This is a genomic window from Bacillus sp. 1735sda2 (genome assembly GCF_024159245.1).
GTDB classification, from domain to species: domain Bacteria; phylum Bacillota; class Bacilli; order Bacillales; family Bacillaceae; genus Bacillus; species Bacillus pumilus_O.
Genome location: NZ_JAMYWZ010000001.1, coordinates 2,406,622 through 2,637,307, shown reverse-complemented (window position 1 = coordinate 2,637,307; position 230,686 = coordinate 2,406,622). Strand labels below are relative to the sequence as shown.

The following is a 230,686-nucleotide window of genomic DNA, read 5'->3' as shown; positions in this document are numbered from 1 at the left end:
GCATCTTAATTCGTCTATTGAAACTAGACTCAAAGGTATGGAAGACGAAATAAAAGAGCTGAAAAGCAAACTGAACAAAGAATAAAATAATTGAAAGGAATGGATAAAACATGGCTAAAGATTACCTAAACGAAAGTAATGGAGTATACACGTCTGCAGAGGCGGGCGCAGACGGTAAACCTATCACAGCAGTTACGGTGAAAGACAATAGCGAAGAAAATCCTCTTTATGTGAAGGGGTTAAAGGGTGATCCTGGTGAACAAGGCCCAAAAGGTGACAAAGGCGATCCCGCAGTGATTGAAACTGGGTCTATTAAGAATGATCATTTAGGCGATGGATCTGTCAACTCCCGAACAATCGGTAAAGGTAGCGTTAAATGGGACAACATCAATTCAGAGGTACAAAAAAGGATCACTGATTTAGAGTCTCGATTAGACCAAATTGAGGGGAAAGAAAATACTGAATAAGTAGGCGGTCTTCTATGGATTTAAAAATGCTGAAAGATGAATATTTAAAAATTGATACCGACCAAGATGACACCTTGCTAAAAACCTTACTTACTGCAGCAAAGGGATATATCAAAAATGGTATAGGTCGTTATGTGGAAGGAAATGCACAGTATTCGCTTGTAACAGGCATGCTTGTTGCTCATTGGTACGAAAATCGAGGAGTGTATGAGTCAGGCGTTTCCGGCTCATCCATCCCTTTTACTATTCGGGACCAACTAACCCAACTTCGCTATGTGGAGGCAGAAGAGGATGAAGAAGATAAGCGAGTTGAATCGTCGCTTAACCTTTCAAGTAAAGAAAAGGGTACAGGATGACGAGCTGAATTGGAATGAATCCTATGAAAATGTCTTTGAGACATGGGGTTCAATTGAAGGATTTTCCGGCACAAAATCAGATACGCTTGTTGCTGGCGCGCTAGGGGTTAAGTCACCGAAGAAAATTACAATAAGATACCGAGAAGACGTAAAGCAAGACATGCGAATCCTTCTTCAAACTGGAACAGACGAGGCAGGAGAGCCAATCTATCGCACTTTCGATGTAATGGATTATAACGACATAGAAAACAAAAAGAAGCGACTTGAAGTCACTTGTAACGAGGTCGGCATAAATGGCTGATATGGATATAGAAGGGTTCGAAGATTTAACGAGATATTTTAATAAAATCGGTGACGACGTCGAAAAAGCCGAAAAGGTTGCCCTTAAAGCTGGGGGCGAGGTAATAGCCGCGCACCAAAAACGTAACGTGAATAAAAGTTCAAAAAATCAGCCTCACATGGTCGATAACATCACCGTTTCAGCTGCAAGAGAATCAAAAGACGGTGAGCTGTTTGTTTCGGTTGGTCCGAATAGAAAAGTCGCTTACAGAGGGCGATTTTTAGAGTGGGGCACGTCTAAAATGCCGCCGCATCCATTCATTGAAAAAAGCGCAGTTGAAGGGGAGGGACAAGCTGTGAAGATCATGGAAAGAATTATCACGGCACCTATTAAATGAGTCTTGATGCAAAAAAAGAATTGAGTGCAGCGTTAATAAAAAACAATGAATTAAAGCAGCTTGTCACGGGTGGTTTTCATAATCTTGTGGCCGATGATGTGGCCGCATTCCCCAGAGTTGTATTTTCAGAGATTACAAATAGGGATCAGGAGTACAGAGACAACCACTCCGCAGCAAGTGAGGTTCGATTCCAGTTAAGCATATTTTCAAAAGCAGACACACGGAAAAACGAAACAGAAATAGCGAAATTAATAGATCGTCTTATGAAAGATTTAGGTTACGGAAGATATGATTCCGTTGACCTTTACGAAACAGATACAAAAATCTTTCACAGAGGCATGAGGTACGTCAAAACATTTTTCTAGGAGGAAAACAGATGGGGAAAACAATCTACGGATTAGACATGTTTCATTACGCTGAACTTATTCAGGATGATGACAAAGGACTTGCATATGCAAAGCCTGAAAGACTGCCGGGAGCTGTAAACGTCAAAGTCGATCCTAAATCAGAACAGTCTAAGTTTTGGGCTGATAACGGCGTGTTCGATTCATTTAACAACATGGGTGACATTGACCTTGAGGCTGAAATAGCAGATCTGCCAATTGAGGTGCAGAACAAAATTTACGGTCACAAGGTAGAGAATGGGATTTCTTTTGCCAGTTCTGATGATAAGGCTATACACTTGGCTTTCGGGTTTAGAGCGAAAACATCCACAGGCGGGCATAGGTATTATTGGTTCTTGAAGGGTCTTCCTGAATTGCTGGGGAATGAACACAAAACTACCGAAGGGAAAGCCGAACCTGAAACACCAAAATTTAAAGCAGGTTTCATGACTTTACAAAATAAGAAGGGGAAAAATCGTTGGAAGGCTCAAGCTGAGTTTGGTGAAGGTTTTGACCCGAATGAATGGTTTAAACAAGTTGTATGTGACGGTGCGTCGTTTTCAATGGGAAAAGATACAGAGGATTCCACAAGTTCAGTAGACATCGGAAAGGGCGTTTAATAACGCTCTTTTTTATTTTGTAATCGGGAGGCAATAGCATGGAAGCAATGACAATCACTTTGCATTTAAACGGTAAAAAAAAGAAGTTCTCGACACCTAGCTTTATCACAGGTGCTTTGTTTAGAACCGCGGTAGAAGTAACAGAAGACTTTGAATCAAATGATCCAGAAAGACTTTATACAAGTGCACAATCAGAGTTTATCTGCGAAGTCTTCGGAAACAAATTCACTGCAGAAGAATTTGAACAAGGCATTGATTCACGACTTTTAACTAGAACAATCTACGCAACTGCAAACTATGTCATCGGAAATATCGTTGAAGCGAGCAAGATCCTGAATCCTGAAACTGCAGAGGAAGCAGAGCTGGGGGAGTAAGTTTGTCCGATGCTGTCCTTGATATGTATAACGCATTAGAGGACATTGGCTTTACTCAAAATCAGATAGACGAAATGGACATTGTCTATCATCTGAAACGCCTTGCACGCAGGAAAGAAGCGAGCAAGGAAAAGCCAAGTAAGAACGCTACAGCATCGGATAAACCTTTATACATTGATCAAATACCTGGACTGTAAAAAGGTGGTGAGGGATTGAGCAAAGACATTAAAGTAAAGCTGTATTCTAATTCGTCCCAATTTAACGGGGAAATGAAAGCAATTTCCGTTCAAATGAAGAACATAAAGTCTGAGTTTGAAAAGAATCGGACTGCCGTCGGTGTGTGGGGCAATGAACTGAAAACGTCGCAGACGAAAGTCAGAACCCTTTCACAGCAATTAGACCAGCATAAAATGAAGGTCAAAGCACTCGAAAGAGCGTATGCAGATTCAGCTATCAAGAAGGGAAAGGATGCGGAATCAACGCAAACCCTTGCCCGCAGGCTGAACTATGCAACAGCTGAAATGAATAAAACACAAAACGCGTTAACGCAAACGACTAATAAAATTCAGAAGATGGAAGCTGAGATAAAACGAACATCCTCATCGCTTTATAAAATGGGCCAAAGAATGAATACAGTTGGCAACAAAATGAGAAGTACCGGTGCTTCGGTAGCAATGACTACAGGTGTTGCTTTTGCTAGCTTGGCCCTCCCGCTAAAAGATGCAGTACAAGTGGGTATGGACTTTGAAAAGCAAATGAGTAAAGTCCAAGCTATTTCAGGTGGTACAGCCCAAGAAATAAAAAAGTTAGAAAAGCAAGCAATGGATCTTGGGGCAACATCAGTTTTTACTGCTAGTCAAGCAGCAGACGCACAAAGTTTCCTTGCGATGGCTGGATTTAAAGCAAACGATATTTACGCAGCCATGCCAGGTATGTTGAATTTAGCGGCTGCAGGTCAACTAGATTTAGCTGCCGCCGCCGACATTTCCTCTAATATGATGCAGGCCTTTGCCTTGAAAGCTGAGGAAGCAGGTCACGCATCGGATGTAATTGCATACGGAGCAGCTAACGCAAACACAAACGTTGAGCAAATGGGAGAGGCCATGAAGTTCCTTGCCCCTAATGCCAATTCGCTAGGATGGGGACTAGAAGAATCAGCGGCCGCAGTCATGGCGTTTGGTGACGCAGGTTTACAAGGTTCTATCGCAGGACAAGCCTTTGGTACGTCGTTGATTAGGCTGGCAACGCCAGCTAAAAAGGCCCAAAAGGAAATTGATAAATTAGGATTTGCGTTTTTCGATGCCGCCGGAGATATGAAAAGCATGCCGGAAGTCGTTGCAGAAATGGAAAAGGGCATGAAAGGCATGACGAAAGAGCAGCAAGCCGCAACCTTAAAAACCATTGTCGGTGCTGAATCTTATAAACATTGGGCTATTCTTCTACAAAAAGGCAGCAAGGCTTTAAAAGAGAACACAAAGGCTTTGAAGGAATCAGACGGTGCTGCTCAAGATATGGCAGATACGATGCTAGATAATGCACGAGGCAGCATAGTTGCCTTTAATTCTGCTGTAGAAGGAGCAAAAATTAAACTAACTAAAAGTTTACTTCCTGCGCTTGGTAACCTAGCTGAAAAAGGCGCAGACATCGTTTCCATGTTTAACAAAATGGATTCTGCCACAGCTCAAACGGTTGCTAAAACAGCATTGTTTGCTACGGGTGTCCTAGGCGCCACAACAGCAGTCGCAACGCTGACGATGGGTATTGGTGCGCTTTTAGCATTTACGGGTCCAGTGGGGCTTGCTATTGTGGGGGGAACGGCTTTACTAGGCGGCATTGCTGTAGCAACCTATGCGTATAACGAGCAACTTAAAAACCAAAAGAAACGTCAAGAAGAAGCAAAAGAATCGGCTCTTCTATATGGTGAGGGCGTTTCTAAAGCGACACAAAAAGCGGCCGGATCATACGTGAATCTACGTGAAAAAGCTACATCACAACTGTTCCAACTGACACAGGTTTCAGGAAAAGAAGCCGAGAAGATGGCAAGCAATCTATTGTCTACTTATCAAAAAATGTCTTCTTCTCTTATTAAAGAGCTGGAAGGATTTAAGACAGATGCAATCGCCGTTCTAAAAGGTCTTTTTGAGGACCAAGAAAAAGAAACAAAGAAAATCGGAGAAGATTGGTCCGATCAGCTGGTCGGAGACATTGACAAAGACGTTCAAAAAGTACGTGAGAAGATGCGGCAGTTAGAAAAATTGAAAGATGAAACAGGTTTAATGACATCAAAAATGAATGCTTCTCAAAAGAAAACATTTGAGGATATAATTTCATTCTTTCAACAGTCAACAAGTAAATTTGCCGCAAACCAAAAGGACGCTTTAGCCATTCAACAGAGAGTTTCAGAGAGTCAAACAAAACTCTCTTTTAAAAATGCCAAAAGCTACAATGATCAAATTAGTGGCATTTACAAAGAGGGGCAGAAGGCAGCTAAAGAAGATCGTGACTACAGAAATAAAGTTTTAGACGAGGCCCTTGCAAAAGAAGCCATTTCAGCCGCACAGCACAAAGCACTAAAAGCTAAAAGTAACGCTGATTATCAAAAGTCACTTGCTGAGAACCTAGAAGCGTATAAAAACAATTCAAAAGCGTTATTTGATCAAATGGCTCAAGACGGGAAACTACTGGATTTAGAAACAGGAAAAGCACTAGAAAAACAAATAGAATACTCAAGTAATTCAATGGGTATTTTCACCAATCAAGAGGAACAAGAAGAAAAATACCAAGCGCGATGGGCTGAAAGACAAGTAGCGTTCTTACAAAAACTTGGAGACAGCAAAGAAGAAGCATTAGAAAAAACGAAACAAGCTCTCATTGAGTTTAACGAGGGTCTAGGCTTTTCTGCAGAAGAATCGGCGAGCAAAGCAAACGAAGCAATCATAAATGCTGAAAACGAATTCAACCGCGCAACATCTGCCCGTGAATCGGGAAAGAAAATGGGCGATGAATTTGCGGACGGCCTAACAGCTGCCACACCTAACACGTTAGCAAGTGGGTCGATCCTTAAACAAACACTGGATCAAAAATTGCGAGAAGAAAACGGTATCCCTAGAATTGCAGGACAAGAAAAAGGCCAATCGTTTAGTGAAGGTATTAATTCGTCAAAAGTTAACGTATCTAACAGCGGATCAGTGCTGCAGCAAGCACTTAGGCAAAAGCTAAGTGAAGGCAATGCAGAGGCTAATACATCCGGCTCACAAAAGGGTCAATCATTTAGCGCGGGAATAAGTTCAACAAGTGGCATCACAAGCACTGCAGCAAGCAGCGTAAACCAAACGGCGCTATCTAACCTTAATAAAAATACGACCCAGGCAACCCAAGCAGGTGTGACAAAAGGCAGCAGTCACAGTGCGGGTATCACAAGCACAAAGGGCGCCAATACGACTGCAGCATCATCGGTGAGTGCGACAGCAACGGCACAACTTGCCAAAACAACTGATGGCGGAGGCGGACAAAAAGCAGGTGTTGAATTTGCATCGGGAATCCGTAGCCAAGCCGGAAACGCTAGTAATTCGGGTAGCACCGTAGCACAATCAGGAAAACAAGGCTTATCAAGCGTGAAAACAACTGGCACAGGTGCTGATTTTTCTAAAGGTTTTGCTAACGGTATTCGTAGTATGGGAGGCACCGGCGGGACAATTTGGAAAGCTGCTTGGGCCATCGGTAAAGTTGCAATACGTTCGCTGAAAGATTCCATACAATCAAAATCACCTGCAAAAAAGACCATCGCAGAAGGCGTGAACTTTGGAGACGGCTTCATCATTGGACTTGGTGAAAAAGCGAATGAAGTGAAAAAGAGCACAGCAGCAATGGCACAAGGTGCTATGTCGTCCTTCAAGTCTGAAATTAATAGAATGGCGTTTAACATCCAGGGGGCAGCAGATGAAATAAACACGATGCGAGCCGAACTGACTGTGAGAAATGAGATTGATACGCCTGTATTAAACCAAAAGCTAGATGCCCTTATTAGTCTTCTATCAAACAATTTACAAACGAACAATGAAAGCGTAAGTGCGGCAGGGCAAACAATCAAAATTCATCCTGCACCTGTCATTATTGGCGGTGAGCATTTAGCAGACATCGTTTTTAATCAAGGAGACACATCTATACTAGATAAAAAGAGCGCTCAAAAGTATGAGCAGAATGCCTATAAAGGAGGGCTGAAAAGATAATGGATCTGTATTTTGATTTCAGAGACGGAATGGGGGAGCAACCTTTGTCGGGGTTACTGCCCTATTTTAAGTTGCTTAGCTTTGCACCTGACGCGCCGAGCACTGATAGGGAGCTTGTACAATTAACCAGGTTTAACGGACTTGTACCGACGCAGCACCCACGCGACATAGTGTACAAAGAAAGGCCTATCAAAGTTGAAATATTGCTGGATGCTAAAATCGCGGCTAACTTTTATCAGTATAGACATGAGTTTTATGATCTTGTTGTTCAGCCCTTCTGGTATTACATCTCATGTGATCTGCTTCCTGGTAGGCGTTTTGCGGTTACGTGTGACGGAGGGTTTCAAATACCCAAAGACAAGCAAAAAAACCAGGTATCTTTCCAAATGGATTTTAACAATATTACAGGACTAGCAGAGTCAAAGGGCACGTCTTTAAGCGCGCAAAACTTTTCTAGTGAAAGATGGTTTTCAGGAATGGGAATTCAAAGGCGGGACGATCTGCAGTACCGTTTTAAAAACAAAAAGCGTTTCAGCGTATTCAATCCTGGCTTACCTATTAACCCACTGCAGCATGATTATAATGTGCTTCTTAACGCAAAGGGAAAAAACGTGACTATCATCAACCACACGAATAACGAAAGATTGAAAATAGAAGCCGAATTGAAAAAATCACAACAGGTCAGAAACCTGAAACAGTATACCGTTGTCGGCAATAAAAGATTAAAAACGTCTGGAAGGTTGCCGTCCTTAGATAAAGGCATGAATGAGTTTGAGATACAGAACACCAATGATTTTGAAATTGTTTTCGACACGAGATTCTATTATGCATAAGGAGGGGGTGTCATGGCTGCAAAAGATTTTATAAAGAAACTAGCACCGGGAGCACAGAAAGTCCAAAATAAATATAATGTCCTCGCAAGCCTTGTCATCGCTCAGGGGTGCCTAGAAAGTGGTTTCGGAAAAAGTGACCTGTCTCAAAAGGCGCATAATCTCTTCGGAGTCAAAGGTACATATAACGGAAAATATGTACTGATGTGGACAAGTGAGCAAGATAAGAAGGGGAACGTTACAAGGATACAAGCTAAGTTTAGAAAGTATCCATCATACGCAGAGAGTTTGGCGGATCTTGGAAGCCTGTACACCCGTTTGGGTCGCTATAAAGCGGTTGTTGGTGAAAAAGATTATAAGAAGGCTACTGCAGCAGTTTCAAAAGCTGGTTACGCCACTGATATAAACTATGCAACAAAATTGAACAGCATCATCTTTACTTACAAGCTCACACAATATGATAATTTGGACGATGTTCCAGAAGAACCAAGCGAACCTGAAACACCAACTAAACCTTCTTATCCAAGTAAAGAGTATCAAGGCAAGGATGTAGAGCTAAACGACGGACTACCTTCTGATATTGATTTCAGGCAGCTGCATGTATCAACCAAGGACGGCAAAGAGCTTGTAGAGATCGTGGGCGCTGTGTTGGAGTTGCAAGACGACACAACAGGTAAAAAGAGTTTCACTTTTACGTTAATGCGAACAGAGGATAACGGAACTGAATTTGATTTACTTGTTCCAGGGAACATACTGTACTTAGATGAAAAAGTTTACAACCATCAAAAGTATTACATTACAGACATTGAGCTTGATCAGAGCAGAAAAAATGTGCTGCAGAAAAAGGTAACGGCCAATCATGTGTATACAGTTCTTCTTGTAAATAGCAGAGTCGAGGAAAAAACGTCAAAGAAACTGAACATCAAAGAAGCCCTAGACATTGCACTTGCGGATACACCTTTTCAATATGTCCTGAAAGAAAAAGAATCAACATTTGATACCGTTGATCAAGACGGGTTCGGCGAAAAGAACAGGATCGAATTATTGGATCAGATCGTTGATGATTATGAAATAGAGCTTGATGTAAACAACTACGTCATCTATGTATATAAAAAGATGGGAAGAGTAGTAGATTACACTTTCGACAGTCGATATAACATGCCAGGCTTTAAGTTGAAGATCAATGATCAAAACACGTCCACAAGAGCTTGGGGTTACGGTGCAGAAAAGAAAGAAAAGAAAGCTAAGAAAAGTGACGCAAAGTCAACCGATACAAAAACGAACGAGGATGAAAAGGAAAAAGAGCCTGAATATGAATTCGAACCTATCCTATACATTCATCCTGATGAAGATAAGTTTCTTATTGAAGGAAAGCCGCGCTGGGGTGAGCCGATAAGAGATGACACAGTAAAAAAACCAAGCAACATGGTATCTGCTTTGAAAAAGCATGTGAACCCATATCCTGACGTGGTCGTTGAGGCAGAGTATCAATATATCTATGAGCCAGCACTACAAGGAATAGAAGAGGATTTTTGGAAGGGTGACACCATACATGTCATTGCTGATACAGCAAACGGTATCACGTTTGAAGACGATGTAAGGCTAGTGTCTGTCACTTATAACCCCCTCAACCCGTATGACAGCCCTAAAATGACTTTCGCAAACTTCCGAAAAGACATTCAGGATTATCAAGTGAGTCAGGCACGGCAGATTAAGCAGCAAAAAAGATATATAGATCAGTTAATGAGAACGCTCAATTAGGAGCGTTTTTTCTTTTTGGAATTGAAAGGAGTGAACATATTGGTCCGGCTTAAAAAGGATTACGATACGACAAGAAATTCAGTCTATGAATCGCAGTTACGCGGGGATATGAAGACAATTGAAAACGAGCTTAATAAAAACGCTACAGAATTATACGCTCATAAGAACCATGAAAAAGCGCACTCTTCTAAACAGATTATGCATGGTTTGTTTACTGTCGCAAATAGGATAGAAAACGTGTGGGCTAGATTGACAAACCTTGTATTAAATCACGATGGCAATGATGTCAAGGAGGTTGTTGATATTAGGGTCGCCACAGACGCTAGTATACACAAGACGGCTAAAGATCGCCTAGACTACGAGTTCGCAATCATGAATAGTCGTTTTGTTTATAAAAACGCACTTAACTACGACGCAGATCCAACGGGCAAAAATCCTTCGGCAGCTGCTATTCAACGCGCGTTAGATGAAATACATCGTGAAGGCGGGGGCCAGTTAATCATCCCAGCCGGGGAATACTTGATCGAAAAACGAATAGTCGTTTATGAAAACACAAGGGTTACAATGGCGCATAACTGTGTTTTACTGCGTGGTTGGGCTGGTGGATTTTTCATTAACGGTCTACCAACAGATAATTTCAAAGGTTATAACGGGCGAGGCAATATCATCATAGAAGGTGGTATTCTTGATGGAAATTACGCCAATATAGGCAAATATCCAACGAAGGCAATGGACTCAATCATCTTAGGTCACGCATCTAACATTATAATTGATCGGGTTATATTTAAGGACACGATCACAGCTCATGCCATTGATGCCAATGGAATTAATAATTTACAAGTAACGAATTGTAAGTATTTGGGATTTGTTGATTTAAGTCCAAGTAAAAACCGGCCATATTCAGAGGCAATTCAATTGGGCGAATTCACAAAAGCCGGAATGGATCAATTCGGGGCTTTCGATGGAACGCCGAACAAAAACGTATTAGTAGCGCATAATTACGTTGGGGAATCTGACTTGTTGGGTGCATGGGGCTGTGGCGTAGGAAATCATTATACTGTCTATGATGTATATCAAACTAACATTACAATTTTTGATAACAATTTTGAAAATTGTACATTTGCTGGCGTGAGAACTTATAAATGGGGCGAAGTAAAAATACTCGATAATAAATTCAAAAATTGTCGAGACTGCATTAGAATTTCTCAAGCTATCGGTGGTTTTGAGAGTTCGAAGAATGCGGCAGGAAAGCAAACGAACCGTCCACAGGGCGCTCAAAACGTTTTGATCCAAGGTAACGATTTTTACGATTATACAGAATACGGTATTTTGACATTCGGTCAAATTACAAATAAAGAAGTCGCTTGGAGCGATGGAATTCGTATTCTCGGAAACTATTTCAGACTAAAAGCAAAAAATATTGGTCAGCACAAAAAAGAACAAGCTATCAAATTAGTTTTTGCGAAAAATGCCCGTATTACAGATAACAGACTGTATGGTGGTCGTCGTGGAATATGGATCGAAGGGTGTTTTAATACATTTGTGGAAAGCAACGAAATTTCTAATATGGATACAGAGGCAGTATTCATAGAGAAAAGCAGAGACAAAACATCTGTAACGAAATCAACCCACGTTACGGTGAGTAGAAACGAAATTAACTCTACAGGTCGAAATGGGATATATGTACAAAATACCGATTACTTTGACGTTTGTGATAATAACATTTTCAATACGAATAAAGAACAGGATAAAGCAAAAGGTCGTGGCGGTATATATGTCGGCAGTGGATACGACGGACGAATCGAAAACAACCGAATTCGAGGAGTCGAAAAATCATTTGCGATACTTGTAGACGCTAAAGCAAGGGAAGTTAACGTTGCTAACACTAAAGGGACAGGGAGAGTCATTGTTCAGGGCAGTGATAACTTTAACGGGTACTACGGTACGAAGAAGGATGACTATATCCGAAAAATTGTCACAAAGGAGGCGTGATGATGGTTTCTAAAAATGGGAGATTAGATTTTGATGTAAACGCATATACCAGTTCAAGTGTATCAACCAGCATAAATTTTTGGACGCAGGATCGCCAGACAGCAAGGCTCATTTTCAAACTCACGAAAGATGGCGTGCCGTTACCTCTAGCAGCTGTCACAGGAAAACTTGTATTAGTTATGTCTGACGGCAGCCGATTCATTCGAGACATAACGATAGTAGATAGAGTGAACGGTCAAGCCGAGTATATCTTGTCAGACAAAGAAATCAAGCATTATGGGAATGTAAAAGCTGAATTAAATTTGTACTATGCAAACGATCAATCTATGTCCGTCCATCAGTTTTCTTTTAACATTTCAAAGTCTCTCATTGACCAAGATATTGTGCCGATCACCGAGTTTTATGTGGACGAGTTCGAGGCGTTAAGAGAAAAAATAAACGCTTTATATGATGAGTCTATTCAAACGATTGAAGATCTAAGAGACAAATTTGAAGATCTCGAAGCGCTTGAAACCAAACAAGGCGCACAAGATAAAGTAGACGCACATGCTAACAATAGCGAAATCCATGTTGTTAAGGCGGATAAAGATAAGTGGAATAACGGGCAACTTTATAGGCTTACTCAAAACAACGGTAAGCCTATTTATAAAGGTACAAGTGAGACCACAGATTATAACGAGATAATTGATACCGGTTTTTATCTTATCTATAACAAGGGTTTAAATGGCCCGCCATCGGTCAATAAATCATTCATGATAGTGTTGAGTTTTGGTAGCACTCTTTTACAGACTGCATATGACACGAATGGAAAAAAATCTTTCTATAGAGTACGCAATCAAGATTCAACTTGGACAGTTTGGATGTCATCATTGACCGAGGAAGATAAAATAACCCAGAGTGAGAAAGATAAATGGAATAATGGTCAATTGTCTAAGATCACAGCAGACAATGGAATGCCGTTGATCTCAATTAAGGATACTTCTTTAAGCATCTTAGACGAAGTTATCAATAATGGGTTAGGTCAAGGGACGTTTTATGCTATAGCTGGTTCAAAAGATTTGCCGAATCACCGTTCTTTTAGAGGGTTCTTTCACATGACGGATGCGAAAAATGAAAAGGGCACGTTTGGATGGGTGTATGCTACGGATTACGCCAACAACATATATACAAATTACCTTAACAATAATGTGTGGAGTGGTTGGTCAAGGCTTTCAAACCATAACATGTTATCTGAAGATGGAAAAGGTCAAGTATTGCCGAATGGTACGGACATTTTAACGCTGCCGTCCGGCTACTACTATGCAGTAGGCACAAACGTAGTCAACATGCCAAGCAAAACGGATTCATCTTGGTTCAATATTTATGTAATTGATAACGGCAACAACCGAAAAACGTTCCATATTATCCGTAGTGGAGATAACCTTCATTGGTGGGGCACGGTTCATACGGACGGGAAACTTAAAAGTTGGGATCGAATGTTAACCGAAAAAGACTTAAAAAGCTCATGGAATCAAGTCACACTTGTTGCTGGAACATCAACAAAACAATTTGCCGGGAACCCTCTCAAATTTTCTATACGTCAAAATGAGTTGCGCATTCGGGGATCGTTTGAGGGAATACCAGCCAATGAAACAGTTATAGCCCGTTTTGCTCAAAAGCCGTCAGCTAGAACTGTATTTTTAGGCGCAACGGTAGGCTCTTATGGATCTGCTAGATTTACACTTGAAACTGACGGCTCTTTACGTTTTGACGGTATGTCGGCTAACGATAATTCTTTTGTAAGCAGATTTGAAATAAATGAATCTATTCCGTTGTGGTAAAGGAGGGGAAGCATCATGCACATTTATTACTATGACGAAAATTTTATGTATACAGGTGAAGATATAATCAGTGAGTACGACGAAATGCCGAAAAACGCTACGAATGTAAGACCGCAAGAGGGGTTGTATCTTCCCGAGTATGACGAGAAAGATAGAGTGTGGTTTGAATCAGCATCCAAAGAGTATATAGAGAGCATGCAGCCGAAACCGCCTTTGCCTAATGATATAACCACTCTTAAAAAACAGGCGGCTTTCCTCACGTTCCAAGTTACGCAGTTGCAGAGAGGCGGGGCATCATGATTTATCCAACGGCGGGCGACATAAAAGTATTTTGGGATTGGGGCGTTTACACTCTTGAGATTATGCGGGAGTATGTCGCATTAAAAGTAATCACAAAAAAAGAATTTGAGCAGATCACTGGCGTTTCATTCGACAAGCCAGCTGCTTCTGCAGATTTAGGAACCACAGCATCTTAACAGGTGCTTTTTATTTTGCCTTCTTAAAGGAGGTGATTAAAGTGAGGGAGTAGGTGAGTGAAATGGAAATGGATTTGGCTCAATATCTGATGACACAAGGACCCTTTGCGGTTCTTTTTTGTTGGGTGTTGTTTTATGTCCTCAATACAACTAAAGAGCGTGAGAACAAGCTAAACGAGCAAATTGACGCACAAAATGACGTACTAGCAAAGTTTAGTGAGAAGTATGATGTTGTCATTGAAAAACTAGACAGAATCGAGAGAAACCAAAAATAAAAAGAAAAGAGGAACTAATATGAAAAACTTCGACACAGGTACTGTGATTCGCACAGTGCTTCTTTTTATGGCATTGATCAACCAAACGTTAATTCTATTTGGCAAGCCAATCTTGCCAATTAGCGAGGAACAAGTCACTTCGTTGGCTGAGACATTGTATCTTGCTTTTTCAATGATCTTTACAATCGTAACAACCCTTGTCGCATGGTTCAAAAACAACTATGTGACTCACAAAGGTAAGCAACAAAAAGAAATTTTAAAAGAAAAAGGATTAACGAAGTAAGGAGCTGCCATGAGGTGGCTCTTTTTAATACAGCAAAAGGAGACGATGAACGTGGTAAAAATCATTAAAGATTTTATTCCAAAGAGTAACCGCAACAGACCAGGCAACTATATGAAGCCTTTATATATTACGGTTCATAACACAGCTAACACAGCAAAAGGGGCAAACGCAGCTAGTCACGCATCGTTTGTGAAACGATCTAGTACAGGCGTAAGCTGGCACTACACGGTGGATGAAAATGTGATCTATCAGCATTTACCGTTAAACGAAAACGGCTGGCATGCAGGAGATGGACGAGGAACCGGAAACATGAAGTCAATTGGAATTGAGATTTGTGAAAACGCAGACGGCAATTTTGAAAAAGCGGTTGAAAATGCTCAATGGGTCATTCGCCAGCTCATGAAAGAGCAAGGAATTCCATTCGCCAACGTTGTACCGCATAAGAGATGGAGTGGGAAAGAATGCCCTCGTAAGTTGCTTAATCGCTGGGACAGTTTCAAAGCCGGGATCGCCGTTGCTCACACAAGTAAAAAGCCGACGGTTAAACCAACAAAAGCAGAACCATCCAAAACAGCAGCTTCCAAGCCTACTAAAAAGTCATATGGTTTGCCTACAGGCATTTTAAAAGTGACAAAGCCTCTTACAAAGGGATCAGCAGTAAAAGCCGTACAGCAAGCCCTAGCGGCGGTTTACTACTACCCGGACAAGGGCGCAAAGAATAACGGCGTTGATGGTTACTACGGACCGAAAACAGCGGATGCGGTCAAACGATTCCAATTGATGCATGGTCTTGTGGCTGACGGCATCTATGGTCCAAAGACTAAAGTGAAGCTCGAAAAGCTATTAAAATAAAAACCTATAGACATATGACTATAGATAATTTTAAAACAAGAAACCCCCCTGTCCATTAATGGATGGGGGGTTTTACTTATATAGAGTTTATTTTAATCTTCCCCATATAGCTCTTCCGCCTGTATGTCCTGTTTTCTTATGAATTTGTTTATTCACAAGTTGTAATTTTCCTGTGTTTTCATGGTGATGCCATACATAACCCCTTGGGGTTTTGTTATGGTTTATATCAATGATTTGGTTCTTAGTAAATTTTTTAGCATGTTTAGGCGACTTAATACCCATCTTTAAAGATGCGTTTGCCTTAGCAAATTGAGTTTTGTTAGATGACTTTATTAACAAACCCGGTAATTGGTAATTGAATTTTGAATTGAAAATAGGGAAGCCATTTGCAGTGAATTTAACACCAGTTTTAGGGTGTTTCTTTTTAGCAAGTTTTCCATTTCTGATTACAACTTTTTTCGTTGAGTTCTTCAAATATTGCTTTGCATATAGCTTTCCACTGATTCGCATAACAACAGGAAAAGCAAGAGGAATTAACCAAGCGGGGTACGCTTGAATAATATCAACCTCATCGTTTGTGCCAATTGCATCGGCTGGAGCAGAAAACGTTGGTTCTACTAATTCCCCATTTTCGAAAACCTCATCAGTAATTGTATCCTTTTCTAGTTCCTCATCCGTGACATCATCTTCAAGTAAACCATGATACTCTTCATAGTTATCCCAATCCTCATATTCTTGAGCATATGGAAAATCATCATAGTTTTCGTAAGAAGATTCAATGTAGTCGTTTAATTGATCTTCCGTTAAATTACTTTCTCTAACTTGTGCAGATTCCGCTTTAGCAAACTCCGGTAAAATAAATGATACTAGGAGCAATAGTGGCAATGTAGCACATAAAAACTTCCTTAATTTCAATTGAAGCACCTCTTTTGTATTATATTTACAAACATTGCAAGTATAATACAAGTATTGGAGGTTAACAATACCTATTCTATAAAATCTTCCAATTGATTAATAATAATCTCAACATCTGAATCATTTAATCTATTTAAGTTACTAATGATAATTTTAAATGTTTCCAGTGATTCTTTGTTCTCTAAAATCAAGTTTTTCTTGTATGTTGCTACTGTATCTAGCACTAATCCCAATTCAAGAGCGCCATCAACGTCATTCGTTGAATTAGTATGAGTTTCTATTTTTTTCAATAACCAAATGAGATCGTCATAATTTTGAATAGGGAAGAGCTTGAGATTAGAAAATAATTCTTCATTATTTTTTTCAAATATCCTATTTACTTCATCCTTTGTAATTGCGTCTGGATCGTCGGGCGATATGTATTTAAGTTCATAGTCCTCGGGGTCTAACCCTTCTAAATCAGGTTCACTATCATCTGATTCATCAATATATAGTTTTGAAATAAATTCATTAAAACTATCTGCTAATTTAAAGTCCTCTTCCATTTCTAAATCGAAAAAATGAACGGGGGGATTCTCTGTAGTATTTCTGTAATCTAGTGCAACCCAGGAATGACCGTCTCCCGAGATAAGAATAATATCTTTAGGAAGCTCCCATTCTTTTATTAAATAGTCGCTTTCTAAAATCCCTTCTTTTTTTCCGATCCCTAGCAAATGATCAAATTGTATATGATTCTCTGCCCAGGAGGTAGGTCTATCCGTAGGGAAAGCATTACATTCTAAATAACCGCCATTTTGCTCTAAGACTAAGTTTTTATATTCTTGTGGCAGCTTAATTCCTAGCTTTTTTTCTGTTTTCATAATATCCTTTTCAGATATTTTTTTTAAAGTATATGGATCGTCTGATTGGTTAGCCCAAAATTTTTTCAATTCATCATCTCCTAAAATATAGATATACTTTTAAATTATACCTTCGACTCAAAGTCTTATCAATAGACTTATAAAACTAGATGAATGAGAAGAAGATTGCGGTTTCTTTTCGGTGTGAAAATATTTCTAAAATGATAATATATGTCATTATAGGGAATAGAAAGGAAGGGGTAGGGTCTTATGGAGAAAGTGCTTTCTTCTCATGTCGGGTTGAAAATCAATGAATGGTATTACCATATTCAAAGATTTAACGTGCCAGATGCCGAAGCGTATAAGGAAGAAATAAAATCTTTGCTCGATAATATGGAGGAAAACCAGGACTTATTATTATATTACTCTCTTATGGAATTCCGCCATAAATTAATGTTGGATTATTTGAATCCATTGGAGAATGGAAAAGAGCGTGCTAACTTTAGAGAATTAGCAATGAAGATCAAAAGGGACCAAGAGAAATTGACAGGCTTACTTGATTATTATTTTAATTTCTTCTATGGAATGTATGAATTTGAAAATTATGAATACCTCAACGCAATTACCTTCTATAAACGAGCAGAAAAAAAGCTATCTCTTGTAAGTGATGATATTGAACGTGCCGAGTTCAATTACAAGATGGCTGAAATCTATTACCATATGAAACAAAACCACATGTCGATGCACCATATAGCTCAAGCAATAGAATGTTATCGAGAAAAAGAAACTTATACTGTTAGACAGATACAGTGTTCCTTTGTCATTGGATTAAATTATATTGACATGGGTTGCCCCGAAAAAGCAAAGCCTCATTTTGAACATGCACTAGAAAAAGCAACGGAAAGCGACGCTAAAAGATTAATAGGATCAGCGTTGTATAACTTAGGATTAAGCTATTTTCACAATGATGAAATAGTTGCTGCAATTAAATATATAAATGATTCTATCAACGCTTTTAAAGAACGAGGATACGAGCATTTTAACAGAATACTTGATCCTTTAAGTGTGCTTGTAAGGTCATATTTTCATGAGAAGGAAAATGATCTAGGGTTATACGCTCTCAACCAGGGAATAGAACTGGCTGAAAAATTAAAAGATGATGTTATGCTTAAAGTGTTCACTTTTTACAAGGCGCTTTATGTGAAGGAAGATTATGAAAAAGTTTTAAGTGATACCGAATATTTAACCGGTCGGGGAATGTATGCAATTCTTGAAGAATTATCGAAAGACGCAGCAAGGAGATATAAAACAGTAGGAGATAAGGACAAGGCGTCGAACTTCTATGAGAAGGTTCTTTACTTCCAACAATTAATTAAAAGGAGCGATTGCCTTTATGAAATTTAAGTCAGTAGTAGCAACCCTCATCATTATTGGCACTTTGAGCACACTTGGTTATTTCGCATTTTCACAAAATCATGAAGAGGCTATTAGAGGACACACTTCTAGTATCGGTTATGATAAATTCCATTAAAAAAAGCCCTTTTCGGGGGCTTCTTTTTATTTGAACCGCCATTCTTTTTTCTCTTTATCCCAAGCAAGCTCTTTTCGGGATATTAGATTGCTGACGGCTTTTCTTATAGATTTTTCGTCTTTACCTGTTTTTATTTTTAAGTCCTCCATTGTGGGGTTCTTTCGAAATCTGCTCATGTTATAGATGATTCTGTATAACTTCCTTTCAAGATCGGTCACGGCATACCTCCTACAAAAAGAATGTACGTTCGATTATAAACACAACTTGTATAAATATTTCAAGTGCAATCTTCTAATTTTATTTTGGCTCAAAGGTTAAAGTGAATTTTTTATTTGACATATCTATTTTAAAAACAGCAGAATAATTATCATTTTCGAAAGTATAAGATGGATCAGCTTCTCTAGTCGCATCATTCAAATCACTTTCTTCAAAGTCTAAAGTTTGTAATACTTTATATGCTGATAAAGTTCCTTTGCTTGGCATCTCAGATATTCCAGATTCATTTTCAATGAAATCTAGAATTAGTACTATCTTATATAAATAATTATCCTTGTTGAAGTGACCAATAACAGAATATCCTTTTTCGCTATCATACAAATCTGTTTCCGCAGCAAAAACACTTGAATATCCATTATAATTAAGGATAGGATGAATATTTTCGTTAAATAAAGATGGTTTTTTTATTTTTTCATCAGGACTTTTCTTTATAAAAGAATTGTATGTACTTATAAACTCATCTGCTGAAATATGAAAAGATTTTGTATTCTCTTGTTTTGAAGTGTTTGAGCAGCCAGTCATAAAAATTAGTAAAATGTATATAACAATAGTGATTTTTTTCAATATTAACCCTCCAATTATATTCCAATTTAGTTTAACATATAATTGAAAGTGAAAAGATTATATAAATTCAATTATTTTCCTATAGTACCCTTTTGAACGGCGTTGACGTCTCCCAAGATTTTTGATGTTTTATAAAGGAATGATCTTATTTTATTTATGTTCATGAATGTCCTCCAATGGTTTTAAACAAATTATATCAAATATGCGATATAAAAAAGTTTTTTGAAACCTTTTTTTGTATACATGCGTCTAATCTACGGTTACAAGATTTTTTGTGTTTGTGTTATGTTTACATGTCTGTATCTCAATACAAAAAATCAAGTTCTTCATAAACACACCGTGTTTATTGGAAGCCTGAATTCATCGATCGTTCACCCGCGTGAAATTTTCAAAGAGGCCTTTAAACGTTCGGCCGCTTCATTTATATGTGTGCACAACCATCCATCTGGAGATCCGACGCCCAGCAGGGAAGATATTGAAGTGACACAGCGACTTTTTGAATGTGGAAAGCTGATTGGAATACAGCTGCTTGATCATCTAGTCATAGGTGATCAAAAATTTGTGAGTTTGAAGGAAAAAGGGTATTTGTAACACTTTTTTTTTCAATGTTTTACGATATAATAGAGTTTATGAGTTTTTCCCTAAAGGGAATTTTGGTTTAAGAAAGGAAGATACATACATATGTTTGGAATTGGTACAAAAGACCTTGGAATAGATCTTGGAACAGCGAATACGCTTGTTTTTATTAAAGGAAAAGGCATTGTTGTAAGAGAACCTTCGGTCGTAGCCTTGGAAACTGATACGAAGTCTATAGTGGCAGTCGGAAATGATGCTAGGAATATGATTGGCCGTACACCTGGTAATGTTGTGGCACTACGCCCGATGAAAGACGGAGTCATTGCAGATTACGAGACGACAGCAACAATGATGAAATATTACATTAATCAAGCATTAAAAGGCAAAGGGCTTTTTGCTCGTAAACCTTACGTGATGGTATGTGTACCATCTGGTATTACAGCTGTAGAAGAACGTGCAGTCATTGATGCAACAAGACAAGCCGGTGCACGTGACGCATACCCGATTGAAGAGCCATTTGCGGCAGCGATTGGTGCGAACCTTCCTGTATGGGAGCCAACAGGAAGTATGGTTGTAGACATTGGCGGCGGTACAACAGAGGTAGCCATTATTTCTCTTGGCGGTATTGTGACATCACAATCAATCCGCGTGGCAGGAGATGAAATGGATGATGCAATCAGCAGCTACATCCGTAAAACGTATAACCTGATGATCGGTGATCGTACGTCAGAAGCGATTAAAATGGAAATCGGTTCTGCGCAGCCTGATGTACATGATGAAATGGACATTCGGGGTCGTGACCTTTTAACAGGTCTGCCAAAAACAATCTCGATTACAGCAGATGAGATTGCAAAAGCGCTTCGCGATACAGTGGAAACCATTGTTGATGCGGTGAAAATGACACTTGAAAAAACACCGCCTGAGCTGGCAGCAGATATTATGGACCGCGGAATCGTTTTAACTGGCGGTGGTGCATTGCTTCGTAATCTTGACAAAGTGATTAGTGATGAGACGAAGATGCCAGTCATTATTGCGGAAGATCCGCTTGACTGTGTGGCGATCGGAACAGGAAAAGCACTAGAGCATATTCATTTGTTCAAAGGAAAATCAAAAGATAATCGATAATCGGGCGTAAATAAAGAGGTGTAAGACATGCCGCAGTTTTTTATGAATAAAAGATTAATGTTGCTCCTTGTCTGTGTCATCGTACTGGTGGCCATGATTGGTTTTTCAGTGAAAAGCGGCAGAGGTGCTTCATGGCCGGAAAAATTAGTGGGGGATACGACAGGCTTTTTTCAAGGTGTCTTTCATAAACCATCACAATTTATTGCCGGTATGTATGGGAACGTACAAGATTTAAAGAACACATACGATGAAAACGAACGTCTTCGAAAAAAACTTGATGGACAAACTCAATATGAGGCGAAACTTCAAGAACTAGAAGATGAGAACAAAAAGCTTCGCAAGCAGCTCGGTTATGTGAACTCTATTCGTGATTATACGCCAATTCTATCAACGGTTATCGCGAGAAACCCGTCCCTTTGGGATAGCTTTGTCATGATTGATAAAGGGAAAAAACAAGGCGTTGACAAAGATATGGCGGTCACAAATGAGAGTGGTGCGTTAATTGGGAAAATTGAAAGTGATAAGCTCAACAATTTTACTTCGACAGTAAGGTTGCTAAGCTCCACTGACCAAAATAATAGAATTTCAACGAAAATTTTTGCGAAAAAGGGCAAAGAAGAACTCAACGGAATTATTAACGGCTATGACAGTAAGAAAAAAATGCTGACAATGAATATTCTGAAATCTGATGCAGATGGAGATGTCAAAAAAGGAGATCTTGTTGAAACATCTGGAGCAGGGGGCGTATTCCCTCAAGGCTTGACGATTGGTAAGGTAAGTGAAATCGAGCCAGATCATTACGGCCTGACAAAGATCATTTATGTAGAACCAGCGGCTGAACTCAACAATTTAGACCGCGTGATTGTGGTGAATCGCAGCTCAAGTACGGCAGATGCATCTGTATTGACGAAGGAGGAAGGCTCGTGAGACGTGTCCTTCTTGCTTTCGTCATGTTGTTTATCTTCGTATTTGACAGTATTTTTGTCGATCTAGTGAAGCTCCCATTTGTTTCAGACAATCAAATTTTAGCTCCTCATTTCATCTTACTCGCACTCGTATTTATGACGGCTTTTGTGAATCAAAAATATGGTGTGATTTTCGGTTTTATCTTTGGACTTTTATATGATATTTCGTATACAGGCATACTTGGTGTTCATATGTTTGGCTTTGGAGCGCTCTGCTATTTGCTAGCGAAAGCCTTTAAAGTTTTGCAAACGAATATGTTAGTGGTCGTCTTTCTGTCGATTATTGCTGTTTCCGTAATGGAGTTTTATGTGTACGGCGTTCAAGCGACAATTCAACCCGGGATTATGCCGTTTAATACGTATGTCATCGAACGCTTTATTCCAACGATTCTTTTAAATACTGCTGCGTCTCTCATACTTGTTGTGCCGCTTAGGCTCTTTTTCATCAACATGAAACAAGGACTGATCGACGAATAAAAGCAGGAGTTTGTCCAAATACGGCGAAATGAGTATGTTGTTGAGGTGAGCATCTTGAAAACTCAAAAACAGCAATATGTGACGATAAAAGGTACTAAAAACGGATTAACATTACAGTTAAATGATGACTGTTCGTTTGATGACCTTCTTTCTGGCTTGCGAGAGGTCCTTTTACTTGAGCAATATACAGATGGAAGGGAAGGTCATAAGGTTAATGTGCATATTAAGCTTGGTTTTCGGTATTTAACAGAGGATCAGGAAATGCGTTTGACTGAAGCAGTCTCTGAAAATGAACATCTCGTCATTCACTCTATTGAAAGTGACGTCATGTCAACTGAAGAGGCGAAACGATTAAAAGCAGAGGCCGAAATTACCTCTGTAGCCAAAATTGTGCGCTCTGGACAGGTACTGTATGTTGAAGGAGATCTCTTATTAATAGGAGATGTCAATCCTGGTGGAACGATTCGTGCAGGGGGAAATATTTTTGTGCTCGGCGCTTTAAAAGGCGTGGCCCATGCTGGATGTAATGGAAATAAACAAGCTGTCATTGCGGCATCTCGTATGATTCCAACTCAGCTTCGTATTGCACAAGTGTTTAACCGTGCACCGGATCAAAAAGAAGATGGAAATGAAATGGAATGTGCTTATTTAGATATAGATGGCAACATGATCATTGAACGCCTGCAGCAATTGGCTCATATAAGACCTAATCTGACAAGGCTTGAGGGAGGAATGTGAAATTGGGCGAGGCTATTGTGATTACCTCAGGAAAAGGCGGCGTTGGCAAAACAACAACATCTGCAAACTTAGGCACAGCACTAGCAATTCAAGGGAAAAAAGTGTGTCTAGTTGATACCGATATTGGCCTTCGGAATTTAGATGTCGTGATGGGGCTTGAGAACCGCATTATTTACGATCTAGTCGATGTAGTAGAAGGAAGATGTAAAATCCATCAGGCGCTTGTAAAAGATAAGCGTTTCGAGGATCTTTTGTATCTTTTACCTGCTGCTCAAACAAGCGATAAAACAGCTGTAGAGCCAGAGCAGATCAAAGAATTAATTCAATCATTGAAACAAGACTTTGATTATGTCGTCATTGATTGCCCTGCTGGAATTGAGCAAGGCTTTAAAAATGCTGTATCTGGTGCAGATAAGGCAATTGTCGTGACGACGCCTGAGATCTCAGCTGTGAGAGATGCCGACCGTATCATTGGTTTGTTAGAACAAGAAGATATCGAACCACCTCGTTTGATCGTCAACCGTATTCGTACACACATGGCGAAAAGTGGCGATTCAATGGATGTGGATGAAGTTGTCCATCACTTATCGATTGATCTTCTTGGCATTGTTGCTGATGATGATGACGTGATTAAGGCTTCAAATAATGGCGAACCGATTGTCATGGATGCTAAAAACAAAGTATCGATTGCGTATCGAAATATCGCTCGCCGTGTACTAGGCGAATCTGTTCCACTTCAATCATTTGAAGATGAAAACAAAGGAATGTTTGCTAAGCTGAAAGCATTTTTTGGTGTGAGAGCTTAATCAGCATTTAGGTAAGACGAGACCGATTCGGTGAGAATCGGTCTTTTTGTTGCATATCAGATGAGGTTGCCACATAAAATGTACAAACTGTTTGTATGTAAAGGGTGATCTCATGAAAAGAGTGGACGAGTACCGAAAGAAAATCGCGCAGCGCCGCAAAACGAAGCATTCAGTTGCTCCAACTAAGAAGACGACCTTCAAGAAAAAAGAAGATATCCCTCCATGGGTCATGTTAACAGAGGAAGAAAAGCATTCAGGGTCGTCTTCCTTTGAAGCGTCGTCTCATCAATCGAAGAAATATCAGCATCCACTATTTAACCCCAATGCCTTTGTACTGAAATGTTTATTATCTGCATCCCTTGTGTTGATTGCAGCTATATCGTTTAAAGGTCAGGCAGGGCCGTTCCAGCAGCTGAAGCCGATCATTACGCAGACCTTTGAGCAGGATTTTCAATTTGCTGCTGCTAATCGCTGGTTTGAGAAAACAGTTGGAAACCCCCTTGCCTTTTTAACGGACAAAAAGGAAGACCAAAAAGATGTACAAGCGAACCATGAACTGGCCGTACCTGCTTCTGGAAAAGTGCAGGAATCCTTTACGCAAAATGGAGCAGGTGTCAAAGTCGAAACATCGGCTGAAGCGATAGACAGTATGAAGGAAGGCTATGTAGTGGAAGTGAAAAAGAAAAGTGACACAGGGCTGACAGTGGTCGTGCAGCATGCGGATAACAGCTATAGCTGGTACGGTCAATTAAAGGAAGCTGATGTGGCCTTATACGATTTTGTTGATAAGGGTGAGAAAATTGGTCAGATCTCACTTGATGATCAAGGAAAGGGCACATATTACTTTGCTATTAAGCAAAATGAACAGTTTATCGATCCTATTCAGGTGATGACCTTTGAATAGATGGCTGGTCATGCTGACGAAAATTCACATTCATCCGCTGCTGTGGATTGTGATGGCGTTTGCGATTCTCTCTGGTCAAATCAAGCCGCTACTTTGTCTACTCATCATCGTCTTTGTCCATGAGCTTGGACATGCAGCGGTTGCTTGCTATTATCATTGGCGCATTCGGCGGATTTTTCTACTCCCGTTTGGCGGAGCGGTAGAAGTAGAAGAGCATGGGAACCGCCCGCTAAAGGAAGAGCTGGCGGTCATTTTATGCGGGCCGCTCCAGCATGTACCGCTCCAGCTTATGGCGTGGTTTTTTATGGAGGCTTCTCTTATTTCACACGACATTTTTACGATGTTCACTTTTTATAATATGGCGATTTTCCTTGTGAATCTTTTGCCGATTTGGCCGCTAGATGGCGGAAAATTATTTTTTTTGCTCTTATCAGCATATTACCCTTTCCAACGTGCACATACCCTTGCCATAAAAGGCTCTCTTGTCTTTTTCAGTCTATTGACAGGCGGATTACTTTTGTTTGCGCCGCTTCAATTCAACGGCTGGGTACTGCTCACTTTTTTAGCCTATTCACTCGTGATGGAGCACCGGCAGCGGCATTATGTCAGGGTTCGCTTTTTACTAGAACGCTATTACGGTAAAAAAGAGCAAAAGGTAGAAAAGCTGATTCCTCTGAGAGCGAGCGCTGAGGAAAAAATATATGAAGTCATGGCGCGATTCCAAAGAGGCTGTAAGCATCCGATTATTATTGAAAGAGATGGCTTGAAAATGAGCCAGCTTGATGAAAATGAACTGCTTCATGCGTATTTTTCAGATCGAAGAACCACCACCTCCATGGAAGAGCTTCTTTTGCCGTACTAGTGATGAAAATACGTTGACATTCTGCGTCTAATTTGATATATTTTTTAATGTTATGGATATGTAGCACCCGTGCTACAACCGCGCGAAGCAGGTGTAAAGAGCCTAAGGCCCCCTGTATTCGGCGAGTCTGAGTTTATTAGGAGGTGCAGAGATGTACGCAATTATCGAAACTGGTGGTAAACAAGTAAAAGTTGAAGAAGGTCAAACTGTTTATATTGAAAAACTAGCTGCTGAAGCAGGTGAAACAGTAACTTTTGAAAACGTATTGTTTGTCGGCGGAGACACTGTGAAAGTGGGTAACCCTTCAGTTGCTGGAGCAACAGTAACGGCTAAAGTTGAAAAACAAGGTCGCGGTAAGAAAATTACTGTGTTCAAGTACAAACCGAAGAAAAACAACCACAAGAAACAAGGTCATCGTCAACCTTACACTAAAGTTGTTATCGAAAAAATCAACGCTTAAGGCGTGTGAGTGATATGATCAAAGCAACCATTACTCGGTCGAAAGCAGATGAAAGCATTACGTCTTTTCAGATGACTGGACATGCCGAGTTTGCTGAAAAAGGTCAGGATCTCGTTTGTGCAGGAGTATCTGCTGTTGTTTTCGGCTCAGTCAATTCAATTATTGCACTGACAGGATTGGACCCTCTGCTTGATATTGGCGAGGAAGGCGGCTATTTCTCTTTTGAATTGCCGGCTGATACAGATCCAGTATCCTTTGAAAAAGCCCAGCTGCTTTTAGAAGGTATGGTCGTTTCCTTAGAAACAATTGAACGAGATTATCACGATTATGTGAGAATATCTACAAAAAAATAGGAGGTGAACTTCATGCTTAGATTAGATCTTCAATTTTTCGCATCTAAAAAAGGGGTAGGTTCTACAAAGAACGGACGTGACTCTGAGTCTAAACGTTTAGGCGCTAAACGTGCTGATGGTCAATTCGTAACTGGTGGTTCTATCCTTTATCGTCAACGTGGAACGAAAATCTATCCAGGTGAAAACGTTGGACGCGGAGGCGACGACACTCTTTTCGCTAAAATCGACGGAACAGTTAAATTCGAACGTTTCGGTCGTGACCGTAAAAAAGTGAGCGTATATCCTGCGGCACAATAATTGCTAAAAACTCCGGTCATTGACTGGAGTTTTTTTCACTTTTTACAAGTAGTATCGAAGATGAAAAAGAAGATGCACTCCATCAATATCAAAGAACGTTTGCTGACTTTGCCTCATTTTCTCCTATAGATCAGAAAAAACAACCTTTCCTCACATAACTAGTGTTTTTCTATGCTGTCTTCTCTGTTATAATTCAGGGAGACATATTGATGATAAGACTCCTAAAAGAGAGACCAAACGATTGGGAGTGCGATAATGGAAGAGATATCAAGTAAACAAAACGAAAAATTAACTCACGTTGCATTAACAAATGAATTGATCTATCTGCTCAGTCGTTCAAGACATGACTGGATGAATAAATTGCAGCTGATCAAGGGCAACTTGACATTAGAAAAATATGACCGTGTGTTTGAAATTATAGAAGAAATGGTCATTGAAGCACAGCATGAATCCAAACTCTCAAATTTAAAAATTCCCCAATTGGCCTATTACTTTCTAACATTTAATTGGGAGTCGCATTTTATCACCCTAGAATATGAAGTGCTTGGTGAAACCCGAGACTTATCAGCATATGAATCGCAGCTGCTAACGGTATCACAGGAGTTGTTTTCGATATTCGATCAATCAGTTTGTCAAAAAACTGAAAATCATTTAACGGTCACGTTCCAAACAGATCATGAAGAGAATGATGTGGTCTTATATTTTGATTTCAAAGGAAAATTAACAAGTTTGGATGCGTTAAATGCGTTTCATGACGCAAACTATCCATGTATGAGTGTAGTTCAATTTCATGTGACAAGTCATGAGTCCATGATTGAGCTTTGTTTGAGGCAAGAATGAGATATGTGATGCAGAGAAACGGAGGAAGTTATGTTTGTAGATCAGGTTAAAGTGTATGTTAAAGGCGGTGACGGCGGAAACGGTATGGTGGCGTTTCGTCGTGAAAAATATGTGCCAAAAGGCGGACCGGCTGGCGGCGACGGTGGAAATGGTGCAGATGTGGTATTTGAAGTAGACGAAGGACTCAGAACATTGATGGACTTTCGTTACAAACGCCATTTTAAGGCGGATCGCGGCGAGCACGGAATGAGTAAAAACCAGCATGGCCGAAATGCGGAAGAAATGATTGTCAAAGTTCCGCCCGGTACGGTTGTGACGGATGCAGAGACAGAACAAGTACTTGCAGACTTAACCGAGCATGGGCAGCGGGCAGTCATTGCAAAAGGCGGCCGAGGCGGACGAGGAAATTCACGTTTCGCAACACCGGCAAACCCTGCACCACAGCTTTCTGAAAATGGCGAGCCAGGTAAAGAACGTGACGTCATCTTAGAATTAAAAGTACTTGCAGATGTTGGACTTGTAGGTTTCCCAAGTGTCGGGAAGTCGACGCTGCTATCCATTGTCTCTTCTGCGAAACCGAAAATTGCGGATTATCATTTTACAACGCTTGTGCCGAACCTAGGGGTTGTCGAAACAGATGATAACCGAAGCTTCGTCATGGCGGATCTGCCAGGACTGATCGAAGGCGCGCATGAAGGCGTTGGCTTAGGTCATCAATTTTTACGTCACATTGAGCGGACACGTGTCATTGTTCATGTCATTGATATGTCAGCACTTGAAGGACGTGACCCGTACGAAGATTATGTGACCATTAACGAAGAGCTTAAGCAATACAATATGAGATTGACTGAGCGTCCACAAATCATTGTAGCGAACAAAATGGACATGCCAGATGCAGCTGACAATCTAGCGGCATTTAAAGAAAAATTAACGGATGATTATAAAGTGTTCCCTATTAGTGCGATCACAAGAGAAGGGCTTCGTGAGCTTTTATTTGAAATCGCCAATCAGCTTGAAACAACTCCCGAATTCCCGCTTTATAATGAAGAGGAACTGTCTGATAACCGCGTGATGTACAGGTTTGATGAGGGAGATGCACCATTTGAGATCACAAGAGATCCTGACGGTACATTTGTCATTACGGGTAAAGCACTTGAGCGACTGTTTAAGATGACAGATTTCTCAAGAGATGAGTCCGTGAAACGATTCTCTAGACAATTGCGCGGAATGGGTGTCGATGATGCCTTGCGTGAGCGTGGTGCACAAGATGGCGACATCATTCGTCTGCTTGAATTTGAATTTGAATTTATTGATTGATCAACAGGAGGGTCCAGTCCATGGGCTCTCCCGTTTTTAAAAGGGGAGAAAACAGGTGAAAGAAGAAACGTTCTATTTAGTAAGAGAGGATGTCCTTCCAGATGCGATGCGAAAAACGCTTGAAGTCAAAAAGCTTCTCGATCGCAAAAAAGCGGATTCAGTTGCCGATGCTGTTCAACAAGCGGATTTAAGCCGCAGTGCTTTTTATAAATACAGAGATGCTGTTTTTCCATTTTATACGATGGTGAAAGAGCAGATCATCACATTGTTTTTCCACCTTGAGGATCGGTCTGGGGCTCTGTCAAGACTACTTCAAATTGTGGCTGACTCTGGCTGTAATGTGTTATCCATTCACCAAACGATTCCGCTGCAGGGAAGAGCGAATGTCACCCTATCCATTAGCACGGCTGGAATGGCAGATGATATCAATACAGTCATGAATCAATTAAGAAAACTTGAATTTGTCGAAAAAGTTGAAATTCTAGGTTCTGGGGCGTAAAAGGAGAGATCATAGCAGATGAAGCAATTAACTGTAGGTTATTTTGGACCAGAGGCAACATTTACTCATTTGGCCGTATGCTCTTGCTTTCCAGCAGATGCAGTGCAGCGTGCCTATGCAACGATTCCGCAATGTATGGATGCTGTGTCAAAAGGCGAAGTCGATTTGGCGGTCGTTCCACTTGAAAATGCACTCGAAGGATCTGTGAACTTAACGATTGATTATTTAATTCATGAAGAAGCGCTATCTATTGTTGGAGAAATGACAGCACCGATTCGTCAGCATTTGCTTGTTCACCCTTCAAAAGCGGAAAGCTGGGAGACATTAGATGTGATCCAATCACATCCGCACGCGATTGCCCAGTGTCATCAATTTCTGAAAAAGCAGTACCCGGATATTCCGCACCGTCCAGTTGAATCAACTGGTTATGCAGCGAAATATATTAGTGAGCATCCAGAGGAGGCTGCTGGGGCGATTGCCAATGAAATTGCCGCACAAACGTATGGTTTAACGATTGCAAAAAAAGACATCCATGATTATCCGCACAATCATACACGCTTTGTTATTTTACATAAAGACCCTAAAGCATCATTCCCAATGAATGCTGGGTTCTCATCGAAGCCAAAAACGACTATTGTCGTCAGTCTGCCAAAGGATGACCAATCAGGTGCATTACACCGTGTGTTATCTGCTTTTTCTTGGCGAAATCTCAACTTGTCAAAAATTGAATCTCGCCCAACAAAAACGGGTCTTGGACACTATTTATTTATTATAGATATAGAAAAAGAAATGGATGATGTCCTTGTCCCTGGCGCCATTCAGGAATTAGAAGCAATTGGCTGTGAAGTCAAATTGCTCGGCAGCTACCAAACATATGAACTAACGAATGAGAAATAGTGTCCGATAAAGGACACTATTTCAGCGTGTAGACAAACCCTCGCATTCGGTGTCAGATCTGCGCTTCGGTGCTCACGAATGTTCAATTCGCTCCGCTCCGATGCTCGTCCTTCCTAGACTGCAAAGGTTTTCTATCACGCTGAAAAGAAGACAAAGGGCTAAAATCAAGATCAATTTAGCCCTTTGTCAACAATCTGATAGTGTCCGATAATGGACACTATTTTTTTTAGTCTTTAATTAAAAAGCCAGCATCATCGAGCGCTTGGATGGCTTGGTCAAGCTGCTTTTGACTGTAAGAAGTAAGTGTATGTAAATGCACGCCATCTGTTAGTTCTGACAAGTAGGAGGCGCCCGTGTTAGAAATGTGATGAACGAAATCAGCTACTTGCTTGCGGGTGCTAACACGAATTGAGGCCGTTAGTTCACCGTAAACAGGGTGCTCTATCATGACATCTTTTACCGTCACCCCAAAATCTACAATTAAAGTCAGTTCCTCTTCTGTTCGAACAGGATCATGCTTGCAGGCGATGATTTGTTCAATCTCTCTTTCTGGCGCATGCTGAGATGCCATATACACATAGCCTTGACTTGTGGCAATAATGGGTTCGTTTTTTGCTTTCAATAGTGAGATATCTTGTACAATGACTTGTCGAGAGACAGCCGCCTTTTTAGCCAAAAAGCTTCCGGTGAGCGGTGTATCTGTTTCCTTCAGCCACTCTAAAATGGCGTTTCTTCTCTCTTCGCCAATGAGTTTCCTCTCTTGTTCCACGTCTTATGCTCCTTTCTGCTCCTTTTGCAATTGTTCAAATGTATGCAAAAGCTGATCGATGTCTTCTTTTGATGACTTCGATCCAAATGATAGTCGAATGAATTGAAGAGCATCACGATCTGATACGTGCAATGCCTTCACAGCAGGGGAAGGATGATGATAACCAGAAGCACATGCGCTTCCAGTCGATATACAAATCCCGTGCCGGTTACATGCTAACATTACATATTGTCCTTCAAACCCTTCAAAAAAACAACCAATAATATGAGGCAGCATACGGCGATTGCCATTGTGAAGAGTACGAACAGGAAGCTTTCTCATTTTCAATTGCTGAAGAAAATAATCACGAAGCTGTTCATTTTGCCGCTTTTGCTCATCTAGCTTAAGCATCAATTGTTCGCTCGCAGCAGCAAAAGCACCGATGCATGGAACGTTCACTGTTCCAGGGCGGAAGCCATTTTCCTGAACTGTTCCTGAATATAAAGACTTCCAAGGAACATGAGCACCCATATAGACAGCGCCCGCGCCCTTAGGAGCATACACTTTATGACTAGAGATGGATATCGCATCAACCCCCAGCTCCTTGATGGACACACGAATCTTTCCAAATGTTTGCACGGCATCTGTATGAAAAAGAATGTGCCTTTCTTTTAAAATGGGGGCTAATTCAGCGAGCGGCTGGATAATCCCTGTTTCTGAATTAGCATGCTGAATAGAGACTAATCCTGTTTCAGGCAATAATGCATCTTTGAGAATGTCCTCGGTGATGATTCCATCTTGATTCGGTTCAATGATCGAAACCTTCGTGCCAAGACGCTCTAGGCTCTTAACTGCATGCTGAACAGAAGGATGCTCTACAGAAGTTGTGATGACATGCTGCCTGTCTGCTGGCAGACCATTTGCCATTGATTGAATCGCAAGAAGATTGGATTCCGTTCCGCCGCTTGTAAAGTAGATGCCGCCTGGTTCGCCCTCAAGAATGGCAGCGATTGATTGTCTGCTGTAAGTCAGTATGTCATTTGCTCTTCCACCTGCATCATGAAGACTGCTTGCATTCCCGTAGCAATCTTTACTTAGCTGCTGAAAAACATGCAGTGCCTCCTCTGAAACAGGTGTAGAAGCTGCGTAATCTAAATAAACCAATCCATCCATCTCCTATGAGAAAATTTTTTCTTGTATTTATTGTAGTGTTGTGTAATGATATGTGTCAAGACAGGTGTAAATGACAGGAGGGGCAATGGTGTCATCAATTAAAAAAATCATTGTGGTGGGATCAGGCATTGCAGCACTTTCCTTTGCAAAGACCATTTCAGCAAGCTGTGAAGTCATCATGATGACAAAAAAACAATTTTCCTCTAGTAATTCCATGCTTGCACAAGGAGGAATCGCTGCGGCCTTTTCTGCACAGGATTCTGTTGATCAGCATGTACAAGACACATTAGCTGCCGGCTGTGATCACAACGATGAGAGGGTGGTACAAGAGATCGTCAGTCTTGGAAAACATATGGTGAAGCAGCTCGTAGAAGAAGGCTGCCCATTTGATCAAACAGAGAATGGCATGCCGCAATTAGGTAAAGAAGGGGCACATACGACTCATCGCATTTTGCATGCAGGAGGAGACCAAACTGGCAAAACCCTCGTGCAGTATTTAAAAAATCAGCTTGGCTCACATATTCATTTATGTGAATATCACCATGTCATTTGATCTACTCGTTCATGAAGGAATCTGCATAGGAGTGGTCTGGAAAGACGAGAAAGGACACGTACATACCATGACCGCAGATGCTGTGGTTTTATCCACGGGCGGCTGCGGCTCGCTATTTGAAACGAACACAAATGACCCTTCTGTAACAGGAGATGGGCTGATAATGGCTTATCGAGCCGGGGCACAATTAGTTGACCTCGAATTTGTTCAATTCCATCCCACTCTCTTGACGATCGCTGGAAAAGCAGTCGGTCTCGTGTCAGAGGCTGTCCGAGGAGAAGGAGCCTATTTAGAAGATGAAACAGGCAGGAGGATCATGAAAGGCATTCACCCACAAGGTGATTTAGCGCCTAGAGATATCGTCTCTAGAGCTATCTTTCATGAGCAGCAATTTGGTCATGATCTGTATCTCAATATCAGCGAAATTCCACATTTCTCAGTTCGTTTTCCAGCCATTGCTGCAATGTGTGAGCGGGCTGGTGTCGATATGGCAAGCGGCAGGCTCCCAGTTTCCCCAGGTATGCATTTTTTAATGGGGGGAATCTGCGTGAATGAATATGGAGAAACGACAGTTCCATCTCTTTTCGCTATCGGAGAAGCTGCTTGTACAGGCTTACATGGAGCGAACCGATTGGCGAGTAATTCTCTCTTGGAAGGTCTCGTTTTAGGAAACAAAGCGGCACGGAGAATTGAACAATTCCCTAAAAGGAAAAAAACAATCCCCTCTTCCACAATCCAAGAAAGTTGGTCCGTGCCAGAGATTTCAGAGAAACAGTTGAGCCAATGGATGATGACATATGCCGCAATTGTAAGAGACGAAGATGGGCTAAAGACCTTGCTTCAATCATTACTGCAAGTCCCTTATCAGCAAATAAATGTGAAAGATATCACAAATGGACAAATCGAATTAAGCAATCAATGCACATTAGCGATTTGTCTTGTGAGATCTGCCTTACTTCGAACAGAAAGCAGAGGAGGTCATTATCGAGTGGATTATCCAAATCGGAATGATGCATTATGGCGTGGCATGCAAATTGTCCATGAAAAAGGCCACATTCATATAATGAAAAATGAAAGGATCGGTGCCAAATGGAACGTTTACAGTTAAAACAAATGCTGACGCATTTTTTCGCAGAGGATATTGGTTTTGGAGATGTATCAGCTTATGGCATTTTTGGAGAAAAGAAAGGAACAGCCTATATCATCGCAAAACAATCGGGTGTATTGGCAGGTTCTCAAGTCATTGACATAGGATACCGCCTGCTGAATGAACAGATTCAGACTGAGTTGTTTTTTAAAGAAGGTGAATGGGTTCATTCAGGGGCAGTTTTAGCGAAAATAAAAGGACCAGTCAGCGACTTATTAAAAGGAGAACGGGTCATTTTAAATGTCTTGCAGCGCATGACAGGTATCGCCACTTTAACACATGAAGCAGTACAGCGATTAGCGGACCCGTCGATTACGATTTGTGATACGAGAAAAACGACGCCTGGCTTGCGTATGTTAGAGAAATACGCTGTGAAGACAGGAGGGGGAAAAAATCATCGCTTCGGCTTATCAGATGGGGTGATGATTAAAGACAATCATATTGCCGCATGTGGCTCCATTCGTGAAGCTGTAGAGAAAGCAAGGGCATATGCCGGTCATATGGTGAAAATTGAAGTGGAAATTGAATCAGAAACGCAGCTAAAGGAAGCCATTGATGCAAAGGCCGATGTCATCATGTTTGACAACTGCTCTTCAGACGATGTAAAACGTTTTAAACAAATGACGCCGGAGACAATTCTGACCGAGGCTTCAGGAGGCATCACGCTAGAGACATTGCCAAGTTACAGAGGGACAGGTGTTGACCTTATTTCGCTTGGTTTTCTGACACACTCTGCTCCAGCATTTGATTTTAGTATGAATATGGAATTTAGTCATAAAGGGGGAGCCACTCATGTCACTGCTTGATGTACTGGCAAACCAACATGCAGCCATGATGCCAGAAGAATATAAACACCGCTCTGTTGATGAGATGGAGCAGCGTGTGGTAGACATTAAACGTGCCTTTGGATCAAAACTTTTTATACCAGGGCATCATTATCAAAAGGACGAAGTCATCCAATTCGCAGATGCAACAGGAGATTCATTGCAGCTCGCACAAATAGCTGCAGACAACAAGGAAGCGGAGTACATTGTGTTCTGCGGTGTTCACTTCATGGCTGAAACGGCAGATATGCTGTCAAAAAAGAATCAAAAAGTTCTTTTGCCAGATATGAGAGCAGGCTGTTCAATGGCAGATATGGCGAACATGAAACAAACGGATCGAGCATGGGAGCAGCTCACTGATCTGTTTGGGGAGACAATTCTTCCACTTACGTATGTCAACTCAACAGCTGATATTAAAGCATTTGTCGGAAAGCATGGTGGGGCCACTGTGACATCATCAAACGCAAAAAAAATGCTGGAGTGGGCGCTCACACAAAAAGAACGCATTCTGTTTCTCCCTGATCAGCATTTGGGGCGTAATACAGCCTTTGATTTAGGCATTTCACTTGAAGAAATGGCTGTGTGGGATCAAATAGAAGAAAGGCTTATCACCGACCAGCCACTTTCCCGCATTAAGATGATTTTATGGAAAGGCCACTGCTCTGTCCATGAGAAATTTACGGTGCGGAATATTGAAGAAACGAGAAAAAGAGACCGTGACATTCAAATTCTTGTCCATCCAGAGTGCACGCATGAAGTCGTCACGGCTTCTGATCTTGCCGGTTCCACGAAATTTATTATTGATACAATCAAAGAAGCACCAGCAGGAAGCAAGTGGGCGATTGGAACAGAGATGAATTTGGTCAAGCGGATCATCAATCAGCATCCAGATAAACAAATCGAATCCCTCAATCCGGATATGTGTCCATGTTTGACGATGAATCGGATCGATCTCCCTCATTTGTTATGGTCACTTGAGAGCATTGAAAAAGGTGATCCGGTCGGTTTCATTCAAGTCAATGAAGACACGACAAAAGATGCTTTACTCGCACTGAATAAAATGCTCATCATTAAATAATGAATCCACCCCTCCTATCAGAAAACAAGTTTTTATCATATCGGCTTGTAAATAGGCATAAATTTATGGTGAAACATATTGTACTTCTGACATAACCGTTACGTTCACGTTTTGCATAGGAGGGGAAAACGTTGAAAATTCATATTGTGCAAAAAGGAGACTCCCTTTGGAAAATTTCAAAGAAATACGGAGTCGACTTTCAAGAATTGAAAAAACTAAATTCACAGCTCAGTAATCCAGATTTGATCATGCCGGGTATGAAGATCAAGATTCCATCTAGTGGTGTTCCTGTAAAAACAGATCATCAGAAAGCAAAAGAAATGCCAAAGCCGAAAGAACATCCGTATGTGAAAGAAAAGCCAAAAGATGTCGTGCAAGTGCAAGATACGAAACCGAAAGAAAAGCCAAATGAACCTGTCCCTTATGTACCGCCAGTGCCAAAAATCGAGCAGCCAGTTTTTCCGCAAGTTGATGTGAACTATTATCAGACCAATCTCTACCAGCCATTCACGCCTCCTCCCAAAAAAGAACATCATGAGAAAAAAGATCACGTTCATGAAAAGAAAGATCATGTTCATGACAAAAAGGATCATAAAGATCATGTTCACTATGAGAACAAGGAGCATAAAGATCACAAGGACCACAAGGACCACAAGGACCATTTCCATCATGAAAATAAAGGTCATTTAAAAGATGAAGTGGCAAAGGGATATGATCCATTTATTCATATTCCGCATCAAAAGGAGGAGGGCAAAGATATGGAGCACAGCAATTACCCAAACCTTCCTAATTTCCCGCAAATGCCGAATGTAGGAGGCGCAGCGGTAGGGGGAATGGCTGAGAATAAGGAGCATCATCACCATCACCAGCATCATGACGCATATGATCCTTATTATGGTTATGGTCATTACATGCCAGCGATGTATCCATATCCGCAGCAAATGGTACCAGCGTCGCCAATTTTACCAGGATCAGGTCTTTGCTACCCTGTCCAGCCGTATTATCACCATCACATGATGCCATATCCATACCCAGCGCAGCCATATTATCCTGCGTATCAAGCGCCAGCTTATTACGGAGAACATTATGAACATCATGCAAATGATGGGCATCACTGGCACCACCATATGCATCCGAATGCCAATGCAAACGCCAATGTCAATGCGAACGTGAATCAAGGCTTTTATCCAAATGTTTCAAATGAAGCTTATGGCAAGGAAGACTGCGGATGTGATGATGGCATGAAGCAGCATCAACCGTGGCCAGGACATTACCCGAATCCTGTACCTTATGGCCAAATGGGAGCTTATCCAGCGCAGCCTTATATGCAGCCATATCCAGGTCAATCTGTTTTTGCAAGACCAGAGAAAGACGAAGAAGAGTAATAAAAGAAGGAGCGATCTCAATCGTTCCTTTTTTTGTTTATAACTGACAGCTTGATTTTTCCCAAGACTGTACATGCTAAAACAGAGCCTGTTTCGCGCTCATGAGATTGAATTTGTACAGGGGGTTTTTCGTTTGAGACAAAAATGGCAAAAAACGATCGCATTAGTGCTTCTTCCTATTGGGTTATCGGCATGTGGTACAAATGACAATGCAGGTGTCGATACACGTCACAATCAATCAGGTCAGCCAGTTGGATATCATTCGAATAATCGTGCGGATGACAATAACCAAGATCACCAAGGACCAGTTTCCGAACTCATGGAGGGAATGAACGGTGGGAATACAACGAATGTTGATTATCGCACCCGTCCTCAAGCTGACGATCGAACGCCTCTCGCAGGTGGAGATGGACGATATAGCCATGGAGATATGAACTACCATAACCAAATGTCGTTCTCTGGCTACGATAAACAAGAAAACGTGCAACGTTCAAGAAAAATTGCCAATCGCGTCAATAAAATGAATCATGTTGCAGACTCGCAAGTAATGGTAACAGATGAAAATGTGTATATTGCCATTAAATCAGATGGGCGTCTGACATCAGAGGGAATATCACAAGTGGAAGAAGCAGCGACTCGTTATGCGGATGGAAGAGCTGTCCAAGTCATTAAAGACGAGGGTGCTTTCACACGCTTTAGAGATATGAGAAGAACACAATTTGAAACAGGTCAAACAGGCATGACTCGATAGGTTCGAGAATAAAAAAGGCTAAAGTTCCTCAAGAACTTTAGCCTTTTCTTAAAAATAAACATTGATGCCCATATAAAATTCGTAAAAGAAATAACAGCCAAACCCTAATAATAAAATACCAGCAATAATGGATGTCCATTTGATCATCGTTCGGTTCATCACTTTTCTTGTTAAGGATACAAGAGTGAGGAGACCGATGTCATGAAGGAGAATTCCTGCCAATATACCACCTGATGCTAGCATAAATTCAGATGAATCTGTTTTTGTATAGGCATCTGCCAGTACAGCACCGAATACAGAAACCCAAAACACAAGGTTTCCAGGAGATACCGCGACAAGCAAGCCGTTTCTGTACGTTTTTGCGAATGATTTATTGACTTTTTCGCCAGCTAAATGGATGTCTTGATCCGCATGTTTAATGGAATCGTATGCGAGAATCATTAAGAATATAGCTCCGATCAGCCAAAGCGGGATTTGGACAAATGGCAGTGATAAAAACTGAGCAAATCCAGCATACAAAGCCAAGATAAGTAAGAGATCGATGGTCATGCCGCCTGCTCCTACGGTTAAACCATGAAAGAAGCCGTTTTTTAATCCCTGTTTTGTCATTTCAACCGTGATCGCTCCGACTGGCAGAGCAATTGAGAATCCTACGACGATAAATGTGAGAAATGTTTGCAATCGACTAGAACTTCCTTTGAAAAAGTTTGTATAAAAATTCTCCGTTTAGATTAATTATACATAATAGGAGGAAAGGATCAATGATTATTTCAGTTTTTATCTAAATGGTTGGGATGGAGGGTGTATATCAATGTGTATATTAAGCTGGCTTTATTTCTTTTGTAGTGAAAAGGAACTATTTTCCTGAAACTTCTTTTTTTCATGGCATCGCTATGCTACACTGTTGTGGAAAATAATAAATGTGACTAGGGGTGCCCAGGCTGGGCTGAGAGAGAAGTGTATACTTCTTAACCCTTTGGACCTGATCTGGCTCGTACCAGCGTGGGGAAGTTGAAGATGATACATGGGTCATTTACGGATGACATTCATGTTTATTTCTAACGACGAAACCAGGTTCTTTTCATAGAGCCTGGTTTTTTTGCTGGTGCTGATTCCATCCTGTCCGGTGACAAGAAGAGAAGGGGAGAACAGCAAATGAAAGAAAAGAAAAATATCCCAACAACTCAATCGTTATTATCAAGCTTTGACGGCAGCCGAAAGGTGTATGAGAAAGGGTCAAGACCTGACATTTTAGTGCCAAAAAGAGAAATTGGCCTCACGCAAACGGTGACGCAGGCAGGAATGATTCAAAATGAACCAATTCGTGTGTACGATACGAGTGGTCCTTACACGGATGAGCATGCCCATATCAATGTGACAAAAGGGCTTAACCGTCTGAGAGTAGCATGGGTCGAAGAAAGGGGAGATACAGAAAGCTATGAAGGGCGCCATGTAAAACCTGAAGATAACGGCTATCGCTCTAGAAACGGGTCTCATCAGCATATTCATACTGATTTTCATCATAAGCCGCTTCGTGCAAAACAAGGTGCCTGTGTGACGCAAATGCACTATGCAAAAAAAGGTATTGTCACGCCTGAAATGGAGTTCATCGCCTTAAGAGAAGGGCTAAGCCCTGAGTTCGTGAGAGAGGAAGTTGCCAGCGGAAGAGCTGTCATTCCAGCGAATATTAACCATCCTGAAAGTGAACCGATGATTATCGGAAGGCATTTTCATGTCAAAATCAATGCGAACATTGGCAATTCAGCTGTGACATCATCCATTGATGAAGAAGTTGAAAAAATGACATGGGCGATCAGATGGGGGGCAGACACCATGATGGATCTGTCTACAGGAAAGGATATTCATACAACGAGGGAATGGATCATACGGAATTGTCCAGTCCCAGTAGGCACCGTTCCCATTTATCAGGCGCTTGAGAAAGTGAATGGCGTGGCAGAAGATTTGACGTGGGACGTGTACAGAGACACATTAATTGAACAAGCAGAGCAAGGAGTAGACTACTTCACGATTCATGCGGGCGTGCGGTTAAGGTATATTCCTCTGACAGTCGACCGGGTGACTGGTATTGTTTCAAGAGGCGGTGCCATTATGGCAAGGTGGTGTCTTGCTCATCATCAAGAGAATTTCCTTTATACCCACTTTGAAGACATTTGTGAGATTATGAAAACGTATGATATTGCTTTTTCACTTGGAGATGGGCTTAGACCAGGATCAATAGCTGATGCCAATGATGAAGCGCAGTTTGCAGAGCTAGAAACGTTAGGTGAATTGACAGAGATCGCTTGGAAACATGATGTACAGGTGACGATTGAAGGACCTGGACATGTTCCAATGGATAAAATCAAAGAAAATGTGGACAAGCAAATGGAGATTTGCAAAGAGGCACCATTTTATACATTAGGGCCTCTTACAACAGATATTGCTCCGGGATATGATCATATTACATCTGCCATCGGCGCAGCTATGATCGGCTGGTATGGAACAGCGATGCTATGTTATGTAACGCCAAAGGAGCATTTAGGGCTGCCGAACAAAGAAGATGTAAGAGAAGGTGTGATCGCTTATAAAATTGCCGCTCATGCTGCTGATCTAGCGAAAGGACATCCTGCTGCTCAAAAGCGTGATGATGCTTTATCGAAAGCAAGGTTTGAATTTAGATGGCGTGACCAATTCAACCTGTCACTTGATCCAGAAAGAGCGATGGCGTTCCATGATGAAACATTGCCTGCCGAAGGCGCTAAGACTGCCCATTTTTGCTCGATGTGCGGACCGAAGTTTTGCAGCATGAAAATTTCCCATGATATTCGCAATCAATCAGAAGAAGTGAAAAAAGAGATGGAGAAGAAGGCGAAGGAGTTTATCAGCGGAGGAAGCCAAATATATTCATCCTAAAAAAGAACCTGCGGGGCTTTATATCAGATCACGGAAAAGGTTTTTCTTAAGAGGTGGAAAAATGCCTTTAATGCAACCCCTATCATGTCCAGACTTGGAATGAGGGCATCTGTTAAATGAAACAAGACTGTTTGTCTTTCTGGAGATGTTCGTTTCTTTTTCCGTTTCATAAAGAAAACCTCCTTTTTAAATAATATACTTCTTTGCAAAGAAGAGAGATAGAGATGTTGTTTGAATTTAAACAAAATTTAAACTTCTTGTGTTTGAAAGGAAAGAAGGAGGGGAAACGAGTTGAGTAGAGAATGAATGAAAAGAGCCGATCTATTTGGCCAGCTAACAAGAGAGAGTGGAAGGTGATCTTATGATGAAAGTATTTAAGGTAACATTTCATATGAACAATGGGGAAGTGCTTGATTTCGAGCTAAAACGTCCAGCTACCTATGATGTGTATAAGAAAATTGAAGAAGCCAATCATTGGTTTAAGCTGAATAATGAAATCATTAACTTATTAAATGTGAATAGCATCCATGTTGAAACAGAAACAGATTGACATAGAAAAGCCGCTCGGTAAGAGCGGCTTTCATTATGCAGAGAAATCATTCCGATTATTAAGCTGACCACGGGACAGCCAGTTCTTTTTATAAAAATAAGCAATCACTTCAAGCCATAGCCGTGGTGCTTTTTTCGGAAAAAAAGGCTTTTGATAATAAGCGTAAGCGGCTTTTAAGTCATCCCATTGATGGCATGCTTTTGTTTGTGTGAAACGGGCAACGTCGATGACCCTGACCTGTCCTTCCTTTGTTAAGATCAGATTCCGCAGGTGAATGTCAGAAGGGTTCAACCCTTTCTCGCGTGCTTCTTCTAGCGCATCATCGACTTGTTCAATCATTTGTTTTTTAATAGGAATCCCCTTTGTGAGGCATTCATAAAAAGTATTTCCTTTAATATATTCCATTAAAATATACTGATCCCCAGATTCATAAATCTCAGGGTAGTAAGACGAACCAGAGAGTTTTTCATAAATGGCGGCTTCTTTGCGGGCAATATGTTGATAAGAAGGGAAAAAGACTTTTAGCGCCATTTTCTTGCCGTCTTTTTTGTATGAAAAGACATAGGCACTTCTTCCTTTGCCGCACAGCTCAAGCTCTGCCGGTTTAAAGGCAAGCTTATGAAGACGTTTATCCTCATGATACTGAATCGATTCGGCTAATCTTTTGACTTCTGACATTGACTTCACCTTCTTTGGTTTCAGTTTATGCGGCTGAAAAACGAATGATGAAAAACCGAGCATTCGATAAAGCAATGGATTGTATAAAACATACCATTTACGAATGAAGGATACAACGAAAGACTCTTCCCATATATTCATATCATCGATTTGGTTAATGTTTAGAAAAATGGGTCAAACTACATATGTCATGCATCGATCTCATGTTTTAAAGAGGTGTAAATAGTGAAAGTGAAGATGAAATGTTTCGTTACAGGACTTATCATGACAAGTGTGCTTTTTTTCGCTGCGGATATGGAGGGAAAAGAACACTTGCAAAAGCAGTCAAACTCGATCACCGTACAGCTTGAAAAAGTCTATCTAGACGGAGATGTGAGTATTGAAAGACACCGGGCATCATTAGAAGACAAAGACACATTCTGGTCGCAGTATAAAGGCTGGACGCTAGTAGAACAGAAAGAGGATTTTGCGCTTTTTAGAAAGCAAATTGATGATATCTCTCCATTAAGTAAAGCAAATGGATATATCGGATTATCAGAGGACGGTGTGATTTCTACGTTTCATGGAAGGCCTGACGGCTGGGCGGAGCCCATTCATCTCTTTTTTCAAATTGATACGTCCCGTTTAGAAAGTCATGTGGAGGAGCAGCTTGAGCAAGGCATTCCTTTTCGAACAAAGGATGAATTTGAGCATGTGCTTGAAGTCATGAAGCCTTACCGAAATGAAATATCGTTTTAACGCGTATAACAGCTTGCTGGTGTGAAGGCCGCAAGCTGTTTTTCGTGGTGTCATCGTAAAAATGGATTGAGCGAACGTATGTTAACTTTTATTGCGGTTTTCTTCTCGATTTATGTTACAATGAAGAACAGTCAAAGAGGTGAAAACGGTGATAGAGTTTGTAAAAGGGACCATTGATTATGTGTGTCCGCAATATATTGTCATAGAAAACGGCGGAGTGGGATATCAAGTCTATAGCCCAAACCCGTTTATCTATCAAATCAATAAACAAGAAACGATTTATACGTATCATTACATAAAGGAAGACGCTTTCTCGTTATATGGATTTCAAACACGAGAAGAAAAAGCGCTGTTCACAAAACTGTTAAATGTCACAGGGATTGGGCCGAAGGGGGCTCTAGCGATTCTTGCTTCCGGTGATCCTGGCGCTGTGATCTCAGCGATAGAACGTGAAGATGAAGCGTTCCTGATTAAGTTCCCTGGCGTTGGCAAAAAGACAGCTCGCCAAATCATTCTCGATCTAAAAGGAAAGCTAGCGGATGTTGTTCCAGAAATGATTGGCAATCTATTTAATCACGAGGACCATATTCAGGTCGAAACGCAGCAAACGGCATTAGACGAAGCGCTTGAAGCCTTAAGTGTTCTTGGATACGGTGATCGCGAAATTAAAAAGGTATATCCATTGTTAAAAGAAGAAAAGAATCTCACAACCGATCAATATGTGAAAAAAGCTTTACAAAAAATGTTGAAATAGGGTGATGTCTCATGGATGAACGGCTCGTCTCAACTGAAGCAGACAACCATGAATCAGCCATTGAGCAAAGTCTGCGGCCTCAGACACTTAGCCAATATATCGGTCAGCAAAAAGTTAAGGATAACCTCAGTGTGTTTATTGAAGCTGCCCGTATGAGGCAGGAAACGCTCGATCACGTCCTCTTATACGGACCGCCCGGACTCGGGAAAACGACGCTTGCGTCAATTATTGCCAATGAAATGAATGTTCAGCTGCGTACAACATCTGGACCAGCGATTGAACGTCCTGGTGATTTGGCGGCGATTTTAACGTCTCTTGAGCCAGGTGATGTGTTGTTTATAGATGAAATTCATCGCTTGCAGCGTTCAATTGAGGAAGTACTTTATCCAGCAATGGAGGATTTTTGTTTAGATATCGTCATTGGCAAAGGAGATACAGCGCGCTCTGTACGGCTTGATTTACCGCCATTTACACTTGTAGGTGCTACAACCCGTGTTGGGCTTTTAACAGCGCCGCTTCGTGACAGGTTTGGGGTACATGCAAGATTGGAATACTATGAGCAAAGAGATTTGGCTCACATTGTTTCAAGAACAGCAGAGCTGTTCGAGATTGGAATTGATCTTCGCTCAGCCGAAGAGATCGCAAGACGTTCCCGCGGTACGCCGAGGGTTGCCAATCGTCTACTCAGAAGAGTAAGAGATTTTGCCCAGGTGCTTGGAAATCATTCGATTACCGAGGACATTGCGGAAGATGCCCTTGAGCGCCTTCAAGTCGACAAGCTTGGTCTTGATCATATCGATCATAAGCTGCTTTTAAGTATGATTGAAAAATTTAGAGGCGGTCCTGTTGGGCTTGACACAATCTCAGCGACAATTGGAGAAGAATCACATACGATTGAAGATGTGTACGAACCGTATTTACTGCAAATTGGTTTCCTGCAAAGAACACCAAGAGGACGAGTCGTCACAAGAGAAGCGTATGAACACTTTCAAATGGAGGTTCCGATTCGTGACTGAATTCCCTAAAATATTGATGATTTTAGGTGGTGTCCTTTTTGCCGCAGGATTAATATTTCAATTGGTTGGTAAGCTTCCAGGTGATATTTTTGTGAAAAAAGGAAATGTGACGTTCTTTTTTCCTGTGATCACTTGCATTGTCATTAGCATCGTGCTCACGATATTACTGAATATCTTTGGACGGATGAAATAACGTTAACTAGTTAACTACAGAATAGGTGAAGGAAATGAAGTTAGAACTATTTGATTTTGATTTACCAGAAAGATTAATTGCACAAGTACCGCTTGAAAAACGAGACGCATCAAGACTGATGGTCTTAAACAAACAAACGGGTGAGGTGACACACGATACATTCTCACAAACTACTGATTATTTTCAAACGGGTGATTGTCTCGTTTTAAATAATACACGCGTTCTGCCGGCACGGTTGTTTGGAATGAAAGAGGATACAGGTGCAAAAGTTGAACTTCTTCTCTTAAAACAAGAGGAAGGAGACAAATGGGAAACACTTGTAAAACCAGCCAAACGAGTGAAAAAAGGAACAGTGATCACATTTGGTGATGGACGGCTTCAAGCGGTATGTACAGAAGAATTAGAACATGGCGGCAGAAAAGTTGAGTTTCAGTATACTGGCATTTTTTATGAAGTCCTTGAATCTCTTGGGGAAATGCCGCTACCTCCTTATATTAAAGAACAGCTTGACGATCGTGAACGCTATCAAACGGTGTATTCAAAAGAGGTCGGCTCCGCTGCTGCTCCAACTGCTGGTCTTCACTTTACAAACGAGTTGCTGGATGCGCTGAAAGAAAAGGGTGTGCACATTGCATTCATTACACTGCACGTGGGACTTGGTACTTTTCGTCCGGTCAGTGCAGATCGTATTGAAGAACACGAAATGCACGCAGAGTTTTACGAAATGAATGAAGAAACAGCGGCTGAGCTTAATCGCGTTCGCAAGGAAGGCGGGCGGATTATTTCAGTGGGGACAACGTCAACAAGAACGCTCGAAACCATTGCAAGTGCGCATGATGGCGAATTCAAAGCATCAAGCGGCTGGACGTCAATCTTTATTTACCCAGGTTATACATTCAAGGCAATTGATGGCATGATCACGAATTTCCATCTGCCAAAATCCTCGTTAATCATGCTTGTCAGTGCATTAGCTGGGCGAGAGCATGTCCTAAAAGCGTACAATGAGGCTGTAAAAGAGGAATACCGTTTCTTCAGTTTTGGCGATGCCATGCTGATTCAATAACATCATACAACAAAGACAGGAGGGCTCATTTTGTCGCAATTACCGATACGTTATGAGTTCATTAAATCATGCAAACAAACAGGTGCACGACTCGGGCGCGTTCATACACCGCACGGCTCATTTGACACGCCTGTATTTATGCCGGTAGGTACACTGGCTACAGTCAAAACGATGGCACCTGAAGAACTAAAGGCAATGGAAGCAGGTATCATCTTAAGCAATACGTACCACCTATGGCTCCGTCCGGGGCATGACATTGTGAAAGAAGCAGGCGGTCTGCACAAATTTATGAACTGGGATCGAGCGATTTTAACCGATTCAGGCGGATTCCAAGTGTTCTCTTTGAGTGAATTTAGAAAAATTGAAGAAGAAGGCGTTCACTTCCGTAATCACTTAAATGGAGATAAGCTGTTCCTTTCTCCTGAGAAGGCGATGGACATCCAAAATGCGCTTGGCTCTGATATTATGATGGCATTTGATGAATGCCCGCCATATCCAGCAGAATACGATTACATGAAACGTTCTGTAGAGCGGACAAGCAGATGGGCAGAACGCTGTCTAGAAGCGCATCAGCGCCCAGAGGATCAAGGGCTGTTTGGAATCATCCAAGGCGGAGAATACGAAGAGCTTCGTAAACAAAGTGCAAAAGATCTCGTGTCACTTGATTTCCCAGGCTACGCTATCGGAGGTTTATCTGTTGGGGAACCAAAAGATGTGATGAACCGTGTACTTGAGTTCACAACGCCATTGTTACCAGCAGACAAGCCAAGGTACTTAATGGGCGTCGGCTCGCCAGATTCCTTAATTGACGGTGCTATTCGGGGTGTAGATATGTTTGACTGCGTATTGCCAACACGAATTGCGAGAAACGGTACGCTCATGACGAGCGAAGGACGTCTTGTTGTGAAAAATGCAAAATATGAGCGTGATTTTAGACCAATCGATGAAAATTGTGACTGCTACACATGTAAAAACTACACACGCGCTTATATTAGACATTTGATCAAAACAAATGAAACGTTCGGAATTCGATTAACAACTTATCATAATCTTCATTTTCTGTTAAAATTAATGGGGCAAGTAAGAGAAGCTATCCGTGAGGATCGTTTAGGTGATTTTAAAGAAGAGTTTTTTGAGCGTTACGGCTTTAACGAACCGAATGCGAAAAACTTTTAACGCATAAACGAAAAGCTTTACAATGCTTTAGAAAGGGGTGAAATAGAATGGATGGTGGTATGGGTTCAATCATTATGATTGTTGTCATGTTTGCTGTGCTTTACTTCTTATTAATCCGTCCACAGCAAAAGCAACAAAAAGCTGTGCGTCAGATGCAGCAATCTTTATCAAAAGGCGATAAAATCGTCACAATCGGTGGTTTACACGGTGAAATCGACTACATTGATGAATCAAAAGTGGTCATCAAAACAAGCGAAAACAACCGTTTAACTTTCGATCGTCGTGCTATTAGAGAATTAGCTGACAAAGGCTAATCCTCCGATACATAGCCATAAAAAAAAGAGCGATATAGATCCGCTCTTTTTTTATTTGCCTCGAAGATTGACGCCAATCATTCCGCCGAACATACAAATGCCTAAAAATGCCCCATGATAGATGAACTGCTCTGGTGAAAAAGTTTCTCCAAACCCTAAATATTGAAACAAGAATACAGTGAGAGAAAAGGTCAGCGAAGTGATCGCACCAATGAGCCAGCCGCGCTCCTTTGCTTTTCCTCCAGAAATGATCCCCCCTAATAAAAGTGCCACAAAGGACAAAATCATAATCATCCATTTAAACGATGCTTCCTGCATACTTGTGAAGGTAAGCATAAGCGATACAAGTAAGCTTGTGACAATCATGACGATAAAAATCGCCATTAAGCCGGATAAAATCCCTTTTCCGATTTGTTTCGTTTCCTGCATGTGATTCGTCTCCTCTCCAATTGACCGAAGCTTGTCTTTTACTAAAATGTATTCACATAGAAGAAAAAATAGACATGTTTCTCACGATAAAAACAGAGGCTTTCTTTTCTACATAAATAAAGGGTTTTGACACAACCTATATGAGAGAAGGAGGGTTTACATCATATGCAGGACATCTTGATTATCTCCATGAGAACAATCATTTTATATTTTCTCATTTGGTTTATTTTTCGGTTAATGGGCAAAAGAGAGATTGGAGAATTAAGCATTTTAGATCTTGTCATTTTTATGATGATTGCAGAAATTGCAGTTCTCGCTATAGAAGAAGTCGAGGATCACATGTTACATACGATATGGCCGATCCTGCTGTTAACCTTCATTCAAATCACACTGGCCTACCTCTCGTTGAAATTCCAAGGTGTCCGGCGCTTTCTTGACGGCAAACCGGTCCTGCTTATTATTAATGGAAAAATTGACGAAGGTGCGATGAGAAAACAGCGATACAACTTTGATGACTTGCTCATTCAATTAAGAGAAAACAACATCGATAGCATTCAGGATGTGTCTTATGCCATTTTAGAGCCATCCGGAAAGCTCGCGGTCGTTGAAAAAGAGAACAAGCACACACACGGAGCGCTGGAGCTGCCACTTATTGCTGATGGCGTTGTACAACACGATCATTTGAAGCAAATTAATCAAAATGAACAGTGGCTGAAAGATGAGCTGTCCCAAAGGGGCTATCATGATATAGAGCAGATTTCATACTGCAGCTTTAATCAAAAGACATTTTATATTGATTTGAAAGATGAAGTGGTCAAAAAAAGATGAGCTAGAGCAGCTTCCCAATCAACGGGATGCGGAGCAGCTCTTCTTTCTTCACTAGACCGAGACAGATTAATAGAATGACATACAGCGCGCACGTTACAAAAATCAGCATAACGAGCTCAATAGGGGCAGAGAAGAATCCGTTCATTTGAGACTTCAGCCAAAGGCTCACAGCCCCAGTACCGATAATCACAAGAACGCATACCCCATATTCTTTTATTGGTAAATGAATAGGCAGTACTTTACCGACAGTTGCCGCATGAAGCAGCGTGACAAGGACGATGCCGATTAAAATGGCAAGTGCTGCCCCCATAATGCCAAAACCTGGCTGCGAGGCAAGAACAAAGATCATTCCTGTTTTCACGACAGCACCTATCAGACTGTTCGTCATCGCCGCACCAGCTAAATTGAGTGCTTGCAAGACGGCTTGAAGCGGCCCTTGAAAATAATATAATAGAAAAAATGGAGCCATGAATTTCACATAAATTGCCGCATGCGATGAACCATACATAAAGAGTGTTAAATCTTCTGCGTAAACAAAAAGAATAATACAGGAAATACCTCCACTGAGTAGACAAAGACGCATCGCCTGCTTCAGCCTGTATTCGACCGTTTTGCGTTTGTTCTGCTCCATTCCTTCACTGATCGCCGGGACCAGTGCAGTGGAGAGAGAATACGTAATAAAGCTAGGCAGTGTCAAAAGAGTCAGTGCAAGCCCGGTCAACTCCCCGTACTGCCTTGTCGCCTCAACAGCCGCGTATCCAGCAATCGCAAGACTTTGCGCGACAACTATCGGCTCTAAAAACCACGAAATATTCCCGATAAAACGGCTGCCTGTTGTTGGCAGGGCAATACTCATCAGCTGCTTAAATGTGTCCTTACCGTCATGAATTGCCTTGAAAAATCGTTTTCGAATGCGAATGGTCTTTTTGTAACGAAAGGCAATTAGTAAATAAGCAAGTGAAATCATCTCGCCAATGACAGATGAAATCATCGCACCTGCTGCCGCAAATTCAATCCCATAAGGAAGAAAAGCTGTTGTACATACGGCTACTAGAGAAATTCTTGCAACCTGTTCCAGCACTTGAGATATGGCAAGCGGGCTCATTTGCTGTCTACCTTGAAAATAACCTCTCAGTACACTGGAAATAGCGATGACTGGGACAACAGGCGTAATAGCAAGTAGTGGATAAACCGTTCTAGGATCTGTCAGCATATTTTCTGCCATGATGGGCGCAAACCATAAAAAGAGCGGCGTGAATATCAGGCTGAGTGTCCCTGTTACTGCAAGAGACATGACAAGAATTCGTTTTGTTTTCTGTTTGTCTCCGCGGGCTTCTGCTTCTGCGACAAGCTTACTTATAGCGACAGGCAGTCCGAATTGTGTCAGCGTCACAGCGAGAAAAAAGGTAGGAGCAGCCATCATATAAAGCCCGACTCCTTCTTCGCCAATGAACCTTGCAATCACAATTCGATTGACAAAACCCAATATTCTCGTGATAAAACCTGCTAAAATTAAAATAATCGTTCCCTTTAAAAACGTTTGCTTCGTCAAATCAAAGATCACCTGCCTTCTCAAACGACATAGAATCATATACAATAAGATATGCGTGTATATCGTCCAAGCATGACAAGTCTCTCGATAAAAACTGAAAAGGGGGAGCATCCCATTGACACAACATCCGGCTGCAATTTACAAAGACCATTTAAAGCCTTTTCTGTTCAGTAAGCTTGAAGAATTCATCGTTTTGGGCTATAAAGATGTAGATTTAGAGGAATTATGGTCATACTTAGAGAATAAGAAATGGAAGAAAAAACAAGAGTATCCGATTCATGAAATGGTTGCAGATATTTTATCTGTGAAAATTGGCGAATTTATGAACTATGCAACCGTTCAGTCGTTTAAAACGTCTGCTTTTTTGGACAGTGAAGATGGCAAGAATATGCTAGATGAACTGTTGAAATAAGCCATCTTAATGGATTCAGGTGTTTAAGGAGGAAATACATAATGAAAAAAGGGCGCATTCTTGCGTTTTTCTTAGTGGTTCTGTTAATCGGAACTGGCGTAGGCTTACTAACAAAGCCTGTTGCGAAAGATATGACGCTAGGGCTGGATTTACAGGGTGGATTTGAAGTCCTGTATGATGTACATCCAGTGAAAAAAGAGGACAAGATTACAAATAGTGTCCTCGTCAGTACAGTGGAGGCTTTGAACCGAAGAGCCAATGTGCTAGGTGTAAGTGAGCCGAACATCTCGATTGAAGGCAACAATCGTATCCGTGTGCAGCTTGCAGGAGTAAAAGATCAAAACAGAGCGAGGGAGATTCTTTCCACTGAAGCACAGCTATCCTTCAGAGATACGAATGATAAAGAACTCCTAAACGGGGCTGACCTAGTCGAAAACAGTGCAAAACAAACATTCAGTCAAACGAATGAGCCAATTGTGACGGTTAAACTAAAGGATGCGAAAAAATTTGGTGACGTCACAAGAAAAGTAGCGGCGATGGCGCCGAATAACCAGCTTGTCATTTGGCTTGATTACAACAAAGGAGATTCCTTCAAAAAAGAAGTCTCAAAATCAGACCACAAGTATGTCTCTGCACCGAATGTGAATCAAGAAATTAACAGCAGTGACGTGCAAATTGAAGGGAAATTTACTGTCCAAGAGGCAAAAGACCTTGCTAGTATTTTAAATGCTGGGGCATTGCCAGTGAAATTAACTGAAAAGTACTCCACATCAGTGAGTGCGCAATTCGGTGAACAGGCATTAAATGAAACTGTTTTTGCAGGGATTGTGGGAATTGCCCTCATTTTCTTATTCATGCTTTTTTATTACCGAATACCTGGTCTTATTGCTGTTATTACGTTATCAACGTATATCTATATTACTTTACAGGTATTTGACTGGATGGGTGCTGTTCTGACACTTCCTGGAATTGCGGCGTTGATTCTTGGAGTAGGGATGGCGGTTGATGCCAACATCATCACATATGAACGAATCAAAGAGGAGCTTAAGCTCGGTAAATCTGTCCGTTCTGCTTTCAGGTCAGGAAACCGCCGATCCTTTGCAACCATCTTTGACGCAAACTTAACAAGTATTATTGCCGGTGGCGTGCTGTTCTTCTTCGGGACAAGCTCGGTAAAAGGATTTGCAACGATGCTCATCCTGTCGATTTTAACTAGCTTTATCACAGCTGTCTTCCTATCAAGATTCCTTCTCGGGCTACTTGTTGAAAGCCGCTATCTTGACCGGAGAAAAGGCTGGTTTGGTGTTCGTCAAAAAGACATTATGAACATTCATGAAACAACAGAAACCACAGAACCAAAAACACCATTTGATAAGTGGGATTTCGTCAGCAAACGTAAAGGATTTATGATTTTCTCAGCTACTATCACGATTGCGGGAATCATCGTTCTTTCCATCTTCAAGCTGAATGCGGGAATTGACTTTACAAGTGGAACTAGAATTGATATCCAAAGTGATCACAAGCTGTCAACTGAACAAGTTGAGCAAGACTTTAAAAAGCTGGACCTTGAGACAGACAGTGTCGTGTTATCGGGTCAAAAAGAAAATCAGGCAGCAGCGAGATTTGTCGGTGTGCCGAATAAAGAAAAGATTGCTGAAGTGAAAGATTACTTCAAAGATAAATACGGGACGGAGCCGAACGTAAGTACAGTGTCTCCGACTGTTGGAAAAGAGCTTGCCCGAAATGCATTATATGCTGTCATCATTGCTTCAATCGGGATCATTTTATATGTCTCCGTTCGTTTTGAATATAAAATGGCCATTGCAGCGATTATTTCACTGTTGTATGACGCGTTCTTTATCGTCGCCTTCTTTAGTATTACGCGTTTAGAGGTAGATGTCACCTTCATTGCGGCGATCCTCACAGTCATCGGATATTCGATCAACGACACGATCGTCACCTTTGACAGGGTTCGTGAACAAATGAAGAAACGCAAACCAAAAACCATTGAAGATCTATCGTACATTGTGAACTTAAGTTTACAGCAAACCTTTACGCGATCTGTCAACACGGTATTAACCGTACTTGTCGTTGTAATCGCACTCCTTATCTTTGGATCAGCGTCAATTACAAACTTCTCCATTGCCTTACTTGTTGGTCTGTTAACAGGGGTGTACTCATCTCTCTATATCGCAGCGCAAATTTGGCTCATGTGGAAAGGCCGTGAAATGAAAAAACCGGCGAAAATTGATACTGAGCAAGATATTTAATTGAGAGAGACTGCCAAAGCGGCAGTCTTTTTTCTGTCGTTTTTCCGGAAATAAGGCGATTCGAAAAAATATTTCGGGTATCATTGATCTCGAAATGGTCTTTTGCTATAATGACATACGTTTAGACCAGTATAGAAAGCAAGTGTCCGGTTGAGGCATTTTCTGGTATCTTGCTTAACGATGAAGAAGAGACAAATTGCAACGATCTTAGGCGGCATGGTATATAAGCCGAAAGCGCTTGAAACTGTAGAAGTAGACATTGATGAACTGATGATTGAATGGTTTAAGATTGAAAAGAATGCACCAGCTATTCAGCAAACAATCGGAGACCTCAACATCTGCCAAATCTATCAAGTAACAGTCATCGCTATCGTGAGAAAATCATATGAGAAAATGTTAAATCCAGGACCTGAAACGGTCATTGAAGAAGGGGATACCCTTGTTATTTCTGGAGAAAGACAAGAAATAAAGAACCTCATTAAAAGAAAAACTCAGCAGCTAATTCATGCCCATGCTGATAGATTTTCTTCCTATTTTTCTTTCTGTGTTTAAAAAGGACAATGAAAAGGGAAGAATAAAAGAAAAAGCTTGGGGGATATGTAGATGAATAAACAACAATGGACCATCATACTCGCATTTATTTTCGTATTAATTGTCTCAGTATTTGCCGTGATCAATGTGCGGCCAGTGCAAGTTGACTACTTATTTGGATCGGCTGAATGGCCGCTTATCCTTGTCATTATTGGTTCTGTGCTCATGGGCGGACTCATTGTGGCTTTTGCAGGGATTTTCCAAATTGTGAAACTAAAACGTGAACTAAAGGCTTTAAAAGCTGAGCGTGCAACTACACCTGCACCTGCTGTTTCGAATAAAAAGATCGACAAAGACGTTCAAAAGAAACCGAATGTGACGCCTTTAAAAGAACAGCCAGCATCATTTGACCGGAAGGAAAAATAATCTTCCAGCACAATTTCATAAAATAAAAATTGAAACCCCTCAGGCCACTCTAGTATAATAGTGTGGTTGAGGGGTGAATTTATGTTATTATCCAAAATGCGCTGGGAATATGAACATCCAAGCGAAGAAAAAGTGAAATCACTCTCTGAAAATCTGAATATTTCAGCGCTGACTGCATCGCTTCTTGTAAAAAGAGGACTCGAAGAAGTAGAAGAAGCGAGGTCTTTTTTATTTGATCAAAAAGCCGAATTCCATGATCCATTTCTATTAAAAGGAATGAAAGAAGCAGTAGAGCGCATCAACAAAGCGATCGAAGAGCAGGAATCGATTGTGATCTTCGGAGACTATGATGCGGATGGTGTGACAAGTACGTCTGTGCTTTTACATACATTAAAAGAGTTGTCTGCGAAAGTAGACTTTTATATTCCAGATCGATTTAAAGAAGGCTACGGGCCTAATGAACAGGCTTTTCGATATATCAAAGAGCAAGGCGCATCGCTTGTCATCACGGTCGATACAGGCATTGCAGCTGTAAATGAAGCACGTATTGCAAAAGAAATAGGATTAGACCTGATCATTACAGATCACCATGAACCAAGTGAGGAGCTGCCTGAGGCACTTGCGATTGTCCATCCTAAGCAGCCAGGTTGTGAGTATCCTTTTAAAGAACTTGCCGGTGTAGGTGTGGCGTTTAAAGTGGCGCATGCACTTCTTGGAAAGCTGCCAACTCAGCTGTTAGATCTTGCAGCAATTGGGACAATTGCGGATCTTGTGCCCCTTCATGATGAAAATAGATGGCTCGCTAAAAAAGGGCTTATGCAGCTTCGGCAGTCGAATAGGCTAGGGCTGAAGGCGTTATTGAAAGAAGCGGGCGCTACTCTTGAAGAAGCAAATGAGGAAACGGTCGGCTTTCAAATTGCGCCAAGGCTAAATGCTGTTGGACGAATTGAACAGGCAGATCCAGCTGTCCATCTTCTCATGACAGAAGATAAGGATGAGGCAGAAGAACTCGCTCGTTTTGTACAAGAACTGAATAAAGAACGTCAAAAAATTGTGAGTACGATTACAGAAGAAGCCATTCAAATGGTGGAAGAGACAGGTGATGACCAGTCTGCGATTGTTGTAGCGAAAGCGGGCTGGAATCCGGGTGTTGTCGGAATTGTTGCTTCTAAATTGACGGATACATTTTCTCGTCCGGCGATTGTGCTTGGAATAGATGAGGAGACGCAAATGGCAAAAGGATCAGCGCGGAGTATTCCTGGCTTCGATCTATTTTTCCATTTAAGCAAATGCCGCGACATTCTGCCGCATTTCGGCGGGCACCCGATGGCTGCGGGTATGACACTTCGAGCGGATGATGTACCTTTACTAAGGGAAAGATTAAATCAATATGCGAATGAAACGTTGACAGAGGAAGATTTTATTCCGATTCAGCGGGTCGATGCCGTATGTAAAGTAGACGAATTGACGGTTGAAGCGATTGAAGAAATGGGGATGCTGTCACCATTTGGCATGCAAAACCCAAAGCCGTTCATTATGATTGAAGATGCGAGACTTGAAGAAATCCGAACAATTGGAGCAAATCAGAATCATATTAAAATGTCTCTGAAAGATGAAGATAAGCTGCTTGACTGTGTCGGTTTTCATCAAGGTCAATTAAAAGAAGAAGTTGTCACAGGTAGCCGCATTTCCGTCATTGGTGAAATGTCCATTAATGAATGGAATAACCGGAAGAAACCTCAGCTCATGCTGAAAGATGCCCGAGTAGATGAATGGCAACTGTTTGATTTGCGCGGCAAAAATGATTGGGAAAAAACCATCTTCACGCTTGACCCAGAAAAATATGTGGTGGTCTGTTTTGACGAAGATACAAAACAGGAAGTCAATATCCCGATTCATCATGTTCATGCAGAAAATGTTTCAACATTCGATGTAGAAGGCAAGTATGTCGTTTTTGCAGATGTACCTGCAGATGAACACTTGCTAAGGCAGCTGTTAGAAAATCAAAAGCCAGCGAGAGTGTATACGGTTTTCCAAAGAAAAGAAGATCATTTCATGTCCTCTTTCCCTAGCCGCGATCAATTCAAATGGTTGTATGGATTCTTGTTGAAACGAGGAAGTTTCCCTCTCAAGGAACAAGGGATGGAGCTTGCGAAACATAGAGGCTGGACAAAAGATACAATGATTTTTATGACAAAGGTGTTTTTTGAACTCGGTTTTGTTAAAATAGAGAATGGTGTGCTGTCAATAGTACGTGATGCCCCTAAAAAAGATTTAACGGCATCAGCATCCTATACAGCAAAACAACGATTGATGGAACTCGATCAAACACTAACATATTCCTCAGCCAAAGAGCTGAAGGAATGGCTGAATAGCATGATGAGCGAAGTCTCACCTGTGCTTTGACGTACGAGGAGGAAAAGGAAAAGATGGATTTAAAACAATATGTGACAGTTGTACCTGACTACCCAAAGGAAGGTGTACAATTTAAAGATATTACAACGTTAATGGATAAAGGCGAAGTGTACCGTTATGCAACGGATCAAATCGTTGAATACGCGAAAGAAAGAGACATTGATCTCATCGTTGGACCTGAAGCGCGTGGATTCATTATTGGCTGCCCTGTAGCATACGCACTTGGTGTAGGTTTTGCACCGGTTCGTAAAGAAGGAAAGCTTCCTCGTGAAGTCGTTAAAGTCGAATACGGCTTAGAATATGGGAAAGATGTATTAACGATTCATAAAGATGCGATTCGTCCTGGTCAGCGTGTATTGATCACAGATGACTTACTTGCGACTGGTGGAACAATTGAAGCGTCCATCAAGCTTGTAGAGGAATTGGGCGGCGTTGTGGCAGGAATTGCATTCTTGATTGAGCTGACGTATCTGGACGGCAGAAAGAAGCTTGACGGTTACGACATCTTGACGTTAATGCAATACTAATGGAGTTTTACGCAAAAAGCACTCGGTAAGAAGGGTGCTTTTTTCCTATCAAAAATCTTTTAGCGGACTTCTTCTCTTTACATCTATCGAATTTTTCTTGATAATAAACTACAATACAGTTTTCATTTAAAAAGGTGATTCCATGGCGAACGAACAAGTTTTAACGGCGCAGCAGGTCATTGACAAGGCAAGAGAATACCTGTCCGCTGAACATATTCAATTTATAGAGCGAGCATATGAATATGCTGAAAATGCACATAAGGAGCAATACCGGAAGTCTGGTGAGCCTTATATTATCCATCCAATTCAAGTGGCGGGGATTCTTGTTGACCTTGAAATGGACCCATCGACCATTGCAGGCGGTTTCCTGCACGATGTTGTTGAGGATACAGATGTGACATTACAGGATTTAAAAGAGCATTTTAACGAAGAAGTTGCGATGCTTGTTGATGGTGTAACAAAGCTCGGGAAGATTAAATATAAATCACAAGAAGAACAGCAGGCCGAAAACCATCGAAAAATGTTTGTAGCAATGGCGCAGGATATACGCGTCATCTTGATTAAACTGGCAGATCGTTTGCACAATATGAGAACGCTCAAACACCTTCCTCAGGAAAAGCAGCGTAGAATTTCAAATGAAACCCTTGAAATTTTTGCACCGCTTGCGCACAGATTAGGGATTTCAAAGATTAAGTGGGAGCTTGAAGATACAGCACTCCGTTACTTAAATCCGCAGCAATATTACCGGATCGTGAATCTCATGAAGCGCAAACGAGCGGAACGAGAGGAATACTTGGACGAGGTTGTCAATGAAGTAAAAGATCGTGTGTCAGAGGTAAACATCAAGGCTGAATTTTCCGGAAGACCAAAGCATATTTATAGTATTTATCGCAAAATGGTCTTGCAAAATAAGCAGTTTAATGAAATTTATGATCTGCTGGCGGTTCGTATTTTGGTTGACAGCATTAAAGACTGCTATGCCGTGCTTGGGATTATCCATACATGCTGGAAGCCGATGCCTGGCAGGTTTAAGGATTATATTGCCATGCCAAAGCCGAATATGTACCAATCGCTTCATACAACAGTGATTGGGCCAAAAGGAGACCCGCTTGAAGTTCAGATCCGTACAGTGGAAATGCATGAAATTGCAGAGTACGGAATTGCTGCGCACTGGGCATACAAAGAAGGAAAAGAGTCAGCAGAATCAACGGAGGAAGCGGTCTTCCAGAAGAAGCTCTCTTGGTTTAGAGAAATCCTTGAATTCCAAAATGAATCTACAGATGCAGAAGAATTTATGGAATCGTTAAAAATCGATCTGTTCTCTGATATGGTGTTTGTCTTTACACCAAAAGGAGACGTCATTGAACTGCCATCAGGTTCCGTTCCGATTGACTTTTCTTACCGCATTCACTCGGAAATTGGGAATAAAACGATCGGTGCGAAGGTCAACGGAAAGATGGTCACGCTCGATCATAAATTGAAGACAGGTGACATTATTGAAATTCTGACATCAAAGCACAGCTATGGGCCAAGTCAGGATTGGGTCAAACTTGCCCAAACCTCCCAAGCGAAGCACAAGATCAGACAGTTTTTCAAAAAACAGCGCCGTGAAGAAAATGTCGAAAAAGGCCGAGAACTCGTGGAGAAAGAAATCAAAAACCTTGAGTTTGATGTCAAAGACATTCTGACAGCTGAAAACCTGCAAAAAGTGGCTGACAAATTTAATTTTTCAAACGAAGAGGACATGTATGCAGCGGTTGGTTATAACGGAATTACTGCACTCCAAGTCGCCAATCGTTTAACTGAAAAAGAAAGAAAACAAAGAGATCAAGAAGAACAAGAAAAAACGGTTCAAGAAGTGACTGTAGAGCCAAAGACATATCACGGGAAGAAACGAGAAGCAGGCGTAAGAGTCAAAGGGATAGATAACCTGCTTGTCCGCTTATCTAAGTGCTGTAACCCTGTTCCTGGTGATAGCATTGTTGGTTTTATTACGAAAGGCCGAGGCGTATCTGTTCACCGTGATGACTGTCCGAACGTGAAAACAGGAGAAGCGCAGGAACGGTTAATCCCGGTAGAGTGGGAGCATGAACAGCCTGCTCGAAACCGTAAAGAATACAATGTGGAAATTGAAATACTAGGATATGACAGACGCGGCTTACTCAATGAGGTGCTTCAAGCAGTCAACGAAACGAAAACGAACATCTCGTCAGTTTCTGGTAAGTCTGATCGTAACAAAGTGGCGACGATTCATATGGCGATCTTTATCCAAAACATTAACCATTTGCACAAAGTGGTAGAACGCATTAAACAAATCAAAGACATTTACTCTGTTCGCCGATTCATGAATTAGAAAGGAAGTATATCGTCTATGAGACTTGTTGTGCAGCGTGTGACAAGTGCATCTGTGAAGGTAGAAGAAGAGATCACAGGTGCCATCAATGAAGGATATATGGTACTCGTTGGTGTCACACACGAAGATACAGAAGAAGATGTGCATTATTTAGCTGATAAGCTTGCACATTTACGTATTTTTGAGGATGAAAACGGGAAAATGAATCATTCGCTATTGGATGTAAAAGGAAGCGTTTTGTCTGTATCCCAGTTTACCCTTTATGGTGATACGAGAAAGGGCAGAAGGCCGAATTTTATGAAAGCAGCCAAGCCAGATGCTGCGAACGCCCTTTACGAATGTTTCAATAAAGCCCTTAGAGAAAAAGGCATACATGTAGAAACTGGCCGCTTTGGCGCAATGATGGATGTGTCATTGACCAATTCAGGACCCGTCACCATCTGGATGGATAGCAAAGAATAGATTCACTTTAGACTGTAGATAAACTCTTGTAGGAGTTTGTTTAGAGTCTTTTTCTTTTGCGACAAAATAAAAAAGAGGCGCAGTGGCCTCTTTTTTTTAACGGAAATATTGTTTTAATCCTTCTGTCATTCCTTCTGTCACTCGTTCTTGGTAAGATGCACTATAGATGATGGCTTCCTCCTGAGGATTGCTTAAATAACCGAGTTCATATAAAAGAGAAGGACGTTTGTTTTCTCTTAAGACAAAATAATCTCCGAATTTCACACCCTTATCAGGGATTTGAGAGCGTTTAGCGACTTCTGTATGAACGTTTGTTGCTAATTGCTGATCTTTTGATGCTTGATAATAATACGCCGTACTTCCTCTGACACTTGGGTCCATAAAACTATCATAATGAAGACTAATAAATGCATCTGCATTTCTGTAATGAGATGTCGCAACCCTCGATTGAAGGCTGATAAAAGTATCTTCACTTCTAGTTAAATAAACATTTGCTCCAGAAGCCCTTAATTTGCCTGCCAGTAAATTGGCTGTTTTGATGGTAATGTTTTTCTCAAAGGCACCATCTGCGCCAATCGTGCCGCTGTCTTTTCCGCCATGACCTGGATCAAGAACAATCGTTTTTCCTTTTAAAGAACCAGTTCCTGACGATGAATCCTGCTGTGGTCTTGGTGCCTCACTGCTATTTTTATTCGTTTGAACGACCCAGCTTGCTACATAACCAGTTCCGCCGTTTGATAACGTCACCTCGTACCAGTCACCTTGCGTGCGAACAATTTGGTAGGCAGCGCCTTTTGTGGCTCTTTCTGCAATTTGAGCAGAAGTAGAAGCGCTTTTTCGAATGTTGGTGCCATCGTAGACAATGTATGCTTTCTTTTGGGAAGTCGAAGAAGATGAGTTCTTTTCACCCGCTGAACTCGCTCCATTGCTTGTGACGATGTAATAGCTTGCTGCCCAGCCTTTCACGCCTTTTGCCTCAATTTCATACCAGCCGTTCTGCTCGCGCAAAATAGTAACCTGTGTGTTGCGGGCAAGTGAAGCGACAATTTGTGCATTTGGTGCTGCCGATTGCCTTACATTCAAGCTCGATACGCCAACTGTGCCTGTCTGTTTAGAGCGAGAGGACTCGCCAGAGCTTGATTGAGAGGCCTTTTGGCCGCCTGACACATAATCAGAGTGAACCCAGCCTACTGCTTGTTTATACGAAATTTTTGTCCATTCGCCGCTTGTCTGCAGCTTTTTAGCGGAAGCGCCTTGCGGGAAAGTTCCGACGACTTGATAGGAAGTCCCAGGGCCTGTCCGTATGCGAAGATCAGTGGCTGTCGATGTAATAGAACTGCTGCCAGATGAGCTTTGATTTTGCGTCTTTGACTTAGCAGCCTTTTGGCTGCCAGATGATGTTGTAATCAGCCATGAGACGACCCAGCCTTTTTGACCGTTCGATAGACCGATCTGTACCCATTCGCCTTGTTTCGTGAGAATGGGATAGCTTTCTCCGCGCTTCACAACAGCTGCGATTCCATAGCTTAAGCCAGGACCTGATCTCACATTGATTTCATCTGTAGCGACCACAGCTTGATCTGTTTGTGCTGTAGCATGTGCCATCGGCAAAGTACTTGCGATGAGAACAAAACAGGTAAGAAGCATCATCATTTGATTGTGTTTTTTTAGATTCAAAACGGTGTTTTCCCCTCCCTTGTAAAACCGATGAATGTAATTTCGTTATGTAATGGATGAATTCCTTGCAGTTTCCCTAATAAAAATGAATCAATCTGTTTATACTAAATAAAAACGTGATAAAAGGATGTACAAACATGAGATTAAGCAGAAAATTAGGACGAGTGCAATATAATGGACATCGTGATATCGATCGCTGGCAGCACGACGAAATGGATCAACCAGGCTTCCTTGAAGAAACCGCATCTGAATACGGATGTACGTCAAAAGAAGAGCTGGAAAAGAAAAAGAGGCACGGCAAGGGTTGACAGAGTGGCAGCACCGACCTTATTATAATATAAATCAACACACTTGAAAATTTAAAATGTGGAACTGATGATAGAGAATAGTAGGGTAAATTGCGTGAGCAGAGAGGAATCGCCTTAGGCTGAAAGCGAATCCGCATGGCATTTATCACGAAAGAACACTCTGTAGGTTTCCTGCTGAACGCTCTAAAAATGAGTCAATAGGCGGAGAACGTGAATCTGCGTTAAGGATTTGAGCGGGAACATGGCTAGATCATGTTCCAACTAGGGTGGCACCACGGGTATAACTCTCGTCCCTACTATACACATAGTAGAGGCGGGGGTTTTTTATATGTCCACATAAAAAATGAATGATGGTCGTAGGAGGACGAAAAATGAGTTTTAATATTCCAAGAGGCACACAGGATATTTTACCTGGAGAGTCAGAACGCTGGCAGTATGTTGAACAAATTGCAAGAGATACATGTGCAGCTTTTCAATACAAAGAAATCCGCACACCGATTTTTGAGCATACAGAGCTATTTGCACGGGGAGTAGGCGAATCAACCGATATCGTTCAAAAAGAGATGTATACATTCGAAGATAAAAAGGGACGCAGCATCACCCTTCGTCCAGAGGGAACAGCCTCAACTGTACGTTCTTATGTTGAAAATAAATTATTTGCACAGCCAGCGCAGCCAACAAAGCTGTATTACATCGGGCCAATGTTCCGCTATGAACGTCCGCAAACGGGAAGATATCGTCAATTTTATCAGTTTGGGATTGAAGCGATCGGTTCAAAGGATCCAGCCATTGATGCAGAAGTGATTTCCCTTGCGATGAGTGTTTATGAGAAAGCAGGTCTTTCTAACTTAAAGCTCGTCATTAACAGCCTTGGTGACAAAGAGAGCCGTGCAGACTACCGCGAGGCACTTGTTAAGCACTTTGAGCCAAGAATCGATGAATTCTGTCATGACTGTCAAACTCGTTTACATCAAAATCCGTTGCGAATTCTTGATTGTAAAAAGGATCGTGACCACGAATTGATGGCAACGGCTCCATCCATTCAAGATTACTTAAACGATGAATCACGGACTTATTTTGAAAAGGTCAAACAATACTTAACAGATATAGGCGTTGAATATGTCGTCGATCCGAACTTAGTGCGTGGTCTTGATTACTACAATCACACAGCATTTGAGATCATGAGCAATGCTGAAGGCTTTGGTGCGATTACCACATTAGCCGGCGGAGGCCGTTATGATGGACTTGTTGAAGGAATTGGCGGTCCTGAATCACCAGGAATCGGCTTTGCTATGAGTATTGAGCGTTTCCTATCAGCAATTGATGCTGAAGGGATTGATCTTCCACTGCAAGATGGCATTGATCTATACATTGCTGCACTAGGTGATGATGCGAAAGATTACGCTGTTTCATTATTAAATCGTCTGAGAAAAGAAGGCATTTCAAGTGAAATGGACTATACAGGGAAGAAATTAAAAGGACAATTTAAAGCGGCTGATCGATTAAAAGCCAAGTTTATTGCAGTCCTTGGTGAAGATGAGCTCGCGCAGCAGATTGTGAATGTAAAAGATACGACAACGGGTGAACAAATTGAAGTGAAGCTTGATGAGCTGATTCAAATGATGAAGGCCCACAAGAAGGCGTAAAGAAGGAGTGGAATGTTTGTGTTTGGTAGAACTTTTTATTGTGGAGAAGTAACAGAAGACCAAATCGGTCAAACCGTTGTATTAAAAGGATGGGTTCAAAAAAGACGTGACCTTGGTGGATTAATCTTTATCGATCTGCGTGACCGTACAGGAATTGTACAAGCGGTTTTCAATCCAGACCTTTCAAAAGAGGCGCTTGAGACAGCAGAATCGATTCGTAATGAATATGTCCTTGATATTAAAGGAACGGTTGTGGCAAGAGAAGAAGCAACAATCAATCCAAATCTAAAAACAGGGAAAATTGAAATACAAGTCGAAACGGTCAGCGTGTTAAATGAAGCGAAAACTCCTCCTTTTGTGATTTCAGATCAAGCGGATGAGGTATCAGAAGATGTGCGCCTTAAATACCGTTACTTAGACCTTCGCCGTCCTGCTATGTTTGAAACGATGAAAATGCGACATGAAGTCACGAGAGCATTCCGACATTTCCTAGATGATAACGGCTTCCTAGATATTGAAACACCGATCTTAACAAAAAGTACGCCAGAGGGTGCACGTGACTATCTTGTTCCAAGCCGTGTACATGAAGGAGAATTCTATGCCTTGCCTCAGTCCCCGCAATTATTTAAACAATTGCTAATGGTCTCAGGTATGGATCGTTATTATCAAATTGCTCGCTGCTTTAGAGATGAAGACTTACGTGCTGACCGTCAGCCGGAATTCACACAAGTCGATATCGAAATGTCCTTTATGAGTCAAGAGGACATTATGACGCTTGCTGAAGAGATGATGGCAAAAGTGATGAAAGATGTCAAAGGCGTAGATCTGACATTGCCATTACCTCGTATGACATATGATGAAGCGATGAATTCTTATGGGTCTGATAAACCAGATACACGTTTTGAGATGAAGCTTGTCAACATTTCAGACACGGTAAAAGACTCTGACTTCAAAGTCTTTAGCGGAGCTGTGAAAAATGGTGGAGCTGTGAAAGCCATCAATGTCAAAGGGGCTGCAGCGAACTACTCAAGAAAAGACATTGATGCCCTTGGTGCATTTGCAGCGAACTACGGTGCAAAAGGTCTAGCTTGGCTTAAAGCAGAAGGACCAGAATTAAAAGGGCCAATTGCTAAATTCTTTGACGAAGCAAAGCAAGGAGAATTAAAAGAGCAGCTGCAAGTCGAAGAAGGCGACCTTTTACTTTTTGTTGCAGATAAGACGTCTGTTGTCCATGATGCACTTGGCGCCCTTCGCTTAAAACTCGGCAAAGAGCTTGAACTCATCGATGAGTCTCGATTCAACTTCTTATGGGTTGTTGATTGGCCGCTGCTTGAAAAAGATGAAGAAGAAGGCCGTTTCTATGCTGCCCATCATCCTTTCACAATGCCAGTACGCGACGATCTTGAATTAATTGAGACAAGCCCAGAAGACATGAAGGCACAGGCTTACGATCTTGTCCTGAATGGCTATGAGCTTGGCGGAGGTTCGATTCGTATTTTCGAAAAGGACATTCAAGAAAAAATGTTTAGCTTACTTGGGTTTTCAAAAGAAGAGGCTTATGAACAATTTGGCTTCCTTCTAGATGCTTTTGAGCACGGTGTTCCTCCGCACGGCGGAATCGCACTTGGTCTTGATCGCTTAGTGATGCTGCTTGCCGGGCGCTCTAACCTAAGAGACACGATTGCGTTCCCGAAAACGGCAAGTGCGAGCTGCGTGTTAACAGATGCTCCAGGCCATGTGAGCGAGGCGCAGCTTGATGAGTTAAGCTTAGCCATTAAAACAAAAGTAAAACAGTAAAATAGACGCATAGATATAGGCATGTAAACGCTTGAAAAAGCGGCATGCCTATGATATGCTTTCTTCAATAAATAAAGTCCTGATACGTACGGTGGTTACCTAGTTTTGACCGAACATTTTTTTATACGGGAGCTTGCCTTTCCTTTCTGCATAAATGCCTCTTTAGAGGACTTATAAAGTCAGGAAGAAAGCACCCACCTGCATGGTGCGGGGTTCAAAACGAAGGAAAAGCTGGCGGCGTTGTCGGGACTTTTTTGTGTTTTTTTCGTTTACAGAAGGATGACGGAGAAGTCTGAATATGATATGATTCTTTCGATTCATTTTAAATAAAGGTGGAGTGAGGCACTTGTTACATCAGTTTTCAAGAAACGAGCTTGCCATTGGCAAGGAAGGCTTAAATATATTAAAAAACAGTACAGTTGCAGTGCTTGGTGTGGGCGGCGTTGGCTCATTTGCAGTCGAGGCACTCGCTCGTTCAGGCGTTGGCCGTATTGTTCTTGTTGATAAAGATGATATTGATATTACAAATGTAAATCGTCAGCTGCCAGCATTGCTTTCAACAGTGGGTCAGCCAAAGGTTGACTTAATGCAGGCGAGAATCGCTGATATTAATCCAGAATGTGAAGTGGTTGCGCTCAAGATGTTTTATACAGAGGAAACATATGAGCAATTTTTTGAATATCCGCTTGATTATGTCATCGATGCATCAGATACGATTCACTATAAAATTCATTTAATGAAAGAGTGTCTGAAACGAGGTGTGAACATCATTTCGAGTATGGGAGCTGCAAACAAAACAGATCCGACTCGCTTCAAAATTGATGACATTTCAAAAACCCATACCGACCCAATTGCAAAAGTCGTGAGAACGCGTCTACGCAAAGAAGGGATTCGTAAAGGAATTGAAGTCATTTTCTCTGATGAAAGTCCGATTGTGATTCGCGAAGATGTTAGAAAAGAAGTTGGAAATGATGAAGCGAAGATTCGCAAGGCACAAATGCCGCCATCTTCCAATGCATTCGTCCCATCTGTTGCAGGACTGATCATGGGTGGTCATGTTATTATGCAGCTTTTGAAAGATATTCCAATTACACGTGTGAAGGATAAATAAACAGCCACCTGCTAATTAGGCAGGGGCCAGCGTGTAGACAAACCCTCGCATTCGGTGTCAGATCTGTGCTTCGGTGCTCACGAATGTTCAATTCGCTCCGCTCCGATGCTCGTCCTTCCTAGACTGCAAAGGTTTTCTATCACGCTGAAAAGAAGACAAAGGGCTAAAATCAAGATCATTTTAGCCCTTTGTCAACAATCTGACAGCCCCCCTGCTAATTAGGCAGGGGGCTTTTTTTATTTTTGGCGTTTTAAATTCTCATATACTTGTTTCAGTGCGCCTTCAAATTTGCCTGTTTGCTTCGGTTCATAGTATTGTTTGTTTTTCAGCGGATCAGGTAGGTACTGCTGCTTCACCCAGCCGTTTTCATAATCGTGTGGATATAAGTAGTCGACACCTCTACCGAGTGCTGTAGCTCCTTTGTAGTGAGCATCTTTTAAATGAACAGGGATTTCACCTATTTTCCCTGAACGAATGTCACCAAGTGCCGCATCGATTGCCTTATATGCTGAGTTGGACTTAGGAGAAAGACACAGTTCAATGACTGCATTAGCCAGCGGAATTCGTGCTTCCGGGAAACCGACTCTTTCTGCTGTCTGAACAGCGCTTAACACACGAGGGCCAGCTTGAGGACTAGCTAAGCCAATATCTTCGTAAGCCATCACGAGTAGCCTTCTTGAAATGCTTTCAAGGTCTCCTGCTTCAATCAATCTGGCAAGGTAATGTAGTGCCGCATCTGCGTCAGATCCTCTAATGGATTTTTGAAAAGCCGAGAGGACATCATAATGAGCATCACCATTCTTATCATGTGAGAAGCTCTTTTTTTGTAAACATTCTTCTGCTGCGGCAAGAGTGATCACAATATGCCCAGCTTCATCTGCTTTTGTCGATAAGACAGCTAGTTCTAATGCATTTAAAGCAGAGCGTACGTCTCCGCCGCATCCGTTGGCAAAATGATGCATCGCTTCATCGTCCACTCTCACCTCATAACCGCCAAGGCCGCGATGTTCATCCTGTAATGCTCTTGTTAATGCAACTTTGATTTGCTCTGTTTCAAGCGGTTTTAGCTCAAATATTTGTGTCCGGCTCCGGATGGCAGGATTAATTGCATGATAAGGGTTAGCCGTCGTTGCACCAATTAAAATGATCATGCCATTTTCTAAATAAGGAAGAAGAAAATCTTGCTTTCCTTTATCAAGCCTGTGAACCTCGTCTAAAATGAGGATGACCTGGCCGCTCATTTTCGCTTCAGCGGCGACAGCTTCCATATCCTTTTTGTTATGAATGACTGCATTTAATGTCCGAAACGCAATGCTTGTACTCCCAGCGATCGCCGTCGCAATTGATGTTTTGCCGATGCCCGGCGGTCCATATAAAATCATCGAGGATAAATGTTTTGCCTCGACCATTCGTCTAATAATTTGACCTTCTCCAACGAGATGCTCCTGCCCAATGATGTCTTCAATATGACTTGGGCGCATCCGGTACGCTAAAGGTTTCATGATTATCTCTCCTAAAGCAATGTCTTGTTTGTATAGAGTACCGAAATTTCTTCAAATAGAAAAGGGATCCGTCCTGTTATAGCGCCTAGAAGCGGCAAATGAAAGTTGGCTAAAAGTATGATATAATTGCTTTTGGTCTATATATCAGCGTATATGAAATCAGAAAAAATAATTGATGACATAGAATAGAAAACGCAGAGGTGTTTAACTTGAAAATTTCAACTAAAGGCAGATATGGTCTAACGATCATGATCGAATTAGCCAAAAAACATGGCGAAGGCCCTACATCATTAAAATCAATCGCTCAAAACAATAATTTGTCTGAGCATTATTTAGAGCAGCTTGTATCACCACTTCGGAATGCCCGTCTTGTGAAAAGTATTCGCGGTGCATATGGCGGCTATGTTCTTGCACATGAACCGAACGAGATCACAGCCGGTGATATTATTCGTGTATTAGAAGGACCAATTAGTCCTGTCGAAGTCATTGAAAACGAAGAACCAGCAAAGCGTGAACTTTGGATTCGAATTCGTGATGCAGTAAAAGACGTACTAGACAATACAACTCTTGAAGACTTGGCAAGCTATACAGATGACGGAAATCAAGACGCGTATATGTTCTACATTTAGATCAGAGGTGTACCTGAAATGGAACGAATCTATTTAGATCATGCGGCAACAACGCCGATGGATCAGCGTATCGTGGACAAGATGATCCCTTACTTTACAGAGATATTTGGCAATCCTTCTAGCATTCATTCATATGGGCGCGAGGCAAGAAAGTGGCTTGATGAAGCAAGAGAAGTGATTGCAGGAGAATTACACTGTAAACCGCAGGAGGTCATCCTCACAAGTGGAGGAACAGAGGCGGACAACCTGGCGATTACAGGTGTGGCCATGGCAAGGCAGCATGAAGGAAAACATATTATCACAGCAAAAACAGAGCATCATGCAGTGCTGCACACATGTGAACGCCTAGAGAAGCTAGGATTTGATGTGACATATTTAGATGTGGATGAAACAGGATTGATTCATCTAGAACAACTAAAACAGGCACTAAGAGATGATACAATTCTTGTGACCATCATGTACGGCAACAATGAAACAGGTGTAATTCAACCAATCAAAGACATTGGCGAACTCATGCACCATCACACTGCGCATTTTCATACAGACGCCGTGCAGGCGTTTGGAACAATGCCAATCGATGTAGCAGACCTTCATATTGATCTTTTATCTGCTTCTGGTCATAAGCTAAATGGTCCAATGGGAACTGGCTTTTTATATGTAAACGAAGGCGTAAAACTTTCTCCGCAATTGTTCGGTGGAGAACAAGAAAGAAAACGCCGTGCTGGTACAGAAAATGTGGCAGGGATCGTGGGACTTGCAGAAGCTGTTCAATTAACGAAGCAAAATAGAAGAGAAAAAGCCATGCATTATGGTAAGCTCAAAGAAATCATGCTGCAAGTATTCGATGAGGAATCACTTATTTTCTCTATCAATGGGCATCCGAAAGAGACATTGCCTCATATTTTAAATGTTCATTTCCCGGGTGTTTCCATCGAATCGTTACTTGTGAATTTAGATATGGAAGGAATTGCTGTTTCAAGTGGATCTGCATGTACGGCTGGATCCGTCCTTCCTTCGCACGTGTTAAGCGCCATGTATGGCGAAGAAGCAGACAAGCTGACATCCTCAGTCAGAATAAGCTTCGGTCTTGGGAATGAAGAGGATCACGTGAAGCAGGCAGCACGTAAGATAGCAGCTGTTGTCAAACGCTTAGCCAAATAAACGTTCCTCTTTTGTTCGTGTGTGAAAAATGAAACAGCCAAGCACCTGAAGAACGAAACGCACATGCTGTTTCATTGAAAATGGAGTTGATGAAGATGACAAAAAGACCAGAAGACACAAGAGTTGTGGTCGGTATGTCCGGTGGAGTCGACTCATCAGTTGCCGCTCTTATGCTAAAAGAGCAAGGCTATGATGTGATCGGCATATTTATGAAAAACTGGGATGACACAGATGAAAATGGTGTGTGTACAGCAACGGAGGATTATGAGGATGTCATCCGCGTCTGTAACCAAATTGGAATCCCTTATTATGCAGTGAATTTCGAAAAGCAATATTGGGACAAAGTGTTTCAATATTTCCTTGATGAATATAAAGCAGGCAGAACGCCAAACCCAGATGTCATGTGTAACAAAGAAATTAAGTTTAAAGCGTTTCTTGAGCATGCATTGTCGCTCGGTGCGGATTATTTAGCAACAGGTCACTATGCGCGCGTCGACAGAACTGGCGATGAAGTTAAAATGCTTAGAGGTCTTGATGCGAACAAAGACCAAACGTATTTCTTAAATCAGCTGACTCAGGAACAGCTTGATAAAGTCATGTTCCCAATCGGTGATTTAGAGAAGAAAAGGGTTCGTGAATTGGCAAAAGAAGCAGAGCTCGCAACCGCAACGAAAAAAGATTCAACGGGTATTTGCTTTATTGGGGAAAGAAACTTTAAAACGTTCCTCAGTCAATATTTACCTGCACAGCCTGGCGTGATGCAGACGATGGACGGAGAAGTCAAAGGGGAGCACGATGGACTGATGTATTACACGATCGGTCAGCGCCAAGGTCTTGGCATTGGCGGCAGCGGTGATCCTTGGTTTGTCGTTGGAAAAGACTTGGAACAAAATATTTTGTTTGTCGAACAAGGTTTTCACAATCCACTTTTATATTCTGAAAGCATTTCAGCCGTCAATATCAGCTGGACTCGTCCTCATATTGTCGGTGAAAACGGTGAATTAACATGCACAGCTAAATTCAGATACCGTCAAGAAGATCACCATGTGAAGGTCAAAATGACAGGTGAGCAAGAAGCGATGGTCATCTTTGATGAACCTGTTCGTGCTGTGACACCAGGACAGGCGGTTGTCTTTTATGATGGCGACGAATGTCTAGGTGGCGGAACTATTGACGATGTCTTTAAAGACGGCCAAAAGCTGTCGTACGTGTAACTTGTTTTCAAAACCTCAACGTCGCTGTTGAGGTTTTTTAATGAAAGGATGAGAGAGCGAATGAATCATAACGAAATTGGCATAGAAGCCTTAAATCAGGGGAACATCGAAAAAGCGGCGGAAGCTTTTACGAAAGCCATTGAAGAAAGCCCGAAAGACCCGGTTCCATATATTAACTTTGCGAACTTACTTTCAAGCATCAATGAATTTGAACGCGCGTTAAACTTCTTTCAAAAAGCCATTGAACTTGATCACGCCGCAGCTGCAGCCTATTACGGAGCAGGAAATGTATACACATTAAAAGAAGACTTTATGAAAGCAAAAGACTATTTTGAACAAGCACTAAAAGCGGGCATGGAAAATAGTGATTTGTTTTATATGCTGGGGCAGACGCTCATTAAATTAGAGCAGCCGAAGCTTGCGATGCCTTATCTTCAGCGTGCCATCGAACTGAATGAAGATGATAACGAAGCAAGATTCCAATTTGGCATGTGCTTAGCCAATGAACAATTGCTGGAAGAAGCGGTGACAACCTTTACTGAGGTGGTCACGCGTGATCCGCAGCATGCAGATGCCTTTTATAATTTAGGAGTTGCGTATGCATATTTAGAGAAAAAAGACGAAGCGCTTGAGATGCTTGGAAAAGCCATTGACGTGCAGCCTGATCATATGCTGGCACTACATGCGCAAAAGCTGATTCAAGAGGCAGAATAGACGGAAGGAGGGAAGACCTGTGCAGGAACATCCAGATCAAATGAAGCTTGAGGACGAACCATTTTTAAAGGGGACAGTTCAAGCCGTTATTTTCCATAATGAAAGTAATTTATATTCGGTGTTAAAGGTGAAAGTCATTGAAACATCGGAAAACTTAGAGGAAAAAACAGCATCTGTCACAGGCTACTTCCCAGCACTTCATGAGGAGGAAACTTACACCTTCTATGGCAAAGTTACAAGCCATCCGAAGTTTGGTGAACAGTTTCAGGCGACTCATTTTCAAAAGGAAGTACCGACAACAAAACAAGGAATAATCCATTATCTTTCAAGTGATTTATTTGAGGGGATAGGCAAAAAGACAGCGGAAGAAATTGTAGGAAAGCTTGGCAGTGAGACGCTTCATAAAATTATGCGTGACCCAGCGGTTTTGTATGACGTTCCGCGCTTATCAAAAAAGAAGGCTGATAAGCTGGCTGCAGCGCTCCAAGAGCATCAAGGATTGGAACAAATTATGATCAGCTTGAATCAATACGGCTTTGGTCCGCAGCTCAGCATGAAGATTTATCAAGTGTACGAAAGTGAGACGCTGCAGAAGATTGAAGAAAACCCGTATCAGCTCGTCAAGGATGTTGAAGGGATCGGATTTATTAAGGCAGATGAACTTGGCGCTAGAACCGGCATCTCAGGAAGTGACCCAGAGCGAATCCGTGCCGCCTTGCTTTATACAGTGGAGACAGCCAGTCTTCAGGACGGTCATACGTACATACAAACAAAGGATTTGATCGTCGAAACCCGAAAACTGCTCAATCAAACAGGCAATGAGTACAAAGTGACGGAAATGGACGTCGCCGATCAGATCATTGCACTTGGCGAAGGGAAAGAGATGATCATTGAAGATGAGCGCTGCTATCATCCGTCCTTATTTTATGCCGAGCAAAGTGTCGCGAAACGTATACAAAAAATCGTCTCCCAAACGGAATATGCAGATCAATTTCCTGAATCAGAATTCCTTCTAGCCCTTGGTGAGCTAGAGGAACGGCTGGGCGTCCAATATGCGCCGACACAAAAGGAAGCGATTCAAAAGGCACTCATGTCCCCAATGCTGCTTTTAACAGGCGGACCTGGGACTGGGAAGACAACAGTCATTAAAGGGATTGTTGAGCTTTACAGCGATCTTCATGGTGTATCACTTGACCCAAGTGATTATAAAAAGGATGAATCCTTCCCATTTGTGCTTGCGGCACCAACTGGACGAGCAGCTAAACGGATGACAGAATCAACAGGGCTTCCAGCTGTGACGATTCATCGGCTGCTTGGTTGGAACGGATCAGAGGGATTTTCTCATGATGATGAACAGCCGATAGAAGGAAAGCTTGTCATCATTGATGAATCAAGTATGCTAGATATTTGGCTTGCGAATCATTTGTTTAAAGCCATTCCTGACCATATACAAGTGATCATGGTGGGGGATGAACATCAACTTCCGTCTGTCGGACCAGGCCAAGTGTTAAGAGACTTGCTTGCATCACAAGCCGTGCCAGCGGTTACCCTAACCGATATTTACCGGCAGGCAGACGGCTCCAGCATTGTTGAACTTGCACATGATATGAAAAATGGTGTCCTGCCAAAGGATATTACCGCACGTTCAAAGGATCGATCTTTCATCAAATGCTCAGCAGATCAAATGAAAGAAGTGATTGAGAAAGTCGTCAGCAATGCTGCTCAAAAAGGCTATTCAGCTAAAGATATTCAAGTGCTTGCGCCCATGTACAAAGGAAAAGCAGGCATTAATGAGCTCAATAAAATGCTGCAGCACATTTTGAATCCTAAAAAACCAAAAGGCCGAGAAATTCCTTTTGGTGATGTGGTGTACCGGACTGGTGATAAAGTGCTTCAGCTTGTGAATCAGCCAGAGAACAATATTTTTAACGGTGATATTGGCGAAATTGTCTCAATTTTTTATGCGAAAGAAAACACAGAAAAAGAAGATATGGCTGTGATCTCCTTTGATGGGAATGAAATCACTTTTACTAAAAAGGATTTTCATCAATTTACACATGCCTATTGTTGCTCTATCCACAAATCACAAGGCAGTGAATTCCCCATCGTTGTACTGCCAGTCGTGAGAAGTTACTACAGAATGCTTCGGCGAAATTTGCTGTACACAGCCATTACACGAAGTAAAAAGTTTTTAATCCTGTGCGGCGAGGAATCAGCACTCGAGTGGGGCGTGAAAAACAATGAGGATTCCCTCAGACAAACGTCCTTAACGATGCGGCTCGTGCAAACCGAAGAGATTATGGATGCGGAGCTTGCAGCACTTCAAAAAGAACTGCCGTTTAGCGTGCATGATGCAAATATCGGTATGGAGGGAATCACTCCATTTGATTTTATGCATGAATAAAAGGCTTCCAGATGGAAGTCTTTTTTAGCTTGAAAAGAAATTTGCATAGTTCGTTCATGGAAGCCATTTCTTCGTATGAGTCTTGAAGCAAACGCACACGATAAGACTGTTCCGCAAAAGGTGGTTGAGCACATTTTGAGAACATGTCGAGAGCTTGAAGGAATGTCAATCTATACTGGTGAAACGTCTCATTCACTTGGTTCCATAAAAGATATTTGCTTATTAGCCGGAGGCAGCTGCGGAGGATATGTATTAGATGGGAAAAAGAAAGACTGTGCCTTCATTCCATTCTCGACTGGGGATCAGCTGACAGACAAAGGCTTACTTGTGAGCTGCCAAGAGGGAGTAGGCATGGATTCCTCCGCCCCATCCCTCTTATTTTCGAAATTAAAAAAGAAAATGATGCAGTCGCCTGACGGTGAAAATTTAGGCATTTTGGAAGATGTATACTTTTGCACAAATTCGGGCACAATCGTAGCATATGAACTCTCGGACGGCTTCTTTACAGAGCTATCAGGGATTCGAAAACAGCTTCAGGCTGCCGGAACCTTGATCAACGTTCAAAAGGAAGCACTTGTTCTAAACCGAACGTAAAGAGGTGCTGATTATGCTCATTTGCCCAAATTGCAAATGTAAAGACATCGGAAAAATTGGGGTCAATCAATATTATTGCTGGGGCTGTTTTATTGAATTGACACTGTCAAAAGGTAAAATATCTACACACCAAGTGGAAGAAGACGGAACACTAAGCAGCTTAGATGATCTGTTTAGTGATGATGAACGTTCAATTCAACTATAAGTGTTAAGGGGGAATTTCGAATGGGCAAAATGACTTCTTCACTATTAACGCTTGGTGCAGGTGCACTCGCATATCACTTTGCAAGCCGATATGATATGCCATCAAAGCGGGATATGAAAAAGCTAAGAAAACGTGTGATGAGAATGATGTAAAAAAAGGCATCCGCTAAGAGCGGATGTCCCAGATTGTTGACAAAGGGCTAAAATGATCTTTATTTTAGCCCTTTGTCTTCTTTTCAGCGTGATAGAAAACCTTTGAAGTCTAGGAAGGGCGAGCACTGGCGCGGAGCGAATTTGACATTCGTGAGCACCGGAGCGCAGACCTGACACGAAATGCGAGGGTTTGTCTACACACTGAGGCATCCGCTAAGAGCGGATGTCCTTTTTTATGCCTGCCTATATTCTAATCGGCGTGCGAGTAATGATAAGCTGAAATTGACGACAAAATACATCATCGCCGCTAATAGGAAAATAGGCAGTAAGTAAGATTGGCTCTGACCGTTTAATATTTGAGCGTGATGCAATAGTTCTGGAAGTGCAATGACAACAGCTAGTGACGTATCTTTTAAAAGAGAGATGAATTGACTGACAATTGGCGGCACCATTCGGCGTAAAGCCTGCGGCATAATAATCATTTTTAACGTTTGGATATAGGTTAAGCCAGAGGACCTAGCTGCTTCGATTTGCCCCTTATCAATTGATTTTAAACCGCTTCGAATAATTTCTGACAGCATTGCTGATTCAAATACGGTTAAAGCTGCTATAGCCGAGGCTGTAATGCTTAGCTTAATGCCGATTTCGGGCAATGCAAAATATGTGAAAAAAATGATCAATAAGAGCGGCAAGTTTCGAATGGTTTCGACGATGACTGCAAGTATCTTTGATAAAACTGGAATTTGAGCGAACCGCAATGTGCCAATGACTAATCCAATGAGAAAGCTCAAAATGATGGAGATAAAAGCCACTTTTAAGGTGACAGCAAATCCTTCAAGTAAAAAGGCGAGATGATCAGGCTGGTAGGCACCTAGAAAATCCATGATATGTCCTCCTTTCTAGTGGCTTCTTGCTAATCTTTTTTCTAAATAACCAACGCCTAAACTGAGCGGAATTGTTAATATCAGATAGAACATGGCAACAAAAATGTAGACATCAAATGTCACAAATGTTCTAGAAGCGATAAGGTCTCCTTGATACATGAGATCAAACCCTGCGATGACACCTAAAATAGATGAGTTTTTAACAAGGTTAATAAATTGATTCCCAAGAGGGGGAATGACAATTTTAATCGCTTGCGGCAGAATGATATACCGCATCGTCCCGCCATAGGATAGACCTGAAGCACGGGCGGCTTCCATTTGTCCAAGCGGTACAGCTTGTATCCCTGCGCGAACGGCTTCAGCAATAAAGGCTGAGGTATAAATGGCAAGGGCAATTGTGCCGGCGGTGAAGCCATCTGCTACAATACCAAGCACCGGTAATCCAAAGAAGAAGACAAATGTAATCAATAATAACGGAATATTCCGAATGAATTCCACGTAAGCCGTCCCTAACCAGTTGAGTGGCCTGAGTGGCGCAATTCTCATATTGGCAATGAGTGTACCGATTAAAAAGCTTCCAATCAAAGCAATGACACTTGCACCAATTGTATATTTAAACCCTTCTACATAAAGATTGAAGTTTTCAGTGAGAATGGAAAACCGCAGCAATCAGTTCACTTCCTTCCTGATCAATAGGGGAGCCAATGAGCGGCTCACCCCTAAACAAGTCAAACGATTATTTTTTGATCCATTTTTGATGAATCTTGTCATACTTCCCATTGTCTTTTAATGTCTTTAGGGCTTTATTAATGGCCGTTGTTAATTCCTTATCACCTTTCTTGACAGCAATGCCATAAGGCTCATCTGTAAAGGTGCCGCCGACGACTTCGTAATTTGAATCCTCATCTGCCATACCAAATAAGATCGCATTATCAGTTGTCAGCACTTGCCCTTGATTTGATTTTAAAGCTGTAAAAGCTTCCTGATAGTTCTCAAATTCTAATACAGACGCTTCAGGTGCTTTTTCGCGGATATTTTGAGAAGAAGTAGATCCTTTCACTGCAAGCACTTTCGTTCCTTTCTTCAAATCATCAATTGATTGAATGTCGCTTCCTTTTTTCACAAGCAGTGATTGTCCTGCTTCAAAGTAAACATCTGAGAAATTGACTTCTTTTTTACGCTCTTCAGTAATTGTCATGGTTGCGACGATTGCATGAATATCTCCTTTTTGCAGTAAAGGAATTCTCGTTTTGGATGTCACTTCTTTGAATTCTGCTTTTCCTTCATCACCGAGTATTTCCTTTGCGATGGCTTTTGCAATATCGATATCAAACCCTTCAATATCTCCGCTGCTTGGATTTTTTAGACCGAAGAGACGTGTATCATTCTTGACCCCGAAAATCATTTTTTTGTCTTTCTGGATGGTTTCTAAAGAACTTCCTTGTTTTGCATCAGTCGAGCCTTTTTCAGCAAATCCGCAAGCTGTTAATGCGGCAATACAGCAAGTCATAAAGAGTAGTAGGCCAAAGCGTTTCATTTTTTTCATCAAATCATTCCCCCTAGTGATTTAAAATACGGCTTAAAAAGAGCTGTGCGCGTTTCTCACGCGGTTTCTCATAAAATGCAGCCGGTGTTGATTCTTCAAGAACTCTGCCTTCATCAATAAAGACAATACGATCGGCCACTTCTCTGGCAAATCCCATCTCATGTGTGACGACAACCATGGTCATTCCTTCTCGGGCGAGCTGTTTCATCACATCTAGTACCTCTCCAATCATCTCTGGGTCAAGAGCTGATGTCGGTTCGTCGAACAGCATGACCTCTGGTTTCATCGCAAGCCCTCTAGCAATGGCAACACGCTGCTGCTGTCCGCCTGATAGTCTTGAAGGGTAGGCGTTAGCTTTATCAGGAATACCGACTTTATGTAAATAAAATTCGGCTGTTTCCCTCGCTTCTTCTTTGCTCACCTTTTTCACCTTCATTGGCGCAAGCATAATGTTTTCAAGCACCGTCTTATGCGGATAGAGGTGAAAGTGCTGAAATACCATCCCGATATTTTGCCTGACAAGATTGATATTGGTTTTCGGATGCTGAACAGGCACTTCGTTGACAAGAACCTTACCCTCATCAATGCTTTCAAGACGATTGATGCATCTGAGCATTGTGCTTTTACCTGATCCTGAAGGACCGATGATCACGACGACCTCACCTTTTTGAATATGTAGGTTAATGTCTTTCAGTACATGGAACTGGCCATAATGTTTATTGACTTTTTCGAATGTGATCATGAAGAACCTCCTCTTGTACATGGTGGTAGTCAGTGGAGACATTTTAGTAACTTTGGATGGTGCTGTATGTTTCATATGTATTCATTTTTAACAAAGTTAGGACAAATTTTATTTACATGGATAATTGCAGAAGATGGTTAAACAATAAGAAAAGAGGTGAAAAAGGTGAAGAAACGTCCGATCCAATTTCTGATATATGCCGCAGGGGTCCTGCTTGTCCTTGCATCTTTGCTCATTTTATTGCAGCTCGACGAGTTATGGATGCCTATTTTTTTGTTGTTAAAGGCGGTTCTCATTCCGCTACTCATTGCTATTTTTATTTCTTATCTGCTTTATCCGATAGTGGAAAGATTGCATGCAGGGGGCTTACCAAGGACTGTGAGTCTCTTATTGATTTATGTCCTGTTTTTTGGCGGGATTGGGCTTGCGGTTTATAAAGGGGCGCCTGTCATGATCAAGCAGCTAAATGAGCTGTCAGAACAAATTCCTGTGCTTGCGGAAACGTATAATGGCGCCTTATCACATATTCATCATCATACAAGCCATTGGCCTGACGGACTTCACGACCGCTTGGATCGCTTAATTGTTCAATCGGAGACATATGCAGCTAACGGCGCGGAGCGGATGATTCTTAGCTGTAAAGTCTTACTTGATTATGCACTAGTTGCAGCGCTCATCCCTTTTCTTGTTTTTTATATGGTGAAGGATATGAATACAATGAAGCGGGCCGCATGGTATTTGACGCCGCCCTCATTTCGGAAGAGGGGGCATGCGTTTGTAAAGGCAGTTGATGAATCACTTGGTAATTATATTAGAGGGCAGCTGCTTGTCTGTTCATTCATTGGGGGGGCAGCCACCATTGTGCTCTGGCTGTTTCATATTCCGTACCCGCTTGTCCTTGGTATGCTGATTGGCGCAACGAATGTCATTCCGTATTTTGGACCGATTATTGGCGCGATTCCCGCTGTCTTTATTGCGTTTACCATCTCGGTGAAATCAGTTATTATTGTGCTGATTACAGTCGCCGTACTGCAATTTTTAGAAAGCAACGTCCTTAGCCCGATTATCGTAGGGAGAAGTCTTCATATGCATCCTGTCGTCATTATGCTTGTCTTGCTTGCTGGTGGAGAGTTATTTGGTTTAATAGGCATGATTTTAGCCGTACCAACTGCCGCTATCATCAGGGTGATCATTGTGCAATATATCCTGATGAGGCGAAGCGTTCATTGACAAGAGGAGCCGAGTTGTCTATAATAATTTCGATTCATACTACATACTGAATTCAATGACGGACCCGAGTACGTTAAAAAGCTGTTTCAGAGAGAGGCTTTATTTTGCTGAGAAAAGCCTCATCAGACCTTTAACGGAAGCTAGTCCCGAGTGCAGATAAACACTGCCGCTCTCTTCCGGCGTTATCGGATGTGAAGGTGATAGACGAATTTGTCTATAATCAGGGTGGTACCGCGAGAACATCTCGTCCCTGTGTAAGTCGTTTTGTGCTTGCATAGGGCGGGGTGTTTTTTCGTTTGTGTGGAGATTGATGAATGAAAAGGGAGGAATTTTTGAATGAAAACTTTAACTTCAGCTCAAGTACGCCAAATGTTTTTAGACTTTTTTAAAGAAAAAGGACATGCTGTAGAACCGAGTGCCTCACTCGTACCGCATGATGATCCGACACTTTTGTGGATCAACAGCGGGGTGGCAACATTAAAGAAATACTTTGATGGCCGCGTCGTACCTGACAATCCGCGTATTTGCAACGCGCAAAAATCAATTCGTACAAATGATATTGAAAACGTAGGGAAAACAGCACGTCATCATACGTTCTTTGAAATGCTTGGAAACTTCTCTATTGGTGATTATTTTAAAGAAGAAGCGATTGAATGGGCGTGGGAATTCCTCACAAGTGACGAATGGATTGGCTTTGACCCGAATTTGTTATCTGTCACTGTTCATCCAGAGGACGAAGAAGCGTATGTTCTATGGAGAGATAAAATCGGTGTACCTGAGGAACGTATTATTCGCCTTGAAGGGAACTTCTGGGATATTGGAGAGGGCCCAAGTGGACCGAATACAGAAATTTTCTATGACCGCGGTGAATCATACGGTCACGATATGAACGATCCAGAATTATATCCTGGCGGAGAAAATGAGCGTTATCTAGAAGTGTGGAACCTAGTGTTCTCTGAATTTAACCATAATCCAGATGGGTCATACACGCCGCTGCCGAAGAAAAATATTGATACAGGGATGGGTCTTGAACGAATGGTATCTGTCATTCAAAACGTGCCTACGAACTTTGATACTGATCTATTCATGCCAATTATTCGTGCAGTTGAAACCATTTCTGGAGAAAGCTATGGCGAAACAAAGGAAAAGGATACAGCATTCAAAGTCATTGCTGACCACATCCGGACGGTTGCCTTTGCTGTAAGTGATGGAGCGCTTCCTTCCAATGAAGGCCGCGGGTATGTGTTAAGACGTTTGCTTCGCCGTGCTGTGCGTTATGCAAAAACCATTCACATCCATCGCCCGTTTATGTTTGATCTAGTTCCAGTTGTGGCGGAAATCATGAAGGATTTCTACCCAGATGTACAAGCGAAAGAAGAATTTATTGCAAAAGTCATCAAGAATGAAGAAGAACGCTTCCATGAAACATTGAACGAAGGTTTAGCGATTTTGTCAGAAGTCATCAAAAAAGAAAGAGACAAAGGCAGCTCACAGATTTCAGGTGAAGATGTATTTAAGCTGTATGACACGTATGGATTCCCTGTCGAGCTCACAGAAGAATATGCAGAAGATGAGCACATGACAGTGGATCGAGAAGGCTTCCAGGCTGAGATGGAAAAGCAGCGTGAACGTGCAAGAAATGCGCGACAAGATGTCGGCAGTATGCAGGTTCAAGGCGGTGCTTTAGGAGATATTAAAGTAGAAAGCACATTTGTCGGCTACGAAAATCTAACGGCAGTTGCTCATATGATTGAATTGCTTCAAAATGGTGAAATTGTCTCAGAAGCACATGAAGGCGATACAGTACAAATTTTATTAGATGAAACACCTTTTTATGCAGAAAGCGGCGGACAAGTGGCTGATAAAGGGACATTGAAAAGCGCTGAAGTGATCATTGACATCAAAGATGTGAAAAAGGCACCAAACGGTCAGCATGTTCATGAAGGAGTAGTCGTAAGCGGTACAGCCAAAAAAGGACTTGTAGTTACTGCGGAAGTGGAATCAGCTCTTCGAAAAGGCATTGTGAAAAACCACACAGCGACACATCTATTGCATCAGGCGTTAAAAGACGTTTTGGGCAGCCATGTGAACCAAGCAGGATCACTGGTGAATGAAAATAGACTTCGCTTTGACTTCTCTCATTTTGGACAAGTTACAAAAGAAGAGTTGTCTCAGATTGAAAAAATCGTGAACGAAAAGATCTGGGAAGGCATCTCTGTTGCTATTGACCTGAAGCCGATTGCTGAAGCAAAAGAAATGGGTGCGATGGCGCTCTTTGGCGAGAAGTATGGCGATATTGTCCGAGTTGTCCAAGTAGGCGATTACAGCATCGAACTATGCGGCGGTTGTCACGTGCAAAATACTGCAGAAATCGGGTTGTTTAAAATTGCATCTGAATCGGGTATTGGTGCTGGAACACGCCGGATTGAAGCAGTGACTGGAAAAGGGGCATACGAAGAATTAAATGACCAGCTGGGGATTTTAGAGCAGGCAGCGAGTGAGCTGAAGTCAAATACGAAGGATGTACCAAAACGTATCGCTTCATTGCAGGCAGATTTAAAAGAAGTTCAAAGAGAAAACGAATCTCTTCTTGCAAAATTAAGCCAGGCTGAAGCAGGCTCTATTTTAGAGAAAGTGACAGAAATCGGCGGAGTGAAAGTGTTAACTGAAAAAGTAAACGCGAAAGACATGAACCATTTAAGAACAATGGTTGATGATTTAAAAGCTAAATTAGGCTCAGCTGTCATTGTGCTCGGAGCCGTTCAAAACGGAAAAGTAAACATTTCAGCAGGAGTGACAAAAGATGTCATCGAAAAAGGTCTGCATGCAGGGAAACTTGTGAAACAAGCAGCTGAAATCTGCGGCGGAGGCGGGGGCGGACGCCCAGACATGGCACAAGCAGGCGGAAAACAACCAGAAAAGCTAGAAGAAGCACTGACATCTGTCGAAGAATCTGTCAAATCCGTTTTATAATCAGGCGATGTAGTGTAGAATAATGGTATTAGATGAGCGTTTAGAAAAAAAGCTTGCTAGTAGAATGTTGGAAGAGAGGTGCAAGAAGCAGTGAGTTCATTTGATAAGACAATGAAGTTTAACTTCTCTGATGATTCAGCTGAAACCAATGTGAATGAAGTGCTCATTACAGTATATGACGCACTCCAAGAAAAAGGATACAACCCGATCAATCAAATTGTCGGATACTTGCTGTCAGGCGACCCTGCTTATATTCCAAGACATCAGGATGCTCGCAACCTAATTCGTAAACTAGAACGAGACGAATTAATTGAGGAATTGGTTAAATCGTACTTAGAGACACATAAAGAGGCGTAAAACATGAGAATTTTAGGCTTAGATTTAGGCACGAAAACCCTTGGTGTTGCAATCAGTGATGAAATGGGCTGGACGGCGCAGGGGATTGAAACAATTAAAATTGATGAAGCAGGCGGAGACTTCGGTCTCAGCCGCCTGTCTGAGATCGTCTCGCAATATGGAACGGATAAAATTGTACTTGGTTTTCCAAAAAATATGAACGGTACGGTCGGTCCTAGAGGCGAAGCCAGCCAATCATTTGCGAAAGTGTTAGAAAACACGTACAATGTTCCTGTTGTGCTTTGGGACGAGCGTCTGTCGACAATGGCAGCGGAAAAAATGCTCATCTCTGCAGATGTGAGCAGACAAAAGCGTAAAAAAGTCATTGATAAAATGGCGGCTGTTATGATCCTGCAAGGGTACTTAGACAGCTTAAATTAAAATGAGGTGAATCAAAATGGAACACGGAGAAAAGCAAATTACAATCGTTGATGATAATGGAAATGAACAGCTTTGCGAAGTACTATTTACTTTTGAAAGCGACCATTTTAACAAATCATATGTTCTTTACTACCCAATTTCTGAGCAAGACAATGAAGAAATTGAAATTCATGCATCAAGCTTCACGCCAAACGAAAACGGTGAAGATGGCGAACTAGAGCCTATTGAAACGGATGAAGAGTGGGACATGATTGAAGAAACGTTAAATACGTTCTTAGATCAAGAAGAAGAAGACGAAGAATAGAACGAATAAAAGGCCTGTGAGCGGATCTTAGTGATCTTTCTTCACAGGTCTTTTTTTATGGTTATTATGTTAACTTTATTTTATTTTATGTTGACATATAAAACTGAACCTTTTACTCTATTTTTAATAATGAATGGAGTGAGGGGGATGGAAATTGAGAATTCAAGATATGATGCAAATGGCGTTAATGACTGCGGTTATTGGGATGTTAGGGTTGATCCCACCGATTTTACTTACGTTTACACCTGTTCCCATCACGTTGCAAACGGCAGGTCTTTTGCTTGCTGGTGGGCTATTAAAGCCAAAACAGGCACTGATCAGTTTACTTCTGTTTCTCTTGGTTGTGGCAGCAGGCGCACCTCTTTTGTCAGGTGCCAGAGGCGGGATAGGGGTCTTTTTTGGACCAAGCGGTGGATTTTTACTTGCTTATCCAGCGGCTGCCCTCATGATTAGTTTGTGGATCAACCGACTACAAAAAGTGACCACCTTGCGTCTTTTTGTGATCTTTGCGATATGCAGTATCGGAATTTTGTATCTATGCGGCATTCCTTTTCAAGCGATGATCATGAATATCAAGGTCACTCAGGCAGCTCTTCTTAGTCTGATTTATATTCCAGGTGATCTCATCAAGGCAGGCATATGTGCCGTTCTCACGGTGAAAATCATTGCGGCTATGTCATATCGAAAAAGGGATGTGAATAAAGGGAGGCGTGCAGTTTGAGAAGAATAACGGAAAGTTATACATTACATGCAGAAATGAACCCAGATCATATCGCCATCATTGATTGAGAAGAACGAATCACTTACGAAGATTGGTATGAGCGTGTCCAGCTATCAGCACAATGGTTACAACAAACGGCTCATGAGCAAAAAAGAGTCGCTTTTTTATTATCGAATGGTGCTTCTTTTCTTCAAATATTTGCTGGCGCTGCTTCTGCAGGGTGGACAGCAGTCCCGCTTGATCCGAGATGGAGCCGTGAGGAATGTGTTGAAAAACTTTTGTTAAGTGAAGCAGCTCTCGTCATTATCGAGGACCGATATTTAAATAGATTCGACAAGTACAGCGTAGACATGCAGGTTCTTTCTTTATCTGAATGGAAGGGGAAAATGAGCCGTAACACACAAGTTCTATCTAACAAATGTGACATCGAAAATGACCCTATCTTTTATATGGGATTTACGTCAGGATCAACGGGTTCACCCAAAGCCTTTATCAGACGTCAGCAGTCATGGATTGAAAGCTTTCGAACGACAGCTGATACATTTGGAATCACTCATCAAGATCATGTTCTGATAGCAGGTACACTCTTATCCTCTCACTTTTTATATGGTGCCATCAGTACATTGTACTTTGGCGGCACAGTGACGTTATTAGAAAAATTCACACCAGTGAAAGCAAAGAAAGCCTTACAGACAGGAGATTTGACTGTGATGTATACTGTTCCGACAATGACGGAATCGTTGCTGGAAATAGACGCTTTTGAGAGAGAGCATTCCCTGCTTGTCATATCATCTGGAGCAGATTGGGGCATTCCTTCAAAGAAACAACTTGTGACGAACAATCCTCATGTGACATTTTTTGATTTTTACGGTACATCAGAATTAAGCTTTGTATCCTATTTATCTTCAAATGACTTTCTGCAAAAGCCTTCTTCTGTCGGACGGCCATTCTCTCCCATTCAAATTGAAGTGAGGCGAGCCGATCAAACTGTCTGCCAGCCAAATGAGACAGGAAGAATTTATGTGAAGAGTCCAATGGCTTTTGCAGGCTACTTACATGAGGTGAGACCGCCGGAGGAGTGGCTGACAGTTTATGATATGGGGTGGCTGGATGAAGACGGCTATTTATATATGAGTGGCCGTGAAAATGGCATGATCGTCTATGGAGGACTGAATATTTTTCCAGAGGAAATTGAGCGTGTGCTAAATGAACAGCCAGAGGTGAAGCGATCGGTTGTAGTTGGCGTTCCTGACCCGTACTGGGGTGAAATCCCTGTTGCCATTATTGAACAAAGGCAGCACTCAAAGACAGTTCGGCAAGCTGTCAAAAAAAAACTGGCAGCTTACAAGGTACCTAAAAAATGGCTAGTCATTGATCAAATCATTGAAACATCCAGCGGGAAAATAGCACGTGCCAGTATGAAACAGTGGGCAGAGGAACAATTGTCATGCAAGCAGTAATTGTACAAGCAAAACGGACACCCTTCGGTGATAAAAATGGGATGCTGAAAAATTATCGTCCAGAGCAATTAGCCGCGCCTCTTATTCGGTATTTGTCTAAAGGGATGACGCCGGACGATATTATATTAGGAAATGTTGTAGGAGGCGGCGGGAATATGGCCCGTCTGTCCTCATTAGAAGCAGGGCTTTCTTTAGGGGTACCTGGTATGACAGTTGATAGGCAGTGTGCTTCAGGTCTAGAAGCCATCCGAACAGCTTGCGTCATGGTTAAATCAGGGGAAGGCTCAATGTATATCGCTGGCGGGACTGAAAGCATTTCGAGATCACCAATGAAAGAAAAAGCCCGCTTTTCACCGGAATGGATAGGAGATCCGGCTATGGGAGAAGCAGCAGAGCTGACGGCTTCTAGATTTTCTGTGACAAGGAAAGAACAAGATGACTATGCGCAATTAAGCTGGGAAAGAAGTATAGACGCAATCAAACGTGGTACATATTCTGAAGAAATCGTTACGATTGACGGACTGAGCATAGATGAAGCGGCCGTGAAAATAAGACCTATGGCAAAGCTGATTCAGCGGGCAAAGCCTGTATTTTCACCCGGAAAAGGATCTGTCACTGCCGCCAATAGCTGTAAAGAAGCAGATGGTGCAGCCGCAGTTGTTGTGATGGAAAGATCGCAGGCAGAGGCAAATGGGTTTCAGCCAATGCTGCGATATGCCGGAAGTGCTGTGACGGCGATGCATCCCAATTTTCCAGCTGCTGCGCCGATTGATGCGATGAAGAAACTTCTAGATCAAGAGAAAATCAAGGCAGAGGATGTTGCACTGTTTGAAATCAATGAAGCCTTTGCTCTGAAAATAGCGCTGATTGCTCGGACGCTAGATATTCCTTATGACAGGATCAATAAGAGAGGTGGTGCACTTTGTCTTGGTCATCCATATAGCGCATCAGGAGCTGCGATGATGGTGAGACTGTTTTACGAAGCGCGCACCTTACCGAATGGAAGCTATGTCATGGCCGCAATTGGGAGTGGTGGCGGCGTCGGTTTAGCCGTATTATGTCAAGTTCTGTCATGACAAGCATGAGCAAGTAATTGCCGAACTCCGTCGAATCATGTACTATAAAAGCTAGATGTGAGGAGGGCCATGCATGTTTTCAGAACAAAAGAAACGACCATTTTTCAAAAGGAAAATGGGGATCGTCCTGTTATCTGTTCTTGCTGTCATCATCATTGCAGCATTATCAGGCTTTTTATATGTTAAATCAGCACTTGGACCGGTCGATCAAAAAAGTAAACAAACGATTAATATTCATATTCCTAATGGGACATCTGTCCGTGAGATTGCGGGCATTTTAAAAGAAAATGGGCTCATTTCGAATGACACGATTTTCACTTATTATGCAAAATACAAAAACGCGTCCGGCTTTAAAGCGGGATACTTTCATTTGAAACAAACGATGGACGCAGACACGCTGATTCAAAAGCTGACATCTGGAGGGACAGACTATGCCTTTCAGCTTGTGATTCCAGAAGGAAAACAGCTGTCTGATATTGCGGCAGTGATTGCAAACCAGACGAATTTTTCAGCGAAAGAAGTGGAAGCGAAGCTGGATGATCCTGCGTTTATCAAAACATTAATGAAAAAATATCCGAAAACGGTGACATCACAGGTAAATGGCAAACAGGTGAAACATCCGTTAGAAGGTTATTTATTCCCTGCGACGTATCCATTTTATCGTGAGGATGAATCACTCGAAACGATCATTGAAACGATGATTAAACAAACAGATCAATACGTGAAAACGTATGAAAAAGACATGAAAAAGAGAAACATGTCCATACATGATGTGTTAACGATGGCATCACTGATTGAAATGGAAGCAACGGAAAAGACGGATCGCGCAAAAATCTCCAGTGTTTTTTATAACCGGTTGAAAAAGGACATGCCGCTTCAAACCGATCCAACGGTTCTTTATGCACTAGGTGAGCATAAATCCCGAGTTTATTACAAAGACCTTAAGGTGAAATCTCCTTATAATACGTATAACAACAAGGGACTGCCGCCTGGACCTATTGCAAATGCTGGCGAATCTTCATGGAAAGCCGCACTGCATCCAGAGAAAACGGATTATGTATACTTCCTTGCGAAGAAAAACGGAGAAGTCGTCTTTACAAAAACGTTAAATGAGCACAACAAAGCGAAAGCCAAATACATCACAGGCAGCAAGTAATGTACATGTGAATCGAAAAAGACTGTAGACAATACAAGATTGCCTGCAGTTTTTTTCGTTGGAATATCCATTTTATAGGTTCGCAATTACCACTTCTTTATGGTAAAATATATCGGGTTGTTTTACTTAGATGAACGAAAGATTGACGAGAAAGAGAGCTGCAACAGGCAGGACTCTTCTTTTTCAGGTCATGAAGGAGCTAGACAAATAATGACTATCGAAGATGATCAAATGAATGATTATATTGAACATTTAATTCACCCAAGTCCTGATGCAATCGCTCAATTAGAGGCATATGCAAAAGAGCATCATGTGCCCATTATGGAAAAGGTGAGCATTGAACTTTTACTGCAGCTACTGTCGATGAAAAAGCCGAAGAAAATTCTTGAGGTTGGGACAGCGATAGGCTACTCCGCCATTCGAATGGCGACAGCTCTACCAGATGCTGAAATTTTTACGATTGAGCGAAACGCAAAACGCTATGAAGAAGCGACACGGAACATTGAGGAATTAAAGTTAAAAGAAAGAATACACGTGTTCTTTGGTGATGCCATGGAATCGGCTAAAACAGTCCAAACGATGGCGCCCTATGATGTGATCTTTATTGATGCCGCAAAAGGGCAGTACAAACGTTTTTTTGAGCTGTTTGAACCGATGCTTGCTCATGACGGAATGATTATTACAGACAACGTATTATTTAAAGGTTTAGTGGCAACGAACTATGAAGAAGAAATAGAAGATAAAAGAAAAAAACAATTAATTGGTAAAATTGATCGATACAATCAATGGCTTATGTCAAACCCCGATTTCCAAACGTGTATTATTCCAGTTGGAGACGGGATCGCCATTAGTACAAAAAGAGGTGACCAATCATGAAAAAACCAGAATTGCTTGTGACGCCAAGCAAGGTGTCAGATGTACTGCCATTAATCGAGGCGGGAGCTGATGCACTCTTAATAGGCGAACAAACATACGGTATTCGTCTTGCAGGCGAGTTTTCAAGAGAAGATGTGAAACAGACGGTTGAGCTTGCACATAAGCATGACAAAAAAGTGTATGTGGCAATGAATGCAATTTTTCATAATGATCGTGTGCAGCTGCTTGGAGATTACTTAACCTTTCTCGATGCATTAAACGTAGATGGCGTCGTCTTTGGAGACCCAGCTGTGATCATGGCCGCTAAAGAAACAGGGGTAAGCCTGAATCTCCACTGGAGTACAGAAACGACTGGGACAAACTATTACACTTGTAACTACTGGGGCAGAAAAGGCGCAACGCGTGCTGTTCTTGCGAAAGAACTGAACATGGACAGTGTCATCGACATCAAAGAAAATGCCGAGGTGGAAATCGAAATTCAAGTCCATGGCATGACATGTATGTTCCAATCAAAGCGTACGCTTATTGGCAACTACTTTGAATATCAGGGCAAACAAATGGACGTCGAAGGCAGAAATATGGAGGAAGGGCTATTCCTTCATGACCAGGAGCGTCAAAACAAATATCCTATTTTCGAGGATGCAAACGGTACTCATATTATGAGTCCAAATGATGTGTGTATGATTGACGAATTAGAAGAATTTGTTGATGCAGGCATCGACTCATTTAAAATTGACGGAATTTTAAAGTCACTTTCTTATATGACAGAAGTGACGTCTCTATATAGAAAAGCAATTGATTTATTAGCAACTGACAAAGACGCGTATGAAGATCAGAAAGAGGACTGGGTGAAGCGGATTGAAGAGATTCAGCCAGTGAATCGTTCGATTGATACAGGGTTCTTCTTTAAAGAAACGGTTTATTAATATAAGAGGAGGCAGAGGAAATGGCACTATTGAAAGATGGTATTTCTGAAATGATTGACGGGAAACGTGTCATTACAAAAAAACCAGAACTGCTTGCACCAGCAGGAAACTTGGAAAAGCTGAAAATTGCTGTACATTACGGAGCAGACGCCGTCTTTATTGGTGGAAAAGAATTTGGACTTCGTTCAAATGCCGATAACTTTTCAATTGAAGAAATGGCTGAAGGTGTCGCATTTGCAAATAGATACGGTGCACGCATCTACGTGACAACGAATATCTTTGCCCACAACGAAAACATGGACGGGCTGGAGGAATACCTTCAAGGGATTGAAGGTGCTGGAGTAGCAGGCATTATCGTGGCTGACCCACTGATCATTGAAACGTGTAAACGTGTCGCACCGAAGCTTGAAGTCCATTTAAGCACACAGCAATCTCTTTCGAACTGGAAAGCTGTTCAGTTTTGGAAAGAAGAAGGGCTTGAGCGAGTGGTGCTGGCTCGCGAGACTAGTGCGCTAGAAATTAGAGAAATGAAAGAAAAGGTCGATATTGAAATTGAAACGTTCATTCACGGTGCGATGTGTATTGCTTACTCTGGCCGCTGCGTGCTCAGTAACCATATGACGGCAAGAGATTCTAACCGCGGTGGCTGCTGCCAGTCTTGCCGCTGGGATTATGATCTTTATAAACTAGAAGGTTCTGAGGAAGCGCCATTATTTGGAGAGGAAGACGCACCATTTGCGATGAGTCCAAAAGATTTAAAACTGATCGAATCCATTCCTCAAATGATTGAAATGGGAATTGACAGCTTGAAAATCGAAGGGCGTATGAAATCCATTCATTATGTGGCAACGGTCGTGAGTGTGTATCGCAAAGTCATCGACGCCTATTGTGCGGACCCAGACAATTTTGTCATTGAGCAGGAATGGTTAGATGAATTAGATAAATGTGCAAACCGTGACACAGCACCAGCCTTTTTCGAAGGTGTACCAGGAACGGATGAGCAAATGTTTGGCATTCATGGGAAGAAAACGACTTTTGATTTTGCAGGTCTCGTTCTTCATTATGATGAAAAAGAACAAATTGTCACATTGCAGCAGCGTAACTTCTTTAAAGCTGGTGACGAAGTTGAATTTTTCGGCCCAGAAATTGAGAATTTCACATGCAACATTGAGACGATTTGGGATGAAAAAGGAAATGAACTTGATGCCGCTCGTCATCCGCTTCAAATCGTCAAATTCAAGCTCGATCAAAAAGTATACCCTAGCAACATGATGAGAAAGGGGAAATAACAGGCACATGAGGAGTAAACCAGTGGTCATTGGAATTGCTGGCGGCTCGGGTTCAGGTAAAACGAGCGTCACCAATTCAATCTATGAAAAATTTAAAGGACATTCCATCCTCATGCTACAGCAAGATTTATATTACAAAAATCAAAGTCATATGCCATTTGAAGAGCGTCTGCTTACGAACTATGATCATCCGCTCGCATTCGACAATGACCTGATGTTTGAGCATTTGGAACAGCTCTTAAGGTACGAATCCATTGAAAAACCAATATATGATTTCAAGCTCAACACACGTTCAGAAGAAACTGTCCATGTTGAACCAAAGGATGTAATCATCGTTGAAGGCATCTTTGCATTAGAAGACGAACGCCTAAGAGACTTAATGGATATTAAACTATATGTCGATACAGATGCAGATCTGCGCATCATTCGCCGCATTTTACGCGATACGAAAGAAAGAGGCCGTTCAATCGATTCTGTGATTGAACAGTATGTATCTGTTGTCCGACCGATGCATAATCAATTCATTGAACCGACTAAGCGATACGCCGATATCATCATCCCAGAAGGCGGCCAAAATCATGTGGCGATCGACTTAATGGTGACAAAAATTCAAACCATTCTTCAAAGCCGAGCAGAGTAAACGGTGGAGAAGAAAAAGACCTTTACAGTGTAAAGGTCTTTTCAACATCACAATAAAGAGAATAAATACTAATATTTCTCTTGTTTCTAAAAGAAGAAGCTGCTTAAATATGTTAAGTAGTAACACTTTGAATGAAAGATTTGGTATGATAGGAAAACAATGATGTGAAATAGATATAGAAAAATGCCGTTTTCAAGCTGAATATTGAGGTGGTTTCGTTTTTGTAAAAGTATATTAAAAAAACGACAAACAAATCATCACAAATTTTCAAACAATTCTTGATCAAAAAGCAATTTTGTAATAATATAGCATAGACATATCGTACACTGACCATATTATGTATTGGAAGATGGAGAATGGATAAGCTATTCTTCTACATATGATCGAAATGGCGAACGAGGTACAGGAGCTTCCTGTGCCTTTCCACAGTTTGTGCGATGGAGATAGATCATCTTTGGACCACTGATAATGGTTCTGTCTGAAAAAAAGGCATAATAGTTGCATCTAAAAGGGACGCCATGTAAGATGGACTTTTACAAATATGGGACAGAAGGAATGAGGGCCTGAAAAAGTCCTCATTCTTGTATATTTCAGTCGTCACTCACGTGCAGAAATTATGTATGATGAGGATTAATAGAAGGAGTGAATGATTCATGGCACAAGAGAAAGTATTTCCAATGACAGAAGAAGGAAAACTTAAGTTAGAAGAAGAGCTTGAATATTTGAAAACGGTTAAACGTAAAGAGGTTGTAGAGCGTATTAAAATTGCGAGAAGCTTTGGAGACCTCTCTGAGAACTCGGAATATGATTCTGCTAAAGAAGAGCAAGCGTTTGTAGAAGGGCGTATCACTACGCTTGATAATATGATTCGCAATGCCAAAATTATCGAAGATGAAGGAAACTCAAATATTGTCTCACTTGGTAAAACAGTCACTTTCGTTGAATTACCAGACGGAGAAGAAGAGTCTTACACCATCGTTGGAAGTGCAGAAGCTGATCCGTTTGAAGGAAAGATTTCAAACGATTCACCAATTGCAAAAAGCTTATTAGGCAAACAAGTAGACGACAAAGTAACCGTTCAAACACCTGGCGGGGAAATGTTCGTCCAAATTGTAAAAATTTCATAATCACGTTTATACGATAAACACCTCGTCCACAATAGGGACGAGGTGTTTTTATGCTAAAAAAACGTAGAATAGGGTGGACAGGTGCTATTATTTTTATGCTGCTGCTTGGTCTTCTCACCAGACTGGCAGAAATTCAACTATTTTTCACAGAATCTTTTTCAAAGCTTGATATCAACTTAATACAAGAAAGTGTCAAACAGCGTACAGAAGAAGTGGTCATTTCAGATGGCCGCGGTGAATTTTTAGATCGAAACGGCGAGGCGCTTCTCACAAAAGAACAGCCTGCGGTGATCTTATTTCCTTTCCTGCAATATGATCTTCCTCATTTAAAACAAACTGCCTCTATTCTTGAGATGGAAGAAGATGAACTCAAAAAACAACTGACAGAAAACAAAAAACCTCTCATTCTCAAAGATGACATCACGAAAAAAAAGCTGAAAGACATCAATGATATGAAATATTCAGGTGTGTACGGCGTATATATGAAAGAGAAGGACAAAAAAAGACTTGCCCTCCACACATTAGGTTTCACGAGTGAGAATCCAGAATTGCTCAGAGAGCGTTATCCTGACAAAAAAGAGCTTTCCATCCGTACAGAAATCGGTACTTTTGGGCTGGAAAGTACCTTTGACGAATTTCTATTACCCGAGCAAGACACAAAATTGTTATATCATGTGGACGGAAGGGGAAACCCTTTGTTTGGGATGGACGTCAAATATACAGCAGAGGCTCATTCATTTTATCCTCTTCAAGTTCAAACAACAATTGATGAAAGCATGCAAGCTGAAATGGAGAAGGTACTAAAAGACCAAGGCGTCGCAAAGGGCGGGGCCGTTCTGCTCGACATTGAAAGCAGTAGTGTGCTGGCGATGGCTAGTACACCAAACATCACAAGCAAAAACCGGCATGAAGCAAGAAATTATATGCTGACTGCTATGGCACCAGGCTCGGTCTTTAAAACCGCTGTACTTGCCGCAGCAATCGAAAAAAACCTTGACCAGCCACAAACGATGTATGACTGTCGAAAGAATTTATATGGAGAGCCAGAAGGAACGCAGGAAGTCCTGAATCTGTCTGAGAGCTTTTCACAGAGCTGTAATTATACCTTTGCAACACTTGCTGACAAGCTGATCCAAACAGATGATCAAATCATCGAAAAGACGGCTGCAAAGCTTGGACTCATTGATCGAGCTGGCTGGGAAGGGGATGTCTATCATAAGAAGCATTTCAAACAGTTTGATCGTGAAGAAACCGGCAATGTGTGGGGAGATAAAAGAGACAAGCATGTCAAAAAAGCCGTTGCCCAAACCGCAATAGGACAAAAAAATGTCAAAACGACTCCTTTACAAATGGCCAATATGATGGCGTCGATTGCAAGAGGCGGGGAACGAAAAGAAGTGAAAATCGCTGAAAAAGTGCTGTATCAAAACGGAACAACGATGCTAACCTTTCAAAACAAACGACCAGAAGGAGGCAGTATTGACCGCTATACAGCTCAAAAGCTGCAAAAGTACTTAAGGCAGGTGGTGACGTCTGACAAAGGAACAGGAAGAAGGTTTCAAGACCTTCCGTTCGATGTGGCGGGGAAATCAGGCACTGCCCAAACCGGCAGTAAAGATCACAAGGGGAATCCGCTTTATCATAAGTGGTTTGCTGGATATTTTCCGGTGGAAAAACCAAAATACGCTTTAGTCGTTGTTCACCTTGATGAGGCAAGTGGACGGGCTAAGACAAATGATGCGTTTTATGATATTGTAAAAAAGGTCAACGAAATTGAAAAGAAACAGACATAGAACATCCCTTCATGTCATGTTAGAATAGTAACGACTTAGGGAACAGAGGCAAAGGAGTGCAGAGATTTTGAGTAGAAATTCTCGATTTGAACATCGTGATAAGCGCAGAAAGGCGAATATGGTCCTTAACATATTAATTGGTATCGTTGTGGTGCTTATTTTGGTGGTCGCAACGAGTTTATTAATTTTTAATAAACCGAAAGACACAGATGTAGCGGATCCACCTTCTAAAACGGCGCCTGCAACAAGTGAAAATAAACAAAAATCAGATGAAGATGTGAAAGATCAAAAGAAAGACACATCCGATGATTCAGATGCTAAAAAAGATGACTCATCTGATCAAGACGACGATACGAAGAAGTCAGATGATGAAAAAGAGCCTAATAAAGATGCGTTAAAAGACGCCAAAGAAACAGATGGCGGCAAAACGAGTGACGTAGACAAAACATACGAAAGCGATGACTGGGAGCCTGTAGGAACAGAGCAATCCGGTTCACATACAGCAACCTATGATTCTAATTCAAAAGACTGGAAAGAAATGATGAAAGCCATGTCCTATGCGACGGGAATTTCAGAAGATCAAATGACCGTTATTTGGTTAGGAAATAACGGAGGCCCTCAAGATGCAAAGGGAACCATCCGTGACAAATCAACAGGCGAACGCTACCGCGTGGAAATCACATGGGTAGATGAAAAAGGCTGGAAACCTGTAAAGGTTGAGAAATTAAAATAAACAAGAAAAAAAGATAGCAGTCATGCTATCTTTTTTTAGATATTCGCCTTAAAATGAACAACCGCTGTATACAAAATTCGGTCATCGATCACAGTCGTTTGATGACTGACAGAATGAACGGTCAGCAGAATGGCCTGATTATGTTCAATTTGTTTTTGGATCTTTTGTTCAAGTTCTTTTAAAGACGATGCTTCAAAGAATTCAATTTTATCCTTTAGAAAATCCAACTGAAAATCCATTTGATTCACCTCTCCATACTCTTCATTCATCTTAATCTCTCTCCTCTAAAAGAGCAAATATTTTTCTACCCCTCCCAGTATTTTTTAGTAGGAAAGAAACTGAAGATGTGGTAGGATAGGAACTGTTCGACGGATTAAAACATACTATACGCATAGGAATAAATAGATAAAGTGGAGGGAAAGAAAATGGGACGTGAGTTTCTTTCTTTATTTGATCATTGGGCTGACTCTTATGACGACACGGTAAGTGGTCATGATGAGCAGTATGAAGAAGTATTTCGCCGGTATTCGGTGATTTTAAAAGAAATTGTTCACCGCGCAGGTCAACATGTTCTTGAATTTGGAAGCGGCACGGGGAATCTAACAGCGGCACTGCTCGCAGCTGATAAGAACGTATTTGGTGTTGAACCATCAGACGCCATGAAGAAAGCAGCTCTTCAAAAGGGAATACCCGATGTGTTTCATGATGGCGATTTTTTATCATTTCCAGCACCGCCATTTGAGCCGGATACGATCGTCAGTTCATATGCATTCCACCATTTAACGGACGAAGAAAAAAAACAAGCCATTCACACCTATAGCAACATCCTTCACTCAGATGGTAAAATAGTCTTTGCTGATACAATGTTTCAAAATCAATCAGCACATCAAGCTGAAATTGACAAAGCGAAAGCGGCAGGGTTTGATCAGCTTGCTGAAGATTTAGAAACGGAATATTATCCATCCATCGATGTGCTAAAGCAAATCTTTGAAGAAGAAGGTTTTAGTACGTCCTTTCATCAAATGAATGATTTTGTTTGGATCGTAGAAGCGAAGAAAAGGGAATGAAAGGATGTTTTTGATTTGAAAATCGCTGTCATAGGTGCAATGGAAGAAGAAGTGACGATATTAAGAGATCAACTAAAGAATGCTACACAAGAAAACATCGCTGGGTGTGAATTCACAACAGGTGTATATGAAGATAAAGAAGTGATTTTATTAAAATCAGGGATTGGAAAAGTGAATGCAGCGGTCAGCACAACACTTCTGCTTGATCGCTTTCAGCCAGATTATGTGATCAATACAGGATCAGCTGGCGGTTTCCATCACACATTAAATGTAGGGGATATTGTGATCTCTACTGACGTTAGACATCATGATGTGGATGTCACGATCTTTAATTACGAATACGGACAAGTACCAGGATTGCCCGCTGCTTTTGTTGCAGACGAAAAGCTTGTGAAGCTGGCAGAGGAATCGGCTTTAGAGATCGATCATATTCAAGTGGCAAAAGGAACGATTGCAACCGGAGATTCATTTATGAATGATCCGAATCGTGTAGCGTTTGTGAGAGAGAAGTTTCCAGAGCTATATGCGGTAGAAATGGAAGCTGCAGCTGTTGCACAAGTTTGCCAGCTCTTTGGAACGCCATTTGTTGTCGTTCGAGCGCTATCTGATATTGCAGGGAAAGAATCCAATGTCTCATTTGATCAATTTCTTGAGCAAGCAGCGATTCACTCAACCGACCTTGTCTTGCGTATGATAAAGCAAACTCAATAAAAGAAGGGGATTCCCCCTTCTTTTCCATACAAAGGAAGGGAATCATATGGCTGTCATAAAGGATATTACAGAATTAATTGGCCGCACACCGCTTTTAAAACTGTCAGGAATCGGCATCCCGGAAGGTGTAGAGGTATATGCGAAGCTTGAAATGATGAATCCGGGTGGAAGTATTAAAGATCGTTTAGGTGATATGCTCATAAGAGAAGCATTGGCATCTGGCAAATTGCGCCCTGGCGGAACCATCATAGAAGCAACTGCTGGAAACACAGGCATTGGGCTTGCTCTCAGTGCAAGAAAACATCAATTGCGTACTATTTTTTGCGTACCAGAACATTTTAGTCAAGAAAAACAACAGCTCATGAAGGCGCTCGGTGCAGAGATCATTCATACACCAAGAAAAGAGGGAATGAAGGGTGCGATTAATCGAGCCCTTGAACTAGAGGCAAGCCTTGACAATGCCTATTGTGTTTTGCAATTTAAAAACCAAGTAAATCCATTGACTTACTATAAAACGCTTGGTCCAGAGTTATGGTCCGACCTGCAAGGAAACATCGATGTATTCGTTGCAGGAGCGGGATCTGGCGGAACTTTTCAAGGGTGTGCTGCCTATTTAAAAGAGCAACATCCGGCGCTAAAAACAGTTGTTGTCGAACCTGAAGGATCGATTTTAAATGGAGGAGATCCAGGTCCGCATAAAACGGAAGGAATCGGCCTTGAATTTATCCCAGATTATATGGAATCTGCTTTATTCGATGAGATATATACCGTCAGTGATCATGATGCTTTCCACATGGTGAAAGAAGCTGCTGAAAAAGAAGGCGTTCTCATCGGGAGTTCTTCGGGAGCAGCGTTATTTGCCGCTTTAGAAGAAGCGAGGAAGGCAGCACCTGGGACCGTCATCGTCACCATTTTTCCTGATAGCAGTGAACGGTATTTAAGTAAAGGCATTTATGAGGGAGGAAAATAAAATGAAACGAAAAACAATGATGATACACAGCGGAACAACGGGTGATGAAAAAACGGGCGCTGTGTCTGTACCTATATACCAAGTGAGCACCTATAAGCAGCCGAAAGCAGGCGAACATACAGGGTATGAATATTCAAGAACAGCGAACCCAACAAGAACGGCACTAGAAACCGCCATTCGTGACCTTGAAGGAGGAGCAAACGGCTACGCATTTGGTTCAGGAATGGCTGCCATTACGGCAGTGATGATGCTGTTTAACAGTGGAGATCATATTGTCCTGACAGATGACGTTTACGGCGGAACGTACCGCGTCATCACAAAGGTACTCAATCGTATTGGCATTCAAGCGACCTTTGTTGACACAAGTGATCCTGAAGCAGTGAAAAAGGCGATTTTACCTGAAACAAAAGCGGTTTACATTGAATCACCAACCAATCCTTTACTCAAAATGACTGACCTCAAAGCAGTCGGCCAATTGACAAAAGAAGCTAACATCTTAATGATTGTTGATAATACATTTTTCACACCTTATTTCCAAAGACCGATTGAATATGGGGCAGACATTGTCCTGCATAGTGCCACTAAATATTTAGGTGGTCACAGTGACGTCGTAGGTGGGCTTGTTGTAACAGCGACGGAAGAGCTTGGGGAAGAACTGCATTTTGTTCAAAATTCTACAGGTGGAATCCTTGGACCGCAGGATTCATGGCTTCTCATGAGAGGAATCAAAACACTTGGACTAAGAATGGAAGCACATCAGCAAAATGCACAGAAAATCGCTGAGTTTTTAGAACAACATCCAGCAGTCACACGTGTTTATTACCCAGGTCTTGATGCTCATCCCGGACATGAACTTGCAAAAACGCAAGCATCAGGCTACGGCGGTATGATCTCTTTTGATATTGGAAAAGAAGAACATGTCGATGTGTTTTTAAGTCAGCTTAAGCTGTTTACGATCGCAGAAAGCCTTGGAGCGGTTGAAAGCTTAATTTCTGTTCCTGCTCGAATGACTCATGCGTCCATTCCAAAAGACCGTCGCGAGGAGCTTGGCATCACTGATGGGTTAATTCGTATATCCGTCGGGATTGAAGATGTGGATGATTTACTGAATGATATGAAGCAGGGACTAAACGCACTAGTGAATGGATAGATTTACATGCCACTACCTTTCTTTTACTATGTTAAGCTATTAATAGACATGTGAAACAGGAAGGTGATTCAAGTGAAGAAAAAGTGGAGTGGTTTAGTGACAGATTACAAGCAGTACGCTTTTATTTTGCTTGCTGTCAGCACCTTTTTATATATTGGTACGATCATACCAAACCAACACATCGAAGCATCTCCGAAAATGCTGATGATGGGAATTGATTGTGTTTTCTTATTAGCAGCTTTTCTTTGTGTGAGACGCGCGATCTTTTTTCAAAAGAAACTGCAAGAACTAGATGAAGATTAATTCGAAAAGTCTCCTCATAATCGTGAGGGGGCTTTTTTGATTGTATTGGACAATTGGACAAGAATTGCTGTAGAAATTTAGTCAAACACACAAAAATCATCTATTTTACTAAAAACAGGTTTACAAAATGGTGCTTGCTGGATATACTAACAAAGTAATTAAAAACGTAAAGGAGGCTGAAGAATATGTTATTCGTATCTACTTGTGAACAATTCAACTACAATTTCATCATGTCATCAGCCTGTGGAAGAGCTCGTGTCCTTCCTTTACCTTATACGGTGCACACGCTTCAAAACTGTTAAAGTAAACGAGGATTTTACGTATCATCCATTGCAGGTTGGAAGACACTGTCTTTTGATCTGCATTTTTGTGTGCCCACAGGTCAACTGACAAAGAAGATCTGCGGGCTATTTCGCGTGCTGCGAACTGAAGGGAGGTGAGCGTATATGACAATCCATTTATTTTTTATCACATTAACGATCCGACGAAAATACAAAGACATTGAAACGGTTCTTTATGAACAACAAGTCGAAACATTTTATGAAGAAATGAAGCAGAAACAACTAAAGTATATGAACTAAAACACGAAAAGAAAAATTGAAAAAGGAGGAGATTGACATGTTTATGATGCTTGCAATGCTTGATTGTTATACGATGGAGAAGGACCAGGTTTAGACACGCTCCACATTGATCATCTGCACATATGATATCCATAAAAGGAGATTGTGAGGTGATCAACGAATGTCGATGTCACCATATATGAGGTTTCCGTCAGTGGGGCACGGATATACATCCATTCCGCATTCTTTAAAGCATGGATACGGTAATCCGTACCGAATGCAACGAGAGCAAGAGGAAATGCTCAGACAATATATGTATCAGTACCGACCTTATTGGTATTAAAGAAAAGGAGCAGGAAACGTTATCGTTTCCTGCTCCTTTTACATTAGCAAATCCAGCTTGCACCGATGATGATCAACAAAATGAACAGTACAACAAGCAATGCGAATCCGCCTGCAAAACCGCCACCGTAACCACCGCAGCCTCCAGCATAACCTCCACCAAAGCCCATAATCTAGCACCACCTTTATCTAATCAAGATACATTCATAAAATATGCAGCTCATGCAGAAAACGAAATCAATCTGAGCACAATTAATGAAAACGCCTATTCAGATTAAAATTTTTAAAAGTTCTGCGAAACATTTTCTGAAAAGGTGCCGTCTAATCAATAACAAATAATTAGGACTAGGTCTTAAAATTTGTTGGGTGAGAGCCGATATGAAAAGTAAGAAAATTCGTAAATAGTTTTATTTACTGGTGCAAAGCAGGTGTTAACATTGATTCAAAGCTGGATTGGAAAACAAATGAGGGAACCAAAAGGCTTGTTCTCAAAATGGGTTGCCCGCTATATGGAAAAAAATCATCATAATATCAATGAATGGACGATTCAACTCTTAAATATACAAGAAAATGACCGGATTTTAGAAATCGGTACTGGAAGAGGCATGACATTATCAAAAGTAGCAGAGAAACTTGATCGTGGTAAAGTATATGGAGTCGATGCCTCTCGTCATATGATCAAATATGCAAAAAGAAAACATAAAAAGCTTGTGGAACAGGATAAAGCCGTCGTGACTCTTGGTAAAGCTGAGCATTTACCTTTTGAAGACAGATCATTCAATAAATTATTTACGGTGCAGACCATTTATTACTTGAAGGATATTGAGCAAGTCATGAAGGAAGTGTACCGCGTTCTTCAAGTGGATGGAGAAGTATACTTATCTTTCCAACAGCAGGAACTGATGAAGGAACAAAAGTGGTCACAATCTTTTTCATCGTATAGTGAACAAGAGATTAGCCGCCTATTTTCAGCGTATCACTTTAGAGAAGTTTCGGTTTATCACTATGATACATACATCTGTATCAAAGCATTAAAATGATGAAAATATTTCCCAGGTAATGAACAAGCATTCAAAAGAGGCTCTTCGTGAGAGGAGCTTCTTTGCGTGTCATTGAATCATGTTTGAACGAATTAAAAAAAGTCTCTTCATCAGAAGAGACTTTTGCATGTCATATAGGCGCCAGCCAGGTGTGTAAGGAATGATAGTATATATAAGGAATTTGTTTGTCGATTAAGGATACCTGTCTGGCTTATTTCTTATATCGACACCGTTCTTCAAAAGTTTAGCTTTTTTTTCAATATTTTCTTTTTTATTTAACTGAAAGAGACATTTTTCTCTCTATGGTAGACATTTTTCGCTTTTTTTTAATCAATTGTGCCATTTGAAGCAGGGAATTGCCTCATAAATAGAGAAAATTGTAGAGACTTCATTTTTAAACAAAAAGGGAGGAATGAAAACATGTCGGGAAACAAAGGTGTCGTTTATAAAGGAGCAGGAAATGTAGCAGTTGAGGATATTGGATACCCTGATTTGATTTTAAGAGATGGCCCGGGTGTACCGAAAGCCAATGTGGGGCGCAAATGTGAGCATGGCGTCATTTTAAAAGTAGTGACGACGAATATTTGCGGAAGTGACCAGCACATGGTGAGAGGTCGTACGACTGCGCCGGCAGGACTCGTCCTTGGTCATGAAATTACAGGTGAAGTCGTTGAGGTAGGACGAGATGTGGAGTTTATTCAAAAAGGAGACCTAGTGTCTGTTCCATTTAATATTGCTTGCGGACGATGCGTCATGTGTAAGGAACAAAAAACCCATGTGTGCTTAAATGTAAACCCGGACCGTCCAGGCTCTGCCTATGGATATGTCGATATGGGCGGATGGGTTGGCGGCCAATCCGAGTACGTCATGGTGCCATATGCAGATTTCCAGTTGCTGAAATTCCCAGACAAAGATCAAGCGATGGAAAAAATACTTGATCTGACAATGCTTTCCGATATTTTCCCGACAGGTTTTCACGGTGCGTATACGGCTGGAGTAAAACCTGGTTCAACCGTATATATTGCCGGTGCAGGGCCAGTTGGTCTTGCCGCAGCGCATTCCGCTCAGCTCCTTGGCGCTTCTACAGTCATTGTCGGAGATTTGAATGAACAAAGGCTGGAGCAGGCCAGAAGCTTTGGCTGTGAGACGATCAATTTACGAAAACATGATCGAATCGGCGAACAAATCACCAATATCTTAGGAGAGCCAGAAGTAGACTGTGCCGTCGATTGTGTTGGCTTTGAAGCTTCAGGTCATGGAGATCAAGGAGAAGCACCTGCAACCGTTTTAAATACAATTATGGATATTACCAAAGTTGGCGGTAAACTCGGAATCCCAGGACTTTACGTCACAGAAGACCCTGGTGCAGTGGATGCTGATGCAAAAGTTGGATCACTGAAAGTGCGAATTGGACTCGGCTGGGCAAAAGCCCATACCTTTGTGACAGGTCAAACCCCTGTCATGCAATATCACCGCAGTCTAATGAAATCTATTTTAAGCGGACGAGCACAAATCGCCAAAGCAGTGAATGCAACCGTCATTAATCTTGATCAAGCCCCTCAAGGATACAGTGACTTTGATTCAGGTGTAGCGAAGAAATTTGTCATTGACCCGCATGGGATGATTTCTCGATAAATTTTTAACATGAAAGGAGCCGCTCCATAAATGGGTCGGCTCTTTATTGTGGAATCAACAATACATGTAAACGAAAGAGATGCTTTCTAAGAAGGTCCTTGATGATCAATAATCGCATAATGTCCAGCGGATTTCATCCTTGCTGACGGTCATCTAGGCGACAAAATAGGTAGCTCACATCTCCAGACTCCTCATTTAAGAAATTTCCTTTTGAATACACAATACCGTATGCGTCTGTACTTTTAACCCCAAGTTTTTTTAACATGGCGTAGATTGCTCGTAAAGTTCTTAGATCTTCCAGTGATATCGACCAAACTATTGTTCTCGTCGCTATACACAACAGGTTCAGCTGGTAATTGCTTCATCAAAATTTCATCAAATAAATTAACTTCCATTTTTTTTCAGACAATCGTTCGTTCTAGGAAAGATTGTTGGTATCTTTATTGATTTTAAGTAATTTGAAAAATTACCCTCTGGTAAATGTTTTTTCGAATATATTTTTCATTTCTTTCTTTACTCTAGAGTTACTCCATACTTTACACTATTTCTTGTGAACTTAACACGACATAAATGAGAAGCATTCGTTATTGTGTTGAACGCACTAAGGTTGATGAAGAGAAGGTGTCAGGAGGTATATTGATCAATTTACGGGTACGCAGCTATTTTTAACAGTCGGTCGAATATTTTAATCAGTTTAAAAGAAAGGGTTTTTAGAAATGGCAAAACTAAATGGACAAATTACGTTAGCACCTGTACCGCAGGACGAGCTAGCAACATTTAAGGCAGAATTACAAGAGGCATTTATGAAAGGGTTACAAGATCGTTTTACAGATGCGGAAGATCCGACACAAATGGGACCAATCCCGTCTGAGGAAGATTTCGATCATTCACTTACTGCCAAAGAATCGGTCGTACGTCAACTTGTACTAAACGCCGAAAGAATTGGTGGTGTCGTATTGAAAATGAATAACGAAACCCAGCGAAACGAAGTGGACTTCCTTTATACAAGGGCAAATGCACATGGCAAAGGTCTTGGCACTAAAATGTGGGAAGCGATAGAAGCAGCGTTCCCAGAGACGAATGTTTGGGTGCTGCACACACCATATTTTGAAAAGCGTAATATTCATTTTTACGTTAATAAATGTGGCTTTAAAATTGTCGAGTTTTATCACCAAGGCAACCCAGGGCCGAATGTTGAAGGCGAAGAGCCGAAATCGGATGAAGAGTACGAGTTTTTCCGTTTTGAAAAGGTCATGGCGAAAGTGAGCAGTGAATCATAATGAAAGGGAAAATTTCACAGCTTTGGATTTTGATGAATCGCAGTCAAATGGCGAATGGTCAATTAGTTCTTTTATTTTTTATCAGTATCGTAGAGGTGGCAGCTGGACTTGCTGTGCCACTACTCACAATGAAGCTTATTAATCAAATTTCAGATACTGGTTTTGCATTAACGTCACTCTTACCAGTCATTGGCGTTTTAATTGTACAGGCGATGCTTAGTGCCGTTACATTTTATATGATGCGTCGTTTAGGTGAAGGAGTTGTTGCGAATTTACGAACAGAAATATGGGAGCATATGCTACATTTACGATTAACTTATTACGATGCACATGAATCTGGCGAAACGATGAGTCGAATTACGCAGGATACAAACGTCGTAAAGGAGTTTGTAACAGAAAAGCTCGTGTCGTTTGTATCGGGACTTTTCGCGATACTCGGTGCAATCGTTGTTTTACTATGGATTGACTGGAAAATGACGCTACTGCTACTGATCGACGTACCACTAACCATTTTTGTGACGTATCCGTTAGGAGAAAAAATGTACGCGATTTCGAAAGCCAATCAAGATGAGTTGGCAGGATTTGGCGGACGATTAGGGAGAATTTTAACAAACATTCGCCTTGTGAAAGCTTCGCAAACAGAGCAGCAAGAGCTAGCAGGCGGAAAAAAGCAAATTCAGCAGCTGTACAAGTACGGATTAAAAGAAGCAAAAATTGTTGCGATTCTTTCACCACTTATGACGTTGCTCATGATGGTTGTGATCATTGCGATTTTTGGGTACGGCGGTTCACAGGTTGCTTCAGGTGCCATTAGTTCTGGCGAGCTTGTGGCAATCATGATTTATTTAGTACAAATTATTATGCCATTTACACAAATGGCGACATTCTTTACTGATTTACAAAAAACACTGGGCGCAACAGAGCGTATTGTCGAGGCCTTAGATGAGAAGCGTGAAGTACAAGACGGTGAACCGGTAACTGCTACGTCACAGCCGATTCATTTTGAACATGTGTCGTTTAAGTACAACGAAAAATACGTGTTAAAAGATATGACGTTTACGTTAAAGCCAAATGAAACAACGGCCTTTGTCAGCCGGAGTGGTGGCGGGAAAACGACGATGTTTTCCCTTATTGAACGATTCTATGACGTGACATCAGGTGCGATACTGTATGGCAAAGAAAACATTGAGCAATTTAACTTAATAGAGTGGCGTGAGCTGTTTGGCTATGTAAGTCAAAATGCACCGTTATTAAATGGAACGATTCGTGACAACGTCATGTACGGGACGAATGGAGCAAGTGAACAAGAGGTACTTGCCGCATTAAAAGCAGCCTATGCCTATGATTTTGTCATGCAGCTGGAAAAACACCTCGATACAGAGGTTGGTGAAGGAGGTATTAAGCTTTCGGGTGGTCAAAAACAGCGTATTGCGATTGCTCGTGCGATTTTACGAAATCCGAGAATCTTATTACTTGATGAGGCGACATCGAACTTAGATAACGAATCAGAGCGTGAAGTGCAGCTTGCTCTTCAAGCGTTAACGAAAAACCGGATGACAATCATCATCGCCCATCGATTATCCACGATTACAAGTGCAGACCAAATTCTTGTCTTTGAAGAAGGACGCTTGTCAGGTCAAGGCACACATGAAGCATTACAAAAAACACATCCGTATTATCAACAGCTCTGGCATAATGGTCGTTTAACTGAAGATTAGAGGAAGAGATACAGTTACTTTCTTGAATGTAAAGAATTTAAAAAACTGATGAAATGGAAGTGGGACAGAAACAAAATCCTACTTCCTAAATCTTAATAATTTTACATATGCAATTAACCTCTAAATTCCCTCAAAAAAGCAAACTCCCTAAATACAAAATGAGTTTTTGAGAAAAATATATATTAAATCCATAAAACATAAAAAAACTTGAAGTAATAGGAAAATAAAAGATTGAGAACTATTATATTAAAATGTATTTAAGAATATTCTGGGTATCTTCATATTTTTATACAAAATTGGTTTAAGTTATCTATTGTTGACCGATAAGATGATTATCAAATGATGAATAATGTATTTATATCTATTCTATTGAAATCACTATCTCTAATAGACATTTAATAAAACTTGTTAATGGGACATCTACAAAGTATCTTGCTGAAGCTCTGATAAAATAGGCGCAATTTTTGTGCACTTTAGTATTGACTATGTTTTCAATGGAGAGCAAACCATTCCATATATGAGAAAAACAAACCCAATCCTCTTAATGTATATGGAAAATCTAATAGGTTAGGAGAAAAATATATATAGGAATCTACAACACGTAGCACAAATCTCAAAAGTTGAGTCAAAATCATACCCAAATTCTGCCGAAAGACCAACATTTTCTGCACTGGATTGTCTGCTGTTTTCGAATGTAATCGGTTATGAATTACCTAATTGGCGTGTCGGGCTTTTGCAATACCTAAAAGAAAGAAGGAGTGGTGAGACATTTGTTAGAAGTCAATCAAGTAGTAAAAAACTATGGTGATAAACAAATATTAAAAGAAATAAGTTTCAAAGTTGAAAAAGGAGATTCATTTGGCTTTTTAGGGCCAAATGGAGCAGGTAAATCTACTTTAATTAGTATTATCACAGGGCTTTACCAACCAACAGATGGTTACGTATTAATCGAAGGGTATTATATGAAGGGGCAACAAAAAAAGGCACAACAAATGATTGGAATTGTTCCGCAAGAAATAGCGTTATACCTCAATATGACGGCAAAAGAAAATTTAACCTTTTGGGGTAGAATGTATGGATTGAAAGGAAAATTATTAAAAAAAAGAGTGAGAGAAACTCTTGAAATAATAGGACTTGAAGAGCGTGCAAACGATAAAGTCAAGCTTTTCTCTGGTGGGATGAAAAGAAGAGTCAATATCGGTTGTGCTATTTTACATAAGCCAAAAATTTTAATTATGGATGAACCAACAGTTGGAATAGATCCTCAATCGAGAAATCATATTTTAGAAACTGTCAAAAGGCTAAATCAAGATGGAATGACTATTGTTTATACGAGTCACTATATGGAAGAGGTCGAATACTTATGTGACAAAATTGGAATCATTGATCAAGGATCACTTGTTGCACTAGGGACAATTGCTGAACTAAGTAAGCTTGTTGAAGAACAAAGAGAAATCATTTTAACGATTAAAAATAATAAAGCAGATATTGAAAGAGTGTGTAATTATATTCGAGAAAGCTATCCTTCTAAAGATTTTAATGTCGATGGTCAAAAATTTAGAATATCAGATCAAAAACCTCAAGAATTTATTAGTAAGTTCATTCAAGTATTAACAGATATGAAAGTGGAAATTATTTCAGCAGAAGTTGTAGAACCAAATTTAGAAAATGTATTCTTATATTTAACAGGTAAGAAATTACGAGACTAGACCGAATAGAGGTGAACACATGAGCATCTGGGTTGTACTAAAAGATCTATTATTGTTTTTTAGAGATAAGAAAAGCTTTTTTACACTTTTTTTTATGCCTATCATATTAATTGCTATATTAGGTGCAGCATTTGGAGATAACATGAAGAAAGATAGTGATGTCAAGATCAATTCGTTTCGTGTAGGGATAACTGATCAAGATAAGTCCACTACAAGTAAGATGTTTCTTTCAACATTGTCTAGGAGTGAACTCAGTGACATATTTGAGGTGAAGGTCACCTCGAAAAATCAATTAGAGAAAGATCTAAATAGTAGAGACATTACAATGGGCATCATCATCAAGCCGAATTTTGAAAAAAGTCTATTAAATCACGATCATGTGCAATTGGATATTTTGAGAGGACCTCATTCGAATTTACAGGAAATAGTTCTGGAAAATGTGGTTTTGCAGTTCTTTCAACATTATCATATGAATCGTATTCTGGTGCCGTTGAATCAAGGTAAAGAAGTGGAAATTGTGTCTGATCAACTGAAAAAAGAACTGGTGAACGAGAGGAATATTCATATCAACAGCCAGCCGGTTACGTCCTTTCAATACTACGCAGGCGGGATGGGTGTGCTTTTTTTATTAATGACTGTTGTTTTTCTAGTTGGAAGTATGATAGAGGAAAAAGAGGAAGATGTTTATAAAAGGCTGATTGTATCAAAATTAAGTAATACTAGTTACATTGTTGGGAAGTTATTGGGTATTGTTTTGATCTGTATGATTCAACTTACAGTCATTATTTTATTTACTAGCTTTGTCTTTAAGGTGAACTGGGGAGAGCCTTTTACTGTTGTTATGATCGGATGTAGTTTTATATTAAATGCTGCGGGTTTCGGGGTGCTGATTGGTTCTTTTATCAGTAGAGAAAAAACGTTTAACAGTGTGGGGATTTTAGGAACACAAGTGTTAGCTGCTTTAGGCGGGAGTATGGTGCCCTTATACTTATTCCCGCAATGGATGATTGATATCAGCTATTTTTTACCCAATTCTCTTGCACTTCAAATGTTTTTGAAAAGTATGGCAGGTGCTGATTTTAGTGAAATTCAAAGCGGGTTTATACTAAGCTGCGGGATGGGACTAGTTTTCTTCATCACTGCTTTAATTAGAATGTCTTTTGAAAGGAAGCATCACTATGTATGAAATATCAGCCATTGTTGCTTTAAAGCTAAAAGAAACATTAAAGTCCCCATTGACGCTCATTTTTTTATTTGTTATGCCAATTGTATTTAGTTTTATCTTTGGAAGTACCGCATCTGATACAAAGAAACCTACAGTTGCTTTTATTCAAGAGCCTAGTGAAGGTAAACTGAATCAAGAAATTTTTCAAATTCTCGAAAAAAACACCAAATTCCTCTGGGTAAAGGCGACTGAAAGCGATGCAAAAGATTTAGTATCTGAAGAAAAGGTCATTGCGTCTGTGAAAGTCGCAAACCCGTTAAAGTCCCATCTGAAAGATAAAGAGATTTTTGATGTGACAGTTTATAAGAAAACTGAGGAATATGCTGTCTTATCTCCCTATTTAAAAGAGACAGCGGCCATCATTTATCAAATCAATCAGGGTGTGAAAGAGAAGAAAAGTGTTTCTCTCACCAATGCTTTAAACAAGTTAAATGAATCTGGCACCATTTCATTGGTTGAAAAAAATCAAGATGGAGAGGCAAGCCAGCAACCAAATTTAATACCGCTTGGCTTTACTATTATGTTTATGATGTTTGCGATTTCAAGCTCTGTGTCATCCATTCATTTAGAGTATAAAGATTATACTTGGCAAAGATTGCTTTCGAGTCCCATTCATAAAATATCTGTGTTATTGGGGTATTTCATAGCTTATTTTCTTCTTGGATGGATACAGCTAGGTGTCCTTCTGACCATCTTATCCATATTCTTCAATGTATACTTAGGAAACTTTATGCTCATTTTAGTGTTTGGATCATTTGTTATTGGTCTTGTTGTGAGTTTAGGTTTTATGATTGCAACCTTATCTCATACAAAAAAGCAAGCTGAAGTATTTAGTGCAATTATCATTGTAGGAACTTGCATGCTAGGCGGTATTTATTGGCCATTAGATATCGTTCCAGACATGATGAAGAAGATCTCGTTAGCTATACCGCAAACATGGATGATGTCTGGTTTTGGTGAGATTATGAGCGGTACTGTCAATCATTCAATCTTATTATTAGACATAACAGTTTTAGCTGCATTTACGATTGTTTTTATGGTGATTGGTTTGAAAAATATCCGATCCTATTAATCTCTTTGCATGACATTACTTTTACCTTTTAGAAAGCATAAGCCCCTCTATATAGCTATAGAGGGCTTTTGTATACAATAACTCTTCAGTATGTTCTGGAGGCGCCTCAATAAAAAGAAATAGAAAACTGCTCATATTACCCGTTTAAAAGGATATAATCCTCTGTTAAATCCACAAATGCCTTTAAAGCAGGGGACATCCATTTGTTTTTATGCCAAAATAGTTGAATCTTCGTAGAGAAACAGGGGTCCATCCAATTGATTTTGATGATATTGCCTTCTGCTATTTCTTTTTTTACAGAAATTTCAGGAAGTACAGCGATTCCTAAGCCTGCCATTACACATTTTTTTATGGCTTCTACATCTGCTAATTCTAGTTTACTTCTTGGTTTTGCACCTGCCTGTGTTAATGAGTGTTCGAAGGCGTAGCGATAATCACATTCTTCAGTTAACAACAATCGTTGCTCGTTTAAATCACTTGGATATACATTTTGTTTTGTGCTCAAAGGATTTGTTGGGCAGCATACAATGGCCATCGGTTCATCTTTTAATTCTTTTACAAGTAAATGTGAGGATACTACAGGATTCATGGATAATAAGGCGACATCAATTTGTCCTTCAAGTAATAGAGTTAAAACATCCTTTTCCGCTATTCCTGGGCGGAAGATCAGTTCCACTTTTGGATACTTCGTTTGAAAGTCAGTTAAAATATGAGGAAGCCGGTAGGTACATTGTGTTTCAGATGCACATATTCTCAAAATGCCGCTTGGCTCATTCATCCCACCAACAGCCTCTAATGCTTCCCCTGTTAAGCCTAAAATTTTATCTGTATAATGTTGAAATTGTCTGCCAGCTTCTGTTAAGATCACCCTTTTTCCAAGCCTTTCAAATAGAGGCGTTCCTAGCTCTTCTTCCAATGCCACAATATTTGCTGTGATGCTAGATTGAGCATAACCAAGCATTTGTGCAGTTTTTGTAAAGTTTAATACTTTTGATGCTGTTTGGAACATCATCAGTTGTTTGATCTCCAACTTCAAACCTCCCTAAATCGGATGAGCCGATTGATACAATCAGAAAACTTCTATAGATAGATCATAACATTTTCACTATCATAAAAGTAAGCGCTTGCAATCTTTTGTTATTTCAAATATTCAGATGTACAAAGGGGAGATGGCTTTGTTTGAAGTGATGGTCAATTCAGTGAATGATTTTTTATGGACATATATTTTAGTATTCATGTTAATAGGCATAGGAATCTACTTTACAGTGAGAATGAAATTGATGCAAATTGTCTTACTAAAAGAGATTTTCCGTTCTATTTTTGAAAAAGCACCCAAAACCAAAAAGGGAAGTCATGAAATTTCATCTATGCAAGCTTTTTTTATTGGGGCTGCTACAAGAATTGGTACTGGAAATATGGCAGGTGTTGCGATTGCTATTACTGTTGGTGGTCCTGGAGCTATTTTCTGGATGTGGTTTGCAGCCGTTTTAGGAGGAGCCTCTGCATTTGTCGAAAGTACACTGGCACAAATTTATAAGGTGAGAACAAATGACGGATTTAAAGGAGGCCCTGGTTACTATATTCAAAAGCAATTCGGATTGAAATGGCCAAGTCGGATTTTTGCCTTTTCTGTTATTCTTAGTTTCGGCTTAATTTTTAACGCTGTACAAACGAATACAATTACAAATGCCTTTCAGTATTCATTTGGGATCAGTCCGATTGTCATGGGGCTATTTGTTACAATTTTTACAGCTTGCATTATTTTTGGTGGTGTGAAGCGAATTGCTAATTTTACACAAATCATTGTGCCAATTATGTCGGCATTTTATATCATTTTAGCACTTTATGTGATTGTCACAAATATCGGTGCTGTACCCGCAGCATTGGCAAGTATTATGAAAAGTGCATTTGGATTAGAACAAATCGTTGGCGGCGGCATTGGTGCTGCGATAATGAACGGTGTAAAACGGGGGCTCTTTTCAAATGAAGCAGGAATGGGTAGTGCACCAAACGCTGCTGCTGCCGCCAATGTTTCGCATCCAGTAAAACAAGGATTTGTTCAATTGTTAGGTGTATTTTTTGACACATTAGTGGTTTGTAGCTGTACAGCCTTTATTATTATGCTATCGACAGTAGAAACAGCAGGTGAATTATCTGGTATCGAAATTACACAAGCCGCAATGGCACAGCATTTTGGATCTTGGGCTAGTATTTTCTTAGCATTTGCTATATTTACTTTTGCTTTTAGTTCTATTGTAGGAGGCTACTATTATGGTGAAGCCAATATCGGTTTTATCCATAACAGTGTAACAGCGTTATTGACGTATCGAATCTTGGTATTATTGATGATCATGTTTGGAGCTGTGGCCAACTTACAAATCGTTTGGACGTTGGCGGACTTGTCGATGGCCATTATGGCAATCGTCAATTTGATTGCAATTGCTATCCTAGGAAAATATGCTTTTGCCGCTTTAGAAGATTATATTCAACAAAGGCTGTTAGGTAAAAATCCAGTCTTTTATGCATCTAGCATACCAGGTTTAAAAGAAATAGAGTGGTGGGGAGCAGAAAAACAAACGGCTCACTCAATAAACTTAAATGAAGGAGTAGAAAAATCATGAGGAATTTTGAATATCATTGCCAAACAAACATAATGATGGGGACTGGTCAGTCAAAAGAAATTGGATCTATAGTAGAGGATCTTGTATTGCCAGGTGCCAAAGTGATGATTGTGACAGATTCTGGTGTGAGAAACGCAGGGCTTGTTCAGCCTATTGAAGCGTATTTGCAGGAAGCAGGTTATTCAGTATTTGTATTTGATCAAGTATCTCCAAACCCTAGAGATAATGAATGTCTAGCTGGTGCAGAGCTTTTTAGAAAAGAACAAGCATCAGCGGTTATTGCGATTGGTGGCGGAAGTCCAATGGATACGGCGAAAGCAATTGCTTTATTAGGTCCAAATGGCGGCATTCCTGAAGATTATATATCAGGGAAGAAAGCATATGCTAATCTATCTCCACTAATTTGTATTCCAACAACGGCTGGTACTGGCTCTGAGGTAACACGTTCATCTGTCATCACGTTAGCTGCTTCACATAAAAAAATCACATTAAAACATGCCTTGCTTCGGCCAACCATTGCGATTTTAGACCCATCTCTTACATTAACGGTGCCAAAAAGCATAACAGCTGCAACAGGCGTTGATGCATTGGTACACGCTATTGAAGGCTATTCTTGTAAAGTAACAAATCCTATTTCAAAAGCAATGGGTGCAAGTGCAATGGAGACCATTGTAAAATACTTACCGGCAGCATTTGAAGATGGCTCTGATCTAGAAGCAAGATATAAAATGCAAGAAGGTAGTTTACTAGCCGGCTTATGCTTCGGTTCAGCTGATGTCGCGGCCGTTCATTGCTTAGCAGAAGCCCTTGGCAGTCTTTATGATACACCTCATGGTATCGCAAACGCGGTATTTTTGCCTTATGTCATGCAATTCAATGCAGCTGAAAACAAGGTGTTACACGCAGAGCTTGCCAAAATCATGAGCTTTGCAAATAAAACGGATTCAGATGATGTGGCGATTCAAAAATTAATTGATGGCATGTATACTTTCACAAAAAAATTAGGTATTCCAGCACTAAAAGATTTATCTTATGTAAAAGAAGAAGATTTTGAAAAAATGGCTGAATTAGCAGAACAAAACGGTTCTACATCAAGCAATGTTCGTACCGTTACGAAAGCCGACTACTTAGACATTTTAAAAGCTGCTTTTGATCAATGAATTCCAAAGAAACACTCTCCTCATGACACGACCACTTGGAGGGTGTTCTTTTATGTTTCATGTGGCTATGTCTCGTCTATATAAGAGTGTTATGATGACAACATCTGATGGAGAAAGGATGGGATAAACGATGAACTTTCACAATAAAACAGTCGTCATCACAGGTGCAGCCAATGGAATTGGTGAAATGATCGCTTGGGGCTATGCAAAAGAAGGAGCGCGAGTGGTGCTTGCAGATATAGATGAAGAGAAGGGGAAGCGATTGGAGGAAGAGCTAAAAAAAGAATCGTTAGAAGCTTATTTTAAGAAAACAGATGTGACGCAAGAAACGGATATTCAGCACTTAATGTCGTTTGCGGTGGAGCGCTGTAAAACGATTGATATTCTCATTAATAATGCTGGTGTCATGTGTACTGTATCGCCTTATGAATTAACGGTCGATGAGTGGGATCGTGTGTTACAAACGAACCTAAGAGGGACTTTTTTATGTGCAAGAGAAGCAGCACGTTATATAAAAGAAAATCCAAAAGGCGGTTCTATTGTGAACATTTCATCTACCCGCGCGACCATGTCAGAGCCAAATACAGAAGCATATGCTGCATCAAAAGGCGGAATATCTGCGCTGACTCATGCCTTAGCGACTTCTTTTAGTCCGGATCATATCACGGTGAATAGCATTTCCCCTGGATGGATTGAAACGAAGGATGAGAAGAATCTCCGAGAGATCGACCATCAGCAGCATCTTTCCAATCGAATCGGCACGCCAAAGGATATTGTGAAGGCCTGCTTTTATTTAACCGATGAGGACAATCAATTTGTGACTGGCACAGATTTAGTTGTTGATGGTGGCATGACCAGAAAAATGATCTATGCTGATTAGCTTGAAAAAAACGTTGACGCTTTGATCAAGGCGCAGTACAATATGTAACAATTCAGCTGAAGATCGTGATGAAATAAAGACATAGCGCTAATAGAGAAGAGTACATCATGAACCGTCCCGCACAGAGAACTCCGTAAAGCTGAGAAGGAGCCGGGCAGCATGTTGGAACCAAGCCTCTTAGCTCTGCACCGGATTCCTTCGGATGGTGGTGCGGCGACATTCTCCCGTTACAGAGATGGGTTCATGATGACCTGCTAAGGTTCATTTGGCAACAGATGAATAAACTGAGGTGGCAACGCGGAGTAAATCCCGTCCTCAAGACAGAAATGTCTTGGGGGCGGGATTTTTTATGGCAAATAGGGGGAAAAGTGATGAAAAAACATTGGCGGGATATGAGTTTGCTACTTGGAGCCATCGGAATTGCGAACATAGGAGAATGGATTTATATGATTGCGCTCCATCTGCTCATTTTTCAAGAAACAGGCTCTGTGCTTGCTGTAACGGCTGTCTATATGATGAGACCAGTTGCTTCTCTTTTGACAAACAGCTGGTCTGGCAGTTTGATTGACAGGCTGAATCAGCGGAAAGTGATGATCAGCTTAGATATCAGCCGGGCAATCTTGATCGCATGTATACCCTTTGCGCTATTTTCAGGGTATCTGCTTACCTTGTATGTAATCGTATTTCTTATTCAAATGGCACAAGCGATGTTTCATCCGGCTTCGATGGTCTATATGACGGGATTGATCCCGGCGGATAATCGAAAAAGATTTAATGCCATTCGTTCATTATTACAATCGGGTGGGTTTTTACTTGGTCCCGCTGTGGCAGGTCTGCTTTTTTTAATCGGAACTCCTGTTTTTTCAATTTATATCAATGCAATTTGTCTATTGGTATCTGCTCTGTTCACGACGTGTTTACCGAATTTGCTCAAACAAGATGCTAACCAAAAGGGCTTTACCCTTTCAATGTTAAAAGAGGATGCGAAGCTTGTTCTCCGGTTTAGTTTGACATCACGCCAGATTATGACGGTGTATTTGTTATTTAGTGCCGCTATCACGGTACTTCCTACTGCGATTGATTCTCTTGAAACAGCCTTTGCAAAAGAAGTGCTACTGCTGACTGATACACAATATGGTCTTCTTGTTAGTATAGCTGGGGCAGGTATTATCGCAGGCGCAGGTCTTAATTCGGTGATTGTGGAAAAGCTGCCTGTTTCGATCATGCTCGGGGTTGGTAGTTTGTTTGTGGCATGTGGCTATCTCATTTATGCTTTTTCCAGCACATTGTTTGAGGCCGCTGTTGGATTTTTTATATTAGCATTCTTTTTAGCTTTTGCGAACACAGGTTTTATGACTTTCTATCAAACGAATATCCCGGTAGAGGTGCTGGGGCGGGTAGCGAGTTTTTACGCTTTGGTGGAAGCCATTCTGACGATCATGATGACAGGGTTCTCTGGTGGACTTGCACATGTTTTATCAATCAGAACCTCCGTTGTCATCGGTAGTCTATGTATGCTTCTTGTCTGTTTATTGCTATGTTTTGTCATCTTTCGTCCATTGACTGGCAAAAAGATAGTGCATCCTACTTAGAAAATTAAAAAAATTATGTTATAATTATTTAAGTAAGTTAAATGAAATTGATGAGAAAAGGAGTCTTACACATGAAAGCACTACGCTGGCACGATCAAAAGGACATTCGACTAGAGGAAATTGATGAACCAAAAGTTGCTCCAGGAAAAGTGAAACTTAAAGTGAAATGGTGCGGCATTTGTGGTAGTGATTTACATGAATATCTAGGAGGACCTATCTTCATTCCAGTGAATGAACCTCATCCACTGACAAAAGAAAAAGCACCTATTACACTGGGGCATGAATTTTCTGGTGAGGTTGTTGAAGTAGGAGAAGACGTGAGCAATTACAAAGTAGGCGACCGAGTGGTTGTTGAGCCTATTTTTGCAACTCACGGACATCAAGGTGCTTACAACTTAGATGAAAACATGGGCTTTTTAGGACTTGCCGGAGGCGGCGGTGGATTCTCTGAATATGTATCTGTCGATGAAGAATTACTTCATTTATTACCAGACGAAATTTCATATGAGCAAGGGGCACTTGTAGAGCCTTCAGCAGTTGCTCTATATGCAGTTCGTTCTAGTAAAGTACAAGCTGGTGATACAGCGGCTGTGTTTGGATGCGGACCAATTGGCTTACTTGTTATTGAAGCATTAAAAGCAGCTGGTGCTACTGATATTTACGCAGTAGAATTATCTAAAGAACGCCAAGAAAAAGCGAAAGAGCTTGGAGCGATCATTGTTGATCCTTCTCAATATGAAGATGTTGTTCAAGAAATTGCACGCCGTACAAATGGTGGCGTCGATGTTTCTTTTGAAGTGACAGGTGTACCTGTTGTATTGAAGCAAGCAATCCAATCAACTAGAATTTCAGGTGAAACAGTCATTGTGAGTATTTGGGAAAAAGGCGCAGAAATTTTGCCAAATGACATTGTCATTAAAGAACGTACAGTCAAAGGAATTATCGGCTACAGAGACGTATTCCCATCTGTATTAAACTTAATGAGAAAAGGCTATTTCTCTGCAGATACGCTCGTTACGAAGAAAATCAAGTTGGACGATGTAATCGAAGATGGTTTCCATGCTTTAATCAATGAAAAAGATCAAGTGAAAATTTTAGTTAGTGCTGAATAAGTAAGATAACAAAGGGAATGGCAGAAGCCATTCCCTTTTTTTATGCACATGACAGCTCCTTTTCATAAAAAAGCCTGCGATTGAATAGTGATAATTGAAAAGATGTTTTTGATAAGGGAGATGACATCATGTTTTATCACATCAAAGAATTGCAATATGAAGCAAAGCCCTCAAAGCCTGATCCACTTTACGCGAAGAAGCTACAAGAAGTATTAGGCGGACAGTATGGAGAAATTAGTGTCATGATGCAATATTTATTTCAAGGCTTTAATTGTCGAGCAGATCAAAAATACAGAGATTTATTGTTTGACATAGGGACAGAGGAAATTGGTCATGTGGAAATGCTGGCGACGATGATCGCACGTTTACTAGATAAAGCACCAGTTAAAGAACAAGAACAGGCGTACGAAAGTGATCCAGCACTTGCAGCTGTTATGGGCGGTATGAACCCTCAGCATGCAATTGTTGCCGGTTTAGGAGCCATGGCAGCGGATAGTCAAGGATATCCGTGGAATGCCAAGTATATCATTGCAAGCGGAAATTTAATGGCTGATTTTAGAGCCAATTTAAATGCAGAATCACAAGGGAGACTTCAGGTCACAAGGCTCTACGAAATGACCGATGATCGAGGCGTTAAGGATATGCTCTCTTTCCTTATTGCTCGTGATACATATCATCAAAATATGTGGATTGCGGCGATTAAAGAATTAGAAGAACGAGAGGGGGATGTCGTCGTACCAACCACCTTCCCGCGCTCACTAGAAAAACAGCAAGTGTCCTATGATCTGTTTAATTTCTCAAGAGGGGAAGCAAGTAAGGAAGGCAGATGGGCACATGGCCGAAGCATGGATGGAAAAGGGGAGTTTAGATATATTTCTGCACCCGTCGTGTTTGGTTCTGCACCAAAACTAAAACCCGCACCAAAGGAACTGTTTAACACACCGAAAAAAGGCGAATAAAAAAAGTCGATCAGGATTTGAGCCTGATCGGCTTTTTTAACGTCCGAGAGATCTTCCATATACGCTGACACGTTTTTCTAACAAGGCAAAAGCGAGTTCAAAGAAAATGCTCAGCAGCCAATAGATCAAAGCAGAAACGAGATACGTTTCTAAAAATTGATAGCCGTCGTTCGCAATGATCCGGGAAATCCCCATGATTTCAAGTACTCCAATCGTAAACGAAAGAGAGGTGGCTTTTAATAGCTGAATGAGCTGATTGCCTAAGTTCGGCAAGGCGACCACAAATGCCTGCGGCAAAATAATGCGCATCATCGCTTGTCGTGTTGTCATTCCCACAATTTTTGCTGCTTCAAGCTGTCCTTTGTCTACCGCAAGAAGTGCACTCCGAACAACCTCTGTTAAATGGGCAGCTGAATGAAGGCTGAATGTCATAAGAGCAACAGCTAATGGGGAGACCATATCTGGATGAAAGGTCAGCCCGAATGTATCGCTCACTTTGGTTAGGACAAAAGGAAGTCCATAAAAGAAAGCGAACAACTGAACAATCAGAGGCGTTCCTCTAAAAAAGGAGACATAGAGCGTCACAAGCTGCCTGAGTACAGGAATGCGAAAGAGACGAATGAAAGCAAAAACAGATCCAATTATTAGGCTCACAGCCATGGAAACGAGTGCAATCAATAAGGTGAAAGGAACGCCTTTTAAAATATGAGGTACTTGGTCAATCGCAAATTGAATATCAATCGTTTGCATCAAATCGCCTCCTTAACGTGACAGGCTGGTGCGGCCTTTGACAAATTTCCTTTCAAGCAGCATGGTGATCAGTTCAATACTCATGCAAATAAGCCAATACACAATCGCAATGATTACATACACCTCAAACATACCGAGTCCGTAGTTATTTCCTAAAATGATCTTTACCTGTCCCATCATATCAATGAGTCCGATTGTAAAGGCAATCGCTGTGTCTTTCACGAGATCAATGGTGTAATTTCCGAGGTTCGGCAGTGCAATGAGAAAGGCCTGCGGGATAATGATCCTGATCAATGCCTGAGTATCTGTCATCCCAACAATGTAGGCGGCCTCCAGCTGATCCTTCCCGACAGATGAATACGCACTGCGAAAGACTTCAGATAAATAAGCGCCCGTATGTAAAGAAAATGTCATCATCACAAATAACATACGATCCCAATGATTGATTTGAATCCCTGCTACAAGTAAAAGCTGAGGCAGGCCAAAGTAAATCAAGAAAAGCTGAACAATTAAAGGCGTACTCCGTGTAAAAGATAAATAAACAATCGCCAGTTGCTTTAACACTGGGATTTGTTTAATACGGATACATGCAAATAGCAAGCCGATGATGATAGCAAAAAACAATGACACGATCATAATGAGAAAAGTGAGTGGCAGGCGTTCAAGCACCTGTAAAAAGATGCCTAGCCAATCTCCAGCTGTAAACGTCATGACGCTTCCTTCCTTTCTTCATTTTGATCGTCTTGCTCTGTAATGTCATCAATATCTTGAAAGAAATCAACCCCAAACCACTTTTTCGCTAGCTTAGGAAGTGTTCCATCATCAATCATCTCTTGTGTGATCCGGTCCAAATCTTCTGCAAGTTGCTTCTCGCTTGGCTGTAAGACAAGATAGATAGGCTCCTTTGACACAATGCCGCCAACTTTGACCTTTAAGTTCAAATGCTTTTGAATGGTATCAAAGGTGGAAATGTTCATAAATGCTGCATCGGACCGTCCGCTTTCAACACGCTTTAAGTTGAGTTCATTTGAAGGACTCTCAATAGTCGTCAGCGAAATATCTGGGTCATGTTCTTGATTATATTGATTTAAAAATGAACGCAAGCCCCCGCTAGGGCTGACAGGAGCCAGCTTTTTAGATGTCATATCATCAAGCGATCGAATCTCCTTGTCTGATTCATTCACAATTAAACCTGTCATCGAATAACCGTACGGGACTTTAGGGTAAAGGAAACGCTTTTCACGTTCAGGGTTACTAAAAAACCAATTAGCCGCCATGTCAAACTTCCCTGCGCCTACACCAATTAAATTCGATTCTTCCTCGCCAAAAATGTAATCAAAATGTACATGAGGGAGCCTCTTTTCCACTTCATTTAAATAATCAATGTTATAGCCAATCGGTTCATTTCGGTCATTTGTGGCTAAAAAGGGTGGATTGACCTCTGCACTCAGTGCGACTTTTACAATTTTTCTACCATCTTCTGTCGTGGTTTTCACACTGCTGCAGCCCATCAGAAAAAGAAATAACAGAAGGACACCGGACATCATGAATGCTGTCTTTTGCTTCATTTGTCTTTCTCCGATTCTTGCCACATGCCGCGATGAATTCTTGATAAAAATTGTTTCGTTCGTTCATGCTGTGGCTTCAATAGGACGTCTTCTGGTGAACCTTTTTCAACGATTTCGCCATCTGCCATAAAGATCACCGTATCCGCCACGTCCTTTGCAAAAGAAATTTCATGCGTCACAATGACCATTGTCATCCCTTGGCTCGCAATACCTTTGATCATTTCAAGAATTTCTCCTACCATCTCTGGGTCTAGAGCCGACGTAGGTTCATCAAACAAGAGAACTGAAGGGTTCATCGCAAGTGCGCGGGCTATGCCAATTCGCTGCTGCTGACCGCCAGATAATTCACTCGGAAACGCATCTTTTTTATGAAGCAGGCCAATCCGCGTTAAAAATTGCTCTCCGACCTTTTCAGCTTCTTTTTTAGACATGTTTTGAGACACGATCAATCCTTCTGTAATATTTTCAAGTGCTCGTTTATTCTGAAACAAGTGATAATGCTGAAACACCATGGAAGATTGCTGCCTGAGTTTCAGCAGATCTTTTTTATGATATCGTTCAAATTGAATCGTGGCTTCACCAACTGTCAGCTCTCCTTTGTCTGGAATATCGAGGCTGTTTAAACTGCGAAGAAGTGTGGTTTTTCCTGATCCGCTCGGTCCAATAATGGCAACCACTTCACCTTCTTGTACGGTGAAATCAATGCCTTTTAACACATGGGTCTGCCCATAAGATTTATGTAGATTAGTAGCTGAAATCATAAAAGCATCACGTTCCTTTGACATATGTACTTAATATTGATAAAATTTAACACATTAAATCCTATAAGTAAAGTGTGTTTTATTTATTCCGATTGGAAAAATTAGATATGATAGATTGTGAGAAACAGAGGAGTTGGATACGTTTTGTCTAAAGCATTATTTGTCGATACCGATTTTCAAAAAACATGGCTTCATCAACTAGAATCTCTTCGTGAAACGATCGAACAAACGGCAAAAGAACATGATGAAGGCGCTTATTTTCCTGAAAAAAATATTGAATCATTAATAGAGATGGGCTATACAACATTGTCTCTTCCTGCTGAATACGGAGGAGGCGCTCAATCTGTGAAGGATATGGTTCTGTTTCAAGAGACACTCGGCAGTATGGACGGAGCGACTGCCTTATCAATCGGCTGGCACCAAGGAGTTGTAGGCGAGATCTACGAAAAGAAACAATGGAATGAGCAGCAGCTGCAATTCTTTGCGGAAGAAGTGAAGAAGGGCACCCTTGTCAATCGTGCCGTGAGCGAGGCGCAGACAGGTAGTCCAACAAGAGGCGGGAAGCCTGGGACAACAGCTACTAGATCAGGTAATGAGTGGATCATCAATGGACGTAAAATTTTCACAACGATGTCACCAGCGCTTACATACTTTTTAGTCGGCGTATGGATTGAAGAAAAAGAGGCTATGGGCTTCTTCTTAATTCATCGTGAGACAGAAGGTGTTTCAATAGAAGAAACGTGGAATGTTGTGGGCATGAGAGGAACTGAAAGTCATGATTTAATTTTAGATCAGGTGAAGGTTTCAGATGATATGCTTGTTGAGGTGCAAAAAGGGCCACGCGGTGGTACGCTAAATCCTTGGATTGCACATATTCCGTCCTGCTATTTAGGGATTGCACAAGCAGCAAGGGATTATGCTGTTCAATATGCCATCACCCACTCACCGAACAGCATCAACGGCACAATTAGTGACCTGCCAAATGTCCAAACACTGATTGGTGAAATCGACTTACTATTAAAGCAAGCACGCCACGTCATCTACTCAACGACCACATTGTATGAAAAGCCAGAAAAAAGAGAGCTGTTAATCAATGAATTTGGTGCTGTGAAGCATACTGTCGTTAATCATAGCTTGCAAGTTGTCGATAAAGCTATGCGTTTAGTCGGTGCGAAAAGCTTAAGCCTAGACTGTCCACTGCAGCGCTATTATCGAGATATTCGTGCCGGGCTCCATAACCCGCCAATGGACGATATGACGATATCAAAAATGGCGAAACAGGCCATTCAAGAGAAAAAAGAGAGCTAATATAGCAAAAAGCCGGATATAAACCGGCTTTTTTTATTTGAAAGAAAAGAGGACATGTGTACCTTATGTCCCATCGCTTCAGCATGCTACAATCATGGAAATCATGAGAAAAGGAGCGATTGTTTTGAAGAAAAAGTATATAAAAAGGCTGTTTTCTTGCATCATGCTGATGGCATTTTGTATCAGCCAGCCATCATCAACTGAAGCAAGATCAATAGCGTGGTCTGTAGATGAATTCTTTAAAAATCGGGAAGGCACGTTTGTGATTCAAGAAATAAAAGAAAAGTCCCCATGGGTGTATAACAAAAAAAGAGCGAAAGAGCGCTTTGCACCTCAATCGACATTTAAGGTAGCAAATGCCTTAATCGGACTCCAAACAGGCGCAGTGAGAGATGAATACGACATCAAATATTGGGATGGCGTAAAAAGAGAGATTGACAATTGGAATAGAGATCATACATTAGGATCTGGCATGAGAGATTCAGTCGTCTGGTACTATCAAGCCATGGCACGTGACATTGGAGAAGAACGCATGAATCATTGGGTGAAAGCTATTCATTATGGGAACAAAGACATATCTGGTGGAATCGATCAATTTTGGTTAAGCAGCACGTTGCAAATTTCTCCAATCGAACAAGTTCGTTTCCTCAAACAGCTATATGAAGAGACTCTTCCATTTGACTTAAAGAACATGAGAACAGTCAAACGAATGATTGTACAAGAAGAAGAGAAACACGCCACCCTATACGGAAAAACAGGCTCGGGATCAGGCATCGGCTGGTACGTAGGTTTTATCAAACATGAACACAAAACCTACATCTTCGCCACAAATATCAAAGGCACCGGCATAGAAGCAAAAGACATCACCTATCGCATTTTGAAAAAATATCATTTGATGGAAGCATCCGTTTAGGGTGCTTTTTTATGTGTGAAAAAGGGGATATATAGATAAGTTGATGATATATGGATTAGTTTGAAAGGATGATATATTTATAGAAATATATTGAAGTATCATTTCAAATGTATTATTATATATGGCGTAATGTTACAAATGTTACAAATATATGATAAGGAGATTAATATGAACCTAAAAAGAAAAGTAAAATGGAAAAGGAATATCGCGGCACTACTAGCCTTTGTGATGCTTTTATCAATGTTACCTTCTGATATTTTTGCAGAAGAACATGACAAAAATACAAAATCAAGTCATAACAGCTTAGAAGAGTTTGATGATTCAAAAGCCCTGGAAATGGCAGGAATTGACGAAGATGAAATTGGAAAAGACGGAGAAGTTCTTTCAGAAAGAACAGAAAACAGCAAACTTTTTTATGAGGGAGAGGGTGTATTTACACAAGAGGTATATCCTGACCCAATTCATATAAAAGAGACCCCAAATGCTGAGTGGGAGGACATCTCTCCTGAATTAAAGACTTCCTCGAAAAAAGAAATAGAAACAGAAAATGCAAAGTTAGAATCAACTTTTCAAAAACAAATGCAGCATGGATTATATGCGACATTTGAACACAAGAAGCATCAAATTGAATTTTCAATTTTAAAAGCTTCAGGGAAAAACAAATCAGAAATCAATTCCAAAGATACCTCTGCACAATTTAAAGAGAACACCAACGAGCTTACATATGAAGAGGTATTTCCAAATATAGATTTACGATCATTTACCTTTAATGAAAACATCAAGGAAGATATTGTACTCAATCAATATGATGGCTACAATTCATTTACATTTAAAATAAAGACAGATCTAACTGGGGAAATTGAGGAAGACGGTTCTATTACATTTTACGATCAGAAAAAACGGACCATTTTTCAAGTCCCAAAACCGTTTATGACGGATTCTAATTTAGATGAAAAGTCAGGTGAAGTGGCTCGCTCAGAAGATGTGAGCTTTAAATTAGAAAAAGAAGACGATGGCTATTTACTTCGTGTGACAGCAGATGAAAAATGGCTTAAAGATCCTGAACGAGTTTATCCTGTGTCTATTGATCCTTCGACTTCTTTATCTGTATCAGCAGACACATTTATCATGAGTAAGTACCCAACAACAAATTATTCATCCTCTACTCAAAAATGGGACGCTAAACTTAAAAGTTATGTACTCAAAACAGGTTATTACGATAAAACAACTGGTACAAACTATGCGTTCATGAAGTTTAACTCATTCAAACCGATTCAAAATATGAATGTAACGAAAGCGACGCTCAAAACATATGTTGCTCATTCATATTACGGGACGAAGGCAACTGGTCTTTGGCTGGATACAGTGAATGCCAACTATGATCATACAAAACTAACGTGGAACAATAAACCAAGCTCTAAAAACATCGGCAAAGCCAATGTATATAAAAGACAATGGGCGAGCTATGATGTGACATCAACCATCAAAGCTTGGAATAGCGGAACAGCTAACTATGGTTTTAAATTACATGCAAATGGAAATGGGCAAGACCATTGGAAAAAAATAATCTCATCAACAAACTCTACCAATAAACCAGTCATTGAAGTAACGTATACCATTCCACAAGCAAATGCACCAACTGTAAAAGGTTTTAGTAATGGAAATGGTACAGGCTACTTCAATTTAAGTTGGAAAAAGGTAGCTGGTGCAAAAGGCTACAAAGTGTGGTTATACAACGGAAAAGAGTATGAAGCCATTTCAGTTGGAAATGTGGCATCATGGAGTACAAAAGGAAAGAATATATGGCCAACAGCAAGCGAGATTGCTGCTAAAAAATATAAACTTCATTTAGACGGAAAAGGTGGAACTGAATTAGCAGTTGATCCTTCCCCAGTTTACAAAAACTCAGGTGGCAATTATGCGACAAGTAAAAATTATTGGGTAGCTGTAAGTGCGATTTTTGACCAAGGTGAGGGCGCAATGTCAGCAAAAGTAAAACCTGTCGTGCCGAATGTGGCTAGAGCGAAGGCACCTAGTACAAAAGGATTCAATAATAATAATGCAACAGGTTACTTTGATCTTTCTTGGAATTCAGTTTCCGGTGCGACCGGTTATAAAATACAAATGTTTAATGGGAAAAGCTATGAGACATTGGATCTCGGGAATCAAACATCATGGTCAACAAAAGGGAAAAAAGTATGGCCGACAGCTGCTGAGATCAAAGCAGGTAAATATGCATTACACCTCCAAGATGGGAAAGGGGCAGAGCTTCCAATTCATCCTGGTGCGACTTACAAAAATGCTGGAGGAAATGCGGCTCAAAACATTATTCCTTCAGAGTGATTGCCTATAATAAAGATGGAGAAGCCATTGCTTCACCGCCAGCTGGACCAACTTTACCTGATTTATCTAGACCGAAAGCTTTATCTGGATATGCTTATACCAATACAAAAGAGAGCCAAACAGGTTATTTCAATTTACATTGGGACAAAGTGAAAAATGCAAAAGGATATAAAATTAACATCTATAATGGTAAGGCATATCAATCATTTGATGTTGGTGATGTCGATCATTGGACAACACAAAACAAGAATATTTGGCCAACTCCTGCTGAAATTAAAAGTGGGAAATATGTGCTTCATACAGATGGAAAGGGCGGAGAATTAGCGCTAGACCCATCACCAGTATATGAAAATGCAAATGGAAATTATAAAGGACGCAAGAACTACTCCTTTACCCTTTCCGCCTACGATGCAAATGGAGAAACCATTCCGACACCAGCCTTTAACCCGACATTCCATGAAGGGGCCGAATTCCTTGGAACAGAGGATTACTGGTCGATTATTGATATACCAGACGGCCAGCTTAATGGTGCAACTGGGAATGTGATTGTCAGTGAAGAAGAAATGTCGATTGATGGAAGAGGACCAGGACTTGGAATGGGTCGAACGTACAATAGTTTAGATGCAGCGGACCACCTGTTTGGTCAAGGGTGGTACGCAGATGTAGAAACGAGTATCACGCCAACAAAAGAAGGTGTCATCTATCTTGATGAAGATGCCACAACTCATGTTTTTACAAAAAAAGCAGATGGTACGTATCAACCACCAACAGGTATTTTCCTTGAATTAACGGAATCAAAAGATGAATACATGTTAAAAACGAAGGATCAAACCTTTGCGCACTTTAGTAAAAACGGTGGGAAGATTACCAAGGTTGTAGATGGACATAAAAATACAACGACATACAAATATAACGAAAACAATCAGCTCACTTCAATGGAAGATGCATCTGGCCGAAAAATAATAATGGATTATGATGAAGATGGTCATATCATTTCGGTTCAAGGACCAAAAGGGAAAAAGCTTTCATATGAGTATGATGCAGGTTTACTAACGAAAGTCATAGATTCAGATGGAACAAGTATCTCATATGAATACGATAAAGAAGGCAGATTGATTAAACAATTCTCTCAAAACAGTACAAAAGATCAGCCTGTTTTTACAGAATATCAATATGAAAATCATCGTTTAGTCAAGGCAATCAATGCAAAAAAAGAAACCTTTGAGTATGCATATGATTTATCTAAAAAGACACTCATGCTAACGCAGCCAAACGGGCGAAAAATACAGTATACGTATAACGAAGCAGCCAATCCAATTCAAGTTGTAGATGATGCGGAAGGGCTTAAGATCACCACTAAAACCAAATATGAAGGCAACCAAATCGTAGAAGAAACTGACCCAAATGATGTAGAGAAAGGAAAAGCTACAGAAAGCTATTCGTATGACAAAAATGGCAACGTCATTCAGGCGAAAGATGCTTACGGGACAGAAACCTACGAGTATAACAAAAATAATGATGTCACTAAAGTGAAAGATACAGAAGGAGATATTACAGATATCGCCTACGATGGATTAGATGCTGTATCTGAAACGGATCAAAGTGGAAATATGTCTTCAGCAAGTATTTATGACTCGTACGGGAATTTGGTACAAACGAGTAAAGAGCTTGCTGCAGGTGCGAGTATATTAAAAAATGGCAGTTTTGAAGATACGCTAACTGGCTGGAAGCTTACAACATCTAAGGATGACGGGAAATTAGCGCAAACAGCTGGAAAAAGTGGTCCGTTATCTGGCGGCAGAGTATTAGAGATCAGTTCACAGTCGACAACTGAAGGGACAGAACTTGGCTATTCTTCTGCTACTCAAGAAGTGACACTAGAGCCAAATACGACGTATACACTGAGTGGAAAAATCAAGACAGAGCTAACGAAAGCAAGAGCATTTTTTAACATTGATTTAAGAGATACAAACAACAAACGAATTCAATGGATCAGTAACGGTTACAGTACATTATCAGGCAAAAACGATTGGACAAAACGCCAAGTCACGTTTACGACGCCATCTCATGCAGGCAAAGCTGTGATCTATATGGAAGTGGATCATCGTGATAAGGCTGGAAAAGGAAAAGCCTGGTTCGATGAGATTCAGCTAGAAAAAGGCGAAGTTTCATCAAGTTATAATCCAGTCAAAAATAATTCCTTTACGGATAAAACAACAAGCTGGAGCGGAACAGGTGGTTCATTAGATAATGAAGAAGGCTTTAACGATGACGTTTCGTTAAAAATGACCAGAACCACTTCATCTCAAGCGAATGTCATCTATAAACAATCTGTACCAATTGAACAAAGTGCAAATGATCAATCTGTGTATGTCACCTTGACTGGGATGTCTAAGGCTGAAAATGTCAAAGCCTCAAATGAAAATGATTATTCACTTCAAGCGTCCGTTACGTATACAGATGGCACAACAGGAACGTTTAATGCGAAATTCCCAACCGGTACACAGGAGTGGAACCGAGCGGCGGTTGTCATACCAAAAACAAAACCATTGAAAAAAGTCGACGTTCAGATTGTTTTCCAAAAAAGTGCGACTGGAACGGTTTGGTTTGATGATATCCGTCTAGTAGAAGGAAGTCTTTTAACGAAAACCACATACGACGAAAAAGGGAACTATGCAGTTAAAGAAGAGGATGAGCTTGGTTACTCATCTCAATCTACCTACGATGAAACAGGCAAAAAACTTTCTGACACAGATGCGAAAGGCGAAAAAACAACATTCGAATATGACCAAGCCGATCAGCTGAAGAAAATCACTTTATCTAACGGAACATCCATTGTGAGAGCCTACGATAAAGAGGGCAATGAACAGTCGAAAACCATTCGTGCAGAGTCAGATCAGACGTATCAGTTTGAATACGACCTGATGGGCAAATTGACAAAAACCATTGATCCATTAGGAAATGTGTTGAAAAGTGAATATGATGCGAATAGCAACTTAATCAAAACCATTTCTGCAAATGGACATGAAGTGTCTCTCACGTATGATGGAACAGACCGAGTGAAATCCAAGTCATACAATGGGACAGAAAAATATAACTTTAACTATGATAAAAACGGAAACGAAACAACGGTTGTTAACAAAGAACAAAACACAACCAAAAACAGAACGTTCGACCAACAAAACCGCATCACAAAGTTAACAGATCGTGGCAGCAGCCAAACTTGGACGTATCCAGCCAATTCAGATAAACTAAAATCCTTTGAGTGGACACATGGAAATCAAAAAGGAACGAACCAATTCAGTTACAATAAGCTTGATCAAATGACGCAGATGAAGGATTCGAGTTCTACGTATTCGTTTGATTATGATGAAAATGGAAATGTTCAGTCCTTTATTACAGGTAACGGCAGTGGTGCTAGCTTTGCTTATGATGAGCGCAATTTAATCAACGATTTGCACATTGGAACAAGCCAAGGGGCAACGATCTTAAACGAAGCTTACGAATATGATCAAAGTGGAAACAGAATAACGATTGAAAAAGGCACCAACGGGAAGATTCGTTATGAATATGGAAAATTAGATCAATTGATCAAAGAAACTCATCCAGATGGCACGGTCATTGAGTACACATATGATGGGTTTGGAAACAGAAAAACAGTTGCGACTGAAAAAAATGGCACTAAAAAAACAATCAACGCATCATTCAACATCATGAACCAACTGACAAAGGTAAATGATGAGACTTTAACTTATGACAAAAATGGCAACCGAACGTCTGACGGACAATTCCTTTATGAATGGGATGCAGAAGATAACATAACGGCCATCAAGAAAAAAGGCGAAGACAAGCTATTTGTCACTTACAAATATGATGAGCGTGGATACAGAATTCAAAAAACAGTGAATGGAAAAGTCACCAATTACTTTTATGACGGCGACAGCCTGAATGTTTTATACGAAACAGATGGAGACAACGAAGTCACAAAAGCATACACATACGGTGAGAGTGGACAACTCCTTGCATTCACACAAAATGGAAACAAATATTTCTATCACTACAATGCACACGGTGATGTCATAGCCATCACAAATAATGCAGGAAAAATCGTTGCTGAGTACGAATACGATACATGGGGCGTTCCAACTAAAGTAAAAGAAGATGAAGAAGTAAAAGGAAACCCATATCGCTATGCTGGTTACCGCTTCGACGAAGAAACAGGAATGTACTATTTAATCGCACGCTACTATGAACCGAGAACCGGCGTATTCCTATCACTAGATCCAGACCCAGGAAGCGATGGAGATGCGCTAGATCAAAACGGATATACCTATGGCAACAACAACCCAGTCATGAATGTAGACCCAGACGGCCATTGGGTATGGTTTGTTGTCAATGCAGGATTTGCGGTATATGATGGATACAAAGCACATAAATCAGGGAAAGATTGGAAAGGTGTAGCAGCTGCAACCGTATCAGGATTTTTGGGTGGTGGAAAATTAAAGGGAGCGAAAAGGGCTTATAATTTTGCGAAACCTTCTAAAAAAGCTAATACTAACTGGCGACATATAAAACAAGAGCATGGTCCAAAATCTAAAGCTAAAATGCCTAATAAAAGACCTAAAAGTAAATTCAAAAGTTCAAAAACTTTAAAAAGAACTACGAGGGCGACTGCTAGAACAAAACCAGCATACACTCAAGCAGATGGGAGAACAGTTCATTTTAAGGTGTTTAAAAAACCAGTAGGAAGAAATACAAAAGGTAAATTGACTAGAAAGGTAAAGGTAGTAAAATCAGGAGACTATGTTGTGACAAGTTATCCGTATTGATCTTTAAATCTTACTATTAAAAATAGAAATGAGGATAGTATGCAGGAAATTTATTTTAAAAAAATTAATCTAGATATTAATGACAGAGAACTTAGTTGTTTTAGCTTAAACGAAGAGTATTTAGTCTTTGTTCTACAAAATGAAGTTGAGACGAATAAATATGTTAATAATTTATATGTTTACCATATTAGTGAACAGAAATTACACTATGAGTATAGTGTAACTTCGATTGATCAGATTACCTCTGTACTAAAGTGTGAAGATGATTATCTTTTGATTTTTGATAAAGAATATGAAGATGGTATTATTGATGAAACCCCAAATGCATATTTTTGGCATCCAGTAAAAGGATTTTATAAATCATTTTATGCTGGACGTTATATCAATTCTATCAAGATAGACAACGATCAAAATATTTGGGTAGGCTATGATGAAATGGGAATTTTCTCGATGATTGATGGAGAATTAAGTGAAAAGGGATTTAATAGGTTTGATTCTACTTTTAGAATCAAACCAGTATTAGATAAAGAAAAGCCTCAACAAATTGATCATTATTATGATTCATTTGTAACGGGATCATATGTATATCTCTACTTTAGTGTATTAGGTGAAAAAATATTTAAAAAATTAGATTTAGTATCAGATAAATTTGTTGAAACTAGAAAAATAGATTTAGATTTGACTGCTATTTGTGAACATAAATCAAGTTTATATCTTTTTATAAGGGACCCCCTTAACTATGAAATCAGTAAAGGATTTAAAACGAATGACTTTGTAAATTATTTTGATTTAAGTCTATTAGATTTGCAAACTAATGAAAAAATAGTATTCACCGATATAACATCACATAATAATATTATTGCTGGATTAGATGAATATAATAATATTTATATTGGAAAAATATCTTAGGATTATAGATTACAAATCTAAACATAATTATCAACTTTAATATAACAGCACCTCTTCTCTTTAGAAAAGAGGTGCTGTTATAAATTTAGATTAAAAACAATGGTAAGAAAAATACGCAACTCAATTTTAATTTAGTGATCTTAGTTTCGCGAGAACTCGAAATAACTAAAAAATACTGAAAATATAAGTGAGAAAAGAAAGCAATGCTTCAAAAAGAAAGGAAGAAATGTGTTATCCATACTAGATAGGTCTTTCCTAAATAAAGAGTTTCCTTTATTAGATAATGGGAACTTTGATTTTGCCAAAGGGAAGCTTTCTCTATTTACGAGAGAGGAAAATTGGTTGATCACGATTCAATTATTCGGTTTATCGAAGGTAGGACCGGCTATTGATTTTTTTGCGATTGGTCATGAGTTGAATAATGGATCAATCCATTTTCTGTTGGATGAGCTTTTTGATTTCGTGGATCATCATCATGAAATAATAGATGATGATGAGATAGAACCTGGTTTCACTAAGCATCCTTTACGTATTAGATTAAATGGTGACTATTTTCATGTTCAAATACCAGAGTCATGCCAAGCTGATGTAACAGAGGAAAATGAATGGATTACTTTGTTAAGAGAAATGGCCAAACATCAAGATTTGCTGGATAGTTTATGGATGACAGATCGAGAACAATTTGACATCGTTCAGCATGTATATGATAAACCGCTCTATACAACTGGATCATGGTTTCATCCAGAAACGCATAGCCAACTACCTAGTCGATCTCCTTTTTTTCAATCGGTTGCGAAGAGTTTGATCTATCAAGATCCAACATGCATTGTAAATATAAACACGAACACTGACTGGAGATTATGGTCAGATTTTGATACTGTAGAATATTTTTAGTTTCGTCTGATGTTTTAAATTGATGAGGTGGAACAAGTAATGAGAATCGTATTAGCAAAAGAGAAAAATTTATTCGAAGCAAATGAATTATTAAAGAAAATCAATTTAAACGTAGAAGAGTATAACTGGATCATAAGTGATGTGACACTCACAATGCTTCATGATCGGAAAAATCAATTCCATTCAGAAGTGATGCCGGATTACACAGATTTTTTATTTCTGAAGGGTGAACATTTTAAAAAATTCTTACATGACTATTCTTATTCTTTTATTTTCGCTGTTTTGACAGCATTGCCTCGTCATGTAGATCATTTGAATATCAGTTCAATACCTCAAATAGAAGATAATGAACGATATTGGAACGTGAATTATACACCCGTTATCCCTCAAGCCGTGTTTGAAATCGGTTTTTTTGATTCGACAGATGTTATTTTTACGGGAGATCAAAATATCTTAAGCGAATTTCGAAAAAAAGCGAACTTTATTTCATTTGAAGAATATTTACAAACTCCGTGACACGATTCGTTAGGAGAGTGAATGAGATATTTAGTATTTTAGAAAGATGGATCGAATCTAGCTATCATCCTCGTGGGATATGGAACTTGTACAATGAACTATTTGAAGAATTTGATACTTTAAAGACAATGAGAGAACGGGGGAAAATCCATGAAAATCAGCCGTGATAAACAAGGTTTATTCGATGATGTAAAACAACGTTATCAATACTTATTAGATTCAGTTTATCCAGATGATATCGTCTCTTTTGAAGAAGAAACTGGTATATTTTCAGATGATTTTTATATGTTTTTTTCACTTGTTGCAGGCAGTTTAAGTTATGTGGTCGATCATAAACGAATACCGAAAAAACAGTTAACCGTGCTGCGTCAGTCATTTGAAGAGCAATATCCCCAAATCAAATCGTATCAACAGATCCTTGAATCATATCCTTTATTGCATTCCTATGTTCAATACCATGAAAAAACAAGAAAACGCATCATTGCACTTTTACAATAACCTTTTGGAGGACAAAAGATGACATGGTTTTTAGATGAAAAAATCCAGAAACAAATCCCTGATTTCGATATCAGCCATCTAAAGCAAATCAATGAATTTCACTACTTTAAAGAGTATAATGAACATTACGACTTGATCAACTGTATTCATCTACACATCCCATACGAATCTGCAACCCATAAAGCAGACATTCATCTGAAATTTACCAATGTCTCTTCTGTTCAAATCAAAGATTTGGAGTTAACAAACGATGACCATATTATATTGAACATTCAACTTTTGGATAGAGGCTGGGAATATTTGAATTACTTTGTCAAAGATGATGAAGAACAGTATTTTTCTTTTTATTGTCAAACGGTTCAAGTCATACAAGTCGTATCAAATGAATCGGGCTAGTCTCTCTACATATGTGCGAATGATGCTTCCCCATCCCAACATAGAAAGGTGCAATGACATTGAATCGAATGATGAAGTGGCTTTTATTTGCAGCAGTCATCGCTGGCTTATTGGTATGCGCATTCTTCGTGTTCCGTTTCAACCAGCCTAAGCCGACGACAAACATCCATTATGCAGACACACAAAACAAACAGCAAACACTTGATATGTATATGCCGAAGGGAAAAGATGAAGGCAAAAAGAAGAAGCATCCAGTCATGATCTATCTCCATGGCGGCGGCTGGACGGGCGGCGATAAGAATAGAGTCGCTTCAAAGGCTGATTATTTTACCGGTCAAGGGTATGTGTTTGTTTCAATGAATTACAGGCTTCACCCTGATGCCAACTATGAGCAGATGGCAGATGATACGGCAAACGCCATTAAATGGGTGAAGGATCATGCGGATGAATATCAAATCGATTCATCAAAAATCAATGTCATGGGTCACTCAGCGGGCGGGCATTTGACGGCGCTGGTTGCCACAGATTCGACCTACTTAAAACGTGTGGGGCTGTCGCCGAAAACGATCAATTCCATTGTTGTTCTTGACGGGCCGTTAAACCTCAATCAATTTATACAAGCCATCCCATCGTACAAAAAAGTCTTTGGCAAACAAGAGCAGAACTGGACAAAGGCATCACCTGTCACTTATATGAATCAAAAGAATGTACCTCCTGTCTATTTGGTGACAGGCTGGGAAAATCCTGAGGTGTACCGATTTGCAGAAAAACTGAATCATGATAAAGGTTCTAAGTTTGTCTTTCGGGTCCATTCGCTGAGCCACAGTGACTTGAATAAATGGTTTGGATCAGACAGAGCACCAAAAGAAGCACAAAAAATGACAGAGGCTGTGATGGCTTTTGTCAAAAAACAAAATCAATAACGAAGACCATATGCTAGGCAATCCATTTTGCCGCAGTATATGATATAGGGTAAATGGTTTGTAATAAAAGGAGTGTATGTCGTTGTCATCACGAATGGAAAATAAAGTGTTCAACTGCGAAAAGGAGCTGACGCTGAATATTATCGGCGGTAAGTGGAAAATGCTGATTTTATGGCACCTTGGCAGAGAGGGGACAAAACGGTTTGGTGAGTTAAAGTCGTTAATGCCTGGAATTACGCAAAGAATGCTTGTCAATCAGCTAAGAGAATTAGAGGAAGACCACATTGTGCACCGGGAAGTTTATCCTGTCGTCCCGCCAAAGGTTGAGTATTCCTTGACAGAACTAGGAGAAAGCTTAATGCCGATTTTAGAGGCGATGTATGATTGGGGAAAACAATATCTCGATAGCAATTTTTTAAAGGATGATAAATAGAAAGACGACCGATGAAGACAAAGGGCTAAAATCACTTTATTTTAGCCCTTTGTCTTCTTTACAATCACGCTGAGATACTGGTCGAAAAGACAGTGTCTTTTTTGTAACCATATGCGAAAAAGTATAGTATGTAAAAAAAAAGTGCGTACTTGGATTGCTTCCATCCTGTTGTTATACTCATTTCATCGTGCAAGAAGCCCTATCCACGGAGCTCTTGAAGATGAGATGAAAAAATAGGAGTGAACGTTCATGAAATTACAATTAGCATTAGATTTAGTGAATATACCAGAAGCGATTGAGCTGATTAAAGAAGTAGAAGGATCGATCGATGTAGTCGAAATTGGAACACCTGTTGTGATCAACGAAGGCTTGCGTGCCGTTAAAGAAGTCAAACAGGCATTTCCAAACTTACGTGTACTCGCCGATCTGAAAATTATGGATGCGGCCGGTTATGAAGTGCAGCAGGCATCTGAAGCTGGAGCAGATATCGTGACCATTCTTGCAGCGGCAGAAGATATGTCCATTCAAGGAGCGGTGAAAGAAGCGAAAGCAAGAGGGAAACAGATTTTAGTGGATATGATTGGGATCAAAGATATCGCTGGCCGGGCAAAAGAGCTGGATGAACTTGGAGTCGATTATATTTGTGTGCACACTGGCTATGATCTGCAAGCGGTTGGTCAAAACTCATTTGCTGACCTTCTGACCATTAAACAAGTCGTCAAACAAGCGAAAACAGCGATTGCAGGCGGAATTAAGCTTGATACGTTACCTGAAGTCGTGAAATTAAATCCTGATTTGATCATTGTCGGCGGTGGTATCGCAAGTCAGGATAATAAAGCAGAAGTAGCCGCACAAATGAAGCAGCTGATCGCACAATCATGAAGACCAGTGACTATGTGAAAGCCATTTTAAATGAGCTTTCTGAGCACTCGCCGGATATTCAAGACGAACAAGCAGAGCGGCTTGTCTCAAGCATTTTCACTGCAAGAAAGGTCTTTGTGTCAGGGGCTGGCAGGTCTGGTTTGATGGGAAAATCATTTGCCATGAGACTCACACATATTGGCGTCAAGGCATATGTGATCGGTGAAACCAATACACCTTCCTTTACAGAAGAAGATCTCTTAATTGTTGGGAGCGGATCTGGCCGTACAGAGACTTTGCTTGTCCTTGCAAAAAAAGCAAAAGCAATTGGTGGAAAAGTGGCAGCTTTTACGCTTTCTGCTCAGTCACCTCTAGCTGATCTATCGGATGAAGTCATCTTACTGTCAGGTGCGCCGAAGGATCAACAGGGGGGAAGCCATGATACCATTCAGCCAATGGGTTCGCTATTTGAGCAGTCGCTTCTTCTGACATACGATGCGGTCATTTTACGGCTAATGGAAATGAAAGAGCTCGACACACATACAATGTACGGTCACCATGCAAATTTAGAATAGTAAATGTTTAACGCCTTTCCTTTCTTAGAAGGAGGGGCTTTTTCATTTCCATCAAGCTCAGAATCTTGACATAACCGATCTGTTGTAACTATAATTGTTACATCGTTAAAGAAAAAGCGTAAACACGGAAGGAAGATGAACATGAAAGTACAAATCTGGTCAGATATCGCCTGTCCTTTTTGTTATATAGGAAAAAAACAACTAGAAACAGCGCTTGAACAATTCCCTCAAAAAGAACAGGTGGAAATCGAGTTTAAAAGCTTTGAGCTTGATCCACATGCACCTGCTGATGTCGATTTTGATGTCCATGATATGCTCGTCAAAAAATATGGGATGAGCCGCAGCCAGGCGATGGCGATGAATGAGCAGATGAAGCAGGCCGGCAAAGAGAAAGGAATCGATTTTCAATTTGATCCACTCGTGTTGACTAACACCTTTGATGCTCATCGATTGGCGCAATATGCTGGTCAAATGGGGAAAGGCGATTTCGTTATGGGAGAGCTGTTTCAAGCATATTTTACAGATGGAAAGCATGTTGGCGATCGTCAAACCCTTTTAGACATTGCAGAAAAAGCAGGTCTTGATTTGCAGGAAGTACAGCAAATGTTAGGTGGCGAAGAGTTTGCTGATCATGTCCGAAAAGATGAACAAGAAGCGAGACAGCTTGGTATTAATGCTGTTCCGTTTTTCTTGATCAATGACAAGTATTCAGTTGCAGGTGCTCAGCCAGCTGATACGTTCCTGCGTGCACTTGAAACGGCATGGACAGAAGAAGCAGCTCAAGCTGAGAAAGCGGCTGCTAATTCGTTTGAAGCGGCATGTGCAGATGGCGTATGCGCAGTGCCTACCCCTAAAGAAGAAGCGTAATAGGCAAGTTCCCTATCTTTCTAAAAGATGGGGATTTTTTCTTGATTAATTATGGATGAAGGGTGATAACACTTAAATAAGAAGTTCAGTAAATCGTTTATTCTTATACGGAAAAAGGAAACAAACATTGCTTGTGATTGATCTCATTCATTAAGGGAAAACATATGTCTTTCATGTCGAGAATCATACCATTCAAAAGTAGATGTGGTCGAATTCTAAAATAAAATGAGCCTCTTGCGGCAAGGGCTCATTTTTTTCTTGCATTCATTTGTTTGATCGTTTCACCTGGAACCAATTCAGGTTCATAAAAGGTTTGATGAGGGAGATTCTTTTTCCCTTGCACTTTTTTTATCATCCAGTCTGCTGCATCCCTCCCCATTTGCTCCTGAGGGTGGGTCAAAGTTGTTAGCTTCACATTGGCATTTTTCTGGGCAATATACGAATTGTCCTGTCCAATAATGGAGAGGTCCTCTGGAATGGAGAGTCCGATGTCACTACATACATTGGCAACCTCTAATCCAACCTCATCGTTATAGCAAACAAGGGCAGTCAGTTCATGCTGATGCTTTAATAAGAAAGTTTTAATATCATCCCCCAAATGCTGCTTCGATTCTGTATCGAAAAAGAGGACATGCTCAGGCAGAAAATTAAGCTTCGCTTCACCGAGCGCTTGAATATAGCCTTTCATTCGGTACTTTCCTTGTAAATCATCTGTTTTTGAAATGAGCCCAATTTGCTGATGCCCCGAGGTGATCAGCTCTTTTGTGGCTAAATAACTGGACTTCACATCATCCAAGCAGAGAAAAGGAACCTCTAACTGCTCATAATAGGCATTAATCATAATGAGCGGTACATCCTGTTCTTTAAAAGATAAGTAGTACGAGATGTTTGGGTTATATAAATTGCTTTTCGTCGGCTCAACAATGAGTCCGTCCACACCAAAGGACAGCATCATTTCGAGCGCCTTTTTCTCCTGATCTACATCATTATTTGTACTCGCCAGTAACAACGAATAGTTCTCTTCGTTTAATCGGCTTTCAATGCCTCGAATAATGGAAGGGAATATGTAATCGGATATGTATGTCGTAATCACGCCAATCGTTTTCATATGCGCATGTCCCGCAGGCTTTGTTTGATATTGATTGGTCACAAATGTGCCTGAACCTTTCTCACTTCGCAAAAAACCTTCGCTCGACAATTCTAAGATGGCCTTTCGAACCGTATGCCTGCTCACTTGATACATCTCTTGCAGGCTTGATTCAGTTGGAATACGTTCCCCGATCCGGTAATCTCCTGTAAGTATTTTGCTTTTTATATCATCGATAATGATCTGGTACTTCTTTTTCATCGTTTCACTTCTTTCTCAGTTGATCATCTACTCGGATTGAGAAGAAATTGTATGGACATATTTTAACATGGTTGTCGAATCAAAAACAGGCGCCTTCCCATTCTGACGTCCCAGCTTTAGAAAAGTGCAGGTTTTTGTCGCATTGTGTATGTACAACTATATTTATTATTGACATATGTACGTACAAATATTATATTGTGAATGTGCACAGAGAATCAATGAATCTAGAAAATTAAAATTGAAACCGCTATCAATCATGGAGGTGAACGCAGAATGAATCATGAAGAGACGACCAAAGCCTTAAAAGAAGGACGGACATCTTTAGGGATTGAATTTGGTTCAACACGAATTAAAGCGATCTTAATAGATGAAGCGTTTCAGCCAATTGCCCAAGGTGCATTTGAGTGGGAAAGTTCTCTCCAAGAAGGAATTTGGACGTACAACTTAATTGATATCATTACAGGTCTTCAAGTAGCGTATCGAGAGATGAAAGAGCAAGTTGAGCAAAGGTATGACGTAACCATTCAAACCATTGGCTCCATTGGGGTATCAGCGATGATGCATGGCTATGTGGCATGTGATCATACAGGGGAGGTCCTCGTTCCGTTTCGCACATGGCGGAATGCCACAACCATTGAGGCGAGTCAAAAACTGACGGATGTCTTCCAATTTCATATTCCAGAAAGATGGAGCATAGCCCATTTGTATCAAGCCATATTAGAAGAGGAAAAACATCTTTCCCGTTTAGAATATATGACCACCCTATCAGGATACATTCACTGGCTGTTAACAGGAAAGCAGGCCATTGGTATCGGGGATGCGTCAGGTATGTTCCCAATTGATGAACAAACGAAGGATTACAATGAAGAAATGCTCCATCAATTTGAAGACTTGATCGCAGAAAAGGGCTATCCGTGGAAGCTCCGTCACCTTCTACCGCGTGTTTATTTAGCAGGCGAGGAGGCTGGCGTGTTAACGGCAGCAGGAGCAGCCATTTTAGATCAAGGCAAACATTTGCAGCCAGGGATTCCATTTTGCCCCCCAGAAGGTGACGCAGGAACGGGAATGGTGGCAACCAATAGTGTAGAAAAACGGACAGGGAACATTTCAGTTGGGACATCTGTTTTTGCCATGATTGTGCTAGAGCAGGAGCTAAAGGGTGTATATCCAGAAGTGGATATGGTCACAACGCCGGACGGACTACCAGTCGCAATGGTTCATGCGAACAACTGTACAAGTGACTTAAATGCTTGGATGAATATCTTCAGAGAGGCATTCGACGCATTAGGCGTGCAAGTGTCGTCAGAAAAGGTATATGCAGCCTTATTACAGCAGGCGTTAGAAGCAGATCGAGATGGCGGAGGACTCTTAAGTTATGGCTATTATTCTGGTGAAAATATTACAAGACTGCCAGAAGGAAGACCTCTTTTTGTCAGATCAGCTGAAAGCCGCTTTAATCTGGCTAACTTCATGCGTACCCATCTTTTTTCTGCTTTTGGCGCAATGAAAATAGGGATGGATCGGTTAAAAGAACAAGAACATGTTGTAATAGATCGTTTGTTAGCACATGGAGGCTTATTTAAAACACCGCTCGTTGGTCAAAAAATGGTGGCGGCAGCGCTTGATACACCTGTATCAGTCGTTTCCACTGCGGGAGAAGGCGGTGCGTTTGGAATGGCTGTCCTCGCTTCCTATATGGTCCATCATCAGCAGCAAACATTGCCTGAATTTCTTACGCATCAAGTGTTTGCCGATACATCAGAAGAACTGATAGAACCCGACACGCTTGATGTCAAAGGCTTTGGTGAATTTTTAAAGCGCTATCAAGACGGCCTTCCGATTGAAGAGGCGGCAGTAGCACATCTCGTGCCAAAGAAAGGAGTGACAACTGTATGCTAGAACGCTTAAAAGAAGAAGTATTCGAAGCCAATTTAGATTTACCGAAGTACGGACTTGTGAAATTCACATGGGGCAATGTCAGTGCGTGTGATCGTGACAGCGGTCTATTTGTTATTAAGCCTAGCGGTATAGCGTATGATCAATTATCAGCGAAAGATATGGTTGTAGTCGACTTTGACGGTGAAGTAGTGGAAGGGGAATACAGCCCTTCATCAGATACAGCAACACACGCTGTCCTTTACAAACACTTTGATGAAATCGGCGGTATTTCACATAGCCATTCCATGTGGGCAACCGTTTGGGCGCAGGCAGGTCTCGATTTACAGGCAATGGGTACAACACATGCTGATACATTTTACGGTGCTGTTCCATGTGCTCGATTTCTGACAGAAGAAGAAGTCAATCGCGGTTATGAGGTAGAAACGGGCCGGTTGATCATCGAAACGTTTGAGAAAAGAAATCTAGATGTGATGGCAGTGCCAGGTGTATTGCTTCAAGGCCACGGCCCATTTACGTGGGGGAAAGATGCAAAAAGTGCGGTCACAAACAGTGTGATTTTAGAAGAAGTCGCCAAAATGAATTTATTCGCAAAGCAATTAAATGAATACGCGGAGCCTCTTCCGCAGCGAATTTTAGATAAACATTACTTAAGAAAACATGGCGAACATGCGTATTACGGACAAAAACCTTCAACATAAAGAAAAGAGGGATACCTATGTTAACAAGTCAACATAAAGAATGCTGGTTTATTGTCGGATCACAGCATTTATACGGAGATGAAGCACTACAGAAAGTAAAAGCAGATGCACAAAAAATGACGGATGCCTTAAATGAGAGCGGTTTACTTCCTTATCCAGTGATCTTGCAGGAGCTAGCTGTCAGCGCAGATCAAATCACAAAGCTGATGAAAGAGGTTAATTATCGCGATGAGGTTGTCGGCGTCATGACGTGGATGCATACATTTTCACCGGCAAAAATGTGGATACGCGGGACCAATCTTTTGCAGAAGCCTCTTTTACATCTTGTCACACAGTATTATGAAAAAATTCCGTGGGACACGATCGACATGGACTATATGAATCTTCATCAATCGGCACATGGAGACAGAGAATATGGCTATATCAATGCACGATTAAATAAACAAAATCAAATTGTTGCAGGGCACTGGTCTAAGCCGGAGGTGCAGCAGCAAATCGCTGATTGGATGGATGTGGCAGCCGCCTATCATGAAAGCTTTCAGATTAAAGTGGCAAGGTTTGGTGACAACATGCGCCATGTGGCTGTCACAGAAGGAGATAAAATCGAAGCCCAGATTCAGTTAGGGTGGACCGTTGATTACTTTGGGATAGGCGATCTCGTCGAATATGTGAATGCAGTAGAAGAAGCAGAGGTAGATGCATTATTTGCGGAGTATTTATTGCAGTATGATGTAGAGTATGGAACGTATTCAGTTGAAGATTGGGAAAAAAGTGTCAAGGTGCAAGCACGGTATGAGATTGCCATCCAACGCTTTTTAGATGAAGGCGGCTACAATGCTTTTACGACGAACTTTGAAGATTTACATGGAATGAAGCAACTGCCAGGACTTGCGGTACAGCGGCTGATGGCAAAGGGATATGGCTTTGCCGGGGAAGGCGATTGGAAAACGGCTGCGCTGGACCGATTATTAAAGGTGATGAGTCATCATCAATCCACTGGTTTTATGGAGGACTATACGTATGAAATGACGTCTGGACAGGAAGCAGTGCTGCAATCTCATATGTTAGAAGTAGATCCGGCGCTTGCCCATACGAAACCTGTCATTGTCGTATCTCCGCTTGGAATCGGAAACAGGGAAGATCCAGCTCGCCTTGTGTTTGATGGAAAAGCTGGGGAAGGTGTTGTCGTTTCTATTGCTGATTTTGGTACTCATTTCAAATGGCTTATACAAGAAGTTGAAGCCTTTGAGCCGGAGGAAGCAGCACCTCATTTACCGGTGGCACGTGTGCTCTGGAAAATCAAGCCGAATTTTCAGGACGGCGTCAAAGCATGGATTAAGCAAGGCGGGGGTCATCATACAGTCGTATCCCTCAATTTATCGGTTGATCAAATTGTTCATTTTGCAAAGCTTGTGAGTGCAGAGTATGTCGTTTTATAGAAGGGTGAAAGGTCTTCTACTGCATGCAGTAGAAGCACGGGATGAAATGAAAGCGGTTAATTAAGTGAGGGGGTCATCCACTTGGAGAAAAAAGTGTCAAGCAAATTTATTTTCTTTTTCGGGTCCTTTGCAGGCATCTTATTCGGATATGATATTGGGATTATTGCAGGGGCAGAGGGACATATTCAGCAAGAATTTCAGCTCAGCCCATTATGGCTTGGAATTGTCGTCTCTTCATTAATGGGCGGGGCGATTATCGGCTCCATTTTAAGCGGTCTGTTAGGGGATAAATTTGGCCGGAGAAAGCTTATTTTGGTCTCATCCGTTATCTTTTTTGTCGGAGCGATCGGATCAGCTATCGCACCAGAAGAGATTTCATTAACCATTGCACGTATCTTTTTAGGAACAGCCGTTGGTACAGCCTCATCTTTGGTGCCGGCATACATGTCTGAAATTGCTCCTGCTAAAATTCGCGGGAAATTGTCTGGGCTCAATCAGCTCATGATCGTGAGCGGACTATTGCTAAGCTATATCGTTGCATTTGTGTTTGAACCTATTCCAGACAGCTGGCGCTGGATGCTCGGTAGCGCCGCTTTATTTGCTATCGTGCTTTATATTGGGATGCTGAAGCTTCCTGAATCTCCGAGGTATTTAATTAAACACGGAATGGCGCATAAAGCACGGGAAGTATTAGGGTCACTGCGCTCTTCTCGTGAAGAAATTGAAGAAGAGATGCAGGAAATTTTAGAAGTCGCGAAAGAAGAACGCTCTGGTATTCGCGAATTGTTCCAAAAGAAATTCAGAATGGCTCTTTTCATAGGGGTTGGGATGGCGACCCTTCAGCAAATTCAAGGGGCGAACTCCATTGTGTACTATGCAACAAGTATTGCTCGAAATGTAGGGCTTGCACCTCAAGTTGCCGCAGGTTTTACAGTGATTGTCGGTGTCATTTTTGTCGTCACCACCGTGATCTTTTTACAATTTGTCGACCGATTCGACCGCCGAACGATTCTCACCGTAGGGGGAACGGGCATGGCCCTTTCTTTCTTTGCACCAGCTGCATTAGGTGCACTTGGCGTTAGTGAAGGTATTTTAAACTGGGTGACCTTAATTTCACTTTGCTGCTTTATCTTGTGCTACGCCTTCTCATGGGCACCGATCACGTGGATCATCATCGGCGAAATTTTCCCGCTTTCTGTCAGAGGTATCGGCGCAGGTATTTCATCTGCCTTTAACTGGACGGGATCGTTAGCCGTTGGACTCGTGTTCCCTATCCTGGCAGACAAATTCAGCTTCGGGGTCATTTTCTCCTCATTTGGTGTCATCTGCTTAATCGGACTTTTATTCACCCGTTTTGTGCTAGTTGAAACAAAAGGAAGAAGCTTAGAACAAATCGAAACCGATATGGCAGCACGTGTATAAAGAAAACCCTCTATCCCATGTGGATAGAGGGTTCAGCGTGTAGACAAACCCTCGCATTTGGTGTCAGTCCTGCGTGCTGGTGCTCACGAATGACAAATTCGCTCCGCTCCAGTACTCGTCCTTCCTAGGGCTGCAAAGGTTTTCTATCACGCTGAAAAGAAGACAAAGGGCTAAAATCAAGATCATTTTAGCCCTTTGTCAACAATCTGAAACCCTCTATCCCATGTGGATAGAGGGTCTTTTACTCAAGCGCCTGTTTTAGCTCATCCGGCAATAAATCAATCAATTGATCATAAGAAGACAGGTCCAGCACTTCAAGCAGTGCATAATATTTCGCATAAACCTCACTCAGCTGATCAGGATGATTCGTTTCATATCGATTCAAATGTAATTGAGTCAATTCAAGTGCAATGTCTAGCTTGTTTCGTTCGATTGGTTGTGTCGTATTGATCATTTCGTTCACCTCGTGTTTGATGATGAGTGGGAGGGTTATGGGCGTCCTATTTCTGCTACCATAATATATCATTTGTATAATAAAGTTGCCCTTTTGTAAAGAAAGAGAAAACGAGATAAAGAGTGGATTTTTTAAAAATAGACAAGCATCTAATCACAAATGACGTCTCTTACATACGATACAGTGTAAGTGAAAGACAAATTGAAGGGGTGCTTGAGATGAGCCGATTAGATGATTTTTTCTTTGGACCTCGCAGAGGAAACCAAGGAGGAGATGAAACGGTTGTATTCCCCACACGTCAAATTGTCAACACAAGAACGAATGAACAAACCATCAGAAAAATTCATCCAACGCATATCACAAACGTCAATAAAAATATCAAACGAATTGAAAACTACTATCCTGTCACGGAGTCGACTCATAACGAGTATATTGTGAAAGAATACGATTGCGGCAGTGATATCAATAACCCTTGCTGCCGTCCAGTGAAACGCTGCAAGTGGTAATGAAGGGGGCATCCTTTTATGGGATGCCTTTTTATTTTCTGGAGAAACATTTTGATCAAAAGCTCCTTTCAAGATAAAATTGGAAGTATCAATCTTCTATTGGAGGCGATGTTCTGAATATTCGATTGTTAACACCAGATGATGCTGAAGAATATGCCGCGTTGAGACTAGAAGCACTACGATTACATCCAGAGGGCTTTGCGATGAGTTATGAAGAAGAGCAGATCGGTACAATAGAAAAATACGCAGCCCGTTTTGCTTCTGTTCAATCTATGTGGACTTTTGGCGCTTTTGAACAAGGGAAGCTTGTGGGCATGGTCACGCTCATCCAAGAAAGCTTACAGAAATTAAAGCACCGAGCGAATGTAGTAGCGATGTATGTTACAGCGGGTGCCCGCGGGAAAGGTGTAGGCAAGGCCTTGATAACGGAAGTTCTTTCCTTTGCGAGAGATCGACAGGACATCGAGCAAATGTATTTATCAGTCGTGACAACCAATCACTCAGCCAAACGCTTATACCGCTCTGTTGGATTTGAGTCATACGCGCTTGAAGAAAAAGCACTAAAATGGCCAGATCATACATATGCAGATGAGGAAAAAATGGTTTTATTTTTATCATAGTCTGGAGGAGATAAAAGTGAATCAACAGGCCATGCGCATCATGTTAGCAGCAGGACCAAATAGTGAGCTGGAATCTTTTGCGCTGCGTGCAGCACTTGAAAACTTCGGCGTGAAAGTCGATATGCAATGGATCGGAAGACCAAATGACCTGATCAATGTGTTATCTGGAAAAAATAGAGGAGAAATCGATTATATTCTTCTATCATTTCATGGGGAAGAAGGAGCATTTCTCATGCCGGAATTAGGGAAAGATGTATACGAAGATGGGGAGCCTAGAAGCGCTGCTTTTGGAGCGGATGAAATCAGGCAGTATGCTTCATTAAAAGGAGTTCACGTCATTTCTACAGGCTGCACACTAGGTGAGAAAAAACTAGCAGATGCCTTTTTAGAAGCAGGTGCCATGTCCTATGTAGCGCCGGATGATTACATTGATGGAAATGCAGCATTTATCTTTGTATTGACCATGCTTTATGAGCGCATGAACAATACAAAGACGGTCAGAGCGGCTTTTGATCGAGCGAGTTCGATTGATGAAGAAACGAGATTATTTCAACTATATATGCAAAAATAATGAGAGGGCTGAGAAATCAAGCCCTTTTTCTATTCCTCTTTCAAAATGTGTCTAAAATGTGACGGTTATGTTTTTTCAAAACTAAATGCGGTTCGCGCAAAGTCTATCCTACAAATACACGTCATTAAGGCATGACGCCATCACGCCATCACGAGAGGGGAATTATTGTGTCAAAGAAATGGAAGGTTAGTCTCGTCCTATGCGTACTTGCAATCATCATCGGAATTGCTGCGTTTTATCATAATCAGCAGGCAAGCGGGACGGAGAAAAAGAAAGTAGAACAAGATGCGAGCTATAAAGAAGTGGAAATAGTCACCCTCGTGAATGACGGGAGATACATGAGATATGCTGTCAACTATCCGGTGTTTCATCAAGAAAAGCTAGATCAAGAGATGAAAAGATTTGCTGAAACAGCGCTAGACAGATTCAAAACATCATTTAGCCAAGCAAGCGATGTCGATGAAGATCATCGATATGAATTAAACATAGATTATGAGATTACTCATTATGCCAAACAGACTGCTGCGATCAAATTCAATACATATGAATTGAAAGGCGGAGTAAAAGGCGCACATCAAACCAAGTTATTCAATTTTGATTTCAAGAAACAGCATTTTTTATCAATAGATGATTTGTTTTTATCAAAGAAAGAAGATCTACAAAAACTGTCACATATGACATTTGATGAATTAAAAAAAGATCGCTCTCTTGCTGAAAATGAGCATTTGCTCAAGCAAGGAACGTCTCCTGCTGCAGAGCATTATCAGTATTTTGCCATCAAAGATCGTTTTATTGAATTCTACTTCCCAGCAGGACAAATCGCACCAAGCGAACAAGGTCCTCAAGTGCTGGCGATTAAAAAAACACTGCTTAAAGGAATGTTAAAGCCTGAATACATTCATAAAGAAAAGAACAAAAATGAGAAAAAAGAACCAATCTCACAAAGAAAGCTTGTCAAACTGCCAAAACAGGCAACATTCAACCCAAATCAAAAAGCCATTGCCCTGACATTTGACGATGGACCAAATCCATCCACGACCTCAAAAATTTTAAGAGCCTTAAAAGAAAACAAAGGACATGCGACATTTTTTGTATTAGGAAACAGGGTACAATATTACCCTGATATGCTAGGTGAAATCAGAAAGGGTGGGAATGAAATCGGAAATCATTCCTATAGCCATCCTTTACTCACAAGACTGCCATTAAAACAAGCCGTCAAACAAGTGGAAGAGACCCAGCAAATCATTGAAAAAGCGGGCGGGTTCACCCCAACTCACTTTAGACCGCCATATGGAGGAACAAACGGGCAAATCAACGCGGCTGTTAACATGAAAGTCACGCTTTGGGACGTAGATCCTGAAGACTGGAAATATCGAAACAGCGAGTACGTTGCCAACTACATTCTCACACATGCGTCTAGCGGAGAAACCGTCTTAATGCACGACATCTATGACACCTCAGCAAACGCAGCTGTCACGATTATCAAGGAATTAACCAAACAAGGATATCAATTATTAACAGTTTCAGAGCTTGAGCAGTGGAAGGAAGCGCGGGCGAAAAAGGTAAATTGAATACGTAAAAAGAAGCGAGTCTTAATGGATTCGCTTCTTTTTTAAAGCCAATTATGACAGGGAAGGTAAAATATGTTAAAGTGAGTGTATAAAGGGAGGGCTTCGGATGGTATTGATGAGGTTGATCAGCCTCTATATGCTGACAGCGTTTTGTTTAGGTTTTATCGTGAACTACGCACCTGGTTTGATGCTGCCCATCTATATTCTTGCGATGATCGGGCTTATTTTATGTCTCGTTCATATTGCGCTGCATTATATTCGTCGAATCAGATATATGTTGTTTGAAGAAAAACGATAAGATTTTTCCTGTGGAAAAAACCTCCTGCTAGTAGCGTGAGGTTTTTATTTTTTCGGTTTTTGATGTTCTAATAGTTGGATAATTTTTTCATTTGATGCTTTGATTTGTCTCAAAAGAGAAACGATATTCCCAGTAAACCCAATGAGGACAATCAGTAAAATGATGATAATCCACATGCTGTAGCCTCCAATCTGCTCACAAATGCTGTTTTGCTTCCATATCCAGTATCTTGTATCAAGGATACCGTATAATGAATGTATTGAAATGAACTGTTCGTGCTATATATTCGACAATTGAAGAGAAAAGAGAATATTGAGGGGGATTTGTTTGAAACGAGTAGACGTAGTATCAGCTATTATGAATGATGAAGCAGAAAATATTTTAATGGTTAAAAACGTAAAGGGATATTGGGAACTTCCAGGTGGTGCTGTAGAAAAAGGCTAAAACCTGCATCAAACCGTGATCCGCGAGGTGAAAGAAGAAGAGACAGGATTTGTTTGCAAATTAAAGGAACTTCATTCGGTTCGAGAAGCATACTTTCAAGACAAAAAGCATCATGCACTGATGATCACCTTCTTTGCTGAAATCACCGGAGGACAAATGAGTATTCTCGATCCGGATCATGATATTGAAAAAGTAAAATGGGTCAGCAAGCAAAACTTTCAAAAGCTAAACCCCAAGCTATATTACTTGCTAAAATTAAACGAAGAACCACAAGCTTTTTATCAATTTGAAGGAAATAGAACTGTTGGTTAACAAGTTGATATAGGCATGAAGGAGCGATATTGATGTTTTTATATTACGGCCCCACAGGAGCTCCAGTAGAAAATCCGGGAGAAGAATTCATGAAAAAGATCTTCTTTCAGGAGGATGAAGAGTATTGGAAACAAGGTAATGGGGAATCTTCCATTGAGATAGAAGAAGATTGGGAAAGTGAAAGTCTAGTTTTCTTTTATACGGAACCGTATGGGTTCTTGATCATGAGATATCCAAATTTTTTGGTCCCTTTTAAAAAGGGAGAAAAAATTGAAACGATTGAGCATTTTGTCGCAGGAGCCCCATTGTATGTGCCGTCGTGCAGCTATGTCGACCGTAATCAAGCGTATCAAATCGTTCACCATTTTTTGACGACAAAAACAGTTCCTGACCTTGTTGAATGGGTTGAGTTGAGGGATATTGATTTTCAGAAGGATATGAAAAGTTAGGAGCGCAAGATGAAGTAGAGTACAGAAGAAAAATTACATAGTTTAGACGATACTATGCATTTACATGTAGGGTATTATGAACATGGTTTTGATTATGAAGGCGTGTTTTTTAAGAGTTTAGAGACAGGAAGATGGTTATTGTTTTTTGATCATAAAAGTTATGGGGTAACACTTTTGAAGGAATTTGAGAAGTGGGATGATCTCGGGCTATTGATTGGAGATTATCTGATTGAAGATGATTTAATTGAGGAGGAAGGTCATAAGCATTTTGAGCGTTTCTTAAAAGAAAATAACATAGTGAAATAATTGAGGATAAAACATGACATAGTTTTTTGTGTATGTCAGCTCTATTGTGATGTTCAAAAAAACAGACCCAACAAGGTCTGTTTTTATTAGTATTAGGAAAAAGTTCACTTCCCCTTCTCCCGCTTCCGTTTCTCCTTCTCCGCCCGGTAAAACTCATGAAACATCTTCATCAGCGCACGTTTCTCAATCCGTGACACATAGCTCCGCGATATCCCGAGCTCCTTGGCTATTTCCCGCTGCGTTTTTTCTTTCTTTAAATCAAGACCGAACCGGCCGACGATCACTTCTTTTTCCCGGCCGTCGAGAATGTCGATATACTCCTTTACTTTTTCAAGCTCCATGTTGAGCTGAATCGTATCAATCACATCTTCATTTTCGGATTTTAAGACATCAATTAAAGAAATTTCATTGCCTTCTTTATCCTGACCAATGGGGTCATGCAAGGAGACATCTTTTTTTGTCTTTTTGAGCGCGCGTAAATGCATCAGGATTTCATTATTAATGTCAAGAGGGGGGTGCAGAATTTAAAAATCGAATTTAACTTTTGCCCCATCATGCAATAATTCAGGTTCGTCATTTAGATATACATCACTTAAGTGAAGTGTGATTGAACTCAAATCCGAAACATCATCTACCAGTAAAGGAACTACAACCATACCTTCATTTTCGACTTTACCATAAAAAGAACCAACACCTTTATCCGTATACAAATTAGCCGTATTGACTTGGATTTGTTTTTTTGTATTAGTGGTAATAACATCAACACCAGAAAACAAAACATCTTTATCAGAAGTGTTTTCAGTCGTATAAGTAATTTGTATTCTATGATATTTATCTTTTTCATATTGATTATCAGAAAGAAGCTCTTTATCGTCTTCACCTAAATTACTGTATTCAAAAACTTTAACATCTTGTATTTTCATCTTAATAGGACTTAAATCTATTTCTTTTTGTTTGTCGTTTATCTTTTTCAAAGTCAGTGTAGAACCATTTTTATCTTTCTTCCACTCCCCAATCTTTGATAAGCGTCCTGCCGTTGGTTTATTCTCTTTTTGTGCTGATTCTTTTGAAGCCTCTTTACTGGTTTCTTCTTTTTTTGTCGGCTCAGTTGAGCTGTTAGTGTTACCACAAGCAGTTAGAACTGCCATAAAGCATAAGAATAAAATTAGTTTAGCTTTTTTCATTAGTCTGCACCCTTCTATATACACATTTTAGTAATACAGGAAACATTATAATATAAAGAATATTGAAATGTTGATTTTCGACAAAATTAGACAAAAAAATCATGACATATGGCATAGGTTTAAAGTCATGGATCGTTCTGTAGCGAATTCATATGTAACATTGAAAAGAGATGCTATTTCATTTGTGAAATTATTATATGGTTGAATAGCTTTTATTTTTCTAAGCATAAATGTCGGAATACAAAACTTATATGCAAAACGCTTCGCCTGCATTTCCTGCAGCTCTCTCAACAGAGGGGGCATAATCAGTTGATTTCCTTCATGTCTTAGCGCATGACAAAGTTCATGACCAAAATCTTGCCACTGTTCTTGAGGACTGAGGCGATTATCAATGATAATAGTTCCAGCATAGTAGCGGCTGCTAATGTTTAAGAATTCAACTTTTAAATTGGAGCGGTAGGCGATGTCTAATAGATCAAGTTCGGATGGGTTTGTTATGTTTGATGTTAGAATGCTTCGATCCAGTCATCTAAGTGCGTTGTGTTTTTTGGTAAAATACATTCCAACTAAAGCAACTCCTTTAAAAAAGATTGTAAGTTCTGCTTGTGGGTGAAAAATAAATACTCTTAATGAGCATTTATTATAAATCAACTGTTAATTTTTTTGTTTCGGCAAATAAAAAAATAGAAAAGAGGCTATAGAATGGATTTTATAAATGACCTTAGTGAAGAAGCCAAAGTTGCACTAGGCTTAGCAATAGCCGAAAAAATGTATGTATTCATAGATAAAGAAGATGATGGTTACCACGTAGGAGAAAAAGCTTTAGAAGATTGCTGGAAATGGCTTTCTGGCAAAGAGTTAAGTGCAGATGATTTATGTAACTACATAGATAGTGAAGATTATATGGATGTAGCCGAGTTCGCTAATAAACAAAAAGATGAACAAAAACAATATGGCTGGTATTCAGTATTAGATGCAGTTTCTTACACAGCGTATCAAGCGTATAGAAGAGAGAATAAAAAATTTGTTCCTCAAGTGCTAGAAGTAATAGACGATGAAACATTAATTGTAATGTGGGAAAATGCAATAGAGTCAAAAATGATTGAAATGGATGAATTAAATACCTTGAGAGAATATTTAATTGACCATTATCCTAAAAAAGATCATGATAATAACCATTTATTTTTCATTAACAAGAAGGATATCGCAATCATTTAAATTGGATTTATAGGCGGTATGAATAAAGGGCAGCTATTATGAAAAGGAATGCAGAGAAACAGTATCTTGGTGCCGAAATAAAAACAGACCCAACAAGGTCTGTTTTTATTAGTATTAGGAAAAAGTTCACTTCCCCTTCTCCCGCTTCCGTTTCTCCTTCTCCGCCCGGTAAAACTCATGAAACATCTTCATCAGCGCTCGCTTCTCAATACGTGACACATAGCTCCGCGATATCCCAAGCTCCTTGGCTATTTCCCGCTGCGTTTTTTCTTTCTTTAAATCAAGACCGAACCGGCCGACGATCACTTCTTTTTCCCGGCCGTCGAGAATGTCGATATACTCCTTTACTTTTTCAAGCTCCATGTTGAGCTGAATCGTATCAATCACATCTTCATTTTCGGATTTTAAGACATCAATTAATGAAATTTCGTTGCCTTCTTTATCCTGACCAATGGGGTCATGCAAGGAGACATCTTTTTTTGTCTTTTTGAGCGCGCGTAAATGCATCAGGATTTCATTTTCAATACACCGCGCAGCATACGTTGCCAGCTTTGTTCCTTTTCCAGAGGAATAGCTTTCGATGGCTTTAATGAGTCCGATCGTCCCGATGGAGATGAGGTCTTCTGCGTCTTCCCCGGTATTTTCAAATTTCTTGACAATATGGGCGACGAGCCGAAGGTTATGTTCAATCAGCATATTTCTCGCGTGTTCATCGCCCTGTGCCATAAGGGCTAAGTATTTTTTTTCATCATCTCCCGAAAGGGGCTGTGGAAAGGCATTGTTTTTGACATAGGACACTAAGAACACCAATTCTTTGACCATCAATCCCATCGCTGTAAATACTCCTGCCACGATTTTCACCTCCACCATGTTTAGGCCACTGCCTATATCCTCAAATGTATGTGAAGGGGGGATTGTCTGTGTCTGTACGATGAAAAAATCATCTTTTTCGAAAAAAACGGGCTTCAGTTCGTCTGTTTTTGCTGCCCTTTTCATATGTTTGCGGTTTCTTTGCGGTGCTTGGCGGTCAAGAAGCGTGCTAAAATATGTAATATTAGACCGAAAAGGAAGGGGTTTTTTCGGAACATGGGGAAGGTTCTTTCTTCACATGTAGGTATGAAAATTAATGAATGGTATCGAATGATACGGCAGTTCAGTGTTCCAGATGCGGAAATCCTGAAAGCAGAAGTAGAAGCGGAAATTGAACGGATGGAAGAGGACCAGCATTTACTGATTTATTATCAGCTCATGTGTTTTCGGCACCAGATCATGCTTGACTATATACACCCTTCAAAATATCAACCTTTCTCAGTATCTAATCTTGTCGATAAAATCGAAAACTCCAATCATGAGTTATCTGATATGCTGCATTATTACCATGCATTTTTTCGTGGCATGCATGAGTTTAGTCAAAAAGAATATTTAGAAGCCGTCAAATATTACCGAGTGGCAGAAAAACAGCTGTCCATGGTATTTGATGATATTGAGCAGGCTGAGTTTCATTTTAAAGTAGCAGAAGCCTACTATATTATGAAGCAAACGCATGTCTCGATGCATCATATTTTAAAGGCGCTGGAAATATACGATCAGCATGATGCTTATTCAATTCGCATCATTCAGTGCCTGTTTGTGATCTCAGGAAACTATCAAGATTTAAAACGAAAAGACCGGGCACTGCCTCATTTAAAAAAGGCAAAACAGCTCGCATCACAAATCGATCACCCGCGGATATACAGTTCAGCGCTTTATAATTTAGGGAAATGTTATGGGGAACTGGGCTACCTTGAGGAAGCAGAACGCTATTTAACAGAATCGGCAGAAATTGCCTGTAAAGAGCAACTTCCCACGCTTCCACATACGCTCTATACGCTGGCAAAACTACTTTTTAGACAAAATGAACAAGTAGCAGCATGCCGCATATTAGAAGATGGAAAATTAGCTGCAAAGAAGCATGAAGACCAGCTGTTCTGTCATATGTTTGAGTATCTCGATGCTTTATATGTTCAAGAAATGAATGAAGAACAACTGCAAAAAACCATTGATTATTTGGAAAAACTTAGCCTATACTCTTATATAGAGGATATCTCACTAGAAATTGCGACAGCCTTAGAAGCCTCTCAACAATACCAGAAGTCCAACCAGTATTATCAGAAATTATTATGGGCTCAAAATCAAATCCAAGAAGGAGAGTGTCTGTATGAATTCTAAGCAACGTTCGACAGTTGAAGAGAGAAACCAAACGTGAAACAAAAAGCGGGCCTGATGGCCGGCTTTTTTTATGTAAAAAGAGAAGTTAGAGATGCAGATCGTGACCATGAATGCTGAATGAATCATCAAAAAGCGGGCAATTTAATCTGTAAGAATGTTCTGTGGAGGCGGTCAAATGAGAGGGTTGCATGTCTTGCTGTGTATATTACTGCTATGCACGTTTGTTCCTAATAAAATAGAAGCTCGAACATTAAAAAGAATCGACCTAGAAAAAACAGGACGAGCTTTTTGGGACATGAGACAGGAACGAAAAAAGATTGCACTGACCTTTGATGATGGACCTCATCCAGTGTACACGAATCAAGTTTTAGACGTGCTGAAGGAGCATCAGGTGAATGCCAGCTTTTTTGCTATAGGCAGCCGGATTCATACATATCCAGAGATTGCGAAACGAATCGTAGGCGAAGGAAATGAACTTGGCAACCACACGATGAATCATACGTATTTTGACCTGTTATCATCAAAGGAGATCAAGCAGGAGCTAAAAGAATCAGCGGCTCATATCGCTTCACTTCAGCCTGGCGGACCCTTGTTATTTCGTCCTCCTGGTGGCCGCTTGACGATGAAATCTTTCCGCATTTTGTCAAAACAAGGATATGATGTGGTCATGTGGTCCTTTACGCAAGATCCGAAGGACTGGTCAAGACCAGGTGCACACAAAATTGCGAGCCGGATTATTGATCATATTCAAGGCGGCGATATTATTCTTTTGCATGATGGCGGGGGGAACCGAAAGCAGACGGTCGAAGCTCTGAAACAAGTGATACCTGAATTAAAGGATCGAGGCTATGAATTTGTCAAAGTGAGCGAACTACTGCATCATGACAATGCCTATGTACCTGTTCAACTGCAATAGGAATTTCGTCAAAAACAGTCATTCATTGAAACCAAAAGTCTTGTCGTTTACTATATGAAGAGGGCTTTTGGAGGTGAATGTTGTGAAGAAATATGTTGTCCTTTTCATCCTGATTTGTGTTGCTGCTGGGTGCTCAAAGCCAGAACAAGAAAGTGTCATTGCATTTGGCGATAGCAATACAAAGGGATCAAATTGGGACTTTCGAGATTATCCAACATCTGAAAAATGGGTGAATCTCATGAAAAACGTCGAGCGCGGTCAAATTCAAGTGAAGAACGCAGGAATTGGCGGGCAGACGACTGAAGATGCGAAGCTGCGCTTTGAGAAGGATATTTTAAAGCAGAAACCAACTTACGTCCTCATCATGTTCGGGACGAATGATGCGGCGATTTTAGACGGGAAACATCCCAGAGTGACGAAAAAAAGATTTAAAGAAAACGTAACCTACTTCATTTCTGAGAGTAGAAAAGCAGGCATTACCCCGATTCTCATGACCTGTGTACCTGTTGTAGAAGGCGGAAAAAAGGGCTTGTATTATTACTCTAGGTATAAGTCATCTTATTTTGCTGAGAGAGGCGGGGCAAGAGCTTGGCAAAATTCCTATAATGACATCACGAGAGAAATAGCCAAGGATCAGCAAGTACCGCTTGTCGACAACTGGAAAGCGTTCATCCGAGAAGCTGGTGAAGATAGTGACAATGCGCTGATTCAGTCAGGTTTGATCGACCCTTCTGGCAATCATATGACGCCAAAAGGGGCAAGAATTATTTATAACGAAATCAAAGAACGTGATGTCATTAAACATTTTTAAATGATGGCCATCTGCCTAAACAAGACCATCCATTCAGCATAGTCTAACAGTATATCTTCCTAGAAGGAGGTAACTGATATGTGGGGATGCCCTTATCCTTACCCTGCGTGTTCGCCTTATCCAGCTCAAGGAGCAGGAATCGGTTACGCTTTTCTTGTTGTGTTCCTTGTGGTCATTTTGGTCGTAGGTGGAGGGTTATGGTTTTGGAATGAACAGCCTTGCAAATAAGACACCTCTTCTTTGTTGAGAAGGGGTGTTTTTTACGGAAAATAGTAGTAAGCCTATAGCGCAAGTGATATAATATCAGTCACCTGAGTTTAAAAAAGGAGAGTGCTCGGGAGGCATGGTTCTTGTGATATGGAATTAAGAGGAAACAGAGAGCATGTGCCCGAGCGAACGTCTTTTCATTTCTGTCTCAATTAATTCAATGAAGTCGCGATTTAAGTTCATTTCATTTGCTTTATAGTACGATTCTATAAGTAAATCATCTGACAGCTTTTTCATACTAGAAACCCATATGATGGGAAAAACACCTCCCCTGAAAAAGTTGGCATAAAACTTGAGGAAAAGACATATCATCATAGGTTGATCGAATGTCTCTGAAGTACCTTTAATCTACCATGAATGGGAAACAAGAACAATCGTTCTGTTATCCACATGGTGAAGTGGATAACTTGTGGGTAGAGTGTTTATAATTGAATGAAAGCGTGATGAAATATAGGTGGATAATGTGTGTAAAATTATCCACACCTGTTGAAGGTCCTCATCATATGTCGAAAACTTTTTCAATGTATTCGATAGACAGACAAATTGTGATTTGATTCGACACAATCGCTGAAAAACCAATGGAAGAAAGGGTGCAAATTGTGCTAAAGAAGTATTTCTTACCGGATGAATTTGTGAAAAGCATTTTCCACATTTCACCGCAAAAACTAAAAGAACGAAATGTAAAAGGAATTATTACCGATTTAGATAACACACTAGTAGAATGGGATCGTCCAAGTGCGACGCCCCGCTTAATTGAATGGTTTCAAGAAATGAAGGATCACGGGATACAAGTGACGATTGTATCGAACAATAATGAAAAAAGGGTCAAGCTTTTTTCTGAACCAGTTCATATCCCGTTTATTTATAAAGCGAAAAAACCGATGGGAAGAGCTTTTAATAAGGCTGTCTCCGATATGCAATTGAAAAAAGAAGATGTGGTGGTGATTGGGGATCAGCTCATGACCGATGTTCTAGGCGGGAACCGTCACGGCTTCCATACAATTTTGGTTGTCCCTGTTGCTGCTTCAGACGGATTTTTCACTAAGTTTAACAGGCAGATTGAACGCAGAATTTTAGGAGCCTTAAAGCGTAAGGGCCACATTCAGTGGGAGGAAGAGTAATAATGGAAAAGGTTGTTTGTATTGGCTGCGGTGTAGCCATTCAGACGGAAGATAAAGATCAATTAGGATATGCGCCGGCAGCATCTCTATTGAAAGAAGATGTAATCTGTCAGCGCTGTTTTAGGTTAAAGAACTACAATGAAATACAAGATGTTTCTTTAACAGAAGACGACTTTTTAAATATATTGCACAGCATCGGAGAGACAGATTCTCTGATTGTCAAGGTCGTTGATATTTTTGACTTTAACGGAAGCTGGATTAATGGGCTGAGTCGTATTGTCGGTGGTAACCCGATTTTACTTGTCGGCAACAAAGTAGATATTTTACCGAAATCCGTGAAAAAAGATCGTTTGGTTCATTGGATGAAACGGGAAGCGAAAGAAAACGGATTGAACCCGATCGATGTGTTCTTAATCAGTGCAAGCAGAGGTCAAGGCGTACCTGAGGTGATGGAAGCGATCGATCATTACCGCGAAGGAAGAAATGTCTATGTCGTCGGCTGTACGAATGTTGGTAAATCCACATTTATCAATCGAATCATCAAAGAAGTATCTGGCGAAGAGAACGTGATCACCACATCCCAATATCCAGGTACAACACTTGATGCCATTGAGATTCCGCTTGATGACGGATCTGCTCTATTTGATACACCAGGCATTATCAACCGTCATCAGATGGCGCATTATGTCAGCAAAAATGACTTGAAGATCTTAACGCCGAAAAAAGAATTAAAACCGAGAACGTTCCAATTAAACGAAGCACAAACGCTTTATTTTGGCGGGCTTGCTCGATTTGATTATGTAAAAGGCGGCAGAACATCATTTGTCTGCTATATGCCAAATGAGCTGAACATACACAGAACAAAGTTAGAAAACGCAGATGATTTATATGAAAAACATGCAGGGGAATTGCTATCACCGCCATCAAAAGAGGGGATGGAAGATTTTCCACCACTCGTTCCGCATACCTTTACCATAGATCAGCCGAAAATGGATATCGTTTTCTCAGGCTTAGGATGGATCACGGCAAATGATGCAGGTAAGCAAATCAAAGTCTATGCGCCAAAAGGCGTGCATGTGTTTTTGAGACGTTCGTTAATTTAAATGTTCAGAGGGGGGAGAGACTTTGAAACCATTATACGGAGTAATCGGTAACCCTGTTGGCCATTCAATGTCTCCGGATATTCATAATGCAGCATTAAAGGATGCTGGAATTGATGGACATTATCACGGCTTTCAAGTAGAAAATGATGACCTGAAAGATGCGATTAACGGTATGAAAGCCTTAGGGATCAGCGGCTTTAACGTCACTGTTCCGCACAAGGTAGACATCATGCAGTATCTGGACAAAATTGATGTCACAGCTGAACGCCTGCGTGCCGTCAATACGGTGCGGCTTGAAGAAGGTCAACTCGTTGGGTACAACACAGATGGAGAGGGCTTTCTTCATTCATTGCTCGAAGCCTTGGATCAGCCATTAACAGAGCTTTCATTTCTCTTAATTGGTGCTGGAGGAGCGGCAAGAGCCATTTATACGACAATCGCTGACTATGCACCGAAAAGCTTTGATATTACCAACCGCACCATTGAAAAAGCTGAGGCTTTAATTAAAAGTGCAGATGGGAACATCACTTCTAGTGCCATTACATTAAGGACGGCGGAAGAGCAGCTTGGGGAATATGATGTCATCATCCATACGACCTCAATTGGTATGCACCCGAATGTTGAAGAAACCCCGATTTCTTTAGCAAACGCAAAAAAAACAGCGGTTGTTTGTGATATTGTGTATAATCCAATAGAAACAAAGCTGCTCAGAGAAGCAGCCGGGTTAGGTTTGAAAACAGTAGATGGTGTCGGCATGTTTGTTGGACAAGCAGCTAGAGCCTTTGAACTGTGGACAGGCATCACGCCTGACGTAAGAAAAATGAAGTCAATTGTCATACAGAAATTAGGAGGAACACCATGTTAAAAGGGAAACAAAAACGTTTTTTACGTGCAAAAGCACATCATTTATCACCTATTTTTCAAGTAGGAAAAGGCGGGGTAAATGACAATATGACCAAGCAGATTTCCGAGGCGCTTGAAGTAAGAGAATTATTAAAGGTCAGCATATTACAAAACTGCGACGAGGACAAAACGGAAGTTGCGAAAGCACTTGTCAAAGGTACAAAAGCTGAACTTGTTCAAACGATCGGAAATGTGATTGTCCTTTATAAAGAATCGAAGGAAAACAAACAAATTAAGCTGCCGTAAAGGTGGATATGATATGAAAAAAATAGGATTGTTCGGCGGTACATTTGATCCTCCTCATAATGGGCATTTACTGATGGCAAATGAGGTGCGTTTTCAAGTAGGGCTTGATGAAATTTGGTTTATTCCTAATCACAAGCCCCCTCATAAAACAGACCGGAAGCGAGCAGATAGTCGTCACCGGGTGAAAATGGTGGAAGCGGCGATTGAGTCAAATCCACATTTTCGGCTGGAGCTCATTGAAATGGAGCGGGAGGGTCCATCTTATACAGTAGATACGGTGGAGCTTTTAAAGAAGCGTCATCCTGAAGATGAGTTCTTTTTTATGATTGGAGCGGACATGGTCGAGTATTTGCCAAAATGGCATCGGATTGATGATTTGCTTCAGATGATTACTTTTATTGGGATGAAAAGACCGGGTTATACCGGAAGTACGACATATTCTCTTTTGTTTGCAGATGTTCCAGCTTTTGATGTATCATCGACATTGATTAGGCAGCGAATCATGCAGGAAAAACCTGTCGATTATTTGTTACCGAAAGCTGTTGAGCGTTATATAAAGGAGCATCACTTATATGAATCGTGAAGAAGCATTGAACTGTGTCAAAGAGCAGTTAACAGAGCATAGATATACACATACACTTGGAGTTATGGAGACAGCCATTTCATTAGCGGAACGTTTCGGTGCAGATGTGAAAAAAGCAGAGATCGCCGCTATTTTTCATGATTATGCGAAATTTAGACCAAAGGATGAGATGAAGGGGATTATCCAGCAGGAACAGATGAACCCTCTATTGCTGGAATATTCGCCCGAGCTTTGGCATGCCCCGGTCGGTGCCTATTTGGTTAAAAAGGAAGCAGCTATTAACGACCAAGACATTTTAACGGCTATTGAATTTCATACATCAGGCAGACCAAACATGACATTACTTGAAAAGGTCATTTATGTCGCTGATTATATCGAACCAGGACGTCATTTTCCTGGTGTTGAAGAAGTAAGAGCGTTAGCAGAGCAAGATTTGGATAGCGCATTGATTCAGTCACTGAAAAACACGATCAGCTTTTTGCTGAAAAAGAATCAGCCAGTCTTTCCAGATACGCTCGCAACTTACAACTCACTTGTGCATAAGAACAATTAAGGAGGAATTTGGATGGATTCATCATCAATTTTAAACGTCGCAGCAGGAGCATGCGATGATAAACGGGCTGAGGATATTATTGCCCTTAATATGCAAGGGATCTCACTTGTTGCCGATTATTTTCTCATTTGTCACGGGAACTCTGATAAACAAGTGCAGGCCATAGCAAGAGAAGTAAAACATCTTGCAGAGGAAAGTGGAATTGAAGTGAAGAAGATGGAGGGCTTTGATGAAGCAAGATGGGTATTGATTGATCTTGGTGATGTCATTGCTCACGTGTTCCACAAAGAAGAAAGAGGATACTATAACCTAGAGAAGTTATGGGGAGATGCGCCGAGAGAAACGCTTTCACTTGGCATTAACTCATGATTTATCAAGGGTTTGCAGGTGTGTATGACGAGCTCATGACACATGCACCTTATGATGAATGGGTTCAGTGGATCCAGCAGAATGTCAAACCGAATGCTGCTATTATTGATGTTGGCTGTGGAACTGGAGAGATTTCTCTTCGGTTAGCTGAAAAAGGTCACGCAGTCACAGGAATTGACCTCAGTGAAGAAATGCTGGCTTTCGCGCAGCAAAAAGCACAGGCGAAAAAGCAGTCCATTCAATTTTTACATCAAGATATGAGAGAGCTGACGGGTTTTGAGCAAGTCTTTCAAGCAGCGGTTATATGCTGTGATTCCTTGAATTACTTAAAGAACGAAAATGACGTCAAAAAAACCTTTAAAAACATGTTTCAGCTTTTAGAGGCAGATGGAGTTTTACTCTTTGATGTTCATACTCCTTATAAAATGGAAGAGATATTCCCAGGTTCGACTTATGCCGATCAAGATGAAGAGATCAGCTATATTTGGCAGAGTGATAAAGGGGATGACATGTATTCAGTCATTCACGATTTAAGCTTTTTTGTAAAGGACGGAGATGTGTATCAGCGTTATGATGAGACACATGAACAGCGTACATTTCCATTTGAGACCTATGCGGCGTTCCTTGTGTCCGCTGGCTTTGAACAAATAGAAGTGACCGCTGATTTTACAAATGAAGCGCCCGGGGAATTCGCCGAAAGATATTTCATTTCAGCTAAGAAACCAAAAACCATCGTTTAATGGACGATGGTTTTTTAAAACCCTTTTTTCGCTTGTTGCAGATTGGATTAATTTCTGCGATCATCAGTAAACACACTTGGCGGGTATTGTTGCGCAACCGCTTCAAGATCTTCATCAAATTTTTCATGGGTGTTTTGAAAGAGGCGATGAAACATATCTTGAACACCTGCTTCAAGTGCTTTAATCCCTTCACCCGTGACGCCGCCTTTTACACAGACTTTGTCTTGCAGTGTCGGAAGAGTATACAGTCTTTTTTCAATCAAACGGCCAAGCCCTACTAGCATATCTTCTGATAAGGTGGTGGCTTCTTCTTTAGAAATATCTGTTTCTTCGACGGCTGCTTCAATCATTTTCTGAACGAGGAAGCTGATAAAGGCAGGACCGCAGCTGACGATATCTGACGCCGCTCTTGTAATCGAATGATGAATTTCAATAGGTGTTGAAATGCAGGAAGCTAATTGTCTTAACGCTGTTTTCGTTGCGACACTGCATGACGATCCGAATGTTAAAAGTGACGCACCTGATAAAGCGCGGTTCGTAATGCTTGGAATCAGCCTAGCTGTTTGACAAGGAACGATATCCTGAATCTGTTCAGGATGAACCGGACTTGTAATGATGACAATGGTTTGGTGCTCTGTTAAAAGAGGGCTCAGCTCTTTTAAAAGTGGATAAATATCAAGCGGTTTGACACAAACAAAGATAAAATCTTTATTCGAGACAGCTCCTGTAAGCTGTTTCGTAACTTCAAGCTCTGGGTGGTTCTTTTTTATATTGAACGCTTTTTCTATGGTCCGGTTTGTGATGGTGATGGATGAGGGATTGACTGCCTTTGATTCAATAAATGCCTCAGTAAGTATGGTACCCATGTTTCCTGTACCGATTATCCCGATATTCAAACGTTCTCCCTCCTTAGGCGCATAGGATCTGTTATCTTCTAAACAGTATGTTGTGCAATAGAAAAATATGATTGAAAGAAGCGTGAACACGTGAAGCGACTCATTCCATTGAGAAAATACAGTCTTTATATCGGAGCTGGGCTTATAAGCGCGATCATCATCACTTTCTTCCTTTTGGCAGGAAATAAGGGGAGCACCAGAGAGCCAAGTGTATTGAAGGGCGATCAAGACAAACATGTCACATTAGAAGACAAAACAGAAAAGCCCGATAATGACTCATCCTCCATTTTTGTGGAGGTCAAAGGAGCTGTGAAAAAGCCGGGTGTTTATACGTTTCAATCTGATGCACGTGTAGAAGAAGCGATTCGAAGAGCAGGAGGTTTTACTAGTAAAGCAGACACAATTGAAATTAATCAAGCAGCAAAATTAGAAGATAGTATGATGATTTATGTCCGGAAGCAGGGAGAAGCAGAGAGGCAGACACAAACAGGAGGTGCAGATGCTCCATCAGGTAATGAAAAGAGTCAAAGTGTCAACGTGAATCAGGCTGATGCAGCAGAATTGCAAACCATTAATGGAATAGGGCCAGCTAAAGCAGAAGCTATCATTACGTACAGAGAGGAACACGGAGAATTTCAACAAATTGAAGATTTACGGAACATTTCAGGTTTTGGGGAGAAGACCATTGAACGGCTGAAAAATGAATTGACCGTTAAGTAGAATTGACGGTATAGAAGGAAGGCATGTACACTTAATACCAACCATCATTCTGGAGGGATCAGCTCGTGGAAAGAATTTCATGGAATCAATATTTTATGGCACAAAGCCATTTACTTGCTTTACGAAGCACCTGTGAGCGGTTAGCTGTTGGGGCGACCATCGTCAGAGACAAGCGTATCATTGCAGGGGGATATAATGGCTCAATTGCTGGTGATGTCCATTGTGCAGATGTGGGATGCTATGTCATTGATCATCACTGCGTTCGCACCATCCATGCGGAAATGAACGCTATTTTACAATGTGCCAAATTTGGTGCACCTACAGCCGATGCTGAAATATATGTCACGCATTTTCCTTGTTTGCAGTGCTGTAAAGCTATTATCCAAGCAGGCATTCGAACCGTATACTATGCAAAGGATTATAAAAATCACCCCTACGCCATTGATTTATTTGAGCAAGCAGGTGTTCAAACGGAACAAGTCGAACTCGATGAAATGATCATCGACTTGAAAAATCAAGAAAAATTAGCCTTTGTTGCAGATTTAATTGGTAAGCTAAGTGAATCAGGACTTAATGAAAAAGAAATTCGCGATATGCACGAGAAGGCGAACCAATTATTTACGTCCTATGTTTAATTATTTGCCGTTTGGGGCAATTTCAGCAGCTGTTGGAATTGCTCTAGCTGCATATCATCTTCATATGTATTTCCTTCTCTTTCTTCTCATTATCTTACTTCTCAGCCTACTAAAAAAAATCCCCAAACTCTTTCTCGTGGTCAGCCTATGTGGAGCTGTCTATACCCTTATTTTTATGGTTCATGAGTTTTTTGAAACAATCAACCTGTTCAAGAAAAATTCTTTTCCGGCTCCGTTGTGATTGAAAGTATTCCGAAAACAGATGGCAATCGATTTTCAGCAACTGTGTCTACAAGTGATGAACGACTAGCGGCTTTCTATACCATTCAAACAGAGCGTGAAAAAGAGGCACTAAAAGACGTAGAGCCAGGTATGAGCTGTCATATGACAGGTGAAGTTCGGCCGCCTAAACACGCAACCATTTCTAACGGGTTTCATTATGATCAATTTCTAAAATCAAAAGGCATTCATGCCATTTTCTTACCACAGTCAATCAAAGACTGTACAAAAAATGATCGTCCTTCCTATTATCTTCAAAAGATGAGGCAAAAGGGTTTAAGATTCTTAGAAGATCATGTGCCGAAAAACTCTGTAGGGATTGTACAAGCTCTCATTTTTGGAGACCGTGACTTAATTGATCCTGACACACTAAGAGACTATCAAATGCTCGGCATTATTCATCTGTTAGCGATCTCAGGACTGCATGTGCAAACGCTTCTTGCCTGTTTATTTTGGTGTCTCCTTCGTGCTGGTGTGACAAGAGAGACAGCGCGTCTTCTTCTATTATGCTTTCTTCCTGTTTATGCCTGTTTGACAGGTGCTGCACCATCAGTTTTAAGAGCTTGCCTCATGGCAGGAATCTATTTAGTGATGACAAGCCTGCCAAAAGAAATGAAACAGCCTTCTGCTGTCGTATTAAGCGCAACGTTTTTATTCTTATTAGCGATTCATCCTCTATATCTATTTGATATCGGATTTCAGCTTTCATTCGTGGTAACGTTTTTTATTTTGTTATCAACCAGTATCTTATCACAAGCGAAAAGTGCAGTGATGCAGTTATTCCTGATCTCTTTTATTGCACAACTTGCCTCGCTTCCTGTTCTTTTATATCATTTTCAACAATTTTCTTTGCTGAGCATCCCATTGAATATGATATTTGTCCCTTTTTATACAACAGTTGTCCTGCCTCTGTCCTTACTCTTTTTTCTTTTGTCTATCATGTATCTTCCGCTTGGACAAGCGTTGTTCCAACTGCTTGATTCGGTCATCCAGCTAGGTCATCAGTTGTCAGCACATATGGCAGTTTTTGATGGGTTCAATTTGATTTTTATGAAATCGACTTGGTGGCATATTCTTCTTGAAGTGAGCGCCATTGTTTTTCTGCTATTTAGGGTGGAGTGCAATAGTTCCATGAAATCTTATATCGTGCCGATTCTGTTACTTATTGGTGTCTTGAGTGTGCACTATTTCACCCCGAATTTTCTTCAAAAAGGAGAGGTCACGATGCTGGATGTAGGACAAGGGGATAGTTTGTTTATTCAGCTCCCTTACCGAAAGGGACATCTACTTGTGGACACAGGTGGCAGACTTTCTTTTGATGATGAACCATGGAAAAAAAGACGTAAAGTGTCTACGATCGGTGATCAAACGCTAATTCCGTTTTTGCATTCAAAAGGTATAGCGAAACTTGATGTGCTGATTCTCACGCATGCAGACCAAGACCACATGGGAGAAGCGATTCGTTTAATCAAGCGAAAGAAAGTAAAGCGGCTGGCTATACCAAAAGGTTTTGCCCGAAATCCAGAGGATGAAAAACTGCTAAAAGAAGCAGCTGAAAAAGGGATCATGATTGATGAATTAGAAAGAGGAGACCAGCTCCAAGTTGGAGAGCACATATTTGAGGTTCTTCACCCTTCGCAAGACATGGTGACAAGTAAGAACAATGATTCACTTGTTCTATCATTTACTCTTGGCGGGAAACGGTTCCTATTCACTGGAGATCTTGAACATGAAGGAGAACGAGACATTATAGAAGCTTATCCTCACCTGCGAGCAGATGTCTTAAAGGTTGGGCATCATGGGAGCAAAGGGTCAACAAGTGATGAGTGGCTTCAGCATCTGAAGCCGTCGATCGCGCTCATTTCGGCTGGTGAACGGAATCGTTATCAGCATCCTCATCAGGACGTCTTGAAAAAACTAAAGGATCATCAAACGAAGGTATATCGCACAGACCGAGACGGGAGTGTGACCTTTGAATTTATTGAGCAGAAAGGAACGTTTTACACACATCCTCCATATGATATCTTACAAAATCAATAAAAAAACTGCCAAAAAGGCAGTCATGTAGCATTCATGAAGTTAAGATCCAACGAGGTGTATAATAGTTGCCAAAATAAACATTGAGGCGAAAAATCCGAATGTGACGATAAAACCAACGGCTGAGTCGGTCACATCATTCCGCTTGCTTTGAACATTTTTTTCAAATTCATTCATTTTCATCCCTCCTGGCTAATTTTAGTATACTTGAACTCATTTGGAATTGCTAGAAGGTAAAGTAACCGTTTTCCATTTTCATGATCATTTTATGAATATCGTCTGAAGTAAGCTGACCCGGGAGCTTGCACCAGACGTTTACTATAAATGAGGAGGCGGTACTTTCAGCTTCCTCTTTACTAATGTCTTCACACACTTTAGGATAGAGGAGGAAGTGAAAGAGAGGGATTCAATTTATGGTCTTTGAGGTTTGGAACAATTTAAAAAGAGGGGATATCCATCCCGTTTATTGCTTATATGGAAAAGAAACGTATTTACTGCAAGAAACAGCAGCTAAATTAAGACAAGCTGTAGTAGATGAGGAGACAAAGGATTTTAATTACTCCGTTTTTGATATGGAAGAGGTACCGCTTGAACAGGCTGTGACAGATGCAGAGACCTTTCCGTTCATGGGAGAAAGGCGTCTCGTTGTGATCAAGAACCCTTATTTTCTTACAGCGGAAAAGAAAAAGGAGAAGATCGAGCATGAGCTTTCTCTGTTAGAAGCTTATTTAGAAAAGCCGGCGCCTTATACCATTCTTGTCTTATTAGCACCATATGAAAAGCTGGATGAACGGAAGAAAATCACTAAATTGCTAAAAAAGAAAGCGGCTATGGTTGAGGCAAAAGAGTTAAACCCAAAAGAAACAACGGATTTCACCATTACACTGGTGAAAACAGAAGGAAAGTCGATTTTCTCTGAAGCGGCTGAGCAGCTTGTCATGCTGTGTGGCGGAAGTCTATCTTCGTTGTTTCAAGAGGTCAGGAAGCTGAGTACATATATCGGAGAGCGAGAAGAAATTGAATTAGTGGATGTCAATCAACTCGTTGCAAGAAGTTTAGAGCAGAATATTTTTGAATTAATTAACCAAATTGTCAACAGACGCCGCTCTCAGGCCATGCAGATGTTTTATGACTTGCTGAAACAAAATGAGGAACCCATTAAAATATTGGCACTCATATCTACTCAATTTCGTTTGATTTTGCAGACGAAGTATTTCGCTCAGCAAGGATATGGACAAAAACAAATTGCTTCAAATCTAAAAGTCCACCCATTCCGCGTTAAACTTGCTATGGATCAGGCAAGGTTGTTTTCAGAAGAAGAGCTCAAGCAGATTGTCAAAGAGCTATCAACGATCGATTATGAAATGAAAACCGGTAAAAAGGACAAGCAGCTATTGCTAGAATTGTTTCTGCTTCGCCTATTAGGCGCTTGAACATAAAAAAACGACCTTCTAAAAAGAAGGTCATTTTTGTTTAGATGTATAATTGCCAGTCTGTCCTAATGGCTGGGCCGGTCAGGACGGACGTACAGTTAAACAATTGCCTCATTACTGAGGCGTTGCAAGCATTATGCAGAAAGTCCGTTTACTTGTTTAGCAAGTCTTGACTTGTAACGCGCAGCTGCGTTTTTGTGTACAAGACCAGTTTTAACGGCTTTGTCAATGCGTTTTGCAGCAGAAGAAAGAGCAGCTTTTGCTTGCTCAGCATCGTTGTTAGCTACAGAAACTTCAACTTGTTTAATCGCAGTACGCATCGCAGACTTGATTGTCACGTTGTGTGCACGGCGTTCGTTATTCGTTTTTGTACGTTTGATCGCTGATTTAATATTTGGCATGTGTTTCACCTCCTAAGATACAACCTAAACACAATTGTCTTAAGGTTAAATCTTCACAATAGAACAAGTTGTATTCTATCAAACACACCTTTAGATTGCAATATAAATGTAAAGTATTTTTCATTGATGAAGCGCTCGAATGTTTCTTTCAAGAGATGGAAAGACTACTGTTAATTACTTGGTGGAAGGAGTCTTTTTATGGAGAAACAGAAACTTGATTTAAGTGCTTATCAAATTCGGACAGACTTGGCTGTTGAGACAAAAGAGATACTAGAACAAGAGAACGATCCGAATGTCATTACAAAGGACGGAATTCAAGGGATTGTCGAAAAGGAAAAAGAGGAGCACGGCATTCGTATACGCACGGTGGAGATCACGAAAGAAGGGGAGGCGCTGACCAGCAAAAAGGCAGGAACATACTTAACACTTGAGGCTCAGGGTATTCGGGAGAAAGATTCTGAGATGCAGGAAAAAGTGGTCGAAGTTTTTGCCCATCATTTTGCTCAGTTTTTAAAAGATCGTGGTATTCAGACTGATGCAAGCTGTCTTGTAGTAGGGCTAGGAAACTGGAATGTCACCCCAGATGCGCTAGGTCCGCTCACAGTTGAAAGTCTGCTTGTGACCCGGCATCTTTTTGAATTGCAGCCGGAAAATGTACAGGAAGGCTACCGCCCAGTGTCCTCTTTATCACCGGGAGTGATGGGACTAACCGGCATTGAAACAAGCGACATAATTCAAGGTGTCATCGAGAGATCCAAACCCGATTTTGTCATTGCAATCGATGCCCTTGCTGCTCGTGCAGTAGAAAGAGTGAATACGACGATTCAAATCTCTGACACAGGGATCCATCCTGGTTCAGGTGTAGGGAATAAACGAAAAGAATTAAGCAAAGAAACGTTGGGTATTCCAGTGATTGCGATTGGTGTTCCGACAGTCGTAGACGCAGTCACCATTGCAAGTGACACAATTGATTATGTCTTAAAGCATTTTGGTAGAGAACTGAAAGATGACCGGCCATCCCGCTCTCTCGTGCCGGCTGGTTTGACGTTTGGGAAGAAAAAAGTGCTAAACGAAGAAGACTTACCAGATGAGGAAACGCGTCAATCATTCTTAGGTATCGTAGGAACTCTTCCAGAAGAAGAGAAACGACAGCTGATCCATGAAGTGCTTGCGCCACTAGGGCAAAATCTCATGGTTACACCTAAGGAAGTGGATACATTCATTGATGATATGGCAAACGTGCTCGCCAATGGTTTAAACACAGCGCTTCATCAAAAAATCTCTCAAGATAACATGGGTTCTTATAATCATTAATCAGTTCTACTTTCTCTAGCTCGCTCATAGTGTAATTACTAGAAAGCGTGCTGGAGGGAGTAAATCATGAAAAAAAGACCCCGCCGTCCTCGACAGTTGGTCGTTGCGATTAATGGAACAAAAGTAGTCAAAAGTATTTTCTTATTTATAGCCTCGCTTGTTGTAGTGTTTGTGATGTCAGGAGCGTTGACATCTTTAAAGCCGGAGCTAAGACCACAAGCCTCTCTATATGGTGTAGCAGATGAGCTTTCCGGGGCGTTTTTCGCCACATTAATGGGCATGGAAAACCAATATTTTGCCTCAGCCGTCCCGAAAGATCAAAAGGGGTTTCATTTGTCTGGACTGTCACTGAAGCTTGCGACTAGTATCAATTTAGAAGACCCGCGTAGTTTTCTAGGGAGAGAACTCCCAGGCTTTGAACATTTTGATACAAAAATTATCTTAGCGGGTGAAGGAACAGATTATACCAACATGCCAATGGAATCGCCGCCGCCAAGTGAAGTCATCCAAGATGAAAAAGAAGCAAACTTGGCAGAACTGGACAAGCTCGACAAAGATGTGCCGAAAAAGCCTGCGAAAGAGCCGGATCGGTCGACAGGAAAACGAAAAGCTGTGTACATTTACCACACACATAATACGGAATCATATTTACCATTTTTAAAAGGAGAAACGAATCCAAACAATGCACGGCACTCTAAAGTGAATGTCACCCTTGTCGGCGACATGTTCGGAAAGGCGCTTGATCAGCAAGGTATCGGGAATACGGTCGACAGAACAGAAGTTGAAAAACGGCTTCTGCAAAAAGGGTTAAAGTATCCTCAGTCTTATAATGAATCAAGACTGGTCGTAAAAGAAGCCTTAGCGAAAAATGATGACCTCGAATATTTAATCGATATCCACCGTGATTCGAGAAGAAAGAAGGACACTACTGCCGAGATCAAAGGGGAAAAATACGCGAGAATTGCGTTTGTTGTGGGAAAGAAGAATCAAAGCTATGAGAAAAACCTCAAGCTTGCGACGGAGTTTCACCATTTGATGGAGAAAAAATATAAAGGACTCAGTGTCGGTGTGTTTGCCAAAGGCGAAATTGGTGATAATGGAATTTATAATCAAGATTTATCCGACAAAGCCCTTCTTTTAGAATTTGGCGGAGTGGATAATAATATGGAAGAATTGAAAAATGCATCCAATGCAGCAGCTGATGTCTTCAGCGACATTTTCTGGGATGCGGAAAAAGTAAACGGCAAATCAAAGGATGAGAAAAAACGCTCTTAAGGTGGTGACGGTGCATGGGATCATTTATTGGAAAGACCATTATTTTAGGACTAGTCTTGCTATTTGGCGTCTTTTTAGGAATGCAGCAAGCAAATAATGGCATGTTGCAAATGAAGGGTTACCATGACCCGCAATTAAAAGGGGCTTTCTCCATCCAAATGAACGAAGAAGAAGAACGAGAAGCCTCTATTTTAGGAACAGCTGTTACAGAAAAGGATCTTGCCGAAAAACAAAAGCAACTTGAGGAAATAGAGAGCTTTAATGCCTTCTCCAAGGCAGGTAAGGCGTTGTCTGATGGCATGACACATGCAGCTCGTTCTCTTTACGATTGGGTAAATGGGAAATAAACAAATCAACATCGTATGACTAAAGCCGCTAATCAATGAGCGGCTTTTCTTGATTTCGATTGAATCTTTACAGCCCTATTGATATAATCTAACCTAGCGCAACCCGCGTTTTATAGTAGGAGTGATAGATTGTGACAGATAAAGAAAAACGATTAGAACGGCAATCAAGAATTCGAAATTTCTCCATTATCGCCCATATTGACCACGGGAAATCAACATTGGCCGACCGTATTTTAGAAAAAACAGCGGCGATTACACAGCGAGAAATGAAAGAACAATTACTTGATTCCATGGACTTAGAGCGTGAACGCGGCATAACGATTAAATTAAACTCTGTCCAGCTGAAATATAAGGCGAAGGATGGAGAAGAATATATTATGCACCTGATTGATACACCAGGGCATGTCGACTTCACCTATGAGGTTTCTCGAAGCCTTGCTGCCTGTGAAGGTGCAATTCTCGTAGTAGATGCAGCACAAGGAATTGAAGCACAGACACTTGCAAACGTTTATTTAGCTCTTGATAATAACTTAGAAATTCTTCCGATTATCAATAAAATCGATCTGCCAAGTGCAGAGCCTGAGCGTGTAAGAGGAGAAATTGAAGATGTCATCGGGTTGGATGCGTCTGAAGCTGTTCTCACCTCGGCTAAGGCGGGTATTGGGATCGAAGATATTTTAGAACAAATCGTCGAAAAGGTACCAGCACCTGCTGGAGACCCAGAAGCACCGCTTCAAGCTCTTATATTTGATTCTCTTTACGATGCGTATCGCGGCGTTATTGCGTACATACGAATTGTGGAAGGAACCGTCAAACCAGGTCAGAAAATCAAAATGATGGCGACGGGCAAAGAATTTGAAGTACTTGAAGTCGGCGTATTCACACCAAAAGCCATGCCGACAGACGAACTCACTGTTGGAGATGTTGGCTACTTAACAGCAGCAATTAAAAATGTCGGCGATACACGTGTGGGGGATACGATCACAAGTGCGGTGAACCCAGCACAAGAAGCACTGCCAGGATACAGAAAGCTGAATCCGATGGTTTACTGCGGTCTTTATCCGATTGACACAGCGAAATATAACGACTTACGTGAAGCGCTAGAAAAGCTTGAATTAAATGATTCTTCACTTCAATATGAGGCAGAGACATCCCAAGCACTTGGCTTCGGTTTCCGCTGCGGCTTTCTTGGAATGCTTCATATGGAAATCATCCAAGAACGGATTGAACGTGAATTTAAAATTGATCTTATTACGACAGCGCCAAGTGTTATTTACGATGTGTATATGACAGATGGAGAAAAAATCGTCGTAGATAACCCGTCCAATTTGCCTGATCCGCAAAAGATTGAACGAATTGAAGAACCATACGTGAAAGCAACAATGATGGTGCCGAATGATTATGTAGGCTCTGTCATGGAGCTTTGCCAAGGAAAGCGCGGACATTTCATTGATATGCAGTATCTTGATGCGAACCGCGTGAGCATTGTTTATGAAATTCCTTTGGCTGAGATCGTATACGAATTCTTTGATCAATTAAAGTCCAACACAAAAGGCTATGCGTCCTTTGATTATGAGCTGATTGGCTACCGTCCATCGACGCTAGTGAAAATGGACATCATGCTGAATGGCGAAAAAATAGATGCCCTTTCCTTTATTGTTCACCGCGATTACGCCTATGAACGAGGCAAAATCATCGTAGATAAGCTAAAAGAACTCATTCCACGCCAGCACTTTGAAGTACCAATTCAAGCGGCGATTGGACAAAAAATCGTGGCTCGCTCTACCATTAAAGCGATGCGTAAAAACGTACTTGCTAAATGTTATGGCGGAGACATTTCCCGAAAAAGAAAGCTTCTTGAGAAGCAAAAAGAAGGGAAAAAGCGCATGAAACAAGTGGGCTCTGTTGAAGTCCCGCAAGAAGCATTTATGGCTGTGCTGAAGATGGACGACAGCACACCGAAAAAATAACATCCTCCTCAAGGCAACCTGCTTTACAATGTCAGCCTTGGCGTTTATAGTCGAAAACAAACAAAGGTGCCGCAGCGATAAACTGCGGCTCTTTACCTGTAAAGAAGGTGTCATCAAATGAAAGCAGCATACATTCACATTCCATTTTGTGAGCACATTTGCCACTATTGTGATTTCAATAAATTTTTCATTAAAACGCAGCCAGTCGATGAATACTTAGCGGCTCTTGAAAAAGAGATGCAGCACACGATTGAGCAAAAGGGTGAGCAAGAACTAAAGACGATCTTTATTGGCGGGGGGACTCCAACATCATTGACCGTCAGCCAGCTAGATCAGCTCATGAACAGCATCCACCGTGTGTTAAAACCGTCAAAAAACCTGGTTGAATTTGCAGTGGAAGCAAACCCAGATGAATTATCACTCGAGAAGTTGCATGTGTTAAAAGAAGCCGGTGTCAATCGGTTAAGCTTTGGCGTCCAAACCTTTGAAGATGATCTACTCAAAAAAATCGGACGAGTTCATCAAAAGAAAGATGTTCTCACGTCTTTCGAGCGAGCAAGAGATGTCGGATTTGACAACATTAGCCTTGACCTCATGTTTGGCTTGCCGCATCAAGAAAAGCATCATGTCATGAATTCACTTGAGACAGCTTTCTCATTAGGAGCAGAGCATTATTCTGTCTACTCACTGATTGTGGAGCCGAAAACGGTGTTTTACAACTTAATGCAAAAAGGAAAACTACATTTACCACCGCAAGAACGTGAGGCTGAAATGTATGAGCTTGTGATGGATGAAATGGAGCGCCACGGATTACATCAATACGAGATCAGCAATTACGCCAAACCTGGATTTGAAAGCCAGCATAACCTGACCTATTGGAGCAATGAAGACTATTTCGGTTTTGGTGCAGGGGCACACGGGTATGTAGATGGCATCCGAAATGTGAACGCAGGACCAGTAAAGCATTACTTGGAACTGATTGAGCAAACTGGGTTCCCGCATAAAGAAACTCATCAAGTCACAAAAGCAGAACAGATAGAAGAAGAAATGTTTTTAGGCCTTCGAAAAATTGAAGGGGTGAAAAGTGCCGGCTTCCAAGCCAAATATGGTGCTTCACCAGAGGCTCTTTTTCCCTCGGTTCTTGAAGAATTAGAAGAAAAAGGTCTCATTGTAAAAGATGATATTGGCATTCGTTTAACAAGAAAAGGAAAATTGTTAGGAAATGAAGTATTTCAAGCGTTTCTCGGTGAGTTATAATTGACATTTTAATTTGAGTTTGGTAATTTTGTTTATACAATTAGCACTCGTTGAAAGAGAGTGCTAACAGGGGTGATGATGATGTTAACAAATCGTCAGCTTTTGATTCTGCAAGTCATCATTAATGACTTTATTCGTTCGGCGCAGCCAGTTGGGTCAAGGACTCTTTCCAAAAAAGAGGACATCACATTCAGCTCTGCGACGATTAGAAACGAAATGGCTGATTTGGAGGAACTTGGTTTTATCGAAAAGACCCATTCTTCATCAGGAAGAATTCCTTCAGAAAAAGGATATCGTTATTATGTAGATCATTTGCTCTCTCCGCGAAAACTGTCGTCTAACGAGCTTGTGCTCATCCAGTCGGCTTTTCAGGAGAAAATTTTTGAGCTTGAAAAAACAGTTCAAAAATCGGCGGAAATTTTATCAGATCTCACAAACTATACATCGATCGTGCTTGGTCCAAAGCTGAGTGAAAATCGATTAAAGCAAATTCAGCTTGTCCCCGTTCAGCCAAACAAAGCAGTCGCGATCATGATTACAGACAGCGGACATGTTGAAAACAAAACCATTACCTTCTCTGAGCATCTCGATGTCTCCGATATTGAGAAGCTGATGAATATTTTGAATAGCCGCTTAGCTGGCGTTCCGATGGACCAGTTGAAGGACAGGATGTATAAAGAAGTGGTCATGCTTTTGCGCACACATTTAAAAGATTATGATCACATTTTAGATGCGCTCGGCAACACATTTACATCAACACAAAATGAATCAAAACTTTTCTTTGGCGGGAAGATTAATATGTTGAATCAGCCTGAATTTCATGACATCGACCGTATTCGCTCACTCATGATGCTGATTGAGCAAAAGAATGATGTCATGCAGCTGTTTCATCCAAATCAGCAAGGTATCACCATTAAAATCGGTTCAGAAAACAACTTGGAAGCAATGGAGAACTGCAGTTTGATCACAGCGACTTATTCGATTGATCAAAAATCACTCGGCTCCATTGCCGTCATCGGACCAACCCGCATGGATTACGGGCGAGTCGTTAGTCTTTTGCATCATGTATCAAAAGACTTGTCAAACGCACTTTCCAATTTGTATGATGAGTAGGGTGATAAAAGATTGGGGCTCAGCCCCTTCGTATTCTTGAATCTTTTGAGGGAGGTGAACACAATGTCAGAAGAAAAACAAACACCTGAGCAAGAAGCAGAGGTTGAAGCACAAGAAGAAGCAGTTCAAGCAGAAACTGAGGAAGTAAAGCACGATGAACAGTCTGCCTTCCAAGAGAAGATTGATGAATTGCAGCAGCTTCTAGATGAAAAAGAAAACAAAATTCTGCGTGTTCAAGCAGATTTTGAAAACTATAAACGCCGTGCTCGAACTGAAGTGGAGACCGTGCAAAAATATCGTTCTCAACATGTTGTCAGCGATCTTCTCCCAGCTCTTGACAACTTTGAAAGAGCGCTTGGAATTGATCCAGACAATGAGCAGGCGAAAAGTTTATTAGAAGGAATGCAAATGGTTTACCGCCAGCTGGTAGAAGCGTTGAAAAATGAAGGCGTTGAACCAATTGAAGCTGTCGGCAAAGAGTTCGATCCAAACCTTCATCAAGCCGTCATGCAAGTTGAAGATGAAAACTTCGATTCAAATATCGTAGTAGAAGAATTGCAAAAGGGCTATAAACTCAAAGACCGAGTTATTCGTCCATCAATGGTAAAAGTAAATCAATAACTACATAATGGGAGGTCATCGATTATGAGTAAAATCATTGGGATTGACTTAGGAACAACAAACTCATGTGTTGCAGTACTTGAAGGCGGAGAGCCAAAAGTCATTGCAAACGCTGAAGGAGCACGTACAACACCATCTGTTGTCGCTTTTAAAAATGGAGAGCGCCAAGTTGGTGAAGTAGCGAAACGCCAATCAATTACAAACCCGAACACAATCATGTCTGTTAAAAGACATATGGGTACAGATTATAAAGTAGAAGTTGAAGGCAAGAACTACACGCCGCAGGAAATCTCTGCAATCATTCTTCAACATCTTAAATCATACGCTGAAGGCTACCTTGGCGAAGAAGTAACAAAAGCTGTTATCACAGTTCCTGCTTACTTCAACGATGCAGAACGTCAAGCGACAAAAGATGCTGGTAAAATTGCTGGTCTTGAAGTAGAACGTATTATCAATGAACCAACAGCAGCTGCGCTTGCTTATGGTTTAGATAAAACAGATGAAGATCAAACGATCCTTGTATACGACCTTGGTGGCGGTACATTTGACGTATCAGTCCTTGAGCTTGGAGACGGCGTCTTTGAAGTACGCTCAACTGCTGGGGACAACCGTCTAGGTGGAGACGATTTTGACCAAGTGATCATTGATCACCTAGTGGCTGAATTCAAAAAAGAAAACGGCATTGACCTTTCAAAAGATAAAATGGCGCTTCAGCGTTTAAAAGATGCTGCTGAAAAAGCGAAAAAAGATCTTTCTGGTGTATCTTCTACACAAATCTCACTGCCATTTATCACAGCTGGAGATGCAGGTCCTCTTCACCTTGAATTAACGTTAACACGTGCTAAATTCGAAGAGCTTTCTGCAGATCTTGTAGAGCGTACAATGACACCTGTGCGTCAATCATTAAAAGATGCTGGTTTATCTGCTAGCGAGATTGATAAAGTCATCCTTGTTGGTGGATCAACTCGTATTCCTGCAGTACAAGAAGCAATCAAAAAAGAAACAGGCAAAGAGCCTCATAAAGGTGTAAACCCTGATGAAGTGGTTGCTCTTGGTGCGGCGATCCAAGGTGGAGTCATCACAGGAGATGTCAAAGACGTTGTTCTTCTTGACGTAACACCACTTTCTTTAGGAATTGAAACAATGGGCGGCGTATTCACAAAGCTGATTGAACGTAATACAACAATTCCAACAAGTAAATCTCAAGTATTCTCAACAGCTGCTGACAACCAAACAGCGGTAGACATCCATGTCCTGCAAGGTGAACGCCCAATGGCAGCAGACAACAAAACATTAGGTCGTTTCCAACTGACTGACATTCCGCCAGCACCACGCGGCGTACCACAAATCGAAGTCTCTTTTGATATCGATAAAAACGGTATTGTCAACGTACGTGCGAAAGATATGGGTACAGGCAAAGAGCAAAACATCACAATTAAATCTTCTTCAGGTCTTTCTGATGATGAGATCGAAAAAATGGTCAAAGAAGCAGAAGAAAATGCTGAAGCAGATGCGAAGAAAAAAGAAGAAATCGAAGTGCGCAATGAAGCAGATCAATTAGTGTTTACAACTGAGAAAACATTAAAAGATCTAGAAGGCAAAATCGATGAAGAGCAAGTGAAAAAAGCAAATGACGCGAAAGATGCACTAAAAGCTGCGATCGAAAAAGGCGAGCTTGAAGACATCAAAGCGAAAAAAGATGAGCTGCAAACAATCGTTCAAGAACTAACGACAAAGCTCTATGAAGAAGCTGCAAAACAAGCACAAGCTCAGCAAGAAGGCGGCGCTGAAGGTGCTCAAAAAGCAGATGACAATGTAGTGGATGCAGAATACGAAGAAGTAAACGACGATCAAGAGAAAAAATAATCACCTTTACTTTTGAAAAAGACTGCTGAAACGTACTCGTCAGAAAGTCAAAGTCAGGATCTCTTGGCTTTGACTTTTTTTCTTTCCAACGATGAAAGCAATTGAAAAAGGTCAAATCAAAATGATACAATCGTATTTATGTGAGAAAATCGGGAGTGTGAAGAGATGAGTAAGCGTGATTACTATGAAGTGCTTGGCGTGAGTAAGAGCGCCTCAAAAGACGAGATCAAAAAGGCATACCGCCAGCTTTCAAAAAAGTATCACCCTGATATTAATAAAGAAGCTGGCTCAGATGAGAAATTCAAAGAAGTAAAAGAAGCCTATGAAACCCTTTCTGACGATCAAAAACGTTCACAATATGACCAGTTCGGTCATACCGATCCAAACCAAGGCTTTGGTGGCGGCGGTTTTGGCGGAGGTGGAGACTTTGGCGGCTTCGGTGGCTTTGATGACATCTTCTCTAGTATTTTTGGCGGTGGAGCCAGAAGAAGAGATCCAAATGCACCACGTCAAGGAGCAGACTTGCAATATACAATGACGCTTTCATTTGAAGAAGCAGCATTTGGGAAAGAAGCAACGATTGAAATTCCTCGTGAGGAATCATGTGAAACATGTCATGGATCAGGGGCAAAGCCTGGAACAGATGCGAAGACTTGTTCGCATTGCGGCGGCTCTGGTCAATTAAATGTAGAACAGTCAACGCCGTTTGGTAAAGTGGTCAACCGCAGAGTATGTAACTACTGTAGCGGAACAGGAAAACAAATCGATCACAAATGTTCTACATGTGGCGGCTCTGGTAAAGTGCGTAAGCGTAAGAAAATCAATGTGACGATTCCAGCTGGTGTTGACGATGGTCAGCAGCTCAGAGTGTCTGGTCAAGGGGAGCCAGGTGTAAATGGAGGGCCTCCAGGCGATTTATTTGTTGTGTTCCATGTGCGCTCGCATGAATTCTTTGAGCGTGATGGAGATGACATTTACTGCGAAATGCCGTTAACCTTTGCACAAGCTGCATTAGGTGACGAAATTGAAGTGCCGACATTACACGGTAAAGTAAAATTGAAAGTCCCTGCTGGCACACAAACTGGCACGAAATTTAGACTTAAAGGAAAAGGTGTGAAAAATGTACGCGGCTATGGTCAAGGCGATCAGCATATCGTTGTACGAGTCGTCACACCAACAAATTTAACGGACAATCAAAAAGATATCATTAGAAAATTTGCTGAAGTGAGCGGAAATAAACCGGACGAACAAGAAATGAGCTTCTTCGATAAGGTAAAACGCGCATTTAAAGGCGAGTAAGACGGATAAGGAGTTGGTAGTATTGAAGTGGTCAGAAATTAGCGTCCATACAACAAATGAAGCGGTGGAACCAATCACCAATATTTTGCATGAAGCAGGTGCGAGTGGTGTCGTGATTGAGGACCCGCTTGATTTAGTGAAGGAACGTGAAAATGTATACGGTGAGATCTACCAGCTCGATCCGAATGACTATCCGGAAGAAGGGGTCATCGTCAAAGCCTATCTTCCGATGAACAGCTTTTTAATGGAAACGGTAGATGAGATCAAAGAAGCCATCAACAATCTTCTTCTATACGATATCGATCTTGGGCGAAATACGCTGTCCATTTGTGAAGTAAATGAAGAAGAATGGGCCACCGCATGGAAGAAATACTATCATCCTGTGAAAATCTCTGAAAAATTCACCATCGTTCCAACATGGGAAGAATATACGCCGGTTCATTCTGATGAACTGATTATTGAAATGGACCCAGGAATGGCATTTGGAACAGGGACACACCCAACAACCGTTCTTTGTATTCAGGCGCTTGAGCGCTATGTGAAGGAAAACGATACGGTAATTGATGTTGGAACAGGCTCTGGGATTTTAAGTGTGGCAGCAGCGATGGTTGGTGCAAAGGATATTCAAGCCTTTGATCTCGACACCGTTGCGGTTGAAAGTGCGAAGCAAAACATCGAGCTAAATGGTGTAAGCGAACAAGTAACGGTCAAGCAAAATAACTTACTTGATGGGATTTCAGGTGAACATGATGTGATCGTCGCCAACATTCTCGCAGAAGTGATTTTGCGCTTTACAGATCAAGCCTATGACTTATTGAAGAAAGATGGCTATTTCATTACTTCAGGCATCATTGGACAAAAGAAATTACAAGTCAAAACAGCATTAGAAGAAGCAGGTTTTGACATTGTTGAAGTGCTATCAATGGAAGATTGGGTCAGCATTATAGCGAAAAAATAAAGCGAGTAGGTGTCAGGACACGTATGCAACGATATTTTATCGACCTCACGAAAGAAGAAGTGATCGCAAAGGGAGCTATCGTCATCAAAGGTGAAGATGTACATCACCTTTTCAATGTCATGCGCATGAAAGCAGGGCAGGAAATCCTTTGTTTAACGACAGACGGCTTTGAAGCGCTCAGTAAAATTGATACAATAACTAAGGAAGAAGTCCTTTGTCACCTTGAAGGCTGGACAAATCAGGACAGAGAACTTCCTGTAAGGGTCACAATTGCGAGTGGTCTCCCAAAAGGAGATAAGCTTGAGCTGATTATCCAAAAAGGCACAGAGCTTGGCGCAAGTGCATTTATCCCTTTTCAAGCGGCTCGTTCTATTACAAAGCTTGACCAAAAGAAGTCACATAAAAAACGAGATCGCTGGGAGAAAATTGCGAAAGAAGCAGCTGAGCAATCCTACCGGAATATCATTCCTCATGTTTATCCAGTATCAACGTTTAAAGAGCTGACTCAATTAGCTAGTGAATTCGATAAATGTGTCGTTGCATACGAAGAATCATCGAAAGAAGGAGAGCGAAGCCGCTTTCAAACTGTGCTCCAACAAATGAAAGGCGGACAAACCTTGCTAGTTGTTTTTGGTCCTGAAGGCGGTTTGGCAGAAAAGGAGATTGAAGCGCTTGAAACGCTTGGTGCAGTCATTTGCGGGCTCGGACCACGCATTTTAAGAACAGAAACAGCTCCTCTTTACGCGCTTTCTGCTATATCTTATCAAACAGAGTTATTAAGAGGTGAATCATGATGGGAACAGTAGCGTTCCATACACTTGGCTGTAAGGTCAATCACTATGAAACAGAAGCGATCTGGCAGCTGTTTAAAGAAGCAGGCTATGAAAGAAAAGAGTACGAATCAAAAGCAGACGTATATGTCATTAACACATGTACGGTCACGAATACAGGCGATAAAAAAAGCCGCCAAGTCATTAGAAGAGCCATTCGTCATAACCCGGATGGTGTCATTTGTGTAACAGGCTGTTATGCGCAAACATCTCCAGCAGAAATCATGGCGATTCCTGGTGTTGATATTGTCGTGGGTACACAAGACAGACATAAATTACTCGGTTACATTGAAGAATTTCGCAGAGAAAGACAGCCGATTAATGGTGTTGGCAATATCATGAAAGCACGTGTGTTTGAAGAACTCGATGTTCCTGCCTTTACAGACAGAACACGTGCGTCATTAAAAATCCAAGAAGGCTGTAACAACTTCTGTACATTCTGCATTATTCCTTGGGCTCGCGGACTTCTTCGTTCTCGAGATCCAGAAGAGGTCATCAACCAAGCGCAGCAGCTTGTAGATGCCGGCTATAAAGAAATTGTATTAACAGGTATTCACACAGGCGGATACGGTGAAGACTTAAAGGATTATAACTTTGCAAAGCTTCTGAAAGAATTAGATGAACGTGTCAACGGTTTAAAACGAATTCGTATTTCATCTATCGAAGCAAGCCAAATTACAGATGAAGTGATCGAAGTGCTTGATCAGTCAGATAAAATTGTTAGACATCTGCACATCCCGCTTCAATCTGGTTCTAACACAGTGCTGAAAAGAATGCGCCGTAAATATACGATGGAATTCTTTGCAGAGCGTTTAACAAAGCTGAAAAAAGCATTGCCAGGTCTTGCTGTCACTTCTGATGTGATTGTTGGGTTCCCTGGAGAAACAGAAGAAGAATTTTTGGAAACATATAATTTTGTCAAAGACCATCAATTCTCTGAACTGCACGTATTCCCTTACAGTAAACGTACAGGTACGCCAGCTGCAAGAATGGAAGATCAAGTGGATGAAAATGTGAAAAACGAACGTGTCCACCGCTTGATCGCTCTTTCTGACCAGCTTGCGAAAGAATATGCTTCAGCTTATGAAGGGGATGTCCTAGAGATTATTCCAGAAGAATCCTTCAAAGAACAAGAAGGAAAGCACAATCTTTATGTGGGCTATACAGATAACTATATGAAGGTTGTTTTTGAAGGAACAGAGGACATGATCGGTCGTTTGGTCAAAGTGAAAATCACGAAAGCGGGTTATCCTTATAACGAAGGACAATTCGTTCGTATAAGCGATGAAGTACAAACAGACAAAGTGAGAATGACCTCATAATCAATAAAACACCGGCTGCCAAAAAGGCAAGCTGGTGTTTTTATTTTGATTGATTCGGTAAAAGACATAAAATCAATGTGTGAAATGGGCGGATGAATGGGAAGAAAAGCAAAGAGCTTGCCACATTAAACAGCAGGCTGAAATGCGCAATTTGCTGGGCTGGCGCATTTGCAAGCAGGGCGACGAATTCAGTTATCATGGCGAGAAACGGGAGACATAAAAGCACTCCGAGCACATTAAACAAAACGTGTGCATAAGCTGTTTGTCGTGCTGCATAGCCGCCAGATATGGCAGCCATTACGGCTGTAATACATGTCCCGATATTGGACCCTAATACAAAGCTGATGCCTTCCTGAAGCCCAACTGTTCCTTCATTCATAAACCCCATTAAAATACCGATACAAACGGAGCTCGAATGAACAATCGCTGTGAAAATAGTACCCGAAAGCAGCGCCGTCCAGTCAGAATGCTGCATCATTTCGAGAAAGCGCAATGTCTCAGGCTGACTTGTCATCATACCTGCAATTTTAGAAAAGCCTTGAATACAAAAAAAGATCATCCCAAGTCCAAATATACTTTTTCCTGCATGCCTAAAGGATTTTCTGCCAAACGTGATGCATATCAGACCAGCCAGGATCAAGACCCACATGAAAAGATCCATTTTAATGGCGATAAATTCTGTTGTAAACGTAGAGCCAATATTCGTACCAAGAATCATTGGAATAGATTTTTTAAAAGAGAGAATGCCTGTACTGACAAAGCCAATCACGATGACCATAAACGCTGAACTGCTTTGGAGAATCCCTGTAAATATAATGCTGACCAAGAATGCTTTTACTGGGTGGTCTGTAAAGAGAAGAAGTGATTTCTCAATACGAGACGACGCAAGCGCCATTAATCCTTTTCTCAGCAAACCCATTGACCATAAAAAAATGAAAACAAGTGCACAAAAATAAATGATCGCCATCATAGAAAAGTCCTCCTCTTACCAATGAATATATGGACTTGTCTACCTGCTCATGACGAAAATATATTTCCAAATCACTTAGTTGACCTCACACTAGGCTTATATTATAATGTCTAGGTACATGTTTTGCATGTATATCTTTTTTTAATGCAGTCGATTGGTGTATTCGGAGGGAGGGAAAGAGAATGTCAAAAACGGTCGTTAGAAAAAACGAATCGCTTGAAGATGCTCTTCGTCGCTTTAAACGCAGTGTATCCAAAACTGGAACATTGCAAGAAGCAAGAAAGCGTGAATTTTATGAAAAGCCTAGCGTAAAGCGCAAGAAAAAGTCTGAAGCTGCTAGAAAACGTAAATTCTAAAGAGGGTGGATTTTATGAGTCTTCTTGAGCAATTAAATTCTGATATGAAGCTTATGATGAAAAACCGTGAGAAAGACAAGCTTGTTGTCATTCGGATGGTAAAGGCTTCGCTCCAAAATGAAGCAATTAAGCTTAAGAAAGACAGTTTGACCGGCGATGAGGAACTAACCGTCCTTTCCCGCGAGATTAAGCAACGTAAAGACTCCCTCCATGAATTTTCGAAAGCTAATCGCTTAGATTTAGTAGATAAAGTTCAAAAAGAGATTGACATCTTAGACGTTTATTTACCTGAACAGCTTTCTGAAGAAGAACTGCAAACGATCGTGAAAGAGACGATCGCTGAAACAGGTGCTTCATCGAAGGCTGATATGGGTAAAGTCATGAGCGCTATTATGCCAAAAGTAAAAGGTAAAGCTGATGGAGCTGTCATTAACAGACTTGTCAGCGAGCAGCTGTCTCAATAAAAAAGTATCCTTCTATTGTTAGAAGGGTACTTTTTTTATACCCTCATCATTCTGTCATATAAAAATGAAACCTATGATACATTTGTAACGTATGTAAAGGAACGGTAAAATGGAAGATAGAGAGGAGGGATCACCAAATAGATGAAAAAAATAAAAATTTCTATTGCTCTCTTCAGTTGTTTTATAATATGCTTATTATTAGGGGTTCAATTGACCGCGAAATCAGTAGATCAGAAAGTTCATGTTATCCCAATTGAAGATACAGTAGAAAAAGGACTTTCTAAATTTATTGAACGATCATTTGAGCATGCTAAGTCCGAACGAGCGAAACATATCATTCTAGACATCAATACGCCCGGTGGTGCAGTCGATGCCGCGCTTGAGATTGCAGATACTATTCGTGCGTCTGATATTCCTGTGACAGCGTTTGTGAATCATAGAGCGCTTTCAGCCGGGGCATTCCTTGCACTAAATGCCGATCAAATTTATATGACCCCAAATGGAAAGATGGGGGCTGCTGCGATCATTGACGGTGAAGGCAATGCTGCCGATCAAAAATCTGAGTCTCTATGGCTTGCTGAAATGAGCGATGCTGCCGAAAAGCAGGGACGTGATCCGAAATATGCGCTTGCGATGGCTGATCCAGACATAGATGCGAAAGATGCCGGTGCACCAAAAGGAGAACTGCTCACCTTTAATACGGATCGAGCGCTTCAATTCGGTTACGCAGAAGGTGAAGCGAAAAATTTAGATGACTTGCTTCAAAAACTGAAGTTAGCAAATGCTTCAGTTCAATATGATGAAGTAAGCTTTGCTGAAAAGGTTGCGCGCTTTCTTACGCATCCAATCGTCATTCCAATCCTTTTATCCATTGCAAGCTTAGGGTTAATCGTTGAACTCTATTCACCCGGATTCGGTGTTCCAGGCACCATGGGAGTGACAGCGCTTCTTCTATTCTTTTATGGTCATCTCGTGGCAGGCTTTGCAGGATATGAGACGTTGTTCCTGTTTTTAGCAGGGTTATTGCTCTTAATCCTGGAATTGTTTTTGCCGGGGGGAATCGTAGGTGTCATTGGACTGATCTGTGTGGTTGTCAGCTTATTTTTAGCAGCTGGAAGCTTTACAGAAATGGCGATTTCCATCTTGATTGCCACTGCTGTTTCAATCATAGCAGTTATATTATTGACAAAGGTGTTGGGGAAACGTATGAAATTTTTTAAAAAATTCATTTTAACCGATTCAACCAATAAAGAAAGCGGTTATGTCTCAAATGAAACAAGAGAGGATCTTGTTGGACAGATCGCTGTTACATTAACAGCGCTTCGCCCATCTGGGACGGCTGTACTCGGAGATGAACGCATTGATGTTGTATCAGAAGGTGCGTTTATTGACAAGGATGAACAGGTTAAAATCGTCAAAGCGGAAGGCTCACGCATTGTCGTGAGGAAAGTATAGATATACTGAATTTATAGGAGGAATAAAATGGATCCGTCTACTTTATTATTATTTGTGATTATCGCAGCAGGTCTGATCGTTCTATCGATCTTCTTCACCTTTGTACCGGTGATGCTGTGGATTTCTGCCCTAGCGGCTGGCGTAAGAGTGAGCATTTTTACACTTGTAGGAATGAGACTTCGCCGAGTCATTCCAAACCGAGTGGTCAATCCGCTCATCAAAGCACATAAAGCAGGTCTTGATGTGACGATTAACCAATTAGAAAGTCATTACCTTGCAGGTGGTAACGTTGACCGTGTTGTAAATGCATTAATCGCGGCTCAACGTGCGAATATTGAATTGAACTTTGCACGCTGTGCAGCAATCGACCTAGCAGGCCGTGACGTACTTGAAGCTGTACAAATGAGTGTAAACCCTAAAGTCATTGAAACACCATTTATCTCTGGTGTGGCAATGGACGGGATTGAAGTAAAAGCAAAAGCACGTATCACAGTTCGTGCAAACATCGAACGACTTGTCGGTGGTGCTGGGGAAGAAACAATTATTGCTCGTGTAGGTGAAGGGATTGTCTCTACAATCGGTTCATCAAATAATCATAAAAGGGTTCTAGAAAATCCAGATATGATTTCTCAAACGGTTCTTGGTAAAGGATTAGATTCAGGTACTGCATTTGAAATTCTCTCGATTGATATCGCAGATGTGGACATCGGTAAGAACATCGGGGCAATTCTGCAAACAGACCAAGCAGAAGCAGATAAAAACATTGCACAGGCAAAAGCTGAAGAACGCCGCGCAATGGCTGTTGCCCAGGAGCAAGAAATGCGTGCGAAAGTTGAAGAAATGCGCGCGAAAGTTGTAGAAGCCGAGGCGGAAGTACCACTTGCCATGGCTGAAGCGTTACGTGAAGGGAATATTGGAGTCATGGACTACATGAATATTAAGAATATCGATGCTGATACGGATATGAGAGATTCATTTGGTAAAATGACAAAAGGTCCATCTGATAATGAAAACAAATAAGCATCCTCTCACGCTTTAAGGAGGGAGCCCAATGGACATTCTATTTGAAAATCCGTTACTAATTGCGATTATCATCGGTATTATCTCTGCTGTATTTGGGAAAATCGGCAAACAAGAGGAGAAGGAACAAGACAACCGGCAACATAAGCCGGCTCCTCAGAATAAGCCTATGCCTCAAAAGAAAGCAGAAAACCCGGTCTCAACAGACCAGTTGGACGATTTTGGCGATGTGCATGATCATGGCGGGATGAAGAAACAAGGGTCACAGTCCTTACAGGATCGTTATACCGCTACACTAGCTGAAATGGAAGAAAGAAAAAGCGAGCTGAATAAAGAGTTCAAATCTCTTGAAAGGCAGCTGACCAAGCCGAAAGCTTCTGCTGCGGAAATGAAGCCGCACGTCATTGACAAGCTTAATCAAAATACTGTTGTTCAAGGCATGCTTCTTGGAGAAGTATTTGGAGAGCCGCGCGCGAAAAAGCCGCACAGAACGATGAACCGGCCATATAAAAGATGAACAAGAAAGTCCCTTTATATAAAGGGGCTTTTTATGTTTGTCCTGATAGAGACCTCTCGCAGTGAATCATGATGAAATGGCTGTTTTGCGGGATTCATTAGCATGATCTGAACCACTAAGGAATAAGATGATATAGAGGCTTTCTCAGCGGTCTCACCATCTTTCAGTTTGATCTCATACACATGAGGTGGGAAGGGGTTCTTATTGAATGGGAAAAAGAAAAAATCGACTTAAAGCATGGCTGACAAGAACACTTGAAATCCCTCCAGACGTCATGATGGATCTTCCCCGTATTACGATGGTTGGCAGACTCCACATTTACATAGAGAACCATAAAGGGCTTTTGCTTTTCAGTGATCAAGAAGTAAGGCTAATGCTCAAGCAAGGACAATGCATTATTTCAGGGAAAGATTTTGTGATTAAAACGATTTTGCCAGAAGAGATCTTATTAGAAGGGAAAATCGATGAGGTCCGTTATATTGATTCTTAACTGACGGAGGGGAGAATTGTGAAGAATAAATGGTTCGCCTATTTTATTGGCAGAGTGGAAGTGGAGATCAAGGGAAACGGCATTGAGCGGCTTATCAATGAGTGCACGAGACAGGGGATCACAATGTTTCAAGTGAGCCGCCGTCAAGACAGCGTGCGCTTATTTATTCGCTTATCAGATGTACATGCTTTCAGAAAAGTACAAAGACATCATGAGGTAACATGTTCATTTCATCAAAAAAAAGGATTTCCGTTCCTTCTCCTATGGTCAAGGAAGAATATCGGGTTTACCCTTGGGATTGTGTTTTTTCTAGCGACGATATTGGCGCTTTCGAACATGGTGTGGAAAATTGATATTAAAGGAGCCAATCCAGAAACTGAACATCAGATGAGAAAGCATTTAGACGAGATTGGGGTACAAAAAGGCCGTTTTCAGTTTCTAATGGGAACACCTGAAAAAATCCAAAAATCACTGACCGCCAATATTCAAAGCATTACATGGGTTGGCGTTGAACTAAACGGTACAACATTTCAAATGAAAGTTGTGGAAAAAAATGAGCCGGAAAAAGAAAAATATACAAGTCCACAGCATATTGTGGCCAAGAAGAAGGCGGTCATCACGAGAATGTATGTGGAAAAAGGAGAGCCGCTTGCCGCAGTTGATGAACATGTGAAGAAAGGACAAATGCTCGTCTCTGGCCTCATCGGCAGCGAAGACCAGCAAAAAACGGTCGGTGCTAAAGCAAAAATTTATGGAGAAACGTGGTATCGTTCTGAAGTTTCTGTCCCTCTTCAAACATCTTTTGATGTCTTTACGGGTAAAATGAAGACAAAGCACAAGCTCTCCGCATTTGGAGGTTCAGTGCCTTTTTGGGGCTTTTCCTTTAAAAAGGATGATTTTAAGCACCCAAAAACAGAAACAGAAGTTCACCCACTCCATTTCTTAAATTTCCAGCTCCCATTTTCCTATGAAAAAGAAACGACACGCGAAAGTGAAAAAATGAACCAAACATACACAAATAAAGAAGCAGTTCAAGCAGGGGTTAAAATGGGTAAAAAAGAATTAGAAGAGAAGCTAGGTCAAACAGGAGAGGTGAAAAGTGAAAAAGTTTTGCACGAGACAACAGGGAATGGTAAAGTTAAGTTAATCATCCTTTACCAAGTAATAGAAGATATTGTTCAACCAACACCTATTGTTCAGGGAGACTAGAGAATGACAGAACATTTACTTGAAATTCAACAAAAATTAGATAGCCCAAACGAAGCGATTGCTTTATTTGGTAATCAAGATGCTTATCTGAAACTGATGGAAAACGAGCTGAATGTCTCCATTATTACGCGCGGAGAAAAAGTGTATGTTTCTGGTCAGGAAGCATCAAGAGAAACAGCGAGCCGTCTGATGACATCTCTCTTACATCTCATCCGAAAAGGAATTGAGATTTCTGAACGGGATGTCGTATATGCCATTAAAATGGCGCAAAAAGATAAGCTCAATTATTTTGAAAATATGTATGAAGATGAAATTACGAAAAATGCTAAAGGAAAGTCAATCAGGGTAAAAACCATTGGCCAGCGGGAATATGCTGCGGCAATGAAAAAAGATGACCTTGTCTTTGGAATTGGACCAGCTGGAACAGGGAAGACGTATTTGGCAGTCGTCAACGCCGTACATGCACTGAAAAATGGACATGTGAAACGAATTATCCTGACAAGACCAGCTGTAGAAGCAGGAGAGAGTCTTGGCTTTTTACCAGGTGATCTAAAAGAAAAAGTAGATCCTTATTTAAGACCACTATATGATGCCTTACATGATGTGCTTGGCAGTGATCATACGGAACGTTTAATCGAGCGTGGTGTGATTGAAATAGCGCCTCTTGCCTACATGAGAGGGCGGACACTCGATGACGCATTTGTTATTTTAGATGAAGCACAGAATACAACGCCTGCCCAAATGAAAATGTTTTTGACGAGACTTGGGTTTGGCTCTAAAATGGTCATTACAGGAGATATTACACAGATTGACTTGCCGAAGGGCATGCAGTCTGGCCTTGCAGCTGCAAAGGACATGCTTGCAGAGATCAAGGGCATCTCATTTATTGAGCTAGACCAAACAGATGTGGTCAGACACCCGCTTGTGGCAAAGATCATCGGAGCATACGAAAAGCAAAAATGACCTTAATGACCCGATCGTCTTCATCGGGTCATTTTGTTTCGATCGTGGTTTAAAGTAAAAAAGGAGGTACTTTCCTTGAGAAAGAATCAGAAAGACAGTAACCGTAAAAGACTGCTGTCTAAAAAAGAACCTCAGAAAATGGAGCGCTCACGCTATTTAAATGTTTTGCTATACGCTGGTTTAGCAGCCATTCTGTTCGTGGTGCTCTTCTTCCATGTAAAGCCTGAATCGCTCGACTTAGATTTATTTTCGGTGAGCGAACAGACCATCTATTCTCCATCAACCGTCGATGATCAAGAAGCGACAGAAGAAAAGAAACAAGAAGCAACAGATCAAGTAGAGGATCAATATACACTCAAAAAAGCGTATTCTGACAATCGAGTTGATCTCATCTCCTCCCTTTTCGAAGCTATAAAAGAAGAGAAAAAAGCAGCTGATGAAAAAGAGAATCCGCCATCGGATAAAGAAATGGTCAAGCGTGTGAAAGAAAAACTGACCTCAGATATGCAGGAGGCTGTTTCAGACCAATCCATCAAAGCGCTGCTTCAAGCAAGTGACGAAAATCTCTCTTTTACTAAGGATTCTATCATCACAGTGGTGAATTCACTGATGAGTAAAGAAATCACAGCAGCGAAATTGCAAGAAGAGAAAAAACAAGTGAAAACAGAGCTTGAAAACAACTCAATTCCATCAAAATACTTAAATGCAGCGAAAGAAATCGGTGAATTTGCGATCATTCCAAACTATGTATTTGATCCAGTGGCAACAGAGAAGAAAAGACAAGAAGCCGCTGATAATATTCAGCCGGTTCAGATTAAGCAAGGGCAAATCTTAGTCGAAGAAGGAGAGCTTATCGACCGAGAAGTGTATCGTAAATTAGAACTGACAGGGCTCTTAAACAGCTCCAATTTGATTAAGCCTGTAAGCGGTCTTATGATCTTGATTGGACTGTTTTTAGCAGCGATTATTCATTCACTTGAATCGAGGAAAAAATCGCTTGTTCATAAGAATAAGTCGTTGCTACTCTATTCGCTCATTTTCACGATTATTTTAGTCATCATGGAAGTATTCAGTCTCTTCCAGGAAACGAAATATACGACAATAGGATATGTGGTGCCAGTGGCACTTGGCACAATGCTGATCAAGCTGCTTATCAATGAGCGGCTAGCGATTTTCTCTGGCCTTGTATTTGCTCTTTGCGGCAGTATGATGTTTAATCAAGGTGTAACCGGCGTCTTTAACTATGTGATCTGCGCTTATTACCTTGTGAGCGGGATGGCGGGCATTTTATTTTTGAGAAAGCATAATGCACGTTCAAAAATATTACAGGCAGGGCTTTGGGTCGCTTTGGTGAATGTCCTTGTGGTTCTATCCATTACGCTCATCCAAAACTCCTCACCATCAGGGCTTGAAATCGGTGTAAACCTTATGATGGCAATTGTGTCAGGGTTTGCATCATCTATTTTGGTCATTGGGCTAATGCCTGTGTTTGAGAGTATGTTTGGCATTCTTTCAACAATGAAGCTGATTGAACTATCAAATCCAAATCATCCGCTGCTTAAAAAGATTTTAACAGAGACACCAGGTACATATCATCATAGTGTCATGGTGGCAAATTTAGCGGATGCGGCATGTGAAGCAGTCGGAGCAAACGGTCTTTTAGCAAGGGTTGGCGCTTATTATCATGACATTGGCAAAACGAAAAGACCCCAATACTTTATCGAAAACCAAATGAACATTGATAATCCGCATGACAAGCTTTCCCCTCAGTTAAGTAAAAATATCATTATTGCTCATACGACAGATGGAGCTGATATGCTGAGAGAAAAGAAGTTTCCTGAAGAGCTTGTCGATATTGCCGAACAGCATCACGGGAAGTCACTGTTAAAGTTCTTTTACTATAAGGCAAAAGAGCGTGATGATCAGGTGACAGAAGAAGAATTCCGTTATCCTGGTCCAAAACCGCAATCAAAAGAAGCGGCAATTATTTCTGTAGCGGATAGCGTGGAAGCAGCGGTACGATCGATGCATAATCCAAATCCAGAACGGATCGAAAAGCTCGTCAAAGGCATTATTTCCGATAAAATGCAGGATGGGCAATTCAGTGAATGTGATCTGACATTTAAAGAGTTAAATATTATTAGTCAAACGATTTGTACAACATTAAAGGGGATTTTCCATTCTCGGATTGAATATCCGGATGCCCCGAAGCAGAAGGTGAAGTAAATGACATTGTTAATTGATTTAATAGATGAAACAGGACAAGTATCAAAAGAGCAGCTTGAAGAAGTGGAAAAGCTTCTTCAGTTCGCTGCTGATGCCCTTGAGGTTAAAGATCAAGCGGAGGTATCAGTGACGATCGTCTCGAATGAAGAGATTCATCAAATCAATAAAGAATACCGCGGAAAAGACGCACCAACGGATGTGATCTCATTTGCACTTGAGGAAGAAGGAGAAGGGGAAATTGAAATCATTGGTGCTGATGATATTCCGCCAGTACTTGGCGACATCATCATTAGTGTGGACCGTACGAAAGAGCAGGCAGAGGAATATGGACATTCCTTTATGAGAGAGCTTGGATTCCTCACCATTCATGGATTTCTGCATTTGCTCGGGTTTGATCATATGACAGAGGAAGATGAAAAAGAAATGTTCGCCAAACAGACAAAGATCTTGGATGATTATGGCCTTTCAAGATCTTCGTAAGAAAAGAAGGCCGCTTGCCCGTTTTTTTCGGAGTTTTTATTATGCATTTAGAGGAATATGGCGAACTTTCTTGAATGAACGGAATTTTCGATTTCACACAGTCGCAGCCATCATCGTGATGATCTGCGGCTTTTGGTTTCACATTGAACCATTTGAATGGATGATCGTTTTGCTTTTATGCGGGGGGATGTTTGCGCTTGAACTTGTCAATACAGCCATTGAACATACAGTGGACCTGATGACAGAAGAGAGGCACCCGCTTGCTGAGAAAGCGAAAGACGCTGCAGCAGGCGCTGTTTGCGTTTACGCCGCGATTTCGGTTATGATTGGATTGATCATCTTCTTACCGAAGATCATGCAATAGAACAATATTACTATTTATTAACATTTTTAGAAATGGGCGTGAAAATGTCACGTGAATTATGTAAAATATAAATGTGACAGTGGTACCATTTCTTCTGAAAGTGGGAACTAGGAATGAACAAACAAGAGTTGATTTCAGAAGCAGTTAAAGCAAGGGACTTTGCATATGTACCCTATTCAAAATTCAAAGTCGGTGCAGCATTACTGTCGAATGATGGAACAGTGTATGGAGGCTGCAACATTGAAAATGCAGCATATGGTATGTGTAACTGTGCAGAAAGAACAGCACTTTTTAAAGCCTATTCAGAAGGCAACACATCGTTTCAAATGCTAGCAGTAGTGGCTGATACAGACCGTCCTGTTTCGCCGTGCGGGGCATGCAGACAGGTCATTTCAGAGCTATGTGCACCTGACATGCCAGTGATTCTAACGAACTTAAAAGGACAAATATACGAAACAACAGTAAATGAACTATTGCCAGGCGCATTTTCACCGGAGGATTTAAATGACTAACGAAAGCTTCAAATCAGGATTTGTATCAATTATTGGAAGACCAAATGTAGGAAAATCAACTTTTCTTAATCGTGTTATTGGACAAAAGATTGCTATCATGAGTGATAAGCCCCAAACGACACGAAATAAAGTGCAAGGTGTCTTAACAACAAACACGTCACAAACGATCTTTATCGATACACCAGGTATTCATAAACCTAAGCATAAGCTTGGTGATTTTATGATGAAAGTGGCTCAAAATACACTGAAGGAAGTCGACCTGATCTTGTTTATGATCAATGCAAAGGAAGGCTACGGCAAGGGTGATGAATTCATCATTGAACGACTCAAGCAAACATCTACACCAGTATTTCTAGTCGTCAATAAAATCGACCAAATTCACCCAGATGAGCTGTTCCTTTTAATTGATGAATATCGCACACGTTATCCATTTAAGGAAATTGTGCCAATTTCAGCTCTTGAAGGAAACAACATTGATACGCTTCTTCAACAGGTTGAAGGTTATCTTCCTGAGGGCCCGCAATTTTACCCAGCAGATCAAGTAACAGACCATCCAGAGCGGTTTATTATTTCTGAATTAATTCGTGAAAAAGTGCTGCATTTAACGAGAGAAGAGATTCCGCATAGCATTGCAGTTGCGATCGAGTCCATTAAGCCAGATGAAAATGGCAAGATCCATGTGGCGGCGACCATTGTCGTAGAACGTGATTCACAAAAAGGGATTGTGATTGGGAAACGAGGCAGCTTATTAAAAGAAGTGGGACAAAAAGCGCGCAGAGATATCGAAGCACTTCTCGGTTCAAAAGTGTATCTGGAGCTTTGGGTAAAGGTTCAGAAGGACTGGCGTAATAAGTCCACTCACCTTCGTGACTTCGGATTTAGAGAAGACGAATATTAAAAAATCGTTGCTGTTGTCATAAAATCTGACAATGGTGCGGTTCGATTAGTAAAAATTGTTTATCATGAAATGGAGGTAGCCTGGTCAAGATAAAATTAATATGTTGGATGTAGCGTTGCTGCTTCTAATAAAGAAAGGTGGGGTTTTTATGTTGAATTTTACATGGAACGTATTTTCACAAACAGGAAGCGTTGACACGTATCTGCTTTTCAAAGAGTTAGAAAAGGAGAACCTGGAAAGACCCGATGTACTTGAAGAAGAGATAGCACGATTTGATTTTCCAATCTTATAATTCTTGACCCCCTCTAATGCTCGGAGTGTAGACAAATGCTCATTAAAAGTGAAGGAATCGTCCTTAGAACAACAGATTATGGCGAAACAAACAAAATTGTCACGCTGCTCACTAGAGAACATGGGAAAATTGGTGTGATGGCAAGAGGCGCAAAAAAATCAAACAGTCGCCTGTCAGCCATAAGCCAGCCGTTTTTATACGGAACCTTCCTGATCCAATCATCAACAGGACTTGGAACGCTCCAGCAAGGTGAAATGATTGAAAGTATGCGGACCATTCGGGAAGATTTATTTTTGACCGCATATGCCGCATACATGACAGAATTACTCGATAAAGGCACAGAAGAAAAAAAGCCAAACCCTTATTTGTTTGAGCTCCTGCTTCAATCTCTGCGTCATCTGAATGAAGGCACAGATGCTGATATTATCTTATTTATCGTAGAGGTTAAAATGTTATCAGTGATGGGGATGAAGCCCGAACTTGATCAATGTGTTCATTGTGGTCAAAAAGAAGGGCAGTTTCATTTCTCAATTAGAGATAACGGCTTCATTTGCCAAAATTGCTTTTCTAAAGATCCGTATAAACTGCCCTTATCCCCAGCAGCTGCAAGGCTGCTCCGTTTATTTCATTATTTTGATTTATCAAGGCTCGGTCAGGTTGATGTGAAACCGCAAACGAAACAAGAAATTCGTCAAGTGCTCGACCACTACTATGACGAGTATTCAGGCCTTTATTTGAAATCAAAAAAATTCATGAATCAAATGGAATCCATGAAAAGGCTTATGGGCGGGGAAAACAAAAGTTGACATCTTCCATGACTTTTTGTAAGATCATCTAAGATAAAATATGTTGCATTGACAGAAAGAAGTACTTGCGCAGAATCCATAAAAGCGACCTTAGGGCGGTGTGAGCTAAGGATGGAGGCGTAACGAAAGGCATTCTTGAGCAACGTAAAACAAAGCGGCTGGTTGCTACGATACCAGCAAATAGGGTGGAACCGCGGGAAAAACTCTCGTCCCTATGTTTGCAAGGAGCCTTGTGAGCATAGAGACGGGAGTTTTTGTGTTCTTTTGCGGGGTTCTAGACCCACCCGCTATACATAGTGGATGGTGTAGAAAAGATGGAGGTGCGATCATTGAATATTCAAGACATGATTTTGACGTTGCAAAAGCATTGGTCAAATGAAGGCTGCGTATTAATGCAGGCGTATGACACAGAAAAAGGTGCCGGAACGATGAGTCCATACACGTTCCTCAGAAGCATTGGTCCAGAGCCGTGGAAGGTAGCGTATGTTGAGCCTTCAAGACGCCCAGCTGATGGCAGATATGGAGAAAACCCAAATAGATTGTATCAGCATCATCAATTCCAAGTGATCATTAAGCCGTCACCTGACAATATTCAAGAACTGTATCTTGAATCATTGAAAGCGCTTGGTATTGACCCGCTGAAACATGATATTCGTTTTGTCGAAGACAACTGGGAAAACCCATCTCTTGGCTGTGCAGGACTTGGCTGGGAAGTATGGCTTGATGGAATGGAAATCACCCAATTCACATATTTCCAGCAAGTCGGCGGTTTGGAATGTAAGCCTGTTTCCGTTGAAATCACATACGGTATTGAACGTCTTGCTTCCTACATTCAGGACAAAGAAAATGTCTTCGATCTTGAATGGACTGACGGATTCACGGTCAGAGATTTATTCCTAATGGCTGAATATGAGCACTCTGTTTATACATTTGAAACATCTAATACTGACATGTTGTTTGAGCTATTTACGACCTATGAGAAGGAAGCGCATAGCCAAATGGACAAAGGACTTGTTCACCCAGCATACGATTATGTGCTCAAATGCTCTCATACGTTTAACCTGCTCGATGCAAAGGGCGCAATTTCTGTTACTGAGCGAACTGGATATATCGGAAGAGTGCGCCAGTTAGCAAGAAAAGTAGCCAAAACCTATTATGAAGAACGAGAAAAATTGGGATTCCCTATGCTAAAAGAGGAGGCGGCTTCTCATGAATAAACAAGATGTATTACTCGAGATCGGCTTAGAAGAGATGCCGGCTCGTTTCATGTCAGAAAGCACAAAGCAGCTAGGCGAAAAAGTAAAAGCGTGGTTTGAAACGCAAAACATTCCATTTGAAGATGTTACTCTATTTAACTCACCAAGACGTCTTGCTGTACTTGTGACAGGTGTCGCAGAAAAACAAGAAGACATCAAAGAAGAAGCAAAAGGTCCGGCTAAAAAGATTGCACAAGATGCGGAAGGCAACTGGACAAAAGCAGCGGAAGGTTTTGCCCGCGGACAAGGTGCTTCAACAGATGATCTCTATTTTAAAGAGATCAAAGGAGTGGATTATGTCCATGTGCAGAAGTTTGAAGAAGGAAAACAAGTTAAAGACCTTCTGCCAGCATTAGGTGAGATCGCCACTTCATTAAGTTTTCCAAAGAACATGAGATGGGGAAGCAAAGATTTACGCTACATCCGTCCGATTAAATGGATTGTTTGTTTATTTGGAGAGGAGATTGTACCTGTTGACATTGCTGGGGTGAAAAGCGGCCGTGAGACAAGAGGACACCGTTTCCTTGGTAAGGCAGCGATCATCGACTCACCTGCTTCTTATGAGCAAACATTGCGCGACCAATTTGTCATTGCAGATTCAGATAAAAGAAAACAAGCCATTACCGAGCAGCTAAATGCTCTAGCTTCAGAAAAAGGATGGGTGATTCCTGTTGATCCTGAGCTTCTAGAAGAGGTCAACAATCTTGTAGAATACCCAACGGTGCTATCGGGTTCCTTTGAAGAAGAATTCCTTGCATTGCCGGAAGAAGTATTGGTAACGACAATGAAAGAGCATCAGCGTTATTTCCCTGTGAAAAATGAGCAAGGGGAATTATTGCCGCACTTTATTACGGTGAGAAATGGAAACAGTGAAGCGCTTGAAAATGTCGCAAGAGGGAACGAAAAAGTACTTCGTGCACGTTTATCAGATGCTGCCTTCTTCTATAAAGAAGACGAAAAACTAGTCATTGAAGACAATATTAAGAAGCTTGATAAGGTCGTATTCCATGAGAAACTTGGCACAATTGGCGACAAGCTAAAGAGAGTGACTAACATTGCGACGCGTTTAGCAGCACATGTCGGTGCGGATGAGGAAACGACAGAGCGTGTGGCAAGAGCGGCAAGTATTTCGAAATTTGACCTTGTGACTCAAATGGTCTATGAATTCCCAGAATTACAAGGAATCATGGGCGAGAAATATGCAAAAGCACTTGGCGAACATGAAGAAGTGGCTAAAAGCATCAACGAGCACTATATGCCGCGCTTTGCCGGTGATGAGGCGCCTACCACTTTGATTGGTGCAATTGTGGCAATAGCCGATAAGCTGGATTCGATTTGTTCCTTCTTCTCAATTGATGTCATTCCAACCGGCTCTCAAGATCCTTATGGACTAAGAAGACAAGCGAGCGGTATCGTTCAAATTCTGCTTGATCGTCATTGGAATATTTCATTCAAAGAGCTTTTGGCACTTGCTCAAGTAGAAGAAGCACACGAAACTGCTCTCATTGAATTTTTAACACATCGTTTAAAATATGTCCTCCAAGCAGAGCATATTCGTCATGATGTTGTCGATGCAGTGCTAGATGTTGAAGATATTGAACCTTATGCAGTTGTGAAAAAAGCAGCTGTTCTTGAAGAGAGCGTGAAACAAGAAAGCTTCAAAGAAACAGCAGAAGCATTAGGACGCGTCATTTCAATCAGTAAAAAAGGTGAAGACGCAGAGATTCAGCCTGAGCTGTTTGAAAATGAGCATGAACAAAAGCTATATGAGGCGTATCAGCAAGTAGAGACAGCCGTCAAGGAACATGTAGCAGCAGGTCAATACAGCGCAGCACTTGAGGCACTTGATACGTTAAAAACACCGATTGTTCATTATTTCGATCACACAATGGTTCATGCAGATGATGAAAAGCTGAAGCGAAATCGTTTGGCACAAATGGTCAAACTAGCTAAAGTCATTCAATCATTTGCGAATATGAACAATTTAATTGTAAAATAAATACCTAAGAACGGTTGCCTTTTTTGAAGGGCAATCGTTTTTTACTCATTTAATTCACGGTTTTTGAGTGGATTTTTGTCTCATTCGGACAAAGATGCGCTATAATATGATGAGTTATGAAAATGATATACATAAAGTAAAGATTCGCTCTCTCTATTTAAAGGTGGTGAGTACAATCGAGTTAAATAAACGGCAAGAGCAGATTTTACAGATTGTCAAAGAGAATGGTCCGATCACTGGAGAGCATATCGCCGATCGTCTGAACTTAACGAGGGCGACCCTCAGACCGGATTTAGCCATATTAACGATGTCAGGCTTTTTAGAAGCAAGACCAAGGGTCGGTTACTTTTTCACAGGAAAAACAGGCACGCAGCTTTTAGCAGATAAGCTGAAAAAACTTCAAGTGAAAGATTTTCAATCCATTCCAGTGGTCATACATGAGAATGTTTCGGTTTATGATGCGATTTGTACGATGTTTTTAGAGGATGTGGGCACATTATTCGTTGTGGACGATCACTCTATTTTAACAGGCGTGTTGTCAAGGAAGGACCTTCTTCGCGCAAGTATTGGAAAACAGGAGCTTCCATCAATCCCTGTCCATATTATTATGACAAGAATGCCGAACATCACCGTTTGCCGCAAGGAAGATTTCATTATGGATGTGGCGAAGCACTTGATTGAAAAGCAGATAGATGCACTTCCTGTTATAAAAGATACGGATAAAGGCTTTGAAGTGGTCGGCAGAATTACAAAAACAAACATGACGAAAATACTTGTTAGCTTATCAGAGAACGAAATAATCTAATTACAGAAGACTGCGAGGGGATGTTATGAGTAATCGCGTAATTTTTGTGGTATCAGATTCAGTAGGAGAAACGGCAGAGCTCGTAGTCAAAGCGGCACTTAGCCAATTTGATGGCGGCTCATCAGACCATTCAAATATTAGAAGAATCCCGTATGTAGAGGATGTCGGTACGATTAAAGAAGTCATTTCACTGGCGAAAGCAGATAACGGAATCGTCTGCTTTACGCTTGTTGTGCCAGAAATGCGCCAATTCTTAATTGAAGAGGCAGAAGCAAACGGAGTCGTTTATTATGACATCATCGGACCACTGATCGACAAGATGGAGACTGCTTATGGAAATGAAGCGAAACATGAGCCGGGGCGTGTACGTCAATTAGATGAGGACTATTTTAAAAAGGTTGAAGCCATTGAGTTCGCAGTGAAGTATGATGACGGCAGAGACCCAAGAGGCATTCTAAAGGCTGATATTGTACTCATCGGTGTATCACGTACATCTAAGACACCACTATCTCAATACTTGGCGCATAAAAGGCTGAAGGTAGCGAACGTTCCAATTGTTCCTGAAGTAGATCCGCCAGAGGAGTTATTTTCAGTTGATCCAAAGAAATGCATCGGTCTGAAAATCAGTCCAGACAAACTCAATCATATTCGTAAAGAGCGTTTGAAATCTCTAGGTTTAAATGATCGTGCGATTTATGCGAACATTGAACGGATTAAAGAAGAGCTAGAGTATTTTGAAAAAGTGGTGGACCGCATTAACTGTCAAGTCGTTGATGTATCCAATAAAGCAGTTGAAGAAACGGCAAATGTCATTCATCAAATGCTGACCAAAAGAGGTTCCGAATAAACTCAGGATGCTCCTCCTGGGTTTTTCCTATGGTGGGAAACGGGTAAACAAAAACAATGGCATATTTGCTGCATTTGTATTATAATAAAAAATTGTGATAAAATGATTGATTTTAGGTTTAAGTTAAGTCAAGAACGAATAAACTAATATTGGCAGAAGTCAAGTGATTCTGAACATAACTTTTCGACAAAATGAGTTTTACTGTTGTTTGCTATATGGGGGAAAAGTATGGTCTTTTTGCTTCTCTAAAGCAGGAATAAGGTGGAGGGATGGAGAATTAGTCACCTGAATGAACATAAACATGAGAGGACGATTTATGTCGATGCAGATGCTTGTCCTGTAAAAGACGAAATCCTTTCTGTCGCATCTCAATTTCAAATACCAGTGACATTCATTGCTTCATATGAGCATTTTCAAACCAAAAGATCTCCACTTGAAGATTGGCGGTTTGTAGATACACATAAGGAAGCAGCGGATTTAGTCATTGCGAACTCAGTTGCCGCACATGATATTGTCGTCACCCAAGACATTGGTCTTGCCTCCTTACTACTTCCAAGACAGGTCATTGTCCTGTCTGAAAGAGGACGGATGTACACGAACGAAACAATTGATTTTGATTTGGAACGCAGGCATGTTTCCAGTAAACAGCGAAGAAAAGGTGTATACGGAAAAGGTCCCAAAAAGCTTTTAGAAGAGGATAAAAAGCGATTTATTGCGCAACTACAAAAAATCCTGTCGAATCATGAAGGATTTTTGAATTAAAAGGCGAATAATGTACGACGGAGTGTTATTAGGATGAGCAAACGTATACCAGATGAACTTTTGGAGCAAATCCAAAAAAACGCAGACATTGTCGAAGTGATTGGAGAATACGTACAGCTTAGAAAGCAAGGTCGAAATTACTTCGGTCTTTGTCCATTCCATGGTGAAAATACTCCTTCATTCTCTGTTTCAGCAGATAAGCAAATCTTCCATTGTTTTGGCTGTGGTGCAGGAGGTAATGTATTTTCGTTCCTCAGACAAATGGAAGGCTACTCATTTATTGAAGCCGTTTCACATGTTGCTGATAAGTACCATATTGATTTGCCTGATCATGTAGCAAATGCTCAGATCAGCTCCTCACATCAAGAGGACACAGCAGATCATAAAATGATTGAAGCGCATGAGCTTCTTAAGAAATTTTACCACCATTTGCTGGTAAATACAAAGGAAGGTCAAAACGCACTCGATTATTTACGGGCGAGAGGCTTTACAGATGAAACAATTGCCAAGTTTGAGATCGGATATGCTCTTGACTCTTGGGATTTCGTGACCAAGTTTTTAGAAAAACGAGGGTTTGATCCTGCGATGATGGAAAAGGCCGGTCTTTTGATTCAACGTGAAAACGGAACAGGCTTTTTTGACCGCTTTAGGGATCGTGTGATGTTTCCTATTCATGATCATCATGGGACAGTCGTCGCTTTTTCCGGAAGATCACTTGGTGATCAGCAGCCCAAGTATATGAATAGTCCTGAAACGCCACTTTTTCATAAAAGTAAGCTGCTTTATCACTTTCATGACGCGCGTATGCATATTCGAAAACGCGAACGTGCGGTTCTTTTTGAAGGATTTGCTGACGTCATCTCAGCTGTCACATCAGGTGTCGGCGAAAGTGTTGCAACAATGGGAACGTCTCTAACAGAAGAGCACGTGAAACTTCTCAGACGGAACGTAGAAGAGATTATTCTTTGCTATGACTCTGACACGGCCGGTTATGAAGCCACCATGAAAGCATCAGATTTGCTTGGAAAAAGAGGATGTAAAGTTCGCGTTGCCATGATACCAGATGGACTTGATCCAGATGATTACATTCGTAAATATGGCGGCGAGAAATTTAGGAATGACATCATAGATGCAAGCGTGACATTAATGACTTTTAAGATGAACTTTTTCCGAAGGGGAAAGAATTTATCTGATGAAGGGGATCGGCTTTCTTATATGAAGCAGGTACTCCGAGAAATTAGCCGGTTAAACGGTTCCTTGGAACAAGAGATTTACATGAAACAGCTTGCTGGAGAGTTCTCGATCTCACTTGATTCATTAAAGGAACAACTGGAGCTGTTTGAAAAACAGCAGCGTCAAGAGGCCAAAAGCACGCAGGAAGAAAGCGGGCTTGAAAAACGGCGTGCACATCTGTCAACACAAGTACGAAGAAAACGTCTGCGCCCAGCATATGAAAATGCAGAGCGAATGCTGCTTGCTCATATGTTAAAAAGCGATGACGTGATCCGTAAAGTACTGGACAGAGTAGGGATTGAATTTAATATAGATTCTCACAGGGCGCTTGCCACATACATTTACGCTTTGTATGAAGAAGGCAAAGAACCAACGCCGCAGCACCTGATGAACCGTATAGAAGATGATGTCATCAATCAGCTTCTGACAGATATATTCATGATTCAAGTTGGAGACGAACTGAGTGAAGCTGAATTAAGTGATTATGTAAAAAAAGTGTTGAATCATCGGAATTTGTCAATGATAAAGGAAAAAGAACTAGAACGTGCAGAAGCGGAGAGGCAAAAAGATTTCTTCAAAGCGGCAACACTTGCAAAAGAAATTATTCAGTTGAACCGTTCGCTGAAGTAATACGTCTAATATTTATGACAAGACTTACGGCTGGCAATGAATCCTTTATGGGAGGAGCATAAGACCGCAAGCATCTTGCCTTCATCATTATTTATTTTATTCCTATTTGCTCATCTGTTTGATAAAGAGAGAAAAGCAGGGCGGAAGCAAATCGCAAGTTACTTTAGAATTCGTTGCAAGCTTTGGAAGGAGGGATCCATAATGGCTGATAAACAAGCCCACGAAACCGAAACTGAATTGACCTTTGAACAGGTGAGAGATAAGCTCACTGAAACGGGTAAAAAACGGGGCGTTTTAACATACGAAGAAATTGCAGAGCGTATGTCTAGCTTTGAAATTGAATCAGACCAAATGGATGAATACTATGAATACTTAGGCGAACAGGGTGTAGAGCTCATTAGTGAAAACGAAGAGACAGAAGACCCTAATGTTCAGCAGCTGGCTAAAGCGGAAGAAGAATTTGACCTGAATGATTTAAGCGTACCACCAGGTGTCAAAATTAATGATCCTGTTCGTATGTACTTAAAAGAAATCGGACGCGTCAATTTGTTATCTGCTAAAGAAGAAATTACGTATGCACAAAAGATCGAAGAAGGCGATGAGGAATCAAAAAGAAGATTAGCGGAAGCAAACCTTCGTCTCGTTGTCAGCATCGCGAAACGCTACGTCGGTCGTGGTATGCTGTTCCTTGACTTGATTCAAGAAGGAAACATGGGTCTTATGAAGGCAGTTGAGAAGTTTGATTACCGCAAAGGATACAAATTCTCAACATATGCGACTTGGTGGATTAGACAGGCGATCACGCGTGCGATTGCCGATCAGGCAAGAACAATCAGGATCCCGGTTCATATGGTGGAAACCATTAATAAATTGATCCGTGTTCAAAGACAGCTTCTGCAAGACCTAGGCAGAGAACCAACGCCAGAGGAAATTGCTGAAGACATGGATTTAACGCCAGAAAAGGTTAGAGAAATTCTTAAAATTGCACAAGAGCCAGTATCTTTAGAAACACCTATTGGTGAAGAAGATGACTCGCACCTTGGTGATTTTATTGAAGACCAAGAGGCGACATCTCCATCTGACCATGCTGCATACGAATTGTTAAAAGAGCAGCTTGAAGATGTATTAGACACGCTGACGGACCGTGAAGAAAATGTACTGAGACTACGTTTCGGACTAGATGACGGAAGAACACGTACGTTAGAAGAGGTTGGAAAGGTGTTCGGCGTCACAAGAGAGCGTATCCGCCAAATTGAAGCGAAAGCTCTTCGTAAATTAAGACACCCAAGCAGAAGTAAACGATTAAAAGACTTCTTAGAGTAGAAACTGGACGGATCTTGAAAGAGATCCGTTCTTTCTTCATCAAAAATGAAAACGCTTTTTTCAATCTGATTATATTTTACTGAATAAATAATGAATTTGCAACGTTCTTAGAGAAAAGATGTATAAAAAATACATCAAAATGTGTTGAAGGCTTCATTTCTCATCTTTGCATCATTTTTGTCTAATCTGTGAACTTGACCAAAGTTTTGTATCATAATTCGTTTACTTTTTGTAAAATTAAAGTAGAATTAGAATTGTTTGTATAGTCTTAAAGGGGTTTTTCACAAAGGGGAGGATGAAAGAAATGAAACGGAATCCACTTATACCATTTTTATTGATTGCCATTTTAGGTATTGGACTCACTTTTTTCTTATCAATGAAGGGGTTGAAAGATGAAGACAAAATCGCCTCTGGAGGCGAGGAGCAAAAGCAAGAAGAAACAGCAAATGCGACGCCGGAAGAATTGTATAAACAGAACTGTCTAAGCTGTCACGGGGAAAACTATGAAGGCGGCGCAGGTCCTGCATTAAAAGGTGTTGGAGACAAGCTTGAAGTAGCAGACATTAAAAAGAAAATTCAAGAAGGCGGCAACGGGATGCCAGCCGGGCTAATCCCGAATGAAAAGCTCGATGAAATGTCAGAATGGGTATCCAAAATTAAATAATGTTACGCAAAAAGCTCTTTTTGATCAGAAGAGCTTTTTTCATTTGAAAACGACTTTTAATTTATATAAGATAGACAAGAATGAACATTAAAGAAAAGTAGTGATACGTATGAATGAAATGAATTTATCAAAACGATTAAAAAGAGTAGCAGACTTTTTACCACATGAGGCTGTCTTTGCTGATATCGGCTCAGATCATGCCTATTTGCCATGCTATGCGATCCTGCATCATAAAGCAGTAAAAGCGATTGCTGGTGAAATAACAGAAGGACCGCTTCAATCAGCGAAGCAGCAAGTACATAGACTAGAATTAGATGACCAGATCTCGGTCAGAAAAGGAAATGGCCTTGAAGTCATTGAAAAGGGTGAAGTGAATGCAGTCACGATTGCAGGTATGGGCGGAGCACTCATCGCAAGCATTTTAAATGACGGCAAGCATAAGCTCACAGGGCATGAAAGGCTCATTCTTCAGCCGAATATCCATGCTCACCACATTCGTTTATGGCTCTATCAAGAGGGGTATGAATTGATGGGTGAAGTCATTTTAGAAGAGGATGGCAAAATATACGAAATCATCATCGCCGAAAAAGGCGACAAAGATAAAGCCTATGAAGGGATGTCAATTGAAACCGGCATGCTAGTTGGTCCGTTTCTTGCGAAAGAGCAAAATGACGTCTTCCGGCGCAAGTGGATGCAAGAACTTCAGCATATGAAGAAGATAGAAAGTCAAATCCAGCAGGCAGCACGAACAGAAGAGAACAAGGAGCGCCTTGAAGAGCTGCATGTGAAAATAAAGATTTTAAAGGAGGTTTTGACTGTTGGCTAAAACAGTAAACGGACATGAAATCATCCAATTATTTGAACAGTTTTCACCAAAGGCATATGCCATGGAAGGTGACAAAATCGGTCTTCAAATTGGAACGTTAAATAAAAAGGTAAACAATGTCATGATCACCTTAGATGTATTAGAGAATGTGGTAGATGAGGCAATTGAAAAAAATGTGGATCTCATTATTGCTCACCATCCACCGATCTTCCGTCCGTTAAAACATGTAGCGACAGATCAGCCAGCTGGACGGATCATTGAGAAATGCATCAAACATGATATTGCAGTATATGTGGCACATACGAATTTAGATGTGGCTGATGGAGGAGTCAACGACTTGCTTGCGGAGGCTTTAGAACTTGAAGAAACAAGTGTGTTAGTCCCAACATATGAAGATCAAATCAAACAGCTTGCTCTTTATGTCCCGCAGGAATTTGAAGAAGCCATCCGTACAGCTTTAGGAAATGCGGGTGCCGGCCATATTGGCAACTACAGCCATTGTGCGTTTTCAAATGAAGGGACAGGCAGCTTTTTGCCATCAGAAGATGCAGACCCGTTCATTGGTGAATCCGGTCAATTGGAATTTGTGAAAGAAGTGCGGATTGAAACCATTTTCCCGGCAAGTATTGAAAAACAAGTCATTCGAGAAATGATCAAAGCACATCCTTATGAAGAAGTCGCTTATAGTGTACACACAACAGATCTTCCACCTATTCAAAAAGGGCTTGGCCGTATAGGAGAGCTAAGAGAACCAATGACCCTTGGAGACTTTACACAATTTGTGAAGACAAAGCTGGATGTAAATGGTGCTCGCTTTGTAGGTAATCAGGACGCTGTTGTGAAAAAAGTAGCTGTGCTTGGCGGAGACGGAAATAAATATATTCATCAAGCAAAGAGAATGGGTGCTGATGTGTATGTGACAGGAGATCTTTATTTCCACGTCGCACATGATGCCATGATGCTCGGGCTGAACGTAGTAGACCCAGGGCATTATGCTGAAAAGATTATGAAAGAGGGCGTAAAGGCGAAACTTCAATCGCTATGTTCAGATAAAAAGTATGATGTACAACTGTTTGTTTCTGAATCCAACACAAATCCTTTTCAATTTATGTAAACAAAAAAACGTCAGAGCCTCTATGCTCTGACGTTCTTTTATTTCTTTGTTTTCACGCGTGGCAGTATTTTCGAAAGAGGAACCGACCGTTCGATCTTCCAAGTTGATTCATCATCCGGCTCGTAGTTTTCTAAGAAACGGATCACCTCTTTTGTAATAGGTGTTGGTGTAGAAGCGCCAGCAGTAATGGCAACGGTATTTACACCTTGCAGCCACTCCAGCTTGAGCTCACTTAGGTCACCAATACGGTAAGCCTGCGTTCCCGCAATCTCCATTGACACTTGTGCCAGACGATTGGAGTTATTACTTTTTGGATCGCCGACAACAATGGTAAGATCGGCTTGGCCAGCTTGCTCAGATACAGCTTCCTGACGTACTTGCGTTGCAAGACAAATTTCTTGATGGTATTCAACGTGAGGATATTTCTCTTTTATGAGCTCCATCAGATCGTGGACATCCCACTGAGACATCGTTGTCTGGTTGGTAATGAGCAGTTTATCTGATGTTAAATCGAGCGCCTCAATGTCGGCTTCTGATTCGACAAGATGTACCTTGTCAGGGGCTACTCCGACAGCTCCCTCTGGCTCAGGATGCCCTTTTTTCCCGATATAAATAATATCATATCCATCGGCTGTTTTCTCTGAAATGAGTTCATGTGTTTTCGTAACATCGGGACAGGTTGCATCAATGGCGACAAGACCTTTTTCTTCTGCAATTTGACGAACCTCAGGTGAAACGCCATGGGCAGTGAAAATGACTGTTCCGCTTTCAACCTGCTTTAAAATGTCCAAGCGGTTTGGTCCGTCTAGTGTGTAAATCCCATCTTCTTCGAAAGCATCTGTCACGTGTTTGTTGTGCACAATCATACCTAATATATAAATTGGGCGTGGCAAGTTTTTATCAAGTGCGGCATTTTTAGCAATGACCATTGCATCTACAACGCCATAGCAATAGCCACGCGGCGAAATTTTAATTACATTCATTTATTCGTCCTCCTGTAGGGAAGTGCTGCTAGAGAAGAACAATATAAAAAGCCGTGAAAACGGCTTTTTATCATTCTCTAGCTTCCATTATAGCCAAAGTAAGCGTATATATCAAAGATTGTTATACGCAGGGGACACTTCGCCGTTAAAAGAACACTAGACATATAGTTTTGGAACAGAGCTGCCAGGTCTTTTTTTCGGTTTTGCTTCAGGAGCAGGTGATGTGAGAGGAGCTGCTTTTTTGATAAGAATATCCTCTGGTTCTTCTTCGTTTTCTTCTATTTCATCATCTTGTGCTGCTTCCTCTTTTGGCACTTCAGTTTCCTCGCCGATTTCTTTAGGTTCTTCATCTGTGCTTGTTTCATCATCATCTGCACTGCCAAGCTGGCTGTACAGCTTAATCATCGCAGGCAGGTTTCTGACTAAAGGACCGTATTGCTGAATCATTGGTGTAAATTGCTGCGCCATACCGAGCACTTTTTGAACATTTCCTAACATGCTTGAGAGCGTTGCAGGATTTGCGAAGCTCTGGATTCCTTGTAATCCCGCACCACCTCCAGAGACCCCTGCTCCCCCTGCGCCAGGAAGAAATTTAGCGAGCATGCCTTTCATTCCTGCTCCGCCGCCTAGTGCACGGCTTTCGCCCCCTGGAATTCCGCCCATTCCGCCCATTCCGCGTACACCGCCTCCCTGTACAGACGGGGAGCGAGGCATCATTTGCTGAAATTGATTGCCTTGCCCTTGAAAAGGCTGTTCGATAGGAGCTTGCTGCCTCCTTTGAAAAATTCCGGGCTGTCCGCCATTTCCAAGATGCCGGCGTGAGGGACGGTGCGGCTGAAAATCGCCCATAGGCCTTTGCCCTAACATACTTGTACCTCCCTTACTGCATTCTCTTTCTCTTCATAGGTTATGCAAGGAAGCATCAATTGGTTTCCTGTAAGAAAAGCGGACATGGTTTTTTTGCTGAAAATCAGCTATAATGAGGAGATGAGCAAAAAGGCATTGCCTTAAGGAGTGAAAACATGAACGAAACAAAATTTACGACATATGAATTAAAGTCTTTTATTATAGATGCTATTCATGAACTGGGCTTTTATGAGCCAACTGATATTCAAAAAAGAATCATCCCTGCTGTGTTAAAAGGAGAAAGCGTGATTGGTCAATCACAAACAGGAACAGGAAAAACCCACGCGTACTTATTGCCGCTGATTCATTCAATTGATCCAAGCAAAGAGCACGTACAAGTCGTGATTACTGCACCTACAAGAGAATTAGCCAATCAAATTTTCAAAGAAGCCCAAACGATTTTAAAAAATGCTTCTCCAGAAGAAGAGATTAAAGCAAAGCTTTACATTGGCGGAACGGACAAGCAGAAATCCATTCAAAAGCTAAAAAACCAGCCGCATTTGGTTGTTGGTACACCTGGACGTATTGCTGACCTCATTCATGAGCAGGCGCTGAACGTTTACAAAGCGACATCTCTTGTCATTGATGAAGCGGATTTAATGCTGGATATGGGATTTTTAGAAGATGTGGACCGTATTGGCTCACAAATGCCAGAACAGCTACAAATGCTTGTGTTCTCAGCAACGATTCCAGAAAAACTAAAACCGTTCCTGAAAAAATATATGGACAATCCCAAATATGCCCATGTTGAACCAAAGCGAATTACAGCTGAAAACATTCAGCATATTTTAGTCCCATCTAAACAACGTGACAAGCTAAAATTGCTTCATGAAATGGTGACGAATGTACAGCCTTATTTAGGCATCATTTTTGCCAATACAAAAACAACCGTTGATGAAATCGCATCATTCCTACAAGAAAAAGGAATGAAGGTTGGGGTGCTACATGGCGGATTAACGCCGCGCGAACGTAAAAAAGTGATGAAGCAAATTGATGATTTAGAGTTCACTTATATTGTGGCATCTGATCTTGCAGCCCGCGGAATTGATATTAAAGGCGTCAGCCATGTGATCAACTATGAACTTCCATCTGATCTTGATTTTTATGTTCACCGTGTTGGTCGAACAGCTCGAGCTGGTTCATCTGGAATTGCTATGACCATTTATGAGCTTGCTGATGAGGATGCACTCATTCAAATCGAGAAAATGGGCGTTGTGTTTGAAAATAAAACCATTGTACATGGCGAATGGCGAGATGCAGATGACCGCTTGAAGCGTCAAAGACGTAAAAAAGCACCTAATGAAATTGAAGAAAAAGCAAAGCGTCTTGTGAGAAAACCGAAAGCCGTCAAACCTGGATATAAAAAGAAAATGACACGTGAGATGGACAAAATCAAAAGACAGGAACGTAGAAAGTCAAAGCGTAATGGAAAGTAGGGGGAAACATTGTTGAAGATTGGTTCACATGTATCCATGAGCGGAAAACATATGCTTCTTGCAGCGAGTCAAGAAGCTGCCTCTTATGGTTCGAATACGTTTATGATTTATACAGGTGCACCGCAAAATACGCGCCGCAAGAAAATTGAAGACCTCAATATTGAAGCTGGACAAGCGCATATGAAAGAGCATGGCATGACAGATATCGTCGTCCATGCACCATATATTATTAATATTGGGAACACCGTCAATCCTGCGACTTTTGAGCTTGGCGTGGACTTCCTTCGTTCTGAAATTGAACGTACAGAAGCGCTAGGTGCGAGGCAAATTGTTCTCCACCCGGGTGCACATGTCGGAGCAGGACCAGAAGCGGGAATCCAAAAAATCATTGAAGGCTTAAACGAAGTCATCGTAAAAGGGCAAAAGGTTCAAATTGCACTTGAGACAATGGCTGGCAAAGGATCAGAATGCGGAAGAAGCTTTGAAGAGCTTGCCCAAATTATCGACGGAGTGACACATAACGAAGCACTTTCTGTCTGCTTTGATACGTGTCACACACACGATGCTGGTTATCCGATTGTGACTGACTTTGATGGGATGTTAGAAGAATTTGATCGAATCATCGGTATTGACCGAATCAAGGTTCTTCATATTAATGATAGTAAAAACGTACAAGGCGCAAGAAAAGACCGACATGAAAATATCGGCTTTGGTGAAATTGGCTTCGATGCACTGAACAATATTGTGCATCATCCGCAGCTTCAAGATGTGCCAAAAATCTTAGAAACGCCTTATGTAGGTGAAGATAAAAAGAACAAAAAACCACCTTACAAATTCGAAATTGCGATGCTAAAAGAAAAGCAATTTGACGAAGGCTTACTAGATAAAATTAAAGATCAGTAAAAAAGCATACAACAACATGAGGTGCCGCTAAATGCGGCCCTTTTTTGCTTAACTTGTAAACTGGTTAAACAGATCATTGACAGTCTGAGCTGTCTGTTTAGACGTAATCGCTTCCACCTGCTTAAGAAGCCGGTTACGCTCTGCATCATTAAAAATATTGACGTTTTTCCCATTCATCAGTTTGGCCACCTCGGCAGCTTGGTTTGACGTTAAACTGACACCATACTGCTTCGCATACCTTAACAGATCATTTGCTGTGATCTGATTGAGCCGCTGCAGGACAATTTTTTGGATTAAAATCAATTCCATTCCTCCCCTCTGTAACAATGTATGGGCGAAAACGGAAAATGTGCAAAAAATTTTATTTTACCCTGTGAAATGATAAAATAGTAAAGTGAATAAATGTTCATTGAAAATTTAACAGGTGTAGAGGGGAGAACGTATGGCAAATAAACAGCATAGAAAGGAATCAGTGCCTCATTTTATTTTGAGAATTTTTCTGATTCTAGTAGGAGCTACATGCGCAGCGGTTAGCATTGAATTATTTTTAGTGCCAAACAATATTATTGATGGAGGCATCATCGGCATTTCGCTTATTTTGGATTATCTCTTTACAGATAACCCATTCATCAATTTTGCGACGATTGTTGTCATTTTAAATATTCCATTTATGATATCAGGATACAAACATATTGGAAAAACGTTTCTTATTTCCACTGTGATTGGAATTGTCAGCTTAGCCGTCATAGAATCTTCACTCCATCATGTAGAGGCATTTACCACTCAGCCAATCTTAGCTACTGTATTTGGCGGGCTATTACTTGGTTTTGGTGTTGGACTTGTCATCCGTAATGGAGGCTCAATGGATGGAACGGAGATCTTAGGCATTCTGCTAACGAAAAAAATTCCTTTTTCCGTCGGTGAGTTTGTCATGATCGTCAATGTGTTCATTTTTATTTGGGCAGGCTTTGTCTTCGGACCAGAGCAGGCTATGTATTCTGTCATGACATATTATTTGGCAATGAAAACAATTGATGCTGTCATTCAAGGACTTGATGAAACAAAAGCTGTCATTATCGTATCAGATTATTATGATGAAATTTCAGATGCGATTCTTCATCGACTTGGTAGGGGAACGACAAAGTTGAGAGGGAAAGGCGGTTATACAGATGAAGAAAAGGATGTCATCTACGCCGTTGTCACAAGACTTGAAATCACAAAGCTAAAATCCATTGTATTTGAAATTGATAGTCAAGCATTTATTACAATTATGGATACGCATGAAACAAAAGGCGGTAAATTCAAAACAGCCATTCATTAGCTTTTATTTTACTTTTTAATCTTTCTTTTATATAATGAAGTGTATGTATGGACAGAGAAAATGGCAAAAGCCATTTTCTTTTTGTTGTATAAATCGTAATCATTCTTTTTATATTGATTGAAGGTGGAAAGATTCATGGCAAAGCCAATTATTGAAATGAAGGACATTTCGTACTCGTATGGACAGAGAAATGTCATAGATCACATTCATTTAACAGTAGAGGAAGGGAACTTTCTAGCGCTTGTTGGACCGAATGGGTCTGGTAAAACAACCTTATTAAAATGCCTGCTTGGGCTCATTAAACCACAGCAAGGTGAATTAAAACTATTTGGCACGCCTGCTTCTAAATTTAGAGACTGGGACCAAATTGGATTTGTTTCTCAAAAGGCGAATAGTTTTAATACAGGTTTTCCTGCTTCTGTTTACGAAGTCGTCGCAAGTGGATTGACGGCGAAAATAGGATTATTTAAACGAATGAGCAAGCAGGACAAATGGCAAGTTGAGGATGCCATTCGCTCAGTTGGGATACAAGATTTGAAGCATCAAAACATTGGGGAACTTTCAGGCGGTCAACAGCAGCGTACCTTTATTGCCCGTGCGCTCGTCAGTCAGCCCAAGCTGCTTATCTTAGATGAACCAACGGTTGGGGTAGACCAGCGGACAGTAGAAGGCTTTTATCAGCTGCTAGAAACATTAAACAAAGAAAAAGGAATGTCTTTAATTCTCGTCACACACGACGTGGGCACTGTTTCTGATAAAGTCACCCATGTGGCTTGCTTAAATCAGACACTTCATTTCCACGGTGATGCAGAAACGTTTGATTCAATGGATGATCAAGCGCTATCCCAATTTTACGGACATGACATTCAAGTGATTCATCACGATCATCACCATCATGGGGGACATGAATAATGCTATTTCCATTTTTTCATTATGAATTCTTACAAAATGCGTTTATCGCAGGAATGCTGATCGGCTTTATTGCGCCCTTGCTTGGTGTATTTATCGTCGTGAGAAGGCTTTCGCTGATTGCAGACGCCCTCAGTCACGTTTCACTTGCCGGTATTGCAGCAAGTTTATTCCTTGATAAAAAGTTCGGCCTCTTGACAGGGGTGAGCCCGCTATACTTAGGGATGGCGTTTTCAGTTGCAGGTTCGTTATTTATTGAACGCCTGCGATCTGTGTATAAGCATTATCAGGAACTGGCGATCCCTATTATTTTATCAGGTGGTATTGGGATTTCCGTCATCTTCATTTCACTAGCGAATGGCTTTAATACAGATTTGTTTAGTTATTTGTTCGGAAGTGTCAGTGCGGTGTCGAGATTAGATCTTTGGATTGTTGTTGGAATCTCACTCATTGTGGTGTTAGTTGTCGTGCTTTTATATAAAGAATTATTTTTACTTTCTTTTGATGAAGAGCATGCAAAGGCTTCTGGTATTTCAGCGAAATGGATTCATTTCATTTTTATCTTAGTTGTCGCACTTGTCATTGCGGCATCGATGCGTATCGTAGGTACACTGCTTGTCTCTGCGCTCATGACACTTCCTGTTGCGGCAAGTATCCGCATTGCCAAAGGCTTCAAACAGGCGATCTTCCTTTCGATCTTGTTCGGTGAATTGTCTGTATTGGCAGGGTTGATCTTAAGCTATTACCTAGATTTAGCGCCAGGCGGAACCATTGTGATGCTGTCCATTTTGATTTTAATCGGATGTATTTTTATTGGGAAATTCAAAAGGGGGAATCATCATGAACGTACAAGAAGCGCTTGATTTATTAAAAGAAAAAGGCTACAAGTATACAAGCAAACGTGAAGACATGCTTCAACTGTTTTCTGATTCTGATAAATATTTGACTGCTAAAAATGTGCTGACGGCACTAAGTGAAGACTATCCAGGTCTTAGCTTTGATACGATTTATCGAAACCTGTCACTATATGAAGACTTAGGTATATTAGAAACAACGGAATTGTCAGGAGAGAAGCTTTTTCGTTTTAAATGCTCCTTTTCTCATCACCATCATCATTTTATATGTCTCGCATGTGGTAAAACAAAGGAGATTGATGCCTGCCCTATGGACAAATTAGACGCCGATCTAGAGGATTATCACATTAGCGGACATAAATTCGAAATATACGGAACGTGTCCTTCTTGCGAACCGAAGGAAGTTCATTCATAAAACAGTCAGCCGCAGAATAACGGGTTCTGTTTTAAGGTAGAAAAAATAGATCCGTCATTTAATGAGCACTCCAATTCATATTTGAATTGGAGTTCTTTTATTTGAGGCATTTTACTAACTACTCTTGTTTTTTTGGCAGAAATATCGACAGGAGCTAACGATGTTGATGTTTTAACAGCAACATTCTGATAAAATTAATGTAGAAATTCCGTCATTCGTAGATGTGGAGGTAAAAGAATGCTAAAAGAACACTCACAATATATTTTTCATTTGGATGAACGACCAGAAGTTGTTCGTGATTTAGCCGATGTAGATGAAGATTCCACTGAATTGTTAATTACAGGAAAAACAAAAAATATTGACAGGTAGAAATCTTTTTCTAATCTGACGAAATTGTGAATTTACAAAGTGCACCAAAAGGAATTCGATACGATCTTGAGCTTAGTTAATCCCAGAATGCTCTTTGTACATGAAATGAGAGTAGAAGATTTATCAATCATTAGTTCTCTTAAGGATCTTGAAGTATTGGCACTTGAATGGAATACAAAGGCACAAAGTTTATGGGATTTATCAAAAAACACTTGTTTAAAATCTTTATCAATAACAGATTTTTCAAAGTTAAATGACATAGCCCCTTTGCAAAAAAACACTGGTTTAGAATTGTTACAATTGTCAGGCGGGGTTTGGAATGCATTAAATTTACATACTCTTCAACCATTAAGATACCTTAAGAATTTAACATATCTGTGCTTATCTAATATAAAAGTGAAGGACGAGTCTTTAGAGCCAATATCGCAATTAGAGGGACTCAAGGAACTTGAAATTTCGAATCAGTTCCCGACAGAAGAATATGCTAGGTTATCTGTAACCCTTCCAAATACGAAGTGTGATCGTTTTGCGCCATACATTTTTTTAGCAAGTCCTATTGTTGATAAAGATGTGATGGTTATTGGAAAGCGAAAACCGAAATTAAATTCAAAAGTTGATGGGAAAAAATTAAAAAAGTACGAAGAACAATTTAAGGCGTACCAAGAAAAGTATATCAATTAACTTGAAAAGCAATGGTAAATCAACTCCATTGCTTTTTCTATTGTTCATCCAATAATGGTGTTCTATTGATATTTTCTACTTCAAAACCGAAACCTCTAGCCTTAGAGCTGGCGTTTTCTCTTGTCTTTTTGAAAACGTTTTACAAAGGGCGGCTGTTTCATTAAAATGAGAACAAGGTACTGAAGAAATTTGTGTCTTTTGGAGTAAAGGGAGGGTCAAAAGTGGCGTATTATGTCGTGTTTGATGTAGGCGGAACGAGAACAAAACATGGATTAATGGATCAGGAGGGGGAGCTGGTCACGAGTGGTGACTATGAAACGAACTGTCGTCAGCTTGAACCGTTTTTAGAAACGATGGCGGATGTGGTCAAGCGATATCAGAAAACGTCAGATGTCAGCGGAATCGCGATTAGTCTTCCGGGCTTTGTGGACAGTGAAACAGGTTATACAGAATTTGCAGGAGCCATCATTGCCTTAAATGGTCAAAATCTAAAAACTCTTTTAGAAGAGAAAACCTCTCTTCGTGTTGAAGTCGAAAATGATGCGAACTGTGCAGCTCTTGCAGAAAGATATAGTGGTCATGCGAAAGAGTGTGACAGTTTTATTTGTATGACGCTTGGCACAGGTGTTGGGGGTGGTATTTTCGCTGGTGGTCAGCTTGTGCGCGGAGCTTCTTTTCGCGGCGGTGAATTTGGCATGATGCTGACAGAAACAGACAATGGACAATTTACAACACTCAACAGCAGTGCTTCAACGGCGGGTTTAATTCGCAGCTATAAAGAAAAACAAGGCATTCCCCAAAGTACTCAAATAGACGGTCAAGACATTTTTGAAAAGGCAAAGCATGATCCGTCCATTGAAAAACTAGTGGATCAGTGGTACAAGCGAATCGCCATTGGCATTTACAATGTAGCAACCGTCCTTAATCCAGAGAAAATCCTCATTGGCGGCGGTGTAAGTGCAAGACCAGAATTGCTATCAAACATTGAGCAACATTTACATACTCTGCCTGCGTGGAAGAACATTCAAGTGAAGGTGGAAACATGCTATTACTTGAATCAGGCAGGCATGAAGGGAGCGCTATACCATTTTCTCATGACAGAAGGGCAGCTTGTTTCATCAAAAAAGCCGATACTCTAATGTATCGGCTTCAGACCGTAGACAAACCCTACCTTTACTTCAAGTAAAAGTGGGGTTTTCACATTTTTTTGAAAAACATCATGTGTTTTACGCTGGACATGGTACTTTCCATGTCCAGTTTGCTAGTTTTTTAAGGTTCATGGCAGCGAAAGTAAGCATCGCTTGCATTGAAACTTTTTTTAGTCCACGAAGTTTCGTCCAACGCATACCATGCTTTTCTTTTGCATCCGCAAAAACGCGTTCAATCGTTTCTTTCCGTTTTGCGTAGATGCTCTTATTTATTTCAGTGAGTCTCAGATTGTCTGCTTCATCTAGATAATCCTGCCAAATATGCCGATGAATTTGTTTGGTGTGGTTTTGACTTTGGGTACAGTTATCTAAAAACGAACAGGACTCACATACTTCTGAATCGGATGCATATTGCTTATAGCCTTCTCTAGTCGTTGTACGATAAGAGAGAATTTGCCCGTTGGGGCAAATGTAACAATCAAAATATGCATCATATACGTATTCATTCTTTTTCAAATAACCAGCTTTTGTTCTTGGACGAGTGTAGGGCATGACAGGTCTTATCTCTTGATCCATTAAGAACTTAGCGATGTAAGGTGTTTTATATCCAGCATCTACTGCGACTACATTTGGTTTTCCGACTTTCTCTGTCACTTTTGATACGAGTGAATCCAACATACGACTATCATGAACATTTCCGCCTGTGACCAGCGAGCCTAAAATAAATCCTTTTGAATCACACGCTGTATGAAATGAATAAGCAAATGACTTTTCACGTTCATCCTTTACATAATAGCCACTCTCTGGGTCAGTTGTACTGACCTTGATTTCTTTTGTTTCTTCTTTATTCTGTAGGGGTAAGGGCTTTTTTCCATGTTCTTCACGATCAATATTGATCTCTTCATGAAGCTGATTTTGATAACTTCTTGTCTCAACTCGAACGATTTTCTTTTCAAGTTTTTTCTTATTGGCGTTCGCTTTGACATGAGTCGAATCAATGAAGGCGATAGACGGGTCAACGAGCCCTTTTTTCATCGCTTCTCTTAAGATTCGATAAAAAATTTGTTCGAATAAATCTGTATCGTGGAAGCGTCTCACGTAGTTTTTACCGAAGGTAGAAAAGTGCGGAATTTTCTCCGAAAATCCATACCCAATAAACCAACGATAAGCCACATTGGTTTCAATTTCTTTAATGGTTTGACGCATGGAGCGAATGCCAAATAGATATTGGATTAAGACCATCTTAATGAGAACAACAGGATCAACACTTGGTCTACCATTATCAGAACTATAATGATCTTTGACAAGATCATAAATGAAATCGAAATCGATTGCTTGTTCAATTTTCCGCACAAGATGATCTTCAGGCACTAATTCATCTAAAGCCACTACTTCTAATTGATTTCTTCTTTCTTCTTCACGTTTCGATAACATGTTTATCCCCCACAGATTATTGTTATTACCCTTATTATACAAAAAAGCTTGTAGACTTTGTCTACAAGCTGAAGCCGATACTCTAATGTATCGGCTCAGACCGTAGACAAACCCTACCTTTACTTCAAGTAAAAGTGGGGTTTTCACATTTTTTTTGAAAAACATCATGTGTTTTACGCTGGACATGGTACTTTCCATGTCCAGTTTGCTAGTTTTTTAAGGTTCATGGCAGCGAAAGTAAGCATCGCTTGCATTGAAACTTTTTTTAGTCCACGAAGTTTCGTCCAACGCATACCATGCTTTTCTTTTGCATCCGCAAAAACGCGTTCAATCGTTTCTTTCCGTTTTGCGTAGATGCTCTTATTTATTTCAGTGAGTCTCAGATTGTCTGCTTCATCTAGATAATCCTGCCAAATATGCCGATGAATTTGTTTGGTGTGGTTTTGACTTTGGGTACAGTTATCTAAAAACGAGCAGGACTCACATACTTCTGAATCGGATACATATTGCTTATAGCCTTCTCTAGTCGTTGTACGATAAGAGAGAATTTGCCCGTTGGGGCAAATGTAACAATCAAAATATGCATCATATACGTATTCATTCTTTTTCAAATAACCAGCTTTTGTTCTTGGACGAGTGTAGGGCATGACAGGTCTTATCTCTTGATCCATTAAGAACTTAGCGATGTAAGGTGTTTTATATCCCGCATCTACTGCGACTACATTTGGTTTTCCGACTTTCTCTGTCACTTTTGATACGAGTGAATCCAACATACGACTATCATGAACATTTCCGCCTGTGACCAGCGAGCCTAAAATAAATCCTTTTGAATCACACGCTGTATGAAATGAATAAGCAAATGACTTTTCACGTTCATCCTTTACATAATAGCCACTCTCTGGGTCAGTTGTACTGACCTTGATTTCTTTTGTTTCTTCTTTATTCTGTAGGGGTAAGGGCTTTTTTCCATGTTCTTCACGATCAATATTGATCTCTTCATGAAGCTGATTTTGATAACTTCTTGTCTCAACTCGAACGATTTTCTTTTCAAGTTTTTTCTTATTGGCGTTCGCTTTGACATGAGTCGAATCAATGAAGGCGATAGACGGGTCAACGAGCCCTTTTTTCATCGCTTCTCTTAAGATTCGATAAAAAATTTGTTCGAATAAATCTGTATCGTGGAAGCGTCTCACGTAGTTTTTACCGAAGGTAGAAAAGTGCGGAATTTTCTCCGAAAATCCATACCCAATAAACCAACGATAAGCCACATTGGTTTCAATTTCTTTAATGGTTTGACGCATGGAGCGAATGCCAAATAGATATTGGATTAAGACCATCTTAATGAGAACAACAGGATCAACACTTGGTCTACCATTATCAGAACTATAATGATCTTTGACAAGATCATAAATGAAATCGAAATCGATTGCTTGTTCAATTTTCCGCACAAGATGATCTTCAGGCACTAATTCATCTAAAGCCACTACTTCTAATTGATTTCTTCTTTCTTCTTCACGTTTCGATAACATGTTTATCCCCCACAGATTATTGTTATTACCCTTATTATACAAAAAAGCTTGTAGACTTTGTCTACAAGCTGAGCCGATACTCTAATGTATCGGCTTTTCTGTATTAATAAGCAGTTTCCAAACGCTGCTCGTATTGTTTGATCCATTGAGATGCTTCCTGCCAGTTGTTGACGCGTATAATCCTGTCATCAATGGGCATTTGATTATATGGGGAGTTAAAAAGAATAACCGGGATGTCAGCCTCTTTTGCAATCATTGTGGCATTCCCATGATGATCTTCGAAAAACACATCAATCTCGTGCTTCTGGACAGCTTCGAGCTTATGATGACCGCCAACCAGCTCAATGTCATCATAGTGCACGTGATGTTTGTGGAACCACTCATAGGTGATATCCGCATGATGCTGCCTTCTTGCTGTAATATAGATCAGCCTGTGCTGATGTTTCATTTGATCAAGAATCTCTTTTGCGTCCTTAGCAGGCTTTGCCTGTTTATATATAAGAGGCTCATGCTGATTCATCCAGCCCCAAAACTCTTCTTGTGAAATATTTAAAAGCTTCGTCAAATCATATTCTGTCATATCTTCTAGTGTCATGGCACATTGGAACGACTCATTTAAATAGGGAACAAAGGTGTCCTGCGCCGTCACTGTGCCATCAATATCAATTCCTAAACGTAACATGCCCACACTCCTCATTTTTATACTCTTAAAGTGTAACATAATCAATTCACAATTCCAGCAAGTTTTAGCAAACATGAAACAGACATTTTTGCTCATACTAAAAAAGCTCCTTTCTATTAACCAAAAGGGGGAATTGATCATGGAAAGAGACGAAGATTTCAGAAGAAATGATCGTGAAATCGACACACACTTTAGTAATGATGATGGCTATCTAGAGGAAACAGCTGCTGAAATTGCAGAGCCATATCAGGCTTCAAGAGATCGAGTAGATAGACGAGAACGTGACCAAGTAGGTGACGATTCTGGCAGTAAGGGGATAGGCTATACAGCCCTCGCGATTGCGATTATCTCGTTATTTGTCTTGCCGGTTCTATTAGGAGTAGCGGCAATCGTCGTTGGTTATATTGCAAGAAGAAAAGGAGCACATGCGCTTGGCGCATGGTCAATCGGGATCGGAATTGTTTCCGTCATCCTAGGCATATTTATCACCCCGTTCTTTTAACAAGAACAACAGAAAAACGCCTGACAGTGACGTCAGGCGTTTTTTGTTATGCGTTGGCTTTTGCTTTTTCAGCTTCCATTTTTGCATAGTGCTCTTCAGCAATTTTATCGATTTCTTTTTTCAGTTCTTCTACCATCGTTTCTTCTGGTACTTTACGAACAATTTCACCTTTACGGAACAATAGACCTTCGCCTCTAGCGCCGGCAATTCCGATGTCAGCTTCACGCGCTTCCCCTGGACCATTTACAGCACAGCCAAGAACAGCTACTTTAATCGGTGCTTTAATTGTGGAGATATATTCTTCGACTTCATTTGCAATGCTAATGAGGTCAATTTCGATTCGTCCACAAGTTGGGCAAGAGATCAGTGTTGCTGCATTTGCTGCAAGACCAAATGATTTCAACAGTTCGCGTGCTACTTTTACTTCTTCAACTGGATCAGCACTTAATGAGATGCGGAGTGTGTTCCCAATCCCCATATTCAAGATAGCACCTAGACCAGCTGCACTTTTGACTGTACCTGCAAATAATGTACCTGATTCTGTAATCCCAAGGTGAAGAGGGTAGTCAAATGCTTTTGCTGCTTTTTCATATGCCTCAATCGCTAGGTTGACATCAGATGCTTTCATGCTGACGATGATATCATGAAAATCTAGATCTTCAAGAATTTTAATGTGGTGCAGTGCACTTTCGACCATACCATCTGCTGTTGGGTAACCGTATTTATCAAGAATTTTTTTCTCTAATGAACCAGCGTTTACCCCAATACGGATTGGAATGCCTTTTTCTTTTGCTGCTTTCACAACTGCTTCGACTTTTTCTCGTCTTCCGATGTTCCCTGGATTGATTCGAATTTTGTCTGCACCTGCTTCAATTGCTTTCAGTGCAAGCTTGTAGTCAAAATGAATATCGACAACAAGCGGGATGTTGATTTGTTTTTTTATGTCTGCAATCGCATTTGCTGCACGCTCGTCTGGGCATGCGACACGCACGATTTGACAGCCTGCTTCTTCAAGACGCTTAATTTCAGCTACTGTCGCTTCGACATCATGTGTTTTGGTTGTTGCCATACTTTGAATGACAACCTCATTATTTCCACCTATAGTTAAAGGTCCCACTTTGACGGGACGCGTTTTAGTACGATGTGTGACTTCACTCACTTGTCAATCGCTCCTTAGTGTACAAGCAATCATTTGCTATGTACGTCTTGTTTTACAGTTCATATTGTAACAGTCTCTTTGTATGAATGACAAGGAATTAACGTTTTATCTCTTATATACCGGAAACTTATATGTGCTGCCTGCCCGAATTTCGTTTGCTTTGACGCCTTGATTCAGCTCTTCGAAATCCTCAATGACTTCATCAAGTGGCTTACTTGTATGAACGATAGAGACGACGGTTTCACCTTGTTTCACCGTGACCTTCTTATATGCTTTTTTCTCAGCCGTTTGAAAGGCATTTGCAGGGACTGCTGGACCTTCTTCAACGGGGATGGTGCCATTTTTCAAATCAAAAAAGATAATAAAGAGGACAAACAAACTGATTAGCAAAAAAATAATACGCCGCATTTCACTCACCGCTTTTAAGAGTTTACTTCAGTCTATGCATGTGCTGAAATGATAGAACCAACATGAGAAGAAAAGCTGGAAAGGAAGGTTCTAGTTCGTTCTAGTGTGTCTTGTAATGAATTTACGTTCGGCGGTGCTTTATTAAGCATCTATCACGATTATGATAAAATAAGAACAGGGGGAGAGTTTTTGAAGAAAATCGGTCAGCATATATATGTGAGAGTGCTAACAGAAAAAGATGCACAATCACTACTTACACTTGAGCTTGAGAATCGCTCCTATTTTCAGCAATTTACACCTTTGGTGAAAGACGATTTTTTCACGTTGTCTCGTCAAATTGAACGAATTCAGCGCAGTGTGGAAAGATGCGCGCAGGATGAAGCCTATATGCATGGTATTTTCTTAAATGAAACAGATGGCTTAATTGGGACAATCTCTTTAAGTTCTGTCGTAAGAGGTCCGGTAGAGGGAGCTTGGCTAGGGTATGTACTTGATGAAAAGCATGGTGGGAAAGGGTATATGACAGAAGCCATTCGTTTAATCATCGATTATGCTTTTGATGAGCTGCACCTGCATCGTATTGAAGCTGGAGTAAAGCCGAGTAATATAGGTTCCATTCGTGTGCTGGAAAAGACAGGTTTTGAAAATGAGGGACTGAATCGTAAAAAAGTAAAGATTAATGACGTATGGGAAGATCATTATTTGTTTGCGATCATTCATCCGGATGAATCATAGAGCACGCACATACATAAAAAGCTCCTCCGAGTTGGGGGAGCTTTCATCTACTTAATTAATTTTTAACAAGTGGTTTATGTTTAGCGGGTATTTCCTTTACAACAAGGTATAAGAAGATAAAGTTAATGACCCAATTTAATAAAAATGAATTCGCAACAGGTGTGTTTAATGCGCTCATGATGGCGAAAAAGACTGTTGTTAATGTGAGTGAGTAAGCAGAGAGTTTCCACAGCATTTGGAAGGAAAGCTCTTTTTGTTGCATGCGTTTAATAAATGTACCAAGCATCGCAAGGAAAGTTGCGCTAATGAACATGAGAGCCGCAGTTGATAGATATAGCAGCACACAGATGACTGGGATAATAATCGCTTGATTCTGATTTGTCACGCGGGCAAGTTCGTCTTTTGTCAGCGTTCCACCAAGCAGCTGATACGGAATATCTGTCATTTGCCCATCGATGGCAATCACTGCTTTTTCTTTTAATAATGCGATGGCCGTTTGCTTTGATTCAAGCTCACTTGCTTTTATTTTTTCAGCAGGATCAAAAAAGATCGTAATGCCGTTTTCTTCTTTTTCTATCGGTTCACTTTGATCCGCTTGAAGCTTTCCTTTTTCGATTGAGAAATCAGGTAAATCTTTTTTGATCACATGCTGAAATCCTGACATCGCATTTGAGATCTCTTGGCTCATATGATAACCCTGAGGAACTGCTGCGATGATCGAAAGGATAAAAATGAATAAAATTGCTTTTCCAATCCCTGTAAACCGTGCTTTAGCAATATCTTTTGGTGAATAAATGCCTTTTAACAATAATTTAAATACGTTCAATCAATTCACTTCCTACATTCTTTTCTATTTCTCATATTGTATCAATGTCTATCTAACAAGTACAAGTATGGCCTTCATTGCTGGTTAAGATAGAAGGAATGAGGCATAATGAATACAGCAAATAAAAAGGAGGCGGCTGTGACTTGGACGTGCTGTATTGGATTCTCATTATTTGTGCATTTATCATTGCATTTGTTGGACTTGTTTATCCAATTATCCCTAGCGTGGTTTTTATCGTTCTCGGATTTATTCTATATGGTTTCTTTTTCAGCTTCGAGCCGCTGACACTGACGTTTTGGCTCATTCAAGCCGTGTTTACCGCAGTATTATTTGCGGCAGATTATGTCTCAAATCTTATTGGGGTCAAGCGGTTTGGTGGTAGCCGTGCAGCTATTTGGGGAAGTACCATCGGGTTATTAGTCGGTCCCTTTGTCATTCCGATTGCAGGAATTATCATTGGTCCATTTATCGGAAGTGTTATTGCAGAGCTCCTTGTTCATCAAAAAGATGTGAAGACAAGTGTGAAAGTAGGATTAGGCTCATTAATCGGATTTATATCAGGGGTATTTGCCAAAGGATTGATCCAAGCGCTGATGCTGGGCATCTTTTTATTCTATGTCCTTCGATAAATAGAAAAAAGGAGTTTAAAACTTTTTCCAAAGGGCTAAATACAAAATAAACACTGAAATGTTTCAGATCATGAGCAATAACGTTGAAACAAGCCAATTCTTTTGATACTCTTTGAGTAGGGTGAATTGCTTGCTTATACCTAAGGAAGCATTTCAGTACATACATTTCTAAGGAGGAATTTAACCATGGCTTTTAAACTTCCAGAATTACCATATGCTTACGATGCATTAGAACCACATATCGACAAGGAAACAATGACGATTCACCACACAAAACACCACAACACATACGTAACAAACTTAAACAAAGCAATCGAAGGTGTATCAGCTCTTGAAGATCAATCAATCGAAGAGCTAGTGGCTAACCTAAACTCTGTGCCTGAGAACATCCGTACAGCTGTACGTAACAATGGCGGAGGACATGCTAACCACTCATTATTCTGGACGCTTCTTTCACCAAACGGTGGCGGCGCACCAACTGGTGAACTTGCAGATGCAATCGAAAAAGAATTAGGCGGATTTGAAAAATTCAAATCTGATTTCGCTGCAGCAGCTGCAGGACGCTTTGGTTCTGGTTGGGCATGGCTTGTTGTGAACAATGGCAAACTTGAAATCACAAGCACGCCAAACCAAGATTCTCCTTTAACTGAAGGAAAAACACCAATTCTAGGACTTGACGTTTGGGAGCATGCTTACTACCTAAACTACCAAAACCGTCGTCCTGATTACATTTCAGCATTCTGGAATGTTGTGAACTGGGATGAAGTGGCTCGCCTTTACAGCGAAGCTAAATAAATCATTTGATTTGAAAAGACCTGCTCTTTAGAGAAGCAGGTCTTTTTATATTTTCCCTCCTTTTTTTACATATCTGCCTTTTGATGAGACAGACTATTGTGTAGAAAAGGAGAATGAAATATATGAGCAGATTAAAGAAAATGTTCGGGGACATGGATGTGACAAGAGATTTAATGCTCCTCCTCACGATTGGCGGATTATATGCACTTGCCATTGCGCTTTCTAATACGTTTGTAAACGTGTATTTATGGAAACAGTCTGGGAAATTCACCGATCTTGCGATTTACAATCTGGCTATTGTTGTGCTGCAGCCGATTACATTTTTATTCGCAGGCAAGCTCGCTAAAAAAATAGACCGGGCGTTTGTCCTTCGTTTCGGCGTTATCTTCTTAGCTGCTTTTTACTTAATTGTCTTAATAGCAGGAGAGCACGCAGCAGCGCGGCTTGTTTTATTAGGGAGTGTCCTTGGGATCGGTTATGGCTTTTACTGGCTTGCTTTTAACGTACTTACCTTTGAGATCACCGAGCCCGAAACAAGAGATTTCTTTAATGGATTTCTCGGCGTGCTGTCATCTACAGCTGGCATGATCGGTCCTCTTATTGCGGGGATTGTCATATCGCAATTAACAGATGATACAGGCTATACGGTGATTTTCACGTTATCGCTTTTTTTGTTTTCACTCGCGGTTGTGATGAGCTTTTTCCTCAAGAGAAGGCAGTCCAAAGGGAAATTCATCATCAAGCAAATATGGAAAGAACGTCATGCTGACGAGAATTGGCGTAGGATTACAACAGCTCACTTTTTTCAAGGGCTTCGTGAAGGAGTCTTTGTCTTCTTAATCAGTGTCTTTGTGTTTATCGCAACAAACAGTGAACTTGCTCTTGGGACATTTGGTTTGGTGAACTCAGGTGTTGCTTTTTTCGCTTATTTCTTCGCTACGCGTTTGATTAAGAAAAAGTGGCGTAAGAAAGCCATCATGCTTGGCGGGCTGATTTTATACGGAGCCTTGTTCTTAATCGTCTTTCACTTGTCCTATGTATCACTTCTCATGTATGCGGTCGCCATTGCGATAGGATATCCGCTTCTGCTTGTTCCATATGTATCCTTAACATACGATGTCATCGGTCATGCAAGGTATGCAAGGAAAGCCCGAATTGAATATATTGTGGTCAGAGAGCTGTTTTTAAATGCTGGCCGTATTTGTTCTATTTTGTTGTTTCTTTTGTCTGTCACTTTACTTGGTGATGAGCTCGGGATACCTGCATCTCTCGTTGTGCTTGGAGCGGGACATACCCTCATTTATTTCTTTGTAAAAGATATTCATTTGAAAGAAAAAACTGCTGATATGAAAGAGGCAGACGGTCAAAAGCCAGTTTCTCAGACGAACCTTATTAAGGGAGAAAGGTAAAATTTCTTACCAATGGAACATCAAATTTCTAGATAAATAATAGAAAAACCGCTAAAATGATGATGGCACCTTTTATACACAAAAAGGGGTGCCATTTCTTTCTTGATAGAAAAGGTGATGTGATGAGAAACAAGAAAAGCAAAAAAGACGCGAAGGAAGGGCGCAAAACACTTCCACTCCGGCTGAATTTACTATTTTTAGCTGCGTTTATTATTTTTACTGGTGTTGTTGTAAGACTCGGATTTGTACAAATTGTCAATGGAGAAGATTATAAAAAGCAGGCAGAAAAACAAGAGGATGTAAATGTCAGCTCAGCTGCTCCGCGCGGAAAAATTTACGATCGAAATTATAATACGATTGTCAGCAATAAAGCGCTAAATGCCATTACATATACGAGAACCTCGACGACTTCACAAGAAGAACGGCTCAAAGTGGCTACAAAATTAGCGGATATGATACATGTGAGTACGAAAAAAATCACAGATCGTGACAAAAAAGATTTCTGGATTTTAACGCATCCGAACGAAGCGAAAGAGCTTGTTCAAAAGGAATCAGAATTAAAGGGTGACGATAAGGTCGCTGATGATAAATTATATGAGCTTCAGCTGAAACGCATCACGGACAAGGAATTAAATCAATTGACGAAAAAAGACTTACAAGTGCTTGCGATTAAAAGACAAATGGATGCAGGGTATGCACTTACGCCTCAATTCATTAAAAATGATGATGTAAAGCCAAGTGAAATTGCTTACGTCTCTGAGCATTTGGACGAGCTGCCAGGTGTGGATGTCACAACAGACTGGTCACGCAGCTATCCGTATAAAGGACTGCTCCGCAGTATGCTCGGCAGTGTGTCCTCAAGTGATGAAGGACTTCCGCAGTCACTACTTGAACATTATTTATCGCTCGGCTACAGCCGAAATGATCGTGTAGGAAAAAGCTATTTAGAATATCAATATGAAGATGTCCTGCAAGGACAGAAGGAAAAAGAGCAGAGCACAACTGATAAAGAGGGCAATGTAACAAGCTCTAAAGTGCTAACAGAAGGAAAGAGCGGGAAAGACCTTGTGCTCACTATTGATATTCAACTACAAAAGGCAGTTGAAAAGATCATTGAAAAGAACTTAAAAAGTGCGAAACAAAGAGGCGGGACAGAGCTTCTTGATCGTGCGTTTGTTGTCATGATGGACCCTAGAAATGGAGAAGTTCTCTCCGTTGCTGGGAAACAGATTTCAAACAAAAACGGAAAATACAAATTTGATGACTACGCATTAGGAACAATGACATCATCCTATGCGATGGGCTCAGCCGTAAAAGGAGCCACTGTACTGACTGGCTATAAAACAGGTGTGATTCATATTGGAAGTACCCAGTACGATGAACCTCTGTACATCGCGCAGTCACCACCTAAGAAATCCTATCAAAATATGGGACTCATTAATGATTTAACGGCACTCGAGCGTTCATCTAACGTGTATATGTTTAAAACAGCGATTGCTGTTGGAAAAGGGGAGTATCGTAAGAACCAACCGCTCCCAATCGATCCGAAAGCTTTTGATACATTCCGTTATAATTTCAGTAAATTTGGTCTTGGGGTCAAAACAGGAATTGACCTGCCAAACGAAGCGACAGGCTACCGAGGAACGTCTACACAATCTGGACTCCTGCTTGACTATGCAATTGGACAGTATGATACGTTTACACCGCTGCAAATGGCGCAATACGTTTCAACGGTTGCCAATGGCGGATATCGTTTACGTCCGCAGCTTGTGAAAGAAGTGAGAGAGCCAGATCCGCAGCGCGGCATTGGTGCTGTAACAGAATCCGTCAAACCAGACGTATTGAATAAACTAGACATGACAAGTGATCAGATCAAGCGTGTTCAGCAAGGGTTCAAGCTTGTCATGCAGAACCCAAGAGGGACAGCCTACTCGAACTTTGGCAACAAAAAGTATAACCCAGCTGGCAAGACAGGAACCGCTCAATCATTCTATGACGGCCCAATTAAAAGCAAACGCGGCACACCAACATACAACACGACACTTGTGGCGTATGCGCCTGCTGATAACCCAGAAGTGGCCATTTCCGTCGTTGTACCATGGGTGTATCAGGACTACAATCAGCGCTATCCAATTACAAATGATATCGGTGAACAAGTATTAGACAAATACTTTGAGCTAAAATCAAAACAGGAAAGCAATGATACACAAGCGAAGAACAAAAATAAAATTGAAAATGAAGCAGAAACAAATGACTAGACCTTTTCTAGGTAAAAACGCTCACTTTTTGTGGGCGTTTTTTTACGTTTTCTTCAAAAATTCCGAGATAAATTGACAAAATACATAAAAAACATCGCAAGATCTCTACAAAACTTCGACATTTACAAAACCTTAACATTCCATTTAAACGAAATTAATAAAGAACCTTTAATGTATAACTCGTAGGACAAATTATTCAGGGGGTATTCTTGAAATGAAAAAGAACAAATTATGGCTGCTTACTTTCCTTACAATCGCATTGTTAGCATTCGTTACAGCATGCGGAAACAGCAGCTCAAGCGGAGATTCAAAAGACAGTAAAGGAAATGCTTCAAACAAAGATGAGGCATCAGGTTCCATTACCATCTCAGGATCATCTGCGATGCAGCCTTTAGTTCTTGCGGCAGCAGAAAAATTCATGGATAAACATCCAAAAGCCGATATTCAAGTACAAGCCGGCGGTTCAGGAACAGGGCTTTCTCAAGTGTCAGAAGGATCTGTACAAATTGGTAACTCAGATGTATTCGCAGAAGAGAAAGACGGGATCGACGCAAAAGCTTTAACAGACCACAAAGTAGCAGTTGTTGGAATGGCTGCAGCTGTAAACCCTGAAGTGGGTGTCAAAGACATCTCAAAGGACGAATTGAAAAAAATCTTCACTGGTAAAATCAAAAACTGGAAAGAGCTTGGCGGGAAAGACCAAAAAATCACTCTTGTGAACAGACCTGACTCTTCAGGAACTCGTGCAACATTTGTGAAGTATGCACTTGATGGTGCAACACCTGCAGAAGGAATCACAGAAGATTCTTCAAACACAGTGAAAAAATTGATTGCAGAAACACCAGGTGCGATTGGATACCTAGCATTCTCTTATTTAACAGATGACAAAATTACACCGCTTAGCATTGATGGTGTGAAACCGGAAGAAAGCAATGTAGAAAGCGGTAAATATACAATTTGGGCTTACGAGCATTCTTATACAAAAGGTGAGCCGGATGGTCTAGCAAAACAATTCTTAGATTACCTCATGAGTGATGAAGTACAAAAAGAAATCGTCAAAGATCAAGGCT

238 protein-coding genes, 1 other RNA gene, 9 pseudogenes, 1 riboswitch and 4 other annotated features (2 of these 253 running past the window's edge) are annotated in these 230,686 nt (G+C 40.9%); of the genes and pseudogenes, 203 read left to right on the top strand and 45 right to left on the bottom strand.

Going from position 1 to position 230,686, the window contains the following annotated elements:
- From NKR21_RS13720 to NKR21_RS13630, 19 genes are all read left to right on the top strand, one after another.
- A protein-coding gene (locus NKR21_RS13720) for a hypothetical protein (RefSeq protein WP_144469048.1) crosses the window boundary here: on the top strand, nucleotides 1–85 show its end. 212 nt of this gene lie to the left of the window's left edge; 85 of the gene's 297 nt are visible here — the last part of the coding sequence; its start codon lies off the left edge, out of view; its stop codon occupies nucleotides 83–85.
- 25 nt (nucleotides 86–110) lie between these two features.
- Complete coding sequence (locus tag NKR21_RS13715; protein ID WP_144469047.1) at nucleotides 111–467, top strand: collagen-like protein; 357 nt, start codon at nucleotides 111–113, stop codon at nucleotides 465–467.
- 14 nt (nucleotides 468–481) lie between these two features.
- Nucleotides 482–823, top strand: a complete 342-nt coding sequence (locus NKR21_RS13710) for a head-tail connector protein (RefSeq protein WP_144473505.1) — start codon at nucleotides 482–484, stop codon at nucleotides 821–823.
- Nucleotides 759–1,124 carry a phage head closure protein gene (locus NKR21_RS13705; RefSeq protein ID WP_144472850.1) on the top strand — a complete coding sequence of 122 codons (366 nt, stop codon included), beginning with the start codon at nucleotides 759–761 and terminating at the stop codon, nucleotides 1,122–1,124. The genes NKR21_RS13710 and NKR21_RS13705 overlap by 65 nt, the downstream gene beginning before the upstream one ends.
- Entirely contained in the window at nucleotides 1,117–1,500 is a 384-nt protein-coding gene (locus NKR21_RS13700; RefSeq protein WP_106072761.1) for an HK97-gp10 family putative phage morphogenesis protein, read from the top strand. The genes NKR21_RS13705 and NKR21_RS13700 overlap by 8 nt, the downstream gene beginning before the upstream one ends.
- On the top strand, nucleotides 1,497–1,865 hold the full coding sequence (gene gp17, locus NKR21_RS13695) for a tail completion protein gp17 (protein WP_105926180.1): 369 nt from the start codon (nucleotides 1,497–1,499) through the stop codon (nucleotides 1,863–1,865). Before NKR21_RS13700 ends, gp17 begins: the two co-directional genes overlap by 4 nt.
- Before the next feature lie 11 nt (nucleotides 1,866–1,876).
- The gene (locus NKR21_RS13690; RefSeq protein ID WP_253602530.1) at nucleotides 1,877–2,503 is read left to right on the top strand and encodes a major tail protein; all 627 of its coding nucleotides are present in this window, start codon (nucleotides 1,877–1,879) and stop codon (nucleotides 2,501–2,503) included.
- Nucleotides 2,504–2,541: 38 nt separating this feature from the next.
- The gene (gene gpG, locus NKR21_RS13685; protein WP_144523922.1) at nucleotides 2,542–2,877 is read left to right on the top strand and encodes a phage tail assembly chaperone G; all 336 of its coding nucleotides are present in this window, start codon (nucleotides 2,542–2,544) and stop codon (nucleotides 2,875–2,877) included.
- 2 nt (nucleotides 2,878–2,879) lie between these two features.
- Nucleotides 2,880–3,074: a hypothetical protein gene (locus tag NKR21_RS13680; RefSeq protein WP_034665790.1), complete on the top strand. Its 195-nt coding sequence runs from the start codon at nucleotides 2,880–2,882 to the stop codon at nucleotides 3,072–3,074.
- A 15-nt stretch (nucleotides 3,075–3,089) separates the two neighbouring features.
- Nucleotides 3,090–7,106: a phage tail tape measure protein gene (locus NKR21_RS13675; RefSeq protein ID WP_253602529.1), complete on the top strand. Its 4,017-nt coding sequence runs from the start codon at nucleotides 3,090–3,092 to the stop codon at nucleotides 7,104–7,106.
- Nucleotides 7,106–7,939 (top strand): phage tail domain-containing protein, encoded by an 834-nt coding sequence (locus tag NKR21_RS13670; protein ID WP_144469031.1) that lies wholly within the window; start codon nucleotides 7,106–7,108, stop codon nucleotides 7,937–7,939. The genes NKR21_RS13675 and NKR21_RS13670 overlap by 1 nt, the downstream gene beginning before the upstream one ends.
- Before the next feature lie 12 nt (nucleotides 7,940–7,951).
- Nucleotides 7,952–9,697 (top strand): phage tail protein, encoded by a 1,746-nt coding sequence (locus NKR21_RS13665; RefSeq protein ID WP_253602528.1) that lies wholly within the window; start codon nucleotides 7,952–7,954, stop codon nucleotides 9,695–9,697.
- Between the two features lie 30 nt (nucleotides 9,698–9,727).
- Complete coding sequence (locus tag NKR21_RS13660) at nucleotides 9,728–11,689, top strand: right-handed parallel beta-helix repeat-containing protein (RefSeq protein ID WP_253602590.1); 1,962 nt, start codon at nucleotides 9,728–9,730, stop codon at nucleotides 11,687–11,689.
- Between the two features lie 2 nt (nucleotides 11,690–11,691).
- Entirely contained in the window at nucleotides 11,692–13,509 is a 1,818-nt protein-coding gene (locus tag NKR21_RS13655; RefSeq protein ID WP_253602527.1) for a BppU family phage baseplate upper protein, read from the top strand.
- Nucleotides 13,510–13,524: 15 nt separating this feature from the next.
- Nucleotides 13,525–13,809, top strand: coding sequence for a hypothetical protein (locus tag NKR21_RS13650; protein WP_144470421.1), 285 nt, complete (start codon nucleotides 13,525–13,527; stop codon nucleotides 13,807–13,809).
- Nucleotides 13,806–13,985 carry an XkdX family protein gene (locus NKR21_RS13645; protein ID WP_144458206.1) on the top strand — a complete coding sequence of 60 codons (180 nt, stop codon included), beginning with the start codon at nucleotides 13,806–13,808 and terminating at the stop codon, nucleotides 13,983–13,985. The genes NKR21_RS13650 and NKR21_RS13645 overlap by 4 nt, the downstream gene beginning before the upstream one ends.
- 62 nt (nucleotides 13,986–14,047) lie before the next feature.
- A complete protein-coding gene (locus tag NKR21_RS13640) occupies nucleotides 14,048–14,260 on the top strand; it encodes a BhlA/UviB family holin-like peptide (RefSeq protein WP_034324986.1) in 213 nt (70 codons plus the stop codon).
- 19 nt (nucleotides 14,261–14,279) lie between these two features.
- Entirely contained in the window at nucleotides 14,280–14,543 is a 264-nt protein-coding gene (locus NKR21_RS13635) for a phage holin (RefSeq protein ID WP_144458204.1), read from the top strand.
- 51 nt (nucleotides 14,544–14,594) lie between these two features.
- Nucleotides 14,595–15,395 carry a peptidoglycan recognition protein family protein gene (locus tag NKR21_RS13630; protein WP_253602526.1) on the top strand — a complete coding sequence of 267 codons (801 nt, stop codon included), beginning with the start codon at nucleotides 14,595–14,597 and terminating at the stop codon, nucleotides 15,393–15,395.
- 87 nt (nucleotides 15,396–15,482) lie between these two features.
- On the opposite strand, the gene NKR21_RS13625 is transcribed toward NKR21_RS13630, so the two are convergent.
- Together NKR21_RS13625 and NKR21_RS13620 are read right to left on the bottom strand one after the other, a co-directional pair.
- Nucleotides 15,483–16,319 carry an HNH endonuclease gene (locus tag NKR21_RS13625; protein ID WP_391509657.1) on the bottom strand — a complete coding sequence of 279 codons (837 nt, stop codon included), beginning with the start codon at nucleotides 16,317–16,319 and terminating at the stop codon, nucleotides 15,483–15,485.
- Nucleotides 16,320–16,381: 62 nt separating this feature from the next.
- Entirely contained in the window at nucleotides 16,382–17,239 is an 858-nt protein-coding gene (locus tag NKR21_RS13620) for an SMI1/KNR4 family protein (protein WP_144459774.1), read from the bottom strand.
- 180 nt (nucleotides 17,240–17,419) lie between these two features.
- Between NKR21_RS13620 and NKR21_RS13615 the strand changes: the two genes are divergently transcribed.
- On the top strand, nucleotides 17,420–18,553 hold the full coding sequence (locus NKR21_RS13615) for a response regulator aspartate phosphatase (protein WP_144459775.1): 1,134 nt from the start codon (nucleotides 17,420–17,422) through the stop codon (nucleotides 18,551–18,553).
- Nucleotides 18,554–18,706: 153 nt separating this feature from the next.
- Here NKR21_RS13615 and NKR21_RS21280 read toward each other — a convergent pair whose 3' ends face one another.
- Together NKR21_RS21280 and NKR21_RS13605 are read right to left on the bottom strand one after the other, a co-directional pair.
- Nucleotides 18,707–18,898, bottom strand: a complete 192-nt coding sequence (locus NKR21_RS21280; RefSeq protein ID WP_144459776.1) for a hypothetical protein — start codon at nucleotides 18,896–18,898, stop codon at nucleotides 18,707–18,709.
- A 79-nt stretch (nucleotides 18,899–18,977) separates the two neighbouring features.
- On the bottom strand, nucleotides 18,978–19,520 hold the full coding sequence (locus NKR21_RS13605) for a hypothetical protein (protein WP_144459777.1): 543 nt from the start codon (nucleotides 19,518–19,520) through the stop codon (nucleotides 18,978–18,980).
- 288 nt (nucleotides 19,521–19,808) lie between these two features.
- Here NKR21_RS13605 and radC point away from each other — a divergent pair.
- From radC to pheA, 15 genes and pseudogenes are all read left to right on the top strand, one after another.
- Nucleotides 19,809–20,111: pseudogene (radC, locus tag NKR21_RS13600) on the top strand (RadC family protein); the annotation flags it as partial.
- Between the two features lie 90 nt (nucleotides 20,112–20,201).
- Complete coding sequence (locus tag NKR21_RS13595) at nucleotides 20,202–21,221, top strand: rod shape-determining protein (protein WP_012010766.1); 1,020 nt, start codon at nucleotides 20,202–20,204, stop codon at nucleotides 21,219–21,221.
- Nucleotides 21,222–21,248: 27 nt separating this feature from the next.
- Nucleotides 21,249–22,148 (top strand): rod shape-determining protein MreC, encoded by a 900-nt coding sequence (gene mreC, locus NKR21_RS13590; protein WP_012010765.1) that lies wholly within the window; start codon nucleotides 21,249–21,251, stop codon nucleotides 22,146–22,148.
- Complete coding sequence (mreD, locus tag NKR21_RS13585; RefSeq protein ID WP_034661648.1) at nucleotides 22,145–22,663, top strand: rod shape-determining protein MreD; 519 nt, start codon at nucleotides 22,145–22,147, stop codon at nucleotides 22,661–22,663. Before mreC ends, mreD begins: the two co-directional genes overlap by 4 nt.
- Before the next feature lie 54 nt (nucleotides 22,664–22,717).
- The gene (gene minC, locus NKR21_RS13580) at nucleotides 22,718–23,401 is read left to right on the top strand and encodes a septum site-determining protein MinC (RefSeq protein ID WP_088002215.1); all 684 of its coding nucleotides are present in this window, start codon (nucleotides 22,718–22,720) and stop codon (nucleotides 23,399–23,401) included.
- Nucleotides 23,402–23,403: 2 nt separating this feature from the next.
- A complete protein-coding gene (gene minD / locus NKR21_RS13575; protein ID WP_003216504.1) occupies nucleotides 23,404–24,207 on the top strand; it encodes a septum site-determining protein MinD in 804 nt (267 codons plus the stop codon).
- Between the two features lie 112 nt (nucleotides 24,208–24,319).
- Entirely contained in the window at nucleotides 24,320–25,111 is a 792-nt protein-coding gene (locus NKR21_RS13570; RefSeq protein ID WP_144455733.1) for a M23 family metallopeptidase, read from the top strand.
- A complete protein-coding gene (locus NKR21_RS13565; RefSeq protein WP_144455735.1) occupies nucleotides 25,104–25,973 on the top strand; it encodes a M50 family metallopeptidase in 870 nt (289 codons plus the stop codon). The genes NKR21_RS13570 and NKR21_RS13565 overlap by 8 nt, the downstream gene beginning before the upstream one ends.
- 66 nt (nucleotides 25,974–26,039) lie before the next feature.
- Nucleotides 26,040–26,112: a sequence feature (ribosomal protein L21 leader region), on the top strand.
- Between the two features lie 12 nt (nucleotides 26,113–26,124).
- Nucleotides 26,125–26,433, top strand: a complete 309-nt coding sequence (rplU, locus tag NKR21_RS13560) for a 50S ribosomal protein L21 (protein WP_012010760.1) — start codon at nucleotides 26,125–26,127, stop codon at nucleotides 26,431–26,433.
- A gap of 14 nt (nucleotides 26,434–26,447) precedes the next feature.
- On the top strand, nucleotides 26,448–26,786 hold the full coding sequence (locus NKR21_RS13555; RefSeq protein WP_088002213.1) for a ribosomal-processing cysteine protease Prp: 339 nt from the start codon (nucleotides 26,448–26,450) through the stop codon (nucleotides 26,784–26,786).
- Nucleotides 26,787–26,798: 12 nt separating this feature from the next.
- Complete coding sequence (gene rpmA, locus NKR21_RS13550; RefSeq protein WP_003216586.1) at nucleotides 26,799–27,083, top strand: 50S ribosomal protein L27; 285 nt, start codon at nucleotides 26,799–26,801, stop codon at nucleotides 27,081–27,083.
- Nucleotides 27,084–27,338: 255 nt separating this feature from the next.
- Nucleotides 27,339–27,923 (top strand): sporulation initiation phosphotransferase B, encoded by a 585-nt coding sequence (locus NKR21_RS13545; RefSeq protein ID WP_012010758.1) that lies wholly within the window; start codon nucleotides 27,339–27,341, stop codon nucleotides 27,921–27,923.
- Nucleotides 27,924–27,953: 30 nt separating this feature from the next.
- Complete coding sequence (gene obgE / locus NKR21_RS13540; RefSeq protein WP_144455737.1) at nucleotides 27,954–29,240, top strand: GTPase ObgE; 1,287 nt, start codon at nucleotides 27,954–27,956, stop codon at nucleotides 29,238–29,240.
- Between the two features lie 55 nt (nucleotides 29,241–29,295).
- The gene (locus tag NKR21_RS13535) at nucleotides 29,296–29,739 is read left to right on the top strand and encodes an ACT domain-containing protein (protein ID WP_003216269.1); all 444 of its coding nucleotides are present in this window, start codon (nucleotides 29,296–29,298) and stop codon (nucleotides 29,737–29,739) included.
- Nucleotides 29,740–29,757: 18 nt separating this feature from the next.
- On the top strand, nucleotides 29,758–30,636 hold the full coding sequence (gene pheA / locus NKR21_RS13530) for a prephenate dehydratase (RefSeq protein ID WP_012010756.1): 879 nt from the start codon (nucleotides 29,758–29,760) through the stop codon (nucleotides 30,634–30,636).
- Nucleotides 30,637–30,862: 226 nt separating this feature from the next.
- Here pheA and NKR21_RS13525 read toward each other — a convergent pair whose 3' ends face one another.
- Nucleotides 30,863–31,405 (bottom strand): transcription repressor NadR, encoded by a 543-nt coding sequence (locus NKR21_RS13525; RefSeq protein ID WP_088002209.1) that lies wholly within the window; start codon nucleotides 31,403–31,405, stop codon nucleotides 30,863–30,865.
- 3 nt (nucleotides 31,406–31,408) lie between these two features.
- On the bottom strand, nucleotides 31,409–32,548 hold the full coding sequence (locus NKR21_RS13520) for an IscS subfamily cysteine desulfurase (protein ID WP_186299625.1): 1,140 nt from the start codon (nucleotides 32,546–32,548) through the stop codon (nucleotides 31,409–31,411).
- 94 nt (nucleotides 32,549–32,642) lie between these two features.
- On the opposite strand from NKR21_RS13520, the pseudogene nadB reads away from it, so the two are divergent.
- The 5 genes and pseudogenes from nadB to NKR21_RS13490 all read left to right on the top strand — a co-directional run bounded on the left by nadB (nucleotide 32,643) and on the right by NKR21_RS13490 (nucleotide 38,295).
- Nucleotides 32,643–34,218: pseudogene (gene nadB / locus NKR21_RS13510) on the top strand (L-aspartate oxidase).
- Nucleotides 34,200–35,063 carry a carboxylating nicotinate-nucleotide diphosphorylase gene (gene nadC / locus NKR21_RS13505; protein ID WP_144455740.1) on the top strand — a complete coding sequence of 288 codons (864 nt, stop codon included), beginning with the start codon at nucleotides 34,200–34,202 and terminating at the stop codon, nucleotides 35,061–35,063. The pseudogene nadB and the gene nadC overlap by 19 nt, the downstream one beginning before the upstream one ends.
- The gene (gene nadA / locus NKR21_RS13500; RefSeq protein WP_012010752.1) at nucleotides 35,050–36,159 is read left to right on the top strand and encodes a quinolinate synthase NadA; all 1,110 of its coding nucleotides are present in this window, start codon (nucleotides 35,050–35,052) and stop codon (nucleotides 36,157–36,159) included. Before nadC ends, nadA begins: the two co-directional genes overlap by 14 nt.
- A 131-nt stretch (nucleotides 36,160–36,290) precedes the next feature.
- Nucleotides 36,291–37,544 carry a SafA/ExsA family spore coat assembly protein gene (gene safA, locus NKR21_RS13495; RefSeq protein WP_144455742.1) on the top strand — a complete coding sequence of 418 codons (1,254 nt, stop codon included), beginning with the start codon at nucleotides 36,291–36,293 and terminating at the stop codon, nucleotides 37,542–37,544.
- A gap of 133 nt (nucleotides 37,545–37,677) precedes the next feature.
- Nucleotides 37,678–38,295 carry a YhcN/YlaJ family sporulation lipoprotein gene (locus NKR21_RS13490; RefSeq protein WP_144455744.1) on the top strand — a complete coding sequence of 206 codons (618 nt, stop codon included), beginning with the start codon at nucleotides 37,678–37,680 and terminating at the stop codon, nucleotides 38,293–38,295.
- 48 nt (nucleotides 38,296–38,343) lie between these two features.
- Here NKR21_RS13490 and NKR21_RS13485 read toward each other — a convergent pair whose 3' ends face one another.
- Entirely contained in the window at nucleotides 38,344–38,976 is a 633-nt protein-coding gene (locus NKR21_RS13485; protein ID WP_144455747.1) for a LysE family transporter, read from the bottom strand.
- A 237-nt stretch (nucleotides 38,977–39,213) separates the two neighbouring features.
- A riboswitch (TPP riboswitch) is annotated at nucleotides 39,214–39,321 on the top strand.
- A 129-nt stretch (nucleotides 39,322–39,450) separates the two neighbouring features.
- Between NKR21_RS13485 and thiC the strand changes: the two genes are divergently transcribed.
- Nucleotides 39,451–41,208 carry a phosphomethylpyrimidine synthase ThiC gene (gene thiC / locus NKR21_RS13480; RefSeq protein ID WP_144455749.1) on the top strand — a complete coding sequence of 586 codons (1,758 nt, stop codon included), beginning with the start codon at nucleotides 39,451–39,453 and terminating at the stop codon, nucleotides 41,206–41,208.
- Between the two features lie 23 nt (nucleotides 41,209–41,231).
- Here the strand turns inward: thiC and NKR21_RS13475 are convergent, their stop codons facing one another.
- On the bottom strand, nucleotides 41,232–41,378 hold the full coding sequence (locus NKR21_RS13475; RefSeq protein WP_012010747.1) for a hypothetical protein: 147 nt from the start codon (nucleotides 41,376–41,378) through the stop codon (nucleotides 41,232–41,234).
- Between the two features lie 191 nt (nucleotides 41,379–41,569).
- On the opposite strand from NKR21_RS13475, the gene NKR21_RS13470 reads away from it, so the two are divergent.
- A complete protein-coding gene (locus tag NKR21_RS13470) occupies nucleotides 41,570–41,758 on the top strand; it encodes a hypothetical protein (RefSeq protein WP_088002195.1) in 189 nt (62 codons plus the stop codon).
- Nucleotides 41,759–41,791: 33 nt separating this feature from the next.
- Here NKR21_RS13470 and NKR21_RS13465 read toward each other — a convergent pair whose 3' ends face one another.
- Nucleotides 41,792–42,436 (bottom strand): serine/threonine protein kinase, encoded by a 645-nt coding sequence (locus NKR21_RS13465; protein ID WP_012010745.1) that lies wholly within the window; start codon nucleotides 42,434–42,436, stop codon nucleotides 41,792–41,794.
- Nucleotides 42,437–42,673: 237 nt separating this feature from the next.
- Between NKR21_RS13465 and NKR21_RS13460 the strand changes: the two genes are divergently transcribed.
- The 7 genes from NKR21_RS13460 (at nucleotide 42,674) to yajC (ending at nucleotide 47,690) form a co-directional block, all read left to right on the top strand.
- Entirely contained in the window at nucleotides 42,674–43,174 is a 501-nt protein-coding gene (locus tag NKR21_RS13460; protein WP_176372696.1) for an intercompartmental signaling factor BofC, read from the top strand.
- Between the two features lie 148 nt (nucleotides 43,175–43,322).
- On the top strand, nucleotides 43,323–43,928 hold the full coding sequence (ruvA, locus tag NKR21_RS13455; RefSeq protein ID WP_144455751.1) for a Holliday junction branch migration protein RuvA: 606 nt from the start codon (nucleotides 43,323–43,325) through the stop codon (nucleotides 43,926–43,928).
- Between the two features lie 11 nt (nucleotides 43,929–43,939).
- Nucleotides 43,940–44,944, top strand: a complete 1,005-nt coding sequence (gene ruvB, locus NKR21_RS13450; protein WP_012010742.1) for a Holliday junction branch migration DNA helicase RuvB — start codon at nucleotides 43,940–43,942, stop codon at nucleotides 44,942–44,944.
- On the top strand, nucleotides 44,937–45,137 hold the full coding sequence (locus NKR21_RS13445; RefSeq protein ID WP_142945542.1) for a DUF2905 domain-containing protein: 201 nt from the start codon (nucleotides 44,937–44,939) through the stop codon (nucleotides 45,135–45,137). The genes ruvB and NKR21_RS13445 overlap by 8 nt, the downstream gene beginning before the upstream one ends.
- Nucleotides 45,138–45,171: 34 nt before the next feature.
- A complete protein-coding gene (queA, locus tag NKR21_RS13440) occupies nucleotides 45,172–46,200 on the top strand; it encodes a tRNA preQ1(34) S-adenosylmethionine ribosyltransferase-isomerase QueA (protein ID WP_144455753.1) in 1,029 nt (342 codons plus the stop codon).
- A 30-nt stretch (nucleotides 46,201–46,230) separates the two neighbouring features.
- Nucleotides 46,231–47,376: a tRNA guanosine(34) transglycosylase Tgt gene (gene tgt / locus NKR21_RS13435; protein WP_144455755.1), complete on the top strand. Its 1,146-nt coding sequence runs from the start codon at nucleotides 46,231–46,233 to the stop codon at nucleotides 47,374–47,376.
- A gap of 47 nt (nucleotides 47,377–47,423) precedes the next feature.
- Nucleotides 47,424–47,690: a preprotein translocase subunit YajC gene (yajC, locus tag NKR21_RS13430; protein WP_003216659.1), complete on the top strand. Its 267-nt coding sequence runs from the start codon at nucleotides 47,424–47,426 to the stop codon at nucleotides 47,688–47,690.
- A 51-nt stretch (nucleotides 47,691–47,741) separates the two neighbouring features.
- Here yajC and NKR21_RS13425 read toward each other — a convergent pair whose 3' ends face one another.
- The gene (locus tag NKR21_RS13425) at nucleotides 47,742–48,119 is read right to left on the bottom strand and encodes a TIGR04086 family membrane protein (RefSeq protein ID WP_144455757.1); all 378 of its coding nucleotides are present in this window, start codon (nucleotides 48,117–48,119) and stop codon (nucleotides 47,742–47,744) included.
- Between the two features lie 165 nt (nucleotides 48,120–48,284).
- Between NKR21_RS13425 and NKR21_RS13420 the strand changes: the two genes are divergently transcribed.
- The gene (locus NKR21_RS13420; RefSeq protein ID WP_253602523.1) at nucleotides 48,285–48,947 is read left to right on the top strand and encodes a DUF421 domain-containing protein; all 663 of its coding nucleotides are present in this window, start codon (nucleotides 48,285–48,287) and stop codon (nucleotides 48,945–48,947) included.
- A 1-nt stretch (nucleotide 48,948) separates the two neighbouring features.
- Here the strand turns inward: NKR21_RS13420 and spoVB are convergent, their stop codons facing one another.
- The gene (gene spoVB / locus NKR21_RS13415; protein WP_144455761.1) at nucleotides 48,949–50,499 is read right to left on the bottom strand and encodes a stage V sporulation protein B; all 1,551 of its coding nucleotides are present in this window, start codon (nucleotides 50,497–50,499) and stop codon (nucleotides 48,949–48,951) included.
- Nucleotides 50,500–50,614: 115 nt separating this feature from the next.
- Here spoVB and NKR21_RS13410 point away from each other — a divergent pair, with 115 nt between their 5' ends.
- The 8 genes and pseudogenes from NKR21_RS13410 to dtd all read left to right on the top strand — a co-directional run bounded on the left by NKR21_RS13410 (nucleotide 50,615) and on the right by dtd (nucleotide 59,895).
- On the top strand, nucleotides 50,615–50,911 hold the full coding sequence (locus NKR21_RS13410) for a post-transcriptional regulator (RefSeq protein ID WP_003216788.1): 297 nt from the start codon (nucleotides 50,615–50,617) through the stop codon (nucleotides 50,909–50,911).
- A gap of 41 nt (nucleotides 50,912–50,952) precedes the next feature.
- Nucleotides 50,953–53,181 carry a protein translocase subunit SecDF gene (gene secDF, locus NKR21_RS13405; RefSeq protein WP_144455763.1) on the top strand — a complete coding sequence of 743 codons (2,229 nt, stop codon included), beginning with the start codon at nucleotides 50,953–50,955 and terminating at the stop codon, nucleotides 53,179–53,181.
- Between the two features lie 152 nt (nucleotides 53,182–53,333).
- Nucleotides 53,334–53,733, top strand: a pseudogene (locus NKR21_RS13400) (cation:proton antiporter regulatory subunit); the annotation flags it as partial.
- A gap of 51 nt (nucleotides 53,734–53,784) precedes the next feature.
- Nucleotides 53,785–54,138 (top strand): LapA family protein, encoded by a 354-nt coding sequence (locus NKR21_RS13395; RefSeq protein WP_144455767.1) that lies wholly within the window; start codon nucleotides 53,785–53,787, stop codon nucleotides 54,136–54,138.
- 81 nt (nucleotides 54,139–54,219) lie between these two features.
- Nucleotides 54,220–56,544, top strand: coding sequence for a single-stranded-DNA-specific exonuclease RecJ (gene recJ / locus NKR21_RS13390; protein WP_012010733.1), 2,325 nt, complete (start codon nucleotides 54,220–54,222; stop codon nucleotides 56,542–56,544).
- Nucleotides 56,545–56,567: 23 nt separating this feature from the next.
- The gene (locus NKR21_RS13385; RefSeq protein WP_003216770.1) at nucleotides 56,568–57,080 is read left to right on the top strand and encodes an adenine phosphoribosyltransferase; all 513 of its coding nucleotides are present in this window, start codon (nucleotides 56,568–56,570) and stop codon (nucleotides 57,078–57,080) included.
- A gap of 142 nt (nucleotides 57,081–57,222) precedes the next feature.
- Nucleotides 57,223–59,433 (top strand): RelA/SpoT family protein, encoded by a 2,211-nt coding sequence (locus NKR21_RS13380; RefSeq protein ID WP_012010732.1) that lies wholly within the window; start codon nucleotides 57,223–57,225, stop codon nucleotides 59,431–59,433.
- 18 nt (nucleotides 59,434–59,451) lie between these two features.
- Nucleotides 59,452–59,895: a D-aminoacyl-tRNA deacylase gene (gene dtd / locus NKR21_RS13375; RefSeq protein WP_003216527.1), complete on the top strand. Its 444-nt coding sequence runs from the start codon at nucleotides 59,452–59,454 to the stop codon at nucleotides 59,893–59,895.
- Nucleotides 59,896–59,991: 96 nt separating this feature from the next.
- On the opposite strand, the gene NKR21_RS13370 is transcribed toward dtd, so the two are convergent.
- Entirely contained in the window at nucleotides 59,992–61,548 is a 1,557-nt protein-coding gene (locus NKR21_RS13370) for an N-acetylmuramoyl-L-alanine amidase family protein (RefSeq protein ID WP_390624541.1), read from the bottom strand.
- A gap of 161 nt (nucleotides 61,549–61,709) precedes the next feature.
- Here NKR21_RS13370 and NKR21_RS13365 point away from each other — a divergent pair, with 161 nt between their 5' ends.
- The 5 genes from NKR21_RS13365 to NKR21_RS13345 all read left to right on the top strand — a co-directional run bounded on the left by NKR21_RS13365 (nucleotide 61,710) and on the right by NKR21_RS13345 (nucleotide 66,434).
- A complete protein-coding gene (locus tag NKR21_RS13365) occupies nucleotides 61,710–61,880 on the top strand; it encodes a YrzK family protein (RefSeq protein ID WP_003216250.1) in 171 nt (56 codons plus the stop codon).
- 58 nt (nucleotides 61,881–61,938) lie between these two features.
- Nucleotides 61,939–62,178 (top strand) — a binding site (T-box leader).
- A gap of 73 nt (nucleotides 62,179–62,251) precedes the next feature.
- Entirely contained in the window at nucleotides 62,252–63,526 is a 1,275-nt protein-coding gene (hisS, locus tag NKR21_RS13360; protein WP_144455769.1) for a histidine--tRNA ligase, read from the top strand.
- An 18-nt stretch (nucleotides 63,527–63,544) separates the two neighbouring features.
- Nucleotides 63,545–65,323, top strand: a complete 1,779-nt coding sequence (aspS, locus tag NKR21_RS13355) for an aspartate--tRNA ligase (protein ID WP_144455771.1) — start codon at nucleotides 63,545–63,547, stop codon at nucleotides 65,321–65,323.
- A 73-nt stretch (nucleotides 65,324–65,396) separates the two neighbouring features.
- A non-coding RNA gene (ssrS, locus tag NKR21_RS13350) (6S RNA) lies at nucleotides 65,397–65,577 on the top strand.
- A 92-nt stretch (nucleotides 65,578–65,669) separates the two neighbouring features.
- The gene (locus NKR21_RS13345; RefSeq protein WP_012010728.1) at nucleotides 65,670–66,434 is read left to right on the top strand and encodes a tRNA threonylcarbamoyladenosine dehydratase; all 765 of its coding nucleotides are present in this window, start codon (nucleotides 65,670–65,672) and stop codon (nucleotides 66,432–66,434) included.
- 236 nt (nucleotides 66,435–66,670) lie between these two features.
- On the opposite strand, the gene NKR21_RS13340 is transcribed toward NKR21_RS13345, so the two are convergent.
- Nucleotides 66,671–67,936: a replication-associated recombination protein A gene (locus NKR21_RS13340; protein ID WP_144455773.1), complete on the bottom strand. Its 1,266-nt coding sequence runs from the start codon at nucleotides 67,934–67,936 to the stop codon at nucleotides 66,671–66,673.
- A 209-nt stretch (nucleotides 67,937–68,145) separates the two neighbouring features.
- Here NKR21_RS13340 and cymR point away from each other — a divergent pair, with 209 nt between their 5' ends.
- From cymR to NKR21_RS13300, 8 genes are all read left to right on the top strand, one after another.
- The gene (cymR, locus tag NKR21_RS13335; RefSeq protein ID WP_012010726.1) at nucleotides 68,146–68,565 is read left to right on the top strand and encodes a cysteine metabolism transcriptional regulator CymR; all 420 of its coding nucleotides are present in this window, start codon (nucleotides 68,146–68,148) and stop codon (nucleotides 68,563–68,565) included.
- A gap of 18 nt (nucleotides 68,566–68,583) precedes the next feature.
- The gene (locus NKR21_RS13330) at nucleotides 68,584–69,726 is read left to right on the top strand and encodes a cysteine desulfurase family protein (protein WP_012010725.1); all 1,143 of its coding nucleotides are present in this window, start codon (nucleotides 68,584–68,586) and stop codon (nucleotides 69,724–69,726) included.
- Between the two features lie 95 nt (nucleotides 69,727–69,821).
- The gene (gene mnmA / locus NKR21_RS13325; RefSeq protein WP_003216305.1) at nucleotides 69,822–70,940 is read left to right on the top strand and encodes a tRNA 2-thiouridine(34) synthase MnmA; all 1,119 of its coding nucleotides are present in this window, start codon (nucleotides 69,822–69,824) and stop codon (nucleotides 70,938–70,940) included.
- A 60-nt stretch (nucleotides 70,941–71,000) separates the two neighbouring features.
- Nucleotides 71,001–71,654 (top strand): tetratricopeptide repeat protein, encoded by a 654-nt coding sequence (locus NKR21_RS13320; RefSeq protein WP_088003250.1) that lies wholly within the window; start codon nucleotides 71,001–71,003, stop codon nucleotides 71,652–71,654.
- 19 nt (nucleotides 71,655–71,673) lie between these two features.
- Nucleotides 71,674–74,058: an SF1B family DNA helicase RecD2 gene (gene recD2, locus NKR21_RS13315; protein WP_012010723.1), complete on the top strand. Its 2,385-nt coding sequence runs from the start codon at nucleotides 71,674–71,676 to the stop codon at nucleotides 74,056–74,058.
- Between the two features lie 75 nt (nucleotides 74,059–74,133).
- Nucleotides 74,134–74,652 (top strand): PRC-barrel domain-containing protein, encoded by a 519-nt coding sequence (locus NKR21_RS13310; protein ID WP_144455775.1) that lies wholly within the window; start codon nucleotides 74,134–74,136, stop codon nucleotides 74,650–74,652.
- 13 nt (nucleotides 74,653–74,665) lie between these two features.
- Nucleotides 74,666–74,857 carry a hypothetical protein gene (locus NKR21_RS13305; RefSeq protein WP_003216308.1) on the top strand — a complete coding sequence of 64 codons (192 nt, stop codon included), beginning with the start codon at nucleotides 74,666–74,668 and terminating at the stop codon, nucleotides 74,855–74,857.
- A 20-nt stretch (nucleotides 74,858–74,877) separates the two neighbouring features.
- Nucleotides 74,878–75,009: a YrzQ family protein gene (locus NKR21_RS13300; RefSeq protein WP_003216198.1), complete on the top strand. Its 132-nt coding sequence runs from the start codon at nucleotides 74,878–74,880 to the stop codon at nucleotides 75,007–75,009.
- Nucleotides 75,010–75,242: 233 nt separating this feature from the next.
- Here NKR21_RS13300 and NKR21_RS13295 read toward each other — a convergent pair whose 3' ends face one another.
- The 4 genes from NKR21_RS13295 to NKR21_RS13280 all read right to left on the bottom strand — a co-directional run bounded on the left by NKR21_RS13295 (nucleotide 75,243) and on the right by NKR21_RS13280 (nucleotide 78,181).
- Nucleotides 75,243–75,893 (bottom strand): amino acid ABC transporter permease, encoded by a 651-nt coding sequence (locus NKR21_RS13295; protein ID WP_144455777.1) that lies wholly within the window; start codon nucleotides 75,891–75,893, stop codon nucleotides 75,243–75,245.
- 15 nt (nucleotides 75,894–75,908) lie between these two features.
- Nucleotides 75,909–76,562 carry an amino acid ABC transporter permease gene (locus NKR21_RS13290; protein WP_144455779.1) on the bottom strand — a complete coding sequence of 218 codons (654 nt, stop codon included), beginning with the start codon at nucleotides 76,560–76,562 and terminating at the stop codon, nucleotides 75,909–75,911.
- Nucleotides 76,563–76,629: 67 nt separating this feature from the next.
- The gene (locus tag NKR21_RS13285) at nucleotides 76,630–77,439 is read right to left on the bottom strand and encodes a transporter substrate-binding domain-containing protein (RefSeq protein ID WP_144455781.1); all 810 of its coding nucleotides are present in this window, start codon (nucleotides 77,437–77,439) and stop codon (nucleotides 76,630–76,632) included.
- A gap of 13 nt (nucleotides 77,440–77,452) precedes the next feature.
- On the bottom strand, nucleotides 77,453–78,181 hold the full coding sequence (locus NKR21_RS13280) for an amino acid ABC transporter ATP-binding protein (protein WP_012010718.1): 729 nt from the start codon (nucleotides 78,179–78,181) through the stop codon (nucleotides 77,453–77,455).
- Between the two features lie 165 nt (nucleotides 78,182–78,346).
- Between NKR21_RS13280 and NKR21_RS13275 the strand changes: the two genes are divergently transcribed.
- The 16 genes and pseudogenes from NKR21_RS13275 (at nucleotide 78,347) to NKR21_RS13200 (ending at nucleotide 95,262) form a co-directional block, all read left to right on the top strand.
- Complete coding sequence (locus tag NKR21_RS13275) at nucleotides 78,347–79,411, top strand: AI-2E family transporter (RefSeq protein ID WP_012010717.1); 1,065 nt, start codon at nucleotides 78,347–78,349, stop codon at nucleotides 79,409–79,411.
- Between the two features lie 46 nt (nucleotides 79,412–79,457).
- Nucleotides 79,458–79,666, top strand: a binding site (T-box leader).
- A gap of 81 nt (nucleotides 79,667–79,747) precedes the next feature.
- Nucleotides 79,748–82,384 (top strand): alanine--tRNA ligase, encoded by a 2,637-nt coding sequence (alaS, locus tag NKR21_RS13270; protein ID WP_012010716.1) that lies wholly within the window; start codon nucleotides 79,748–79,750, stop codon nucleotides 82,382–82,384.
- Between the two features lie 90 nt (nucleotides 82,385–82,474).
- Entirely contained in the window at nucleotides 82,475–82,741 is a 267-nt protein-coding gene (locus NKR21_RS13265) for an IreB family regulatory phosphoprotein (protein ID WP_024718370.1), read from the top strand.
- 3 nt (nucleotides 82,742–82,744) lie between these two features.
- Nucleotides 82,745–83,161 (top strand): Holliday junction resolvase RuvX, encoded by a 417-nt coding sequence (gene ruvX, locus NKR21_RS13260; RefSeq protein ID WP_003216519.1) that lies wholly within the window; start codon nucleotides 82,745–82,747, stop codon nucleotides 83,159–83,161.
- 16 nt (nucleotides 83,162–83,177) lie between these two features.
- Entirely contained in the window at nucleotides 83,178–83,465 is a 288-nt protein-coding gene (locus NKR21_RS13255) for a DUF1292 domain-containing protein (protein ID WP_012010715.1), read from the top strand.
- Nucleotides 83,466–83,619: 154 nt separating this feature from the next.
- Nucleotides 83,620–84,186 carry a biotin transporter BioY gene (locus tag NKR21_RS13250; protein WP_012010714.1) on the top strand — a complete coding sequence of 189 codons (567 nt, stop codon included), beginning with the start codon at nucleotides 83,620–83,622 and terminating at the stop codon, nucleotides 84,184–84,186.
- Between the two features lie 35 nt (nucleotides 84,187–84,221).
- Nucleotides 84,222–85,646: pseudogene (locus NKR21_RS13245) on the top strand (acyl-CoA synthetase).
- Nucleotides 85,634–86,722: an acetyl-CoA C-acyltransferase gene (locus tag NKR21_RS13240; RefSeq protein WP_012010712.1), complete on the top strand. Its 1,089-nt coding sequence runs from the start codon at nucleotides 85,634–85,636 to the stop codon at nucleotides 86,720–86,722. Before NKR21_RS13245 ends, NKR21_RS13240 begins: the two are co-directional and overlap by 13 nt.
- A gap of 73 nt (nucleotides 86,723–86,795) precedes the next feature.
- Nucleotides 86,796–87,878 (top strand): endolytic transglycosylase MltG, encoded by a 1,083-nt coding sequence (gene mltG, locus NKR21_RS13235; protein ID WP_012010711.1) that lies wholly within the window; start codon nucleotides 86,796–86,798, stop codon nucleotides 87,876–87,878.
- A 210-nt stretch (nucleotides 87,879–88,088) separates the two neighbouring features.
- Nucleotides 88,089–88,754, top strand: coding sequence for an O-methyltransferase (locus NKR21_RS13230; RefSeq protein WP_012010710.1), 666 nt, complete (start codon nucleotides 88,089–88,091; stop codon nucleotides 88,752–88,754).
- Entirely contained in the window at nucleotides 88,751–89,680 is a 930-nt protein-coding gene (locus tag NKR21_RS13225; RefSeq protein WP_144455784.1) for a peptidase U32 family protein, read from the top strand. Before NKR21_RS13230 ends, NKR21_RS13225 begins: the two co-directional genes overlap by 4 nt.
- A gap of 20 nt (nucleotides 89,681–89,700) precedes the next feature.
- Nucleotides 89,701–90,969 carry a peptidase U32 family protein gene (locus NKR21_RS13220; RefSeq protein ID WP_012010708.1) on the top strand — a complete coding sequence of 423 codons (1,269 nt, stop codon included), beginning with the start codon at nucleotides 89,701–89,703 and terminating at the stop codon, nucleotides 90,967–90,969.
- Nucleotides 90,970–90,976: 7 nt separating this feature from the next.
- A complete protein-coding gene (udk, locus tag NKR21_RS13215) occupies nucleotides 90,977–91,609 on the top strand; it encodes a uridine kinase (RefSeq protein WP_065098502.1) in 633 nt (210 codons plus the stop codon).
- A gap of 653 nt (nucleotides 91,610–92,262) precedes the next feature.
- A complete protein-coding gene (greA, locus tag NKR21_RS13210; RefSeq protein WP_012010706.1) occupies nucleotides 92,263–92,736 on the top strand; it encodes a transcription elongation factor GreA in 474 nt (157 codons plus the stop codon).
- A gap of 50 nt (nucleotides 92,737–92,786) precedes the next feature.
- The gene (locus NKR21_RS13205) at nucleotides 92,787–94,529 is read left to right on the top strand and encodes a peptidoglycan D,D-transpeptidase FtsI family protein (protein ID WP_012010705.1); all 1,743 of its coding nucleotides are present in this window, start codon (nucleotides 92,787–92,789) and stop codon (nucleotides 94,527–94,529) included.
- Between the two features lie 67 nt (nucleotides 94,530–94,596).
- Nucleotides 94,597–95,262: a YrrS family protein gene (locus NKR21_RS13200; RefSeq protein WP_012010704.1), complete on the top strand. Its 666-nt coding sequence runs from the start codon at nucleotides 94,597–94,599 to the stop codon at nucleotides 95,260–95,262.
- Nucleotides 95,263–95,297: 35 nt separating this feature from the next.
- On the opposite strand, the gene NKR21_RS13195 is transcribed toward NKR21_RS13200, so the two are convergent.
- Entirely contained in the window at nucleotides 95,298–95,501 is a 204-nt protein-coding gene (locus NKR21_RS13195; protein WP_034620637.1) for a YrzA family protein, read from the bottom strand.
- A gap of 186 nt (nucleotides 95,502–95,687) precedes the next feature.
- Here NKR21_RS13195 and NKR21_RS13190 point away from each other — a divergent pair, with 186 nt between their 5' ends.
- From NKR21_RS13190 to NKR21_RS13160, 7 genes are all read left to right on the top strand, one after another.
- A complete protein-coding gene (locus NKR21_RS13190; protein WP_012010703.1) occupies nucleotides 95,688–96,329 on the top strand; it encodes a class I SAM-dependent DNA methyltransferase in 642 nt (213 codons plus the stop codon).
- A gap of 15 nt (nucleotides 96,330–96,344) precedes the next feature.
- Nucleotides 96,345–97,040: a 5'-methylthioadenosine/S-adenosylhomocysteine nucleosidase gene (gene mtnN, locus NKR21_RS13185; RefSeq protein ID WP_012010702.1), complete on the top strand. Its 696-nt coding sequence runs from the start codon at nucleotides 96,345–96,347 to the stop codon at nucleotides 97,038–97,040.
- Between the two features lie 46 nt (nucleotides 97,041–97,086).
- Nucleotides 97,087–98,010, top strand: a complete 924-nt coding sequence (locus NKR21_RS13180; protein ID WP_144455786.1) for a PLP-dependent cysteine synthase family protein — start codon at nucleotides 97,087–97,089, stop codon at nucleotides 98,008–98,010.
- Between the two features lies 1 nt (nucleotide 98,011).
- On the top strand, nucleotides 98,012–99,160 hold the full coding sequence (locus tag NKR21_RS13175) for a bifunctional cystathionine gamma-lyase/homocysteine desulfhydrase (RefSeq protein ID WP_119125172.1): 1,149 nt from the start codon (nucleotides 98,012–98,014) through the stop codon (nucleotides 99,158–99,160).
- A gap of 72 nt (nucleotides 99,161–99,232) precedes the next feature.
- Complete coding sequence (locus tag NKR21_RS13170; protein ID WP_041815772.1) at nucleotides 99,233–99,463, top strand: YrhC family protein; 231 nt, start codon at nucleotides 99,233–99,235, stop codon at nucleotides 99,461–99,463.
- 446 nt (nucleotides 99,464–99,909) lie between these two features.
- Nucleotides 99,910–100,044: a YrzI family small protein gene (locus NKR21_RS13165; protein ID WP_012010698.1), complete on the top strand. Its 135-nt coding sequence runs from the start codon at nucleotides 99,910–99,912 to the stop codon at nucleotides 100,042–100,044.
- A 160-nt stretch (nucleotides 100,045–100,204) separates the two neighbouring features.
- Nucleotides 100,205–100,366: a hypothetical protein gene (locus NKR21_RS13160; protein WP_158511374.1), complete on the top strand. Its 162-nt coding sequence runs from the start codon at nucleotides 100,205–100,207 to the stop codon at nucleotides 100,364–100,366.
- Between the two features lie 43 nt (nucleotides 100,367–100,409).
- Here the strand turns inward: NKR21_RS13160 and NKR21_RS13155 are convergent.
- Nucleotides 100,410–100,493 (bottom strand): annotated as a pseudogene (locus NKR21_RS13155) (YjcZ family sporulation protein); the annotation flags it as partial.
- A gap of 309 nt (nucleotides 100,494–100,802) precedes the next feature.
- Between NKR21_RS13155 and NKR21_RS13150 the strand changes: the two are divergent.
- The 8 genes from NKR21_RS13150 to NKR21_RS13120 all read left to right on the top strand — a co-directional run bounded on the left by NKR21_RS13150 (nucleotide 100,803) and on the right by NKR21_RS13120 (nucleotide 110,044).
- A complete protein-coding gene (locus NKR21_RS13150; RefSeq protein WP_144455878.1) occupies nucleotides 100,803–101,405 on the top strand; it encodes a class I SAM-dependent methyltransferase in 603 nt (200 codons plus the stop codon).
- A gap of 420 nt (nucleotides 101,406–101,825) precedes the next feature.
- The gene (gene fdhA / locus NKR21_RS13145) at nucleotides 101,826–103,040 is read left to right on the top strand and encodes a formaldehyde dehydrogenase, glutathione-independent (protein ID WP_012010696.1); all 1,215 of its coding nucleotides are present in this window, start codon (nucleotides 101,826–101,828) and stop codon (nucleotides 103,038–103,040) included.
- Nucleotides 103,041–103,756: 716 nt separating this feature from the next.
- Nucleotides 103,757–104,320, top strand: coding sequence for a GNAT family N-acetyltransferase (locus NKR21_RS13140; protein ID WP_144455788.1), 564 nt, complete (start codon nucleotides 103,757–103,759; stop codon nucleotides 104,318–104,320).
- Nucleotides 104,320–106,038: an ABC transporter ATP-binding protein gene (locus NKR21_RS13135; RefSeq protein ID WP_144455790.1), complete on the top strand. Its 1,719-nt coding sequence runs from the start codon at nucleotides 104,320–104,322 to the stop codon at nucleotides 106,036–106,038. Before NKR21_RS13140 ends, NKR21_RS13135 begins: the two co-directional genes overlap by 1 nt.
- A 580-nt stretch (nucleotides 106,039–106,618) precedes the next feature.
- The gene (locus tag NKR21_RS21275) at nucleotides 106,619–106,846 is read left to right on the top strand and encodes a sugar nucleotide-binding protein (RefSeq protein WP_144455882.1); all 228 of its coding nucleotides are present in this window, start codon (nucleotides 106,619–106,621) and stop codon (nucleotides 106,844–106,846) included.
- Entirely contained in the window at nucleotides 106,809–107,747 is a 939-nt protein-coding gene (locus tag NKR21_RS13130; RefSeq protein ID WP_144455792.1) for an ABC transporter ATP-binding protein, read from the top strand. The genes NKR21_RS21275 and NKR21_RS13130 overlap by 38 nt, the downstream gene beginning before the upstream one ends.
- A gap of 19 nt (nucleotides 107,748–107,766) precedes the next feature.
- Nucleotides 107,767–108,933 carry an ABC transporter permease gene (locus tag NKR21_RS13125; protein WP_144455794.1) on the top strand — a complete coding sequence of 389 codons (1,167 nt, stop codon included), beginning with the start codon at nucleotides 107,767–107,769 and terminating at the stop codon, nucleotides 108,931–108,933.
- Nucleotides 108,926–110,044, top strand: a complete 1,119-nt coding sequence (locus NKR21_RS13120) for an ABC transporter permease (RefSeq protein WP_144455796.1) — start codon at nucleotides 108,926–108,928, stop codon at nucleotides 110,042–110,044. The genes NKR21_RS13125 and NKR21_RS13120 overlap by 8 nt, the downstream gene beginning before the upstream one ends.
- A gap of 136 nt (nucleotides 110,045–110,180) precedes the next feature.
- Here the strand turns inward: NKR21_RS13120 and NKR21_RS13115 are convergent, their stop codons facing one another.
- Complete coding sequence (locus NKR21_RS13115; RefSeq protein ID WP_144455798.1) at nucleotides 110,181–111,074, bottom strand: LysR family transcriptional regulator; 894 nt, start codon at nucleotides 111,072–111,074, stop codon at nucleotides 110,181–110,183.
- Nucleotides 111,075–111,213: 139 nt separating this feature from the next.
- Between NKR21_RS13115 and NKR21_RS13110 the strand changes: the two genes are divergently transcribed.
- The 6 genes from NKR21_RS13110 to NKR21_RS13085 all read left to right on the top strand — a co-directional run bounded on the left by NKR21_RS13110 (nucleotide 111,214) and on the right by NKR21_RS13085 (nucleotide 118,368).
- A complete protein-coding gene (locus NKR21_RS13110) occupies nucleotides 111,214–112,665 on the top strand; it encodes an alanine/glycine:cation symporter family protein (protein WP_186299629.1) in 1,452 nt (483 codons plus the stop codon).
- Nucleotides 112,662–113,825, top strand: coding sequence for an iron-containing alcohol dehydrogenase (locus NKR21_RS13105; RefSeq protein WP_144455800.1), 1,164 nt, complete (start codon nucleotides 112,662–112,664; stop codon nucleotides 113,823–113,825). The genes NKR21_RS13110 and NKR21_RS13105 overlap by 4 nt, the downstream gene beginning before the upstream one ends.
- Before the next feature lie 130 nt (nucleotides 113,826–113,955).
- Nucleotides 113,956–114,705 carry an SDR family oxidoreductase gene (locus NKR21_RS13100; protein ID WP_144455802.1) on the top strand — a complete coding sequence of 250 codons (750 nt, stop codon included), beginning with the start codon at nucleotides 113,956–113,958 and terminating at the stop codon, nucleotides 114,703–114,705.
- Between the two features lie 371 nt (nucleotides 114,706–115,076).
- Nucleotides 115,077–116,297 carry an MFS transporter gene (locus NKR21_RS13095; RefSeq protein ID WP_144455804.1) on the top strand — a complete coding sequence of 407 codons (1,221 nt, stop codon included), beginning with the start codon at nucleotides 115,077–115,079 and terminating at the stop codon, nucleotides 116,295–116,297.
- 71 nt (nucleotides 116,298–116,368) lie between these two features.
- A complete protein-coding gene (locus NKR21_RS13090; protein ID WP_012010688.1) occupies nucleotides 116,369–117,409 on the top strand; it encodes a 2,3-butanediol dehydrogenase in 1,041 nt (346 codons plus the stop codon).
- 128 nt (nucleotides 117,410–117,537) lie between these two features.
- Complete coding sequence (locus NKR21_RS13085; RefSeq protein WP_012010687.1) at nucleotides 117,538–118,368, top strand: manganese catalase; 831 nt, start codon at nucleotides 117,538–117,540, stop codon at nucleotides 118,366–118,368.
- A gap of 36 nt (nucleotides 118,369–118,404) precedes the next feature.
- On the opposite strand, the gene NKR21_RS13080 is transcribed toward NKR21_RS13085, so the two are convergent.
- From NKR21_RS13080 to NKR21_RS13065, 4 genes are read right to left on the bottom strand one after another with little or no spacing between them, the layout of a single operon-like run.
- Nucleotides 118,405–119,118 (bottom strand): amino acid ABC transporter permease, encoded by a 714-nt coding sequence (locus tag NKR21_RS13080; protein WP_088000476.1) that lies wholly within the window; start codon nucleotides 119,116–119,118, stop codon nucleotides 118,405–118,407.
- A 12-nt stretch (nucleotides 119,119–119,130) separates the two neighbouring features.
- Nucleotides 119,131–119,829 (bottom strand): amino acid ABC transporter permease, encoded by a 699-nt coding sequence (locus NKR21_RS13075; protein ID WP_144455806.1) that lies wholly within the window; start codon nucleotides 119,827–119,829, stop codon nucleotides 119,131–119,133.
- Nucleotides 119,826–120,686, bottom strand: a complete 861-nt coding sequence (locus NKR21_RS13070) for an amino acid ABC transporter substrate-binding protein (protein WP_144455808.1) — start codon at nucleotides 120,684–120,686, stop codon at nucleotides 119,826–119,828. Before NKR21_RS13070 ends, NKR21_RS13075 begins: the two co-directional genes overlap by 4 nt.
- A complete protein-coding gene (locus NKR21_RS13065) occupies nucleotides 120,683–121,447 on the bottom strand; it encodes an amino acid ABC transporter ATP-binding protein (protein ID WP_176372629.1) in 765 nt (254 codons plus the stop codon). Before NKR21_RS13065 ends, NKR21_RS13070 begins: the two co-directional genes overlap by 4 nt.
- Before the next feature lie 144 nt (nucleotides 121,448–121,591).
- Between NKR21_RS13065 and NKR21_RS13060 the strand changes: the two genes are divergently transcribed.
- From NKR21_RS13060 to NKR21_RS13000, 13 genes and pseudogenes are all read left to right on the top strand, one after another.
- Complete coding sequence (locus tag NKR21_RS13060; RefSeq protein ID WP_144455810.1) at nucleotides 121,592–122,755, top strand: acyl-CoA dehydrogenase family protein; 1,164 nt, start codon at nucleotides 121,592–121,594, stop codon at nucleotides 122,753–122,755.
- A 103-nt stretch (nucleotides 122,756–122,858) separates the two neighbouring features.
- Nucleotides 122,859–123,668, top strand: coding sequence for a BPU family class D beta-lactamase (blaBPU, locus tag NKR21_RS13055; RefSeq protein ID WP_391509402.1), 810 nt, complete (start codon nucleotides 122,859–122,861; stop codon nucleotides 123,666–123,668).
- 168 nt (nucleotides 123,669–123,836) lie between these two features.
- Nucleotides 123,837–130,840 (top strand): annotated as a pseudogene (locus tag NKR21_RS13050) (DNRLRE domain-containing protein).
- A gap of 39 nt (nucleotides 130,841–130,879) precedes the next feature.
- A complete protein-coding gene (locus NKR21_RS13045) occupies nucleotides 130,880–131,749 on the top strand; it encodes a hypothetical protein (protein ID WP_144455814.1) in 870 nt (289 codons plus the stop codon).
- A 228-nt stretch (nucleotides 131,750–131,977) separates the two neighbouring features.
- Complete coding sequence (locus NKR21_RS13040) at nucleotides 131,978–132,643, top strand: DUF7003 family protein (RefSeq protein WP_253602521.1); 666 nt, start codon at nucleotides 131,978–131,980, stop codon at nucleotides 132,641–132,643.
- Between the two features lie 39 nt (nucleotides 132,644–132,682).
- Nucleotides 132,683–133,159 (top strand): hypothetical protein, encoded by a 477-nt coding sequence (locus NKR21_RS13035; protein ID WP_144455819.1) that lies wholly within the window; start codon nucleotides 132,683–132,685, stop codon nucleotides 133,157–133,159.
- 150 nt (nucleotides 133,160–133,309) lie between these two features.
- Nucleotides 133,310–133,657 (top strand): YxiJ family protein, encoded by a 348-nt coding sequence (locus NKR21_RS13030; RefSeq protein WP_144455821.1) that lies wholly within the window; start codon nucleotides 133,310–133,312, stop codon nucleotides 133,655–133,657.
- A gap of 18 nt (nucleotides 133,658–133,675) precedes the next feature.
- Nucleotides 133,676–134,053: a hypothetical protein gene (locus NKR21_RS13025; RefSeq protein WP_144455823.1), complete on the top strand. Its 378-nt coding sequence runs from the start codon at nucleotides 133,676–133,678 to the stop codon at nucleotides 134,051–134,053.
- A gap of 53 nt (nucleotides 134,054–134,106) precedes the next feature.
- Nucleotides 134,107–134,976, top strand: coding sequence for an alpha/beta hydrolase (locus NKR21_RS13020; protein WP_144455825.1), 870 nt, complete (start codon nucleotides 134,107–134,109; stop codon nucleotides 134,974–134,976).
- Between the two features lie 76 nt (nucleotides 134,977–135,052).
- Nucleotides 135,053–135,409, top strand: a complete 357-nt coding sequence (gene hxlR / locus NKR21_RS13015) for a transcriptional activator HxlR (protein WP_012010675.1) — start codon at nucleotides 135,053–135,055, stop codon at nucleotides 135,407–135,409.
- 249 nt (nucleotides 135,410–135,658) lie between these two features.
- Nucleotides 135,659–136,291: a 3-hexulose-6-phosphate synthase gene (gene hxlA, locus NKR21_RS13010; protein WP_012010674.1), complete on the top strand. Its 633-nt coding sequence runs from the start codon at nucleotides 135,659–135,661 to the stop codon at nucleotides 136,289–136,291.
- A complete protein-coding gene (hxlB, locus tag NKR21_RS13005; protein ID WP_119125157.1) occupies nucleotides 136,288–136,845 on the top strand; it encodes a 6-phospho-3-hexuloisomerase in 558 nt (185 codons plus the stop codon). Before hxlA ends, hxlB begins: the two co-directional genes overlap by 4 nt.
- A gap of 141 nt (nucleotides 136,846–136,986) precedes the next feature.
- Entirely contained in the window at nucleotides 136,987–137,712 is a 726-nt protein-coding gene (locus NKR21_RS13000; protein WP_012010672.1) for a DsbA family oxidoreductase, read from the top strand.
- Nucleotides 137,713–137,959: 247 nt separating this feature from the next.
- On the opposite strand, the gene NKR21_RS12995 is transcribed toward NKR21_RS13000, so the two are convergent.
- Nucleotides 137,960–139,060 carry a GntR family transcriptional regulator gene (locus NKR21_RS12995; protein WP_012010671.1) on the bottom strand — a complete coding sequence of 367 codons (1,101 nt, stop codon included), beginning with the start codon at nucleotides 139,058–139,060 and terminating at the stop codon, nucleotides 137,960–137,962.
- A gap of 273 nt (nucleotides 139,061–139,333) precedes the next feature.
- Here NKR21_RS12995 and NKR21_RS12990 point away from each other — a divergent pair, with 273 nt between their 5' ends.
- The 4 genes from NKR21_RS12990 (at nucleotide 139,334) to NKR21_RS12975 (ending at nucleotide 144,518) form a co-directional block, all read left to right on the top strand.
- Entirely contained in the window at nucleotides 139,334–140,959 is a 1,626-nt protein-coding gene (locus tag NKR21_RS12990; protein ID WP_012010670.1) for a xylulokinase, read from the top strand.
- The gene (locus NKR21_RS12985) at nucleotides 140,953–141,657 is read left to right on the top strand and encodes an L-ribulose-5-phosphate 4-epimerase (RefSeq protein ID WP_012010669.1); all 705 of its coding nucleotides are present in this window, start codon (nucleotides 140,953–140,955) and stop codon (nucleotides 141,655–141,657) included. Before NKR21_RS12990 ends, NKR21_RS12985 begins: the two co-directional genes overlap by 7 nt.
- A gap of 17 nt (nucleotides 141,658–141,674) precedes the next feature.
- The gene (gene araA / locus NKR21_RS12980; RefSeq protein WP_012010668.1) at nucleotides 141,675–143,096 is read left to right on the top strand and encodes an L-arabinose isomerase; all 1,422 of its coding nucleotides are present in this window, start codon (nucleotides 141,675–141,677) and stop codon (nucleotides 143,094–143,096) included.
- Nucleotides 143,097–143,177: 81 nt separating this feature from the next.
- Nucleotides 143,178–144,518: a sugar porter family MFS transporter gene (locus NKR21_RS12975; protein ID WP_012010667.1), complete on the top strand. Its 1,341-nt coding sequence runs from the start codon at nucleotides 143,178–143,180 to the stop codon at nucleotides 144,516–144,518.
- Nucleotides 144,519–144,759: 241 nt separating this feature from the next.
- Here NKR21_RS12975 and NKR21_RS12970 read toward each other — a convergent pair whose 3' ends face one another.
- Nucleotides 144,760–144,972 (bottom strand): hypothetical protein, encoded by a 213-nt coding sequence (locus NKR21_RS12970; protein ID WP_041815766.1) that lies wholly within the window; start codon nucleotides 144,970–144,972, stop codon nucleotides 144,760–144,762.
- Between the two features lie 218 nt (nucleotides 144,973–145,190).
- Here NKR21_RS12970 and NKR21_RS12965 point away from each other — a divergent pair, with 218 nt between their 5' ends.
- The 5 genes from NKR21_RS12965 to NKR21_RS12945 all read left to right on the top strand — a co-directional run bounded on the left by NKR21_RS12965 (nucleotide 145,191) and on the right by NKR21_RS12945 (nucleotide 148,538).
- Nucleotides 145,191–145,478, top strand: a complete 288-nt coding sequence (locus tag NKR21_RS12965) for a spore coat protein (RefSeq protein ID WP_144455827.1) — start codon at nucleotides 145,191–145,193, stop codon at nucleotides 145,476–145,478.
- Between the two features lie 161 nt (nucleotides 145,479–145,639).
- On the top strand, nucleotides 145,640–146,098 hold the full coding sequence (locus NKR21_RS12960) for a GNAT family N-acetyltransferase (RefSeq protein ID WP_253602588.1): 459 nt from the start codon (nucleotides 145,640–145,642) through the stop codon (nucleotides 146,096–146,098).
- Nucleotides 146,099–146,114: 16 nt separating this feature from the next.
- Entirely contained in the window at nucleotides 146,115–146,669 is a 555-nt protein-coding gene (locus NKR21_RS12955) for a hypothetical protein (RefSeq protein WP_012010662.1), read from the top strand.
- 167 nt (nucleotides 146,670–146,836) lie between these two features.
- Nucleotides 146,837–148,240, top strand: coding sequence for a polysaccharide deacetylase family protein (locus NKR21_RS12950; RefSeq protein WP_012010661.1), 1,404 nt, complete (start codon nucleotides 146,837–146,839; stop codon nucleotides 148,238–148,240).
- A gap of 106 nt (nucleotides 148,241–148,346) precedes the next feature.
- Nucleotides 148,347–148,538 (top strand): hypothetical protein, encoded by a 192-nt coding sequence (locus tag NKR21_RS12945; RefSeq protein WP_012010660.1) that lies wholly within the window; start codon nucleotides 148,347–148,349, stop codon nucleotides 148,536–148,538.
- A gap of 44 nt (nucleotides 148,539–148,582) precedes the next feature.
- On the opposite strand, the gene NKR21_RS21200 is transcribed toward NKR21_RS12945, so the two are convergent.
- The gene (locus NKR21_RS21200; RefSeq protein WP_260851454.1) at nucleotides 148,583–148,714 is read right to left on the bottom strand and encodes a hypothetical protein; all 132 of its coding nucleotides are present in this window, start codon (nucleotides 148,712–148,714) and stop codon (nucleotides 148,583–148,585) included.
- Nucleotides 148,715–148,865: 151 nt separating this feature from the next.
- On the opposite strand from NKR21_RS21200, the gene NKR21_RS21270 reads away from it, so the two are divergent.
- From NKR21_RS21270 to NKR21_RS12930, 4 genes are read left to right on the top strand one after another with little or no spacing between them, the layout of a single operon-like run.
- Complete coding sequence (locus NKR21_RS21270; protein ID WP_338059284.1) at nucleotides 148,866–148,982, top strand: NUDIX domain-containing protein; 117 nt, start codon at nucleotides 148,866–148,868, stop codon at nucleotides 148,980–148,982.
- A gap of 15 nt (nucleotides 148,983–148,997) precedes the next feature.
- Nucleotides 148,998–149,294 (top strand): NUDIX hydrolase, encoded by a 297-nt coding sequence (locus NKR21_RS12940; RefSeq protein ID WP_225970033.1) that lies wholly within the window; start codon nucleotides 148,998–149,000, stop codon nucleotides 149,292–149,294.
- Between the two features lie 32 nt (nucleotides 149,295–149,326).
- Nucleotides 149,327–149,743 (top strand): Imm1 family immunity protein, encoded by a 417-nt coding sequence (locus tag NKR21_RS12935; RefSeq protein WP_012010659.1) that lies wholly within the window; start codon nucleotides 149,327–149,329, stop codon nucleotides 149,741–149,743.
- 54 nt (nucleotides 149,744–149,797) lie between these two features.
- On the top strand, nucleotides 149,798–150,049 hold the full coding sequence (locus NKR21_RS12930) for a DUF3986 family protein (protein WP_088000450.1): 252 nt from the start codon (nucleotides 149,798–149,800) through the stop codon (nucleotides 150,047–150,049).
- 104 nt (nucleotides 150,050–150,153) lie between these two features.
- Here NKR21_RS12930 and NKR21_RS12925 read toward each other — a convergent pair.
- The 3 genes and pseudogenes from NKR21_RS12925 to NKR21_RS12915 form a co-directional block, all read right to left on the bottom strand.
- Nucleotides 150,154–150,552: pseudogene (locus tag NKR21_RS12925) on the bottom strand (sigma-70 family RNA polymerase sigma factor); the annotation flags it as partial.
- Nucleotides 150,553–150,573: 21 nt separating this feature from the next.
- Nucleotides 150,574–151,233 (bottom strand): hypothetical protein, encoded by a 660-nt coding sequence (locus NKR21_RS12920; RefSeq protein ID WP_144455829.1) that lies wholly within the window; start codon nucleotides 151,231–151,233, stop codon nucleotides 150,574–150,576.
- Between the two features lie 99 nt (nucleotides 151,234–151,332).
- A complete protein-coding gene (locus tag NKR21_RS12915; protein WP_338059317.1) occupies nucleotides 151,333–151,659 on the bottom strand; it encodes an ImmA/IrrE family metallo-endopeptidase in 327 nt (108 codons plus the stop codon).
- Nucleotides 151,660–151,935: 276 nt separating this feature from the next.
- Here NKR21_RS12915 and NKR21_RS12910 point away from each other — a divergent pair, with 276 nt between their 5' ends.
- Entirely contained in the window at nucleotides 151,936–152,451 is a 516-nt protein-coding gene (locus NKR21_RS12910; protein WP_012010655.1) for an Imm6 family immunity protein, read from the top strand.
- A 126-nt stretch (nucleotides 152,452–152,577) separates the two neighbouring features.
- Here NKR21_RS12910 and sigK read toward each other — a convergent pair whose 3' ends face one another.
- The gene (gene sigK / locus NKR21_RS12905; protein ID WP_034738387.1) at nucleotides 152,578–153,306 is read right to left on the bottom strand and encodes an RNA polymerase sporulation sigma factor SigK; all 729 of its coding nucleotides are present in this window, start codon (nucleotides 153,304–153,306) and stop codon (nucleotides 152,578–152,580) included.
- A gap of 231 nt (nucleotides 153,307–153,537) precedes the next feature.
- Between sigK and NKR21_RS12900 the strand changes: the two genes are divergently transcribed.
- The 4 genes from NKR21_RS12900 to NKR21_RS12885 all read left to right on the top strand — a co-directional run bounded on the left by NKR21_RS12900 (nucleotide 153,538) and on the right by NKR21_RS12885 (nucleotide 156,614).
- A complete protein-coding gene (locus NKR21_RS12900; RefSeq protein WP_041815760.1) occupies nucleotides 153,538–154,659 on the top strand; it encodes a Rap family tetratricopeptide repeat protein in 1,122 nt (373 codons plus the stop codon).
- Between the two features lie 175 nt (nucleotides 154,660–154,834).
- Nucleotides 154,835–155,575: a polysaccharide deacetylase family protein gene (locus NKR21_RS12895; RefSeq protein WP_041815757.1), complete on the top strand. Its 741-nt coding sequence runs from the start codon at nucleotides 154,835–154,837 to the stop codon at nucleotides 155,573–155,575.
- An 82-nt stretch (nucleotides 155,576–155,657) separates the two neighbouring features.
- The gene (locus NKR21_RS12890) at nucleotides 155,658–156,386 is read left to right on the top strand and encodes an SGNH/GDSL hydrolase family protein (protein WP_253602520.1); all 729 of its coding nucleotides are present in this window, start codon (nucleotides 155,658–155,660) and stop codon (nucleotides 156,384–156,386) included.
- Between the two features lie 78 nt (nucleotides 156,387–156,464).
- The gene (locus NKR21_RS12885) at nucleotides 156,465–156,614 is read left to right on the top strand and encodes a hypothetical protein (protein ID WP_003217499.1); all 150 of its coding nucleotides are present in this window, start codon (nucleotides 156,465–156,467) and stop codon (nucleotides 156,612–156,614) included.
- A 135-nt stretch (nucleotides 156,615–156,749) separates the two neighbouring features.
- Here NKR21_RS12885 and NKR21_RS12880 read toward each other — a convergent pair whose 3' ends face one another.
- Nucleotides 156,750–156,890 carry a sporulation histidine kinase inhibitor Sda gene (locus tag NKR21_RS12880; RefSeq protein WP_003217327.1) on the bottom strand — a complete coding sequence of 47 codons (141 nt, stop codon included), beginning with the start codon at nucleotides 156,888–156,890 and terminating at the stop codon, nucleotides 156,750–156,752.
- Between the two features lie 362 nt (nucleotides 156,891–157,252).
- Here NKR21_RS12880 and NKR21_RS12875 point away from each other — a divergent pair, with 362 nt between their 5' ends.
- The 8 genes from NKR21_RS12875 to NKR21_RS12840 are packed head-to-tail and all read left to right on the top strand — an operon-like array spanning nucleotide 157,253 to nucleotide 162,271.
- Entirely contained in the window at nucleotides 157,253–157,774 is a 522-nt protein-coding gene (locus NKR21_RS12875; RefSeq protein ID WP_034662006.1) for a YqeG family HAD IIIA-type phosphatase, read from the top strand.
- Between the two features lie 2 nt (nucleotides 157,775–157,776).
- Complete coding sequence (gene yqeH, locus NKR21_RS12870; RefSeq protein ID WP_144455833.1) at nucleotides 157,777–158,877, top strand: ribosome biogenesis GTPase YqeH; 1,101 nt, start codon at nucleotides 157,777–157,779, stop codon at nucleotides 158,875–158,877.
- A gap of 22 nt (nucleotides 158,878–158,899) precedes the next feature.
- Entirely contained in the window at nucleotides 158,900–159,742 is an 843-nt protein-coding gene (gene aroE / locus NKR21_RS12865; protein ID WP_144455835.1) for a shikimate dehydrogenase, read from the top strand.
- Nucleotides 159,736–160,026 carry a ribosome assembly RNA-binding protein YhbY gene (yhbY, locus tag NKR21_RS12860; RefSeq protein WP_012010646.1) on the top strand — a complete coding sequence of 97 codons (291 nt, stop codon included), beginning with the start codon at nucleotides 159,736–159,738 and terminating at the stop codon, nucleotides 160,024–160,026. The genes aroE and yhbY overlap by 7 nt, the downstream gene beginning before the upstream one ends.
- A gap of 13 nt (nucleotides 160,027–160,039) precedes the next feature.
- Nucleotides 160,040–160,609, top strand: coding sequence for a nicotinate-nucleotide adenylyltransferase (locus NKR21_RS12855; protein ID WP_012010645.1), 570 nt, complete (start codon nucleotides 160,040–160,042; stop codon nucleotides 160,607–160,609).
- Nucleotides 160,599–161,162, top strand: a complete 564-nt coding sequence (gene yqeK / locus NKR21_RS12850) for a bis(5'-nucleosyl)-tetraphosphatase (symmetrical) YqeK (protein WP_144455837.1) — start codon at nucleotides 160,599–160,601, stop codon at nucleotides 161,160–161,162. The genes NKR21_RS12855 and yqeK overlap by 11 nt, the downstream gene beginning before the upstream one ends.
- A 12-nt stretch (nucleotides 161,163–161,174) precedes the next feature.
- Nucleotides 161,175–161,531, top strand: coding sequence for a ribosome silencing factor (gene rsfS, locus NKR21_RS12845; RefSeq protein ID WP_003217467.1), 357 nt, complete (start codon nucleotides 161,175–161,177; stop codon nucleotides 161,529–161,531).
- Nucleotides 161,528–162,271, top strand: coding sequence for a class I SAM-dependent DNA methyltransferase (locus NKR21_RS12840; RefSeq protein WP_119125146.1), 744 nt, complete (start codon nucleotides 161,528–161,530; stop codon nucleotides 162,269–162,271). The genes rsfS and NKR21_RS12840 overlap by 4 nt, the downstream gene beginning before the upstream one ends.
- A 47-nt stretch (nucleotides 162,272–162,318) precedes the next feature.
- Here NKR21_RS12840 and comER read toward each other — a convergent pair whose 3' ends face one another.
- Nucleotides 162,319–163,167: a late competence protein ComER gene (gene comER / locus NKR21_RS12835; RefSeq protein WP_012010642.1), complete on the bottom strand. Its 849-nt coding sequence runs from the start codon at nucleotides 163,165–163,167 to the stop codon at nucleotides 162,319–162,321.
- Between the two features lie 90 nt (nucleotides 163,168–163,257).
- Here comER and NKR21_RS12830 point away from each other — a divergent pair, with 90 nt between their 5' ends.
- From NKR21_RS12830 to NKR21_RS12820, 3 genes and pseudogenes are all read left to right on the top strand, one after another.
- The gene (locus NKR21_RS12830; RefSeq protein WP_144455839.1) at nucleotides 163,258–163,887 is read left to right on the top strand and encodes a helix-hairpin-helix domain-containing protein; all 630 of its coding nucleotides are present in this window, start codon (nucleotides 163,258–163,260) and stop codon (nucleotides 163,885–163,887) included.
- Between the two features lie 65 nt (nucleotides 163,888–163,952).
- Nucleotides 163,953–164,522, top strand: a complete 570-nt coding sequence (locus NKR21_RS12825; protein ID WP_012010640.1) for a ComE operon protein 2 — start codon at nucleotides 163,953–163,955, stop codon at nucleotides 164,520–164,522.
- A pseudogene (locus tag NKR21_RS12820) lies at nucleotides 164,515–166,841 on the top strand (DNA internalization-related competence protein ComEC/Rec2). The gene NKR21_RS12825 and the pseudogene NKR21_RS12820 overlap by 8 nt, the downstream one beginning before the upstream one ends.
- Before the next feature lie 39 nt (nucleotides 166,842–166,880).
- Here the strand turns inward: NKR21_RS12820 and NKR21_RS12815 are convergent.
- The gene (locus tag NKR21_RS12815; RefSeq protein ID WP_012010638.1) at nucleotides 166,881–167,015 is read right to left on the bottom strand and encodes a YqzM family protein; all 135 of its coding nucleotides are present in this window, start codon (nucleotides 167,013–167,015) and stop codon (nucleotides 166,881–166,883) included.
- Nucleotides 167,016–167,251: 236 nt separating this feature from the next.
- Between NKR21_RS12815 and holA the strand changes: the two genes are divergently transcribed.
- Complete coding sequence (gene holA, locus NKR21_RS12810; RefSeq protein WP_144455841.1) at nucleotides 167,252–168,271, top strand: DNA polymerase III subunit delta; 1,020 nt, start codon at nucleotides 167,252–167,254, stop codon at nucleotides 168,269–168,271.
- 134 nt (nucleotides 168,272–168,405) lie between these two features.
- Here the strand turns inward: holA and rpsT are convergent, their stop codons facing one another.
- A complete protein-coding gene (gene rpsT / locus NKR21_RS12805) occupies nucleotides 168,406–168,672 on the bottom strand; it encodes a 30S ribosomal protein S20 (RefSeq protein ID WP_003217506.1) in 267 nt (88 codons plus the stop codon).
- A 198-nt stretch (nucleotides 168,673–168,870) separates the two neighbouring features.
- On the opposite strand from rpsT, the gene gpr reads away from it, so the two are divergent.
- The 12 genes from gpr to mtaB all read left to right on the top strand — a co-directional run bounded on the left by gpr (nucleotide 168,871) and on the right by mtaB (nucleotide 182,844).
- Nucleotides 168,871–169,986 carry a GPR endopeptidase gene (gene gpr, locus NKR21_RS12800; RefSeq protein ID WP_012010636.1) on the top strand — a complete coding sequence of 372 codons (1,116 nt, stop codon included), beginning with the start codon at nucleotides 168,871–168,873 and terminating at the stop codon, nucleotides 169,984–169,986.
- Between the two features lie 66 nt (nucleotides 169,987–170,052).
- Nucleotides 170,053–171,261, top strand: coding sequence for a stage II sporulation protein P (locus NKR21_RS12795; RefSeq protein ID WP_144455843.1), 1,209 nt, complete (start codon nucleotides 170,053–170,055; stop codon nucleotides 171,259–171,261).
- Between the two features lie 14 nt (nucleotides 171,262–171,275).
- A complete protein-coding gene (locus tag NKR21_RS12790) occupies nucleotides 171,276–171,608 on the top strand; it encodes a YqxA family protein (RefSeq protein WP_012010634.1) in 333 nt (110 codons plus the stop codon).
- Nucleotides 171,609–171,739: 131 nt separating this feature from the next.
- A complete protein-coding gene (lepA, locus tag NKR21_RS12785) occupies nucleotides 171,740–173,578 on the top strand; it encodes a translation elongation factor 4 (protein WP_012010633.1) in 1,839 nt (612 codons plus the stop codon).
- A 117-nt stretch (nucleotides 173,579–173,695) separates the two neighbouring features.
- Nucleotides 173,696–174,835, top strand: a complete 1,140-nt coding sequence (gene hemW / locus NKR21_RS12780; RefSeq protein ID WP_012010632.1) for a radical SAM family heme chaperone HemW — start codon at nucleotides 173,696–173,698, stop codon at nucleotides 174,833–174,835.
- A gap of 81 nt (nucleotides 174,836–174,916) precedes the next feature.
- Nucleotides 174,917–175,948, top strand: a complete 1,032-nt coding sequence (hrcA, locus tag NKR21_RS12775; protein WP_012010631.1) for a heat-inducible transcriptional repressor HrcA — start codon at nucleotides 174,917–174,919, stop codon at nucleotides 175,946–175,948.
- Between the two features lie 63 nt (nucleotides 175,949–176,011).
- Nucleotides 176,012–176,569 (top strand): nucleotide exchange factor GrpE, encoded by a 558-nt coding sequence (gene grpE / locus NKR21_RS12770; protein WP_144455845.1) that lies wholly within the window; start codon nucleotides 176,012–176,014, stop codon nucleotides 176,567–176,569.
- Between the two features lie 24 nt (nucleotides 176,570–176,593).
- A complete protein-coding gene (dnaK, locus tag NKR21_RS12765; RefSeq protein ID WP_012010629.1) occupies nucleotides 176,594–178,435 on the top strand; it encodes a molecular chaperone DnaK in 1,842 nt (613 codons plus the stop codon).
- A gap of 165 nt (nucleotides 178,436–178,600) precedes the next feature.
- The gene (gene dnaJ / locus NKR21_RS12760) at nucleotides 178,601–179,734 is read left to right on the top strand and encodes a molecular chaperone DnaJ (RefSeq protein ID WP_144455847.1); all 1,134 of its coding nucleotides are present in this window, start codon (nucleotides 178,601–178,603) and stop codon (nucleotides 179,732–179,734) included.
- Nucleotides 179,735–179,756: 22 nt separating this feature from the next.
- Entirely contained in the window at nucleotides 179,757–180,692 is a 936-nt protein-coding gene (gene prmA, locus NKR21_RS12755) for a 50S ribosomal protein L11 methyltransferase (RefSeq protein ID WP_012010627.1), read from the top strand.
- Between the two features lie 23 nt (nucleotides 180,693–180,715).
- Nucleotides 180,716–181,486 (top strand): 16S rRNA (uracil(1498)-N(3))-methyltransferase, encoded by a 771-nt coding sequence (locus tag NKR21_RS12750; protein WP_144455849.1) that lies wholly within the window; start codon nucleotides 180,716–180,718, stop codon nucleotides 181,484–181,486.
- Nucleotides 181,486–182,844 (top strand): tRNA (N(6)-L-threonylcarbamoyladenosine(37)-C(2))-methylthiotransferase MtaB, encoded by a 1,359-nt coding sequence (mtaB, locus tag NKR21_RS12745; protein ID WP_041815749.1) that lies wholly within the window; start codon nucleotides 181,486–181,488, stop codon nucleotides 182,842–182,844. Before NKR21_RS12750 ends, mtaB begins: the two co-directional genes overlap by 1 nt.
- Before the next feature lie 40 nt (nucleotides 182,845–182,884).
- Here mtaB and NKR21_RS12740 read toward each other — a convergent pair whose 3' ends face one another.
- Complete coding sequence (locus NKR21_RS12740) at nucleotides 182,885–183,814, bottom strand: Na/Pi symporter (RefSeq protein ID WP_144455851.1); 930 nt, start codon at nucleotides 183,812–183,814, stop codon at nucleotides 182,885–182,887.
- A 182-nt stretch (nucleotides 183,815–183,996) separates the two neighbouring features.
- Between NKR21_RS12740 and rpsU the strand changes: the two genes are divergently transcribed.
- The 25 genes from rpsU to NKR21_RS12615 all read left to right on the top strand — a co-directional run bounded on the left by rpsU (nucleotide 183,997) and on the right by NKR21_RS12615 (nucleotide 207,325).
- On the top strand, nucleotides 183,997–184,170 hold the full coding sequence (gene rpsU / locus NKR21_RS12735; RefSeq protein ID WP_003152957.1) for a 30S ribosomal protein S21: 174 nt from the start codon (nucleotides 183,997–183,999) through the stop codon (nucleotides 184,168–184,170).
- Nucleotides 184,171–184,184: 14 nt separating this feature from the next.
- Complete coding sequence (locus NKR21_RS12730; protein ID WP_041086254.1) at nucleotides 184,185–184,634, top strand: GatB/YqeY domain-containing protein; 450 nt, start codon at nucleotides 184,185–184,187, stop codon at nucleotides 184,632–184,634.
- Nucleotides 184,635–184,775: 141 nt separating this feature from the next.
- Nucleotides 184,776–186,089 (top strand): NfeD family protein, encoded by a 1,314-nt coding sequence (locus tag NKR21_RS12725; RefSeq protein ID WP_012010622.1) that lies wholly within the window; start codon nucleotides 184,776–184,778, stop codon nucleotides 186,087–186,089.
- Nucleotides 186,090–186,116: 27 nt separating this feature from the next.
- Nucleotides 186,117–187,109, top strand: a complete 993-nt coding sequence (floA, locus tag NKR21_RS12720; RefSeq protein ID WP_012010621.1) for a flotillin-like protein FloA — start codon at nucleotides 186,117–186,119, stop codon at nucleotides 187,107–187,109.
- Nucleotides 187,110–187,140: 31 nt separating this feature from the next.
- The gene (locus NKR21_RS12715) at nucleotides 187,141–187,626 is read left to right on the top strand and encodes a hypothetical protein (protein ID WP_088000414.1); all 486 of its coding nucleotides are present in this window, start codon (nucleotides 187,141–187,143) and stop codon (nucleotides 187,624–187,626) included.
- Between the two features lie 208 nt (nucleotides 187,627–187,834).
- Nucleotides 187,835–188,116, top strand: coding sequence for a sporulation protein YqfC (yqfC, locus tag NKR21_RS12710; protein WP_012010618.1), 282 nt, complete (start codon nucleotides 187,835–187,837; stop codon nucleotides 188,114–188,116).
- Between the two features lie 18 nt (nucleotides 188,117–188,134).
- On the top strand, nucleotides 188,135–189,325 hold the full coding sequence (gene yqfD / locus NKR21_RS12705) for a sporulation protein YqfD (protein ID WP_144455853.1): 1,191 nt from the start codon (nucleotides 188,135–188,137) through the stop codon (nucleotides 189,323–189,325).
- Nucleotides 189,326–189,328: 3 nt separating this feature from the next.
- Nucleotides 189,329–190,288 carry a PhoH family protein gene (locus tag NKR21_RS12700; protein ID WP_003217430.1) on the top strand — a complete coding sequence of 320 codons (960 nt, stop codon included), beginning with the start codon at nucleotides 189,329–189,331 and terminating at the stop codon, nucleotides 190,286–190,288.
- 114 nt (nucleotides 190,289–190,402) lie between these two features.
- Nucleotides 190,403–192,514, top strand: coding sequence for an HD family phosphohydrolase (locus NKR21_RS12695; RefSeq protein WP_371869448.1), 2,112 nt, complete (start codon nucleotides 190,403–190,405; stop codon nucleotides 192,512–192,514).
- Nucleotides 192,515–192,994: an rRNA maturation RNase YbeY gene (ybeY, locus tag NKR21_RS12690; RefSeq protein WP_012010615.1), complete on the top strand. Its 480-nt coding sequence runs from the start codon at nucleotides 192,515–192,517 to the stop codon at nucleotides 192,992–192,994.
- Entirely contained in the window at nucleotides 192,972–193,358 is a 387-nt protein-coding gene (locus tag NKR21_RS12685) for a diacylglycerol kinase family protein (protein ID WP_041815743.1), read from the top strand. Before ybeY ends, NKR21_RS12685 begins: the two co-directional genes overlap by 23 nt.
- Before the next feature lie 113 nt (nucleotides 193,359–193,471).
- Nucleotides 193,472–193,870: a cytidine deaminase gene (locus NKR21_RS12680; RefSeq protein ID WP_088000410.1), complete on the top strand. Its 399-nt coding sequence runs from the start codon at nucleotides 193,472–193,474 to the stop codon at nucleotides 193,868–193,870.
- Nucleotides 193,863–194,768: a GTPase Era gene (era, locus tag NKR21_RS12675; RefSeq protein ID WP_088000408.1), complete on the top strand. Its 906-nt coding sequence runs from the start codon at nucleotides 193,863–193,865 to the stop codon at nucleotides 194,766–194,768. Before NKR21_RS12680 ends, era begins: the two co-directional genes overlap by 8 nt.
- 148 nt (nucleotides 194,769–194,916) lie before the next feature.
- Nucleotides 194,917–195,060, top strand: coding sequence for a YqzL family protein (locus NKR21_RS12670; protein WP_003217288.1), 144 nt, complete (start codon nucleotides 194,917–194,919; stop codon nucleotides 195,058–195,060).
- 35 nt (nucleotides 195,061–195,095) lie between these two features.
- The gene (gene recO / locus NKR21_RS12665) at nucleotides 195,096–195,866 is read left to right on the top strand and encodes a DNA repair protein RecO (RefSeq protein WP_144455855.1); all 771 of its coding nucleotides are present in this window, start codon (nucleotides 195,096–195,098) and stop codon (nucleotides 195,864–195,866) included.
- Between the two features lie 39 nt (nucleotides 195,867–195,905).
- Nucleotides 195,906–196,083, top strand: a binding site (T-box leader).
- A gap of 112 nt (nucleotides 196,084–196,195) precedes the next feature.
- Nucleotides 196,196–197,083 carry a glycine--tRNA ligase subunit alpha gene (gene glyQ, locus NKR21_RS12660; RefSeq protein ID WP_012010611.1) on the top strand — a complete coding sequence of 296 codons (888 nt, stop codon included), beginning with the start codon at nucleotides 196,196–196,198 and terminating at the stop codon, nucleotides 197,081–197,083.
- Nucleotides 197,076–199,121 (top strand): glycine--tRNA ligase subunit beta, encoded by a 2,046-nt coding sequence (gene glyS, locus NKR21_RS12655; protein WP_144455857.1) that lies wholly within the window; start codon nucleotides 197,076–197,078, stop codon nucleotides 199,119–199,121. Before glyQ ends, glyS begins: the two co-directional genes overlap by 8 nt.
- Before the next feature lie 166 nt (nucleotides 199,122–199,287).
- Complete coding sequence (gene ccpN / locus NKR21_RS12650; protein ID WP_024423017.1) at nucleotides 199,288–199,926, top strand: transcriptional regulator CcpN; 639 nt, start codon at nucleotides 199,288–199,290, stop codon at nucleotides 199,924–199,926.
- 25 nt (nucleotides 199,927–199,951) lie between these two features.
- Nucleotides 199,952–200,773: a pyruvate, water dikinase regulatory protein gene (locus tag NKR21_RS12645; RefSeq protein ID WP_008342399.1), complete on the top strand. Its 822-nt coding sequence runs from the start codon at nucleotides 199,952–199,954 to the stop codon at nucleotides 200,771–200,773.
- Between the two features lie 261 nt (nucleotides 200,774–201,034).
- Nucleotides 201,035–201,535: a YaiI/YqxD family protein gene (locus tag NKR21_RS12640; RefSeq protein ID WP_012010608.1), complete on the top strand. Its 501-nt coding sequence runs from the start codon at nucleotides 201,035–201,037 to the stop codon at nucleotides 201,533–201,535.
- A gap of 33 nt (nucleotides 201,536–201,568) precedes the next feature.
- Nucleotides 201,569–203,398, top strand: coding sequence for a DNA primase (gene dnaG / locus NKR21_RS12635; protein ID WP_012010607.1), 1,830 nt, complete (start codon nucleotides 201,569–201,571; stop codon nucleotides 203,396–203,398).
- Between the two features lie 201 nt (nucleotides 203,399–203,599).
- Complete coding sequence (gene rpoD / locus NKR21_RS12630) at nucleotides 203,600–204,721, top strand: RNA polymerase sigma factor RpoD (RefSeq protein ID WP_008342392.1); 1,122 nt, start codon at nucleotides 203,600–203,602, stop codon at nucleotides 204,719–204,721.
- Between the two features lie 304 nt (nucleotides 204,722–205,025).
- The gene (gene cccA, locus NKR21_RS12625; protein WP_041815739.1) at nucleotides 205,026–205,385 is read left to right on the top strand and encodes a cytochrome c550; all 360 of its coding nucleotides are present in this window, start codon (nucleotides 205,026–205,028) and stop codon (nucleotides 205,383–205,385) included.
- 109 nt (nucleotides 205,386–205,494) lie between these two features.
- Nucleotides 205,495–206,211, top strand: a complete 717-nt coding sequence (locus tag NKR21_RS12620; protein ID WP_144455859.1) for a tRNA (adenine(22)-N(1))-methyltransferase — start codon at nucleotides 205,495–205,497, stop codon at nucleotides 206,209–206,211.
- Nucleotides 206,204–207,325, top strand: a complete 1,122-nt coding sequence (locus NKR21_RS12615) for a Nif3-like dinuclear metal center hexameric protein (protein ID WP_144455861.1) — start codon at nucleotides 206,204–206,206, stop codon at nucleotides 207,323–207,325. Before NKR21_RS12620 ends, NKR21_RS12615 begins: the two co-directional genes overlap by 8 nt.
- Before the next feature lie 38 nt (nucleotides 207,326–207,363).
- Here NKR21_RS12615 and NKR21_RS12610 read toward each other — a convergent pair whose 3' ends face one another.
- Nucleotides 207,364–208,308 carry a 4-hydroxy-3-methylbut-2-enyl diphosphate reductase gene (locus NKR21_RS12610; protein WP_012010603.1) on the bottom strand — a complete coding sequence of 315 codons (945 nt, stop codon included), beginning with the start codon at nucleotides 208,306–208,308 and terminating at the stop codon, nucleotides 207,364–207,366.
- Nucleotides 208,309–208,464: 156 nt separating this feature from the next.
- Complete coding sequence (vrrA, locus tag NKR21_RS12605; RefSeq protein ID WP_144455863.1) at nucleotides 208,465–209,175, bottom strand: VrrA/YqfQ family protein; 711 nt, start codon at nucleotides 209,173–209,175, stop codon at nucleotides 208,465–208,467.
- Nucleotides 209,176–209,330: 155 nt separating this feature from the next.
- On the opposite strand from vrrA, the gene NKR21_RS12600 reads away from it, so the two are divergent.
- Nucleotides 209,331–210,650 (top strand): DEAD/DEAH box helicase, encoded by a 1,320-nt coding sequence (locus NKR21_RS12600; RefSeq protein ID WP_012010601.1) that lies wholly within the window; start codon nucleotides 209,331–209,333, stop codon nucleotides 210,648–210,650.
- Between the two features lie 9 nt (nucleotides 210,651–210,659).
- Nucleotides 210,660–211,553, top strand: coding sequence for a deoxyribonuclease IV (locus NKR21_RS12595; protein ID WP_144455866.1), 894 nt, complete (start codon nucleotides 210,660–210,662; stop codon nucleotides 211,551–211,553).
- 48 nt (nucleotides 211,554–211,601) lie between these two features.
- Here the strand turns inward: NKR21_RS12595 and NKR21_RS12590 are convergent, their stop codons facing one another.
- Nucleotides 211,602–211,856 (bottom strand): DUF2624 domain-containing protein, encoded by a 255-nt coding sequence (locus tag NKR21_RS12590; protein WP_060596669.1) that lies wholly within the window; start codon nucleotides 211,854–211,856, stop codon nucleotides 211,602–211,604.
- A gap of 139 nt (nucleotides 211,857–211,995) precedes the next feature.
- Between NKR21_RS12590 and NKR21_RS12585 the strand changes: the two genes are divergently transcribed.
- The 6 genes and pseudogenes from NKR21_RS12585 to NKR21_RS12560 all read left to right on the top strand — a co-directional run bounded on the left by NKR21_RS12585 (nucleotide 211,996) and on the right by NKR21_RS12560 (nucleotide 217,241).
- The gene (locus NKR21_RS12585; protein ID WP_012010598.1) at nucleotides 211,996–212,874 is read left to right on the top strand and encodes a YitT family protein; all 879 of its coding nucleotides are present in this window, start codon (nucleotides 211,996–211,998) and stop codon (nucleotides 212,872–212,874) included.
- Nucleotides 212,875–213,009: 135 nt separating this feature from the next.
- Nucleotides 213,010–213,786: a metal ABC transporter ATP-binding protein gene (locus NKR21_RS12580; RefSeq protein WP_144455868.1), complete on the top strand. Its 777-nt coding sequence runs from the start codon at nucleotides 213,010–213,012 to the stop codon at nucleotides 213,784–213,786.
- The gene (locus NKR21_RS12575) at nucleotides 213,786–214,646 is read left to right on the top strand and encodes a metal ABC transporter permease (protein WP_012010596.1); all 861 of its coding nucleotides are present in this window, start codon (nucleotides 213,786–213,788) and stop codon (nucleotides 214,644–214,646) included. Before NKR21_RS12580 ends, NKR21_RS12575 begins: the two co-directional genes overlap by 1 nt.
- Nucleotides 214,624–215,052 carry a zinc uptake transcriptional repressor Zur gene (gene zur, locus NKR21_RS12570; protein ID WP_012010595.1) on the top strand — a complete coding sequence of 143 codons (429 nt, stop codon included), beginning with the start codon at nucleotides 214,624–214,626 and terminating at the stop codon, nucleotides 215,050–215,052. Before NKR21_RS12575 ends, zur begins: the two co-directional genes overlap by 23 nt.
- Nucleotides 215,053–215,289: 237 nt before the next feature.
- A pseudogene (locus NKR21_RS12565) lies at nucleotides 215,290–216,102 on the top strand (leucine-rich repeat domain-containing protein).
- A 221-nt stretch (nucleotides 216,103–216,323) separates the two neighbouring features.
- Nucleotides 216,324–217,241 (top strand): ROK family protein, encoded by a 918-nt coding sequence (locus NKR21_RS12560; protein WP_144455870.1) that lies wholly within the window; start codon nucleotides 216,324–216,326, stop codon nucleotides 217,239–217,241.
- Between the two features lie 87 nt (nucleotides 217,242–217,328).
- On the opposite strand, the gene NKR21_RS12555 is transcribed toward NKR21_RS12560, so the two are convergent.
- The 3 genes from NKR21_RS12555 to NKR21_RS12545 form a co-directional block, all read right to left on the bottom strand.
- On the bottom strand, nucleotides 217,329–218,684 hold the full coding sequence (locus NKR21_RS12555) for an IS1182-like element ISBpu1 family transposase (protein ID WP_224926054.1): 1,356 nt from the start codon (nucleotides 218,682–218,684) through the stop codon (nucleotides 217,329–217,331).
- A gap of 173 nt (nucleotides 218,685–218,857) precedes the next feature.
- A complete protein-coding gene (locus NKR21_RS12550; protein ID WP_012008915.1) occupies nucleotides 218,858–220,213 on the bottom strand; it encodes an IS1182-like element ISBpu1 family transposase in 1,356 nt (451 codons plus the stop codon).
- A 103-nt stretch (nucleotides 220,214–220,316) separates the two neighbouring features.
- The gene (locus NKR21_RS12545) at nucleotides 220,317–220,895 is read right to left on the bottom strand and encodes a 5' nucleotidase, NT5C type (protein ID WP_144457657.1); all 579 of its coding nucleotides are present in this window, start codon (nucleotides 220,893–220,895) and stop codon (nucleotides 220,317–220,319) included.
- Between the two features lie 139 nt (nucleotides 220,896–221,034).
- Here NKR21_RS12545 and NKR21_RS12540 point away from each other — a divergent pair, with 139 nt between their 5' ends.
- On the top strand, nucleotides 221,035–221,397 hold the full coding sequence (locus tag NKR21_RS12540) for a DUF308 domain-containing protein (RefSeq protein ID WP_003217474.1): 363 nt from the start codon (nucleotides 221,035–221,037) through the stop codon (nucleotides 221,395–221,397).
- Between the two features lie 46 nt (nucleotides 221,398–221,443).
- Here NKR21_RS12540 and ispG read toward each other — a convergent pair whose 3' ends face one another.
- The gene (gene ispG / locus NKR21_RS12535; protein ID WP_003217392.1) at nucleotides 221,444–222,556 is read right to left on the bottom strand and encodes a flavodoxin-dependent (E)-4-hydroxy-3-methylbut-2-enyl-diphosphate synthase; all 1,113 of its coding nucleotides are present in this window, start codon (nucleotides 222,554–222,556) and stop codon (nucleotides 221,444–221,446) included.
- A gap of 105 nt (nucleotides 222,557–222,661) precedes the next feature.
- Nucleotides 222,662–222,964: a hypothetical protein gene (locus tag NKR21_RS12530; protein WP_012010590.1), complete on the bottom strand. Its 303-nt coding sequence runs from the start codon at nucleotides 222,962–222,964 to the stop codon at nucleotides 222,662–222,664.
- Between the two features lie 189 nt (nucleotides 222,965–223,153).
- Between NKR21_RS12530 and NKR21_RS12525 the strand changes: the two genes are divergently transcribed.
- Nucleotides 223,154–223,699, top strand: coding sequence for a GNAT family N-acetyltransferase (locus NKR21_RS12525; protein WP_041815737.1), 546 nt, complete (start codon nucleotides 223,154–223,156; stop codon nucleotides 223,697–223,699).
- Between the two features lie 55 nt (nucleotides 223,700–223,754).
- Here the strand turns inward: NKR21_RS12525 and NKR21_RS12520 are convergent, their stop codons facing one another.
- Complete coding sequence (locus NKR21_RS12520; protein WP_144457659.1) at nucleotides 223,755–224,525, bottom strand: DUF1189 domain-containing protein; 771 nt, start codon at nucleotides 224,523–224,525, stop codon at nucleotides 223,755–223,757.
- 143 nt (nucleotides 224,526–224,668) lie between these two features.
- Between NKR21_RS12520 and NKR21_RS12515 the strand changes: the two genes are divergently transcribed.
- From NKR21_RS12515 to NKR21_RS12495, 5 genes are all read left to right on the top strand, one after another.
- Nucleotides 224,669–225,154: a DUF456 domain-containing protein gene (locus NKR21_RS12515; RefSeq protein WP_012010587.1), complete on the top strand. Its 486-nt coding sequence runs from the start codon at nucleotides 224,669–224,671 to the stop codon at nucleotides 225,152–225,154.
- A 186-nt stretch (nucleotides 225,155–225,340) separates the two neighbouring features.
- Complete coding sequence (gene sodA / locus NKR21_RS12510) at nucleotides 225,341–225,949, top strand: superoxide dismutase SodA (protein WP_007501264.1); 609 nt, start codon at nucleotides 225,341–225,343, stop codon at nucleotides 225,947–225,949.
- Between the two features lie 122 nt (nucleotides 225,950–226,071).
- Complete coding sequence (locus NKR21_RS12505) at nucleotides 226,072–227,358, top strand: MFS transporter (RefSeq protein ID WP_012010586.1); 1,287 nt, start codon at nucleotides 226,072–226,074, stop codon at nucleotides 227,356–227,358.
- Between the two features lie 122 nt (nucleotides 227,359–227,480).
- Nucleotides 227,481–229,616: a peptidoglycan D,D-transpeptidase FtsI family protein gene (locus tag NKR21_RS12500; RefSeq protein ID WP_041815732.1), complete on the top strand. Its 2,136-nt coding sequence runs from the start codon at nucleotides 227,481–227,483 to the stop codon at nucleotides 229,614–229,616.
- Between the two features lie 214 nt (nucleotides 229,617–229,830).
- On the top strand, nucleotides 229,831–230,686 hold the 5' portion of the coding sequence (locus NKR21_RS12495; protein WP_012010584.1) for a phosphate ABC transporter substrate-binding protein. It continues 62 nt past the right edge of the window; 856 of the gene's 918 nt are visible here — the first part of the coding sequence; the start codon lies at nucleotides 229,831–229,833; the stop codon falls past the right edge of the window.

What these genes read in the sequence shown, in the direction of transcription:
- NKR21_RS13690 (WP_253602530.1), top strand. Translation starts at nt 1,877, where the DNA reads ATGGGGAAAACAATCTACGGATTAGACATGTTTCATTACGCTGAACTT.
- NKR21_RS12740 (WP_144455851.1), bottom strand. Translation starts at nt 183,814, where the DNA reads ATGATGGCGATCATTTATTTTTGTGCACTTGTTTTCATTTTTTTATGG.
- nadA (WP_012010752.1), top strand. Translation starts at nt 35,050, where the DNA reads ATGTCACTGCTTGATGTACTGGCAAACCAACATGCAGCCATGATGCCA.
- NKR21_RS12620 (WP_144455859.1), top strand. Translation starts at nt 205,495, where the DNA reads ATGAATGAAATGAATTTATCAAAACGATTAAAAAGAGTAGCAGACTTT.
- rpsU (WP_003152957.1), top strand. Translation starts at nt 183,997, where the DNA reads ATGTCAAAAACGGTCGTTAGAAAAAACGAATCGCTTGAAGATGCTCTT.
- nadC (WP_144455740.1), top strand. Translation starts at nt 34,200, where the DNA reads ATGGAACGTTTACAGTTAAAACAAATGCTGACGCATTTTTTCGCAGAG.
- hxlA (WP_012010674.1), top strand. Translation starts at nt 135,659, where the DNA reads ATGAAATTACAATTAGCATTAGATTTAGTGAATATACCAGAAGCGATT.
- NKR21_RS13100 (WP_144455802.1), top strand. Translation starts at nt 113,956, where the DNA reads ATGAACTTTCACAATAAAACAGTCGTCATCACAGGTGCAGCCAATGGA.
- NKR21_RS13110 (WP_186299629.1), top strand. Translation starts at nt 111,214, where the DNA reads ATGGCTTTGTTTGAAGTGATGGTCAATTCAGTGAATGATTTTTTATGG.
- NKR21_RS13300 (WP_003216198.1), top strand. Translation starts at nt 74,878, where the DNA reads ATGGGCAAAATGACTTCTTCACTATTAACGCTTGGTGCAGGTGCACTC.
- mtaB (WP_041815749.1), top strand. Translation starts at nt 181,486, where the DNA reads ATGGGAACAGTAGCGTTCCATACACTTGGCTGTAAGGTCAATCACTAT.
- NKR21_RS12790 (WP_012010634.1), top strand. Translation starts at nt 171,276, where the DNA reads ATGGGATCATTTATTGGAAAGACCATTATTTTAGGACTAGTCTTGCTA.
- ruvX (WP_003216519.1), top strand. Translation starts at nt 82,745, where the DNA reads ATGAGAATTTTAGGCTTAGATTTAGGCACGAAAACCCTTGGTGTTGCA.
- NKR21_RS13160 (WP_158511374.1), top strand. Translation starts at nt 100,205, where the DNA reads ATGTCGATGTCACCATATATGAGGTTTCCGTCAGTGGGGCACGGATAT.
- NKR21_RS12885 (WP_003217499.1), top strand. Translation starts at nt 156,465, where the DNA reads ATGTGGGGATGCCCTTATCCTTACCCTGCGTGTTCGCCTTATCCAGCT.
- NKR21_RS12895 (WP_041815757.1), top strand. Translation starts at nt 154,835, where the DNA reads ATGAGAGGGTTGCATGTCTTGCTGTGTATATTACTGCTATGCACGTTT.
- rpmA (WP_003216586.1), top strand. Translation starts at nt 26,799, where the DNA reads ATGCTTAGATTAGATCTTCAATTTTTCGCATCTAAAAAAGGGGTAGGT.
- secDF (WP_144455763.1), top strand. Translation starts at nt 50,953, where the DNA reads ATGAAAAAAGGGCGCATTCTTGCGTTTTTCTTAGTGGTTCTGTTAATC.
- NKR21_RS12500 (WP_041815732.1), top strand. Translation starts at nt 227,481, where the DNA reads ATGAGAAACAAGAAAAGCAAAAAAGACGCGAAGGAAGGGCGCAAAACA.
- NKR21_RS13365 (WP_003216250.1), top strand. Translation starts at nt 61,710, where the DNA reads ATGAGATTAAGCAGAAAATTAGGACGAGTGCAATATAATGGACATCGT.
- NKR21_RS12680 (WP_088000410.1), top strand. Translation starts at nt 193,472, where the DNA reads ATGAACAAACAAGAGTTGATTTCAGAAGCAGTTAAAGCAAGGGACTTT.
- NKR21_RS13175 (WP_119125172.1), top strand. Translation starts at nt 98,012, where the DNA reads ATGAAACGAAAAACAATGATGATACACAGCGGAACAACGGGTGATGAA.
- NKR21_RS13195 (WP_034620637.1), bottom strand. Translation starts at nt 95,501, where the DNA reads ATGGATTTTCAGTTGGATTTTCTAAAGGATAAAATTGAATTCTTTGAA.
- NKR21_RS12880 (WP_003217327.1), bottom strand. Translation starts at nt 156,890, where the DNA reads ATGAAAAAGCTGTCAGATGATTTACTTATAGAATCGTACTATAAAGCA.
- NKR21_RS12505 (WP_012010586.1), top strand. Translation starts at nt 226,072, where the DNA reads ATGAGCAGATTAAAGAAAATGTTCGGGGACATGGATGTGACAAGAGAT.
- NKR21_RS13125 (WP_144455794.1), top strand. Translation starts at nt 107,767, where the DNA reads ATGAGCATCTGGGTTGTACTAAAAGATCTATTATTGTTTTTTAGAGAT.
- NKR21_RS13280 (WP_012010718.1), bottom strand. Translation starts at nt 78,181, where the DNA reads ATGATCACATTCGAAAAAGTCAATAAACATTATGGCCAGTTCCATGTA.
- NKR21_RS13305 (WP_003216308.1), top strand. Translation starts at nt 74,666, where the DNA reads ATGCTCATTTGCCCAAATTGCAAATGTAAAGACATCGGAAAAATTGGG.
- yqeH (WP_144455833.1), top strand. Translation starts at nt 157,777, where the DNA reads ATGGAAAAGGTTGTTTGTATTGGCTGCGGTGTAGCCATTCAGACGGAA.
- NKR21_RS12550 (WP_012008915.1), bottom strand. Translation starts at nt 220,213, where the DNA reads ATGTTATCGAAACGTGAAGAAGAAAGAAGAAATCAATTAGAAGTAGTG.
- NKR21_RS13230 (WP_012010710.1), top strand. Translation starts at nt 88,089, where the DNA reads ATGACTATCGAAGATGATCAAATGAATGATTATATTGAACATTTAATT.
- cccA (WP_041815739.1), top strand. Translation starts at nt 205,026, where the DNA reads ATGAAACGGAATCCACTTATACCATTTTTATTGATTGCCATTTTAGGT.
- NKR21_RS13180 (WP_144455786.1), top strand. Translation starts at nt 97,087, where the DNA reads ATGGCTGTCATAAAGGATATTACAGAATTAATTGGCCGCACACCGCTT.
- hisS (WP_144455769.1), top strand. Translation starts at nt 62,252, where the DNA reads ATGAGTTTTAATATTCCAAGAGGCACACAGGATATTTTACCTGGAGAG.
- mnmA (WP_003216305.1), top strand. Translation starts at nt 69,822, where the DNA reads ATGACAAAAAGACCAGAAGACACAAGAGTTGTGGTCGGTATGTCCGGT.
- queA (WP_144455753.1), top strand. Translation starts at nt 45,172, where the DNA reads ATGAAGTTAGAACTATTTGATTTTGATTTACCAGAAAGATTAATTGCA.
- gp17 (WP_105926180.1), top strand. Translation starts at nt 1,497, where the DNA reads ATGAGTCTTGATGCAAAAAAAGAATTGAGTGCAGCGTTAATAAAAAAC.
- NKR21_RS13065 (WP_176372629.1), bottom strand. Translation starts at nt 121,447, where the DNA reads ATGATTTCAGCTACTAATCTACATAAATCTTATGGGCAGACCCATGTG.
- NKR21_RS13545 (WP_012010758.1), top strand. Translation starts at nt 27,339, where the DNA reads ATGGAAGAGATATCAAGTAAACAAAACGAAAAATTAACTCACGTTGCA.
- NKR21_RS13380 (WP_012010732.1), top strand. Translation starts at nt 57,223, where the DNA reads ATGGCGAACGAACAAGTTTTAACGGCGCAGCAGGTCATTGACAAGGCA.
- NKR21_RS13615 (WP_144459775.1), top strand. Translation starts at nt 17,420, where the DNA reads ATGGAGAAAGTGCTTTCTTCTCATGTCGGGTTGAAAATCAATGAATGG.
- rsfS (WP_003217467.1), top strand. Translation starts at nt 161,175, where the DNA reads ATGGATTCATCATCAATTTTAAACGTCGCAGCAGGAGCATGCGATGAT.
- dnaK (WP_012010629.1), top strand. Translation starts at nt 176,594, where the DNA reads ATGAGTAAAATCATTGGGATTGACTTAGGAACAACAAACTCATGTGTT.
- glyS (WP_144455857.1), top strand. Translation starts at nt 197,076, where the DNA reads ATGAATAAACAAGATGTATTACTCGAGATCGGCTTAGAAGAGATGCCG.
- NKR21_RS13220 (WP_012010708.1), top strand. Translation starts at nt 89,701, where the DNA reads ATGGCACTATTGAAAGATGGTATTTCTGAAATGATTGACGGGAAACGT.
- NKR21_RS12995 (WP_012010671.1), bottom strand. Translation starts at nt 139,060, where the DNA reads ATGAAAAAGAAGTACCAGATCATTATCGATGATATAAAAAGCAAAATA.
- rpoD (WP_008342392.1), top strand. Translation starts at nt 203,600, where the DNA reads ATGGCTGATAAACAAGCCCACGAAACCGAAACTGAATTGACCTTTGAA.
- hxlR (WP_012010675.1), top strand. Translation starts at nt 135,053, where the DNA reads ATGTCGTTGTCATCACGAATGGAAAATAAAGTGTTCAACTGCGAAAAG.
- mreC (WP_012010765.1), top strand. Translation starts at nt 21,249, where the DNA reads ATGCCGCAGTTTTTTATGAATAAAAGATTAATGTTGCTCCTTGTCTGT.
- NKR21_RS13255 (WP_012010715.1), top strand. Translation starts at nt 83,178, where the DNA reads ATGGAACACGGAGAAAAGCAAATTACAATCGTTGATGATAATGGAAAT.
- yqeK (WP_144455837.1), top strand. Translation starts at nt 160,599, where the DNA reads ATGAATCGTGAAGAAGCATTGAACTGTGTCAAAGAGCAGTTAACAGAG.
- hrcA (WP_012010631.1), top strand. Translation starts at nt 174,917, where the DNA reads ATGTTAACAAATCGTCAGCTTTTGATTCTGCAAGTCATCATTAATGAC.
- greA (WP_012010706.1), top strand. Translation starts at nt 92,263, where the DNA reads ATGGCACAAGAGAAAGTATTTCCAATGACAGAAGAAGGAAAACTTAAG.
- alaS (WP_012010716.1), top strand. Translation starts at nt 79,748, where the DNA reads ATGAAAACTTTAACTTCAGCTCAAGTACGCCAAATGTTTTTAGACTTT.
- NKR21_RS12725 (WP_012010622.1), top strand. Translation starts at nt 184,776, where the DNA reads ATGAAAAAAATAAAAATTTCTATTGCTCTCTTCAGTTGTTTTATAATA.
- NKR21_RS12965 (WP_144455827.1), top strand. Translation starts at nt 145,191, where the DNA reads ATGAGCCGATTAGATGATTTTTTCTTTGGACCTCGCAGAGGAAACCAA.
- NKR21_RS13595 (WP_012010766.1), top strand. Translation starts at nt 20,202, where the DNA reads ATGTTTGGAATTGGTACAAAAGACCTTGGAATAGATCTTGGAACAGCG.
- udk (WP_065098502.1), top strand. Translation starts at nt 90,977, where the DNA reads ATGAGGAGTAAACCAGTGGTCATTGGAATTGCTGGCGGCTCGGGTTCA.
- fdhA (WP_012010696.1), top strand. Translation starts at nt 101,826, where the DNA reads ATGTCGGGAAACAAAGGTGTCGTTTATAAAGGAGCAGGAAATGTAGCA.
- NKR21_RS12730 (WP_041086254.1), top strand. Translation starts at nt 184,185, where the DNA reads ATGAGTCTTCTTGAGCAATTAAATTCTGATATGAAGCTTATGATGAAA.
- NKR21_RS13000 (WP_012010672.1), top strand. Translation starts at nt 136,987, where the DNA reads ATGAAAGTACAAATCTGGTCAGATATCGCCTGTCCTTTTTGTTATATA.
- NKR21_RS13095 (WP_144455804.1), top strand. Translation starts at nt 115,077, where the DNA reads ATGAAAAAACATTGGCGGGATATGAGTTTGCTACTTGGAGCCATCGGA.
- NKR21_RS13205 (WP_012010705.1), top strand. Translation starts at nt 92,787, where the DNA reads ATGCTAAAAAAACGTAGAATAGGGTGGACAGGTGCTATTATTTTTATG.
- NKR21_RS12990 (WP_012010670.1), top strand. Translation starts at nt 139,334, where the DNA reads ATGAATCATGAAGAGACGACCAAAGCCTTAAAAGAAGGACGGACATCT.
- dnaG (WP_012010607.1), top strand. Translation starts at nt 201,569, where the DNA reads ATGAGCAAACGTATACCAGATGAACTTTTGGAGCAAATCCAAAAAAAC.
- ruvB (WP_012010742.1), top strand. Translation starts at nt 43,940, where the DNA reads ATGGATGAACGGCTCGTCTCAACTGAAGCAGACAACCATGAATCAGCC.
- NKR21_RS13645 (WP_144458206.1), top strand. Translation starts at nt 13,806, where the DNA reads ATGATTTATCCAACGGCGGGCGACATAAAAGTATTTTGGGATTGGGGC.
- NKR21_RS13165 (WP_012010698.1), top strand. Translation starts at nt 99,910, where the DNA reads ATGACAATCCATTTATTTTTTATCACATTAACGATCCGACGAAAATAC.
- NKR21_RS13640 (WP_034324986.1), top strand. Translation starts at nt 14,048, where the DNA reads ATGGAAATGGATTTGGCTCAATATCTGATGACACAAGGACCCTTTGCG.
- NKR21_RS13700 (WP_106072761.1), top strand. Translation starts at nt 1,117, where the DNA reads ATGGCTGATATGGATATAGAAGGGTTCGAAGATTTAACGAGATATTTT.
- rpsT (WP_003217506.1), bottom strand. Translation starts at nt 168,672, where the DNA reads ATGCCAAATATTAAATCAGCGATCAAACGTACAAAAACGAATAACGAA.
- NKR21_RS12700 (WP_003217430.1), top strand. Translation starts at nt 189,329, where the DNA reads ATGACAGAACATTTACTTGAAATTCAACAAAAATTAGATAGCCCAAAC.
- NKR21_RS13330 (WP_012010725.1), top strand. Translation starts at nt 68,584, where the DNA reads ATGGAACGAATCTATTTAGATCATGCGGCAACAACGCCGATGGATCAG.
- pheA (WP_012010756.1), top strand. Translation starts at nt 29,758, where the DNA reads ATGAAGCAATTAACTGTAGGTTATTTTGGACCAGAGGCAACATTTACT.
- floA (WP_012010621.1), top strand. Translation starts at nt 186,117, where the DNA reads ATGGATCCGTCTACTTTATTATTATTTGTGATTATCGCAGCAGGTCTG.
- recO (WP_144455855.1), top strand. Translation starts at nt 195,096, where the DNA reads ATGCTCATTAAAAGTGAAGGAATCGTCCTTAGAACAACAGATTATGGC.
- NKR21_RS13555 (WP_088002213.1), top strand. Translation starts at nt 26,448, where the DNA reads ATGATCAAAGCAACCATTACTCGGTCGAAAGCAGATGAAAGCATTACG.
- NKR21_RS13035 (WP_144455819.1), top strand. Translation starts at nt 132,683, where the DNA reads ATGAGAATCGTATTAGCAAAAGAGAAAAATTTATTCGAAGCAAATGAA.
- NKR21_RS13080 (WP_088000476.1), bottom strand. Translation starts at nt 119,118, where the DNA reads ATGCAAACGATTGATATTCAATTTGCGATTGACCAAGTACCTCATATT.
- NKR21_RS12555 (WP_224926054.1), bottom strand. Translation starts at nt 218,684, where the DNA reads ATGTTATCGAAACGTGAAGAAGAAAGAAGAAATCAATTAGAAGTAGTG.
- dnaJ (WP_144455847.1), top strand. Translation starts at nt 178,601, where the DNA reads ATGAGTAAGCGTGATTACTATGAAGTGCTTGGCGTGAGTAAGAGCGCC.
- NKR21_RS13310 (WP_144455775.1), top strand. Translation starts at nt 74,134, where the DNA reads ATGAGTCTTGAAGCAAACGCACACGATAAGACTGTTCCGCAAAAGGTG.
- NKR21_RS13460 (WP_176372696.1), top strand. Translation starts at nt 42,674, where the DNA reads ATGAAATGTTTCGTTACAGGACTTATCATGACAAGTGTGCTTTTTTTC.
- NKR21_RS13225 (WP_144455784.1), top strand. Translation starts at nt 88,751, where the DNA reads ATGAAAAAACCAGAATTGCTTGTGACGCCAAGCAAGGTGTCAGATGTA.
- NKR21_RS13135 (WP_144455790.1), top strand. Translation starts at nt 104,320, where the DNA reads ATGAAAGGGAAAATTTCACAGCTTTGGATTTTGATGAATCGCAGTCAA.
- NKR21_RS13395 (WP_144455767.1), top strand. Translation starts at nt 53,785, where the DNA reads ATGAATAAACAACAATGGACCATCATACTCGCATTTATTTTCGTATTA.
- dtd (WP_003216527.1), top strand. Translation starts at nt 59,452, where the DNA reads ATGAGACTTGTTGTGCAGCGTGTGACAAGTGCATCTGTGAAGGTAGAA.
- NKR21_RS12795 (WP_144455843.1), top strand. Translation starts at nt 170,053, where the DNA reads ATGAAAAAAAGACCCCGCCGTCCTCGACAGTTGGTCGTTGCGATTAAT.
- NKR21_RS13020 (WP_144455825.1), top strand. Translation starts at nt 134,107, where the DNA reads ATGACATTGAATCGAATGATGAAGTGGCTTTTATTTGCAGCAGTCATC.
- hxlB (WP_119125157.1), top strand. Translation starts at nt 136,288, where the DNA reads ATGAAGACCAGTGACTATGTGAAAGCCATTTTAAATGAGCTTTCTGAG.
- NKR21_RS12580 (WP_144455868.1), top strand. Translation starts at nt 213,010, where the DNA reads ATGGCAAAGCCAATTATTGAAATGAAGGACATTTCGTACTCGTATGGA.
- yajC (WP_003216659.1), top strand. Translation starts at nt 47,424, where the DNA reads ATGGATGGTGGTATGGGTTCAATCATTATGATTGTTGTCATGTTTGCT.
- thiC (WP_144455749.1), top strand. Translation starts at nt 39,451, where the DNA reads ATGAAAGAAAAGAAAAATATCCCAACAACTCAATCGTTATTATCAAGC.
- NKR21_RS12610 (WP_012010603.1), bottom strand. Translation starts at nt 208,308, where the DNA reads ATGAATGTAATTAAAATTTCGCCGCGTGGCTATTGCTATGGCGTTGTA.
- NKR21_RS13320 (WP_088003250.1), top strand. Translation starts at nt 71,001, where the DNA reads ATGAATCATAACGAAATTGGCATAGAAGCCTTAAATCAGGGGAACATC.
- NKR21_RS12840 (WP_119125146.1), top strand. Translation starts at nt 161,528, where the DNA reads ATGATTTATCAAGGGTTTGCAGGTGTGTATGACGAGCTCATGACACAT.
- ybeY (WP_012010615.1), top strand. Translation starts at nt 192,515, where the DNA reads ATGACATTGTTAATTGATTTAATAGATGAAACAGGACAAGTATCAAAA.
- NKR21_RS12585 (WP_012010598.1), top strand. Translation starts at nt 211,996, where the DNA reads ATGGCAAATAAACAGCATAGAAAGGAATCAGTGCCTCATTTTATTTTG.
- NKR21_RS13025 (WP_144455823.1), top strand. Translation starts at nt 133,676, where the DNA reads ATGACATGGTTTTTAGATGAAAAAATCCAGAAACAAATCCCTGATTTC.
- NKR21_RS13385 (WP_003216770.1), top strand. Translation starts at nt 56,568, where the DNA reads ATGGATTTAAAACAATATGTGACAGTTGTACCTGACTACCCAAAGGAA.
- NKR21_RS13140 (WP_144455788.1), top strand. Translation starts at nt 103,757, where the DNA reads ATGGCAAAACTAAATGGACAAATTACGTTAGCACCTGTACCGCAGGAC.
- yhbY (WP_012010646.1), top strand. Translation starts at nt 159,736, where the DNA reads ATGTTAAAAGGGAAACAAAAACGTTTTTTACGTGCAAAAGCACATCAT.
- NKR21_RS13370 (WP_390624541.1), bottom strand. Translation starts at nt 61,548, where the DNA reads ATGATGATGCTTCTTACCTGTTTTGTTCTCATCGCAAGTACTTTGCCG.
- NKR21_RS13670 (WP_144469031.1), top strand. Translation starts at nt 7,106, where the DNA reads ATGGATCTGTATTTTGATTTCAGAGACGGAATGGGGGAGCAACCTTTG.
- NKR21_RS13075 (WP_144455806.1), bottom strand. Translation starts at nt 119,829, where the DNA reads ATGACGTTTACAGCTGGAGATTGGCTAGGCATCTTTTTACAGGTGCTT.
- NKR21_RS13105 (WP_144455800.1), top strand. Translation starts at nt 112,662, where the DNA reads ATGAGGAATTTTGAATATCATTGCCAAACAAACATAATGATGGGGACT.
- hemW (WP_012010632.1), top strand. Translation starts at nt 173,696, where the DNA reads ATGAAAGCAGCATACATTCACATTCCATTTTGTGAGCACATTTGCCAC.
- NKR21_RS12575 (WP_012010596.1), top strand. Translation starts at nt 213,786, where the DNA reads ATGCTATTTCCATTTTTTCATTATGAATTCTTACAAAATGCGTTTATC.
- NKR21_RS12530 (WP_012010590.1), bottom strand. Translation starts at nt 222,964, where the DNA reads ATGCGGCGTATTATTTTTTTGCTAATCAGTTTGTTTGTCCTCTTTATT.
- NKR21_RS12540 (WP_003217474.1), top strand. Translation starts at nt 221,035, where the DNA reads ATGGAAAGAGACGAAGATTTCAGAAGAAATGATCGTGAAATCGACACA.
- NKR21_RS13295 (WP_144455777.1), bottom strand. Translation starts at nt 75,893, where the DNA reads ATGGATTTTCTAGGTGCCTACCAGCCTGATCATCTCGCCTTTTTACTT.
- NKR21_RS12600 (WP_012010601.1), top strand. Translation starts at nt 209,331, where the DNA reads ATGAACGAAACAAAATTTACGACATATGAATTAAAGTCTTTTATTATA.
- NKR21_RS13030 (WP_144455821.1), top strand. Translation starts at nt 133,310, where the DNA reads ATGAAAATCAGCCGTGATAAACAAGGTTTATTCGATGATGTAAAACAA.
- NKR21_RS12855 (WP_012010645.1), top strand. Translation starts at nt 160,040, where the DNA reads ATGAAAAAAATAGGATTGTTCGGCGGTACATTTGATCCTCCTCATAAT.
- NKR21_RS12970 (WP_041815766.1), bottom strand. Translation starts at nt 144,972, where the DNA reads ATGATCAATACGACACAACCAATCGAACGAAACAAGCTAGACATTGCA.
- NKR21_RS13090 (WP_012010688.1), top strand. Translation starts at nt 116,369, where the DNA reads ATGAAAGCACTACGCTGGCACGATCAAAAGGACATTCGACTAGAGGAA.
- NKR21_RS12750 (WP_144455849.1), top strand. Translation starts at nt 180,716, where the DNA reads ATGCAACGATATTTTATCGACCTCACGAAAGAAGAAGTGATCGCAAAG.
- NKR21_RS13665 (WP_253602528.1), top strand. Translation starts at nt 7,952, where the DNA reads ATGGCTGCAAAAGATTTTATAAAGAAACTAGCACCGGGAGCACAGAAA.
- yqfC (WP_012010618.1), top strand. Translation starts at nt 187,835, where the DNA reads ATGGGAAAAAGAAAAAATCGACTTAAAGCATGGCTGACAAGAACACTT.
- gpr (WP_012010636.1), top strand. Translation starts at nt 168,871, where the DNA reads ATGGAGAAACAGAAACTTGATTTAAGTGCTTATCAAATTCGGACAGAC.
- recJ (WP_012010733.1), top strand. Translation starts at nt 54,220, where the DNA reads ATGTTATTATCCAAAATGCGCTGGGAATATGAACATCCAAGCGAAGAA.
- gpG (WP_144523922.1), top strand. Translation starts at nt 2,542, where the DNA reads ATGGAAGCAATGACAATCACTTTGCATTTAAACGGTAAAAAAAAGAAG.
- NKR21_RS13475 (WP_012010747.1), bottom strand. Translation starts at nt 41,378, where the DNA reads ATGAAACGGAAAAAGAAACGAACATCTCCAGAAAGACAAACAGTCTTG.
- NKR21_RS13570 (WP_144455733.1), top strand. Translation starts at nt 24,320, where the DNA reads ATGAAAAGAGTGGACGAGTACCGAAAGAAAATCGCGCAGCGCCGCAAA.
- NKR21_RS13705 (WP_144472850.1), top strand. Translation starts at nt 759, where the DNA reads ATGAAGAAGATAAGCGAGTTGAATCGTCGCTTAACCTTTCAAGTAAAG.
- araA (WP_012010668.1), top strand. Translation starts at nt 141,675, where the DNA reads ATGTTAACAAGTCAACATAAAGAATGCTGGTTTATTGTCGGATCACAG.
- NKR21_RS13070 (WP_144455808.1), bottom strand. Translation starts at nt 120,686, where the DNA reads ATGAAGCAAAAGACAGCATTCATGATGTCCGGTGTCCTTCTGTTATTT.
- rplU (WP_012010760.1), top strand. Translation starts at nt 26,125, where the DNA reads ATGTACGCAATTATCGAAACTGGTGGTAAACAAGTAAAAGTTGAAGAA.
- NKR21_RS13635 (WP_144458204.1), top strand. Translation starts at nt 14,280, where the DNA reads ATGAAAAACTTCGACACAGGTACTGTGATTCGCACAGTGCTTCTTTTT.
- NKR21_RS13465 (WP_012010745.1), bottom strand. Translation starts at nt 42,436, where the DNA reads ATGTCAGAAGTCAAAAGATTAGCCGAATCGATTCAGTATCATGAGGAT.
- NKR21_RS12685 (WP_041815743.1), top strand. Translation starts at nt 192,972, where the DNA reads ATGGCCTTTCAAGATCTTCGTAAGAAAAGAAGGCCGCTTGCCCGTTTT.
- NKR21_RS12815 (WP_012010638.1), bottom strand. Translation starts at nt 167,015, where the DNA reads ATGAATGAATTTGAAAAAAATGTTCAAAGCAAGCGGAATGATGTGACC.
- NKR21_RS13240 (WP_012010712.1), top strand. Translation starts at nt 85,634, where the DNA reads ATGCAAGCAGTAATTGTACAAGCAAAACGGACACCCTTCGGTGATAAA.
- vrrA (WP_144455863.1), bottom strand. Translation starts at nt 209,175, where the DNA reads ATGTTAGGGCAAAGGCCTATGGGCGATTTTCAGCCGCACCGTCCCTCA.
- NKR21_RS12715 (WP_088000414.1), top strand. Translation starts at nt 187,141, where the DNA reads ATGGACATTCTATTTGAAAATCCGTTACTAATTGCGATTATCATCGGT.
- obgE (WP_144455737.1), top strand. Translation starts at nt 27,954, where the DNA reads ATGTTTGTAGATCAGGTTAAAGTGTATGTTAAAGGCGGTGACGGCGGA.
- NKR21_RS13085 (WP_012010687.1), top strand. Translation starts at nt 117,538, where the DNA reads ATGTTTTATCACATCAAAGAATTGCAATATGAAGCAAAGCCCTCAAAG.
- NKR21_RS13655 (WP_253602527.1), top strand. Translation starts at nt 11,692, where the DNA reads ATGGTTTCTAAAAATGGGAGATTAGATTTTGATGTAAACGCATATACC.
- NKR21_RS12670 (WP_003217288.1), top strand. Translation starts at nt 194,917, where the DNA reads ATGTTGAATTTTACATGGAACGTATTTTCACAAACAGGAAGCGTTGAC.
- NKR21_RS13120 (WP_144455796.1), top strand. Translation starts at nt 108,926, where the DNA reads ATGTATGAAATATCAGCCATTGTTGCTTTAAAGCTAAAAGAAACATTA.
- NKR21_RS13650 (WP_144470421.1), top strand. Translation starts at nt 13,525, where the DNA reads ATGCACATTTATTACTATGACGAAAATTTTATGTATACAGGTGAAGAT.
- NKR21_RS12920 (WP_144455829.1), bottom strand. Translation starts at nt 151,233, where the DNA reads ATGAAAAAAGCTAAACTAATTTTATTCTTATGCTTTATGGCAGTTCTA.
- NKR21_RS12900 (WP_041815760.1), top strand. Translation starts at nt 153,538, where the DNA reads ATGGGGAAGGTTCTTTCTTCACATGTAGGTATGAAAATTAATGAATGG.
- NKR21_RS13190 (WP_012010703.1), top strand. Translation starts at nt 95,688, where the DNA reads ATGGGACGTGAGTTTCTTTCTTTATTTGATCATTGGGCTGACTCTTAT.
- NKR21_RS13045 (WP_144455814.1), top strand. Translation starts at nt 130,880, where the DNA reads ATGCAGGAAATTTATTTTAAAAAAATTAATCTAGATATTAATGACAGA.
- NKR21_RS12935 (WP_012010659.1), top strand. Translation starts at nt 149,327, where the DNA reads ATGTTTTTATATTACGGCCCCACAGGAGCTCCAGTAGAAAATCCGGGA.
- NKR21_RS12945 (WP_012010660.1), top strand. Translation starts at nt 148,347, where the DNA reads ATGGTATTGATGAGGTTGATCAGCCTCTATATGCTGACAGCGTTTTGT.
- mltG (WP_012010711.1), top strand. Translation starts at nt 86,796, where the DNA reads ATGTTTTCAGAACAAAAGAAACGACCATTTTTCAAAAGGAAAATGGGG.
- grpE (WP_144455845.1), top strand. Translation starts at nt 176,012, where the DNA reads ATGTCAGAAGAAAAACAAACACCTGAGCAAGAAGCAGAGGTTGAAGCA.
- NKR21_RS12910 (WP_012010655.1), top strand. Translation starts at nt 151,936, where the DNA reads ATGGATTTTATAAATGACCTTAGTGAAGAAGCCAAAGTTGCACTAGGC.
- NKR21_RS12645 (WP_008342399.1), top strand. Translation starts at nt 199,952, where the DNA reads ATGAGTAATCGCGTAATTTTTGTGGTATCAGATTCAGTAGGAGAAACG.
- NKR21_RS13470 (WP_088002195.1), top strand. Translation starts at nt 41,570, where the DNA reads ATGATGAAAGTATTTAAGGTAACATTTCATATGAACAATGGGGAAGTG.
- NKR21_RS13420 (WP_253602523.1), top strand. Translation starts at nt 48,285, where the DNA reads ATGCAGGACATCTTGATTATCTCCATGAGAACAATCATTTTATATTTT.
- NKR21_RS13285 (WP_144455781.1), bottom strand. Translation starts at nt 77,439, where the DNA reads ATGAAAAAAATGAAACGCTTTGGCCTACTACTCTTTATGACTTGCTGT.
- era (WP_088000408.1), top strand. Translation starts at nt 193,863, where the DNA reads ATGACTAACGAAAGCTTCAAATCAGGATTTGTATCAATTATTGGAAGA.
- blaBPU (WP_391509402.1), top strand. Translation starts at nt 122,859, where the DNA reads ATGAGAAAAGGAGCGATTGTTTTGAAGAAAAAGTATATAAAAAGGCTG.
- NKR21_RS12545 (WP_144457657.1), bottom strand. Translation starts at nt 220,895, where the DNA reads ATGTTACGTTTAGGAATTGATATTGATGGCACAGTGACGGCGCAGGAC.
- sodA (WP_007501264.1), top strand. Translation starts at nt 225,341, where the DNA reads ATGGCTTTTAAACTTCCAGAATTACCATATGCTTACGATGCATTAGAA.
- NKR21_RS13715 (WP_144469047.1), top strand. Translation starts at nt 111, where the DNA reads ATGGCTAAAGATTACCTAAACGAAAGTAATGGAGTATACACGTCTGCA.
- NKR21_RS13340 (WP_144455773.1), bottom strand. Translation starts at nt 67,936, where the DNA reads ATGAAACCTTTAGCGTACCGGATGCGCCCAAGTCATATTGAAGACATC.
- NKR21_RS13710 (WP_144473505.1), top strand. Translation starts at nt 482, where the DNA reads ATGGATTTAAAAATGCTGAAAGATGAATATTTAAAAATTGATACCGAC.
- NKR21_RS21200 (WP_260851454.1), bottom strand. Translation starts at nt 148,714, where the DNA reads ATGTGGATTATCATCATTTTACTGATTGTCCTCATTGGGTTTACTGGG.
- NKR21_RS13425 (WP_144455757.1), bottom strand. Translation starts at nt 48,119, where the DNA reads ATGCAGGAAACGAAACAAATCGGAAAAGGGATTTTATCCGGCTTAATG.
- NKR21_RS12930 (WP_088000450.1), top strand. Translation starts at nt 149,798, where the DNA reads ATGCATTTACATGTAGGGTATTATGAACATGGTTTTGATTATGAAGGC.
- holA (WP_144455841.1), top strand. Translation starts at nt 167,252, where the DNA reads ATGGTCTTTGAGGTTTGGAACAATTTAAAAAGAGGGGATATCCATCCC.
- NKR21_RS12985 (WP_012010669.1), top strand. Translation starts at nt 140,953, where the DNA reads ATGCTAGAACGCTTAAAAGAAGAAGTATTCGAAGCCAATTTAGATTTA.
- zur (WP_012010595.1), top strand. Translation starts at nt 214,624, where the DNA reads ATGAACGTACAAGAAGCGCTTGATTTATTAAAAGAAAAAGGCTACAAG.